This window comes from Mucilaginibacter sp. (assembly GCF_965225845.1).
Lineage (GTDB): Bacteria > Bacteroidota > Bacteroidia > Sphingobacteriales > Sphingobacteriaceae > Mucilaginibacter.
Map to the genome: position 1 here is coordinate 1,151,710 of NZ_CBDDBL010000002.1, position 230,686 is coordinate 1,382,395.

The 230,686-nt window shown below is 39.2% G+C and carries 202 protein-coding genes, 4 tRNA genes and 1 riboswitch (2 of these 207 running past the window's edge); of the genes, 119 read left to right on the top strand and 87 right to left on the bottom strand.

Going from position 1 to position 230,686, the window contains the following annotated elements; translation table 11 throughout:
* From ACYZ0U_RS08995 to ACYZ0U_RS09025, 7 genes are all read left to right on the top strand, one after another.
* Nucleotides 1-1,178, top strand: partial view of a glycoside hydrolase family 3 C-terminal domain-containing protein gene (locus ACYZ0U_RS08995; protein ID WP_461451750.1) — the 3' portion only. 997 nt of this gene lie to the left of the window's left edge; the window shows 1,178 of its 2,175 coding nt (coding positions 998-2,175); its start codon lies off the left edge, out of view; the stop codon is at nucleotides 1,176-1,178.
* Between the two features lie 37 nt (nucleotides 1,179-1,215).
* Nucleotides 1,216-2,676 carry a glycoside hydrolase family 30 protein gene (locus ACYZ0U_RS09000; RefSeq protein ID WP_461451751.1) on the top strand — a complete coding sequence of 487 codons (1,461 nt, stop codon included), beginning with the start codon at nucleotides 1,216-1,218 and terminating at the stop codon, nucleotides 2,674-2,676.
* A gap of 57 nt (nucleotides 2,677-2,733) precedes the next feature.
* The gene (locus tag ACYZ0U_RS09005; protein ID WP_461451752.1) at nucleotides 2,734-3,987 is read left to right on the top strand and encodes a cytochrome c3 family protein; all 1,254 of its coding nucleotides are present in this window, start codon (nucleotides 2,734-2,736) and stop codon (nucleotides 3,985-3,987) included.
* Nucleotides 3,988-4,022: 35 nt separating this feature from the next.
* Nucleotides 4,023-5,258, top strand: a complete 1,236-nt coding sequence (locus ACYZ0U_RS09010; protein ID WP_461451753.1) for a glycoside hydrolase family 5 protein — start codon at nucleotides 4,023-4,025, stop codon at nucleotides 5,256-5,258.
* 114 nt (nucleotides 5,259-5,372) lie between these two features.
* Nucleotides 5,373-7,280 (top strand): 7TM diverse intracellular signaling domain-containing protein, encoded by a 1,908-nt coding sequence (locus ACYZ0U_RS09015; RefSeq protein WP_461451754.1) that lies wholly within the window; start codon nucleotides 5,373-5,375, stop codon nucleotides 7,278-7,280.
* Between the two features lie 605 nt (nucleotides 7,281-7,885).
* Nucleotides 7,886-8,035, top strand: a complete 150-nt coding sequence (locus tag ACYZ0U_RS09020; protein WP_461451755.1) for a hypothetical protein — start codon at nucleotides 7,886-7,888, stop codon at nucleotides 8,033-8,035.
* Nucleotides 8,036-8,314: 279 nt separating this feature from the next.
* The gene (locus ACYZ0U_RS09025; RefSeq protein ID WP_461451756.1) at nucleotides 8,315-9,433 is read left to right on the top strand and encodes a GAF domain-containing protein; all 1,119 of its coding nucleotides are present in this window, start codon (nucleotides 8,315-8,317) and stop codon (nucleotides 9,431-9,433) included.
* Between the two features lie 6 nt (nucleotides 9,434-9,439).
* Here ACYZ0U_RS09025 and ACYZ0U_RS09030 read toward each other — a convergent pair whose 3' ends face one another.
* The gene (locus ACYZ0U_RS09030; protein WP_461451757.1) at nucleotides 9,440-9,568 is read right to left on the bottom strand and encodes a hypothetical protein; all 129 of its coding nucleotides are present in this window, start codon (nucleotides 9,566-9,568) and stop codon (nucleotides 9,440-9,442) included.
* Between the two features lie 23 nt (nucleotides 9,569-9,591).
* On the opposite strand from ACYZ0U_RS09030, the gene ACYZ0U_RS09035 reads away from it, so the two are divergent.
* Together ACYZ0U_RS09035 and ACYZ0U_RS09040 are read left to right on the top strand one after the other, a co-directional pair.
* Entirely contained in the window at nucleotides 9,592-9,861 is a 270-nt protein-coding gene (locus ACYZ0U_RS09035) for a chemotaxis protein CheB (protein WP_461451758.1), read from the top strand.
* A gap of 296 nt (nucleotides 9,862-10,157) precedes the next feature.
* The gene (locus tag ACYZ0U_RS09040; protein WP_461451759.1) at nucleotides 10,158-11,342 is read left to right on the top strand and encodes a GAF domain-containing sensor histidine kinase; all 1,185 of its coding nucleotides are present in this window, start codon (nucleotides 10,158-10,160) and stop codon (nucleotides 11,340-11,342) included.
* Between the two features lies 1 nt (nucleotide 11,343).
* On the opposite strand, the gene ACYZ0U_RS09045 is transcribed toward ACYZ0U_RS09040, so the two are convergent.
* Both ACYZ0U_RS09045 and ACYZ0U_RS09050 read right to left on the bottom strand, forming a co-directional pair.
* Nucleotides 11,344-12,540 (bottom strand): GAF domain-containing sensor histidine kinase, encoded by a 1,197-nt coding sequence (locus tag ACYZ0U_RS09045; RefSeq protein WP_461451760.1) that lies wholly within the window; start codon nucleotides 12,538-12,540, stop codon nucleotides 11,344-11,346.
* A gap of 151 nt (nucleotides 12,541-12,691) precedes the next feature.
* Nucleotides 12,692-13,780: a DUF6515 family protein gene (locus ACYZ0U_RS09050; protein ID WP_461451761.1), complete on the bottom strand. Its 1,089-nt coding sequence runs from the start codon at nucleotides 13,778-13,780 to the stop codon at nucleotides 12,692-12,694.
* 189 nt (nucleotides 13,781-13,969) lie between these two features.
* Here ACYZ0U_RS09050 and ACYZ0U_RS09055 point away from each other — a divergent pair, with 189 nt between their 5' ends.
* From ACYZ0U_RS09055 to ACYZ0U_RS09065, 3 genes are read left to right on the top strand one after another with little or no spacing between them, the layout of a single operon-like run.
* Nucleotides 13,970-14,962 (top strand): type I phosphomannose isomerase catalytic subunit, encoded by a 993-nt coding sequence (locus tag ACYZ0U_RS09055; protein ID WP_461451762.1) that lies wholly within the window; start codon nucleotides 13,970-13,972, stop codon nucleotides 14,960-14,962.
* A gap of 11 nt (nucleotides 14,963-14,973) precedes the next feature.
* The gene (locus ACYZ0U_RS09060; RefSeq protein WP_461451763.1) at nucleotides 14,974-15,762 is read left to right on the top strand and encodes an HAD-IIB family hydrolase; all 789 of its coding nucleotides are present in this window, start codon (nucleotides 14,974-14,976) and stop codon (nucleotides 15,760-15,762) included.
* Between the two features lie 28 nt (nucleotides 15,763-15,790).
* On the top strand, nucleotides 15,791-16,828 hold the full coding sequence (locus ACYZ0U_RS09065; protein WP_461451764.1) for a glycoside hydrolase family 130 protein: 1,038 nt from the start codon (nucleotides 15,791-15,793) through the stop codon (nucleotides 16,826-16,828).
* Here the strand turns inward: ACYZ0U_RS09065 and ACYZ0U_RS09070 are convergent.
* Complete coding sequence (locus tag ACYZ0U_RS09070; protein WP_461451765.1) at nucleotides 16,825-17,457, bottom strand: phosphatase PAP2-related protein; 633 nt, start codon at nucleotides 17,455-17,457, stop codon at nucleotides 16,825-16,827. The genes ACYZ0U_RS09065 and ACYZ0U_RS09070 overlap by 4 nt on opposite strands.
* 96 nt (nucleotides 17,458-17,553) lie before the next feature.
* On the opposite strand from ACYZ0U_RS09070, the gene ACYZ0U_RS09075 reads away from it, so the two are divergent.
* From ACYZ0U_RS09075 to ACYZ0U_RS09085, 3 genes are all read left to right on the top strand, one after another.
* The gene (locus ACYZ0U_RS09075; RefSeq protein WP_461451766.1) at nucleotides 17,554-17,997 is read left to right on the top strand and encodes a MerC domain-containing protein; all 444 of its coding nucleotides are present in this window, start codon (nucleotides 17,554-17,556) and stop codon (nucleotides 17,995-17,997) included.
* Between the two features lie 27 nt (nucleotides 17,998-18,024).
* Complete coding sequence (locus ACYZ0U_RS09080) at nucleotides 18,025-18,456, top strand: Fur family transcriptional regulator (protein ID WP_461451767.1); 432 nt, start codon at nucleotides 18,025-18,027, stop codon at nucleotides 18,454-18,456.
* A 78-nt stretch (nucleotides 18,457-18,534) separates the two neighbouring features.
* The gene (locus ACYZ0U_RS09085) at nucleotides 18,535-19,371 is read left to right on the top strand and encodes an N-acetylmuramoyl-L-alanine amidase family protein (RefSeq protein ID WP_461451768.1); all 837 of its coding nucleotides are present in this window, start codon (nucleotides 18,535-18,537) and stop codon (nucleotides 19,369-19,371) included.
* Between the two features lie 4 nt (nucleotides 19,372-19,375).
* Here ACYZ0U_RS09085 and ACYZ0U_RS09090 read toward each other — a convergent pair whose 3' ends face one another.
* On the bottom strand, nucleotides 19,376-20,185 hold the full coding sequence (locus tag ACYZ0U_RS09090) for an MBL fold metallo-hydrolase (protein WP_461451769.1): 810 nt from the start codon (nucleotides 20,183-20,185) through the stop codon (nucleotides 19,376-19,378).
* A gap of 75 nt (nucleotides 20,186-20,260) precedes the next feature.
* Between ACYZ0U_RS09090 and ACYZ0U_RS09095 the strand changes: the two genes are divergently transcribed.
* Nucleotides 20,261-20,908 (top strand): YceH family protein, encoded by a 648-nt coding sequence (locus ACYZ0U_RS09095; protein WP_461451770.1) that lies wholly within the window; start codon nucleotides 20,261-20,263, stop codon nucleotides 20,906-20,908.
* Here ACYZ0U_RS09095 and ACYZ0U_RS09100 read toward each other — a convergent pair whose 3' ends face one another.
* Nucleotides 20,909-21,562 carry a LysE family translocator gene (locus tag ACYZ0U_RS09100; protein WP_461451771.1) on the bottom strand — a complete coding sequence of 218 codons (654 nt, stop codon included), beginning with the start codon at nucleotides 21,560-21,562 and terminating at the stop codon, nucleotides 20,909-20,911. It abuts the gene before it with no gap.
* 163 nt (nucleotides 21,563-21,725) lie between these two features.
* Between ACYZ0U_RS09100 and ACYZ0U_RS09105 the strand changes: the two genes are divergently transcribed.
* Entirely contained in the window at nucleotides 21,726-23,363 is a 1,638-nt protein-coding gene (locus ACYZ0U_RS09105; protein WP_461451772.1) for an MFS transporter, read from the top strand.
* Nucleotides 23,364-23,457: 94 nt separating this feature from the next.
* Nucleotides 23,458-23,910 (top strand): deoxycytidylate deaminase, encoded by a 453-nt coding sequence (locus ACYZ0U_RS09110; RefSeq protein ID WP_461451773.1) that lies wholly within the window; start codon nucleotides 23,458-23,460, stop codon nucleotides 23,908-23,910.
* Here ACYZ0U_RS09110 and cmk read toward each other — a convergent pair.
* Nucleotides 23,903-24,577: a (d)CMP kinase gene (cmk, locus tag ACYZ0U_RS09115; protein ID WP_461451774.1), complete on the bottom strand. Its 675-nt coding sequence runs from the start codon at nucleotides 24,575-24,577 to the stop codon at nucleotides 23,903-23,905. The genes ACYZ0U_RS09110 and cmk overlap by 8 nt on opposite strands.
* A gap of 91 nt (nucleotides 24,578-24,668) precedes the next feature.
* Here cmk and arfB point away from each other — a divergent pair, with 91 nt between their 5' ends.
* Nucleotides 24,669-25,076 (top strand): alternative ribosome rescue aminoacyl-tRNA hydrolase ArfB, encoded by a 408-nt coding sequence (gene arfB / locus ACYZ0U_RS09120; RefSeq protein ID WP_461451775.1) that lies wholly within the window; start codon nucleotides 24,669-24,671, stop codon nucleotides 25,074-25,076.
* A gap of 6 nt (nucleotides 25,077-25,082) precedes the next feature.
* On the opposite strand, the gene ACYZ0U_RS09125 is transcribed toward arfB, so the two are convergent.
* The 3 genes from ACYZ0U_RS09125 to lon form a co-directional block, all read right to left on the bottom strand.
* Complete coding sequence (locus ACYZ0U_RS09125) at nucleotides 25,083-26,060, bottom strand: lipid A deacylase LpxR family protein (protein WP_461451776.1); 978 nt, start codon at nucleotides 26,058-26,060, stop codon at nucleotides 25,083-25,085.
* Between the two features lie 137 nt (nucleotides 26,061-26,197).
* Nucleotides 26,198-26,785 (bottom strand): hypothetical protein, encoded by a 588-nt coding sequence (locus ACYZ0U_RS09130; protein WP_461451777.1) that lies wholly within the window; start codon nucleotides 26,783-26,785, stop codon nucleotides 26,198-26,200.
* Nucleotides 26,786-26,919: 134 nt separating this feature from the next.
* Nucleotides 26,920-29,394 (bottom strand): endopeptidase La, encoded by a 2,475-nt coding sequence (gene lon / locus ACYZ0U_RS09135; protein WP_461451778.1) that lies wholly within the window; start codon nucleotides 29,392-29,394, stop codon nucleotides 26,920-26,922.
* A gap of 368 nt (nucleotides 29,395-29,762) precedes the next feature.
* Here lon and ACYZ0U_RS09140 point away from each other — a divergent pair, with 368 nt between their 5' ends.
* Nucleotides 29,763-30,392, top strand: a complete 630-nt coding sequence (locus tag ACYZ0U_RS09140; RefSeq protein ID WP_461451779.1) for a tetratricopeptide repeat protein — start codon at nucleotides 29,763-29,765, stop codon at nucleotides 30,390-30,392.
* Here the strand turns inward: ACYZ0U_RS09140 and ACYZ0U_RS09145 are convergent.
* Nucleotides 30,386-30,838: a hypothetical protein gene (locus ACYZ0U_RS09145; RefSeq protein ID WP_461451780.1), complete on the bottom strand. Its 453-nt coding sequence runs from the start codon at nucleotides 30,836-30,838 to the stop codon at nucleotides 30,386-30,388. The genes ACYZ0U_RS09140 and ACYZ0U_RS09145 overlap by 7 nt on opposite strands.
* Nucleotides 30,839-30,929: 91 nt before the next feature.
* Nucleotides 30,930-32,453 carry a 2,3-bisphosphoglycerate-independent phosphoglycerate mutase gene (gene gpmI / locus ACYZ0U_RS09150; RefSeq protein ID WP_461451781.1) on the bottom strand — a complete coding sequence of 508 codons (1,524 nt, stop codon included), beginning with the start codon at nucleotides 32,451-32,453 and terminating at the stop codon, nucleotides 30,930-30,932.
* Nucleotides 32,454-32,557: 104 nt separating this feature from the next.
* Here gpmI and ACYZ0U_RS09155 point away from each other — a divergent pair, with 104 nt between their 5' ends.
* From ACYZ0U_RS09155 to ACYZ0U_RS09170, 4 genes are all read left to right on the top strand, one after another.
* Nucleotides 32,558-32,950, top strand: coding sequence for a DUF4783 domain-containing protein (locus tag ACYZ0U_RS09155; RefSeq protein WP_461451782.1), 393 nt, complete (start codon nucleotides 32,558-32,560; stop codon nucleotides 32,948-32,950).
* A gap of 45 nt (nucleotides 32,951-32,995) precedes the next feature.
* Nucleotides 32,996-33,841: a carboxylating nicotinate-nucleotide diphosphorylase gene (nadC, locus tag ACYZ0U_RS09160; protein WP_461451783.1), complete on the top strand. Its 846-nt coding sequence runs from the start codon at nucleotides 32,996-32,998 to the stop codon at nucleotides 33,839-33,841.
* A 92-nt stretch (nucleotides 33,842-33,933) separates the two neighbouring features.
* Nucleotides 33,934-34,581, top strand: coding sequence for a glycerol-3-phosphate 1-O-acyltransferase PlsY (gene plsY, locus ACYZ0U_RS09165; RefSeq protein WP_461451784.1), 648 nt, complete (start codon nucleotides 33,934-33,936; stop codon nucleotides 34,579-34,581).
* A 32-nt stretch (nucleotides 34,582-34,613) separates the two neighbouring features.
* Nucleotides 34,614-35,357, top strand: coding sequence for a YqjF family protein (locus ACYZ0U_RS09170; protein ID WP_461451785.1), 744 nt, complete (start codon nucleotides 34,614-34,616; stop codon nucleotides 35,355-35,357).
* On the opposite strand, the gene ACYZ0U_RS09175 is transcribed toward ACYZ0U_RS09170, so the two are convergent.
* The 4 genes from ACYZ0U_RS09175 to ACYZ0U_RS09190 form a co-directional block, all read right to left on the bottom strand.
* Nucleotides 35,323-36,591, bottom strand: a complete 1,269-nt coding sequence (locus tag ACYZ0U_RS09175) for an anthranilate synthase component I family protein (RefSeq protein WP_461451786.1) — start codon at nucleotides 36,589-36,591, stop codon at nucleotides 35,323-35,325. The two genes, ACYZ0U_RS09170 and ACYZ0U_RS09175, sit on opposite strands and share 35 nt — an antisense overlap.
* A gap of 14 nt (nucleotides 36,592-36,605) precedes the next feature.
* Nucleotides 36,606-37,883 (bottom strand): adenylosuccinate synthase, encoded by a 1,278-nt coding sequence (locus ACYZ0U_RS09180; protein ID WP_461451787.1) that lies wholly within the window; start codon nucleotides 37,881-37,883, stop codon nucleotides 36,606-36,608.
* 37 nt (nucleotides 37,884-37,920) lie between these two features.
* Entirely contained in the window at nucleotides 37,921-38,388 is a 468-nt protein-coding gene (locus ACYZ0U_RS09185; protein ID WP_461451788.1) for a Fur family transcriptional regulator, read from the bottom strand.
* A gap of 125 nt (nucleotides 38,389-38,513) precedes the next feature.
* Complete coding sequence (locus ACYZ0U_RS09190) at nucleotides 38,514-40,736, bottom strand: RelA/SpoT family protein (RefSeq protein WP_461451789.1); 2,223 nt, start codon at nucleotides 40,734-40,736, stop codon at nucleotides 38,514-38,516.
* Nucleotides 40,737-40,843: 107 nt separating this feature from the next.
* On the opposite strand from ACYZ0U_RS09190, the gene ACYZ0U_RS09195 reads away from it, so the two are divergent.
* From ACYZ0U_RS09195 to bshB1, 3 genes are read left to right on the top strand one after another with little or no spacing between them, the layout of a single operon-like run.
* Entirely contained in the window at nucleotides 40,844-41,458 is a 615-nt protein-coding gene (locus tag ACYZ0U_RS09195) for a DUF4294 domain-containing protein (protein WP_461451790.1), read from the top strand.
* A 2-nt stretch (nucleotides 41,459-41,460) separates the two neighbouring features.
* Nucleotides 41,461-41,958, top strand: coding sequence for a glutathione peroxidase (locus ACYZ0U_RS09200; protein ID WP_461451791.1), 498 nt, complete (start codon nucleotides 41,461-41,463; stop codon nucleotides 41,956-41,958).
* A gap of 1 nt (nucleotide 41,959) precedes the next feature.
* A complete protein-coding gene (gene bshB1 / locus ACYZ0U_RS09205; protein WP_461451792.1) occupies nucleotides 41,960-42,682 on the top strand; it encodes a bacillithiol biosynthesis deacetylase BshB1 in 723 nt (240 codons plus the stop codon).
* A gap of 44 nt (nucleotides 42,683-42,726) precedes the next feature.
* Here the strand turns inward: bshB1 and ACYZ0U_RS09210 are convergent, their stop codons facing one another.
* The 4 genes from ACYZ0U_RS09210 to ACYZ0U_RS09225 form a co-directional block, all read right to left on the bottom strand.
* The gene (locus tag ACYZ0U_RS09210; protein ID WP_461451793.1) at nucleotides 42,727-43,167 is read right to left on the bottom strand and encodes a hypothetical protein; all 441 of its coding nucleotides are present in this window, start codon (nucleotides 43,165-43,167) and stop codon (nucleotides 42,727-42,729) included.
* Between the two features lie 139 nt (nucleotides 43,168-43,306).
* On the bottom strand, nucleotides 43,307-44,638 hold the full coding sequence (lat, locus tag ACYZ0U_RS09215; RefSeq protein WP_461451794.1) for an L-lysine 6-transaminase: 1,332 nt from the start codon (nucleotides 44,636-44,638) through the stop codon (nucleotides 43,307-43,309).
* Between the two features lie 213 nt (nucleotides 44,639-44,851).
* The gene (locus tag ACYZ0U_RS09220) at nucleotides 44,852-45,739 is read right to left on the bottom strand and encodes a 1-aminocyclopropane-1-carboxylate deaminase/D-cysteine desulfhydrase (RefSeq protein ID WP_461451795.1); all 888 of its coding nucleotides are present in this window, start codon (nucleotides 45,737-45,739) and stop codon (nucleotides 44,852-44,854) included.
* A 6-nt stretch (nucleotides 45,740-45,745) separates the two neighbouring features.
* Complete coding sequence (locus ACYZ0U_RS09225) at nucleotides 45,746-46,822, bottom strand: DUF6588 family protein (protein WP_461451796.1); 1,077 nt, start codon at nucleotides 46,820-46,822, stop codon at nucleotides 45,746-45,748.
* A 73-nt stretch (nucleotides 46,823-46,895) separates the two neighbouring features.
* Between ACYZ0U_RS09225 and ACYZ0U_RS09230 the strand changes: the two genes are divergently transcribed.
* Together ACYZ0U_RS09230 and ACYZ0U_RS09235 are read left to right on the top strand one after the other, a co-directional pair.
* Nucleotides 46,896-47,939, top strand: coding sequence for an RluA family pseudouridine synthase (locus ACYZ0U_RS09230; protein ID WP_461451797.1), 1,044 nt, complete (start codon nucleotides 46,896-46,898; stop codon nucleotides 47,937-47,939).
* A 17-nt stretch (nucleotides 47,940-47,956) separates the two neighbouring features.
* Nucleotides 47,957-48,793 (top strand): aminotransferase class IV, encoded by an 837-nt coding sequence (locus ACYZ0U_RS09235; RefSeq protein WP_461451798.1) that lies wholly within the window; start codon nucleotides 47,957-47,959, stop codon nucleotides 48,791-48,793.
* Between the two features lie 273 nt (nucleotides 48,794-49,066).
* Here ACYZ0U_RS09235 and ACYZ0U_RS09240 read toward each other — a convergent pair whose 3' ends face one another.
* The 3 genes from ACYZ0U_RS09240 to ACYZ0U_RS09250 form a co-directional block, all read right to left on the bottom strand.
* Complete coding sequence (locus tag ACYZ0U_RS09240) at nucleotides 49,067-49,864, bottom strand: DUF3050 domain-containing protein (RefSeq protein WP_461451799.1); 798 nt, start codon at nucleotides 49,862-49,864, stop codon at nucleotides 49,067-49,069.
* Nucleotides 49,865-49,967: 103 nt separating this feature from the next.
* Nucleotides 49,968-50,885 (bottom strand): methionyl-tRNA formyltransferase, encoded by a 918-nt coding sequence (fmt, locus tag ACYZ0U_RS09245; RefSeq protein ID WP_461451800.1) that lies wholly within the window; start codon nucleotides 50,883-50,885, stop codon nucleotides 49,968-49,970.
* Between the two features lie 82 nt (nucleotides 50,886-50,967).
* Complete coding sequence (locus ACYZ0U_RS09250; protein WP_461451801.1) at nucleotides 50,968-52,197, bottom strand: exo-beta-N-acetylmuramidase NamZ family protein; 1,230 nt, start codon at nucleotides 52,195-52,197, stop codon at nucleotides 50,968-50,970.
* A 35-nt stretch (nucleotides 52,198-52,232) separates the two neighbouring features.
* Here ACYZ0U_RS09250 and ACYZ0U_RS09255 point away from each other — a divergent pair, with 35 nt between their 5' ends.
* Nucleotides 52,233-53,480: an ABC transporter permease gene (locus tag ACYZ0U_RS09255; protein WP_461451802.1), complete on the top strand. Its 1,248-nt coding sequence runs from the start codon at nucleotides 52,233-52,235 to the stop codon at nucleotides 53,478-53,480.
* On the opposite strand, the gene mazG is transcribed toward ACYZ0U_RS09255, so the two are convergent.
* From mazG to ACYZ0U_RS09275, 4 genes are all read right to left on the bottom strand, one after another.
* Entirely contained in the window at nucleotides 53,481-54,284 is an 804-nt protein-coding gene (gene mazG / locus ACYZ0U_RS09260; protein ID WP_461451803.1) for a nucleoside triphosphate pyrophosphohydrolase, read from the bottom strand.
* A gap of 118 nt (nucleotides 54,285-54,402) precedes the next feature.
* Nucleotides 54,403-55,068, bottom strand: a complete 666-nt coding sequence (gene mnmC2, locus ACYZ0U_RS09265; RefSeq protein ID WP_461451804.1) for a tRNA (5-methylaminomethyl-2-thiouridine)(34)-methyltransferase MnmC2 — start codon at nucleotides 55,066-55,068, stop codon at nucleotides 54,403-54,405.
* A gap of 1 nt (nucleotide 55,069) precedes the next feature.
* On the bottom strand, nucleotides 55,070-56,407 hold the full coding sequence (locus ACYZ0U_RS09270) for an MBL fold metallo-hydrolase (protein ID WP_461451805.1): 1,338 nt from the start codon (nucleotides 56,405-56,407) through the stop codon (nucleotides 55,070-55,072).
* Nucleotides 56,408-56,569: 162 nt separating this feature from the next.
* Nucleotides 56,570-58,648 carry a M13 family metallopeptidase gene (locus ACYZ0U_RS09275; protein ID WP_461451806.1) on the bottom strand — a complete coding sequence of 693 codons (2,079 nt, stop codon included), beginning with the start codon at nucleotides 58,646-58,648 and terminating at the stop codon, nucleotides 56,570-56,572.
* A 289-nt stretch (nucleotides 58,649-58,937) separates the two neighbouring features.
* On the opposite strand from ACYZ0U_RS09275, the gene ACYZ0U_RS09280 reads away from it, so the two are divergent.
* Complete coding sequence (locus ACYZ0U_RS09280; RefSeq protein ID WP_461451807.1) at nucleotides 58,938-61,586, top strand: valine--tRNA ligase; 2,649 nt, start codon at nucleotides 58,938-58,940, stop codon at nucleotides 61,584-61,586.
* Nucleotides 61,587-61,699: 113 nt separating this feature from the next.
* Nucleotides 61,700-63,499, top strand: coding sequence for an ATP-binding protein (locus ACYZ0U_RS09285; protein WP_461451808.1), 1,800 nt, complete (start codon nucleotides 61,700-61,702; stop codon nucleotides 63,497-63,499).
* Here the strand turns inward: ACYZ0U_RS09285 and ACYZ0U_RS09290 are convergent.
* On the bottom strand, nucleotides 63,489-63,962 hold the full coding sequence (locus ACYZ0U_RS09290; protein ID WP_461451809.1) for a type I restriction enzyme HsdR N-terminal domain-containing protein: 474 nt from the start codon (nucleotides 63,960-63,962) through the stop codon (nucleotides 63,489-63,491). The two genes, ACYZ0U_RS09285 and ACYZ0U_RS09290, sit on opposite strands and share 11 nt — an antisense overlap.
* 148 nt (nucleotides 63,963-64,110) lie before the next feature.
* Here ACYZ0U_RS09290 and holA point away from each other — a divergent pair, with 148 nt between their 5' ends.
* The 3 genes from holA to ACYZ0U_RS09305 all read left to right on the top strand — a co-directional run bounded on the left by holA (nucleotide 64,111) and on the right by ACYZ0U_RS09305 (nucleotide 67,107).
* The gene (gene holA / locus ACYZ0U_RS09295; protein ID WP_461451810.1) at nucleotides 64,111-65,127 is read left to right on the top strand and encodes a DNA polymerase III subunit delta; all 1,017 of its coding nucleotides are present in this window, start codon (nucleotides 64,111-64,113) and stop codon (nucleotides 65,125-65,127) included.
* A 435-nt stretch (nucleotides 65,128-65,562) separates the two neighbouring features.
* Nucleotides 65,563-65,967, top strand: a complete 405-nt coding sequence (locus tag ACYZ0U_RS09300) for an EVE domain-containing protein (protein WP_461451811.1) — start codon at nucleotides 65,563-65,565, stop codon at nucleotides 65,965-65,967.
* A 15-nt stretch (nucleotides 65,968-65,982) separates the two neighbouring features.
* Complete coding sequence (locus ACYZ0U_RS09305; protein WP_461451812.1) at nucleotides 65,983-67,107, top strand: carbohydrate-binding family 9-like protein; 1,125 nt, start codon at nucleotides 65,983-65,985, stop codon at nucleotides 67,105-67,107.
* 234 nt (nucleotides 67,108-67,341) lie between these two features.
* Here the strand turns inward: ACYZ0U_RS09305 and ACYZ0U_RS09310 are convergent, their stop codons facing one another.
* From ACYZ0U_RS09310 to ACYZ0U_RS09330, 5 genes are all read right to left on the bottom strand, one after another.
* The gene (locus tag ACYZ0U_RS09310) at nucleotides 67,342-67,776 is read right to left on the bottom strand and encodes a hypothetical protein (RefSeq protein ID WP_461451813.1); all 435 of its coding nucleotides are present in this window, start codon (nucleotides 67,774-67,776) and stop codon (nucleotides 67,342-67,344) included.
* A gap of 8 nt (nucleotides 67,777-67,784) precedes the next feature.
* On the bottom strand, nucleotides 67,785-69,281 hold the full coding sequence (locus tag ACYZ0U_RS09315; protein ID WP_461451814.1) for a YfcC family protein: 1,497 nt from the start codon (nucleotides 69,279-69,281) through the stop codon (nucleotides 67,785-67,787).
* 6 nt (nucleotides 69,282-69,287) lie between these two features.
* Nucleotides 69,288-69,809, bottom strand: coding sequence for an acyl-CoA thioesterase (locus ACYZ0U_RS09320; protein ID WP_461451815.1), 522 nt, complete (start codon nucleotides 69,807-69,809; stop codon nucleotides 69,288-69,290).
* Between the two features lie 134 nt (nucleotides 69,810-69,943).
* The gene (locus tag ACYZ0U_RS09325; protein ID WP_461451816.1) at nucleotides 69,944-70,105 is read right to left on the bottom strand and encodes a hypothetical protein; all 162 of its coding nucleotides are present in this window, start codon (nucleotides 70,103-70,105) and stop codon (nucleotides 69,944-69,946) included.
* A gap of 114 nt (nucleotides 70,106-70,219) precedes the next feature.
* A complete protein-coding gene (locus tag ACYZ0U_RS09330; protein WP_461451817.1) occupies nucleotides 70,220-70,888 on the bottom strand; it encodes a hypothetical protein in 669 nt (222 codons plus the stop codon).
* 106 nt (nucleotides 70,889-70,994) lie between these two features.
* On the opposite strand from ACYZ0U_RS09330, the gene ACYZ0U_RS09335 reads away from it, so the two are divergent.
* Complete coding sequence (locus tag ACYZ0U_RS09335) at nucleotides 70,995-73,250, top strand: S9 family peptidase (protein ID WP_461451818.1); 2,256 nt, start codon at nucleotides 70,995-70,997, stop codon at nucleotides 73,248-73,250.
* A gap of 133 nt (nucleotides 73,251-73,383) precedes the next feature.
* Here ACYZ0U_RS09335 and ACYZ0U_RS09340 read toward each other — a convergent pair whose 3' ends face one another.
* From ACYZ0U_RS09340 to ACYZ0U_RS09360, 5 genes are all read right to left on the bottom strand, one after another.
* Nucleotides 73,384-74,646 (bottom strand): type IX secretion system plug protein, encoded by a 1,263-nt coding sequence (locus ACYZ0U_RS09340; protein WP_461451819.1) that lies wholly within the window; start codon nucleotides 74,644-74,646, stop codon nucleotides 73,384-73,386.
* 76 nt (nucleotides 74,647-74,722) lie between these two features.
* The gene (locus ACYZ0U_RS09345; protein WP_461451820.1) at nucleotides 74,723-76,654 is read right to left on the bottom strand and encodes an ABC-F family ATP-binding cassette domain-containing protein; all 1,932 of its coding nucleotides are present in this window, start codon (nucleotides 76,652-76,654) and stop codon (nucleotides 74,723-74,725) included.
* A gap of 325 nt (nucleotides 76,655-76,979) precedes the next feature.
* Entirely contained in the window at nucleotides 76,980-77,408 is a 429-nt protein-coding gene (locus tag ACYZ0U_RS09350; protein ID WP_461451821.1) for a VOC family protein, read from the bottom strand.
* A gap of 151 nt (nucleotides 77,409-77,559) precedes the next feature.
* Entirely contained in the window at nucleotides 77,560-78,036 is a 477-nt protein-coding gene (locus tag ACYZ0U_RS09355) for an NADH-quinone oxidoreductase subunit B (protein ID WP_461451822.1), read from the bottom strand.
* A complete protein-coding gene (locus ACYZ0U_RS09360) occupies nucleotides 78,029-78,637 on the bottom strand; it encodes an NADH-quinone oxidoreductase subunit A (protein WP_461451823.1) in 609 nt (202 codons plus the stop codon). Before ACYZ0U_RS09360 ends, ACYZ0U_RS09355 begins: the two co-directional genes overlap by 8 nt.
* Between ACYZ0U_RS09360 and ACYZ0U_RS09365 the strand changes: the two genes are divergently transcribed.
* Nucleotides 78,636-79,850 carry a BaiN/RdsA family NAD(P)/FAD-dependent oxidoreductase gene (locus ACYZ0U_RS09365; protein WP_461451824.1) on the top strand — a complete coding sequence of 405 codons (1,215 nt, stop codon included), beginning with the start codon at nucleotides 78,636-78,638 and terminating at the stop codon, nucleotides 79,848-79,850. The genes ACYZ0U_RS09360 and ACYZ0U_RS09365 overlap by 2 nt on opposite strands.
* 178 nt (nucleotides 79,851-80,028) lie before the next feature.
* On the opposite strand, the gene ACYZ0U_RS09370 is transcribed toward ACYZ0U_RS09365, so the two are convergent.
* Nucleotides 80,029-80,724: a hypothetical protein gene (locus ACYZ0U_RS09370; protein WP_461451825.1), complete on the bottom strand. Its 696-nt coding sequence runs from the start codon at nucleotides 80,722-80,724 to the stop codon at nucleotides 80,029-80,031.
* A gap of 156 nt (nucleotides 80,725-80,880) precedes the next feature.
* On the opposite strand from ACYZ0U_RS09370, the gene ACYZ0U_RS09375 reads away from it, so the two are divergent.
* On the top strand, nucleotides 80,881-81,897 hold the full coding sequence (locus tag ACYZ0U_RS09375) for a threonine aldolase family protein (protein WP_461451826.1): 1,017 nt from the start codon (nucleotides 80,881-80,883) through the stop codon (nucleotides 81,895-81,897).
* Between the two features lie 145 nt (nucleotides 81,898-82,042).
* Here the strand turns inward: ACYZ0U_RS09375 and ACYZ0U_RS09380 are convergent, their stop codons facing one another.
* From ACYZ0U_RS09380 to lpdA, 3 genes are all read right to left on the bottom strand, one after another.
* Entirely contained in the window at nucleotides 82,043-82,903 is an 861-nt protein-coding gene (locus ACYZ0U_RS09380; protein WP_461451827.1) for a sigma-70 family RNA polymerase sigma factor, read from the bottom strand.
* A 163-nt stretch (nucleotides 82,904-83,066) separates the two neighbouring features.
* Complete coding sequence (locus ACYZ0U_RS09385; RefSeq protein WP_461451828.1) at nucleotides 83,067-83,906, bottom strand: MBL fold metallo-hydrolase; 840 nt, start codon at nucleotides 83,904-83,906, stop codon at nucleotides 83,067-83,069.
* A gap of 122 nt (nucleotides 83,907-84,028) precedes the next feature.
* On the bottom strand, nucleotides 84,029-85,417 hold the full coding sequence (gene lpdA / locus ACYZ0U_RS09390) for a dihydrolipoyl dehydrogenase (RefSeq protein ID WP_461451829.1): 1,389 nt from the start codon (nucleotides 85,415-85,417) through the stop codon (nucleotides 84,029-84,031).
* A 318-nt stretch (nucleotides 85,418-85,735) separates the two neighbouring features.
* Here lpdA and ACYZ0U_RS09395 point away from each other — a divergent pair, with 318 nt between their 5' ends.
* The 3 genes from ACYZ0U_RS09395 to ACYZ0U_RS09405 all read left to right on the top strand — a co-directional run bounded on the left by ACYZ0U_RS09395 (nucleotide 85,736) and on the right by ACYZ0U_RS09405 (nucleotide 93,217).
* Nucleotides 85,736-89,065 (top strand): TonB-dependent receptor, encoded by a 3,330-nt coding sequence (locus ACYZ0U_RS09395; protein WP_461451830.1) that lies wholly within the window; start codon nucleotides 85,736-85,738, stop codon nucleotides 89,063-89,065.
* A gap of 341 nt (nucleotides 89,066-89,406) precedes the next feature.
* On the top strand, nucleotides 89,407-92,040 hold the full coding sequence (locus tag ACYZ0U_RS09400; protein WP_461451831.1) for a TonB-dependent receptor: 2,634 nt from the start codon (nucleotides 89,407-89,409) through the stop codon (nucleotides 92,038-92,040).
* Between the two features lie 22 nt (nucleotides 92,041-92,062).
* A complete protein-coding gene (locus ACYZ0U_RS09405) occupies nucleotides 92,063-93,217 on the top strand; it encodes a hypothetical protein (protein WP_461451832.1) in 1,155 nt (384 codons plus the stop codon).
* A 67-nt stretch (nucleotides 93,218-93,284) separates the two neighbouring features.
* On the opposite strand, the gene ACYZ0U_RS09410 is transcribed toward ACYZ0U_RS09405, so the two are convergent.
* Nucleotides 93,285-94,463, bottom strand: a complete 1,179-nt coding sequence (locus ACYZ0U_RS09410; protein WP_461451833.1) for an AIR synthase-related protein — start codon at nucleotides 94,461-94,463, stop codon at nucleotides 93,285-93,287.
* Here ACYZ0U_RS09410 and ACYZ0U_RS09415 point away from each other — a divergent pair.
* A complete protein-coding gene (locus tag ACYZ0U_RS09415) occupies nucleotides 94,421-96,316 on the top strand; it encodes a chloride channel protein (RefSeq protein ID WP_461451834.1) in 1,896 nt (631 codons plus the stop codon). The genes ACYZ0U_RS09410 and ACYZ0U_RS09415 overlap by 43 nt on opposite strands.
* Nucleotides 96,317-96,394: 78 nt before the next feature.
* On the opposite strand, the gene ACYZ0U_RS09420 is transcribed toward ACYZ0U_RS09415, so the two are convergent.
* Entirely contained in the window at nucleotides 96,395-98,566 is a 2,172-nt protein-coding gene (locus ACYZ0U_RS09420) for a glutamine synthetase III family protein (protein ID WP_461451835.1), read from the bottom strand.
* A gap of 568 nt (nucleotides 98,567-99,134) precedes the next feature.
* Between ACYZ0U_RS09420 and ACYZ0U_RS09425 the strand changes: the two genes are divergently transcribed.
* The 9 genes from ACYZ0U_RS09425 (at nucleotide 99,135) to ACYZ0U_RS09465 (ending at nucleotide 108,390) form a co-directional block, all read left to right on the top strand.
* The gene (locus tag ACYZ0U_RS09425) at nucleotides 99,135-100,757 is read left to right on the top strand and encodes an ammonium transporter (protein ID WP_461451836.1); all 1,623 of its coding nucleotides are present in this window, start codon (nucleotides 99,135-99,137) and stop codon (nucleotides 100,755-100,757) included.
* A 293-nt stretch (nucleotides 100,758-101,050) separates the two neighbouring features.
* Nucleotides 101,051-102,097 (top strand): porin, encoded by a 1,047-nt coding sequence (locus ACYZ0U_RS09430; RefSeq protein WP_461451837.1) that lies wholly within the window; start codon nucleotides 101,051-101,053, stop codon nucleotides 102,095-102,097.
* A 67-nt stretch (nucleotides 102,098-102,164) separates the two neighbouring features.
* Nucleotides 102,165-102,746 (top strand): DUF4468 domain-containing protein, encoded by a 582-nt coding sequence (locus ACYZ0U_RS09435; protein WP_461451838.1) that lies wholly within the window; start codon nucleotides 102,165-102,167, stop codon nucleotides 102,744-102,746.
* Between the two features lie 176 nt (nucleotides 102,747-102,922).
* Nucleotides 102,923-103,750, top strand: a complete 828-nt coding sequence (locus tag ACYZ0U_RS09440; RefSeq protein WP_461451839.1) for an energy transducer TonB — start codon at nucleotides 102,923-102,925, stop codon at nucleotides 103,748-103,750.
* Nucleotides 103,751-103,958: 208 nt separating this feature from the next.
* Entirely contained in the window at nucleotides 103,959-104,489 is a 531-nt protein-coding gene (locus ACYZ0U_RS09445) for a hypothetical protein (protein ID WP_461451840.1), read from the top strand.
* Between the two features lie 80 nt (nucleotides 104,490-104,569).
* Nucleotides 104,570-106,792 carry a phosphoribosylformylglycinamidine synthase subunit PurL gene (gene purL, locus ACYZ0U_RS09450; protein ID WP_461451841.1) on the top strand — a complete coding sequence of 741 codons (2,223 nt, stop codon included), beginning with the start codon at nucleotides 104,570-104,572 and terminating at the stop codon, nucleotides 106,790-106,792.
* Nucleotides 106,792-107,181 carry an SMU1112c/YaeR family gloxylase I-like metalloprotein gene (gloA2, locus tag ACYZ0U_RS09455; RefSeq protein ID WP_461451842.1) on the top strand — a complete coding sequence of 130 codons (390 nt, stop codon included), beginning with the start codon at nucleotides 106,792-106,794 and terminating at the stop codon, nucleotides 107,179-107,181. Before purL ends, gloA2 begins: the two co-directional genes overlap by 1 nt.
* A gap of 2 nt (nucleotides 107,182-107,183) precedes the next feature.
* Nucleotides 107,184-107,897 (top strand): tRNA1(Val) (adenine(37)-N6)-methyltransferase, encoded by a 714-nt coding sequence (locus ACYZ0U_RS09460; protein WP_461451843.1) that lies wholly within the window; start codon nucleotides 107,184-107,186, stop codon nucleotides 107,895-107,897.
* 1 nt (nucleotide 107,898) lies between these two features.
* Nucleotides 107,899-108,390 carry a metallophosphoesterase family protein gene (locus tag ACYZ0U_RS09465; protein ID WP_461451844.1) on the top strand — a complete coding sequence of 164 codons (492 nt, stop codon included), beginning with the start codon at nucleotides 107,899-107,901 and terminating at the stop codon, nucleotides 108,388-108,390.
* Nucleotides 108,391-108,445: 55 nt separating this feature from the next.
* Here the strand turns inward: ACYZ0U_RS09465 and rnhA are convergent, their stop codons facing one another.
* Nucleotides 108,446-108,916 carry a ribonuclease HI gene (gene rnhA / locus ACYZ0U_RS09470; protein ID WP_461451845.1) on the bottom strand — a complete coding sequence of 157 codons (471 nt, stop codon included), beginning with the start codon at nucleotides 108,914-108,916 and terminating at the stop codon, nucleotides 108,446-108,448.
* Between the two features lie 126 nt (nucleotides 108,917-109,042).
* The gene (locus tag ACYZ0U_RS09475) at nucleotides 109,043-111,133 is read right to left on the bottom strand and encodes a heavy metal translocating P-type ATPase (protein ID WP_461451846.1); all 2,091 of its coding nucleotides are present in this window, start codon (nucleotides 111,131-111,133) and stop codon (nucleotides 109,043-109,045) included.
* A 107-nt stretch (nucleotides 111,134-111,240) separates the two neighbouring features.
* On the opposite strand from ACYZ0U_RS09475, the gene ACYZ0U_RS09480 reads away from it, so the two are divergent.
* From ACYZ0U_RS09480 to ACYZ0U_RS09545, 14 genes are all read left to right on the top strand, one after another.
* Nucleotides 111,241-111,314 (top strand) — tRNA-His (locus ACYZ0U_RS09480).
* Nucleotides 111,315-111,448: 134 nt separating this feature from the next.
* Nucleotides 111,449-112,876, top strand: coding sequence for an inorganic phosphate transporter (locus tag ACYZ0U_RS09485; protein WP_461451847.1), 1,428 nt, complete (start codon nucleotides 111,449-111,451; stop codon nucleotides 112,874-112,876).
* 3 nt (nucleotides 112,877-112,879) lie between these two features.
* The gene (locus ACYZ0U_RS09490) at nucleotides 112,880-113,083 is read left to right on the top strand and encodes a hypothetical protein (protein ID WP_461451848.1); all 204 of its coding nucleotides are present in this window, start codon (nucleotides 112,880-112,882) and stop codon (nucleotides 113,081-113,083) included.
* An 80-nt stretch (nucleotides 113,084-113,163) separates the two neighbouring features.
* Nucleotides 113,164-113,352 carry a hypothetical protein gene (locus tag ACYZ0U_RS09495; RefSeq protein ID WP_461451849.1) on the top strand — a complete coding sequence of 63 codons (189 nt, stop codon included), beginning with the start codon at nucleotides 113,164-113,166 and terminating at the stop codon, nucleotides 113,350-113,352.
* 136 nt (nucleotides 113,353-113,488) lie between these two features.
* Nucleotides 113,489-114,340, top strand: a complete 852-nt coding sequence (locus ACYZ0U_RS09500) for a phosphatidylinositol-specific phospholipase C/glycerophosphodiester phosphodiesterase family protein (protein ID WP_461451850.1) — start codon at nucleotides 113,489-113,491, stop codon at nucleotides 114,338-114,340.
* 229 nt (nucleotides 114,341-114,569) lie between these two features.
* Nucleotides 114,570-115,622, top strand: coding sequence for a hypothetical protein (locus tag ACYZ0U_RS09505; protein WP_461451851.1), 1,053 nt, complete (start codon nucleotides 114,570-114,572; stop codon nucleotides 115,620-115,622).
* A gap of 14 nt (nucleotides 115,623-115,636) precedes the next feature.
* Entirely contained in the window at nucleotides 115,637-116,449 is an 813-nt protein-coding gene (locus tag ACYZ0U_RS09510; protein WP_461451852.1) for a cytidylyltransferase domain-containing protein, read from the top strand.
* The gene (locus ACYZ0U_RS09515; RefSeq protein ID WP_461451853.1) at nucleotides 116,439-117,302 is read left to right on the top strand and encodes a transketolase; all 864 of its coding nucleotides are present in this window, start codon (nucleotides 116,439-116,441) and stop codon (nucleotides 117,300-117,302) included. The genes ACYZ0U_RS09510 and ACYZ0U_RS09515 overlap by 11 nt, the downstream gene beginning before the upstream one ends.
* Before the next feature lies 1 nt (nucleotide 117,303).
* Complete coding sequence (locus ACYZ0U_RS09520) at nucleotides 117,304-118,242, top strand: transketolase family protein (protein WP_461451854.1); 939 nt, start codon at nucleotides 117,304-117,306, stop codon at nucleotides 118,240-118,242.
* Between the two features lie 11 nt (nucleotides 118,243-118,253).
* Complete coding sequence (locus ACYZ0U_RS09525; RefSeq protein ID WP_461451855.1) at nucleotides 118,254-119,597, top strand: aminotransferase class III-fold pyridoxal phosphate-dependent enzyme; 1,344 nt, start codon at nucleotides 118,254-118,256, stop codon at nucleotides 119,595-119,597.
* Entirely contained in the window at nucleotides 119,598-120,401 is an 804-nt protein-coding gene (locus tag ACYZ0U_RS09530; protein WP_461451856.1) for an SDR family oxidoreductase, read from the top strand.
* An 11-nt stretch (nucleotides 120,402-120,412) separates the two neighbouring features.
* Complete coding sequence (locus ACYZ0U_RS09535) at nucleotides 120,413-121,849, top strand: N-acetylneuraminate synthase family protein (protein WP_461451857.1); 1,437 nt, start codon at nucleotides 120,413-120,415, stop codon at nucleotides 121,847-121,849.
* Complete coding sequence (locus tag ACYZ0U_RS09540) at nucleotides 121,849-122,760, top strand: sterol desaturase family protein (protein WP_461451858.1); 912 nt, start codon at nucleotides 121,849-121,851, stop codon at nucleotides 122,758-122,760. Before ACYZ0U_RS09535 ends, ACYZ0U_RS09540 begins: the two co-directional genes overlap by 1 nt.
* Before the next feature lie 86 nt (nucleotides 122,761-122,846).
* Entirely contained in the window at nucleotides 122,847-124,247 is a 1,401-nt protein-coding gene (locus ACYZ0U_RS09545; protein WP_461451859.1) for a sugar MFS transporter, read from the top strand.
* Nucleotides 124,248-124,303: 56 nt separating this feature from the next.
* Here the strand turns inward: ACYZ0U_RS09545 and ACYZ0U_RS09550 are convergent, their stop codons facing one another.
* Together ACYZ0U_RS09550 and ppnP are read right to left on the bottom strand one after the other, a co-directional pair.
* Nucleotides 124,304-125,482 carry a YXWGXW repeat-containing protein gene (locus tag ACYZ0U_RS09550; RefSeq protein ID WP_461451860.1) on the bottom strand — a complete coding sequence of 393 codons (1,179 nt, stop codon included), beginning with the start codon at nucleotides 125,480-125,482 and terminating at the stop codon, nucleotides 124,304-124,306.
* 212 nt (nucleotides 125,483-125,694) lie between these two features.
* The gene (gene ppnP, locus ACYZ0U_RS09555; RefSeq protein WP_461451861.1) at nucleotides 125,695-125,991 is read right to left on the bottom strand and encodes a pyrimidine/purine nucleoside phosphorylase; all 297 of its coding nucleotides are present in this window, start codon (nucleotides 125,989-125,991) and stop codon (nucleotides 125,695-125,697) included.
* A 163-nt stretch (nucleotides 125,992-126,154) separates the two neighbouring features.
* Here ppnP and ACYZ0U_RS09560 point away from each other — a divergent pair, with 163 nt between their 5' ends.
* Nucleotides 126,155-127,018, top strand: a complete 864-nt coding sequence (locus tag ACYZ0U_RS09560; protein ID WP_461451862.1) for an OmpA/MotB family protein — start codon at nucleotides 126,155-126,157, stop codon at nucleotides 127,016-127,018.
* A gap of 56 nt (nucleotides 127,019-127,074) precedes the next feature.
* On the opposite strand, the gene ACYZ0U_RS09565 is transcribed toward ACYZ0U_RS09560, so the two are convergent.
* A complete protein-coding gene (locus ACYZ0U_RS09565) occupies nucleotides 127,075-127,683 on the bottom strand; it encodes an alpha-ketoglutarate-dependent dioxygenase AlkB family protein (protein ID WP_461451863.1) in 609 nt (202 codons plus the stop codon).
* Nucleotides 127,684-127,773: 90 nt separating this feature from the next.
* Here ACYZ0U_RS09565 and ACYZ0U_RS09570 point away from each other — a divergent pair, with 90 nt between their 5' ends.
* From ACYZ0U_RS09570 to ACYZ0U_RS09580, 3 genes are all read left to right on the top strand, one after another.
* The gene (locus ACYZ0U_RS09570) at nucleotides 127,774-127,953 is read left to right on the top strand and encodes a hypothetical protein (RefSeq protein ID WP_461451864.1); all 180 of its coding nucleotides are present in this window, start codon (nucleotides 127,774-127,776) and stop codon (nucleotides 127,951-127,953) included.
* A gap of 101 nt (nucleotides 127,954-128,054) precedes the next feature.
* Nucleotides 128,055-128,657, top strand: coding sequence for a TetR/AcrR family transcriptional regulator (locus tag ACYZ0U_RS09575; protein ID WP_461451865.1), 603 nt, complete (start codon nucleotides 128,055-128,057; stop codon nucleotides 128,655-128,657).
* Nucleotides 128,658-128,732: 75 nt separating this feature from the next.
* Nucleotides 128,733-129,476 (top strand): SDR family oxidoreductase, encoded by a 744-nt coding sequence (locus ACYZ0U_RS09580; RefSeq protein WP_461451866.1) that lies wholly within the window; start codon nucleotides 128,733-128,735, stop codon nucleotides 129,474-129,476.
* Between the two features lie 35 nt (nucleotides 129,477-129,511).
* On the opposite strand, the gene ACYZ0U_RS09585 is transcribed toward ACYZ0U_RS09580, so the two are convergent.
* Nucleotides 129,512-130,870 carry a sensor histidine kinase gene (locus ACYZ0U_RS09585; protein WP_461451867.1) on the bottom strand — a complete coding sequence of 453 codons (1,359 nt, stop codon included), beginning with the start codon at nucleotides 130,868-130,870 and terminating at the stop codon, nucleotides 129,512-129,514.
* Nucleotides 130,860-132,218, bottom strand: coding sequence for a sigma-54-dependent transcriptional regulator (locus tag ACYZ0U_RS09590; RefSeq protein WP_461451868.1), 1,359 nt, complete (start codon nucleotides 132,216-132,218; stop codon nucleotides 130,860-130,862). Before ACYZ0U_RS09590 ends, ACYZ0U_RS09585 begins: the two co-directional genes overlap by 11 nt.
* A gap of 336 nt (nucleotides 132,219-132,554) precedes the next feature.
* Here ACYZ0U_RS09590 and ACYZ0U_RS09595 point away from each other — a divergent pair, with 336 nt between their 5' ends.
* The 10 genes from ACYZ0U_RS09595 (at nucleotide 132,555) to ACYZ0U_RS09640 (ending at nucleotide 148,579) form a co-directional block, all read left to right on the top strand.
* On the top strand, nucleotides 132,555-133,808 hold the full coding sequence (locus tag ACYZ0U_RS09595; RefSeq protein ID WP_461451869.1) for an efflux RND transporter periplasmic adaptor subunit: 1,254 nt from the start codon (nucleotides 132,555-132,557) through the stop codon (nucleotides 133,806-133,808).
* Between the two features lie 54 nt (nucleotides 133,809-133,862).
* Complete coding sequence (locus tag ACYZ0U_RS09600) at nucleotides 133,863-134,540, top strand: ABC transporter ATP-binding protein (RefSeq protein WP_461451870.1); 678 nt, start codon at nucleotides 133,863-133,865, stop codon at nucleotides 134,538-134,540.
* 121 nt (nucleotides 134,541-134,661) lie between these two features.
* On the top strand, nucleotides 134,662-137,088 hold the full coding sequence (locus tag ACYZ0U_RS09605) for an ABC transporter permease (RefSeq protein ID WP_461451871.1): 2,427 nt from the start codon (nucleotides 134,662-134,664) through the stop codon (nucleotides 137,086-137,088).
* Between the two features lie 44 nt (nucleotides 137,089-137,132).
* On the top strand, nucleotides 137,133-139,508 hold the full coding sequence (locus ACYZ0U_RS09610; protein ID WP_461451872.1) for an ABC transporter permease: 2,376 nt from the start codon (nucleotides 137,133-137,135) through the stop codon (nucleotides 139,506-139,508).
* 25 nt (nucleotides 139,509-139,533) lie between these two features.
* Complete coding sequence (locus ACYZ0U_RS09615) at nucleotides 139,534-141,891, top strand: ABC transporter permease (protein WP_461451873.1); 2,358 nt, start codon at nucleotides 139,534-139,536, stop codon at nucleotides 141,889-141,891.
* A gap of 154 nt (nucleotides 141,892-142,045) precedes the next feature.
* Nucleotides 142,046-144,460, top strand: coding sequence for an ABC transporter permease (locus ACYZ0U_RS09620; RefSeq protein WP_461451874.1), 2,415 nt, complete (start codon nucleotides 142,046-142,048; stop codon nucleotides 144,458-144,460).
* A 165-nt stretch (nucleotides 144,461-144,625) separates the two neighbouring features.
* The gene (locus ACYZ0U_RS09625) at nucleotides 144,626-145,303 is read left to right on the top strand and encodes an ABC transporter ATP-binding protein (RefSeq protein ID WP_461451875.1); all 678 of its coding nucleotides are present in this window, start codon (nucleotides 144,626-144,628) and stop codon (nucleotides 145,301-145,303) included.
* Between the two features lie 50 nt (nucleotides 145,304-145,353).
* Nucleotides 145,354-146,751 carry a TolC family protein gene (locus ACYZ0U_RS09630; RefSeq protein WP_461451876.1) on the top strand — a complete coding sequence of 466 codons (1,398 nt, stop codon included), beginning with the start codon at nucleotides 145,354-145,356 and terminating at the stop codon, nucleotides 146,749-146,751.
* Nucleotides 146,752-146,827: 76 nt separating this feature from the next.
* On the top strand, nucleotides 146,828-147,442 hold the full coding sequence (locus tag ACYZ0U_RS09635; protein ID WP_461451877.1) for an outer membrane beta-barrel protein: 615 nt from the start codon (nucleotides 146,828-146,830) through the stop codon (nucleotides 147,440-147,442).
* Nucleotides 147,443-147,544: 102 nt separating this feature from the next.
* Entirely contained in the window at nucleotides 147,545-148,579 is a 1,035-nt protein-coding gene (locus tag ACYZ0U_RS09640) for a glycoside hydrolase family 53 protein (RefSeq protein ID WP_461451878.1), read from the top strand.
* Nucleotides 148,580-148,581: 2 nt separating this feature from the next.
* Here ACYZ0U_RS09640 and ACYZ0U_RS09645 read toward each other — a convergent pair whose 3' ends face one another.
* The 3 genes from ACYZ0U_RS09645 to ACYZ0U_RS09655 all read right to left on the bottom strand — a co-directional run bounded on the left by ACYZ0U_RS09645 (nucleotide 148,582) and on the right by ACYZ0U_RS09655 (nucleotide 151,694).
* Nucleotides 148,582-149,661, bottom strand: a complete 1,080-nt coding sequence (locus ACYZ0U_RS09645; RefSeq protein ID WP_461451879.1) for a DUF3667 domain-containing protein — start codon at nucleotides 149,659-149,661, stop codon at nucleotides 148,582-148,584.
* Between the two features lie 7 nt (nucleotides 149,662-149,668).
* A complete protein-coding gene (locus tag ACYZ0U_RS09650) occupies nucleotides 149,669-150,928 on the bottom strand; it encodes a nucleoside permease (RefSeq protein WP_461451880.1) in 1,260 nt (419 codons plus the stop codon).
* Between the two features lie 154 nt (nucleotides 150,929-151,082).
* Nucleotides 151,083-151,694 carry a bifunctional nuclease family protein gene (locus tag ACYZ0U_RS09655; RefSeq protein ID WP_461451881.1) on the bottom strand — a complete coding sequence of 204 codons (612 nt, stop codon included), beginning with the start codon at nucleotides 151,692-151,694 and terminating at the stop codon, nucleotides 151,083-151,085.
* A gap of 312 nt (nucleotides 151,695-152,006) precedes the next feature.
* Between ACYZ0U_RS09655 and ACYZ0U_RS09660 the strand changes: the two genes are divergently transcribed.
* Entirely contained in the window at nucleotides 152,007-152,348 is a 342-nt protein-coding gene (locus ACYZ0U_RS09660; RefSeq protein WP_461451882.1) for a tetratricopeptide repeat protein, read from the top strand.
* A 14-nt stretch (nucleotides 152,349-152,362) separates the two neighbouring features.
* Complete coding sequence (gene chrA, locus ACYZ0U_RS09665) at nucleotides 152,363-153,562, top strand: chromate efflux transporter (protein WP_461451883.1); 1,200 nt, start codon at nucleotides 152,363-152,365, stop codon at nucleotides 153,560-153,562.
* Nucleotides 153,563-153,578: 16 nt separating this feature from the next.
* On the opposite strand, the gene ACYZ0U_RS09670 is transcribed toward chrA, so the two are convergent.
* Together ACYZ0U_RS09670 and dnaB are read right to left on the bottom strand one after the other, a co-directional pair.
* Nucleotides 153,579-154,376 carry a hypothetical protein gene (locus tag ACYZ0U_RS09670; protein ID WP_461451884.1) on the bottom strand — a complete coding sequence of 266 codons (798 nt, stop codon included), beginning with the start codon at nucleotides 154,374-154,376 and terminating at the stop codon, nucleotides 153,579-153,581.
* 38 nt (nucleotides 154,377-154,414) lie between these two features.
* The gene (gene dnaB, locus ACYZ0U_RS09675; RefSeq protein ID WP_461451885.1) at nucleotides 154,415-155,965 is read right to left on the bottom strand and encodes a replicative DNA helicase; all 1,551 of its coding nucleotides are present in this window, start codon (nucleotides 155,963-155,965) and stop codon (nucleotides 154,415-154,417) included.
* A gap of 293 nt (nucleotides 155,966-156,258) precedes the next feature.
* On the opposite strand from dnaB, the gene rlmB reads away from it, so the two are divergent.
* On the top strand, nucleotides 156,259-157,026 hold the full coding sequence (gene rlmB / locus ACYZ0U_RS09680; protein WP_461451886.1) for a 23S rRNA (guanosine(2251)-2'-O)-methyltransferase RlmB: 768 nt from the start codon (nucleotides 156,259-156,261) through the stop codon (nucleotides 157,024-157,026).
* A 68-nt stretch (nucleotides 157,027-157,094) separates the two neighbouring features.
* On the opposite strand, the gene ACYZ0U_RS09685 is transcribed toward rlmB, so the two are convergent.
* Nucleotides 157,095-158,180, bottom strand: a complete 1,086-nt coding sequence (locus ACYZ0U_RS09685; protein WP_461451887.1) for a mannose-1-phosphate guanylyltransferase — start codon at nucleotides 158,178-158,180, stop codon at nucleotides 157,095-157,097.
* 251 nt (nucleotides 158,181-158,431) lie between these two features.
* On the opposite strand from ACYZ0U_RS09685, the gene recQ reads away from it, so the two are divergent.
* From recQ to ACYZ0U_RS09700, 3 genes are all read left to right on the top strand, one after another.
* Nucleotides 158,432-160,624: a DNA helicase RecQ gene (gene recQ, locus ACYZ0U_RS09690; RefSeq protein WP_461453693.1), complete on the top strand. Its 2,193-nt coding sequence runs from the start codon at nucleotides 158,432-158,434 to the stop codon at nucleotides 160,622-160,624.
* Between the two features lie 141 nt (nucleotides 160,625-160,765).
* Nucleotides 160,766-161,188: an OsmC family protein gene (locus ACYZ0U_RS09695; RefSeq protein WP_461451888.1), complete on the top strand. Its 423-nt coding sequence runs from the start codon at nucleotides 160,766-160,768 to the stop codon at nucleotides 161,186-161,188.
* A 397-nt stretch (nucleotides 161,189-161,585) separates the two neighbouring features.
* A complete protein-coding gene (locus ACYZ0U_RS09700; RefSeq protein WP_461451889.1) occupies nucleotides 161,586-162,935 on the top strand; it encodes an OmpA family protein in 1,350 nt (449 codons plus the stop codon).
* A 69-nt stretch (nucleotides 162,936-163,004) separates the two neighbouring features.
* Here ACYZ0U_RS09700 and ACYZ0U_RS09705 read toward each other — a convergent pair whose 3' ends face one another.
* From ACYZ0U_RS09705 to pyrE, 3 genes are all read right to left on the bottom strand, one after another.
* Entirely contained in the window at nucleotides 163,005-164,633 is a 1,629-nt protein-coding gene (locus ACYZ0U_RS09705) for an ABC-F family ATP-binding cassette domain-containing protein (RefSeq protein ID WP_461451890.1), read from the bottom strand.
* Nucleotides 164,634-164,978: 345 nt separating this feature from the next.
* Entirely contained in the window at nucleotides 164,979-165,377 is a 399-nt protein-coding gene (locus tag ACYZ0U_RS09710) for an SRPBCC family protein (RefSeq protein ID WP_461451891.1), read from the bottom strand.
* Between the two features lie 67 nt (nucleotides 165,378-165,444).
* Nucleotides 165,445-166,086 carry an orotate phosphoribosyltransferase gene (gene pyrE / locus ACYZ0U_RS09715; protein WP_461451892.1) on the bottom strand — a complete coding sequence of 214 codons (642 nt, stop codon included), beginning with the start codon at nucleotides 166,084-166,086 and terminating at the stop codon, nucleotides 165,445-165,447.
* Between pyrE and ACYZ0U_RS09720 the strand changes: the two genes are divergently transcribed.
* Nucleotides 166,087-166,725, top strand: a complete 639-nt coding sequence (locus ACYZ0U_RS09720; protein ID WP_461451893.1) for an NUDIX hydrolase — start codon at nucleotides 166,087-166,089, stop codon at nucleotides 166,723-166,725.
* Here the strand turns inward: ACYZ0U_RS09720 and coaD are convergent.
* The 4 genes from coaD to ACYZ0U_RS09740 all read right to left on the bottom strand — a co-directional run bounded on the left by coaD (nucleotide 166,694) and on the right by ACYZ0U_RS09740 (nucleotide 170,044).
* Nucleotides 166,694-167,155, bottom strand: coding sequence for a pantetheine-phosphate adenylyltransferase (coaD, locus tag ACYZ0U_RS09725; protein WP_461451894.1), 462 nt, complete (start codon nucleotides 167,153-167,155; stop codon nucleotides 166,694-166,696). The genes ACYZ0U_RS09720 and coaD overlap by 32 nt on opposite strands.
* Before the next feature lie 279 nt (nucleotides 167,156-167,434).
* Nucleotides 167,435-167,971 (bottom strand): 16S rRNA (guanine(966)-N(2))-methyltransferase RsmD, encoded by a 537-nt coding sequence (rsmD, locus tag ACYZ0U_RS09730; protein WP_461451895.1) that lies wholly within the window; start codon nucleotides 167,969-167,971, stop codon nucleotides 167,435-167,437.
* Nucleotides 167,947-168,762, bottom strand: a complete 816-nt coding sequence (locus tag ACYZ0U_RS09735) for a DUF3822 family protein (protein WP_461451896.1) — start codon at nucleotides 168,760-168,762, stop codon at nucleotides 167,947-167,949. Before ACYZ0U_RS09735 ends, rsmD begins: the two co-directional genes overlap by 25 nt.
* A 148-nt stretch (nucleotides 168,763-168,910) precedes the next feature.
* The gene (locus tag ACYZ0U_RS09740) at nucleotides 168,911-170,044 is read right to left on the bottom strand and encodes a glycoside hydrolase family 18 protein (protein ID WP_461451897.1); all 1,134 of its coding nucleotides are present in this window, start codon (nucleotides 170,042-170,044) and stop codon (nucleotides 168,911-168,913) included.
* Nucleotides 170,045-170,160: 116 nt separating this feature from the next.
* On the opposite strand from ACYZ0U_RS09740, the gene ACYZ0U_RS09745 reads away from it, so the two are divergent.
* From ACYZ0U_RS09745 to ACYZ0U_RS09770, 6 genes are all read left to right on the top strand, one after another.
* On the top strand, nucleotides 170,161-171,594 hold the full coding sequence (locus ACYZ0U_RS09745) for an ATP-dependent DNA helicase (protein ID WP_461453695.1): 1,434 nt from the start codon (nucleotides 170,161-170,163) through the stop codon (nucleotides 171,592-171,594).
* A 164-nt stretch (nucleotides 171,595-171,758) separates the two neighbouring features.
* Nucleotides 171,759-173,819, top strand: a complete 2,061-nt coding sequence (locus ACYZ0U_RS09750) for a BatA domain-containing protein (protein ID WP_461451898.1) — start codon at nucleotides 171,759-171,761, stop codon at nucleotides 173,817-173,819.
* A gap of 21 nt (nucleotides 173,820-173,840) precedes the next feature.
* Nucleotides 173,841-175,094 (top strand): dihydroorotase, encoded by a 1,254-nt coding sequence (locus ACYZ0U_RS09755; protein WP_461451899.1) that lies wholly within the window; start codon nucleotides 173,841-173,843, stop codon nucleotides 175,092-175,094.
* Between the two features lie 5 nt (nucleotides 175,095-175,099).
* A complete protein-coding gene (locus ACYZ0U_RS09760; RefSeq protein ID WP_461451900.1) occupies nucleotides 175,100-175,768 on the top strand; it encodes a hypothetical protein in 669 nt (222 codons plus the stop codon).
* Nucleotides 175,769-175,772: 4 nt separating this feature from the next.
* A complete protein-coding gene (locus tag ACYZ0U_RS09765; protein ID WP_461451901.1) occupies nucleotides 175,773-176,366 on the top strand; it encodes a DUF4199 domain-containing protein in 594 nt (197 codons plus the stop codon).
* Nucleotides 176,367-176,423: 57 nt separating this feature from the next.
* Nucleotides 176,424-176,996, top strand: coding sequence for a DUF4199 domain-containing protein (locus tag ACYZ0U_RS09770; protein ID WP_461451902.1), 573 nt, complete (start codon nucleotides 176,424-176,426; stop codon nucleotides 176,994-176,996).
* A 74-nt stretch (nucleotides 176,997-177,070) separates the two neighbouring features.
* Here the strand turns inward: ACYZ0U_RS09770 and rseP are convergent, their stop codons facing one another.
* The 7 genes from rseP to ACYZ0U_RS09805 form a co-directional block, all read right to left on the bottom strand.
* Complete coding sequence (gene rseP / locus ACYZ0U_RS09775) at nucleotides 177,071-178,402, bottom strand: RIP metalloprotease RseP (RefSeq protein WP_461451903.1); 1,332 nt, start codon at nucleotides 178,400-178,402, stop codon at nucleotides 177,071-177,073.
* A gap of 7 nt (nucleotides 178,403-178,409) precedes the next feature.
* Nucleotides 178,410-179,621 (bottom strand): 1-deoxy-D-xylulose-5-phosphate reductoisomerase, encoded by a 1,212-nt coding sequence (locus tag ACYZ0U_RS09780; protein ID WP_461451904.1) that lies wholly within the window; start codon nucleotides 179,619-179,621, stop codon nucleotides 178,410-178,412.
* A gap of 29 nt (nucleotides 179,622-179,650) precedes the next feature.
* Complete coding sequence (locus ACYZ0U_RS09785) at nucleotides 179,651-180,040, bottom strand: four helix bundle protein (protein ID WP_461451905.1); 390 nt, start codon at nucleotides 180,038-180,040, stop codon at nucleotides 179,651-179,653.
* Nucleotides 180,041-180,112: 72 nt separating this feature from the next.
* Nucleotides 180,113-181,615 (bottom strand): GH3 auxin-responsive promoter family protein, encoded by a 1,503-nt coding sequence (locus ACYZ0U_RS09790; RefSeq protein WP_461451906.1) that lies wholly within the window; start codon nucleotides 181,613-181,615, stop codon nucleotides 180,113-180,115.
* 3 nt (nucleotides 181,616-181,618) lie between these two features.
* Nucleotides 181,619-182,407 carry a hypothetical protein gene (locus ACYZ0U_RS09795; protein ID WP_461451907.1) on the bottom strand — a complete coding sequence of 263 codons (789 nt, stop codon included), beginning with the start codon at nucleotides 182,405-182,407 and terminating at the stop codon, nucleotides 181,619-181,621.
* 4 nt (nucleotides 182,408-182,411) lie between these two features.
* On the bottom strand, nucleotides 182,412-183,380 hold the full coding sequence (locus ACYZ0U_RS09800; RefSeq protein WP_461451908.1) for a glycosyltransferase family 2 protein: 969 nt from the start codon (nucleotides 183,378-183,380) through the stop codon (nucleotides 182,412-182,414).
* 104 nt (nucleotides 183,381-183,484) lie between these two features.
* A complete protein-coding gene (locus ACYZ0U_RS09805; RefSeq protein ID WP_461451909.1) occupies nucleotides 183,485-184,438 on the bottom strand; it encodes a glycosyltransferase family 2 protein in 954 nt (317 codons plus the stop codon).
* 201 nt (nucleotides 184,439-184,639) lie between these two features.
* Between ACYZ0U_RS09805 and ACYZ0U_RS09810 the strand changes: the two genes are divergently transcribed.
* Nucleotides 184,640-187,210, top strand: coding sequence for a M1 family metallopeptidase (locus ACYZ0U_RS09810; protein WP_461451910.1), 2,571 nt, complete (start codon nucleotides 184,640-184,642; stop codon nucleotides 187,208-187,210).
* Between the two features lie 68 nt (nucleotides 187,211-187,278).
* Here ACYZ0U_RS09810 and mdh read toward each other — a convergent pair whose 3' ends face one another.
* Nucleotides 187,279-188,217, bottom strand: a complete 939-nt coding sequence (mdh, locus tag ACYZ0U_RS09815; RefSeq protein WP_461451911.1) for a malate dehydrogenase — start codon at nucleotides 188,215-188,217, stop codon at nucleotides 187,279-187,281.
* A gap of 422 nt (nucleotides 188,218-188,639) precedes the next feature.
* On the opposite strand from mdh, the gene ACYZ0U_RS09820 reads away from it, so the two are divergent.
* Complete coding sequence (locus ACYZ0U_RS09820) at nucleotides 188,640-189,653, top strand: glutamine synthetase beta-grasp domain-containing protein (RefSeq protein WP_461451912.1); 1,014 nt, start codon at nucleotides 188,640-188,642, stop codon at nucleotides 189,651-189,653.
* Between the two features lie 89 nt (nucleotides 189,654-189,742).
* On the opposite strand, the gene ACYZ0U_RS09825 is transcribed toward ACYZ0U_RS09820, so the two are convergent.
* Nucleotides 189,743-190,150: a gamma-glutamylcyclotransferase family protein gene (locus tag ACYZ0U_RS09825; RefSeq protein ID WP_461451913.1), complete on the bottom strand. Its 408-nt coding sequence runs from the start codon at nucleotides 190,148-190,150 to the stop codon at nucleotides 189,743-189,745.
* A 129-nt stretch (nucleotides 190,151-190,279) separates the two neighbouring features.
* On the opposite strand from ACYZ0U_RS09825, the gene ACYZ0U_RS09830 reads away from it, so the two are divergent.
* From ACYZ0U_RS09830 to ACYZ0U_RS09870, 9 genes are all read left to right on the top strand, one after another.
* Nucleotides 190,280-191,638, top strand: a complete 1,359-nt coding sequence (locus tag ACYZ0U_RS09830; RefSeq protein ID WP_461451914.1) for a glutamine synthetase family protein — start codon at nucleotides 190,280-190,282, stop codon at nucleotides 191,636-191,638.
* 19 nt (nucleotides 191,639-191,657) lie between these two features.
* Entirely contained in the window at nucleotides 191,658-192,695 is a 1,038-nt protein-coding gene (locus ACYZ0U_RS09835) for an aminoglycoside phosphotransferase/kinase family protein (protein WP_461451915.1), read from the top strand.
* Nucleotides 192,696-192,705: 10 nt separating this feature from the next.
* A complete protein-coding gene (locus ACYZ0U_RS09840; RefSeq protein ID WP_461451916.1) occupies nucleotides 192,706-193,575 on the top strand; it encodes a TIGR01459 family HAD-type hydrolase in 870 nt (289 codons plus the stop codon).
* Nucleotides 193,576-193,730: 155 nt separating this feature from the next.
* On the top strand, nucleotides 193,731-194,807 hold the full coding sequence (locus ACYZ0U_RS09845; RefSeq protein ID WP_461451917.1) for an aldose epimerase family protein: 1,077 nt from the start codon (nucleotides 193,731-193,733) through the stop codon (nucleotides 194,805-194,807).
* A gap of 149 nt (nucleotides 194,808-194,956) precedes the next feature.
* Complete coding sequence (moaA, locus tag ACYZ0U_RS09850; protein WP_461451918.1) at nucleotides 194,957-195,946, top strand: GTP 3',8-cyclase MoaA; 990 nt, start codon at nucleotides 194,957-194,959, stop codon at nucleotides 195,944-195,946.
* 24 nt (nucleotides 195,947-195,970) lie between these two features.
* Entirely contained in the window at nucleotides 195,971-197,182 is a 1,212-nt protein-coding gene (locus ACYZ0U_RS09855; protein ID WP_461451919.1) for a molybdopterin molybdotransferase MoeA, read from the top strand.
* Entirely contained in the window at nucleotides 197,182-197,664 is a 483-nt protein-coding gene (gene moaC / locus ACYZ0U_RS09860) for a cyclic pyranopterin monophosphate synthase MoaC (RefSeq protein WP_461451920.1), read from the top strand. Before ACYZ0U_RS09855 ends, moaC begins: the two co-directional genes overlap by 1 nt.
* Nucleotides 197,645-198,802 (top strand): NTP transferase domain-containing protein, encoded by a 1,158-nt coding sequence (locus tag ACYZ0U_RS09865; RefSeq protein ID WP_461451921.1) that lies wholly within the window; start codon nucleotides 197,645-197,647, stop codon nucleotides 198,800-198,802. The genes moaC and ACYZ0U_RS09865 overlap by 20 nt, the downstream gene beginning before the upstream one ends.
* Complete coding sequence (locus ACYZ0U_RS09870) at nucleotides 198,802-199,869, top strand: ThiF family adenylyltransferase (RefSeq protein WP_461451922.1); 1,068 nt, start codon at nucleotides 198,802-198,804, stop codon at nucleotides 199,867-199,869. The genes ACYZ0U_RS09865 and ACYZ0U_RS09870 overlap by 1 nt, the downstream gene beginning before the upstream one ends.
* 2 nt (nucleotides 199,870-199,871) lie before the next feature.
* On the opposite strand, the gene ACYZ0U_RS09875 is transcribed toward ACYZ0U_RS09870, so the two are convergent.
* Nucleotides 199,872-200,291 carry a molybdenum cofactor biosynthesis protein MoaE gene (locus tag ACYZ0U_RS09875; RefSeq protein WP_461451923.1) on the bottom strand — a complete coding sequence of 140 codons (420 nt, stop codon included), beginning with the start codon at nucleotides 200,289-200,291 and terminating at the stop codon, nucleotides 199,872-199,874.
* Between the two features lie 10 nt (nucleotides 200,292-200,301).
* Nucleotides 200,302-200,544, bottom strand: coding sequence for a MoaD/ThiS family protein (locus ACYZ0U_RS09880; protein ID WP_461451924.1), 243 nt, complete (start codon nucleotides 200,542-200,544; stop codon nucleotides 200,302-200,304).
* A gap of 125 nt (nucleotides 200,545-200,669) precedes the next feature.
* Here ACYZ0U_RS09880 and fdhD point away from each other — a divergent pair, with 125 nt between their 5' ends.
* The 7 genes from fdhD (at nucleotide 200,670) to ACYZ0U_RS09915 (ending at nucleotide 208,129) form a co-directional block, all read left to right on the top strand.
* Nucleotides 200,670-201,536, top strand: a complete 867-nt coding sequence (gene fdhD / locus ACYZ0U_RS09885; RefSeq protein WP_461451925.1) for a formate dehydrogenase accessory sulfurtransferase FdhD — start codon at nucleotides 200,670-200,672, stop codon at nucleotides 201,534-201,536.
* Complete coding sequence (locus tag ACYZ0U_RS09890) at nucleotides 201,520-201,879, top strand: DUF7009 family protein (protein WP_461451926.1); 360 nt, start codon at nucleotides 201,520-201,522, stop codon at nucleotides 201,877-201,879. Before fdhD ends, ACYZ0U_RS09890 begins: the two co-directional genes overlap by 17 nt.
* 3 nt (nucleotides 201,880-201,882) lie before the next feature.
* A complete protein-coding gene (locus ACYZ0U_RS09895; RefSeq protein WP_461451927.1) occupies nucleotides 201,883-204,198 on the top strand; it encodes an FdhF/YdeP family oxidoreductase in 2,316 nt (771 codons plus the stop codon).
* A 146-nt stretch (nucleotides 204,199-204,344) separates the two neighbouring features.
* Nucleotides 204,345-204,980, top strand: a complete 636-nt coding sequence (locus ACYZ0U_RS09900) for a peroxiredoxin (RefSeq protein ID WP_461451928.1) — start codon at nucleotides 204,345-204,347, stop codon at nucleotides 204,978-204,980.
* 56 nt (nucleotides 204,981-205,036) lie between these two features.
* Nucleotides 205,037-205,468: a DUF4395 domain-containing protein gene (locus tag ACYZ0U_RS09905; RefSeq protein WP_461451929.1), complete on the top strand. Its 432-nt coding sequence runs from the start codon at nucleotides 205,037-205,039 to the stop codon at nucleotides 205,466-205,468.
* A 393-nt stretch (nucleotides 205,469-205,861) separates the two neighbouring features.
* Nucleotides 205,862-206,503 carry a redoxin domain-containing protein gene (locus ACYZ0U_RS09910; protein WP_461451930.1) on the top strand — a complete coding sequence of 214 codons (642 nt, stop codon included), beginning with the start codon at nucleotides 205,862-205,864 and terminating at the stop codon, nucleotides 206,501-206,503.
* 84 nt (nucleotides 206,504-206,587) lie between these two features.
* Nucleotides 206,588-206,650: riboswitch (Fluoride riboswitch) on the top strand.
* 36 nt (nucleotides 206,651-206,686) lie between these two features.
* Nucleotides 206,687-208,129, top strand: coding sequence for a voltage-gated chloride channel family protein (locus ACYZ0U_RS09915; protein WP_461451931.1), 1,443 nt, complete (start codon nucleotides 206,687-206,689; stop codon nucleotides 208,127-208,129).
* Between the two features lie 8 nt (nucleotides 208,130-208,137).
* Here the strand turns inward: ACYZ0U_RS09915 and ACYZ0U_RS09920 are convergent, their stop codons facing one another.
* The 6 genes from ACYZ0U_RS09920 to ACYZ0U_RS09945 form a co-directional block, all read right to left on the bottom strand.
* Nucleotides 208,138-210,270, bottom strand: coding sequence for a tetratricopeptide repeat protein (locus tag ACYZ0U_RS09920; protein WP_461451932.1), 2,133 nt, complete (start codon nucleotides 210,268-210,270; stop codon nucleotides 208,138-208,140).
* 105 nt (nucleotides 210,271-210,375) lie between these two features.
* Entirely contained in the window at nucleotides 210,376-210,597 is a 222-nt protein-coding gene (locus tag ACYZ0U_RS09925) for a YdeI/OmpD-associated family protein (RefSeq protein WP_461451933.1), read from the bottom strand.
* 18 nt (nucleotides 210,598-210,615) lie between these two features.
* Nucleotides 210,616-210,888 (bottom strand): UBP-type zinc finger domain-containing protein, encoded by a 273-nt coding sequence (locus ACYZ0U_RS09930; protein WP_461451934.1) that lies wholly within the window; start codon nucleotides 210,886-210,888, stop codon nucleotides 210,616-210,618.
* 238 nt (nucleotides 210,889-211,126) lie between these two features.
* Nucleotides 211,127-211,651, bottom strand: coding sequence for an HdeD family acid-resistance protein (locus ACYZ0U_RS09935; protein ID WP_461451935.1), 525 nt, complete (start codon nucleotides 211,649-211,651; stop codon nucleotides 211,127-211,129).
* A gap of 85 nt (nucleotides 211,652-211,736) precedes the next feature.
* Nucleotides 211,737-212,897 (bottom strand): M28 family metallopeptidase, encoded by a 1,161-nt coding sequence (locus tag ACYZ0U_RS09940; protein ID WP_461451936.1) that lies wholly within the window; start codon nucleotides 212,895-212,897, stop codon nucleotides 211,737-211,739.
* 25 nt (nucleotides 212,898-212,922) lie between these two features.
* Nucleotides 212,923-213,744: a glycoside hydrolase family 16 protein gene (locus tag ACYZ0U_RS09945; RefSeq protein ID WP_461451937.1), complete on the bottom strand. Its 822-nt coding sequence runs from the start codon at nucleotides 213,742-213,744 to the stop codon at nucleotides 212,923-212,925.
* Between the two features lie 182 nt (nucleotides 213,745-213,926).
* Here ACYZ0U_RS09945 and ACYZ0U_RS09950 point away from each other — a divergent pair, with 182 nt between their 5' ends.
* The 7 genes from ACYZ0U_RS09950 to malQ all read left to right on the top strand — a co-directional run bounded on the left by ACYZ0U_RS09950 (nucleotide 213,927) and on the right by malQ (nucleotide 224,943).
* The gene (locus ACYZ0U_RS09950; RefSeq protein ID WP_461451938.1) at nucleotides 213,927-214,817 is read left to right on the top strand and encodes an ABC transporter permease; all 891 of its coding nucleotides are present in this window, start codon (nucleotides 213,927-213,929) and stop codon (nucleotides 214,815-214,817) included.
* Between the two features lie 53 nt (nucleotides 214,818-214,870).
* On the top strand, nucleotides 214,871-215,554 hold the full coding sequence (locus ACYZ0U_RS09955) for a response regulator transcription factor (protein ID WP_461451939.1): 684 nt from the start codon (nucleotides 214,871-214,873) through the stop codon (nucleotides 215,552-215,554).
* Between the two features lie 3 nt (nucleotides 215,555-215,557).
* Nucleotides 215,558-216,922 (top strand): HAMP domain-containing sensor histidine kinase, encoded by a 1,365-nt coding sequence (locus ACYZ0U_RS09960; RefSeq protein WP_461451940.1) that lies wholly within the window; start codon nucleotides 215,558-215,560, stop codon nucleotides 216,920-216,922.
* Between the two features lie 154 nt (nucleotides 216,923-217,076).
* A complete protein-coding gene (gene glgX, locus ACYZ0U_RS09965; RefSeq protein WP_461451941.1) occupies nucleotides 217,077-219,164 on the top strand; it encodes a glycogen debranching protein GlgX in 2,088 nt (695 codons plus the stop codon).
* Entirely contained in the window at nucleotides 219,161-220,963 is a 1,803-nt protein-coding gene (gene treZ / locus ACYZ0U_RS09970) for a malto-oligosyltrehalose trehalohydrolase (RefSeq protein WP_461451942.1), read from the top strand. The genes glgX and treZ overlap by 4 nt, the downstream gene beginning before the upstream one ends.
* Nucleotides 220,956-222,905 (top strand): malto-oligosyltrehalose synthase, encoded by a 1,950-nt coding sequence (gene treY, locus ACYZ0U_RS09975; protein WP_461451943.1) that lies wholly within the window; start codon nucleotides 220,956-220,958, stop codon nucleotides 222,903-222,905. The genes treZ and treY overlap by 8 nt, the downstream gene beginning before the upstream one ends.
* A 55-nt stretch (nucleotides 222,906-222,960) precedes the next feature.
* The gene (gene malQ, locus ACYZ0U_RS09980; protein ID WP_461451944.1) at nucleotides 222,961-224,943 is read left to right on the top strand and encodes a 4-alpha-glucanotransferase; all 1,983 of its coding nucleotides are present in this window, start codon (nucleotides 222,961-222,963) and stop codon (nucleotides 224,941-224,943) included.
* Nucleotides 224,944-225,049: 106 nt separating this feature from the next.
* On the opposite strand, the gene ACYZ0U_RS09985 is transcribed toward malQ, so the two are convergent.
* The 3 genes from ACYZ0U_RS09985 to ACYZ0U_RS09995 form a co-directional block, all read right to left on the bottom strand.
* The gene (locus ACYZ0U_RS09985) at nucleotides 225,050-225,238 is read right to left on the bottom strand and encodes a YtxH domain-containing protein (protein WP_461451945.1); all 189 of its coding nucleotides are present in this window, start codon (nucleotides 225,236-225,238) and stop codon (nucleotides 225,050-225,052) included.
* Between the two features lie 444 nt (nucleotides 225,239-225,682).
* Nucleotides 225,683-225,817, bottom strand: a complete 135-nt coding sequence (locus ACYZ0U_RS09990; protein ID WP_461451946.1) for a hypothetical protein — start codon at nucleotides 225,815-225,817, stop codon at nucleotides 225,683-225,685.
* A 189-nt stretch (nucleotides 225,818-226,006) separates the two neighbouring features.
* Nucleotides 226,007-226,079: transfer RNA gene (locus tag ACYZ0U_RS09995), tRNA-Gly, on the bottom strand.
* A gap of 182 nt (nucleotides 226,080-226,261) precedes the next feature.
* Between ACYZ0U_RS09995 and ACYZ0U_RS10000 the strand changes: the two genes are divergently transcribed.
* Entirely contained in the window at nucleotides 226,262-227,590 is a 1,329-nt protein-coding gene (locus tag ACYZ0U_RS10000; protein ID WP_461451947.1) for a cytochrome P450, read from the top strand.
* Nucleotides 227,591-227,673: 83 nt separating this feature from the next.
* On the opposite strand, the gene ACYZ0U_RS10005 is transcribed toward ACYZ0U_RS10000, so the two are convergent.
* The 3 genes from ACYZ0U_RS10005 to ACYZ0U_RS10015 all read right to left on the bottom strand — a co-directional run bounded on the left by ACYZ0U_RS10005 (nucleotide 227,674) and on the right by ACYZ0U_RS10015 (nucleotide 228,434).
* Nucleotides 227,674-227,758: transfer RNA gene (locus ACYZ0U_RS10005), tRNA-Leu, on the bottom strand.
* Nucleotides 227,759-227,809: 51 nt separating this feature from the next.
* Nucleotides 227,810-227,882: transfer RNA gene (locus ACYZ0U_RS10010), tRNA-Gly, on the bottom strand.
* A 69-nt stretch (nucleotides 227,883-227,951) separates the two neighbouring features.
* The gene (locus tag ACYZ0U_RS10015; RefSeq protein ID WP_461451948.1) at nucleotides 227,952-228,434 is read right to left on the bottom strand and encodes a regulatory protein RecX; all 483 of its coding nucleotides are present in this window, start codon (nucleotides 228,432-228,434) and stop codon (nucleotides 227,952-227,954) included.
* A gap of 58 nt (nucleotides 228,435-228,492) precedes the next feature.
* Here ACYZ0U_RS10015 and ACYZ0U_RS10020 point away from each other — a divergent pair, with 58 nt between their 5' ends.
* A protein-coding gene (locus tag ACYZ0U_RS10020) for a bifunctional UDP-N-acetylmuramoyl-tripeptide:D-alanyl-D-alanine ligase/alanine racemase (protein WP_461451949.1) crosses the window boundary here: on the top strand, nucleotides 228,493-230,686 show its 5' portion. 269 nt of this gene lie beyond the right edge of the window; the window shows 2,194 of its 2,463 coding nt (coding positions 1-2,194); its start codon is at nucleotides 228,493-228,495; its stop codon lies beyond the right edge, outside the window.

Here is a 230,686-nt window from a genome sequence, read left to right on the forward strand (position 1 = left end):
TGATGGCCGGTCAAAGACGCCAAAAAGGTGAATACAATACGAGGGCTCACCAGTTAACGGCCGAAAAAGTTGCCGAGGAAGGGATCGTATTATTGAAAAACGAGGATAATATACTACCATTAGCAGCAAGTGTAAAATCAATCGCGGTAATAGGTTATAATGCTGATAGAAAGCAATCATTTGGAGGTGGAAGTTCGCAGGTTAGGGCGTTTTATGAGATTACACCTTTGCAAGGGTTAAAAAATATTGCTGGCAAAAAGGTGAAGATCACTTATTGTAAGGGATATAATATTGCGCGTAATGCCGGTCCTGATGAGGCCTTAATTCAACAAGCTGTTGATGCTGCTAAAAAAGCAAACATGGTAATAGTAGTTGGCGGTTGGACACATGGTTATGATTACGATGTTTGGGCTGATAACGCATACGATGCAGAGGATGTAGATAAGCCTAATATGGATATGCCATTTGGTCAAAACGAATTGATTAAGGCAGTAATAGCAGCGAATCCTAAAACTGTTGTAGTGTTAATGGGCGGTGGCCCAATTGATATGACTCAATGGGTTGATAATGCTAAGGGAATTATACAAGCCTGGTACCCGGGTATGGAGGGTGGTAACGCCCTGGCAAAAATTATCTTCGGGCAGGTTAATCCATCAGGAAAATTACCGGTAAGTTTCCCTAAAAAATTAGCCGACGCTCCCGCAATAAAATTAGGGCAATACCCGGGTGATGGAAAAACGGTTAATTACCTGGATGATATTTATGTAGGCTATCGTTATTATGATACTTTTAATGTTGATCCTCAGTTTGAATTTGGTCATGGCTTATCCTATACAACATTTAAATACAACGATCTGCAAATAAATACAGCCGATAAACAGGCTACAGTAACTTTTACTGTGAAAAATACCGGTGCTGTTGATGGAGCCGAAGTAGCACAGTTATATGTCAAGCAAGAGAAATTAAACTTGCGACGCCCCGATAAAGAGTTGAAAGGTTTTGAAAAAATATTTTTAAAGGCCGGTGAAGAAAAGAAAGTAACCATCACCTTAAATCAGGATGCCTTTAAATATTTTAACGACGTTAAGAACGAATGGGAAATGGATCCGGGGACATTCGATTTTATTGTTGGCAGCTCGTCGCGCGATATCAGGTTAAATGGTAAAGCAGCATTATAATTTAAACTATTGATTCAACCTTATTCGAAATATATAAATGAAAAAAACTTTATTACTGGCATTGATATGTTCGTGCTCAGCTTTAGTAGATGCGCAAACATCTAACATAAAACCAGCATCACCTACTAAGAAGACGTACACAGCTATAAATAAATCAGTATCAGTATATACAACTGCGCAAAATACAGATTACCGAATTACAAAAACTGCTACGCTTAGCTTTAAACCCCTTAATCAGCCGCTTGAAAAGCAAGTTTGTATTTTTGTAGATCCATCGAAAACATTTCAGTCTGTTTTAGGAATAGGAGGGGCATTAACTGATGCATCCGCCGAAACGTTTTATAAATTACCTAAAGCAAAACAGGACGAAATTTTAAATGCTTATTACAATAAAACTACTGGTATTGGTTATACTTTAGGGCGTACGCATATCCAAAGCTCTGATTTTTCAAGCGAGACCTACAGCTATGTTAAAGACGGTGATAAAGATTTAAAGACTTTTAACATTGATCATGACCGAAAGTATCGTATCCCGTTTATTAAACAGGTTATTGCAGCAGCAGGTGGTAAATTGACACTGTTTGCAACGCCATGGAGCCCACCAGCATTCATGAAGACTAATAACGACATGTTACACGGAGGATCTCTTAAACCTGAATATGACCAGGCTTGGGCGAATTTCTACGTGAAATTTATTAAGGCTTATGAAAAAGAAGGCATCCCTATCTGGGGTTTGTCGGTTCAGAATGAGCCAATGGCTAACCAAAGGTGGGAATCATGTATTTATACCGCGAGCGACGAGCGTGATTTTATCAAGAATTATTTAGGCCCAACATTGCATAAAAGTGGTATGGCGGATAAAAAGTTATTCATATGGGATCATAACCGTGACTTGATGTATCAACGTGCCAGTACTGTGTATGAAGACCCGGAAGCAGCTAAATATGTTTGGGGCATGGGATTTCACTGGTATGTGCATGACGACTTTGATAATGTAAAACGCGTTCATGAAGCATTCCCTGATAAAAATTTATTATTTACTGAAGGTTGCAGCGATACCTTTGATCTAAGTAAAATAAATGATTGGAAGTATGGTGAATTGTACGGAAAATCAATGGTGAATGATTTTAACAATGGTGTAGTTGGCTGGACAGATTGGAATGTGTTATTAGATGAAACAGGTGGCCCAAATCACGTTGGCAACTTTTGCTTTTCGCCTATACATGCTAATGTTAAAACCGGTGAGCTAACCTACATGGATTCTTACTATTACATTGGCCATTTTTCAAAATTTGTAAGGCCAGGAGCTAAGCGAATTATAGCTTCATCAAACCGTGATGAATTAATGACCACAGCATTTATCAACAGTGATAATAAATTGGTAGTAATTGTATTAAATTTGACAGATCAAGACGTGCCATACAACCTTTGGATAAAAGGGATGGCCGCCAACACAACCAGTTTGCCACATTCAATTACAACACTTATAGTTCAATAAACGGCTATGTTATTGTCGCATATCGTTTGTTAGTTCAATACTATCTGTAAAATACTGATGAAAAAAAATCGGAAGTTGTTTTTAACTGTAATTTTCATTGTTCCACTTGTATTCATCTTTTCGCAATGCTTAACAGGAAGTAACAAGCCTGACCCTCGCGGAGATATTTTTGCGGGGTCATCAACATGCGTTAATTGCCATAAAGATGTTTATGACAGTTATTTGCATACGGCACATTTTTCAACAACTCGCCTTGCTGATATACATACTATTGGCGGTAGTTTTTCAGGGCACAACAATACTTTCTATTTCAGTAAGGATTTAAAGGTGGTAATGGAAAGCCGTGCTGATGGATTATACCAGGTGGCTTATGATAAAGGAAAAGAAATTAAGGCCGAGCGTTTTGACATAACATTTGGAGGGGTTAAAGCGGAGAGCTATTTGTCATGGCAGGGTAATCAAATGTATCAGTTACCGATGTCATACTTTAAGGCGTTAAACGGTTGGACAAATAGCCCCGGATTTGATTCCACTTATGCTGATTACAGCAGAATGATTGGGCGCAGGTGTTTTGAATGCCATAGTTCATACATAAAAGACTTACCTGCTGAAGGCCAGGGATTGGGTTCTTTGGTAAAAGAGGATTTTGATAAAAATTCGCTGATATTGGGGATAGATTGCGAACGTTGCCATGGGCCGGCTGCTAATCACGTTAACTATCAAACAGCATTTCCTCAGGAAAAAAAAGCTAAGTATATAGCCACTTACGCATCACTAACACGTGCCGAAAAAATCAATATGTGCGCGGTATGTCACTCGGGTAATAAAAACCATATTCTACACACTGTGTTTGCCTATAAACCTGGCGATAACCTTGCTGATTTTGTAGAAACACCTCCTTACCAGTTTCCGGGCGATTCTTCAAAATTAGATGTACATGCTAATCAAAGCCAATTGTTGGCCAGCAGTAAATGCTTTATCAATAGTAATATGGATTGTTCCACTTGCCATAACGTACATAAAAACGAAAGGCAAGACCTTGCGCTATTTTCACAAAAATGTATGAGTTGCCACACTACTGCCAATCATAATTTTTGCCCTTTAGCGCCAAAATTAGGCGCTGCTATAAAGAACAATTGTATTGACTGCCATATGCCTGCAAAGCCATCAGATGTTATTGCTGTTGAAACTCAGGGCAAAGGTAAACAGCGCCCTTACTTAGTACGCACACATCATATAGCTGTATATCCGCAGGAATCGCAAAAAATAATAGACTATCTTAAAAATAATAACAAGTTAGCTTCCAAATAAAAATCTGTAGTACTTATGTTTAACCCCTATGTCCTATGAAAATAATTAATAAAACAATAATACTCATATTCCTGTTAGCTGCTCCTTATTTACTTAATGCCCAAACCAATGGTTTTATTACTACAAAAGGGAAAGAATTAGTAAGCCCGGATGGTAAGCCGTTTGTAATGAAGGGCACAAACCTGGGTAATTGGTTAATTCCGGAAGGATATATGTTTAAGTTTTCGAAAATCAATTCGCCAAAGCTGATTAACGAAGCTATTACGGAATTATTAGGGCCTGATGATGCACGGGCCTTCTGGAAACAGTATTTAAATAATTATATAACCAAAGCAGATATACATTATATTAAATCAACCGGGATGAACTCAATCCGAATCCCGTTTGATTATAAGCTTTTTACTAATGAAGATTATCTTGGCGAAAACAACCCTAACCGTGGTTTTGAATTATTAGACCGGGTAATCGGCTGGTGCAGGCAAGAAGGCATTTACGTTGTTTTAGATATGCATTGTGCTCCCGGTGGCCAGACAGGCGACAATATTGATGATGGTTACGGTTATCCCTTTCTGTTTCAAAGCCCTCAATTAAGGCAGCAAACTATTGAAATATGGACGAGGATAGCAGCTCACTATAAAAATGAAACAGCTATAATAGGCTATGATCTTTTAAATGAACCAATAGCGCATTATTTTAAGGCTGATAGCTTGAACCATTACCTGGAGCCACTTTATAAAGAAATAACTAAAAGCATCCGCACCGTTGATAAAAACCATATAGCGATTTTGGGTGGAGCGCAATGGGATAGTAACATGAAAATGTTTGGGCCTCCGTTCGATCCAAAAACCATTTATACTTTCCATAAATATTGGACAAAAACAACTCAAGATGTAATACAGGAATATATTGATTACAGAGATAAATATAATGTGCCTATTTATTGCGGCGAAACCGGTGAAAATAATGATATATGGGTAAATGATTTCAGGGTCTTGCTCGACCAAAACAATATAAGCTGGCATTACTGGCCATATAAAAAGATGACTAATTCAGCGGGAGTGATCACATTCCCTACTCCGGCTAATTATGATAAGGTAATAGCCTACGCCGAAGGCCAGCGTACAAGTTTTGAAGATATCCGCAAGGCAGCACCTGCAAATCGCGAAGAATTGAAAAAAGCCCTGTTTGATATGCTTGAGAATTGCAAGTTTGAAAACTGTATACCTAACAAAGGTTACATTGAGGCATTAGGCCTTACAAGCGGGAAATAAATATTTAAGTATGAATTGATCTTAAAAAAAAGTATAATTGTATTATCTGCAATACCAATTATACTTTTTTAGTACCAGTGCAGCCGAAGATCAATTTATACGTAGTTAAGAATAATGAGTAAATATTTACTTAAAGTATTATTTATTGGGTTTTTGTTTTTTCTGTTTGCCGAGAGTATTGCCCATGCGCAAAAAACAGTAACCCTTAATGATACCATAACCCAACATTATTTTTCATACGGTGAAATTGAAGCGCTTGAGGATAAAAGCGGTAAATTAACACTTGACCAAATCAGGAATAATCCCTCAATAGCAGCCCAATTCAAACCAAGCCAGATTTTCAACCCGAAAGTAACCGATCTTAATACAAATTACTGGTACAGGATCAGCATTACGCATAATAAGGCTACTAAAAACAATTGGCTGTTAGAGTTTTTCGACCAAACTACCGGCGATATAGAAATTTTTTCGCCCAATGCCAATAATATTTATACTTCAACCCATATGGGGAGTAACTTGCCGTTCTCCCAACGGTTGTTTCAGCATAAAAATTTCAGTCTTAGTATAAATAGTAATTTATATGGTAAGCATATTTATTATATCCGATTAAAATCATCTCAACCGGCAAATGTTCTTGTGGTGCTTCGTTCTGTGGGTTGGTTTGTGCATTATGCTCTCGATGAGTATTTTTTCTTTGGCGTTTTTTACGGAATGCTGCTGGTATTCAGCTTGTATAATTTAATGATGTTTTTTGCAATTAAGCAAACGCAGTATTTGTATTACATCATGTATAATCTTAGCATCGGTTTCTACGAAATGTGTACCGATGGTATAGCTTATCAATATTTATGGCCAAACTCTCCGGCTTTTAATCAATATGCTTATGGCGTTGCGCTATTTTTTGCCAGTGTATTTGGTATGTTATTTACGCGTAGCTTGTTGTATGTAAAGATTAAAGCTCCTAAGCTAAATACTTTAATATGGGTGGTTATTGGATTGCGCACAATATTCTTCCTGGTGTGCTTAACCGTTGATAAGAACTGGTTTAATTATAAAATAGTTGAAATAGTTCCATTGCTATTGGCTTGTTATACAGGTTATTATATTTTAAATAAAGGATATTGGCCCGCACGTTTTTTTGTGATAGGATATAGTTTCCTGTTTGTAGGCTTTCTTATTAAAATACTGATAGCATTTGATGTTTCATGGTTACCATTAGGGCCTGTTACCCATTATAGTCTTAGCTTTTGCTTTATAATGGAAATGCTGTTCATATCCTTTGCAATAGGTGAGAAGGTACGGATACTGAAGAAGAAAAAAGATTATGCACAGCGGCGTATCATCAGGCAGATGAAACAGAACGAGGAGTTTAAGGATAACCTTAACCGCCAGTTAGAAGCCCAGGTACGTGAACGTACAAAAGAGCTGGTTGAGAAATCTGCAGTTATTGAGGAACAGAACGACGAGCTTAAATCTGTTAATATATTATTAAAGGAGCAGGCCGAAGAAATATCTCGGATTAACGTATTATTAGAGAATGATAATATTACCCTGCATACCAACATCGAAAAAGTAACGCATGACAGGGTTATGTCTGCGCAGGTTGACTTCGAAGAGTTCAGTAGGATATATCCTGATCGTGAGACCTGTTTTAAGTTCTTATCTGATCTTAAATGGGAGAAAGGGTACAACTGCCGTAGGTGCGCTAATAATCATTATAGCCACGGCCATTTGCCTTATAGCAGAAGATGTTCTAAATGTGGATATGAGGAATCTGTTATTGCATATACAATTTTACAAAATACCAGGATCCCTATAAATAAAGCTTTCTACATGATTTTTTTGATGTACTCTACTAAGGGGAAAATCTCTTCGCATAAATTATCGGAGATTGTGGCTATTCGCCAAAGCACGTGTTGGGCCTATAGTACCCGCATAAAGAAGCTTATGGATCATAAGAAAAAAGAGCTAAGCAATGCGGGCAGCAAGGGGTGGAGTATGCTGGTGATCGAAGAACAGTAATAATCTTGTTATAACCTAATTATTCGAAAAACCTTATCGTTTTGGCATGGTGCTTATATTGAACTAGTTTCTATGTTTTTCCTATATTCTGTAATTTGTCAGTGCTTGTCAGTTGTTGTCATGCCTTATTTTCTGCCAATCCGTCTCAATTCGTTGTTTAGTAGAGTTTATGACAAAATGGCAAAAAAAATATTTGAAGAGTGATTTTAGTTATTAAGTCTTTTTAACAACATAATTTTCAACCAAAATAGTTTTTTTAGATTATTTTAAATGCAAATCTTTTAAAATAATAATACTTAAAAATCATTTTTAATTTTTTGAAAATAAATCGTCAAAACTTTGATATTAAACTTCTTTTTTCAAAATATATTTTTTTTGATGAATTTTTGTTCGTTAAAAGTCTGCTTTTTAGAGTCGAATACCTGAAATAGTGTATTTTTTAGAAAAGAAATCAAAAATTTTATGTGATTTCAATTTTTTATTGTTTTCGTAAAATCATGATTAGTTTTCATTTCATTATAAATTTATGATGGCATGTTTTTAGACAATGGTGGATCAGAAGACTACAGTCGTTCTTACATTTATCACCTTTTTCAAGGACATAAATGCAAGGTGACGTCTTCAAAAAAGACATTAATCACATTGTTAAAAATTTAAATCCAAACATCATGCAAGTAGTATTAGAAGTTGCCGTATTGATCGCTATCATCCTTGTTCCATTAGTGCCTGCTAAAAGCAGCCGCGTTGCGAAATAATTAGATCATTAGTAACAATAGAATTTTAAAGGACTTCAATTATATTGAAGTCCTTTTTTGCATGCAGCGTTTTTACAAAATTAAGATCTGATAAAATTATTATTTGCTAAAACTGTTTAGCTTTGATGCGTTTATGTAAACGCATGAAATTTATGCTATTTTACAACTCTCGTGTTTAAAATAGCATTTTAATGTAATTTAGGTGTGTCAGCCAACAACTAAATTTAAACCAACATCGTATTATATAGATAAGCTTTCCTATTTTAATTTTATACGGATTTGGATACAGTATTACGTTTTGTTGGCTTGGACCTTGAATTAGATAAAGAGTTGCAGGAAATAACAGATCTTGCAGCGACAATGTGTAATGCGTCTACTGCAGTAATTTCATTTTTAGACACCGATACACAATACTTTAAAGTTAAAAGAGATTGCAAGGATATTGTAGGAGAGGTTAAAACTTATCCCCGGAAGGATACTTTTTGTTCTCATGCAATAAAACAGGATGATGTAATGATTATACCCGATACACTTGCAGATCCTCGTTTCGCATATCACGATGCAGTTACCGGTGACCCTAACATCAGGTTTTATGCAGGTACACCGCTTTGGGACTCCGAAGGACAAAAAGTGGGCACATTATGTGTATTAGATACCAACCCTAATAATTTAAACGAGCAACAAAAACAGCTACTTAAAGTAATAGCTAACCAAGCTATGAAAACTATTGAGCTGAAAATCAAATCTATCACACTTCAGGAAAAATTAACTGAGGTTGAGGCGCAGCAAGAATATATTTACGATGCGAGCATCAGATTAAGATCATTTTTTGAAAGTTCAACCAATTTCCAGGTTTTGCTAGGTAAAAGCGGAGAGGTTATAGACTTTAATAAAACAGCCTTTAATTTTGTTAAACGAGCCCACAATACAGATATGGATAGGGGTGACTTGTTTGTTACCTATATAGCGCCTGAGTTTGTAAGCAAATTTCTTGACGGCTACAACCTGGCGTTAAAAGGGATAAGGCATGTTGAAGAGGGTTCAACTGATTATGGTGAAATGGGAGTAATATGGTGGGATGCAACATTTGAAGCAGCCCGTGATAAAAATGATGACATCATTGGAATATCATATCTTATACGCAACGTTACAGAGCGTAAAGAAAGGGAGCAGAAAATAATAAAACAAAACGAATCGTTATTAAGCATTGCCCATATACAAGCACATGAATTTAGGGCGCCACTTACAACTATTATGGGCTTAATGAGCCTTATAAAAGAAGATGATTATGCTTTAGCATCGGGGTATTTGCCGTACCTTGAAATGGCGGTAAATAATCTTGATGAGAAAATTAAAAGCATTGTTGTAGACATTGAAAACAGTGTTGAAAAGCTTTAGCACGGTTTATTCCAGTCGTATTTTATTAAAAAGCAATTCCTGTGTTAGCGCTTCCGCCGGTGGGTTAAATGCGGTTAAAAACTTTATAAAGTCATTACCTGCAAAACCGGGAATGGCCTTTGTTTTATACAGCATTTAAGCTCAACCCATACAAGTTTTTGCCAGAGATACTTCAAAAATTAGCCCCTTTTCCAGTTCATCAAATCACAGATAATATTTATTTGGAGCCGGATAGTTTATATATTATTCCAAATAATAAAATAGTAATCACGTTTGATGGATTGTTAAAATTGGATTCTTTAGAAAAAAAGCATTCTAAAAGCAATACAATCGATTTGTTCTTTTCATCGCCGGGTGTTGTTCATCAGAGTTTTGTCGGGGGCATAAATGATGGCACATCAGGATCAGGCAACAGGGTGGAGAGATAAACTTACGAAGCGAAGTTGATAAAGATCTACTTTTTGGTTTTCAATCCCGTTATAAATAATTAAATCACTAAAAAACAAAAAAGCAGGTTTGGCCTTGCGCTATACCTGCTTTTAGATTAACTATTAACCGATCGATCTAAAATCTGTTAATTATTACAAATCTACTTTATATTTATAATTTATTAATTATCTTATAGATTAAAAAATGATTAGATTTAAAATCTTATTTTGTTATGTTTATAATGTTTTTTTCTGTTATAAATATTACATTGCATTATTGATAATTAACATACAATTTGACCCATTCACGAAATGATATTCAATCAGATATTGATGCTATAAACAGCATTGATGTTGTTCCTACTATACTTGAAGTTATTTGCCGTACAACAGGTATGGGCTTTGCGGCCGTTGCGCGTGTTACAGACGAAAAATGGGTAGCTTGCAGTGTGCTGGACGAAATTGAATTTGGCTTAAAGCCCGGAGGTGAATTAAAGCTGGAAACAACCATATGCAACGAAATACGCCAAAGCGGCGATGGTGTGGTAATTGATCATGTTGAGTTTGACGAAGATTTCAATAATCACCATACGCCGGCTATGTATGGCTTCCAAAGCTATATATCAATGCCTATAAACCGTAAGGATGGCTCATTTTTTGGCACACTTTGCGCTATTGATCCGCGCCCCGCAAAATTAAATACACCAGAGGTGATCAATATGTTTAAGCTTTACAGTGAACTTATAGCTTTTCACCTAAATACGATAGATCAACTGGCCGCTACCAAAAGCCAACTTAAGGAAGAATTGGAAACTGCTGAACTACGAGAGCAATTCATCGCCATCTTAGGCCATGATCTGCGCAATCCCGTTGGAGCTATATCTAATAGTATACAGTTGTTAGAGCGGAATCCTTTAGATGAGCGCACCAGCCGGCTTACTGGCATTATCAAAAATAGCTCTTATCGTATACGCGGTTTGATTGATAATATGATGGATTTTGCGAGTGGGCGGTTAGGCGGTGGTATCTCATTAAAACGCTTAGAAAACCAACCTGTAGAAGATATATTGAATCATGTAATATCTGAATTGCAGGTTGTGGCACCCGAACGAGAAATAATCAAGCATTTTGAGTTGACAGAAAAAGTAAATTGTGATGGAAAGCGTATAGCACAACTATTTTCTAATTTACTTGGTAACGCATTTACACATGGAAAGCTAGATGCTCCCATTCAAATTTATGCTGTAAGTAAAGAAGGTGAATTAGAAATATCAATAGCAAATGCCGGGAAAAAAATTCCGGATTCGGCTATGAAAATATTATTTCAACCATTTTCCCGTTCTGATGCTAAGTCGGATCGGGAAGGGCTTGGTTTAGGTCTTTACATTGCATCTGAAATTGCAAAAGCTCACGAAGGAAGCATTATAGTAAAATCCACTGCTGAAGAAACCCGCTTTACATTTAATATGCCTTTAAAATAAATCAAGCCTGCGGTATATTAACCTCAAATGTTGCTCCTTGTTCTGGTTCGCTATAAATGTTCAAAGTCCCTTTTAAAGATTCTATAAGATGTTTTACTAAAGTTAATCCAAAACCATAACCTTTTTCTCCGCCTGTTCCATCCGTTGATTCAGCACTGCCTGAAAGTATAGTTCTAATAGTCTGTTTGTCAATGCCTATGCCGGTATCCGTTACTTTAATTCTTAACAGGTTAGCTTCACCCTTTTTAATTTTCAAATTCAGGTCTACAATCACTTCTCCGCCATTTGGGGTAAACTTCATCGCATTTGATATTAAATTGCCGGTTATCTGAAGTAATTTATTTTTAGAAAAAGGGGTACTTCCCGAAGCCGGTGAAACCTTTATTTTAAAAATGATATTTTTGTTTTTAGCTTGTGGCAGGTAAAGTTTCTCGAGCTTATCTTTAAACAATAACAGGTTAAACTCATCACTTTTTACCGCTTGTGGTTTATCTGAGTTTAATATTTCATCGGCAAGATCCAATATTGAACGGCCGCTTTTATAAATCAGGTTAATAAACTCTAAAACTTCATCAATTTGGTTGTCTTTACCTTGTTCACTTATAATTTGTGCCAAACCGATTATTCCGCCTAATGGTCCTCTAATATCATGAGCAACTTTTTTTTGTTTTTCAGTAGCGTCATCAAGTTTTAGCTTAAGCGCGTCAATCGCTTTAAACGTTTTTAAGCGGTTAACAATTTCGCTGGCAATAATTTTTAGTAATTCAATTTTCTCGGGGCTTATTTCTTTTGTTTCAGTGTCTAAAACACATAAGGCACCAAGATTATAGCCATCGTCATTTTTTAATGGAATACCGTAATAATATTTTAATTTAGGGCTGTCTACTACATAAAATTTGTCTTTGAACCTGGCATCTGTAGAAAGATCTTCTACTTCAAAATGGTCCTGTTCCATGATTGTATATTGACAAACAGAGTCTTCTCGCGGCATCTGGTCAAGGTCTAATCCATGGTTTGATACAGTCCATTGCGTAAATGTATCAATCAAATTCACAAGTGAAATATCGGTTCCGGCAACTTTTGCAGCCAGCCTTGCAAGGTCTTTAAAACTGTCTTGATGATTTGTGTAATCGAGGTCGAAATCAGCAAGGCTTAAAATACGCTCAAGCTCATTTTCAGGGATGGACGTTTCCGCCATATTTTAATGATATTTTTAATATAAATAATCCTACTTTATCCGTTGCAATATATAATTTTAAGGTTTGTCGCTGTTAAATAGATTTAAAGTTCTTAAACAAAAAAGGGGTAAACAATTAAGTTTCCCCTTTTATAAATTTTATAACTATCTATTATTGTTCGTTTGGATCTTCTGATGGAAGGCCCACGATTTTGTAAGCTACATTATTATTATTGTCACGGGTTTTTTTGTAATACACATCATCAGGTGATACGAATAAACGTTGACCGTTAACAGTTACACCTCTTGAGTCCACTGGTAATGATTGTACAATATCACCTATTTGTAAATCGGCAGAACCATTTCTAACCGGTTCCTGTTGTTCATCTTGAGGAGCTGCTGATTGATCAGGAGCATTATATCCCTGATTGTTTCCTGCAGGAGGGGCAACCTGGTTACCAGCATCAGTATTCAACTCGCCATCTTTACCGGCAATTTCATAAGCTAACGTACCGTCATCCTTAGTTACAGCTACATAGTATACACCATCTAACTCATAATATTGTTGACCGTTGATAACTATTGACTGCGCTTTTGGAGGCAATGTGCTGATTTGTGCACCTACAGGTGGCTCAACTACAGTATATTGATCATCGTTGTATTCGTAGTAATAACCATTGCTATAATAGTATGGTAAACCACCCCAATAGAAAGAATAATATCCAAAAGGAAGAAAACCAACACTAAAACCTAAGCGTGGGTAATATAAGCTATTATAGAAACCACCATGATAGTAAAAACCACCGCGGCCAAAATAGCCATGATAGCCAAAGCCTGCGTAACCACGGCCATAACCAGCATAGCCTCTACCACCATAACCCGCATAGCCTCTGCCTGCATAACCACGACCACCATAAGTACCTACGCGGCCTCCATAAGCTCTGCCTGCATATCCAGCTCTGGCGCCACCAGCGTAAGAGCGTGATCCACCTGCATAAGCACGGGCACCGCCAGAATATGCTGTACGGCCACCACCGTTAAAATGTGCTGAACCGCCGCCACCATTAAAGTGACCGCCACCACCACCGCTAAAATGACTGCCACCGCCACCGCTAAAATGGCCACCTCCGCCGCCACCGAAATGACCGCCGCCACCACCTCCGCCATGACCACCATGCTGTGCATATGCCGGAGCAGCTAAAAACAAGCATATTAGCCCGCTTAAGCTTAAAAAGATTAGATTTTTATATACCCTTTTCATAATTGAATTATTTGCTCAGCTATTTATAGGCTGATGTTTAATAGACGCTAGTTAAGAATAAAGGTTTAACGCGTATTATAAAATTGTTAGTACAAGTATCAAGCCAAACATTAAACAATTATTTATAACAAATATGTGACTAACATATTGGTAAAACGGTTGTTGAAGAATTAGAAAATTGTACCGATTATGAACGAATCAACATTTTACCCTTTCTTTTTTACTCCTATATATCAATACAGGCTTTGGGGAGGCAGAAGGCTTTCAAATTTATTAACAGAACCATTGCCCGATGGGCCGGTTGGTGAAGCCTGGATATTAAGCGACCGCGACGACCATGCAAGTGTAGTTAATAACGGTTTATATAAAGGAATTACTTTAACGGACTTATTCAATCAGTACCCCGAAAGCGTGATGGGCAGATTGGCAGGTAATTTTGATCGTTTTCCATTGCTATTGAAGTTTTTGGATGCACAGGAGGTTTTATCTGTACAGGTACATCCTTCTGATGATCAAAAAGAATATATTCCGAAAGGTGATACAGGTAAAACTGAGGCTTGGTTTGTAATTGAACCGGGTGAAAAAGCACTCATTTATGCAGGTTTAACTCCCGGAACTAATGAACAGGATTTGCGTATCGCATTAGACGAACATAAAGTCGCTAATTATTTGCACAGTTTTAAACCCAAAAGCGGTGATGGAGTTTTTATACATTCAGGCACGGTACACACTTTAGCTGATGTTGTAGTTTTTGAAGTGCAGGAAAATAGCGATACCACCTATCGCCTTTATGATTGGGACAGGACGGATGCGAAAACCGGTAAACCACGCGAACTACAAATAGACAAGGCACTGGCATGTATTGATTTCAGTTTGGTCGACATTGATCCGGTTAAATCTGAAGCAACAGCAACTGAGCCTGTTTTGCGTGAACGATATTTTAATAATGAGCATTTTATTTTGTGGCGGATGTATACAGCCGATCAGTTTACTGTAGGTGCTGAAGACGAACCCCGTATATTGGTTTGTACAGAAGGAAATGGACAACTCGACTTTAAAGGCACTAAATATACATTCAAAAAAGGTGATGTAGTTTTATTACCGGCCGAAATAGGAGTAATTAAATGTATCCCGCAAGGAAAAATAAATCTACTGGAGATAGCCATTCCGGAAACAAAATAACAATTAAACAAATGAAAAAATTAATCATATTCGATCTTGACGGTACGCTTGCCCAAAGCAAGGCATCGCTCGATGAAGAAATGGCTACGCTTTTTAGCCGGTTAATAGATACCGTTAAGGTAGCAATCATATCAGGCGGCGACTGGCCACAGTTCGAAAAGCAAGTGCTTGCAAATCTAACTCAAGAAAAGCATCTTAAAAATTTATCTATCCTTCCAACTTGTGGTACTAAATTTTATCAATACAAACATGGCTGGAAAGAATTATATGCTGAAAACTTCACTGATGATGAAAAGAATCAAATAGATACTGCCTTAGATGATGCCGTTAAACAGTCAAAAACTAAAGTGGCCAAAACCTGGGGCGAACAAATAGAAGATAGAGGCAGCCAGATTACGTTTTCGGCATTGGGGCAAAAAGCACCATTAGAAGAAAAGAAGGATTGGGACCCAAAGTTTGTTAAGCGTAAAAAGATCAAAAATATACTAGATAAAACGCTTACAAGTTTTTCGGTGCAAATGGGTGGTGCTACCTCAATTGATATTACCAAACCAGGGATTGATAAGGCTTATGGCATCCGCAAATTAAAATCGGTGTTGGATATTAAAATAAGCGAAATGCTTTTTATTGGCGATGCTTTATTTGAAGGTGGTAATGATCACCCTGCACGGACAACCGGGGCTGATTGCATACAAGTGCGCGACCCAGATGAAACCAAGCGTGTTATTGAAGCAATAATTGCCTGTTTAGGTGGAAAACCAGTGAAATTAAAACCAAAAAAGAAAAAAGAGAATGGGTGAGTTTAACCTGCAGCGCCTGGGCATAATCATGAAGCCCGAAGAAGGTAATGCAAATGAAGTTGAGGGTGTACTTAATCCGGCAGCCATTCGTGGGAAAGATGGGCATTTATACTTGTTCCCGAGGATGGTAGCAAAAGGTAACTATTCGCGTATTGGCATAGCCCGTGTAATATTCAATGATGCTGGTGACCCCGTGGATGTTGAACGCCTTGGTATTGCACTTGAACCCGAGGCGGATTACGAATTAAGGCCGGGTGGCGGCGGTTGTGAAGATCCGCGGATCACTTATGTGGAACCCTTGGATCATTATGTGATGAACTACGTGGCGTTTGGTCCGCAAGGCCCTAGGATAGCTATTGCACGATCATCTGATCTGATACATTGGGAACGCGTAGGTTTAGCCAGGTTCTCTCCATTAGAACATATCAACTTTGAAGGCGTTGATGATAAGGATTCCTGTATGTTCCCGTTATTGATTGCCAATCAACACAATCATGATGAAATGGCTTTGTTGCACCGGCCTATATTTCCGGGTACAAGTCCGGAAGAAATAAGAGATAAAGATGGCAAGCACAAAATCGATTTGCAATGCGAAAGTATATGGATTTCCTATTGCCGATTTGATACCGCCAGGCATATGCCGGTTAAGGGGGCAAGTTTTACATCACACCAAAGATTGGCGGCACCGGAGGCTTATTGGGAAAAATTAAAGATCGGTTGCGGTACTCCACCTATCATGACCGACCTGGGTTGGTTAATCTTGTATCACGGCGTAAGTGAAACCCCGTTACCAGATAGTGATAAAATGCAATTGTGCTATTCAGCAGGGGTAATGATATTGGATAAGGATGACGTAACTAAAGTTTTATATCGTTCAAAAGAGCCTGTGATGAAGCCGGAATTACCGGAAGAGCGGGTTGGCTTAATAGCAGATGTTGTTTTTCCTACAGGGATAGACAGGCGTGAGGATATTGGAATGCCTAACCGCTTAGATATTTATTATGGAATGGCAGATGACAGGATCGGGGTTGCGCGGTTGGATATACCGGACAAACTACCTGTTTAAAATAGCGAATACTTAGCTAAACGGTAACAGATATAAGTTATAAAAGGAGAAGCCAGTATATCAATGGTATAATGGATGTGTTGTACCAATAACAAACAGGCAACAATTAAAATAGCAAATGCGCCGATTATTTTGTCGCGCTTATTGTCAAGGCATAAAAATATCAGGGTAAGTGTAGCGATGTGACCCGAAAAGAAAAGATCTTTAGTGATCATATGTTCGCCATAAAATATACCGGTCAATGGATCAGCCAAAGGTATTAAACCAATAGGAGGGTTTAAGGCCACAAAGCTAATGGTAGCCATTCGAACAAGTGATACTACAATCAATGCCCAAACGTAAACTATATAAATCTGGGGTTTGTATAACGCACGGTATAAAATTAATAAGCCCATACCCCATATTACAATAAATATGGAAACTGAAACATTGTGTGGGGGAATTTGCGCTAAAACCCAGTCATGTAATACCGTCCCATCTCTTTTTTCAATTTTATTGAAAAAATGAGGCATCATCACCAGTATAACAAACAGAAGCAAGGAACCAATAATCAGTTTTGACCTATTAGTGGTTTCGCTGATGGCTTGTTTCCAACTTTCTTTTATTGATATGCTAATGTTCTGGGGCACGGTTTAAAATAATTGCGGTTGCAAAAATAATATTTTACTCTGAATATTTAATTAATGTTAATGTAATATAAAATAATTGAAAAGTAAAAATAGTAAATGTTAACGCAACAATGTTGTATTTGTGATTATATTTGTGATGTGGAATTTAATAAAGTATCAACAAAATTAGACAGTATTGGCATGACCGCATCAACTCTTTGTGCGATACATTGCGCCTTAGTGCCAGTATTTATAACTGTTCTACCACTAATTGGGCTGGGTTTTTTGGCAAATCCATGGTTTGAATGGGGAATGATAATTTTAGCTTTTATAATTGGTGTAACATCTATCAGTTCTTCGTATGTTCGCATGCATAAAAAAGCAGTGCCGCTTATTTTATTAACAATAGGATTTTTAATAATAATATCAGGTCATCTTTTTCTTAAAGGATGGGCTGAAGGTGTTATTGTTCCTATTGGTGGATTTACAATAGCGGCCGCGCATTTTATCAATTATAAATATGTTGGTGCATGTGACCATGTACCTAATGCAAACCTGTAACGTATAAGGCAGTACGTTAAATTATAAATGACAACAGCAACAAATAATACTTTTGAACATTTGCTTGATCAGCACCACCTAAAAAAAACTGTTCCTAGATTAAGGGTTTTAGCCATGATGGCCGAAAAAAACACAGCCACATCACAACCTGATCTTGAAAATTTGATGCAGGATGTTGATCGTGTTACGCTTTATCGCATATTAAACGTGTTTGAAGAAAAAGGCATCATTCATAAAGTTTTTGATTTAAACGGTACGGCAAATTATGCCATATGTACCTCAAATTGCCAGGAGCACCATCATCATGACGAACATTTACATTTTAATTGTACCGTTTGTAATAATGTATACTGTTTAAATGATTTGAGTTTACCTGCATTTAATCTTCCATTAGGTTTTAAAGCAAATGGTTTCACCATTTATGCGTCAGGCACCTGCCAAAAATGCACTAAAAAATAACATAAACATAACAACCAAATTCTTCAAAACGCAGTTTAAAAAGAAATTGATAAGTGAGAAAGAAGAAAAGATAATTTAATGAGAAAACAACTGATTCGGATTACTACAATTATTACTATAACTTTATTGTTTTTAGCAGGTTATACAGCAATTGTTTCCTTTACATCAAAACAACAAGAAACTGCTCCAAAACCATTTCGGGTTCGTACAATTGTAATAGATGCCGGTCATGGTGGTAAAGATCCCGGCGCACATGGCTCTTACTCTGTTGAGAAAACTGTAGCGCTTGATATTGCTTTAAAGCTTCGTGATGCCATCCAGAATAATTACCCCAATATTAAAGTGATCATGACGCGTACTGATAATACGTTTATTCCGCTGAATCACCGTTCTGAAATAGCTAATGATGCAAACGCCAACTTGTTTATTTCTATTCATTGCAATTCTTCGACTGAAGGGACTGCCAGTATTGCGCATAAACAAAAAGGTGTGATGGTACTGGTATATAGTTATAAGCGCAAAGGGGAGCAGTTAGAGGCGGTACGCGAAAACTCATCCATATATCAGGAAAAAAATTATAAAGAAACCTACGAGAGCTATGATGAAACCGACCCAGTAAATCAAATAGTTTTAAATACTTATATGCAAAAATACCGCAAGCAAAGTATCCTTTTTGGAGATTTATTAATGGAACAATTTAAGTCAACCGGCGATAGAGTTACTTTAGGTGTTAAAGAACAAAGTGTATTGGTATTAGCGCATAGCGGTATGCCGAATGTATTGATTGAAACCGGTTTTATTAATAACCCGGAAGAAGAAGACTATCTTAATTCTGCAGCCGGACAAACAGAAATTGTTGGCTCAATTGTTAACGCGATAGGAGAATACAGGAATCAGGTTGACAGTAAGGAATAATACTTTACAGCTCGAAAGTTAACTGCTTAGCTCTTCCAATAACATTGCTTTCACCAATCTGAAAAACAGGCGTTTCCACGTATCTAGAGGCAACAATAACTTTGGTTCGTTTTGCATTTGCATTAAACAATTCGTAAACCAGTTCGGGCGAATTGTTATTTTTTGATAAATGCGCCAGTAATACATGGCTCATAAATTCAGGTTTATGTTTGATAAAAAGCTCCAATGCCTGTTTATTGGAAAGATGGCCATTCCCGCCACGGATACGGCGTTTTAAATAGTAGGGATAACCTCCGCTATCCAGCATTTCGTCATCATAATTTGCTTCCAAAAATACAGCATGGCATTTACTAAAATGTGTTATCAAGTGCTCGCAGGCAATACCGATATCGGTAAATACTCCAACCGTAATATCGCCGCAGGCAATAATAAAACTATGCGGCTCTACAGCATCGTGGAATTTAGGGAATGCCGTAATAACCAGATCACCAATTGTTATTGAATGATGAGCGATGAAATGCACAATCTGGTATTCATCAGGATTAATGCGTAAATGCTTTAAAGTTCCGGGAGTAACATAAACCGGGATATTGTATTTTTTTGCCAGAACCGGTACGCCACTGATATGGTCGGTATGCTCATGCGAAATAAAGATAGCTTTTACTTTATTGATGGATAGGCCCAGCCTGAGCATACGTTTTTCTGTTTCGCGGCATGAAATTCCTGCATCAACCAACACAGCTTCGTGCTTATTACCAACATAATAGCAATTACCATTACTCCCCGAATTTAATGATGTAATAAATAGCGACATTTCCACCACAAAAATACTCGGTTTTAATCAAAAATCTTAAAATTTCATTACAAACCGGATGATTATATTTGGCACATGGATTCAGCAAAAACATTACCCATACTTGATGCCCCTGAGTTGCGTGTACTTGGCGTATTGATGGAAAAAAGCAAAACCACGCCTGATTACTACCCAATGACGGTTAACAGTTTAATAGCTGCCTGCAATCAGAAAACCAGCCGCAAGCCGGTTGTAAATTATGACGAGGAAACTGTAGCGCTTGCTTTGAATACTTTAAAAAGGCGAGGATTAGTTTCTACCGCGACGGGCGGATCAGATCGTTCAGTAAAATACAAGCATAACTTTGGTATCGTATTCCCGGTTGTGCCATCTGATGTGGCTATTATTTGCTTGCTGATACTTCGCGGGCCGCAAACCCCTGGTGAGTTGAACACTAATTCCGGCAGACTTTATGAATTTGAATCTATAGAAAATGTTCAGGAAGCTTTGGAGCGATTAGCAGATGGCGAAACACCATTTGTTGTGCAATTACCCCGCCGTGCCGGACAGAAGGAAGTGAGATATGTGCACTTATTAGCCGGAACCCCTGATCTTTCTGAAGATATAAATGATGATCAACCTGTAAGATCAACAAACGAATTAGAAGCCCGTGTTGGCAAATTAGAGCAGGAATTAGCTGCTTTAAAAGAAGCTTTTGATGATTTAATGAAGCAATTATCCTGATTAGGCCGAAGGTGCGGCAAAAATAAAGTGGGTAACCAGTTTATCCAATATCACCAGTGCAGCTATAATAAGTGCTATACCAGCAACTTCATTTAAGCGGTGGATCATTTTTACTGAGATCTTGGCCCTTAGTTTATCTGCATAAAATGCTTTGGTGGTATCCATTCCAAATTGCACGATAAGAATTGTCAAAAACATAATGCCAATATCAAGCGAACGGTGGCGGGAGCCAACCCTGAAAAGGGTACTCGCAGCTGTAATAACCGTAACCCAATGGAAAAGCAAGCTTGGATTGAAAATGCACATGGCAAATCCCTTTAAAAAGTAACCTGCCCTGTTTATACTGGATGGGACTGAAGTTTTATAGGTGATCTCGGCCTTTTTAAAGAAATAGAATACACCCACTGTAAACAAAATAGCAGCGCCAATTACGCCTGCGATAGTCTTTTGCTGCTCAGATATATTGATATACTGCGAACCAAATAAAATGCCGCCTACAAATACAACATCGCTGCATACTACGCCCAGTGCCAGTGCAACACCGGCATGAAAGCCATTAGCGATACTTGTTTTAATTAAAGCAAAAAAAACAGGGCCTGTAAGGAATGTCAGCACTAACCCAAATCCCAAGCCCGAAATAACAGCTTCTATCATTAATTAATGGTCCAGTTTGAACAATGCGAATATGCGATTTTTATCTCTTAAAAACAGAAACTTAATGTTTAGCTACTATTAATTAAAAAAACAGTGCTGTAATTCTAAAAAATAATTTATGTTAGTACCCTGATATCAATTATAACAGAATCCTAATTAAACTATGGAACAAAACAAACAAAAAAGCTACGGCTCTGCGTTATATACGCTTATAACCGTATTTTTCTTCTGGGGCTTTTCAGCAGCTTCCAATGGTGTATTTATCCCTTTTTGTAAAGCACATTTTAATTTAACGCAATTTGAATCTCAATTAATCGATTATACATTTTATGGAGGTTACTTTATTGGCTCATTGATATTATACTATGCTTCAGAAATTAGCAAAGTTGATATTATGAACAAATTAGGTTACAAAAACGGTATCATATACGGTTTGGTTTTATCGGCAGCAGGAGCGTTGTTAATGATTCCAGCGGTAAATTCGGGATCGTTCTTTTTTATATTAGGTTCATTTTTTATCATCGCTTTAGGTTTCTCCTTGCAGCAAACTGCAGCAAATCCTTTTGTAGTTGCTCTTGGATCACCGGAGACAGGGTCAAATAGGTTAAATTTTGCAGGGGGAATTAACAACTTCGGTACCTTGTTAGGCCCCGCGGTTATTAGTATTATATTATTTGGAAGCGCTTGTAAGACTTTACCTGCGGATCAGGTGAAAATATCCTCTATAAATGATGCTTATATTATATTAGCAGGTTTATTTATTGCAGTTGCATTGTTCTTTTGGTTCTCTAATTTGCCTAAAGTTACTTCCGATGAAAAATTTGAACCAAGCAAAAAAACTATCCTACCATTATTCGTAATATTTATAGGCTTTTGTTTAGTATTTATAGCGAAGCCTACAGCTGCGGCGACCGGGATTCCTGAATCTTACTTTGTATATGCGTCTTTATTGATAATTCTTATTACATTATTTGTAGCACTTTCTGCATCTTCAAAAAGCAATGAAGGTTGGGGGGCTATGCACTACCCACAATTGATTTATGGTATGATAGCCATATTTACTTACGTAGGTGTTGAAGTAACTTTACAAAGTAATATGGGCTCATTATTAAAAACACCAGAATTTGGTGGTTACAGCACAAACCAAATTGCACCATTTATTTCATTGTATTGGGGGAGTTTAATGATCGGAAGATGGACAGGTGCCATTGGTGCTTTTAAAATGAAAAAAGCAACTAAGTATATCCTAACTTTTATTGTACCATATATCGCATTTGGTGTAGTATTATTGGTTAACAATAAGTTGAGCTGCCAAAATGTATCTGATCTCTATATTTATTCAATTCCTGTAGCTATTTTAATTTTTGGATTTCTTATTGGTCAGCAAAAGCCTGTTCGCACACTTACCATTTTTGGTTTATTAGGTGCTGCAACTGTTATAGTTGGCTTATTGACTACAGGTAAAGTTGGCTTGTTTGCTATTATCAGCGGTGGTTTATGCTGCTCGATTATGTGGCCTTCAATTTTCTCATTGGCTATTGCAGGTTTAGGGAAATATACCAGTCAGGGTTCATCATTATTAATCATGATGATCCTGGGCGGATCTATAATTCCGCCAATACAAGGTGTATTGTCAGACGGAGCAGGTAATTTGATCCCTGGCATGAGCGGTATACATTTTTCATATATCGTACCTGTAATTGGTTTCTCTTACCTTGCATTCTTTGCCTGGAAGGCGGGCAGTATACTGAAAAAACAAGGTATTGATATTGATAACATGGAAGCCTCAGGCGGCCACTAATAAATCTTGTCATTACTTCATTGAGTCATTAAGTCATTCGTTGTTTAGAATGATCTAATGACTCAATGGCGTTATGACCAAATAACATCTATACATGAAACCCAGTTTCGATCATATTTTCATGAACCTGGCAAGTGACCTTGCTAATCGCTCCCACTGCATCAAAGCACACGTTGGAGCAGTTTTAACGCGTGATACGCGTATTATATCGATTGGCTATAATGGTCCGCCATCGGGCACGCACAACTGCGATGAGGAATGGCCGGAGAAAGGTTGCGCGCGCGACTCAAAAGGCAGCTGCTCATTAGCATTACATGCCGAAGAAAACGCGATACTTTATGCTGTTAAAAACGGCGCAAAATTAGAAGGGGCAATTTTATATACTACTTTATCACCATGTATTGCTTGTGCAAGGTTGATCTTTTCTGCCGGGATAAAGCATGTGTTCTATAAAAGTTCTTATGCTGAATACAAGGGCTTAGCCAGCGACGAAGGCGTTGACTTTTTGAATAGATTTGGGGTGGTAACGGAAAAGTTTATTAACTAATTAACGGTTCCACCCGGTTTAACGCGAAATTTAATTGCTGCTGGGGGTTTAGATTTGTATTATCTAATATAATAGCGTCGTCTGCCCGCACTAAGGGGCTTTCTTTTCGGGTTGTATCCTGGTAATCGCGATTGGCTATGTTTTTAAATACTTCTTCTAAAGTAATGTCGGGGTTTTTTACAATAAGCTCTTTGTAACGCCTTTCTGCCCGCACCTTAGGATCGGCAGTCATAAAAATTTTAACATCTGCGTTTGGGAACACCGCTGTACCAATATCGCGTCCATCCATTACAATATTTTTTGATTTGCCCATGCGTTGTTGTTGCTTCACCATTTCAACACGTACTTCATGAATTGCTGACACTGCGCTAACATTGTCTGACACCGGCATTTGGCGTATTTCTTCGGATACTTCCTCCTCATTCAATGTGATGTGCGTTTCGTAATCGCGCGAGTGAAAGTTGAGGTGAATATGTTTTAATGCGTCACTAACCTGGGCAATATTTTGCTGGTCAATATTATTTCGTAAAAAATATAAAGTTACAGCACGGTACATAGCGCCGCTATCTACATAAATAAAATGAAGATTTTTAGCTAAAGCCTTAGCAAGGGTGCTTTTACCACACGAAGAATAGCCATCAATAGCAATTACAATATTCTTACTCATAGAGCAACTAAAATAGTAAAATTTGTTGATTGATAGGTTAACTTGCCTGCATGATTCGGCTATATTTGTCGCAAAGAGCCTTATAGAGGATATGAGCATCAATAAAGAAATACTACAAAAAGAAGTTTTCTACAAAACGTCGCGCAGTGGGGGTAAGGGCGGGCAAAACGTAAATAAAGTTTCAACCAAAGTTGAATTATTGTTTTCGATTAACAATTCAACGTTATTTATCGATGATGAAAAGTTACTGTTGAACGAAAAACTTCAAACCAGGTTTAACAAAGATGGACTAATACAAGTGGTATGCGACCAGGAGCGAAGCCAGTACATTAATAAGCAAAAAGCAATAGAGCGCTTAATCGTGTTGCTTATACAGGCCCTTCACAAACCTAAGATCCGCAAGAAAAAGGTAGTTAGTAAAGCAGCCAAAGCGGCACGCGTTGAAAATAAGCGGTTACTATCAGCCAAAAAAGAAAGCCGAAGAGCTAAGTTCGACTAATAACTTCTATTTAAAACGGTAAAAGCCGGTAATTGCACCCCACTGATGCGGACGGATCATTTCCCTTGTATTTTTTGTATTATAAATCGCTGCAAGATTTAGTACAAAACGGTTGTCGGTATACGAAATGCCAACTTCGTTGCTTAACATAAAAGGGTTTTTATCAGATGTGACTTCCATACTGTCAGCGTTGTGCCCTGTAAACAATCCTCCCTGGATAGTAGCATCATAAGCTACCCAATTAAACTGCGGTTTATAATATGCGAATAACTCACGCTTATGTAAAGGAGTAGTTTTGTTTTTTTTAATTGCTGTACTTTGCGTACTTATAGAATTAAACAGCTGGTTAAACAAACCAAACCTGAGTAGCGGCCCTGCACCTGCACCACTAAAGCCATTTCCTAAATTACCATAACTGATAAGTGAAACGTCAAAAAAATCAACACGGGTTAAAAGCCGGTTATATTCAGCTGAGAGATTTAATACAGCATTATTATCAATCTGGTATTCCCAACCAGATGGATGATAAAAGCCAAATGTTTTATGCACCCAGGTTTGTACTTGTTTTCCATAAGCATCAGGTCCAATCATGCCCAATTGAGCACTCAGCTTTAAATTACTCTCATCATTATATAAAAAGTTTAATGTAGAACCAGCATATAAATATGCAGCAAATGGCCTGTCAATATAGCCGGGATTATCCGGCCCACCCGGATATAAGGCTATTGTACCCGACTGTGGGTTGAAAATTTTTTGACCTGCCTCAAAGCCAAGTACTTTATTTTGCAGCTTTGAATTACTATCTACGGCTAATGCATGCCTAAAATATATAAATATACCGTCGGTGTAGTACCTGTCAGATCCTCTAGCTAAATAAGAATCATTGTCTGTTTCTACACCAATTTCGTTGCTGTGTGTTTGTGCAAACAAATTGAAACTGCCTAGTAATAATATTATAGTAGCGAGGAGTAGTTTTAATTTCATCTGGGGGAACCTAATTGACGAAATTAACAAAAGAGTGGAAAACCTTAGCGTTTTTGAAGATTATTTTTATTGATATATTAAAATATAAAGCTATAATAAATAATTAGCAGGTATATTAATTGTGGTAGGGGATGAGATTACGAAAGCCAGGCAGGAGTTAGTGCTATTGACTGCTTAATAGTATACGAGCCATCAATGGTAATACTTACAAATTGGATGATGTTGTAATTTAATGATGTCGCTAATACAGATTCAGCCGATATGTCAAAACATATTTGATTAGTTTGATGCAGGAGAGATTTACTATTAACAGGATCTATATTATCAACATACATAATGGCCTTTTTAGAAGGTGTTATGATCATGCCTGAAGTATCGCTGCCAATATCTTTCAGATGCGAATTATGTTTATCGCCGGAAATGAATCTTATAGACATTGGGCTATTAGGATTTTGGCCTAAACTATTCGATGTTGCCGGACTTTCGGTTTTTTCTTCCGGCATTCGTACTACATCCGGATCCGTATAAGGCTGTTGAGCAGTTGAAGAATTGTTCTGTGTGTATGATGGTGCGTTGCCACTATTGTCATAACCATTACCGGGCCTAACGATAACAATTAATCTTTTTGAAGAATCTCCATTATATATCTGAGCCTTAGACAAACAACTAAAAGTTGTTAAAAAGATCAAAAAAAGTATAGCTTTCCAATTGATGGAATTTTTCATAACGTTGATATGATGAATTATTCATATATTTAATCAGCCCATTACAACGTTAACCTATAAAAAAAGGTTTCGCACAGTTAAATTTAAAGCTTCTATCTTTAACTATACGAAACATTTTAACTAAGTAGAAAATGCTAATTTAAAATTGGCTTTTTATCTTCTTTTACCGTAAGATCAAGAGCATCATCAACTTTCTGATCTAAAAGCGCAAGATTTATAACATCCCGCATATCAGTAACATAATGAAACTGTAGATCCTTGATGTAGTCCTCTTTTATTTCCTGGATATCTTTCTGATTTGATTTGCACAGGATTATATCTTTAATGTTAGCGCGTTTAGCAGCTAAGATTTTTTCTTTGATACCGCCCACCGGCAAAACGCGACCACGCAAAGTTATTTCACCCGTCATAGCTAAATGTGGTTTTATTTTACGCTGGGTAAATGCTGATGTAAGCGCGGTTAACATAGTTACCCCGGCTGAAGGCCCATCCTTAGGAGTGGCACCTGCCGGTACGTGAATATGTACATCCCATTGTTCAAACAATTTAGGATTAATATTAAAATAACCGGCATGCGCACGCAGGTAAGCAAGCGCTATTTTAGCGGATTCTTTCATTACATCACCCAGACTGCCTGTTAAGGTCAAATGTCCCTTACCCGGGCTTAAACTCGCTTCTATAAATAAAATATCTCCACCTACTGATGTCCACGCCAGACCTGTAACCACCCCGGCAACATCATTATTTTCATAAAGGTCTTTATCAAAAATAGGTACGCCTAAAATCTTTTCAACATCTTTTTTAGTTACGGTTGAACTATATTCTTCTTCCATGGCAATACTTTTCGCAATGCCACGTACAACCGAACCTATTTTCTTTTCTAAAGCACGTACACCTGATTCGCGGGTATAGTCCTCTACTATCTTCTCCAGCACATCGCCTTTTATAGCAATGTCCTTAGTTTTCAAACCGTGGGCGTCACGCTGTTTTGGCAATAGGTGCTGTTTGGCAATTTCTATCTTTTCCTCAATTGTGTAACCATTAACCTCGATGATTTCCATACGATCAAGCAAAGCTGGTTGAATACTGCTTAACGAGTTTGCTGTCGCGATAAACATTACGTTAGACAGGTCAAAATCCATTTCTACATAGTGATCATAAAAAGTGCTGTTTTGTTCAGGATCAAGCACCTCTAATAAAGCTGAAGACGGATCGCCACGGAAATCATTACCTACCTTATCAATCTCATCCAAAATAAATACCGGATTAGCGGCGCCTGCTTTTTTTACGGAGCTAATGATCCGGCCTGGCATAGCGCCAATGTAGGTTTTACGGTGGCCTCGGATCTCCGCCTCATCGCGTATACCACCTAAAGCCATTCGTACATATTTGCGGCCTAAAGCCTTAGCTATTGATTTACCCAGGGAAGTTTTACCAACACCCGGAGGACCAACCAGGCATAAAATAGGGGCTTTCATATCGCGTTTTAGCTTAAGCACCGCCAGGTATTCTATAATACGCTGTTTTACCTTATCTAAGCCAAAGTGGTCCTTATCTAAAACTTTCTGAGCCCGTTTAAGATCGAAATTGTCTTTGGTAAATTCATTCCATGGCAGATCAAGTAATAGTTCAAGATAATTTATTTGAACAGAGTAATCTGCAGCAGCAGGGTTGATACGGGCCAGTTTATCTAACTCTTTATTAAAATGCTCGCCCACATCTTTTGCCCATTTCTTTTTTGTGCCACGCTTGCGCAGGTCATCCACTTCAAGATCGGGTGAGTTGCCGCCTAATTCCTCCTGTATGGTTTTTAATTGCTGATTCAGGAAATAATCGCGTTGTTGCTTATCCAGATCAACACGTACTTTAGTTTGGATCTGGTTTTTCAGCTCCAACATTTGCAGGTCGAGTGTAAGATGACCTAACACGAGATTCGCGCGTTCCCGCAGATTGGATACTTCCAATAACTGTTGTTTGGCAGTCATCTCGGCATTCATATTTGATGCGATAAAGTTGATCAAAAATGAAGTGCTTTCAATATTACGGATTGCAATACCCGCCTCACTTGGGATATTTGGAGAAAGCTGGATAATGTTCATCGCCATGTCTTTTACTGACGATATCATCGCTTTAAATTCCTTATCCTCTTTTATTTTAGTTTCTTTAAAAGGGTTTATAGTAGCCTTAATGTAAGGCTCGCTTTGTACTTCTTCGTTTAAAATAAAACGCTTTTTTCCTTGTATGATCACAGTGGTATTACCATCAGGCATTTGCAGCATTTTAATTATTAACGCCACAGTACCAACACGGTTAAGCTGGCTGAATGTAGGGTCTTCAATACCAACATCCTGTTGCGATACCACACCAATCATCCGGTCGCCTTTGTTAGCATCACGGATCAGCTTTATTGATTTATCACGGCCAACGGTAATTGGAATTACTACGCCCGGGAATAAAACCGTGTTACGTAACGGAAGTATAGGCAACACATCAGGTACCTGCTCGTTATTCATTTCCGCTTCGTCTTCAGATGACATTAGCGGAAAGAATTCAGAGTCATCGTTTATAATAGGAAGAGCGCTTTTAAAATCGTATGGATCAAAACTCATCAAAATTGATTTTTATAAAAAATTAAACGTCATATTGTCACGCTGTAATATACAAATGTGAAAAATGCGTTATAAAATAATGTTGATTAACAACGAATACCTATGTTTCAAGACCTATGCCAAGATGTTTTAATATGCACTTATATTTATTATTCTGGTGTAAAGTTTTGATTTTTTGATTATTATAAAATAAAAGGTAAAATATTCAATTAATCATTTCCTGTTATCAAAATATGAAAAAAAGTCATGCTAAAACCTTTATACTATAATATGTGTTGTTATTTATTATCGCCAAATTACAAAAGCAGATAATAATTAGTTGCAAAATCAGTTAATGTTATATTAATTTGTTAGACAAAAAACTCTGGATGAAGTTATCGGTCATTGTATCGTTATTAATATTCTCTTCACTTGATGTAGCCCATGCGCAAAACGCATATGTTAAATTAGGTCAGCAGGCTTTTATGAATGGTGACTTCAAGTCTGCTATATCACAGCTTGAAAAGGCATGCAGTGTTGATTCAACAGACGCCAACGCGTTGTGGATGCTTGGTTATTCCTATTACCATAGTGATAATTATAAAAAATCAATCGTAGCTTATAGTAAAGTTATTTCCATTAAACCTACAGATGCTTCAGCTTATTATTACAGGGCGCGGGCAAAAAGCTATATGGGAAAAGATAATTCATTATCGCCTGCGGATAAGGAAAAGTATTTATTAGGATCGATATACGACTTTACAAAGGCAATTGATATCAATTCCGATCCTAACGATTATAAGTTTTACCAAAACAGGGGTATAGCTTACCACGATTATGGTTGCTTCAAATTGCAGGCAAATTCTCATTACTACGATAAGACCAGAGGTATCAACTCTTTAAAAGCTGCCATAGCCGATTTTGAAAAGGTATTGAATAGCGATCCAACCCGTTCAGACATTTCAACGCTTATAGATGCTTCCAAAACTAAGCTTGCTTCAGTTGATAATCATCACTGATTAAAAGAACCGCTGATAGCATAATTGTTGGTGCCAAATAATTTTACTGATTGTAACTTTTGTATAGAATATAGTGAATCAGGAAAATAAGATAATTTTTCTTTTGTTTTATACAACGCGTTATTGGTTGAGTTGAAAATGATAATTGATTTAACCTTTCCGTTAGTCTCCTTTGTTATCATCATTTTGCGTGTTTTTAATGAAGAATCCAAAGCTAGATAAGTTGTCGTATTACCATCAATAATAATTTTGTAGCTGTCTTTCCAGGAGGGTTTATTAATATCTGACCCGCTAAATAAACTTAATTCTGTTCCCCAATTTGTAATGTGCACCTTTTTACTTTCGGTTGCATTATTATGTTTAACAGTTTTATATATCAGCGGATTTAAGCGTGAAAGCCGTGCAGAATCAGTCATGAAATATCCTTTAAGATCGAAGTATTTCATACTTGCCCTCTTTTCTTTAATATCAGGTTTGCATGATTGAAAACCTGATATTAATAAGAAACTTGTACCCGCCGTAATAATTAATTTAGATTTAAACCAGTACATTACCACTCATTTCTTCAGGTATATTAACACCTAATAGTTGTAGTACTGTTGGGGCAATATCGCCAAGTTTACCATCTTTTACATGCTTAACATCTTCATCAATTATAATGCATGGCACTAAATTGGTAGTATGCGCTGTATTAGGCGATCCATCCTCGTTTACCATGTAATCGGCATTACCATGATCTGCCAGGATAATAAAAGAGTATCCATTAGCCAATCCGGTTTCAACTACAGCCTTTGTGCAAGCGTCTGCGGTTTCAGCAGCTTTAATTACGGCGCTAAAAACACCTGTATGGCCAACCATATCGGTGTTAGCAAAGTTTAACACGATAAAATCAGGCCAGCCGCTTTCCAGTTCAGGAATAATAGCATCGCGAATGCCCTCAGCGCTCATTTCGGGCTGTAGATCATAAGTTGCCACTTTTGGGGATGGTACTAATAAACGCTTTTCATTTATAAATTCCTTCTCGCGGCCTCCGGAGAAAAAGAACGTTACGTGCGGATATTTCTCGGTCTCTGCAATACGGATTTGGTTTTTACCCGCATCCTGTAAAACTTCCCCAAGTGTTTTTGTCAGATCGTCCTTTGTAAATACTACCTGTACATTTTTAAATGTCTCATCATAGGTAGTCATGGTGATATATTGCAAATTAAGCGGATGCAGGTTATATTCAGGGAAAGACTTTTGTGTAAGCGCAATAGTTATCTCGCGGCCGCGGTCAGTCCTGAAATTAAAGCTGATCACCACATCGCCATCCTTTATGACAGCTAAAGGTTTTCCATCAGCATCAATATTTACAATCGGTTGAATAAATTCATCTGTCACACCTTTAAGGTATGACTCTTTTATTGACTGGTTAATACTGTGTGTTGGGGTACCTTCACCATTAACCATCAGGTCATAAGCCAATTTAACACGTTCCCAACGATTATCGCGGTCCATCGCATAATAACGGCCAATTGCTGATGCGATCTTAACCGGGGTATTCGCGATGTGCTCCTCGAGATCAGTCATAAAATTAATGCCTGATTTAGGATCGGTATCCCGTCCATCCAAAAAAGCATGAATAAATACTTTTTGCAAATCATAAACACCAGCAGCATCAACCAAACCCTTAACATGCCTAATATGGGAATGCACACCGCCATCAGATACTAAACCGATGAAATGAACATCTTTATTATTTTGTTTTGCGTACTCAAAAGCCTCCTTTAATACAGGATTGGTTGGCAGTTCATTGTCAGCTACGGCTTTATGTATGCGGCCCAGCTCCTGGTAAACAGTACGCCCGGCACCTAAGTTCATGTGGCCAACTTCGGAGTTTCCCATTTGCCCGTCAGGTAAGCCAACAGCCATACCTGAAGCCTCTAATTTGGAGTGAGGATACTTTTCTAATAAAGAATCAAAAAATGGTGTATGAGCAGCTACTATAGCATTCGACTCATCGTTACGGCCGTAACCCCAGCCGTCTAAAATTATTAATGCAACTTTTTTTTGTTTTTCCACAATGCAAATATAAAATCAACTGTGTATAATCATCAATAATATATGTAATGATGCAACTTTTTTATTAAATTGAAATCTTATTAGAAACCAACCTATTGTTCATTATGAAATTGAGTTATTTGGCTTCGGTAACATTACTTTTTCTGCTCCCGTTTTCAGTTAAAGCTGATACGATAGATAATGTAATGGCTTTGTTACGTCAGGGAAATACAGCTGAACTGGTAAAGCAATTTTCGGATAATGTGGAGGTGACCATTTTAAACGGTGATAATATACTCGACAAAAAGTCATCAGCACCGGTATTAGCTTCCTTTTTTTCTCAGAATAAGCCTGTGAGGGTAAAGCTGTTCCATCGGTTAGATTCTAATCCTGATTATCAATTTGCTGTTGTTCTTTTAAATACCGATAAAGGGACTTATCGCATAGCCTACACCCTATCCAAAAAAGAGGGCATGAAAATCATTGAATTGCGTATAGAAAACGAAAAAACTAAATAATAATCTAATTGTTTTTACTTTTGACCTATTAAAAAAGTAAAGATTTTGGATAAAGAATACGTTGACCAATTTATAATAAGCTCTTTAAAAGAAGATGTAGGCGATGGTGACCATACCTCGCTGGCCACCATACCGGCTAATACCACAGGCAAAGCAAAACTTTTAGTAAAAGATACCGGCATTTTAGCCGGTGTTGAACTTGCTGCTGAGATATTCCATATTGTTGATGAAAATTTAAAACTGAACGTTTTCCTAAAAGACGGTGCAGAAATTCAATTCGGCGATGTCGCTTTTGAAGTTGAGGGTAATGCGCAAAGCATTTTAAAAGCTGAAAGGTTAGTACTTAACTGCATGCAGCATATGAGCGGTATCGCTACTAAAACCAACGAAATAGTTGATATTTTAAAAGGATACAATACCAAGGTATTAGATACCCGCAAAACCACACCCGGTTTACGCTATTTAGAGAAATGGGCAGTACGCATTGGCGGCGGCGTAAATCACCGTTTTGGTTTGTATGATATGATCCTGATCAAAGATAACCACGTTGATTACGCCGGCGGTATCAGCGAAGCAATAGAAGGTGCGCATAATTATCTTGCTGCCAATCATAAAAAATTGGCCATTGAAATTGAGGTGCGCAATATTGAAGAACTGAGCGAGGTTATACAAACCGGCGGAGTTGACCGGATATTGCTGGATAACTTTAATTTCACTGATCTTAGGGACGCTGTTAATATGATTGAAGGAAGGTTTATTACAGAAGCATCCGGGGGTATTACAATTGATAATATACGTGAGTACGCAGCTTGCGGGGTTGATTATATTTCAGTGGGAGCCTTAACACATTCTGTTAAAAGCCTTGACTTAAGTTTAAAGGCGGTTAAATAATCTGGTTGCGGTAGAATGAGTTGCTAAACTTTCTATCATTAATTGGATTTTTACATTTAAGTATGATTACAATTTAGTAATATTGTGGAGAGATGATATCAATCTATTCGATTTCAGCGCTCATACTGGCCTATTTATGCGGGTCTATCCCAACGGCAGTTTGGATAGGGCAGGCATTTTTTGACGTAGATGTACGTGAATATGGTAGCGGTAATGCAGGTGCCACCAATACCTTTAGGGTTTTAGGTAAGAAAGCAGGTATACCTGTTATGCTTATTGATATTTTAAAAGGATGGACGGCTACCAACCTGGCCTATTTTATCGGCGTATCAACCACAGGGGCCTACAACTCACCTGAATATATTAATTACGCGTTGGCATTGGGCATAGCAGCCGTAATGGGCCACTTATTCCCGATATTTGCAGGCTTTAGGGGCGGCAAGGGTATCGCTACATTATTTGGGATGATACTGGCGATCAATTTACCCGCAGCATTATTTTGTGTCGGGATATTTATCACCTTTTTATTGCTTACCAAATATGTTTCCTTAGGCTCAATAATGGCCGGGTTTGCATACCCTATATGTGTAACCTTTATATTCCCGATGTATATCCGTTCGGTAATTATTTATGGGATGTGTATGTGCCTGCTGATATTGGTTACCCATCAAAAAAATATTGAACGCCTGCTTAAAGGCACAGAATCAAAAGTTAACCTTTTTAAAAGAAAATCAGCTTAAAATATAAAGCTCATCACTGTAAATATAAACGAATGAGCCATCCAAGATTTTTAAAAGCACGCTGGACAAACCTACTGATGGTTAACTATGAAGTTGACCCCGAAATACTAAAACCTTATTTACCCGCATATACTGTGCTGGACCTATGGCGGGGTAAAGCATTGGTAAGCATGGTTGGCTTTTTATTTGAGGAAACCAGTGTATTGGGCATCAAATGGCCATTCCATGTAAATTTTGAAGAAGTTAACCTGCGTTTTTACGTACGCCATTTTGATGGCAAGGAATGGAAGCGGGGCGCTGTTTTTGTAAGTGAGATAGTCCCTAAAATTCTTATAACCGTTATTGCTAACAGTTTATATAAAGAACATTATAAGGCTTTGCGAATGCGGCATTCTATCACAGCGATGCCAAATGAGCAAACCCAATTTTTATACGAATGGAAACTGGATAAAACATGGAATAAATTAGGCGGTACCGTAAATAATAAGACCGAAGTTATCCAACCAGGCAGTGCTGAAGAATTTATTTTTGAGCATTATTGGGGTTATAACAGCTGGGGTAAAACTGTCACCATGGAATACCAGGTTGAGCATGTATCCTGGGAGATAAGCCAGGTTATTGACACGGTTTTTGAGGCTGATATTGCTAACTTGTACGGAAAAGAATTTGAGCCATACTTAAGCGTTAAACCATATTCGGCTTTCTTTGCAAAAGGTTCGCCGATAAGTGTACGAATGGGCGCTAAACTATTTGCTGACCCAGCGCTTGTAAAATAGCTTTCGCTTTAAGTAAGCATTCTTCATATTCCTGTTCTGCATCGGCATGATAGGTAATGGCGCTGCCTACATGGAACGACAAGTATTCTTTTGCTGAATTATAAAGCAAGGTTCTGATCACCACATTAAAATCAAAGTCACCATCAGGGCTAAAGTAGCCTAGAGCCCCGGAATAAACACCGCGTTTGCTACGCTCAAATTCTTCCATCAGCTTCATTGAGCTGATTTTTGGAGCGCCGGTCATACTCCCCATTGGGAAAGTGTTTTTGATCGCTTCAATATCAGACACATCGTCTTCAACCTCACAAACCACGGTAGATATCATTTGGTGCAACTGACTAAAAGTATGTATGCCAAATAACTCCTCTGTTTTTACCGTACCCTGTTTTGCCGATTTGGTAAGATCATTTCTAACCAAATCAACTATCATTACATTTTCCTGCAGTTCTTTGGTATGGTTGCGAAGTTGCTGTTTGATAAGGTCATCTTCTTCCGGAGTTTTACCTCTTTTGGCCGTTCCTTTTATGGGTTGTGATATGAGCTTGTTACCGCGGTTAGCGAGAAAACGTTCAGGCGAAGCCGAGAGCATATAATTGCCTTTCCATTTCAAAAATCCTGCAAATGGATTTGGCGATATCGTATTGAGCTTTTTAAATGTTGCAAAGGGGTCAATTACTGCATTTTCTGCAAAAAACTCCTGGCAAAAATTAGTTACATAAATATCGCCGCGACTAATATGTTCTTTGATCTTATTTGCAGCGAGGATATATTCATCCTTACTAAACCTTGATTGCAGGTTTAGTGCAGGTTGTGCTGTCGGTTCATTAATTTGCTGATTTTCGATCCAACTCAACTCAAATTGTTCATCTGTAATAACTTCAGCACGATTATCTCTTATCAACAGCAGGTATTGTGGCGAGAAAAAATAAAGGTCAGGAAATTCAAGCTGATCGATGTTTTTCGAAGTGAGATCTTCTACCTCATTCTTCAAATCATACCCTAAAAACCCTATCATCCAGCCTGGATATGCCTTACGAAATTCAGCTAATTGTTTAAATGCGTTTCCTGAATTTGTAGCCAGTTCTTTTTTAGCACCTATTGCTATCAATACATCAAACTTTGAATACGGATCGGGGAAATTATTAGAGTCGAGGTAACAAAATGTACCAAAAGAAGAGGCCCATTGCAGGGCCTTTTCTTTAAATAATTTAATATCAGTTATTGGAGTGATCACATTTATATGCAGTACTAATATAGTTCCAGCGTCTGAACTCTGTCAGGTCCAACCGATAGGTATTTTATTGGTACTTCCAGCTCTTTTTCTAAAAAGTTGATGTATACTTTCAGTTTTTCAGGGATTTCAGATAATTCGGTAATGCCGGTCAAATCTTCTTTCCAGCCATCAATTTCCTTTAAAACCGGGGTCGGAGCCACTGCACAAATATCATAAGGCATATAATCAATGATCTCGCCTAAATAATTATAATGCGTGCATGCGTAAATCTTTTCAAACCCGCTTAAAACATCAGCTTTTGTCATTACCAATTGCGTAACACCATTAAGCAAGATGGCGTATTTTAAAGCCGGCAGATCGATCCAGCCGGTACGGCGGGGCCTACCTGTAGTCGCGCCAAATTCATGGCCTAACTGGCGTAGTTCTTCGCCTAATTCATTATCTAATTCGGTAGGAAAGGGGCCGCCACCAACGCGTGTACAATAAGCCTTAAATATGCCGATCACCTCACCTATTTTATTTGGAGCAACGCCCAAACCGGTACATGCACCAGCAGTAGTTGTATTTGACGAAGTAACAAATGGATATGATCCGAAATCGATATCAAGCATAGTGCCTTGCGCGCCTTCTGCCAAAACCTTTTTACCTTGTTTAAGGTAACTGTTAACCAAATGTTCAGAGTCAACCAATTCAAATTTCTTGATCAGGTCTATCGCATCAAAAAATAAAGCTTCGCGTTCTGAGAAATCTGCAACATCACCATAAAGCGCTTTCAGCATCGATACATGCTTATCAACCAATTTCTGGTAGCGTTCTTTAAAATCAGGCAATGTAATGTCGCCGATACGCAAACCGTTACGGCCTGTTTTATCCATATAAGTTGGACCGATACCTTTTAAGGTAGAACCGATTTTGCCTTCGCCCATCTTTTTTTCTGATGCAGCATCAAGCAATTGGTGGGTTGGCAAAATAAGGTGCGCTTTTTTGCCTATTACCAGGTTTTTCTTAGCTAAAAGATCATGCCCAGCATCCTTTAATTTATCAATTTCCTTTTTTAGGGTTATAGGGTCAATAACAACACCGTTACCAATAAGGTTAAGCGTGTTATCAAAAAATATACCCGATGGGATAGTATTGAGTACGAATTTTTTACCATCGAACTCCAACGTATGGCCTGCATTCGGGCCGCCCTGAAAACGTGCTATCAGATCATAATCTGCACTAAGCACATCAACAATTTTTCCTTTACCTTCATCGCCCCATTGGAGGCCTAATAATACGTCAACAGCCATTTAATATCTATTCGAATGTTAATGAAAGGTGGCAAAGTTATATTTTTCTATCACAAAACCCTGCCCTTAGTTTTTCACAATTGCCATACAGGTTCAAAGAGTGGTGTTTTATGTCGAATTTAAGTATATCGCCCATCATGCTTTGGATCTGCTGAATGCGCGGATCACAAAATTCTACCACTTTTCCACAATCCAGGCAAATGATATGATCGTGCTGTTTGTAACCATACGATTTCTCAAACTGGGCCATGTTTTTACCAAACTGGTGCTTGGTAACCAGATCGCACGATACCAAAAGTTCCAGTGTATTATATACCGTAGCGCGACTAACACGGTACTTTTTATTTTTCATATGGATATACAACGACTCCACATCAAAGTGATCACTTCTTGAATAAATTTCTTCGAGTATGGCAAAACGCTCAGGTGTTTTTCTGAGGTTTTTATTTTCAAGGTAAGCCTCAAAAATCTTTTTAACCAATGCAATGGTTTCTACTTGCGACATTATTGGGATATTAACGTGTAAAGGTAGTTAATTTGTTTATTAAGTTGATTAGGTGAATAGTTTGTATTAGAAAATTGACCAAAAATAAACCAATCACTAATTAACTATTGACCAATTAACTAATATCAAGATGCTTTCTCTATAGCGGAATCAAACCTGGTAACCGTACTAATGCCCTTGATCATTTTTAAACGCCTGGTAAGATTATCCAAATGGTGTGTATCGTTTACATAGATCATAATGGTGCCTTCAAAAATACCATTATCACTGTCTACTGTGATGGACCTGATATTGACCTTGAAATCATTTGAAATTACTGTAGTTAATTGGTTAATTAAACCTACTTCATCAATACCTGTAATTCGCAAGCCGGTTAAAAATGCAAGCTCCTGTTGATTTGTCCATTTAGCTTTCACAATGCGGTAACCGTAGTTTGCCATTAGTTTAGCGGCATTCGGGCAATTGGTTCTATGGATCTTTATACCGTCGCTTACAGTAACAAATCCAAACACGTCATCACCCGGGATAGGGTTACAGCAATTAGCCAGCTTATAGTCTATTTTTTGAAGGTCTTCACCGATCAACAAAATATCGCTGTCTTTCGCTTTGATGCTTTTAACAAGGCTGTGCAGCTGCTCGGTTTCGATCTTATCCTGTGGCTTATTTTCAATTATTTTTTCAGAAACCTGGTACTCTTTCAGGTCCTTCATGTCAATATTTCCCTTTGCTACTTCGAAAAACAGATCGAGCGTTGAGGCCAATTTGAAATAATAGCTCAGCTTATGTATATTCTCTGAATTATAGGTTATTTTAAGCGATTTTAACTTACGCTCTAAAATTTCCTTCCCGGTTTCAGCAATACGGCGTTTTTCCTCTTTTAAGGATGATTTTATTTTAGCCTTAGCTTTTGCGGTAACCACAAAACTCAACCAATCTTCTTTTGGTACTTGTTTGCTTGATGTGATGATCTCTACCTGGTCGCCGTTTTGTAGTTTGTAACTTAATGGTACCAGTTTGTGGTTTACTTTAGCACCAATACAGCTTGCGCCAACATCAGTGTGTATCTCGAAAGCAAAATCAAGCGCGGTTGCATTTAGCGGTAATTGTATTAGGGCACCTTTTGGTGTAAAGATAAAGATCTCATCAGAGAAAAGATTCATCTTAAAATCATCCAAAAAGTCCAAAGCATTCGATTCCGGATTTTTTAATAAATCACGAACCTTTTGAACCCAAAGGTCCAATCCACTATCGGTTGATGATTCCTTGTATTTCCAGTGCGCGGCGAACCCTTTTTCGGCAATCTCGTTCATGCGCTTGGTACGGATCTGTACCTCAACCCATTGCCCCCGCGGACCCATTACGGTTGTGTGCAAGGATTCATAGCCATTTGCCTTTGGTGATGATATCCAATCGCGCAATCTGTCAGGATTTGGCCTGTAAAGATCGGTAACAATAGAATAGGCCTTCCAGCAATCAGCCTTTTCATTCTCCGGGGTGCTATCTAAAATTATTCTGATTGCGAAAAGGTCATATACTTCTTCAAATGGTATGGCCTTTTTCTTCATCTTATTCCAGATGGAATGGATTGATTTTGGCCTGCCAAATACCTCGGCTTCTAATCCTTGTCCTTGAACTACTTTTTTTACCGGCTCAATAAAATCACGAATGAATTTTTCCCTTTCAGCTTTCTTCTCATTAAGTTTATTTTTGATGAACTGGTAAGTTTCGCGCTCCATGTATTTCATAGAGAGGTCTTCTAACTCAGATTTTATCGCATATAATCCCAAACGATGGGCGAGAGGAGCATAGAGGTAAACAGTTTCTGATGATAATTTTAGCTGCTTATCACGCGGCATAAATTCCATGGTACGCATGTTGTGCAACCTGTCTGCCAGTTTTATCAATATCACCCTAACATCATCAGCCAGGGTAAGCAGCATTTTCCTGAAATTTTCTGCTTGTAACGAGCTGTTGGTGTCAAATACACCCGATATTTTAGTTAAGCCATCTATAATTTTGGCAACCTTTTTACCAAATTCTCTTTCAATATCATCGAGCGTAACATCTGTATCTTCAACAACATCATGCAGCAAGGCACAAACAATGGAGGTAGTGCCCAAACCTATCTCTTCAGCAGCTATTTGCGCAACAGCAATAGGATGGTAAATATAAGGCTCGCCGGATTTGCGGCGCATAGCGGCATGGCTCTCTAGTGCCAGGTCAAAAGCCTTGCGTATCATGCGTTTATCACCTTTTTCAAGTGTTGATTTACAAGCACGCAGCAAAGCCCGGTATCGTTTTAAAATCTCGTTTTTTTCTACTTCTAAATCTATCTCCAAGTCTTTCATCCTTCAGTTTAAACAAAAATTACAAATAAAAATTGTAACGGAAACTATAAATCAAACCATATTTCAAAATACAAAATAAATTGCATTATTTTTGTATAGGTAAAAATATGAAATTTATTGGTTTCTTGTTGATGTTTAGTGGTGTGGTTGAGACAGTTTATGCTCAAGCACCAAAACCAGTGCCTATGAAGATGGGCAAAAATGATACCATTAAAACATATGTCACTATGCTTGACGGAAAACCCGTGCCATGGATAATGTACGGTGAAATAAAAATTGTAGATACCCGTATATTTAAGAGCGAGGCCGATCGCGTGGCTTATAACCGTTTAGAATATAATGTGCGTAAAGTTATTCCGTATGCGCGTTTTGCTGGCCAAAGATACAGGCAATTACAGCGCGATTTAGCTTTGACTGCCGATAAGCATAAGCAAAAGGAATTAGTAAAGGCTTGTAACGACCAGATAAAAGACCTGTTTAAGAAAGAGGTAGAAAATCTGACAATTAGTCAGGGTGAAGTGTTAATCAAATTAATTGACCGCGAAACAGGTAGTACCAGTTATGATTTGGTTAAGGAATTAAAAGGTGGTTTAGATGCGTTTATGCTACAATCCGTAGCGCGTGTGTTTGGCCATGACCTTAAAGAAACCTACGACCCCGACCAAGACAGGGATATTGAAAATATTTTATTAAAAGAAGGATATGATTCTTCTAAAAACTAAAAATGGCTACTAGCATCCACCAATTCAGCATTCAAAATATTTACGGTGAAGAAATTAAATTATCAGACTATAAGGGTAAGGTATTACTTTTAGTGAACACGGCCTCGCAATGCGGCTTTACACCACAGCTTAAAGATCTAGCGGCGCTAAAGGATGAGTTTAAAGATACCGATTTCGAGATATTGGGATTTCCGTCAAATGATTTTGGTGGGCAGGAGCCATTAGAAGGTGCAGCAATAGCTGCCTTTTGCGAAAATTATGGTTCAAATTTCCCTGTATTTGATAAGATCAGGGTTAGAGGAACATATGCGCATCCTTTATATAAATTTCTGGCTGATAAAAAAGAGAATGGCAAGTTCAGTTCTACACCAAGGTGGAATTTCCATAAATTTTTGATTGATAAAAATGGTGTAGTACAGGATTTCTTTTATCCATTTACTAAACCCACTACATCCAAAGTTAAAAAAGCGATCAACCGTTTATTAGCCGATAATAAATAAAATGAAATTAGATATATTAGTATTACCTGTGCATCCTGATGATGCTGAACTGGGTTGTGCCGGAACTATTTTAAAACATATTGCGTTAGGACACAAAGTTGGCATTGCTGATTTAACCAAAGGTGAACTCGGTACACGCGGGACTGCTGATATACGTGCAAAAGAAGCTGCTAAAGCTGCTGAAATATTGGGAATAACTGTCAGAGAAAACGTGGGCATACCCGATGGCTTTTTTGAAAATACCCCTCAATATCAGCTAAAGATAATTGAAACTATTCGTAAATATCAGCCGGATATTATTATAACTAATGCCTATCATGACAGGCATCCGGATCATGGGCGTGCCAATGAATTGGTAGAAGCTTCAGCATTTTTAAGTGGCTTAAGAAGGATTGAAACCAGTTTTGATGGAAAGCCGCAGGAAGCATGGCGACCAAAATTGGTACTCCACTTTATACAGGACCGTTATATTGAACCGAATATTATAATAGATATTACCGAATATTGGGATAAAAAAGTAGAAAGTATTTTGGCCTATGGCTCACAGTTTTTCAATCCTGACTATAATGAGGATGAACCGCAGACTTATATTTCCTCACCTGATTTTATAAAAATAACTGAAAGCCGCGCTATGGAATTTGGTAAAAGCATCCAGGCAAGATACGGTGAGGGTTTTACCTCAAGAAAGTTATTAGGCGTAGATGACCTATTTTCTCTTAGATAATCCGAGATGAAACTAATCTCTATTCTTTAGTCTCCAATCACTATCTACAAAGCCACATATTCAAAACGGTTATTATCGCGGCTTCTTTCTCTTTTAAGCTTGTGCTCGTTAGCGAGCTTTAACAGGATGCCCGATAGTTCGGAAGTTTTAAACTCTGAATCAAAATTGTCTTTACAATATTCGGCAATGGAGGATATGGAGCGTGCTGTACTAAAAAAGTCAGTATTTAGTAATTGGTTTAAAACTTTGGTAGCGCCAGGTTTTTTTCTGCCCTGGGCGAATTGATCATCGGTATCAGAGTCAGGTCTTTTACGAAATTTCTTGATTAAAAAATCTGCTCCATCGGCATCCGCCTTATCAAATTCAACAAGCACATCCAGTAACCTGTCAACAATTTTTAATTGTACCGCTTCTGATTTAAACGCGTTAACAACCTCTGCAATTTCAGTAAGTTGTTTCTTTAGCTTTTCAATATGTTTACTCATAATAATTGCCGCTGCTATTATTTCTTTATTATGTATTCTCGCTATGTTTAACGAGAACAAACGATTATAGTATTTTTTAAAATAAAAACCCCCTTGTTTTTGTCAAAAACAGAGGGTTGTAGCAATATTATTACAGTAACTACAATTTGGGGACTATTTTTTCAAGTATTTCCAGTCCTTCGTCAATATGATTTTTTTCAATAATAAGTGCGGGCCTAAAGCGTATACTCTTCTCGCCGCAGCCTAAAAACATTACATGGTGTTGTAATCCGGTATCAATAAAATTATCGCGGATATCTTTGCTTGGAAAATCAAATGCCGTTAATAAACCTTTGCCACGAATATTGCTCATGATCGAATATCTTTCCGCTATCTCAGAAAGCCTGTCTTGTAGGTAATCGCCCATATTAGCGGCGTTTTCACAAAGGTTATCCTCGGCAATAATTTCCATTATTTTTGATGACCGCACCATGTCAACCAAATTGCCGCCCCAGGTAGAATTGATGCGCGACGAAACTTTAAATACGTTATTTTCCACTTCATCAATACGCCTGCCTGCCAGTATACCGCATACCTGCATTTTTTTGCCAAATGCAATTATGTCCGGGCGCGCGTTCTCCCCAAAATGCTCGTGGCACCAGAATTTGCCGGTAAGGCCCACGCCGGTTTGTATCTCATCGTAAATCAGCAATGCTTCGTTTTCATCAGCCAATTGCCTTAGCTTTTCCATAAATTCTTTGCGCAAGTGGTTGTCACCGCCTTCGGATTGTATAGGCTCGATGATTATCGCGCAAACATCATCCTTATTGTCTTCAAATGCCTTTTTTATTTGGGCGATTGAAAGTTCTTCACGGCGTAGTAAATCTTGGTGATTACTATCCGAATAGGGGAAGTTCATATACGGCGTTGAAACTCGTGGCCAGTCAAATTTGGCGAACCATTTGGTTTTGATGGGTTGAGTGTTAGTCAAACTAAGCGTATATCCTGAACGTCCATGAAAAGCATGCTCGAAGTGAATTACCTGGAAGCCTTTTTCCCTGGTGTAGCCTTTAGCAAAGTTTTTCTGCACCTTCCAGTCCATCGCTACTTTTAAAGCGTTCTCAATGGCTAATGAGCCCCCTGAAATGAAGAATGCGTGCGGCAGGTAATCAGGAATGCCTACCTTATCAAACGTCTCTACAAACTGTGCATATTGCGTGGTGTAGATGTCGGAATTCGATGGGTTGGTCATGGCTGCCAGCATCAGGTTCTTTTTGAACGCTTCATCATTAACCATTTTAGGGTGATTGTATCCTAAAGGAACCGAAGCAAAGCAGGTAAAAAAGTCGAGCAGTGTACGGTTATACTTAGCATCGTAAATATAAACGCCCTTGCTTTTTTCCATATCAAAAGTCAGGTCGAAACCATCAGCAAGAATATGCTTATTTAAAGTAGTTTGAACATTTTCCGGAGATACAAGCAGGTTATACATAGCAAATTGGGTTTTACCAAATTTACTAAAAAGCCCTTAAAAATAACAATTTGAGCACTTTTTGAACCGTTTGCCCAAAAAGTAACTTTAAATTGACTAAACATAGTTTTTGGACTAAAAAATATTTTGGTCGGATGGGGTTGATATGCAGATGTGCGTATTTTGAACATGCAGATGGTTGAAATTCTGCGTGGGAGTGATAAAATGTGCTTGCTAAAACTTATCTTTCATTCCCAATAACCCTATCAATCCCCCGGTATGTATCGCCAATATTTTGCTGCCACTTTTAAAATAACGTTTTGCAGCCAAATCATAAACAGCATAAAGCATTTTGCCGGTGTAAACAGGCTCGATCAAAATGCCGGTATCGGCGACAAAACGTTTTATAAAGCTTATTAATTCCGCATTTGTTTTGGCGTAACCGCCGAAATGATAATCGATGTGCAGGTTATAGTTGGCGGGATGCAATAAATGCCGATCTATCTCATTTCGCATAAATTCCCCATTCTTAAAAACCGGAATGGCATTAAATTGAGTAGTTGACTGATGGGCCTGCAAGCCATTAATAATGCCTGCCGCGGTAGTTCCGGTCCCGCAGGCGCAAAATATATGGTCGAAAGTTTCAGTCAGTTCATCAACTAACTCAGCACAACCCTGAGCACCTGCTATGGACGATCCGCCTTCATCAATGAAAAAAGAATGGGCATCTGTGCTAAAGTATTTGTGGAATAACGTCTCTTTGTGGCGATAGCTTTCCCTATCAACAAAAATCAAATTCATGCCATGTAAACGGCATAAAAATAAAGTGTCGTTTTCCACGCTTTCGCCGCGTACAATTCCTGTCGACTTAAAACCAAATTTTGCCGCTGCCGCAGCGGTTGCCAACAAATGATTGGAATAGGCTCCGCCAAAAGTAACCAGGTGTTTCTTGTTTTCTGCGGATGCCTTTAGCAGGATGTATTTAAGCTTGCGCCATTTATTGCCCGAAATTAATGGATGGATCAGGTCATCACGCTTTACAAAAACAGATAAGCCCTGTTCCTCAAATATTTTATCGCTTATTTGATGAACAGGGCTATAAATTTCAAGGTCGATATTCATCAGCTGTTAAATACCGAATCCTATGCCACCGTTAACCGATTTGTATTGTGCCTGGCTGTATGAAGCATAAAATCGAAAAAAGCCAAGGTTTAACTGGAAACCGATATCAGCACGCACACCGTTTAGTACGGTCTCGCTTATGGTTATGGGGTTCGTAAAAGTTGTATAGGTTTCGCTGCCAAAGTTAGGGCCGGGAACTAAACTTGTGCCTGTTGTTAATGGATAATTACCCACAGCTGTTACATTAGCGTACGTAGTATTATAGCCAACTGATAAAAATGGTGTGAAGAATACAAGCCTTTTAGATATGATCAGCTGGCCAACAAAACTGTTAAAATGCCCCTCTAAATGCTGGTTATTAAAATTGGTGGATTGTTGGTTATTCTGAGGTGTAGCACCCTGATCCGGATCAACGGTCAATGGCCTTGTTAAATTTAAGTGGCTGTAGCCAACTGCAACAGCAAGGTCAAAGGGGATCAGCTCATCGGCTGTTTTGCCAACAATATCCTGCATTATATCATGCTTTAAGCCTGCACCTATCATGGATACGCTACCTACATTGCTGCTCACATTAATATTAGGTATGCCACGTAAGGTAATGTCGGTATTGTCAAAAATACCTATAGTAGCCTGCACCTGCGGAGCAGGGATAACTGAAATAATGCCTTTGGGCGTATTAAAGCTGCCCACTTTGTTGCCGTTATCATCATAAATATCCAGCAAAGGGCCTGTTGTTTTAGCCCCGCCAAATGTAGGGGCAATTATTTCATTAGGATTATCCGGCCTTACGTGGTCCGACAAACCGATCCTGGTTACGTCGAATGTTTTATCAGCATTGGATACAAACGCACCTGAAGCGGTTATCCGTACATCAAAGCGTAAAAAGTTTTTGGTTTTAGCGGTATTGGTCCACCCGCTATTTTCATCAACGCCTAAACCTTTAAATAAAGGCATGCCATAAGCATTCAATAATTTGGTTGCATCGGCGGGGCTTGATTTGATCAAACCTGAAAGGGCATCCTGTGCTTTTGCGCCGGTTACACCTAAAAAGCTTATAAATAATGCTAAATAAATCTTTCTCATGGGGTTATTGGAATATTTATCGGTGTAAAAATAGCATTTATTAATAAACCTGAAAACGAGTACTTTTACGGCAATGATTGATGAGGCTGAATTAAACGAACAGGATGAGCAGGACTTATATGAACATTTACGTGTAATTGTTGATAAAGGCCAGTCGCTGCTTCGTATCGATAAATTCCTGATGCATAGGGTTGAAAACGCCTCGCGCAACCGCATCCAAAATGCTATTGATTTAGGCAATGTACTGGTAAACGATAAGCAGATCAAGTCAAGCTATAAAGTAAAACCGCTTGATGTTATTTCGGTAGTGTTACCCCATCCGCCACGCGATACCGAAGTTTACCCGGAGAATATCGATATAGATATTGTTTATGAAGATGATGATGTGCTGGTGGTGAATAAACCTGCAGGCATGGTAGTCCATCCCGGTTATAACAACTATACCGGAACTTTGGTAAATGCGCTGGTCTATCACTTTCAACAATTGCCAACTTTGCCGGGTAACGACGGCAGGCCGGGATTAGTGCATAGGATTGATAAAGATACCTCCGGGCTTTTACTCATCAGTAAGAACGAACGCTCTATGAGCTGGCTTGCGCGACAGTTTTTTGATCATACCATTACCCGCAAATACTTAGCCTTAGTGTGGGGCGACCTGGAACAGGATGGTACCGTAACGGGTTATATCGGTAGAAGTGTTAATGACAGGCGCGTAATGTCAATTTACGATGATCCCGAAAAAGGAAAATGGAGCGTTACCCATTATAAGGTTTTGGAGCGTATGGGTTATGTAACTTTGATTGAATGCCAACTGGAGACAGGCCGTACACACCAGATAAGGGCGCATATGAAACATATTGGGCACCCTTTATTTAGCGATGCCACCTATGGCGGCGATAAAATATTAAAGGGCACCGTGTTCAGCAAGTACAAGCAGTTTGTTGAGAATTGTTTTGAGCTGATGCCACGCCAAGCCCTGCATGCGCAAACTTTAGGCTTTGTTCATCCGACACAAAAAAAATATATTCATTTCGAATCCCCTCTGCCGCAGGATTTTGAATCCGTTTTAGATAAATGGCGGAAATATATTGCTGCAACAGCAGATCAAAAAGGATAAATTTGTGTTTATAACCCATGATACCGGCTTTCATAAATTTTAACGGCGAAATTTTGCCTGCAGATACACCACTGCTTACTACGGCTAACCGTGGCTTTAAGTATGGCGATGGTTTGTTTGAAAGTATGCGCATGTTTAAAGGTGAACTGAAATTTTCCGATTTACATGCCGACCGCCTGCAACGAGGGATGAAAGCACTAAAGATTGACGGTTACTCACAAATGGATGCCTGGTTCCTGAAAACTAAGGTTGAAGAGCTTGCTATCCGCAATAAGGCAAAGCATGGCCGTATCCGGCTTACAGTTTATCGTGATGCCGGGGGACTATATACACCAAGCCTTAACAAAATGGGGTATTGCATCGAGCTAACTCCTGCCGATGAACCGCGTTATTTTCTGAATAATAAAGGCTTAATCATGGATATTTTTACCGACATCCCCAAGCCTACAAACTACCTGTCGAACATCAAAACCTGTAACTCGCTTACTTATGTAATGGCAGGAATTTTTAAAGAGCAAAGCAAGCTGGACGAAGTGTTTTTACTGAACCAGAATGGTTTTTTGTGTGAGGCAGGCAGCTCCAACGTTTTTGTTTGGTACGATAATCACTTATACACCCCGGCGCTAAGCGAAGGCTGTGTGGAGGGCGTAATGCGCCAGGTGGTGATCAATATCGCTAAGAAAAACAATATTGCCGTAACAGAGGCCCAAATCAATCCCGATATTTTATACGAAGCCGACGAGGTTTTCCTGACGAATGCCAGCCGCGGCATACAGCATGTAATGGGTTACGGCGTAAAACGCTACTTTAACAAAGTCAGCAAAACGCTACTGGATGAGTTGAATAAACTTTAAGGTTTCGTTAATTAATCAGCCTGTTTCACTACCGGTACAAAACAGGTAAAAAAGGCGGATTTTGATTCTAAAACACGTTAAAAAATGCACTAAAAAGGTGTGTTTTACGTTCTATATGGGTTAAAATGAGGACTTTTTTTATCACAAAAAAATAGCATAAAAAGCAGGTAAAAACCACCTTTATAGTGTTTTTTAGGGCGTTTATTAGGTCAAAAGTGTACCAACTGTTCCAATTTTGTCAACCATAAATTGTGGAAACACCTTGAAAATTAATTACAGTTCTGCTTCTACCGGCGCTTTTATGGCTGCCAATATTCCATCCCAAAGTGCTATACGTGCGGTTAAAGCCTCAACAACGGCAATAAACGCTTCCTGCCATTTGTGGTCATCATCGCCGCAAAGTTCAGCAGTCATTTCGTAAGCTAGGTGGGAGTGGTGATCGCCGTCAACTTCAATATGGCGTTGCAGGTAATAAAGCAAAGTTTCAACTTTGCCGGGTAACTGCTCATTCAGTTCTTTTACTATGCTGATGAACATACCCGGGATAAGATCCTCACGGCCGAAGGTAAATACAGCAGCAATAACGTGGTTTTTGTTGGTTTCGATCACATCGAAAGTATGCTGAACAAATTTTCTGGCTGCTTTTGGAATATTAGCAATGATCAAAGCTTCGTCAACATTCCTGTCGTGGTTCAATTCTTCGAAAAGATCAGTAATAGCAGTTGCCGGTGAACCTGCCTGCTCCATTGCTTTTAAATAAAGCTCAAAATGGCTGGTACGGTTACCATGCTCATCTACATCGCTTTCTTCGCCGATTACAATTTCATTGATTAAGTAGCGGGTATTTGCATTGCCGACCGGCATCCAGGGCAGGGTAGTACAAGTAAGTTTTTGTTGAAGGGCTTTTAACAGCGACATGAAATCCCACACCGCAAAAACGTGGTGCTCCATAAAAACAGATAATTCCCCGATTGAATTAATGTGTTTGTATAAGGGGTGTTCAATTAATTGTTTGCGAAGTGGTTCAATTCCTGTTTTTAAGCGCTCAATCTTGTCTGCGTAAAATACCATGCCTGTTCAAATATAAAAAGTCCGTAAAAATAACGACATAATACGGAAAATGGTATTCCTGAAGTTATTTTGACTTTAGATTGATAGAATAAATAATGCCGGACTATAATTTTACTCCTCTCAGGAATTCTTCAATTCCCATGCGTTTTTTACCTTCTAACTGTACATCCGTTACGCTAATGTAGCCATCTAAGCAAGCGAATTTTAAATAGGTTTTATGGTCCGTTTCAAACTCACCTGGAGGAACTGCTGGTGATGTAACTTCCTGTTCAGCATAATAGATCTTGAACGTTTTACCATTCAAAGTAGTGTATGCGGTAGGAATAGGGCTTAAGCCACGGATCAGGTTAAATACAGTTTCCGAAGTATTGTTCCAATCTATCAGGCAGGTTTCTTTAAATATTTTTGGTGCATGTTTCATTTCCATACCTTCAACTAATTCGTGTTGAGGTAGTTCGCTGTAGCGCCCGCTTTCAATAGCTTTTACTGTTTTTACAAGTAAACCTGCACCTTTATTCATCAAGCGGTCATGCAGTTCGCCGGCTGTTTCTTTGCCGGTTAACGTTATCTTTTCAGTAAATAATAAATTTCCTGTATCAATATCCTGTTTTAAAAAGAAGGTGGTTACGCCGGTTTCTTTTTCACCGTTGATCAAGGCCCAGTTTATAGGTGCAGCACCACGGTATTGCGGCAATAATGACGCATGAAGATTAACTGTACCGCGTATGGGCATTGTCCAAACTATGGCTGGTAACATGCGGAAAGCAACAACTACAAACAGGTCGGCATTCAGGGCTTTCAGTTCGTCTAAAAAATCCTGGTCCTTTAATTTTTCGGGTTGAAAAACTTTTAAGCCCTTAGCAACAGCATATTCTTTAACCGCGGATTGTGTTAGTTTTTGCCCGCGACCGGCAGGTTTATCGGGAGCGGTAATAACGCCAACCACGTCACAACCTGCCATTAATAATTCATCAAGCGACGTTACAGCAAACTGGGGCGTGCCCATAAATACAATTCTCATGCTATATATCTTCCTTTAGTAGTGTATATTGTGTAAAAATCCCGGTCAGGTTTTATTGGCTACAATTTAACAAAAAATTAACTTAGTTATATAATAAATATTTTTGCCTGATGGTTTTAAATTTACTTAAAGCAGGTTCCCAGCTTGCACGTATCTCTCTTTCGGTTTTACCGGCTTCAATTTGCTTGCGTAATTCGGCTGTTCCGGCAAGCTTTACAAAGTACGCGTTAAAAAAGTGGGCTTTATCCGGGAAGGCGTTATATAATTCTAACAACCATGTTAAGTTTAGTTTACCACTGCTTTGAATGATACCGGTATCATAATTTTTTAAGTCGATACCGTAACAAACCTGGTTTTTTTGTGGTGGCTCTTCGCTCATGCCGGGAATGCTAACCGGCGTAAATGAATAATTGTATTTCCCCTTTAATAACGGATGGCCAATTTCATGAAAAGGATCATAGGTACCACGCCCTACACTCAACGTGGTACCTTCAAACAAACATAAGCTTGGATATAATAAAACAGACCGCGCGGTAATTAAATTTGGTGATGGGTTTACAGGTAATGTATACAAAGTTTTGTGGGAGTAATTAGCCACTTTAATTATCTTCAATTTACATTGTACCTGATTTTTTAGCCAGCCTTCGCCGTTAATCATCTGGGCATATTCAGCTATGGTCATTCCGTATACCACGGGTACCGGATCCATCCCGACAAATGATTTAAATGCCGTATCCAATACAGGGCCATCTACATAAAAACCATTAGGATCTGGACGGTCGAGTATCAGCAACTCAATATTGTTTTCAGCACAAGCCTCCATTACATATTGTAAAGTCGAGAGGTATGTGTAAAACCGTGCGCCAACATCCTGTATATCAAAAATCATTAAGTTAATGCCATTTAAGTCGTCTGGCGTTGGTTTGTAATGCTTGCCATATAATGAAATTACCGGTAAGCCTGTCTTCAAATCGGTGCTATTATCAACAGAAGCTCCATTACTTGCATTGCCTCTAAAGCCATGTTCCGGGCCAAATATTTTTTTGATGCCGATGCCTATTTTTAGCAAACTGTCAACGCTTGGCGTTAGCTTATCGCCAATGACCGAAGTTTGGTTTACCACCATGCCAATGTTTTTTCCGCGCAGATAACTTAGGTATAATTTTGTTTGATCAGCTCCCGGAACAACTTTTTTGCCTAACCGATGAATCGGATTTTTATGTGTATGAACCGGCTTCGCTTGCGAAAAAGTTATAATGCTTACTAAACAGCAAATAAGTGTTATTAATTTAAAAGTGTTTATCGTGGTCATATTCATAATGCATTTTTAAAGTCAAAAGCGCATATTTGCGAAGGTACAAAAACATCCCTGCATTGAGTTTCGCATCTTTTATAGCCGGTCGCATAACATTTAAGTCTACACGCACTTTTTCCAAACTGATTGTGCGCATAGCCATTGTTGGCATTACGCTTGGCCTTGGCATCATGATCCTGTCCTTAGCCGTAGTACGGGGCTTTAAACAAGAGATCCGCGAAAAAATGCGGGGCTTTGCAGGTGATATACAGATATTGAAATTTGATCTTAATAACTCCTACGAAAACTCACCCTATTTAGCAGATCCCAAATTTGTACAAAAAGCGCTAACTCAAAAACTGGTTACTAACATAATGCCGTTTGCTACCAAACCCGGTATCATCAAAGCCAACAGCGAAATTGAGGGTGTTGTTTTAAAGGGCGTAGATAAGAATTACGATTGGTCGTTTTTTAAAAAGATAATGGTTTCGGGCAGGGTTATGAATTTTAGCGATTCGGTTGCCGCGCAAAAGGAGATCATGGTATCACAGCAAACCGCCGACCGGTTAAGGTTAAAAGTTGGTGATAAAATTCTCATGTATTTTATACAGCAGCCCTTGCGCGAGCGCTCATTTAAAATTGTTGGGATCTATAGTTCGGGTGTTGATGAGGTAGATAAAACTTATGTTGTAGGTGCAATGTCATTAATCCAACGCCTTAATGACTGGGTACCTGATCAAATTGGCGGCTATGAAATACGGGTAAGTAATTTTGACCGGATAGATAAAGTTGTAGATGATATAAATGACGTGTTACCAACCAAACTTAAAGCTTATACGGTTCAGCAAACTTACCCGACTATATTTGAATGGTTGAGGCTTTTGGATACCAATACCGTTGTAATGCTTAGTTTAATGCTGATTGTAGCGGTGATCAATATGATATCGGCCTTATTGATCATGATTTTAGAGCGCACATCCATGATCGGGATGTTTAAGGCAATGGGTGCTACCAATTGGAGCATTCAGAAAATATTCCTTATAAACGCACTATATCTTGTAGGATTAGGTATGTTATTCGGGAACATATTTGGTTTTGGGCTAGGCTTTTTTCAAAATATGACCCATACTTTCAAGCTTGATCCGGAATCATATTATATGGCTTTTGTACCTATTCAATTCAACTGGCTGGATGCTATTGAACTTAACGTTGGCATATTGGCAGTATGCCTGTTGGTATTGGTAATCCCGTCTATGCTGGTTAGTAAAATATCACCGGTAAAGGCGATCAGGTTTAAATAGTTAGAGTTTTTTCGCCTCATTCCAATACACATCCATTTCGGCAAGTGTCATATCCTGTAATAGCTGGCCGTTTTCTTTTGCCCTGTTTTCCAGGTGTTGAAAACGTTTAATGAATTTACGATTGGTTTTTTCCAATGCATCCTCCGGGTTGATGTTGATGAAGCGGGCATAATTGATCAGCGAAAATAACAAGTCGCCAAACTCGCTTTCAGCACGTTCATGGTCGATGGTTGTTTCATCTTCCACATTAAATTCATCTTTAAATTCCTGTAGCTCTTCCTCAACCTTAGCCCACACCTGGCTTTTCTCTTCCCAGTCGAATCCTATGCCACGGGCTTTTTCCTGTATGCGTGATGCTTTCACCAATGCGGGTAACGATAGGGGCACTCCGCCCAAAACAGACTTATTACCTTCTTTTAGTTTAATCTGTTCCCAGTTTCGCTTAACATCATTTTCATCCTGAACATCCACATCAGCATATATATGCGGGTGACGGTTGATCAGCTTATCGCAAATTCCATTCAATACATCAGTAATGTTAAAATCATTAGTTTCTGAGCCTATTCTAGCATAAAAAACCAGATGCAGCATAATATCACCCAACTCTTTCCTGATCTCGGGCATATCACCGCTTAGTATCGCATCAGAAAGTTCATACGTTTCCTCAATGGTTAAATGGCGCAGGCTTTCCAACGTTTGCTTTTTATCCCAGGGACAATTCATGCGCAAATCATCCATTATTGTAAGCAGTCGCTCAAAAGCTGTAGCAGGATTATTGGCTGATATAGGAGGTGTTAGTGGCATAAATTTGATGTGCAAATGTGCAGTTATGCAAATGTGCGGATTTTATTAATTATTAGATCGACGTTTCTGAATAAATTAAGAGGGCATCTGTACGTGCACATATTTGCACATCTGCATATCAGGATGTTGCTCTTAACATTTCTCTTTTACCCGGTGCTCCCGGTGCTTTCTCCACTTTTAAGCCTAAACTTTTGACAATTCGTTTAAGGTTGCCCGTGATTGCGTAGGTTACAAACACACCGCCGGGTTTTAATAATCTTAGTGTATGAGTAATGGCGGCTTCGTTCCACATTTCAGGTTGATAAGCGGCGGCGAAAGCATCAAAATAGATAATATTAAACAGCTTATCGGAATTGAAGTCTACTAATTTAGTTTTCGCAATACTGAGGTCAATATTTTTATCGACTTTAATAGTACTACTTAACGCTTCGCTATAAGTATTGACAAACTGTTTCCATAGTTTGGGAGAAATATATTCATCATAACCCGTTTTACTGATCATTTCCTCTGTAAGGGGATAAGCCTCGATACCTGTATATTCAAGCTGAATATTTTCTACGGTGCAGTAATCAGCTGTAAGCAAAAAGTTTAGTCCTGTTCCGAAACCAACCTCTAAAATAGAAACTTCATTTGATGAATGTTGTTCAAGAAAATATTGCAATCCCGATTTTAAAAACACATGCCTGCTTTCCTGTAACGCACCATGGTGAGAATGGTAATTTTCGCCAACATCGCTATTAAAAATGGTGTTTGAACCGTCGGCGGTTTTTACAATTTCGAGCATGTTAGGGTTTGATCTTGTTTACCTCCAAAACAGCTTCGCCCAGGTCATAAACTGGTACATTTTTTATTTTAGCGGATATGATGCTTGCCGCTGCCGCCGAACGATAACCGGCAGCACAGTGAGCTACAATCGGCTTGCCAGTTGGTATCTCATTAATTCGCTCACGCAATTCCGGCAAAGGGATAATAACCGGATTGTTAAATAAAGTTCCATCATTTACTTCACCCCAATTTCTAACATCCACTACAGTGTAGTTTTGTTCGTTTGCCTTGAAATCTTCAATATCCAGATCAACCGATCTTTCATTGGAGTTATCAGGCGTTAATAAAGCAGCTTTAATATTACCCTCGTAGCCAATTTTAGCAGTCTTTTTGATCATGATATCTAAGTCGCTATTATTACTGGCAATCAAATAAAATTTCTCATCAAGGCTAATGATCGATCCCAGCCAGGTTTCGAACTTCTCGCCGTTCTGCAGGTTGATCGAATCTTTTAAATGCCCTTTTCTAAAATCAGCTTTATTGCGGGTATCAATTACAAGTATATTCTCTTCTATCGTTGAGTTTTTAGGAACTAAAGATATGCCTTCATTAAGTTTAACAGCGCCTTTCTTGTTCATTTCCACATCCCATCCAAAATATTTCGGTACAAAGGGTTGATCAGTGGTAAGCGTTTTTACAAATTGCAATTCATCCATCAATTGCAAGGCGTAGTTCTCACTTATCTCGCGGCCGATCGTACTTTGCAGATCGGCACTCATGTTTTTGCCGCATAAAGAGCCCGGGCCGTGTGCCGGGTATACGATTACATTTTTAGGCAAGCGCATTAGCTTATCACGGGTAGAATGGTACATCTGTTTAGCCAGTTCTTCCTTTTTAGCGGTGATATTGCCTACATCTTCACGTAAATCCGGGCGACCAACATCGCCTACAAATAATGTATCTCCCGTAAATATGGCGTTATCGTGCCTGTATTCATCCTCTAATAAAATACAAATAGAATCAGGTGAATGTCCGGGAGTATTGATCGCTTTTAATTTGATATCATTTAATTCGATCACATCACCATCATCAAAAGTTTCGTGTGGATATAGGGCACCGGTAAGCTTGCTCACATAAATGGTAGCGCCGGTGGTTTGATGGATCTCTAAATGCGAGCTTACAAAATCAGCATGGGGGTGAGTTTCGATCACACCCACAATATCAGCTTCGTTCAATTGGGCGAAGTCATAATAAGGTTGCGGATCGCGGGATGGATCAATAACAATCATTTTTCCTGTACGGATGACCGCGTATGAAGCATGCGCCAAGCTTTTATCGTAAAACTGATGGATAATCATATTCGAGGCAAAGATATAGATTAGTCGGAAAGTCTTTAGTCTGCAAGGCCGAAAGCTAATAATTCTAAAATAAAAATTACCACCAAACAACAAAGCCCGGTAAAACCGGGCTTTGTTGTTTGAAATTTGTAAAATCAAAGGATAAGTCAAAATACGTGATCTTTACCAAACTCTTATCCTGTCGGCAGGAGCTTTGTAATTCTTGTCTCCAGGTTGCACGTTAAATGCTGCATACCATGCATCTACATTGCTGATAGGCGCATTGCAACGGTATTTTTCAGGTGAGTGCGGATCGGTTAAGATACGCTGAGCTGCAGCTTCAGGCCTTTGTGAACCTCTCCAAACTTGTGCCCAAGAAAGGAAGAAACGTTGGTCAGGGGTGAAGCCATCAATTTTTGTGTTTGAATGCCCTTCTTTAGTTTTCTTGAATGCTTCGTAAGCAATATTCACACCACCTAAATCGGCAAGGTTTTCACCCAGGGTTAACCTGCCATTTACGTGTATAGTATCTAACACGGTAAATGCATTGTATTGGTTTACAACCTGGTCGGCACGAACTTTAAATTTATCTGCGTCGTCATTGTTCCACCAGTTACGTAAAGTGCCGTCAGCATCGTATTGGCGACCCTGATCATCAAAGCCGTGTGTCATTTCATGACCTATAACTGCACCGATACCGCCATAGTTTACAGCATCATCTGCGTCAAAATCAAAGAAAGGGAACTGCAATATACCAGCAGGGAAAACGATCTCGTTATTTGCGGGGTTGTAATAGGCATTTACAGTAGGCGGAGTCATACCCCAACGTTTTTTGTCAACCGGTTTGCCTAACTGGCTTACCATATAATTGTATCGCCAAACACCAATGCTGCGTAAGTTGCCGGCGTAATCATTGCGGTTTATTACTATGCCATCATAAGTTTGCCATTTATCAGGATAACCAATTTTAACGGTAAATGCAGCTAACTTTTTAAGCGCATGTGCTTTTGTTTCTGCACTCATCCAATCCAGGCGTTGTATACGATCGCCTAACGTGCTTTTTAAATTGTTTACCAGGTTAACCATGTATTGCTTTGCGGCTGGGGTAAAGTATTTTTCTACGTAAAGCTGACCCAACAATTCGCCCAGGCTACCATCAACCATGCCCGACATACGCTCGGTGCGCGGCGCCATCACTTTTTGTCCGCTCAATACCTGGTTAAATTTAAAGCTGGCATTAACAAATGGCGAGCTTAATGATCCCGCCGAACCTTTTAAGATATTCCATTTTAAGTATACCTTCCAGTCGTTAACAGGAGTTGCGGTTAACAGGCTGTCGGCGGTTTTGAAAAATGCCGGTTCTCCAACTAAAATGGTGTCCTGTCCCGGTGCTTTCATTTCTGGTAATAATTGTACCCAGTTTAAGTGCGGTGTAGTTTGCGCAAATGCTGCTACTGAAAATTTGTTATAGGTAACATTCGGGTCACGCATAGCTACTCGGCTTAATTGCGCTTGCGCTAATGTCTTTTCTATGTTAAATATAATAGCGGCATTTTTTGCGGCCTCGTCAGGCGTAGTACCTGTTAAGGTAAATAAATTTATGATATAGGTTCTGTAAGCATCCTGTATCTTTAGTGTACGAGGATCGCTTTTCAGGTAATAATCACGGTCGGGTAAGCTGGTGCCGCCCTGGTCTAAACCAACAATGTTTACATTAGGGTGCTTGTCATCAGCGCCAACGCCAAAACGGAATAGCGGGCTACCCAAAGCATGCACACGTTGGTAAACTATCTCATTAACAACACCTTGATTGCTTGATATTTTGTCGATACGTTTTAAATCAGGAACTATTGGCGTATAACCAACTTTTTCGATCAATACGCTATCCATACCGCTTGCATAAAGATCACCCACGCGTTGTTTCAGGCTGCCTTTGGGTTGTGTTTCCGATGTCGCACTAACTTCCTTTAAAAGATTCTTCAACTTGGTAGTGTTATCCTGGCCTAACCTGTTAAAGCTGCCCCAGCGGGTTTCTTTAGCGGGAATTGGGTTGTCTTTTATCCATGTACCATTGGCATAATCATAAAAATCGTCACCCGGTTTAATGGATAGGTCCATGTTAGCCGAGTCAATAAATTTTTTAGGATGGTCAGATAGAGTTGGGTGATGTGGCTTAGGTTTTTTGCCTCCATCAACAGCAAAAGCACTTACCGAGATGCATAAAGCACCGGCAAGCACTAAATTAGAGTGCTTAAATTTCATAATGTGATCAAATTAAACTTAAAGGTAATAAACTTAAGCAAAAACCTTTAAATAGCAAGACTATTTATCGGTTTAACCAGTTTATAAAAGCATAAACGCCTGACTTTTTTAGCAGATAATAAAAAAAATGCTTTGCTGGCAGTGTTTTCATAATATTAAGGCTATTTAAACACTAACACGTTAATTGTAAAAATATTGTGGCAATTGATTTCAATAAGTACCCAATATCTGATAATTACTCCTGAGAATGAATTATCAACTACGAACTAATTAATTATTTTTGCACGCTATGAGTATTCCAAAAACATATCAGCCCAAAAACGCAGAAGATAAATGGTACAGCTATTGGTTAGAACACAAGTTTTTCAGGTCGGTGCCTGATGAACGTGAACCCTACACCATTGTAATGCCTCCGCCAAATGTCACCGGTGTTTTGCACATGGGCCATATGTTGAACAATACTATACAGGATGTATTGATCCGCCGTGCCCGTATGCAAGGTAAAAACGCCTGTTGGGTTCCCGGAACTGACCATGCCAGCATTGCCACCGAAGCAAAGGTTGTTGCCATGTTGAAAGAACGTGGCATCGCTAAAAAGGATCTTACCCGTGAAAAATTTTTAAGCTATGCCTGGGAATGGAAGGAAAAATATGGCGGTATTATTTTAGATCAGCTTAAAAAGTTGGGTGCATCATGCGATTGGGACCGTACGCGTTTTACCATGGACGACGAGTTATCCGATGCGGTAATTGAAACCTTTATTCATCTGTACAAAAAAGGCTCAATTTACCGTGGAGTGCGCATGGTGAACTGGGATCCGCAAGGAAAAACAGCGGTTAGCGACGAGGAAGTAATCCGTAAAGAAGTTAATCAGAAGCTATATTATATAAAATATGAAGTTGTCGGTAGCGAAGAGCAAGGAGCGAGAACTTTTCTAACCGTTGCCACAACCCGTCCGGAAACCATTATGGCTGATGCTGCGATCTGTATCAATCCAAATGATGAAAGATACGTCCATCTGCATGGCAAAAAAGTGATCATCCCATTGATCAACAGGGAAATCCCAATCATACAGGATGAATATGTTACCATGGACTTTGGTACCGGTTGTTTAAAGGTTACACCGGCGCATGATCTGAATGATTATGAACTCGGTATTAAACATAACCTGCCAGTTATTGATATTTTGAATGATGACGGTACGCTGAATGAAAAAGCTCAAATTTTAGTTGGGGTAGATCGTTTTGCCGCACGTAAAAAGATTTCTTCGCTTTTAGAAGAAGCAGGTTCCTTAGAAAAAGTTGATGATTATAAATCACAGATCGGTTTTTCTGAACGTACCGATGCGGTTATTGAACCTAAACTTTCCATGCAATGGTTCTGCAAAATGGATCAGCTGGCTAAACCAGCGCTGGATTATGTTTTGGATGGTAATATAAAACTGATCCCGGAAAAATTCACCAATACCTACCGCCACTGGATGGAAAATGTAAAGGATTGGTGTATCAGCCGACAGTTGTGGTGGGGACAGCAGATTCCGGCCTGGTATTTACCAAACGGGCAATATGTGATTGCTAAAACGAGAGAAGAGGCGTTTGAGGAGGCCAAAAATCTCAAATCTCAAATTTCAGATCTCAAATCTGAAGACTTAGTACAAGATGAAGACGTTCTTGATACCTGGTTCTCCTCATGGTTATGGCCAATCTCAGTATTCGACGGATTTAAAGATCCTGATAATGCCGATATCAACTACTACTATCCAACCAATGACCTGGTTACCGCGCCCGAAATTCTATTTTTCTGGGTAGCGAGGATGATTATGGCAGGGCATGAGTTCCGTGGTAAGTTGCCGTTTGAAAATGTTTACCTAACCGGTATCGTTCGGGATAAACTGGGCCGTAAAATGTCCAAATCATTGGGTAACTCGCCTGATCCGATTGAACTGATCGAAAAATTTGGCGCTGATGGTGTTAGGGTAGGTATGCTGCTTTGCTCACCTGCCGGTAACGACCTGATGTTTGATGAGAGCTATTGCGAACAGGGCCGTAATTTCGCCAACAAAATATGGAATGCCTTCAAGTTGATCAAAGGTTGGGAAGTTGATGAAAGCTTACCAAATCCTAATAAAATAGCTATAGAATGGTTCGATAGCCGCTTTAACCAGGCTTTAGCAGAAATAGAAGATAATTTTAAACAATACCGTTTGTCTGAGGCCTTAATGGCTACCTATAAATTGGTTTGGGACGACTATTGTGCATGGTACCTGGAAATGGTAAAACCAGCTTATCAGCATGCTATAGATAAAGAAACCTATACAACCACCATTATATTCTTTGAGAATATCCTGAAGATTCTTCATCCATTTATGCCTTTTATAACCGAGGAGCTATGGCATGATGAGTTATTTGGCGAGCGTGATAACATGGATTGTTGCATTGTTGCACAATTACCAAAGGATGGGGAAATAAATACCCACCTCATTTCAGTTGTGGAAAATATCAAACAGATCATTACCCAAATTCGTAATGTTCGTAACACTAAGCAGCTTTCTCCAAAAGAAATTTTACAGCTTGCCGTAAAGCCAAACAGCAACACCGATTATGCCGCCTACAATTCAATTATTTCCAAACTGGGAAATGTAGGTGAGTTGAGTATTGTTGAAGATAAAATTACTGGTGCAGCCAGCTTTATGGTGCATACAGATGAGTTTTTTATTCCTTTAGAAGAAACTATTGATCCTGCAGCTGAGTGTGAAAGATTAAAGAAAGAGAAGGTATACCTGGATGGATTTTTACGTTCTGTTAATGCTAAATTGAGTAATGAACGTTTTATGAGCAACGCCAAACCTGATATTATTGACAACGAGTTAAAGAAAAAAGCCGATGCAGAGGCCAAATTAAAGATCATTGAAGATAACCTGGGTGCTTTGGCTTGTTAATTGTATAATTTATTGAATTAGGTATTAAAATTTGCAAAAAAGATGTTGACCATGTCCTGCATCCGATATATATTTAAACTCCTAAACATCAATAATTAACCGTTTTAAATTTAATGAGCAAACGTGCCGGATTTTTTAATGTATCACTTGATAAAATCATATCAAATGATCAATCTTTTCTTGACCAGGCACGTATCCGGTTACTTTACTATGGTTTAGGTATAGTGTTCATAACACTTGCTGCGCTTTTTAGTAATATTTACTATCAGCATGAGCCGATGCTTACCTATACGGCGCTGTTAATGCTTGTATTAACAGCCGTTTTCTTCAAGATACTTACTTATAACGGTAATTGGAGCATTGTTTCTCATGGCCTGCTCATTTTAGCCACACTTGTAAACCTAACCAACGTTTATTATACATTGCAAAATGTAAATATCATAACTATTCAATTGGTTATATTGGTGATCATCTTCAGCTTTTACATGCTGGGGCAAACTTATGGCATATTCTATTCCATACTAAATCTAATTCCCGTTCTCGTGTTTCTCGTTATCCAATATAACGATGCCTATTTTATTCAGCATAAACCTGAAGAGCTTGAACAGTCGACGCTTATCATTGCTATATTTGCTAATTTTATATTGCTGATTTATATACACAGCCATTTTTACAATGCTTTCTACAGGAATATACAAGCTTTAAGAAAAACGGCTGAAGATCAGAGTGACTTAAATGAAAAATTAGAATCAGCTATACAAAAGGCTGAAAAATCGTCGCAGGCAAAATCAGAGTTCCTGTCGGTAATGTCGCACGAGATTCGGACACCCCTAAATGCAGTTATCGGAATGAGTAACTTGTTGTTGATGAGTAACCCAAGGCATGATCAAAAGGAAAATCTTGAAATATTAAAATTCTCAGGTACAAACCTGTTGGCTATTGTAAATGATGTGTTAGATTTCAATAAGATAGAATCCGGTAAAGTAGTTTTTGAAAATATAGCCTTTAACTTGCCGGAGCTAATGCAAAGTATTTGCGGCGGGCAAAAAATAAAATCTGAAGAAAAGGGCTTGCAATTTAAATTGGATGTTGATAATACATTAACTAGTAAGGTGTTATTTGGCGATCCTACACGGATAACACAAATTATATTTAACCTGGTTAGCAATGCCATCAAATTTACTAAAGAGGGGAGTGTGGTTGTAACTACCCGTGTTGTTGAAGACAGGCATAATATGATAACTGTAAACTTTTCCGTTAAAGATACCGGTATAGGTATTGATCAAAGTAATATAGATACCATATTTGAACCATTTGCGCAGGAATCTATTACCACTACGCGCCAATATGGTGGTACAGGTTTAGGCTTGGCAATTATTAAGCGCTTGCTGGAGTTACAAGGCCTAAAAATGCATGTGAACAGCGTTGTTGGTAAAGGCTCTGAATTTACATTCAATATGGAATTTCCGGTGTCAACCGAAGTTTATGTACCAAAGATTGATAACAAATTGCCATTCCAGGCGAATGACACCTTAAGCCATTTGCGTATGCTGATTGCTGAAGATAACGTTGTAAATGTTATGTTGATGAAAAAGCTACTGTCAAAATGGAATATAACACCAACAATTGCTGAAAATGGTGAACGTGCCGTTCAATTAGTGCAATACGGCAATTTTGATATTATTTTAATGGATTTGCAAATGCCTATTATGAATGGATTTGATGCGGCTATTGAGATTCGGAAAATGCCTGATCCGCGTAAAGCCAATATTCCAATCATCGCCTTAACTGCTTCGGCGTTGTTCGATATCAGGGAACGCGTATACAATTCAGGAATGAACGATTATGTATCAAAGCCGTTTAAACCCGAAGAGTTACTGGAGAAGATACAAAGCCTTACAATCACTGCCTAAGATTAGCTGAACCTGTGTAATCAGGTAATTCCTCAATAAACTGGTAATTCTGTTTGTTAAAATCAATGGTACAATAATAATGCTCAAGTCCGTTGCTAACAGCCAGCAAACCAATTTTATGAGTTATGTTGTAACGCGCCACCTGGTCAAACACTTTTTGGTTGATGCTTACAGATGGAGCCTTGCATTCGACCATTAAGATCTTCTTACCTGAAGGATTAAATACAACAATATCAGTACGTTTTGGCATGCCGTTCAACCTTAGGCCGCCTTCAAGTTTAATCAGCGATCTTGGATATTTTTTTTGATTAATAAGATACTGCACAAAATGCTGGCGCACCCATTCTTCCGGGGTTATAATGATGTGTTTTTTTCGTATCTCATCAAATAGGGTTAGCTGACCATTACCGTCGCTTATTTTAAAAGGGAAGGGTGGTAAATTAAGCGGTTGCAGCTGATCCATTGATAATTCAAAAGTAAAAATTCAAAAAGTATTAAATGGCAATATGGAAATATCTTTCTTCTCTTTTTTTGAATTTTAATTTAATTTTTAGTTTTTGATTTCCTACAGCTATTGCTTTTGAATTTTTACTTTTGATTTTTGAATTAAGATGACCGCTGCCGATATATTAAAAGATCTTAAAAACCGCAAATTTAAACCCCTGTACCTTTTACATGGGGAAGAGCCTTTTTATATAGATCAGGTAAGTAATTATGTTGAACACCAGGTATTGTCGGATGCGGAAAAAGGTTTTAATCAAACTGTTTTTTATGGTAAGGATACCGATCTGATGTCGGTACTAAACGCATCCAAGCGTTACCCAATGATGGCTGATTACCAGGTTGTTTTGGTAAAAGAAGCGCAGGATATGAAGTGGGGTAAAGATGATGACGATAAAAAAAGCATTAACCCGTTATTGGCCTATCTCGAAAATCCACTACCAAGCACTATATTGGTTTTTTGCTATAAATATGGCAAGTTCGACAAGCGAAAAAAGACCTACAAAGCAATTGAGAAAAACGGTTTGATATTCGAATCGGCTACATTATATGATAACAAAGTGCCGGGTTGGATTGAAAGTTATATCACCGGCAAAGGTTATCGTATCAATCAGCAGGCATCAGCAATGCTGGCCGAATATTTAGGTAATGATCTATCCAAAATCGCTAACGAACTCGAGAAGCTAATGCTGAATGTATCGCAAGGACAGGAGATAACATTAGAACACATCCAGAATAACATCGGTATTAGCAAAGAATATAATGTGTTTGAATTGCAAACGGCACTTTGCCAAAAAAATGCGTTCAAAGTAAACCAGATTGTCAATTATTTCGAGGCTAACCCCAAAGCAAACCCAATTGTATTGGTATTGGGTAATCTGAATAATTTTTTTAGCAAAGTGCTGGCGTGTCATTATGTTAAAGACCGCTCAAACCTTGCTAAAGAAATAGGCGTTAACCCATATTTTGCTAAGGATTATGAATTGGCTGCACGTAGTTATGATTATGGAAAAACAATATCGATCATAGGCTATTTACGCGAATATGATCTGAAAAGTAAAGGAGTTGATTCTAATGCCGAAGATGGAGCCTTACTAAAGGAACTCATGTTTAAAATACTTCATTAAATATTTATTAGTCAGCTAATTCAATAATCAGCATAGTTGTAGTAAAAAAATAAAATTTTGCCTGTTAGGTAACAAATTACATTCATTTTCGTAAAACGCACTAATTAGCGAAAGATTTACCATGAATGTTTTTATTATTTTTTGTATTGTTTTATTCTCATTAGGGCTGGTATTGGTTATACTGGTTATCATTTTTAGTACGCTTAAACACTTACAAAGAACGCGTTTTCCTAAATGGACATTTTTGGATTACGTGAGCGTAGGCTATGTTGAGCATCTTTATAAAAAATATATAAAGAGATCTTAATAATCCCCCAATGGTTATTGGTAATTGATGAGTATCGTATAATCTATTTCTGATTATGCTAAATCATTTTTCTTTTTTGACGTTCCCTTCTTTTTTAACATCTTTACTTCATTAACTACCTTAGTAAAATGAACTATTGGCTTGTAAAAAGTGAACCCCATAAATACAGCTGGGAAAAATTTAACCAGGAAGGCCGCACCTTTTGGGATGGCGTGCGTAACTACCAGGCGCGTAATAACTTGCGCGAAATGAAGGAAGGCGACCTTGTTTTATACTATCACAGCAACGAAGGCAAAGAGGTTGTTGGCATAGCCAAAGTAGTTAAGGAATTTTACCAGGATCCAACTACTGATGATAAAAATTGGGTTGTGGTTGACCTGGTACCCTTCGAAACATTAAAAAATCCGGTTACGCTTGAAACTATTAAAGCTGATGAACAACTTCAGAATATTGGTTTAGTACGGCAAGGCCGGTTATCGGTAATGGGGGTAAAGCGCGAAGAATTTGACCGTATTGTACAATTAGGTAGTTGATTTGTACAGGCGAAAATGAAAATACAAAATCCACTGGTTTATAAATTACTATTCACTGCATTTATCTTACTAAATACTTTCTGTCTCAAAGCGCAATCCGCTTTTAAGGGATTAGAAAACCTGTTCACCACGCCGCTTAATTATACCGTACATTATACGCAAACTCCGCCTTTGATAGACGGTAGTATGAATGATCCCGTTTGGAGTAAAGCCGCCTGGACAGAGCAATTTGAGGATATTGAAGGCGACAAAAAGCCTTTACCCAAATTACAAACACGGGTTAAAATGCTTTGGGGCGATAGCTGTCTTTACATTGCTGCTGAAATACAGGAACCGAACGTTTGGGCCTACGAAACCAGGCATGATGCAATTGTATATCATGATAATGATTTTGAGGTTTTTATCAACCCTGATAATACCATCCATAACTATTACGAGTTTGAGGTAAATGCGATAAATACTTTATTCGATCTCTTTTTAAACCGCCCATATCGTGATGGCGGCCCGGCTATGATCAACTGGAATGCCGAAGGTTTGAAAACTGCTGTTAAAGTTCAGGGAACTGTAAATAATCCATCTGATGTTGATAAAGGCTGGACGGTAGAAATGGCCATCCCTTTTAGATCGATCAGTATAGGTAATGATATTCTCACCCCGCAAGATGGCGACCTTTGGCGGATCAATTTCTCACGTGTTGAATGGGATACGGATATTCATGATGGCAAATATGTTAAACAAACCGAGGACGGCATGCCCAAGCCTGAACACAACTGGGTATGGTCGCCGCAGGGAGTGATTGATATGCATTATCCGGAACGTTGGGGATACCTGCAGTTCAACAAAACAGTTAAAGGTAACAATACATTTGTGATGCCTTATGCTGAAGACCAAAAGCGCTATTTATGGCTGATTTATTATCGCGAACATTTATATTTCAGGAAGAACCATAACTACGCATTAAGTCTGGATAAGTTAGGCATTACTGATAATGTAGTGATATCAGGAAAGATAAATAAGCTTACATTAGAGGCTACAGCACACCAGTTTATGGGTTTGATAACGGATGGGAATGATAACATTACATGGACTATTGACCACCAGGGCGATATAAGCCAGTTGGGTGTTTCGCGTTACAGGTGAAACATTTGAGACACATGGTTTACTTTAGCCCGAAAAACACCATTTTTGACTATCAAAATACACTTATTAAATCTAAAATCGCACAAAAAACCACTGTTTTTTGATAGAAAACAGTGGTTTTTTGCCTTAAAACTACCTTAAACCGCCCGAAAAATTGCTGTTTCGACTAAAAAATTCCTAAAAAACGCGTGTTTTTCCCCTGAAATAAACATTGCTGAAACAGTTGCAGGATAATTAAAATCTAAATATCAGCACCACTAAATTCAACACCGTGATAAATATCAGCCTGAAGAATTGGGCGTAAATGTACTCAATGGTATAAGCACCTGATTTTAATTTGGAATACAAGAAAATTGTGATACCTAAGAATACCAGGAATATAGTAAACAGGGGGTATTGATAATTATGCACCTTCAATACGCCTAAAAGTAAGGCTCCAATCCCAAGAGCATAAACAAAACCGAATGGTATAGATGTGATCAATGGTCTGCCTAAAAAATAAAATCCAAACGGAAAGTAAAAAAGACCAAGCAGAAAACCGGCCACAACCAAGTCTACTTCAGCATTGTAATCCACCGTATATTTAAAAGCGACTGATACCAATATAATGATCATCATCCCCTTCTCAACTATTTTGACGCCTTTAGCGGCTGTATTAAAGTAACTCATTCTTATATTTATCTTAATACCCCTACAACCAAAAATACCATCGCCACTACTAGCAATATCACCATCAGCGGGTACATAAATTTTAGCCAGGCTTTTACACTTACGTTGGCAATATCCAGCGAGGGCAGCATTATCCCGGTAGGTGTTACAAAACCCATGATCCCCATACCAAACAGGTAAGCATTCACGATCTCTTTGCCCGGCACGCCTACAATTACCGCCAGCGAGCCAAATATCGGCATTGTTAATACTGCCATACCGGATGATGAGGAAATGAACAGCGTAAACACCATGTATAAAACAAGCATCATTAAAATAAACCAAACTGCGTGCATTTTACCAACCAACATAGCGGAGTAGAATAACAAAGTGCCGCTGATGTGCCCGTCATTCATAATGATGGTTACCCCGCGCGCTACGCCAACAATTAGCGTTACCGAAACCAGGGACTTAACGCCTTCAATAAACGTCTCCATAAAAACCTTTTCCTTCATTCGGGCGATTAAGGCAATAAGCACCGACGCCACAATAAACAGGGCCGTAGCCCCAACCATCGACCAGCCCTCAATAAACCCGCCGATCATCACACCCAAAGTCCCCAGGAAAATGCAGATCTGCAAAGCATTCTTGGGTTCCAGTTTAATGTGTTTGCCCTCTTCGTGCGTAAATGCAGAGAAATTCGATTTTACAAAGCCGTCGAAACGAAAAACAAGTGATATAGCCGGGGTTTTTCTGGTTTTTTGAGCGTAGCGTACAATGTACCAGATGGATATAGCTGTAGTGATCATAAAGAACAATAAGCGCTCGTAAATGCCATCCGTCCAGTTAATACCCGCCGCATTGGATGCGATCACCGTAGAGAATGGGTTACTGAACGATGACATGTTACCCAAATTGGTCCCCGCGAATATTACGGCTACCGGTACCAGCAGGTCGTAACCCGCAGCTAAGTACAGCGGCACTAAAATAGGGTAGAAGGCCAAACCCTCCTCCGCCATGCCCTCGGCAGCACCGCAAAAAGCAAAAAAGAAGGTTATAATAATTATGAGCCATGCTTCCTGCCCGCGCATTTTATGCGATAGCCAGGCAACGCCTTCCTCCATTGCGCCTGTCTTTTGAAAAATGGCTATAAAACCGCCGATAAACAACAGGAAAAAGATAATGTCGCTGCTGTCATACAACCCCTTTACAGGCGCTTGTATCACTTCTAAAAAACCCTGCCGGTTACCCTTCAATTGGTGGTAAGTGCCCGGTATGGCAACCGGTTTAAATATATCGCCGCTTTTAAATTTGTCCAGCGTTATTAAAATCCTGAGACTATCCAGCGTATGCTGCGTGGCGGGCGCAATTCTATTACCTTTAACGCTGCTGATGGTAAACGAATTGCTGTTATAACTCAGCGTATCATACTCGCCGGCAGGCAGTAGCCAGGTAGCAATAGCCGCGATTATAATAACAATAAAGAGGATAGTTATGGGCGAGGGGAGTTTCTTCAGGCTGGCCATAAAACGCTATTGCTGTGCCGCGAAAAATAAGGCCTTTAATTCAGTAGCATCATCAGGGTTCATTTTACCGCCTAATATCAACCGTAACTGGCGGCGGCGCAATGCACCCTCAAATAGCATAATTTCTTCGGGTGTTTCCGGTATCAGTTCTGGCACCTTCACGGTGTTGCCATCATGGTCCAGTGCAACAAAAGTATAGTAGGCTTCATTGCTTTTAACCCTTGTTCCGCTCGGTATATTTTCCGCCCAAACGTCCATCCTTACTTCAACCGAAGTGGTAAACGCGCGGCTAACCCGCGCCTCAATGCTGATCACATCGCCCAGCTTGATCGGCGCCTTAAACGACACATTATCAACCGATGCCGTAACTACAATGCGGTTACAATGCTTTTGCGCCGAAATAGCCGAGGCAATATCCATCCAGTGCAGCAGGCGCCCGCCCATCAGGTTGTTCAGCGTATTGGTATCATTGGGTAATACCAGCTCATTCATTATCGTATACGATTCCTTAGGGGTCTTTCCTTGCATCGGTCGGCGTTTTAGCTGTAAATATACAAACCAATTCGTCATTTTCCCTAACACATTATTCGCCCCATTGTCATTCTGAGCACAGCGAAGAACGTGTAAATTAGTTTACACCAGAAATCAATAAAGCGTAAAGTCTACAACATGCTTTGGACGTTGCCTCCGGCCCGCGCTATCCTTTTATACTGCGCAGGCATTAGCCACAAGCCGGTATCCACTTCTATCGCTAACTCAAACTCATTTGTCATTTCTAAGCGCATTGTCATGCTGATGCACTCGAAGCATAAGCGTAAAATCATCGCCAATATAGCGTTAACCAATATCTCTCTACCATGTTATTGCGAGAACGAAGCATCGCGAACTTTATAACTATGAAAGACAATGTCGGACGTAATCCCAATAAACCCACTTTTTTAAGGATTAGTAATATTAATCAGCGTATCCTTATTCCCCAAAATATAGGCTTGTTTTAGGTCTTTAGCCGTTACGCCGGCACTGCTAATGAAAAAGCTGTCGAAACTGACATGGCTATAGTGCGCCATTTGATACTTAGCAATTGTATCCAACAATAAATTATGGTTATTTGGATACAGTAAATTCAAATAACCATTATTAATTCCTAGTGAATCTAATATTGTCAATTGGAAGCCATTCTGTCCATAGTCGGAGTGATTTATCAAATGGACCGTAACGTTTATGGCAGGATATGCCTTGTAATTAATAAGGTTATCCGTTCCCTGCGTTACATCTGTTTTCTGGATATTATCCGTATAAATAGAAGGTAGGTAATTATTTACAGTTGATGGAGCAATTGTCAGGTAATAACTATATAGCCTCTCCGGATTAAACTTAAAGTCATAACTGCCGTCTGCATTAGTGTTAAAATAATGCGGGTCGTAAGTATAATTACCCACCCTCATAGGCAAATTACCAATTGGCTTGCCTGTAATGCCATCCGTTACTATACCATGTATTTCGGTTGCAGGCCCCGGTGTATTGCAATTGGCGTTCATAGAACAGCAAATAAAAAATGCCGCTACTGTTGAAATGATGAATTTTACGCGATTGATGTTCAGGTTCATATACTGTAAATATAATAGTAATGGTAGTATTTTAGTTACCATATTCTCTAAATTCTAAAATCATGAAAATTCTGATTAGATTTAGCCAGTTTTAATATCCTCATTCATGAAAAATAAGTCATTACAAGGCATGCTGGCGGGCCTTTGTTTGTGCAGCGCTGTGTTACCCAATAATACATTAGCTCAAACTAAAACCCAATACACCAGTCTCGAAAACGCTTTATCTTCCAGCCGCATGCTTCGCGGTAAATCCGGTCCGCAAAATGTGGATTGGATAAATGGCGGTAACCAATACTCCTTCGCAAGTAAGGATGGGATCAGCTCGATGGATCCGGCTACGCTAAAGGAAAGCGTGATATTCAGCAACGCCGACCTGAAATACCCGGGCACCGACAAGCCATTTGAGTACACTAAATTCGACTGGACGCACGATTTTAAACACCTGGTTTTCCAAAATAACTTTCGAAGGAAATACCGCCGTTCAGGGGTATCTGATTATTATATCTACGATATCCAGAGCAAGCAATTAAAAGTTGCCGCCAAGGATGCCCGCTCTGCTGAATTATCTCCGGATGGTTCGATGGTAGGCATTGAGCGCGACGGCAATATGTTTGTTTATAACTTTGCTACCGCGCAGGAGAAGCAACTGACTAGCGACGTAACCAGTGAAAACGGCATATTTAACGGCCATGGCGACTGGGTTTACGAAGAAGAATTGGAAGTGTCGCAAGCATGGAACTGGTCGCCTGATAATAAATACATTGCTTTTTGGCAATTTGACGAAAGCAAGGTGCCGGATTTCCAAATGACCAATTACGAGGGCCAGCATCCAAATAATATCCATATCAATATCCCACAGGTTGGCGATCCAAACCCATCGGTAAAAATCGGTGTGATCGATGTGAATTCAGGAAAAAAAGTATGGTTAAGCCCTGATGAAACCGGTGATTTCTACATTCCGCGGATATACTGGACAAGCGACCCGGATATATTAGCCATGGTTACCCTTAACCGTGCGCAAAACGATATGAAACTGTACTTCTTCAACGTAAAAACCGGTGAACACCACGTGGTTTTGGAAGAGAAGAACAGCACTTGGGTAGCGATATCTAATTTTTATACCAACGTAAATGATATGCTGTATTTCCCGGAGAAATCAAAGGATTTCTTCTGGGTGTCTGACCGTTCAGGTTATTACCACATCTACCGTTACAATTACGATGGCAAACTGGTTAACCAGGTTACCAAAGGCGATTGGGATGTGATCAAAGTTACTGGTATCAACCCGGATACTAAAACTATCTACTATTTATCAGCAGAAGCTTCGCCGCTACAGCAGCAATTTTACTCCGTTAAATATGATGGCGGTAAGAAAACCAAGCTGTCGCTGGAGCCGGGTTTCCATGATATAGACATGTCGCCTAACACCAAATACTACATCGACAAATACAGCAACATCACCACCCCAACACATGTTGACCTTTGCGATGACAAGGGTAAGATCCTGAAAACGCTGGAAGATAATAAAGCGGTTAGTGATTTTGTGAGCACGCATTTCTACGCGCCGCAGGAACTATTCCACTTTAAAACCCGCGATGGCGTTGAACTGGATGGCTCGATCATTAAACCGGAGAACTTCGATCCAAACAAAAAATACCCATTGGTAATGGCCGTTTACGGCGGACCTGAATCTCATGGTGTATTCAACAGCTTCTCAGGCGATGCCTGGGCACAGTGGCTGGCGCAGAATGGCTACGTAGTGGTTAATGTAAACAACCGCGGCAATGCCAATTATGGCAGCGCCTTTTTAAAGGAAGTTTATAAACAATTAGGTAAATTTGAAAGCGAGGATTTTGCCGAAACTGCCCATTACCTGGAAGGTCTTTCATATATCGATAGTACAAAAACGGCTATTATGGGTGGCAGCTATGGTGGTTATATTACAACTTACACCTTACTTACCCATCCCGGCGTGTTTAAAGTGGGCATAGCCAACTCCCCGGTAACCGACTGGCGTTTGTATGATGATATTTACACCGAGCGCTACATGGGTACTTTAGATGATAACCTGGAAGGCTACAAAGCAAGCTCAAATGTGGTTAAAGCCGGCGGGTTAAAAGATCACCTGTTGCTGATCCACTCTATGAGCGACGACAACGTACACCCTGCCAATACCATGCAGTTGCTAACCGCGCTTACTAATGCCGGTAAAGATGCCGACCTGCGCATTTATCCTCCGGGAGCACACGGCGCAGCTTACAACATTCAAAGCCGTTTGCTGATCGAGAATTTAAGCTTTGATTATTTGGAGAAATACCTGAAGGGCAATAATAACCTGCCTAATTTGAATGACAGGAAGTAAGAATTGAACTACATATTAAATCCCCGATTTGCTTTGTGCTGATCGGGGATTTTTTGTTTAATATTATTGAGTTAGGGTGTCATGCTGATCGTAGTCGAAGCATGACAGCCCTCCTTCACGCTTCGTGAATAAGCTACTTCTGCACCGAACTTAAAACCAAATACCCAACCAATTCTTCCCAGCGCGCCGCCGGCGGGTGGTAATAAACCAATAGCTGATACTTGTTTTCGGTTTCAAAATAACTGCCCTCCAAGGTGATGTAATCAGGTTTTTTGGTTGCTTTATCAACCCAAACATATTGGTAATCATAAACCCCCTGCTTTAAGAAGAGGTGGGTAAAGAATTTGCCTTTACTGTCATAGTCCAGTTTGCTGCGGTCGTCCAGTTTCCAATCATTAAACTTGCCTGCAATATACAATGAGCCATTTGCAGGGGTTTTGCCGGGTGATTCAAAACTGAAGAACATATGAGCGTAATCGGCGTCGATAGTAGGGTTGGTGCCAGCATCCTGGTTCAGGATGTAGTATTCGCCATCGTTATCATACAAAAAAGTATAGTTAGGCAAATTGCGGCTATGGTCAGTTTCCATAACTACCGAGTTCGCGGTGTCTCTATAAATATGCGAAACACCGGCCGAGTTTAGCTTTAAACTTCGTGTATCAAAATGACTGAACTCGTTGCCACCGGGAAAATCGTTAGTGGTTAGATCGCCGTAATCTAATTCATTGCCTCGGATATATTGCGGTTGTGTGGTGAATGAGCCTGTTTCATCGCGCTGGTTTTGCATTACCCAAATGCGCAGGTCCAGGTTAGGGTTTTGTACCTTTAATGAGCCATAGTTAACTTTGAAGTTGATCTTTTGATTAGTCGCCCGTTTGTCCTGGTCGCTTGAGGTTACCACCTCGCCGGTGATTGACACTTTACTATTCAATACATACAATTTGCGGGTGAGGATCATTTTGGTAGGGTCATCATCTTCATAAACCTTTAAAATATAGTTTCCTGATATTTTGGGTTTGATATATTCATTGGGAAACTTAACAGAGTAATGCGTGAATTTTTGAAAGGTAGCGGATGAGTAGGCATAGTCAAGGATCTTATCTTCGGTAAAATTTTGCAGGTAATCGGTGGTGGAGAGGTTGGACGAGTTCCAGTCGCCATCGCAATGCTCAATGGTGTAGTAAAAATAATGCTGCCCGCCACGCAGATCATCAAATGCCAGCTCAACCTGCTCGCCGGAATTTAGATTGATGATAGGGAAGGAGGGTTCTTTTTTGGTATTATAAAATTCAACCGTTTTAATGTTGGGGTTAAAAACGTTGTTATCGTAAGGCGTTTGGGCTACGCTTTTTACAGCGATTAACACCAATAATAAAGTGAGGAATTTGTTTATCATGAAATAAAAAATGCTTCTTCGTTTATATCTCAAAGATATACACAAAGAAGCATTGCGGGAGAAGGTAATACAGATATTACGCTTCCAATTCCATTATCTGCTCGACCAAAGCCTCCCAGCGTTGTTGTACTGCGCCTAATTCCAGCTTTTTAGCATCGTACTGGCGGGTAACTTCTTTTGACTTATTCGAATCGCTGTAAAGCTTCTCATCGGCAAGCTGGGCTTCAAATTGCTTCACTTGTTTTTCAAGCTCGGTCATTTGCTCTTCCATCTTAGCCAAATCCTGGTTAAGCTTTTTTAGCTGTTGAAATTTATTGTCAGACTGAGGCTGTTGTTTAGCAGGCTCAGGCTTTTTTTCTTCTTTCTTTTCAACCTTTGGTGCGGCAGCAGGAAGGCCTTTTTGCTCCAGCTTGCGTTTGGCGTTCCATTCCTCGTATTCGGCATAGGTACCCGGGTAAACTTTAACCTTTTGGTTTTCGATATACCAGATCTTGTTCGCTACGTTATCCAGGAAATACCTGTCGTGAGATACCACGATAAATGTACCCTCAAACTGCTGCAAAGCCTGTATCAAAATATTAACCGAAGCAATATCCAGGTGATTCGTAGGCTCATCCAGTACTAAAAAATTAGCATCCGCGGTTAACGCTTTTGCCAACGCCACGCGCGATTTCTCACCACCCGATAACACTTTAATCTTTTTAAATACATCGTCACCTGTAAACAGGAACGAACCTAATATCGACCTAAGTTCAGTCTCGGTATGTTTAGGTGCGAAGGCCTGAAGCTCCTGTAATATCTGGCTCTCTAAATGCAGCGATTCCAATTGGTGCTGTGCAAAGAATGTTTGGGTTACGTTGTGGCCAATCTCTTTTTTGCCTTCAAAATCATTATCAGCATTGGCAACAATACGCAAAAGGGTAGATTTACCCTTACCGTTGGCACCGATCAAAGCGATCTTGTCACCTTTTTCAATAATGGCTTCGGCATTATCCAAAATATCAATAGCCGGATATTTCTTGGTCACATTTTCCAAAGTCACCAGGTTTCTGCCTGATTGTTTTGAGAAACGGAAGCTGAAATTTACTGATGGGTTATCATCATCCACATCGTCCACACGCTCCAGTTTATCCAATGCCTTAATACGCGACTGCGCCATTTTAGCCTTAGATGCCTTGGCGCGGAAACGCTCAATTAAACGCTCTTCCTGTTTGATCTTAGATTGCTGATTCTTAAATTCACCGCGCTGAATTTCCTCACGCTGCGCTTTTTCCTCTAAATAAAAAGAATAGTTACCCGCGTAAACGGTCAGTTTTCCTTTGCGCGATTCAACCGTACGGTTGATCACCTTATCCAAAAACCACCTATCGTGCGATACGATGATCACGGCGCCTTCAAAGGCCTTCAAATAATCCTCTAACCATTGGATAGAAGGTAAGTCAAGGTGATTCGTAGGCTCATCCAGCAGTAAAATATCCGGTGCCTGTAAAAGTATTTTAGCCAGCATCACGCGCATGCGCCATCCACCCGAAAAAGTGCTCAGCTTGCGGTGCGTATCAGCTTCGGTAAAACCTAAACCCGCTAAAATTTCGTGTGCTTTGTATTCAATGTTGTAGCCATCCAGCAATTCAAACTCATGCTGTTTGTCGCTTAGCTTATTTAATAGCTCGTCGCTATAATCAGTTTCCAGTTTTTGCAGTAAGCTTTCAATCTCATCATGCAGTTGATTCTGGCGCTCAAAAGCCTCCATTGCTACATGCAATATGTTTTTGTCGGATGAGTAAGATAGCAAGTCCTGGTTCAAATAACCCATCAGCAGGTCCTTCGCCATGGATATAGTGCCCGATGTAGGCTTGTATTCGCCCACAATAATTTTAAGCAGGGTGGTTTTACCGGTTCCGTTAGCGCCGATCAGGCCTATCTTTTCTCCGGGTTTTATATGCCAGTTTGCTTCATCATATAAGGCTCTTGCACCAATCTCAAACGTAAGGTTATTTATAGCTATCATTTCCGCAAAGGTACGATTTTGAACCGAATTTTGAAAGCTAAAACGTGACGTGGTTGGTTATGGAAATGTAAACAAAGTAGGCAGGTTACCATTGTCTCAACCGGAATTTATTGAGCTAACTAATTTATCTAATAATGCTAATTATTCTGCACATTCTTAAATTTTGTAAATTCAGTTTCAGACAATCCTACTGACAAAACAGTGTCAGTACTTTTCTCAAATCATTTCCCGAAATTTGTATGTATATGTCATCTGCTCTTGCGAAAGAGCAAACAACGTTCTTTGAAATATTACTGCCTGAAGCCTCGCTACCTCAGACTATGAATTATAAATTTGGATCAAATTCCACTATCCATTCAATCCCATACTTATCCCTGAACATCCCGGCATAAGTGCCCCACGGACTATCACCAATCGGCCCTTCAACTTCTCCGCCAGCTGATAAACCGTTAAATACCCTGTCCGCTTCTTCACGACTTTCCGCACTAACAGCTATTTTCGACCTGTTCTCCTGTTCGTTTACTTTGCCCATAAACTCCGGAACATCATTAGCGATTAACACATTTTGTTTGCCAATAGGTAAGGCAATGTACATGATCTTGTTTGCTTCGTTTTCAGGTATCGGGAATTCCTCGCTCGATAGCTCCTTGAAACGCACGATCTTCGTAAACTCGCCGCCAAAAACTGATCTATAAAATGTGAACGCTTCCTCGGCATTGCCGTTAAAATTGATCCAGGGGTTAATTGCTCTCATAATTGTATGTTAATTGGTTATTTATATATGTACAGCGCTTAATTTGGCTAGACGCTAAAATATAAATCTTGCGATGCAATCGCAAACCCACTTTAAGCACTCGTTGCAAACGAGCAAGAGGTAAATTTTCCTAATCTTAAAAGTTAAGTTTTTACACCAAACTCTCCGTCTCAATTTTCTTCTGTAACTCCAAAATCGCACCGATCAAAGCTTCCGGCCGTGGCGGGCAACCCTGCACGTAAACATCAACAGGTATCACCCGGTCAACACCCTTAACCACATGGTAACCATGCTGCCAATAAGGCCCGCCGCAGTTGGAGCACGAACCCATGGAGATCACATATTTAGGCTCAGGCATTTGCTCGTACAAGCGTTTAATGCGTTCCGCCATTTTAAAAGTAACCGTACCTGCAATAATGATCACATCTGAATGCCTTGCCGACGGACGCGGGAAAACACCGAACCTATCTAGATCATAAGTAGAAGCAAACGAACCCATCATCTCAATTGCGCAACACGCAATCCCAAAACTCATCGGCCATAATGATGATAAACGCGCCCAGTTTAACAGGTCGTTCATCTTGGTAATTACCACACCGCCGCTTTCGCTTGTTATATCGTTACTCATTTTCAGGCTTCTTAAAAGTAGGTTTAAACATCGGTTTCCTGATCGGTTGCGGCGTTGCAGGCGCGGTTTCAGCAGTACCGGCAGCAACAGCAGCAGGCTCCAAACTGAATTTCCGAACGGTATAAGTACTCTGTTCTAAATTCAACTGTTCGTATAAAGATGCGGGGATTTTTACATCAGTGGTTGGCTTTATTACGGCTGGCTTTATCCAGTCGAGGTCGCCCTTACACCAAACATACAATAAACCAAGGATCAATATCCCTAAAAAGATAAACATCTCAATTAAGGAGAACAATCCCCATTGTGGCGCTGCCTTAGCAATTTCGTGGCTGCCAAAAACTGTAGCCCAGGGGAAAACAAAAACCATTTCCACTTCGAAAAGCAGGAATACCAGGGCGATCACATAAAAACGCGAATTAAAAGGCAACCATGCACTACCAACTGGTTCTTCACCGCATTCGTATGAAGTTAACTTCTCAGGATTGGGGTTATAAGTAGAGAATAAGCGGTTAGCAGCAAAAATACCGCACACGATAATTATTCCTGTAATTAAAAAGATGAGTATCTTTCCAAATTCTGATATTTGCGCAACATCGCCCATGGCAACAAATTTAATAAAACAAACAGATTTCGACGCTATAATTATTGGCGGTGGCGCATGTGGTTTAATGACCGCAGTTCAAGCCGGATTTTTAGGCAAACGAACATTAATTCTCGAAAAAAACGACCGGGTAGGAGCTAAGATCCTCATCAGCGGCGGCGGGCGATGCAATTACACCAACCTTTATTCCTCGGCACAGCAATTCATTTCTCAAAATGAGCATTTCTGTAAATCAGCCTTCGCGCAGTGGACAGTCGATGATACCATCAGCTTTTTCGAAACCTATGGCATTGAAGGACAGGAGAAAACCTTAGGCCAGTTATTCCCGACCACTAATAAAGCAAAAGATGTGGTTGAAGTTTTTACCGGCTTATGCCGTGATCTGGGCCAGGAGATCAGGTGTGATATCACTGTCAAAAATATTGATAGAAACGAAAATGGCTTTACCGTAACCTTTGAAAAAGGTGAGAAGGATTATCAACTGAAAACCCCCAAAGTAGTCATCGCTTCCGGCGGATTACCCATACAGAAAATAGGCGCAACGGATTTTGGCCTGCGAATGGCGCGAAAATTTGACTTGAATCTTACTGAAACAGCACCTGCTTTAGTGCCCTTAACCATTACCGGGAAAGATCAGCCCTGGTATGAGCAACTCTCCGGCAACAGTATTTTTTGCCGTGTTTGGAATGATCGAATTAGCTTTGAGGAAAATATTTTGTTTACCCACTGGGGCTTAAGCGGCCCGGCTATCCTGCAGATCTCATCCTATTGGCGACCCGGTGAATCCATTTACATCGACCTGTTACCCCACCAGAATATTGCAGAACTCATTCAGCAGGAAAAAGAGATAAACGGTAAAAAGATGTTGCTGGCTTATTTAGCTAATCTCTACACCCGTAAATTTGCTGAGGCCTTAAGTGATAAACTTCCGGTAGAAAAAAATCTCGCATCGCTAACCAAAACGGATATTGAGAATATCAGCACACTAATCCATGAATTTAAGGTGAAACCGGCAGGAGATAAGGGCTACGACAAAGCCGAAGTAATGCGCGGCGGCCTGTCAACCGACGAACTCTCCTCTAAAACCCTCGAAGTTAAAAAAGTTCCCGGCCTGTTTTATGGTGGCGAATGTGTTGATGTAACCGGCTGGCTCGGCGGCTACAATTTTCAATGGGCCTGGGCTTGCGGGTTTGTGATAGCACAGAACTTGTAGAAAGAGTCAGGAATCACCCCAAATTTTGAACTCGAATTTATTGAATTAAAAAATTTACAAAATAAAAAATCATTCTCCCTATTCCGTTCATTCTAAAAATTTGGGTTCAGACAAAAAAGTCAAAAATCAAAAGTGATTAACGTATTGATTCCTGACTCTTAAATCTTGATTGTAAAAATTATTGCTGTGCTCCGTGCGAAGCCTGTGCTTTATAATAGTTATTGATCAGCTTATCAATATTGCGTAAGTTATATTTATTTTGATGGATCTGGTCGACGATTTCCGGTTCATCACCCATAATCTGGCTCATCACATCTATGAAATTAACGGGTGTTAACTGCTTCATTACAGCAGTATTTTCGCCATAATAATAACCTGTTACATAGGAACCACCCAATGGTATGCTGATGCCGCCGCCAAGGCCGAAACCAAAACCGCCGCCACCGCTACCGAAACCGCCGCCTATGCCAACGCCAACATCAGGCTGTACGCCACCGCCACCGCTAACTTTTCCCCTAAACATATACAATTTAGGGTCAGCGTCAACCACAACTTTAACAAAGTCAAGCTCGAATTTCGACCATGGACCCAGTCTCGGCGCAACCGCTACAATAAAGCTATCGCGGCCCATCGTAAATGAGCTTAGTTCGCTCGCGCTGATCTTTACAGGGTTTGCCTTGTCGTTGGGTTTGTATTGTATAAATGCTTCGTCGGGAACAACAGGCCTGCCTGACATTTTCATGGAAACCAAGCCGGTAAATTTGTTATTTTTAACATCGTAATAGCTGCCTGATACCCAGGTTTGTGCTTTTGATTTTCCAAAAACAAATAACAGGCAAAGGATTAATAAGCAGATTTTTGGGGTTTTGAACATAATAGTAGGTAAACGTAGTATTTATTGCAAAATTACTTTAGGCAAAAATAAGTTTTTATTCACTTTATTAGTACTTGTTTCAACTTCTTTACAAGCGCATTATTTCCACACAACAAAAATAATTAGTTTTGAGTTTTTAACAGACCATTTTAATATATGCAATTAACCGTCGACCTGCGCAGCGATACCGTAACCAAGCCAACCCCCGGCATGCTGGATGCCATGATAAATGCCAAAATTGGCGATGATGTTTTCGGCGAAGATGAAACCGTGAACGAGCTGGAAGAAAAAACAGCTAAAATATTCGGTATGGAAGCCGGCATATTTTGTCCTTCGGGAACCATGACTAACCAGATCGCCATTAAATGCTTTACACATCCATTGGATGAATTGATAGCAGACCAAACCGCGCATATTTACCGTTACGAGGGTGGGGGAATTGCTTTTAATTCGGCGGTATCAACCCGTTTGCTTAATGGTTACCGTGGTATCATCACGGCTGAAATGATCGAGCCGGAAATTAACGCCGAGAACATACATTTCCCGCGCACTACTCTTGTGGCGCTTGAAAATACAGTGAATAAAGGCGGCGGCAGCTGCTATACTTTAGCTCAAATAAAACCAATTGCTGATCTGTGCCGCGATAAGGGTTTGAAACTGCATTTAGATGGCGCGAGGATTTTTAACGCACTTGCCCATACAGGTGATAAGCCAGTTGATTACGGTAAATATTTTAACGGGATCTCGGTTTGTTTGTCTAAGGGTTTAGGCGCGCCGGTGGGATCTGTTTTTTTGGCAGATAAGGAGACGATTAAATATGCTCGCCGCATCCGTAAGGTTTTTGGCGGCGGTATGCGCCAGGCTGGCTTTTTAGCTGCCGCGGGAATTTACGCGCTTGATCGTCATGTTGATCGTTTAAAAATTGATCATGCGCACGCACAAATACTAAGCGAAACACTAAGCAACTGCTCCTGGATAAGCGGCGTTTTACCGGCCGAAACTAATTTGGTTTTGTTTGATACCGTTGAACCTGCTATTGTGGTTTTAGAAAAACTGGCTGCAAAGGGTATAAAAGCAATGAGTACTGATAAGCATCGTATTCGCTTTGTGTTACATTTGGATGTGCACCCGGAGCAGATAGAGTATACGGTTAAGGTGTTGAAGAGTTTATAATTGACCTTTCATTCGATCAGAGGTAAAAATCTTCTTCAATATGAAAAGCGAATATGCCTAGACAAGAAGATTTCTCCTATCGTCGAAATGACACCATAAAAGAAAAGCCCTGCGTATGCAAGGCTTTTCTTTTATAAAAAAATTATTATCCTAAATATGATTTCAAAATCTTACTTCTCGAAGTATGGCGTAAACGCTGTAATGCTTTGTCCTTTATCTGCCTTACACGCTCGCGGGTAAGGTTGAATTTCTCGCCGATCTCTTCTAATGATAGTGGGTGGTTATTCCCCAAACCGAAGAATAGCACTACGATCTCGCGTTCACGCTCGGTAAGGGTTGAGAGGGAACGTTTGATCTCTTCAGATAAAGATTCATTGATCAGGATCGAATCAGTATTCGGTTCCTGATTTTCCAGTACATCTAACAGTGTATTTTCTTCACCCTGCACAAACGGCGCATCCATAGATACATGGCGGCCTGAATTACTTAAGGTATCAGATATTTTGTCGACCGTGGTTTCCAATATGTCGGCCAGCTCTTCGGGCGATGGCTCTCGCTCGTATTCCTGCTCTAATTTAGAGAAAGCCTTGCTTATTTTACTTAATGAGCCTACCTGGTTCAACGGTAAACGCACAATACGTGATTGCTCGGCAATGGCCTGCAAGATCGACTGGCGGATCCACCAAACGGCATAGGATATGAATTTGAAACCTTTAGTTTCGTCAAAACGTTTTGCGGCTTTTATTAAACCTAGGTTACCTTCGTTTATAAGGTCGCCAAGGGTTAAACCTTGGTTTTGATATTGTTTAGCTACCGATACAACAAAGCGCAGGTTGGTTTTAGTTAATCGCTCAAGGGCGGCCTGGTCGCCTTCCCTTATTTTTTGTGCTAATATTACTTCTTCTTCGGCTGTTATCAGGTCAACTTTTCCAATTTCGTGGAGATACTTATCAAGTGATTGAGATTCACGATTGGTTATGGATTGGGTTATTTTGAGTTGTCTCATCTATGTAAAACCTCGATTCTAAACTTTTTTTTGAAAAATTAAACGCGCAAAGCTATCAAATTGTTATTAAATTTTAAACTAAAATAAGTTGTAAAAAATAAGGTATTTATTTGATTTGATGCGGTTTATTGCACGGTTTTTGTGGTAATAAGGTTCCCTCTATTTACAAAGTACTCAGGTTAAAAGTTTCCTTAACCCTGATGCCTTTTTCGGTCTGCTGCAGTGTACAACACTCGTTTTCGGCATCGTGTTCAAGATACAAAATATATTCTTTCTCCAAAGCCTCTGTTAAAATAATCTTCTTTTCGCCCAAAGTTTTCAACGGGCTTATGTCATAAGCCATTACATACGGCATGGGTAAATGCCCTACAGATGGCAGCAGGTCAGCCATATACAATACTTGCTTTCCTTTATAATTGATCAGCGGCAGCATCATTGCCTCAGTATGCCCGAAGGCAAACTTTACATGAAAATCTTCGCTGAATTTAATGCCATCTTCAGTGTTGATAAATCTTAATTGGCCGCTATCCTGTATCGGTAAAATGTTCTCCTTTAAAAAGGATGCCTTTTCGCGCTCGTTAGGGTTTACCGCCCATTCCCAGTGGTCTTTATTGCTCCAGTAAAAAGCATTTTTAAAAGCAGGCCTTAGTTTTTCACCTTCTCTCTTAACAGCCCCGCCCACGTGATCAAAATGCAGGTGCGTTAAGAATACATCGGTAATATCATCGCGGTGAAAGCCTTTTGCCGCTAGGGACTTATCCATGGTAGCGTTACCATGTAAATAATAGTGTTTAAAGAATTTTTCGTCCTGCTTGTCGCCTATCCCGGTATCAATCAATATGAGCCGGTCGCCATCCTCAACCAACAGGCAGCGCATGGCCCAGGTACACAGATTGTTTTCATCAGCAGGGTTGGTTTTGTTCCAGATGGTTTTAGGTACAACGCCAAACATAGCGCCGCCATCTAACTTAAAAAAACCGGTATCGATGGTATGCAGGATCATAATTGAAATTCAAAAGTTAAAATTCAAAAGTCAAAAAAAGAACTGGATTTTCATCTAAAACAATAAAGATCAATGACGATTAGTCATTGATCTTTATATGAGTCAATTTTTTAATTTTTACTCTACAAATGGATGCACTCGCCGTAAGCTTCGGCAGCGGCTTCCATAACAGCTTCGCTCATAGTAGGGTGAGGGTGTACCGATTTGATGATCTCATGGCCGGTAGCTTCCAGCTTACGCGCGGTTACTATTTCAGCTATTAATTCAGTAACATTATGTCCCAGCATGTGCGCGCCTAATATTTCGCCGTATTTAGCATCAAAAATCAGTTTGATAAAGCCGTCTTTCGCGCCTGCGGCAGATGCTTTGCCTGATGCGGAGAACGGAAATTTACCGATCTTCAACTCATATCCTGCTTCTCTTGCTGCCTTTTCCGTATAACCTACAGAAGCGATCTCCGGTGCGCAATAAGTACAACCCGGAATGTTATTGTAGTTTAACGGTTCAGGATGGTGACCTGCGATCTTCTCAACACAAATAATACCTTCGGCAGATGCAACGTGTGCCAATGCCTGGCCTTTTACAATATCGCCGATGGCAAAAATACCTTCAACGTTGGTTTTGTAATAATCATCAACCAATACCTTGCCTTTGTCGGTTTTAACACCAGCTTCTTCAAGTCCGATGCCTTCAAGATTAGTTGAGATACCCACAGCCGATAAAACGATATCAGCCTCTAAAACTTCGGTACCATTAGCGGTTTTGATAGTTACTTTACAACCTTCGCCTGATGTATCAACAGATTCAACATTTGAGCCGGTCAGGATATTTATACCTGTCTTTTTTAGTAAACGGGCTAATTGTTTTGAAACTTCTTCGTCTTCTAAAGGCACAATGTTATCCAAATACTCAACAACAGTAACCGAAGTACCGATAGAGTTATAGAAATAAGCAAACTCGATACCGATAGCGCCAGAGCCAACCACGATCATTGATTTTGGTTGTTTTGGCAATATCATTGCCTGGCGGTAACCAATTACTTTGCGGCCATCTTGTTTGATGTTTGGCAATTCGCGAGAGCGGCCACCGGTTGCTACAATAATATTGGTACCTGTGATATCCTGAGTTGAGCCATTGCTGGTTTTTACCTCAACAACACCTTTGCTTTTTATTTTACCAAAACCAACTATCACATCAATCTTGTTTTTCTTCATTAAAAATTGAACGCCCTTGCTCATGCCATCTGCAACACCACGGCTCCTTTTTATAATGCCTTCAAAATTTACTTCGCCACCGTTAACGTTGATGCCATAATCAGCAGCATGGTTAAGGTATTCAAATACCTGTGCGCTTTTTAATAAGGCTTTAGTTGGGATACAGCCCCAGTTAAGGCATATACCACCAAGAGATTCTTTTTCAATTATCGCGGTTTTTAAGCCCAGTTGGGAAGCGCGAATGGCAGCTACATAACCACCCGGGCCAGACCCTATAACAATTAAATCGTAGTTCATACTTCTATTTATAATGTATTATAATTTACGCAAAGCTAAGTAAATAGCCCGATATGCTAAAATGCCCCGCTATTGTTAAATATTGATTGATTGTAAAAGCTTTAGAATAAATGTTGTACATATTATACGATTGTTGTAATAATTAATAATTGAAAAATTAATACTTATTATACATATTATTTAACATATGATTGTCTATTTGGGTTAATAGTTGATATGTATTTAATAAATGTTAACACTAATGTAACATTCATAATACAGCGCTGTATTATTTTTGTTGCAATTAATTGACTTATCATTAACCCAAAACAAAGCAGTATGAGGAAGTATTTACTCCTAACTTTACTTGTCACGTGTTTAGCCTTTTTCACAACTAAAAAAGTGCACGCCCAGGGTGTAACAACCGCTTCAATCAATGGTATTGTAACCGATAGCAAAGGTGCTATTCCGGGTGCTACAATTACCATTACACACATTCCAACCGGTACCGTTTATTCCACCGGCAGCCGATCAGATGGTCGTTTTAATTTACCTAACTTAAGAGTAGGCGGACCCTACACCTTTAAAGTGAGTTTTGTAGGCTACGAAGATTACATTGTAACAGGTATCACCCTTTCAATCGGCCAGGATCAGCACATTGCGGCTGCTCTTAAAGAAAGCAGTACCAATTTGCAAGAGGTAAAAGTATCTGCACAAGGCGGTAAAATCATTAACTCATCACGTACCGGCGCGCGTGAAACAGTTAACCGTCAGCAAATCGAGGGTTTGCCAACGCTTAACCGTTCATTAAGTGATTTTACAAAGTTAACACCATCTGCCAACGGTTTAAGTTTCGGCGGACGCAGTAATTTGTTTAATAACATTACTGTTGACGGTGCATTGTTTAACAATTCATTTGGTTTAGCAAGTACTTTAGGTGGTCAAACCAACTCTCAGCCTATTTCATTAGACGCGATTGACCAGATACAGGTTGATATCGCACCTTATGACGTTCGCCAGGGTAATTTCACCGGTGCCGGTGTAAATACGGTAGTAAAATCGGGTACCAACCAGTTTAAAGCTACTGTTTATGATTATTTGCGCAGTACAGGCCTTACAGGTTACCAGGCAGGTAATGTAGATGTTACTAAAACACCATTTAACTATCACCAGGTTGGTGCAAGTTTTGGCGGGCCGATCATCAAAAATAAATTATTCTACTTTGTATCGGGTGAGGAAGAGCGCATCAGCCAGCCTGCAACTCCTTATGTTGCGACAGGCTCAGGTGCCGGTGGTTCGGTATCACAAGCCAAATCTTCAACGCTTGATTCTATAAAACAGTATTTAATAACTAAATACAACTACAATCCAGGTGCATACCAAGGCTATAGTTTTCAAACTTACAGCAATAAAGCAACCGTTAAAATCGACTGGAATATCGACAAAAACAATACTTTAAGTGCTAAATACTTTTACTTAAAATCATACGGAGATCACCCGCCAAGTAATTCAGGTGTATCAAACTCAAACGGTACAACTAGTGTTGGTTATGGCAGTACCCGTGATGCAAGTGTGACCAGTTTGCCTTTTTACGGCTCAGGTTACCGTATTAACAATAATTTTAATATAGGTATCATCGAGTTAGATAGCCGTATCAGCAGTAACCTGTCAAACAGGGCTACAATTGGTTATTCAGCATTACGCGATTACCGTACTTCATTAGGTGGTAGTAATATCCCAATGGTTGATATTGGTAACAGCACATCAGTAGGTACAGCAACTGATGTTGTTAAATCTACCGCAGTTGAAACCAGCTTTGGTTACGAATTGTATACAGCCAACAACATATTAACAACCAATATTGGCCAGTTCTCTGATGACTTAACGCTCTATTCAGGTAAACATGAGTTTACTTTCGGTACAAGCGATCAGTTACAAAGCTATACCAACGGATTTGCCCCTGATTACAACGGTTTATACACTTATAACTCTGCATATGACTTTTTGCATGGTTTAGCAGCAGCGGCTTATACTGTGCGGTATTCAGCTACAGGTAACGGGTTTCCTTTTGCAAAAATTAAAGCAGGTATATATAGCGTATATGCCCAGGATAAATACCATGTAACTGATGATTTAAGGGTTACTTATGGTATCCGTGCCGATTATGACGCATTCCCGACAAGCTTACCTGATAATACAAACGTTACAGGCCTTACTTTCCAGCAGGGTATTCATGTAAATACATCTGTATTGCCTGAGAATCGTGTGCAATTATCACCTCGTGCAGGTTTTAACTGGGATGTTAACGGTGATGGCTCAACACAATTGCGTGGCGGAACAGGATTGTTCTCCGGAACAGTACCTTTTGTGTGGATCTCAAACCAGGCATCAAATAACGGTGTGCTGTTCGGATCTTATACAGTTGTAAAAGGTGCAGCCGGAAACACTGCTGCCCAAAATGCACAGTTAACATTCAATCCGAATGTTGCAGCTAATCACCCAACAGGTACAGCAGCAGCTAATACCTCATACGAGCTTGATATTACAGACCCGCATTTGAAATACCCTAAAGTATTTAGAACTAACCTTGCTTTAGATCAAAAATTAGGCTGGGGTATCATCGGTACAATTGAAGGCGCGTATACAAAAGATATTAACGCTATTTACACTGAAAACTTAGTATTGTCCAATGGTTTTGCTACACTTCCAAATTCTGGTGGACAAATTCGTTATACGTCAAAAAACACTACTCCTGCGGCATCAGCGGCAACAGCGGCTAATCCGTCTATCACTGGTTTATATTATTTAACTAATACCAACAAGGGCGATTCTTACTTTGTTACCGGCCAGTTGCAAAAAACTTTTAGCAGCGGTTTTTATTTTAACGTAGCTTATACCCATAGCGGTTCAAGAGATGTTAATGACGGCGGTTCAACAGCAAGTTCTATCTGGAGCTCACGTTATGTAGCAGGTAACCCTAATGCTGATAACTTGTCAAACAGTTCTTATGTTCAACCAAACCGTGTTATCGGTTCATTGATCTATAAGAAAGATTACTTTGGCCATGGCGCTACTTCATTAGGTTTGATATTTGAAATGGCTAACAACGGCGCTGTATCATATATCACCAGTGGTGACCCTAACGGAGATGGTGCAACAAACGATTTAATGTATATTCCTAAAAATCAGGGCGACATTATTTTAGTACCGGATGCATCAACTAACCCTGGTACAGCACAAACACAATGGAATCAGTTAAGCGCTTTCATTAACCAGGATAAATACCTGAAAAAACACGAAGGGCAGTTTGCTGAAAGAAACGGTGTAATATTGCCGTACTACAAACGCTTCGACTTTAAAGTGATACAGGATTTTTATGTAATGGCAGGTCACTCTAAAAATACTATTGAAGTATCATTTGATATTATTAACGTTGGTAACTTGTTAAATAAAAACTGGGGTTTATACCAGGATTCATTTAACGGCTTTAACTCAGGTGCTACTACAGTTTTACACTATGTTGGGTTAAACTCGGCAGGCGCTCCAACTTATTCGTTCCCATTGTTAAATAAAACTACCAATACTCCTGTTACATCATCATTTATTAATGATGTGTCACAATTGTCACGTTTTCAGGCTCAGTTAGGTTTAAGATATATCTTTAACTAATTAAGCTTTAGTAACATCTAAACAAAAAAAGCTGGCTTTTGCCGGCTTTTTTTGTTTGAATAAGATAACAATAATACCCTTTAAATATGTTTGAATTTTGAAGTTGTTAATGTTGCTTTGTAACTATTTTGTTACAAAGCAACATTATTAAGAAGTTTAAAAAGTTAAAAAGTTCAATATTTATATTAAAAACAGGCTTTTTTTAATAGAATTATTAATTATTCACCTTACTGTTGATAATTATTCAACTTTTGTTAACATTAAATTAACTTACAGACGGACTATACAAATTATCTTTGAGCCAATTAATTGAATCATTATTTATTTAAAAGCAAGCAAGTATGAGGAAGTATTTACTTTCGTTATTCATTTCCGTTTTTACTATGTGTGCGGCACTGGCACAGGTTGCAGGTGCACAGTCACACATTACTGGTAAAGTTATTGATACTATAACACATGAGTCAATGGTTGGCGCTACTGTTATGGTTAAAGGAACTTCCGTGGCCACCCAGGTTTCACTGGATGGATCTTTCAAACTTAATGTACCTGAAGGCAGTCACACATTGGTGGTTAGTTTTGTTGGTTATGTTCCACGCACAATCACATTTGGTGACGGAAACCAGAATTTAGGCACAATCTTTTTGAACCCGAACTCTTCTAATATGAAAGAAGTAGTTATTACAGGTGATATCGCTATCGATAGAAAAACGCCTGTTGCGGTTACAACAATTGGCCCTGAATTTATTGAAGAACACATTGGTAACGGCGATATCCCTGACCTGTTAATAGGTGTACCGGGTGTATTCGCTACCGATGGTGATGGTGGTTATGGTGATCAGCGTATCAGTATCAGGGGCTTCTCAAGCCGTTCAGGTAATGGCAATGTTGCTTACACAGTAAACGGCATCCCGGTAAATGACCCTGAAACAGGTGCATTATATTGGTCTGACTTTTCAGGTATTACCGATGTGACACGTTCTATACAAGTTCAACGTGGTATAGGTGCTAATAAAATTATAGTTCCGGCATTTGGGGGTACTGTAAATGTTACCACACGTACTACTGATCAGCAAGCTGGCGGATTCGTATCGGAAGGTATCGGTTCTGATGGGTATAACAAAACTGCTGTTATGGTTTCTACAGGGTTAACCGCTGGTGGGTGGGCCGCAACATTTGCAGGTTCACGTACTGAAGGTGCTTTCCCTTTTGATGGATCAAACTTTAAAGGTTATGATTACTTCTTTAACCTTTCAAAAATATTATCTCCATCGCAAACAATCGCGTTAACCTTAATCGGCACAAACCAATCACATGGTCAAAGACCAGAAGAAAATCTGGTTCCATATGTATCAGGCGGGAAAAACTACCCTGGTTACCTGGGTGCGCCACAAGACGTTGCCTGGAATAGCTATTATGGTTACAAAGACGGTCAAACTTACAATCCTTACAACAATTTTTATAGCGAGCCAATCTTATCTATCAATCATGAGTGGACAATTAGCTCAAGATCAAGTTTATCAACTGTATTATACGGCCTGCTGGGTAGCGGTGGCGGTGGCGGCCTGATGTATCCGAGCGGATCAGGTGTAAATGCGTTTGCAAGATCAGGCGGAGAATATACTCCGATCAACTACACAGCAATTGAAACTGCAAACGCAGCTAATGCAAACGGTGCATCAACTACATACGCTTATGACTCACACTCACAAACAGATTGGGCTGGGTTAAGAAGTACTTACAGAACAACTTTTGGTAAATATCTTGACCTTGAGGCTGGTGTTGATTTAAGATATTATGTAGGTAATCATTATGATAGAGTTGATGACCTGTTAGGCGGAAGCTTCGTAGCGTACAATCGTAGCGGAAGTACAGCTAAAGGTACCGGTGTAGGCGATATCAACAATCCAATTGACAATGTAGGTGTTAATGGTAAAATTGATTACTATAACCGTGATTATGTTGAGTCAGGCGGTGCATTTGCTCAGGCTGAATACTCAAAAAATAACTTTACTGCCTTTGTAACTTTATCAGGTTCTGAGGATGCTGACGCAAGAAGAGATTATTTCAATTATCTTGATAATGATCCTGCACAAAAAAGCCGTTGGGTAAACTTTACTACTTACCAGGCAAAAGGTGGTGCAAACTACAACATCAATTCACAGATGAACGTTTATGCCAACGTTGGTTATTTAACTAAACCACCATACTTTGCGGGTGTGTTTGTTGATTATACTAACCAGATCAATAATAAAGCGATTACTGAAAAGTTGTTTGATTACGAGTTAGGTTATAACTATAAAATATCAACTTTGAGTTTGAAACTTGACGCTTACAGAACTTCTTATAAAGATAGGGCATTAGCGTCAACAGTTACTGACTCTCAAACAGGTGATATATCTACTATTAACGTATCAGGCGTTAACGCTATATACCAGGGTGTTGAGTTAGAGTTAAACTACAAACCGGTACAGCAAGTATTGGTTGGCGGTATGGTTACTGTTGAAGATAACTACTACACTGCAAACGCAGGTCCTGCAAGTTTAGTTAACTCTGCAGGTCAGGTTGTTGCAACACAATCTGTAATTGACCTGAAAAACGAAAAGATAGGTGATACACCTCAGGATATGTTCCAGGCTTTTGCTGAAGTAAAATTGGTGCCACAATTAAAAGTTGGTATATCATGTAACTACTATTGGAACTATACTTCTTATGTTCCTTTCACAAACTATACCAGCCCTAATCAACATCCATATATAGTTCCGAACTATGCATTATGGAAAATGAACGCTGCTTACAAATTCAAAATGGGTGGTTTTGATGCTCAATTGATCGGCACTGTAAACAACTTATTAAACTCAAAGGTAATTACGGATGCTGAGGATTATGCAGGAACAGGTTCAACAGCAAATGGCAATATCCTTGTTGATTATATGCTGCAAAGGACATTTACAACAACGCTAAAGATTAGATTTTAATAATAAAAATTTAAAGATGAAGATGAAAAAGATAAATTATTTACTGGCCATTGCTGCATTGGCCTTTACAGCATGCCAAAAAGAGCCAGCTTTGCATTCAGTATTGCCTGTACCGGCAAATGCTATGCAACAAACATTAACGTTAACGTTGCAAAACAGTGATTACCAAAAACTGCCATCAACTAATTATGCATCTACAGCATTTAGTTTTAAAAATGGCACTGATGCACAAGCTGGCATAGCAACAATTTTGAATACTGAATATGCTGCGGCAGCTAATAAATCAACTGCTGCGATTACTTACACACAATCACCTGCTTCATTTACAGAGGCTGATAGTGTGATCAAAGATGACTCATATACGTTAACTGCTGCGGATTATTTATTGTTACCTGGAAATAAATACACTGACTTTACTATAGCCCAGGTATTACAATGGCTGCCGTATAAATTTCCAAGTGTACCAAACGGTACATTAAAATTACTTACCTGGACGATTTATCCTACAGCTACGGCCTCATCTCCGGTAATGCCTTACTCATTTTTATACGTAAATGGTGCATGGCAGGCAATTTACACTGTACAACCTGCGCAATACACTACTTTGGGTATTGGTAAATATGATGAGTTTACTACTGCATTTACAAATTTACCACAAACATTAGGTGCGTTAGTTAATACTGATGTAACAGTAACTGATACAGTTAAGACAGGTGATATTATTTATGTGAGCTATAACTATTACGTTAGTTCAACTGCCGATTATCAAAGGGTACAACCTTTAGAGTACAACGGCAGCAAATTTGTAGCACCATATAGCTTCCCGGTTACTATAAATTTTGCTAAAACAAATGGTACTTGGGCATATGTGCAGCCGCTACCTGTGATAGCACACACACTTACTACTGCTGATATTACACTTATAACAGGTTCAGGAACAGCTACAGGTGCTTCGACTTCTTTATTAACGAACCTTGGTTCTTACGGAGACTTTGAAAGTGCATGGACACCAGCTGAACTTGACGCAGCCTTTATATTAGTGTTAAAAGCTGATTATACTACACCTGTAACGAACACAAATTACCAGGTAATTTACAAAGCTTATATTGGCGGTGGTGATGTTAATACTACTTATACATTCCAATGGAATGGTACTGCATGGGTTGCCCAACAATAATTAATCCGCTATTTTTATAAAAAGAAAAGCCCCGAATTCGGGGCTTTTCTTTTTATATTTTTTCCAATTAGTAAACAAACTCGCCAAATTCTGATTGTATGGTCACTTGTTTTTTATCTGCAGCTTCAACACGGCCAATGACCTGGGCATCTACATTAAAGCTTTTTGATATAGCGATCAAATCTTCAGCAATTTCCTGTGGAACATATAGCTCCATACGATGACCCATATTAAACACCTTGTACATTTCCTGCCAGCTGGTTTGTGATTCCTCTTGTATCAGTTTAAACAATGGCGGAACCGGGAATAAGTTGTTTTTAATAATATGCAGGTCATCTACAAAATGCAATACTTTGGTTTGGGCGCCACCGCTGCAATGCACCATACCATGTATTTTATCGCGATAGCCATCAAGTATTTGTTTTACGATAGGGGCGTAAGTGCGGGTTGGAGATAATACCAGTTTACCGGCTGTAATGGTTTTACCATCGCCGATGTCGACAAGGTCAGTCAGTTTTTTACTGCCCGAGAATACAAGATTATAAGGCACAGCCTCATCATAACTTTCAGGATATTTTTCGGCAAGGATTTTATCAAATACATCATGCCTTGCCGAGGTTAAACCGTTTGAACCCATGCCGCCATTGTATTCAGTTTCATAGGTAGCTTGGCCGTACGATGCCAAACCAACAATCACATCACCAGGTTTAATATTATGGTTTGAGATCACTTCGTCGCGTCTCATGCGGCAGGTAACTGTGGAGTCGACAATTATGGTGCGTACCAGGTCGCCCACATCAGCAGTCTCGCCACCCGTTGAATAAATTCCTATTCCTGCGTTTCTTAATCCGGCCAGAATTTCTTCTGTGCCGTTGATGATAGCAGCAATCACCTCACCGGTAATCAAATTTTTATTTCTGCCGATGGTTGATGACAGTAAAATATTATCAATCGCGCCTACGCAAAGCAGGTCATCTAAATTCATAATGATCGCATCCTGCGCAATGCCCCGCCATACTGAAATGTCACCTGTTTCTTTCCAGTAAATATAAGCTAATGAGGATTTTGTACCCGCTCCGTCGGCATGCATAATATTGCAATAATGCTCGTCGCCTGTTATTATATCAGGTATTATTTTGCAAAAGGCTTTAGGAAAAATACCTTTATCAATATTTTTAATTGCATTATGTACATCATCTTTTGATGCAGATACGCCTCGGAGATCATATCTTTGCGGAGAAATCATGGGCAAATATACTGCTTATTAGTTTTTATCAAATTAAAAACAACGTATTGAAATATCCAGGCTATATAAAATTTGCAAAAAGAGCTGCCAATAAGATCAATAAATGGCGGTTAAAAAGAAACATCCAGCGCAATTTCCTTATCTATTGCAGTGTAGTGGTAGGTTTTCTAGGTGGCTTAGCAGCAATTGTTTTAAAGTATGTAGTACACGTCATGGAGGTGCTGAGTGAGGATATTGCGGCTCATTTATATTATCATTTAGCTTTTGCGTTTTTGCCCGCCCTGGGTATTTTATTGACAGTTTTTTACCAGCATGTCATCAATCGCGATCATATTGAAAAAGGAATTGGACGTATACTCATCAACATAAAACGTAACCGCTCAAATATCAAGATCAATAATGTTTATGCACACCTGGCAACCAGCTCGTTAACGGTAGGTTTTGGTGGATCATCAGGTTTGGAAGCGCCGATTGTTTGTATGGGAGCTGCTTTAGGTTCAAACACCGGCAAATTTTTTAACCTGAGCCCGTATGAAAAAACAGTTTTAATAGCAGCTGGTGCATCCGCAGGTATTGCTGCTGTATTTAACAGTCCCATAGCAGGTGTATTGTTCTCTTTAGAAATATTAATAGGCGAGATAACCATCCCTACATTTATTCCATTACTGATCGCGTCAGCAACAGGAGTAGTGGTGTCAAAACTATTATACTCAGGACAGTTGTTTCACCTGGTTACTGATGGATGGTCGCTTAATGCCTTGCCATTTTATGTGGTTTTAGGATTATTCAGCGGATGGATCTCGGTATACATATCCAAAGTTGCAGGTAAGTTGGAACATGGATTGTTCAAAAAATATAACCGTTATCAGCGTGCACTTGCCGGTGGATTGATATTAGGGCTGATCATTATGATATTCCCCGCGCTTTTTGGTGAAGGGTATTCACACTTACAGGATATTTTCAACGGAAACATAACCACACTTAAAAATGAAACGCTATTTAGCAGCTGGCTCGCCCAGCCATTAGTGATGCTGCTTTTTATAGCTTGTATTGTGCTTATGAAAATTATTGCCGCGGGTATAACTATAGGCTCCGGCGGTAATGGCGGTACTTTTGCACCTACCATGTTTACCGGGGCTTTTTTAGGCTTGTTTGTGGCTTTTGCCGCAAACCAAACGGGCTTGGTACATTTAAATGTAAGTAATTTTATAGCCGTTGGTATGGCAGGTGCCTTAAGCGGAGTGATGCACGCACCTTTGACCGCAATATTCTTGATAGCGGAGATTACGGGTGGCTATATATTATTTATCCCGTTAATGATCGTTTCGGCAATATCATATGTAATCTCGCGTATGTACCACCCGTACAATATGTATTGGGAAGAACTTGTGCATGAGCAGAATATAAGGCCTGAACAGGATTTTAATATGCTTGATTCCATAAGTTTAAATAGTATTATTAATAAAACTTTTACTGCAGTAAACAAAGCAATGCCAGTTGCTGAATTTTACCAGTTATTGTCAAAAAGCACCGCAAATATTTTTGCGGTGTTGGATGAAGAGGGAGAATTAGATGGGGTTATCCTGATGGACCAGGTGCGAAAGCAAATGTTCAACCAAAAACCAACAGCCATAACGGTTGAAGATATCATGACGCCACCGCCAACCATCATTGATTATTACCAACCTGTAAGTACCGTGATGGAAGTTTTTGATGCGATAGATGCCTGGCAGCTGCCCGTAATAAGGGACGGAGAATTTATTGGCTTTATATCCAAATCTGCATTGTTAGCACAGTACCGTGAACTGATCATCAAGCAGCATAAGGAAACGGATTTGTTTGCGAGGATATAATGAATGGTGATTAAATAGATTGACAGGATAACCAGATAATCTCATATCCTGCAAATCTATAAAATATCATAATCTTGTTTATATAAACAACAACTCCCTGAACTTTGGCAAAGGCCAAACGGCATCATCAACCAATTGCTCCAGTTTATCTACATGGTATCGTATCGGCGTAAAATAGGTTTTTACCTTTTCGTCGTAAGCAATTGCCTTGTCGCGCAAGTTTTCAATATTGTTGGCTGTTTTGCGTTCCTGCACCATATTATCTACATCGGTCTTGATAGCATTGATATGCTCAGATATTTGGGTGATGATGTCAAGCTGTGTTTTATATAGCTCCGCAGATAAACCAAGTTCTTTTAATCCCTTCACATTCTCGATCAGTTTTGTTTGATAGGACAGGGAAGCAGGAATAATGGTATTGTTAGCAAGCTCACCCATTACACGGGCTTCTATCTGTAATTTTTTGTAAAAGCTTTCCAGTAAAATTTCATGGCGGGCATGTGCTTCGCGACTGGTAAATACACCGGTGTCCTTAAATAAAGCTTCTGATTTTTCAGAGATCAATACATCCAGCGCCTTTGGCGTAGTTTTAATGTTGGATAATCCTCTTTCTTCGGCAAGTTTTTCCCAATCATCACTATAACCGTTGCCTTCAAAACGAATGCGTTTCGATTCCTTAATATACCTCTTGATAATGGTAAGGATGGCAACATCCTTTTTCTCGCCTTTTTTAAGCAGCTTGTCTACATCAACCTTAAATTTCTTAAGCTGATCGGCCACGATCAGGTTAAGTGTAGTCATTGGTGCCGCTGAATTTGCCGATGAACCTACCGCGCGGAATTCAAATTTATTACCGGTAAACGCAAATGGCGATGTACGGTTCCTATCTGTATTATCCTTTAATATTTGCGGTATTTTTGGGATGCCCTGCCATAATAAGGCATCATCCTTAATTATTTTGCTAATGCGCGATGTTTCTATCTCATCTAAAACCTCAGTCAACTGGCTGCCTAAAAATATAGACATGATAGCTGGTGGCGCTTCGCTGGCCCCTAAGCGATGATCGTTATTAACCGATGCAATGGATGCTCTTAACAGATCAGCATGCTCATAAACCGCCCTGATGGTATTCACAAAAAAAGTAAGGAACATCAGGTTATTCTTAGGCGTTTTTCCTGGAGATAGCAGGTTTTTACCAGTATTGGTAATCAACGACCAGTTATTATGCTTGCCAGAGCCATTTATGCCCGCATAGGGTTTCTCATGCAATAACACTTTAAAGCTATGGCGTTTGGCAACGCGATCCATTAAATCCATCAATAATTGGTTATGATCGATGGCCAGATTTATTTCCTCGTAAACAGGCGCGCACTCAAATTGTGAGGGCGCAACTTCGTTATGGCGGGTTTTAAGGGGGATACCTAATAATAAGGCCTCAGTCTCCATATCCTGCATAAATGCGTAAGCACGCTCCGGTATCGACCCAAAATAATGATCCTCCAACTGCTGATTTTTTGCAGACATGTGTCCAAATAATGTACGACCTGTCAGATGCAGATCGGGGCGGGCATTAAATAAGGCAAGATCAACTAAAAAATATTCCTGCTCGATACCTAATGACGCGTTTACCTTTTCAATACCTTTATCAAAATAATGGCAAACGTCAATCGCGGCTTTATCTAAAACACTTAATGCCTTTAATAAAGGTACTTTATAATCCAGTGCTTCGCCTGTATAGGATACAAATACTGTTGGGATACATAAAGTGCGTGACATTATGAAAGCCGGGGATGAAGGATCCCAGGCAGTATAGCCACGTGCCTCAAATGTATTGCGTATGCCCCCGCTTGGGAAACTGGATGCATCCGGTTCCTGCTGAGCCAGTGCATCTCCCGAAAATTTTTCTATACCGCTGCCATTTTCCGATGGTTCAAAAAAAGCATCATGTTTTTCAGCAGTTGAACCGGTTAATGGCTGAAACCAGTGTGTATAATGTGTAGCGCCTTTGCCCAATGCCCATGATTTCATAGCAGATGCTACCTGCTCAGCCATATCGCGTGGGATAGGTTCGCCTTTTTCTATGGAATTAATAATTCCCTGATAGGCATCTGTAGAAAGATACTCTTTCATTTTCTTTTTATCGAAAACATTGGCACCAAAAAAGTCTGAAATTTTTTGAGAAGGAACTTTTACTTCAGGGATGGCCCTGCTTTGTACAGCCCGGAGTGCTTGAAATCTGATATTGGACATGTAGGGATTTTTAAATTATTCGGTTAACATCAAAAATAGAATTATCATTTAAATTATTAGTAATGTTTTGAATGAAATTAAATTTGGCTGCTTTTTTATGAAAAAGAAGATTTTTAATTGATTTTGAAATTTTTTAACTGATTTTTCTGCTTTTTTTTTAAATAAATCATCGCTTTAATGGCAAAAAGTTATTCATAATTAATAAATTAGGGTTAAAATCAACCATAATTATATTAAAAATTGAAATTTGATTAAATTCCATTGTTAATTTTATAATTACTTTTTGTTAAAGAATAAAAACTTCTCAAAATTGGACCAAAAATCGTTATGTTTTTTAAAATAATGATAAATATTTAAATTTTAACAATTTTTATAGGATTAAAATTTGTTTTTGTTAAAATTCATGTATAGTTTTATGAAAATTATAATAAAACGAGGGTTTTGCTATTGCTTTTACTTTTTTATTATAAAACTGATCCCTTGTTGAATCAAAAAATGCAACCCACTTATATTTTTATATAATTAAACTAAAAACAATCAAATCAAACTAAATTAAACAAACAAACAAATGAAAGTAAATTCTACAAAGCACAACTTGCTCGGCTCGCTAAAAGAGCTTACGCGAGAAAAATGGGCGCTTGGGGCGACTATTTTTACAGGTAAAATGTTGGGGTTACTGGTAGTTTTGGTAGCGATGGTAACATTGCCCGGCCTACTTGGAACCTCGGCACATGCTGCAGCAGCTGCACCCCCAAAACCCACCGATCTGGAAACATCAATGATGAATTCGATCAACACTGCATGGACATTAGTTGCAGCCTTCCTTGTATTTGGTATGCAGGCAGGTTTCGTAATGTTGGAAGCAGGTTTCGCCCGCAAACGCGAAACAGTTAACGTACTAATGGAGTGTATGTTTGATACCTGCCTTTGCGGTATTTTATTTTACGCCATTGGTTACGCGTTTATGTTTGGCTGGGGTAACGGCTTCATCGGCTGGCACGGAGATCCATCTTTAAAAGCTGATGGCTCATGGTTTTTCTTACAAAATACCCCTGCAACTTACTCAGGTACAGGTATCCCTGTAATTGCACACTGGATATTCCAGTACGCTTTTGCTGATACTTGCTCAACTGTCGTGTCAGGCGCTATGATTGGCCGTACAAGCTTCCGTGGAGATATCCTTTACTCTATTGGTATCACCGGCTTTATCTATCCTATCATAGGTCACTGGGCTTGGGGTCCGGATGGATGGTTGGCAGTAATGGGCACAGCAGGACATTTCTATGCAGCTTTAGGCCAGGGTTTCCGCGATTTTGCCGGCTCAACAGTAGTACATACTATTGGTGGGGTTGCTTCGCTGGCAGGAGCCATAGTGTTAGGCCCGCGCTTAGGCAGAATATTTGCACGAGATGATAAAGAAAAAGGCGGAATGCCACCTGGACACAATATGCTTATGGCCGCTGTAGGTACCTTTATCCTTTGGTTTGGATGGTACGGCTTTAACCCTGGAAGTTCACTTTCAGCTATGGATGCGCAAGGAATTGGTCGAATAGCAACTAATACAACACTTGCAGCTTGCGGTGGTGGTATGACAGCTATGTTTGCAGCATTGTGGTGGGGTAATACTAAAGGAAAATTTGATTTAGGCTTTACTTTAAATGGTACATTAGCTGGCCTTGTGGCTATTACTTGCCCTTGTTATTGGGTTAGCCCGCTGGGCGGCCTTATATTAGGCGGTATTGCAGGTTTTGTAGTATTTGGCGGTATGTATTTATTAGAGTGGTTCCGTATTGACGATCCGGTTGGTGCAGTATCTGTACACGGTCTGGCTGGTATATGGGGTACTTTATCATTAGGTTTATTTGCAACTGGCGAATATGGTATTACCGGACCAACCGGTGCTGATAATAGTGCGGCAAACCTTGTAAAAGGTGTATTTTACGGTGGCGACTGGAGTGTTTTTAAAGCACAGGCCATAGGTACATTCACCATTGCCATTGCTGTGTTTGTGGTAACTTACATCATGATGTTTGTTGTTAACAAATTGCCACACCCTTGGAAACTTCGTGTAGAAGAACATGGCGAGCTAAGCGGCCTTGATATATTTGATCATGGTATGGAAGTTTATCCTCCTCAAGATGATGAGATCAGTATTAACGGATTATTTGAAAAATCTACTGTATCTGCATAATCATAAATTAAACCCTGTACGAATTAACCCATCGTACAGGGTTTAATTACATTTTTTAACTGCCTTCTTAACACCTCTTACTTGCGCTGATCTATCAATTTTACCAAAAAATGGTGATATGGATTTCTTTTGCTTTGTAAAATCGTAACCCAATTTTACAGGCGGTTGATAATTAGATTTTTATGCCATGTAGGAAAAAAATACGCCTGTTTGGTACAGCAAAGCGTATGGAATTAAAGTGCTATTTTTTTTAATCAACCAACAATTTTTAACCCTATTAACAATTTTCGAAAATGAAAAAGAAATTTTTACTCTTCTTACTTGCTGCTTCTGCCTTTAGTTTTGCTTCCAAAGCACAGGATACTGTGAAAACCACAGCTGATGCTCCTTTGGTGCTTTACGGATCTGTTGATACTTATTATAAAGATGATTTCTCTGGCCATGCGAATATCCCCACAAGTTTTGCATCCGATAATAATTCAATATCTATTGGAATGGTTGATCTTGGTTTAAAGAAAACAGTAGGTAATGCTTCATTCGTGGGTGAACTTTCATTCGGTCCGCGCAGCGATGAATCAATTCCAACTGCAGGTTATCATATTCAAAACTTATATGTAGCTTATAACTTAACTTCAAAATTGAGTGCAACTGCAGGTTATATGTCAACCTTTATCGGTTACGAAGTGATTTCTCCGACAGGAAACTTTAACTATTCAACCTCTTACCTGTTCACTAACGGCCCGTTCCAAAATGCAGGTTTTAAATTAACTTACGCTTTCAGCGATAAGGTAAGCTTAATGGCTGGCATTTTTAATGATGAGTGGAACGTATATACCTCGCAGAGAGATGTATCAACTTTTGGTGCGCAATTGACAATTACCCCGGTTAAAAACTGGACTGCTTACTTAAACGTAGCTGTAGGCCCGGTATCAGGTACAGAATTTGATTTAACTACTGCTTATCAAATTACAAGCGCATTTAAATTAGGCTTAAATGCAGCAAGCTATACAACTGCTCATTATGGTGCCGGTTTCGCTGGTGTTGCATTATATCCTCAGTTAGCAGTATCAAAAGTAGTTACATTAGGTTTAAGAGAAGAGTATTTCAAATCATACGCAGGTACTTCTGCATCAACCTATGCAGTTGCCGGCCCAATTGGTGGTGGGTCCGTAATTGGCTCTACGCTAACTGCTAATATTAAAGCTGGCCCTTTAACTTTCATTCCTGAAGTGAGGCTTGATAATGTTAATAAACAGCAATACTCAACCTTTACCAATAGCTCTGGAGCGCCATCAACAAATGCTTCACAATTTGTGTTAGCAGCAGTTTACGCATTCTAAACTCAAACCAAATCATAATTTAATAAAAAGCCGCCCGATATTCGGAGCGGCTTTTTATCTTTAGAACATGAAAAAACTATTTGTTGCGTTATTATGCCTGTTTGCGGCTAAATCTGCCATAGCGCAAAAGGACCTGCTTTCATTTGATGAGCACAATAAATATATTTATTACCAGGTGGTGGAACAGCCGGGTTTAACTGCAAATACCTTTCAGAACAGGGCCTTATATTTTTTAAAGATCAATTATCCGAAAAATAAGATCGAAAAAAATGAAACATCAGCTATTAAAGGTTCAGGAAAGCTGTTAATGCTTACGGGATTGGCTGTAGCGAAACATATTGACGGCGAAGTTAACTACACTTTTAATATTGAATATAAAGACCAAAAATACAGGTACTGGCTAAATGATTTTGTTTTCACGCCTTACAAGGTTGATCGGTATGGAAATTCCGTTCCTGAACCCGGGATAGATATTCCGTTGGAAGATGGGGCATCTAAATTAGAAAAAGTTCAGTTGGCATCTTACCTTGATCAAACAGGGAAATTTAGCAAAGCTTTTGGAGACAAATTAAAAAAATTTATGTTGATGATATCGGCAGCCCCAATTAAAGCTGATAAGAAAAAAGTTATCACAACAAAAGACTGGTAATAAGGTGTTTAACATAATTTAACAAAGCCGCATAAAAAATATGCGGTTTTTTTTATGGAATTAACCCGGAAAATGCATCCTGTGTTAAAAAGTGTTAAACCATGGCGGATTTAATACATATAGTAAAATATAAAATAGGTTAAAAACGTTTTATATAAAATTTAATTTTAAAAACCATGCTTATCTCAAAATTTGATTTGTACAAGTCAGAGTGGCTCGAGCTTGTATTTGATGATCGTAACAAGAATTATGGCGCTTATGAATTAAGGCAGCATAATGGGCGAACAATGTTAAAGGCAATGCTTATTGCTTTTATAACTATCGCTTCCATTGTTTTAATTCTCAGTATTTTGATTAAACCGGCGGTACAAAAAGTTACTGATATGGTTAAATCTACGCCGGTAGTTTTAATGAAGTATATTAAACCTCCGGTAGTTATTCCACCAAAACCTATTGTTCAGGTTCAACCATTGACAGCAAAGCCAGCTTCAGCTGCGCCAATGACAATGACCAGGTTTTTAGTGCCAGTTGTAAAGCCTGATGTGCAGGCAACAGAAGAACCACCTAAGGCATCAGCCATAGTTGGAAACATTGGCCCTGCAACTGTTAAAACTACACAAGTAAATCCCGGAATTGTAGATAAGCCGGCTGGGCCAACTGAAAGTAATGGAAATGAAACGGTATCATTTAATGCACTTGAGGTTATGCCTGAGCCTTTTGGTGGCTCAAGCACATGGTCGAAATTTTTGAGTAAGAACCTGCGATATCCACAAATGGCGATCGATCAGCATATACAGGGTAAAGTTTGGGTAAGTTTTATTATAGAAAAAGACGGTACCCTATCAAATTTTAAAGTGATAAGGGGTGTTGGTTATGGCCTTGATGAAGAAGCCTTACGCGTTTTAAAGTTGGCACCAGCCTGGAAACCGGGTATTCAAAATGGCCAACCTGTTAGGGTACAATATAATATACCCATCAACTTTCAATTAACAGATGAGGAATAAAGCCGGGACAAATTTATAGATGAATGTTGAACCGCGATGGCAAATTAAATAGTAATTTATTTACCTTGCTATCGTGGCTCTTCTTTTTTAATCATATATGAAAATTCGTTTTTTGATCATTGGCTTAATCATAATTTCTAACTGTTACGGGCAGGAACTATGCAGAATTAAATTTAATGGACAAAAGTTAAAGGAATTTTATTTATCAATGAATGTAGAACAACTCTGGATCGCGGGACACCATGTAAACTGGGAAACGGGAGAACCTGATATGCCCGAATCAAAACAAGGTATTAAAACACATTGTAGCGCATTTGCTGCCGCCGCTTGCGAAAGGTTAAATATATACATTTTAAGGCCGCCACAACATGGGCAGGTGTTATTAGCAAATGCGCAATATAATTGGTTAAACAGCTATTCGTCTATAAATCAAGGTTGGCAAAAGTTAACTGATAATGGCAACCTTTTTATAAAGGCACAGCAATTAGCTGATGACGGTAAAGTGGTTGTTGCAGTTTGCAAAAATACAATTTATTCAAAACCCGGTCACATAGCTTTGGTGATGCCGAGTGACAGGTCTGAAACTACTTTAATAAATGAAGGGCCTTGTATTATAATGGCCGGTACTCATAATTTTAATTATATATCACTTATAAAAGCGTTTAAAAGCCATATTACCAGTTGGCCCTCTCACGAAATTGATTTTTTTGTCCACGATGTTCCGACGCAGGTTAATTAAGGAGAGTCTTTGCCATTATCCTTTCACCTTTCCGCCTTTTTCCCTACCTTTGCGCATCCTTTCAACTAAATAGAAATACATTGGAGCACCTGGAATTAACCACCGTTGAAACCGCCAAAGATTTAGGCCTTTTACCCGAAGAATACGATCGTATAAATGAAATATTGGGCCGTGTACCCAATTTTACTGAGCTATCTATCTTTTCGGTTATGTGGAGCGAGCATTGCTCATACAAAAACTCTATCACCTGGTTAAAAACCCTTCCTAAAGACGGCCCGCGCATGCTGGCTAAGGCTGGTGAAGAAAATGCCGGATTAGTTGACCTGGGTGATGGAATAGGCTGCGCCTTTAAAATAGAATCACATAACCACCCTTCAGCATTAGAGCCTTATCAGGGTGCTGCAACAGGTGTGGGCGGCATCAACCGCGATATATTTACCATGGGTGCAAGGCCGATAGCACAATTGAACTCTTTACGTTTTGGTGATCTTTCATTAGATCGAACTAAATGGCTGGTTAAGGGTGTAGTTAAAGGTATCAGTCATTATGGTAATGCTTTCGGCATTCCAACTGTGGGTGGCGAGTTGTTTTTTGACGAGTGCTACAATGTCAACCCTTTAGTAAATGCATTCTCGGCAGGAATCGTAAAAGCTGGTGAAACCGTTTCGGCAACATCATACGGTGTTGGCAACCCGGTTTATATTGTAGGTTCTGCAACCGGTAAAGACGGTATTCATGGGGCGGCTTTCGCATCTAAAGATATCACCGAAGATTCTGTAAACGATCTGCCCGCAGTACAGGTAGGTGATCCTTTCCAGGAAAAATTATTGTTGGAAGCCACACTTGAAGTTATAAAAACCGGTGCCGTTGTAGGTATGCAGGATATGGGCGCTGCCGGTATTATCTGCTCCAACTCCGAAATGTCGGCTAAAGGCGAGCACGGTATGCGGATCGACCTGGATAAAGTACCAACCCGCCAGGAAAACATGAAGCCTTTCGAGATACTGCTTTCTGAATCACAGGAACGTATGCTGATCGTAGTACACAAAGGCCGCGAAGCAGAGGTTGAAGCTGTATTTGATAAATGGGATTTAAACTGTGCGATCATTGGTGAAGTAACAGACACAAAACGCCTGCATTATTATATGAAAGGCGAGTTAGTTGCCGATGTGCCTGCCGATGATTTAGTTTTAGGCGGCGGAGCACCGGTTTACAAACGCGAACACAAAGAGCCTGCCTACTTTAAAAAGAACCAGGAATTTAAAATTGAAGATGTTAAGGAGCCTGCTGATTTAGTGGCGGTTGCCGAGCATTTAATAGCCCACCCAAACATCGCTTCAAAACGTTGGGTAACCGACCAGTATGATTCCATGGTTGGCGTGTCAACCATGACAACCAACCGCCCAAGCGACGCCGCAGTAGTTGCCGTTATGGGAACTGATAAAGCAATTGTTATTACGACAGATTGTAACTCTCGTTACGTTTACGCTGACCCTAAAAAGGGTTGCGAAATAGCAGTTGCCGAAGCAGCACGTAATATTACCTGCGCCGGCGGCGAACCTGTTGCGATAACCAACTGCTTAAACTTTGGTAATCCATACAATCCTGAAGTATACTGGCAGTTTGTAAGCGCCATACAGGGCATGAGCGCAGCTTGCCTTAAGTTTGAAACTCCTGTTACCGGTGGTAACGTAAGTTTCTACAACCAGTCTGCTGATGGTGGCTCTGTTTTCCCTACACCAACTATTGGTATGTTAGGGGTGATGGATGATATGTCGACTTTAATGACCTCGGATTTCAAACAGCCGGGTGATTTAATTTACCTGGTAGGTGAATCAGTTAATGATATTGCCTCGTCACAGTATTTAGCTTCATGGCATAAAATATTGGCTGCCCCGGCGCCATATTTTGATCTGGATAAGGAATACGCCATGCACCAGGTTATAAAACAACTCATTAAACATAAGGTGATCCAATCGGCGCATGATGTGGCTGATGGTGGCTTGTATATTGCATTGGTTGAATCAGCATTGCCAAACAAATTAGGGTTCGATATTGAATTTGATAATGCTATTCGTAAAGATGCATTCCTGTTTGGCGAAGCACAGGGCAGGGTAGTGGTTAGTATAGCGCCTGATGACCAGGAACGCTTTATCGAGATGATGGCGACCAGCGAAATTGAGTTCAGCCTGTTAGGTACTGTTAACGATGGTTTCCTGAATGTCGATGCTGAACCTTTCGGCCATATAACCGACTTGAAAATGGTTTACGATAACGTATTACACGAAATTTTAGGCGAATAATGCTTAAGCTGAACCGGGTACACCACATTGCTGTAATTTGCAGCGACTATCAAAAGTCGAAGCACTTTTATACAGAGATACTCGGTTTAAAAATAGTACGCGAAGTTTACCGCAAACAAAGAGACTCATACAAGCTCGATCTGGAAATTGCAGGACAATACCAGGTTGAGCTTTTTTCATTTCCTGATCCGCCCGCAAGGCCTTCACGCCCCGAAGCAGCCGGCCTTCGCCATTTAGCTTTTGAGGTAGATAATATTGACGAAGCGGTATTCCACATTAAAGAATATGGAATTGCCGTAGAGCCGATCCGTGTAGATGAGTTTACCGATAAACGCTATACTTTCTTTGCTGATCCGGATGGCTTGCCGATTGAGTTTGTGGAGCTATAATCATGTCAGGCATCTTCCAATTCAAACAATTCGCTGTTGACCAAACAGGCTGCGCCATGAAGATCAATACCGATGGCGTATTGCTTGGCGCATTGGCTGATGCTGAAAGTTCTCAAAATATATTAGACATAGGTACGGGAACGGGTGTAATTGCGCTAATGCTGGCGCAAAGATTTTCATCTGCTAAAATAAATGGTGTTGAGATTGATGAATCAGCCGCGTTAACAGCTGAGATAAATTTTCAAAATTCACCTTTCGCTAATAGGTTAACAATGTTTCAGCAGGATTTTCAAACATACTTTTCTGAAAATCTTGGAAAGAAATATGATTTGATCGTATCTAATCCGCCGTTCTATCTTAATTCTTTAGAATCTCCGAAGGCCAATAAAACTGTAGCGAAACATACAGATAATAATTTTTTTGATGTATTGATAAAAGGGGTATCAGAACATCTAACTGAAAATGGTTTATGCTGGCTGATCTTGCCGATGACAGCGGCAGAATTGGTAAAGGGGTTAGCTTTATACAATGGTTTGTATCTGCAGGAGAAAATCACAATTCATTCATTTAAAGATGATATGCCGCACAGAGAAATATTAGCGTTTGGGATGCGTGCTATTGAAACTAATAATGAAGAATTTGTGATCTACAATAAGCCAAAACTATATAGCGAAATGTATATTGCCGTTCTAAAAGATTTTTTTACCATTTTCTAACATGATCCGTATAGGCCTCATCTCCGATACCCACAGCTACCTCGACAACGCCGTATTCAAACACTTTGAAAACGTCGACGAGATATGGCATGCCGGTGATTTCGGCAATATTGAACTGGCAGATCAACTCGCTGCTTTTAAACCATTAAAAGGTGTCTACGGAAATATCGACGGACAAGATATTCGCCAAACCTATCCACTTAATCTGCGCTTCAAATGCGAGAATGTAGATGTATGGATGACACATATAGGAGGTTATCCTGATAGGTACAATCAAGCCGTGAAACCTGAAATATACATCAATCCACCACAATTATTCATAACCGGGCATTCGCATATTTTAAAAGTGATCTATGATAAAAAGATCAGCTGCCTGCACTTAAACCCCGGCGCGGCCGGTAAGCAAGGCTGGCACAAAGTGCGTACCCTAATGCGTTTTAGTATTGATGGTGATAAGATACAGGATTTGCAGGTTATTGAATTGGTGAAATAGGTTTATATTCTTCAACACCGTCATTGCGAGAAACGAAGCAATGACGCTTTGGCGACTATAACAATCCCGCCTTCGCATTCTCCATTTCAAAAACAGAGTCTATAAGCAAAGGCTTTTGTTTCCCGGCGGCAACGGCCAGTTCATCGCAACGCTCATTTTCAGGATGCCCATTGTGTCCTCGAACCCAGGTGAATTTGATGTTATGCAGTTTGCTTGCCTCCAGGTAGCGCAACCAAAGGTCTTTATTCTTTTTATCCTTAAAGCCTTTTTGTACCCAACCGTATACCCATCTTTTTTCGATGGAATCTATCACATACTTAGAGTCGGAAAAGATCATGACATCCTGATTAGGCGCCTTGATAGCCTCTAAACCTTTTATTACAGCCATCAGCTCCATGCGGTTATTGGTAGTTTTACGGAAACCTTCGGAAAGTTCTTTGTAATGCTGCCCAGAGCGCAAAATAACCCCGTATCCGCCCGGTCCCGGGTTCCCGCTTGATGCTCCGTCTGTAAAAATCTCGATCATAGTTTTTAGTCCATAAACCATGGTTGATAGTCCATAGCTAATCTTCAAAAATAGAAAAGTTTACTTCAAGTATATTATAAAAACGCAAATACGCTATAGACTATAGTCAATGGGCCAAAGACAAAATTAACTAAGGCGTTTGGCTTTCAGCCTCAATGAGTTTCCGATCACCACAACATCCGAAAATGCCATCGCGAATGCGCCGACCATCGGGTTCAGGAAACCCAAAGCCGCGATAGGAATGGCCACAATGTTATAAGCAAATGCCCAAAACAGGTTTTGTTTTATGGTGAGCATGGTGTGTTTGCTGATTTGTAAAAATTTAATAACGGAATGCAGATCGGTATTCAGCAATATGACCCGTGCAGATTGAATAGCTACCTGGCTGGCATCATTCATGGATACGCCAACATCAGCCTGGGTTAGGGCAGGGGCATCATTAATGCCGTCGCCTATCATAATGGTTTTACCTTTTTGTTTATAGATGTCTATCACAGAGAGCTTTTCGTCAGGCAATTTTTCCGAATGAACCTCGTTGATGCCGATCTCCTTAGCAACTTTTAAGCAACGGTTTTTCTTATCGCCGCTCAATAGTACCGGGATGATACCTAATGCCTTAAGTTGGGAAATTAAAGCCGCTGCGTCAGGTTTGATCTCATCATCAATGGCTATTTGTGCAAGCAATTGTTGATTTTTATATAAAGCGAGATTAAATTCTCCGTCATTGTTTGCTTTGGCAGTTCCCAAAAAGTAATTATTGCCTTGCATGTCTTCCGCACGCATGCCTAAGCCTTTTTCTTCGGCCGCTTTAAGCAGGATTAATTTTTGCTGAGGCAGCGATTTAAGCTCATTAACTAGTGATTTCGCAATCGGGTGATTGGAACGTTCCTCAATCGCCATGATAATACCGCGAACAACTTCTAGATCAACAGCATCTTCCACTTCAATATCGTTAATACTAAACTTACCGGTAGTTAATGTTCCGGTTTTATCAAACACAACAAATTTAGTGTTGGCAACGGCTTCAATTGTGTCACCACCTTTAATCAGGATACCATTTTTTGCTGCTCTGCCCAAACCAACCATAACAGCGGTAGGAGTAGCTAAACCCATAGCGCAAGGGCAAGATATCACCAGAACCGCAATGGCATTCATCAACGCGATTTGAATACTTGTATGAACCGCGAAATAAGTGACAGTAAAAGTGATCAGCGAAATAAATATCACCGCAGGTACAAATATCGAAGCTACTTTATCGCCAAGTCTTTGCACAGGAGGCTTGGCAGCCTGCGCTTTTTTCATCAGTTCGATGATCTGGGATAGCACCGTATTTGATCCTACTTTGGTAGCCATCATTTTAATATTGCCATGCTGAATGATAGTTCCACCAATTACTTTATCGTATTTGGCTTTTTCTACGGGGATACTCTCACCAGTAAGCATTGATTCATCAACAGAAGCTTCGCCGCTTAAGACATCTCCATCAACGGGGATCTTATCGCCCTGGTTAACCATTAATATGTCGCCTGAGACAACTTCTTTAGCGCTGATTATTTCTATACCGTCCTTAATTACACGATTGGCAGTTACCTGCTGAATTTTCACCAAATCTTTTACTGCAGAGGTTGTTTGTGTAACTGAACGTTTCTCAAAAACGTTACCCAACAATACAAGCGTTATAATAGTTGCGCAGGTTTCGTAAAATTCATACTGTTCTCCTAAATGTTCAATACTACCAATTAAACTATAAATAAAAGCTGCTGTTGATCCTACAAAAATCAGCACATCCATATTTGGTATGCCATTTTTAACCGAACTCCAGGCGCTTTTGCCAAAATGCAGGCATCCAACAATAAAAACAGGCAGACATAAAAAAAGTTGGAGCAGTGGGATCTGTAAAAAATGCCACGGCAAAACCATGTGCAGAAGCAAAGGCACAGTAAAAACAAGGCAAAAAATAAATTTATTTTCTACTTTTTCATAAAACTTGGGCATGTGCAAGGCCGGGTCATCAATTACTTTAAAACCTAATTGTTCAATCCCTTTAATAACATCCGGAACTGTTGCTTCGTTATCGGTGGAGAATTTAACTTCTTCACCAGCAAAGTCAACCAATATATTTTGCAGTCCTTTTTTTACCAATAAATTATGGATGGATATGGCACAGTTATTACAGTGCATTCCCGTTACATTCAATTCAATCAATTGCTCTGCCATACTACAAATCTAACTAACGGTTAATTTTAACAGGTAAGCTAAATGTAATATTAAAAAAGGCTTTGCAATTACCGCTAAGATTTATACTTTTGCAACACTGAAAAACGGTAGATGTAGCTCAGTCGGTTAGAGTATCGGTTTGTGGTACCGAGGGTCGTGGGTTCGAGCCCCATCTTCTACCCTTAAAGCTTCTCATGAAAATGAGAAGCTTTTTTCGTTTTATACCTCGATTCAGCCTTTGTTATTATCAATAAATTTATATAATCATAAAGATTTATTAACATAACTAACTAATAGTGAAATTGTTGTCGTAATATGATAACAGTAATAAATGCTTTTGCGTTGCCATTTATAGGCGATGTCGGTTTAAACGGCTTGGTTTTAGCCGTATTTGTTTTTTGTTTCCTGGGTGTGTTAGGTTTTGAATTTGTTAACGGATTTCATGACACTGCCAATGCTGTAGCTACAGTGATCTACACAAAAACTCTTAAGCCTTACTACGCCATTGTGTGGTCGGGTATATGGAATTTTTTAGGTGTATTTGTGGTAGGTACCGCAGTTGCACTAACTTTAGTTAAATTAATTCCGCTGGATAAGTTGATCACCTTGCCTATACAGGTAGGTGCCTGCCTGGTTATTGCAATTTTATTAGCCTCCATTATCTGGAATCTTGGAAGCTGGTATTTTGGAATTCCGCTTTCCAGTACCCATACCCTTGTAGGCGCCATGATTGGCGGCAGCCTTGGCTTTACTTATTTTTATGGAGGCCCGGGAGTCGACTGGAGCCAGGCACTAAATATTGGCTTATCATTATTAATATCACCTATTATAGGTTTTGGCGGGGCCGCTCTGTTAATGTTCCTTGAAAAGCGAACAATAAAATCACCAAAATGGTTCCATATACCCGAAGGAGATTCGGATACACCGCCATTGCCAATTCGTATTTTATTAGTCACCACTTGTACGCTGGTAAGTTTTTTTCATGGAAGTAATGACGGCCAAAAAGGCGTCGGGTTGTTAATGCTTATCCTCATTGTGTTTCTACCGGCTTCTTTTGCTTTTAATCCGGCTGTTACAAGCAATAGCACGGTCAAGTTTTTAAACAACACCGAACAAACTTTGAATGGCTTGACAGTTTCAGCTGCAAAAGAAAAATATATGCTTGCCAAATTGGAAATGACTATTGATTCTGCAAAAATGCAAATCGGTAAAAAAGCGGCATCTGATACTAAAACAAAATTTGATTTTCGTAAGGCGATCCAAAAAGCGGCTGCCGGGCTAAAGAAAGTTACTGAAGACAAAGCAATAAAGCTTGATAAAAAAACGAAAAAGGAGTTAGAGGCTGATACTAAAAACTTAAGTAAAGTAACAGATTTTGCACCTACGTGGGTAATTGCATGCATTTCAATTTCCCTTGGGCTGGGTACCATGATCGGTTGGAAACGTATAGTTGTTACTATAGGCGAACGCATTGGCAAAGAAAAATTAAATTATGCGGAGGGAGCGACTGCGGAAATAGTTGCAGCGGCAACTATTGGTTTAAGTACCGGCCTGGGTTTACCTGTGAGCACTACACACGTTTTATCAAGCGGTGTTGCAGGAGCCATGCGGGCATCTAACGGGACAAAAAATCTGAATTACAGTACACTTAAAAGTATTGCAATGGCCTGGATATTAACATTACCGGTCGCTATTGCACTGGCATTTTTATTGTTTACATTATTTCACTCATTTATAAAATAAATTATGAATACTACAGACACAAAAGAAGAAAAGACGCATGCTATTGAAAAGGATAGCGAAGTAACCAGCAATGATGGTAAAAATATCGAGAATGAAAAAGATGTACATGAGATAGAGTCGGGCAATGTGGGGGAACCTGATGCTGAAAAAGATATGTTGGATGGGCCTTCAATAGATTTGGTTGGACAGCCGCGACTTGACGAATAATTTAACTGTTTTTTAACAGCGGCTTTACGTGCCCGTTTTAATTAAGCCTTAGTTTTATAGATGTACTAAGTTTATTAATTATGGAAAATTCAAATCAACTTCACGAACATTATCATAATACAAACCTACCTGGCCATGAAGATGAATTAAACTATTGGTCTGAAGAATTTGGCATTGCAAAAGAAGAATTAGTATCTGTATTTAAGCACGGTGGTACATTTTCTGCTGCGGTAGAAGCTTATGTTAAAAAGCTGAAATTTGCAATTTAGCTGCCAATATAAGATATATGAATTGATGTTATTAAAGGGTTAATTTTTTAAACACAACTTAATGATTTAATTATGTAAGCTTAATGGATTACTAATAGCTGAACGTTAATATTGTGTATAAATAATTGACATTCAAATGCGTTTAGTAAATGTCTATTTATGTTTCATTCAAATCTTCCTGATCGCTATACCGACCCTTTGTTTAAATCAAAATACGGAAGCCCAATGTGTGCCCTTATTAAACGGATTTGCGCATAATGATTATTGGCATAAACGGCCTTTGCTGGATGCGCTTGATAACGGCTATACGTATATTGAGGCCGACGTTTACGAACGCGATGGCAAATTAATCGTAGCTCATATATTGCCAATATTAAATCGTCATCGTACACTGGACAATACTTACCTGGATCCGCTGCTGGATCGCGTAATTAATAATCACGGAAGCGTTTATACGGGTTACGCAAACTCGGTAACATTAATGATCGATGTGAAATCTGATGCCGACCGGACATATTTTGTTTTAGATCAATTATTGAAAAAATACAGCAAAATGTTGTCAAGTTACTCCAACGGGCAAATACACGTTGGTGCTGTTACCATTGTTATTTCAGGAAATAAACCGGTTAAATTATTAAGTACCGAAAACAGCAGATATGCATTTGTTGACGAAGATTTAAGGTCGGTGAAAAGGGATACCTTGTCAGACATGTATATGATGTCGAGTTGTAAATACTCCAAATTGTTAAACTGGCGCGGAGTCGGTTCAATTCCATCAATCGAAAAACAACGTTTATGTGCTTTCATATCTGCGGCACACGAACATGGAAGAAAAGTAAGGTTATGGGCATCACCTGAAGATACCCATGTTTGGAAAACTTTACTTGATTGCGGAGTTGATTTAATTAACACAGATAAACTGAAAGAATTAAAGAATTTCCTTCTTGTTGACAAGCCTTTCCTGGCAAGTTCAAACCAGATTTATTAAAACTTTTATTTAATATTATTTCATTATTTTATTAAAATAATATTAAATGACAATAAACAGATAATTGTAATTTGATTTATAAATCATAGTAATTAACTTTAATTTAACAAATAACCACTTAATGTGAACCAGGTATTTATGGTGTATTAAATATTCGTGAAGATTGTTTATTTATGATAAATCAAGATAAGCTATTTTATATGTTTGATAATTGATGTATCCCCTGCGCATGAGAAAAAAGATTTTATTTATAACAGGTTCACTCAATCAGGCTTCTCAAATGCGGCAGATTGCCCAGTTTTTACCTGAATACGATTGTTGGTTTAGCCAGATATTCAGCGACACCAAAGTTGCTCGTTTTTTAATAAACAAAACCTCTATTTTAAATGGTACTGCTTTAACCGGTCAGTTTAAAGAAAATACCGAACGTTACCTGCAAAACCATGATTTGCAGGTTGATTATAAAGCCTCGAAAAATAACTATGATCTTGTTGTGTTCTGCAGTGACCTGATAGTGCCGAAGCGTTTGAGAAAAACCAAGACTATATGGGTACAGGAAGGAATGATAGATCGCGTTACCTTTATGAGCCATTTGATTAAAGCGATTGGTTTACCGCCATTTTTAACTGCGAATACATCTTTAAACGGCTCTACAAATAAATGTGATATTTATTGTGCTGCCTCTTACGGCTATAAAGAGGCCTTAACTAATATGGGCACAAGTAGTAACAGGATTATAGTCACTGGAATACCAAATTATGATGACCTGTACCAGTTTGCGAACAATGATTTTCCACACAAGGGCTATGTGATGGTTGCGACTACTGATATGCGCGAAACCTTAAGATTTGAGAACCGCGTTGGCTTTATTAAGAAGGCGGTTAAACTTGCAAATGGGCGCCAATTATTATTTAAGCTGCACCCGAACGAAAATTTTGAGCGCGCTGAAGCCGAAATAATAAAGCACACCCCGCCTGATACGCTTATTTATACCTCAGGAAACACTAATGAAATGATTGCCAATTGCGCCGAGTTAATAACTCAATATTCTACAGTGGTTTATACCGGCATAGCCCTTGGTAAAAAAGTTCATTCATGGTTTGATGTTGATGAGTTAGAAAGATTAATGCCTATACAAAATGAAGGGACATCGGCACAAAATATCGCTAAAATATGTGCAGCTTATATTGAATATAAAGGCGATCGCAATAAATTTTTAAAAGATTTTAGCTTTAAGCCGGTAGGAAATGCACAAACTGAGGGTGAATTGGTGTTAAGTTAATAGCGTAGGGGAAAATGGATTTGCAGATATTGATTGTTGTGCAGGCGAGAATGGCATCAAGCAGACTGCCGGGCAAGGTAATGATGCCATTGCTGGGGAAAAGTTTACTGTTACGTATGGTTGAGCGGCTGCAAATGATAAAACATCCGGCAACTATTGTTATAGCAACATCAACTAATCCCGAAGACGATGTTTTAGTAATCGAGGCAAAAAATATTGGTGTACCCTGTTTTAGGGGTAGCGCAAACAACTTATTAGAGCGCCACTATCAGGCAGCGGTTGAACACGATGCGGACGTTGTTCTTAAAATACCTTCAGATTGTCCGCTGATCGATCCGCGAATTATTGATGGGGTTCTGGATTTTTTCCTAGAAAGTGAAGATGAATACGATTATGTAAGCAACCTGCACCCCGCTACCTGGCCGGATGGAAACGATGTTGAGGTGATGACCATTGATTGTCTTGAAAAAGCATTACGGTTATCGACCAAACCATTGGAACTGGAGCATACAACACCTTATATATGGGAAAACCCGGATCAGTTTAAAATTGGTAATGTAGAATGGGGTACAGGTAAAGATTATTCCATGTCGCACCGTTTTACCATAGATTACCCGGAAGATTATGATTTTATAAAGCGTGTCTACGAAGAGTTATATTTAAAAAATGACCGTTTTAGTTGCGATGACATTATTAATTTGCTTAATGAAAAGCCCGAAATATATCATATAAATGCAAAGTACGCCGGGGTTAACTGGTACCGGCACCATCTGGATGAATTAAGTACAATTTCGGCAGCACAAACAAAAATTATACATGCAAAATAATTACCCCGACAACCATAAATTGGAAAGCATCGCTTTAAGTGTCCGCGAGCATATTATAAAAATGTCTACAGATGGTGGCTGTTTTACCGGCGCGTCGTTGTCGGCAGTCGATTTGATCGTTTACTTATACAGTGAATTTTTAAACCTGCATAAAGACAACCTGGATGACCCCGAACGAGATTACCTGTTCCTTTCTAAAGGCCATGATGTGCCCGCCTTGTACGGTACGTTTGTTGAACTAGGATTGATGGAGAAGCATCGTTTGGCAAATCACCTGTCTATTGATGATCATATTTACTGGCACCCAAACACAAATATTCCCGGTATCGAGTTTCATTCCGGCTCACTCGGGCATTTGCCATCGGTAGCTATTGGTGTTGCTATGGATATCAAGATCAGGGGTGGTAAAAACAAGGTCATCTGCATTTTGGGTGATGGCGAACTTAATGAAGGTACCTGCTGGGAAGCTGTTTTAGTGGCAAATGCTTATAAACTGGATAACCTGATCTTCGTGGTCGACAGAAACCAGTTTCAGGCCAATATTGCTACGGAAGACCTGATCCCTTTAGAACCATTGCATGATAAATTCACGGCTTTTGGTGCGGCGGTAACGCGCATCAATGGGCATGATTTTACCGCATTGGGTAACGCTTTTAATTGTTACCCTTTTGCAGAAGGCAAGCTAAACGTAATAATAGCCGACACCGTTAGAGGCAAAGGTCTGCCAAGTATTGAAAGGCGTGCCGACCGCTGGTTCTGCAATTTCTCGGCAGATGAAGTTCAGCAGCTTTTGCAGGAACTGCACGGCGAACACACAACACAATTAACATCAGAAACATTAGTGGTTAGATAATATGTCGTACGAAGAATTACTTACAGAAATTGCCGTTGCCGATGACCGGTATATAGTAATGACAGCCGAAAACAGGGCATTGATTCGCAATCTACCCCAAAAATTAGGCAAACGTTTTATCGATACAGGCATCACCGAGCAAACCATGATCGGCGCGGCTGCCGGGCTGGCATTACGTAACCGGATCCCGGTTGTACATGCTTTGGCTTCTTTTTTATCGATGCGGGCATTTGAATTTGTCCGCACGGATGCAGGCATCCCGTCATTGCCGGTTAAACTGAGTGCATTTATACCCGGTTTGCTTTCAGATGCCAACGGGCCTACCCACCAGGCTATAGAGGATATATCCATTATACGGGGCATACCCAATATGACGGTTTTTGCGCCTGCCGATGAAGATGATATGGTGAAGATGATGTCATCTATCTGGGCATCGCCCAAACCTGCTTATACCCGGATAAATACCCGCCCAGCAAAATATGTACATGCGCTATTTGAGCCCGGCAAAGCCGAAGTAATAGCAACAGGTACAGATGTTACCATATTAACTTATGGGCTATTATTCGAGCAGGCATTGATCGCCAAAGAAATTTTAGAGAATGAAGGCTTATCTGCCGGACTGATTAATATGCGGAGCCTTAAACCTGTTGATGAGCAGGCTATATTGGACGCTGCTGCAAATAGTAAACTGGTGGTAACACTTGAAGACCATTTTTTAACCGGCGGATTATATACAATTGTTGCCGAAGTATTATTAAAGCACCAAAAAACTGCAGCCGTGTTGCCATTTGCATTGAAAGAGAAGTGGTTTAAACCGGCCCTGTTACCTGCGGTGATAGAACACGAGGGCTTTAGCGGTAAACAGATAGCTGAAACCATATTGGGTTACAAAACCCGGCACGAACAACCACAGATTTTACAATCAGATTTTGCAGAATAAAAACTAATTATATGCCTAATAAAATAGCATTTAACAAAAACTATCCTGATATCACCCAATCGGATAAATTATACGAACGCGCGCTTAAAGTACAAAAGCCGGTAACGCAAACCCTGGCCAAAGGCCCTGGACAGTTTACCAAAGGCGTTGCACCAAAATATTTAGTTAAAGGTAAAGGCTCGCATGTTTGGGATGTGGATGGTAATGAATATATCGATTTTAATGCGGCTATTGGGCCACTGTCTTTAGGCTATGCTTATCCCGCGGTTGATAATGCTATCAAACAGCAATTGGAGGATGGTATTACATTTTCCCTGATGCACCCCCTTGAAGTTGAAGTTTCAGAATTGATTAAGGAAGTTATCCCTAATGCTGAGGCTGTAAAAATTGCCAAAACAGGTGCAGATGTATGTTCGGCAGCTATACGGGTAGCAAGGGCATTTACAGGCCGGGATAAAGTGTTTTGCTGCGGATACCATGGCTGGCACGATTGGTATATCGGTATAACCAGCCGCAACGCGGGTGTTCCGGGAGCTGTACAGGACCTGACTTACACTTTTGAGTATAATGATATAGAATCCATCAAGGAGGCGCTTGATGAAACCGTGGCGGCCTTGATCCTAGAGCCGTTTATTTTTGAAGCACCGGCGCCTGGATTTCTGCAACAGCTTGCCGACGCTTGTAAAGCAAATGGTACGTTATTGATTTTTGATGAAATGTGGACCGGTTTCAGAATTGCAGTTGGCGGTGCGCAGGAATACTTTAATATAAAAGCCGACCTGGCGGTATTTTCAAAAGCATGTGCTAATGGAATGCCGATAGCGCTGCTAACCGGACGTGCCGATGTTATGGAATTGTTTAACTCTGCCGTATTTAGCTATACTACTTTTGGTGGCGAGGCCTTGTCGCTGGCGGCATGTATGGCTACCATAAATGAGTTGATAGACAAAAATGTACCCCAATATTTAGACGAAAATGGCAAGTTTATAAAGGATGGTTATAACCAGATAGCGATTGAAAGCGGGATGGACAAATACACCCGCTGTATCGGTTTCAACTGCCGCTCTATGGTAACATTTACGCCGGAAGCAGGCAATGGTTTAGAGGTGAAAACCTTGATGCAACAGGAAATGATCAAACGTGGCATACTTTGGGCCGGGTTCCATAACATGTGCTTTAGCCATAGCGATGAAGATATCGAGTACACACTTTCTGCTTACCGGGATGTAATGCCTATGATGAAAGCGGCTATCGAAAGCGGTGATATCAGGCAATATTTAAAAGGCGAGGTATTGGAAGCTGTATTCCGTAAGGTGAGCAACTACAACATCAAACCTAAAAGTATAGTAAGCTAAATGGACTTGTTCTCTTTAAAGGATAAAACGGCCATAGTTACCGGCGCGCTCGGCCTAATCGGCAGGAAGCATTGTGAAGCATTGGCAAATGCCGGCGCTAATGTGGTTGTTGCTGACATCAACCAGGAGCAAGCACAAGCTTTTGCTAAACAATTAGGTGAGCAGCATTTAGGCATTGGAATAGATGTTACCAACAAAGATTCAGTCGAACGTGCCTTAGCCCTTGTTTTAGAAAACTATGAAACTATTAATGTGCTGGTAAACAATGCGGCTATTAATGATATGTTCGAAAACCCGGCATTAGCAAAGGATCTGTCGGCTTTTGAAAACTATCCGCTTGATGTTTTTCAAAAATCGCTGGATGTTAATGTCACCGGCGTTTTTTTATGCTCGCAGGTATTTGGTACAGTGATGGCTGAGCAGGGCTTTGGCAGTATTATCAATATAGCATCAACTTACGGCATGGTTGGCCCGGATCAATCCATCTATAAAAACGAATGCGGAGAGCAAACCTTTTACAAATCAGCGGCATACCCCGTGACTAAGGGGGCAGTCATCAATTTTACAAGATTTTTAGCCGCTTACTGGGGTGATAAAGGGGTTAGGGTAAATACGCTATCGCCGGGTGGCGTTGAAAACGGCCAAAATGAGTTCTTTATTAGTAATTATTCAGCAAAAACTTTATTGGGTCGCATGGCCAAGGCATCAGATTACCAGGGTGCACTTGTTTTTTTAGCGAGCGAAGCATCGGCTTACATGACCGGCGCTAACCTGGTGGTTGACGGGGGATGGACAGCAATTTAAATCAAAATATTATGGAGAATATTTTACAACAAAAAGCACAAAAAATTAAGCTAATGATCACCGATTGCGACGGCGTTTTAACCGATGGCGGCGTTTACTACGGTGAAAATGGCGAACATCTGAAAAGATTCAATATCCAGGATGGGATGGGCGTAGAGCGTTTGCGCAAAATAACCGGAGTGGAAACCGCAATCATAACCGGCGAGTCTTCACCATCCGTAGCAAAACGAGCGCAAAAATTGCAGATCACGGAGTTGCATCTATCAGCCAAAGATAAACCTGCCGTATTAAAGGAAATGCTAAACCGGCTACAATTAACCGGCGCCGAGATAGCTTACATCGGCGATGATTACAATGACCTTGAAATAATGAAGCTGGTAGGCTTAACTGCAAGCCCGGCAAATGCCCTGCCTGCAATAAAAGCACAAGTTGATTACGTTTGTGATAATAAAGGCGGCGAAGCGTGTTTTCGTGAATTTGCGGAATTAATCATCGCATTAAAAAGTGAAGAATATATTGCTGCTCCAAACGGTATAATAACCTTGAGTAACGGGCGCAAAATAGGCAAGGGAGAGCCATGTTATATAATTGCTGAGATCGGTATCAACCATAACGGTTCGCTGGAAATAACGAAAAAACTGATAGATGAGGCTGTATTTGCTAAGGCCGATGCCGTAAAGTTCCAGAAACGCACACCAGAAATATGTGTTCCAAAGGATCAGTGGGGAATAATGCGTGATACGCCATGGGGTAAAATGACCTATATTGATTACAAGCGCAAAACCGAATTTGGCTTAGCTGAATACGCCACCATTGATCAATACTGTAAAAAAGTAGGTATCGATTGGTTTGTGTCGGCCTGGGATGCACCATCTGTTGATTTTATGGAACAATTTGATACCGTGATGTATAAGCTGGCATCAGCCTCGTTAACTGATTTTGAATTAATTGAGCGTATATTAGATACCGGCAGGCCATTAATGTTATCTACAGGCATGTCGACCATGAAAGAGATCGAGAATGCCCTAGCATTCATCAATGCTTTTAGTCCGGAATATCCATTATTCGTTGCGCATTCAACATCTGCATATCCTTGTAAGCCTGAAGAACTGAATTTAAGGATGATCCAAACCCTTGAAAATAAATTCCCGGGCATACCGATCGGATACTCGGGCCACGAAACAGGTTTAGCTACAACGGTGGCTGCCGTAACTATGGGTGCTACCTTTGTTGAAAGACATTTTACACTTGACCGCGCCATGTGGGGGTCAGACCACGCCGCGTCTGTTGAGCCGCAGGGTTTTCAACGATTGGTGCGGGATATAAGGGATGTGGAAACTGCTGCCGGTGACGGTGTAAAAGTGGTTTATGAATCGGAATTAGGGCCAATGAAAAGGCTGAGGGTGAACATAAGTGATGAATACAGGGAAAAACCATTAACAAATTAATGCATCAGGATAAAGTTGTTTTTGTAACTACCATTATACTTATTTGCTGGACCGCTTTTATCATAGGGTGGGAACGTGTTTCGCCGTATCGAAAAGGTTTAGCGTTTTTTAGAGAAGGTTTTTGGGTTGATTTGGTTTGGTATACTATTATACAAAGCTATTTTTTAAAGATCCTGATCTTCGACTATATCATCTCGCCGGTTCAAAAAGATCTGGGCTGGATGCATGTTCAGTTTGTGGCCCATTGGCCTGTTACAATCCAGGTATTATTTTTTTTAGTTACACACGATCTTTATATCTATCTTTTTCACAGGTTTCAGCACTCCAGCAAGTTTTTTTGGCGCACGCACGAAGCGCATCACTCAGGAAAGGAAATTGACTTTTTATCCGGCTCGCGCTCGCATATTTTAGAGATCATTATTAATCAAACTATTGAGTTCGCGCCCATTATTATCCTGGGAGCAAATCCCGAGGTTATTCCAATTAAAGCTTTACTGGATGCGATGTTCGGTATGTTTATCCATGCAAACGTGAATGTTAAAATGGGTAAATGGAAGTATTTTTTTAACTCTCCGGAATTGCATTTATGGCACCATGCCAATTACAAGGAAGTTTTTCACGCAAATTTCTCAACCAAGTTTTCTGTATGGGATCATTTGTTCGGTACAGCGTATGACCCTGGTTTCGCCCCCGGCAATGAACCGGAAAACTGGGGACTGCCATATGATTATCCTAAAGATTATTTTCTTCAGCATGCTTTTTCTGTAAAGCGTTTTGAGGAAGAAAGTTTGTTGAGATATAGATGGTTTTCCCGGTATTATAATCTTAGGCCGAATGTTTTTAACAAGTTAAAGAAGATTTCATTTAGAAGAGCGACATCTTTAAAGAAACTATCTAATGATAGTGTTTAATAATTATTTTCAAAAGCTTCATTGCCGTTATTTTTAATATATACTACATTAGCGCCCAATCATAGTCTCATGGTTATACCGCAATAATGGCAAACAAGAAGAATTACACCATCCCCCTTATTACGCTTACTTCGTTATTTTTTATGTGGGGTTTCATTACCAGTATGAATGACATATTGATACCGCATCTTAGGTCTCTTTTTAAATTGACATATACCCAGTCAATGCTGGTACAGTTTTGCTTTTTCGGAGCTTATTTTATCGGTTCATTGATATATTTTATTATATCCCATTTTAAAGGCGATCCGATCAATAAGATCGGCTATAAAAACGGCATACTACTAGGTTTGCTAGTCTCGGCTTTTGGTTGCGGATTGTTTTATCCGGCAGCAACGTTATCAGTATATGGTATTTTCCTGATTGCTTTATTTACCCTGGGCTTGGGTTTTACTTTATTACAGATAGCTGCTAACGCCTACGTTTCCTTATTAGGGTCCGAAGAAACAGCTTCGAGCCGTTTAAACCTCACACAAGGTTTTAACTCCTTCGGTACAACTATTGCGCCTGTGTTGGGTGGTTACATGATCCTGGAGTTTTTTGCAGATAAAGGTCATATCTCAGCCAATTCAACAAAGATCCCGTACCTGATATTTGCAGCATTGTTTTTATTGCTTGGGGTGATCATTTACCTGGTTAAGCTTCCTGTTTTTACTACAGATGAGATAACTGAAAAAGGCTTAGGTGCATTAAAATTTCCGCAGCTGAAGCGCGGTATATTCGGTATCTTCTTTTACGTAGGTGGCGAGGTTGCTATCGGCAGTTTTATTATTATCTTTTTAAAGCAAAGCAACATTGCAGGCTTGTCTGAGGCCGTTAGTAAGAACTTTCTGGCGGTTTATTGGGGCGGCGCAATGATCGGTAGATTTATTGGTGCCATATCTTTAAGCCAGGGCATATCCCCTGTGAAAAAGCTCATTTACATGACCGGTACATCTATCATTGTATTTGCATTGATACTAAGCATCGTGAACTTAACCTTTGCTGATATCTATCCTTATCTCGGCTTTATGCTACTTAATCTTGTCGGGTTTGTTTTAGGCAGATCGGCAGCAGCGCGTACCTTATTCATATTTGCCATCATCAATATCGTACTATTGGCCTCAGCAGTGTTCCTTACCGCGCATTTTGCCATGTGGGCGCTGATCGGCATCGGGATCTTTAACTCTATTATGTATTCCAACATCTACACCCTGTCAATCGCGGGTTTAGGTAAATACACCAGCCAGGGATCATCATTATTAGTTATGGCGATATTGGGCGGTGCGGTTATCCCGGTAATACAAGGTGCATTTGCGGATGCCATCGGTATTCAGAACGCGATGTTCGTACCATTGATATGCTATGTATATATTGCTTATTTCGGCTACTATTGCTGGAAAAATATAGACCATTCCTTACTCGAACATAAAAAAGTATCAGGCCACTAAAAACAAAAAGCACAGGTATTAAACCTGTGCTTTTTTTATGAAATCGGAATTAGTTATTACCTGTGGCGCTGACGTGCAATTTGCCGGCTTGCGCCATTTTGCTGGCGATTGATCTGCTGGCGTTGTTGCCCGTTTAATCTGCCACCATTTGCCTGGCGGTCAGCATTGGCATCACGACTAATGTTTTGCTGGCGGTTTTCATCTCTTGCTGCCTGTCCTGCATTCATTTGGCCATCACGAACGCCGTTTGCTATTCTTTGTTGTTGATTAGCTCGTCTTTGTCCAACTTGATTATTGCCATAATGCGCATTGTTTGCGTTATGCTTATCGTTGTAGATGGAATTGCTAACCCTATTTTGTTGGTTATTAATCTGATTATGCTCCTGTCCGGTTAAATGTCCGTCATTAGCAGCACGATCAGCACTTGCTTCCTTATTGATGTTTGATTCACGGTTTTCCAGGTTTTTAGTTTCACCACTTGTAAGCTTACCTGATGAAATACCATTAGCAATACGGCCTTGTTGATTAAAGGCACGGCCATTTACTTTATTCATAGCAGTAGTGCCTGGTGCGCCATGGTTAACATTGGCAAACTGGTTATGATCCTGGCTTGCGCTTGTTTGGTGGCTCATTTGGTTAGCAGTAGGCTGAAAGTGGTGCTCATTCATAGCTGACTGCTCGGTAGCATTAGGTCTTGCCTGTACGCCACCCGGCCCATTAAAGCTAGTATGGTTAATAGTGGTATTATTGTTAATTACGGTTTTATCAACATAGGTATTATGTATAATAGTTGTGTTTACATTGTTTACAGCAGTGTTATACCTAAAGCTGCCGCCAGCCCATGCACCACCACCAAAACCAACACCTCCGTAGCCAAAGCCATAGTTTATACCGCCGTAAAAACCAACGTGCGGCCCCCAATAACCTGCATGGAACCCATAAACACCACCTTCAAAACCCCAGTAAGCTGGTGTCCATAAAACACCGATATGTGGCGGCCTAACCCAAACACCCGGTACCCAGTAGTATCCATCCGGATCGGCGTATGCCCAATAACCCGGTGTCCATAAAAAGCCATCACCCGGGCAAACCGGTTGCGTGTATACTGGTAATGCCGGTGGAGCAATATGCGCTGAAATATTAATTCCTACACCCACACTTATTTGGGCTTGTACTTGTGTTGTTGCAACTATTAGCCCGGCTATAAGTGCAAATTTTTTAAATAGGTTTTTCATAATAGATGTTTACAATTTTATAAATATTGACAATCAACACAGCCTTTATTTATTTGTTTTTATATGAATAATATATTACAGACTGCTATGCTTGTCACACAATTGTGACTATATATATTTAAAAAAGTTTAATTGTAAAATAATAAATGGCCTTATAATAAAAAAAGCCCTGTTTAATAACAGGGCAGTAAGTAAATAATATTGATTAAAATTTAAGCGTAGTAGCAAATATAAGCCACATCTGTATCGCACAAAATATCAAATTTTGAATTTGCCGGAACTTCAAATTTTTCCAGCTCTGCATATTTTGTCCATTGGCCTTCCGGTAGTTTAATATCCATTGTTCCGGATACTAGAATGATAGTTTCAACGGTAGAAGTAGAGAACTGATAAGTGCCTTTTTTCATTACGCCTACGGTCGCATGTCCTTTATCGGTATCAAGGCCAAGGCTTTGCACTTTGCCTTCAAAGTAAGTATTGTGGGCTACCACATTGGTTAAATTGCTCATGGTTTAAATTAATTTTTCTCAAATATATTATTTCAGGGCTTGTTATGGTTTTTGTTTGAATAATAAGGCATAAAATAAATATTATAAACTTTACGCTTTTTGTTTTGTTGTAGCTGTGTTGATCGTAAATGGTTTACGGTCAGGTGTTAAATAACTCAAAATTATGAAAATCAAGTTCATATTACCGTTGCTATTAATGGTAGCGGCGTTAACCCAAAGCTGTGTCAGCAATAAAAAATATGCTGAGCTGCAAACCAATTACAACCGACTACAGGATACCAATAGAAATTTATTACAAAGTTATCAGGTCACGCAACAAGAGTTATCCGGGTCAAGAACCCGTGTACAAAGTTTAGAAGAACAAATTCAAGCTGAAAAAGCAAATGAGGCTGCTTTACAAAACTCGCTTAACCAATGTTTAGCCGGCAATAACCAGGGTAACGTAAACATCGCCAAGTTAGCTGATCAGATCAGTGCATCGAGCAAATATATCCAGCATTTGGTTGAGTTGAAAAACAAGAGCGACTCTTTAAATATGGTTCTTACCAATAATTTAACCCGCTCATTATCGCCGGATGAAACAAAGGATGTTGATATTAAAGTGCTAAAAGGGGTAGTTTATATATCGCTTGCTGATAACATGCTTTACAAATCAGGTAGCTATGAGATCTCCTCCCAAGCTGGAACAACTCTAAGTAAAATAGCTAAGATCATCAATGATTATTCTACCTATGATGTACTGATTGAGGGTAATACAGATAATGTACCTATCTCACAAACCAACATTCGTAACAATTGGGATTTGAGTGCTTTGCGTGCGTCATCAGTTGTACAGGCATTACAAAATACTTACGGTGTTGATCCTAAACGATTAACAGCGGGTGGCCGGGGCCAATATAACCCGATTGCTGATAACAGTACCCCGGATGGTAAAGCTCAAAACAGGCGTACACAAATTATCATCACCCCTAAGCTTGATCAGTTTATGCAGTTGATCGGTAAAGACCCCAATACTCCGGCTCAATAATCTTTGAGCTTTATAATTTAAAGCCCTTAGTATTTTGCTAAGGGCTTTTTTGTGCATTACTTCATCAACCTGAAAGTTAAATTAACCCTCGGTTTCATAGGTTTGTTTGATTTAGCTATACGATGCTGCCAGTTTTCCTGGAAACCCTCCTTCATCAATAAATATGATCCATTTTCAAGCATAACAGAATATTTTATATTATGATCATCTTTTTTCCTGATGTCAAAATTACGCTCTTGCCCAAAACTTACAGAACCCACAATTCGGTTTCTGCCCGGGATACCGTCATTATCACTATGCCAGCTAACGGAATCGTTACCATCACGATAATAGTTAAGTAGCACACTATCAAATTTAACGCCAGCCAAAGGTTCAATTTTAGCTTTGATAGTCAATAACTCGTCAGTCCAGTATAATGGCTTTGATCCTGTGCCAAATATTGAATAGTCAGCATCCGGGTCACCATACCAAACGGTTAGGCGAGGAGTGATAACTTCCTTACCATACATTAAAACTGATTTTTGCTGCCATGGCATTTCATTGATAAATTTTTGCAGGTAGAAATTACTTTCCTCTTCGCTAAATATGCTGGGAACATAATCTACCAATTCTTTCGGAACATTAACCACTTGTTTTTCATCTCCAAAAAAGTTCAATTGTTTCATAGTAAATAATTATCAAAGCAGATGCCACTAAATCCATTGCGGTACAATTGTTGCACCCATATTAAAATATATAAATTAAATGTATCAATTATGAAAGCACAGGATTTTAAAAACAACAACAACGGCCAGGGTAAACCAACATCTGACCGCGCCTTTACCGATCAAAATGAAAGATTGAAAGAGCACGGCATCAGTAATTCGGGTGGACAACGCTCTGATGTTACATCAAATAAAAACAGCGCGCATAAACCGGAGCATAAAAAATCATAATAAACTATGCCCCTTAATTGGGGCATTTTAATTTAAAAACCTTTTCTAATACGCAATATTTTAATTTGTTAAGATAATACCAAGTGGTATATTTGTATCATATGGAAAATAAACTGTCAAAAGCCGACCGCACACGCCAGTATATTATTGAAACAACAGCCGGCATTTTTAATACTAAAGGATATGCAGGCACCTCCATGTCGGACATTACCGATGCTACAGGTCTCACAAAAGGTGCTGTTTATGGAAATTTTGGTAACAAGGAAGAAGTTGCTTTAGCTGTATTTGACCATAACAGCGGTAAAGTTAGTAGTTTAATTCAGCAGCGTATACAAGCAGCTAAAAGCTATCATGATAAACTGATGGTTTATGCCCAAGTGTATGATCAGTTTACAAGAAGTAGTTTTCCTGTTGGCGGATGCCCGATATTGAACACCGCTGTTGAGGCTGATGACACCAATAGCTTGTTAAAAGAACGCGCTGCAAATGCCATTAAACGTTGGCGTAAAAATGTGCAGGACCTGATACAGGCCGGAGTTGATGCCGGGGAATTTAAGGAAGGGTTGGATCAATCACGAATAGCGCTATCTATAATTGCATTGGTTGAGGGAGGGATTATGATAAGTAAAGTAACCAATAGCCAGGCTTGTTTAGATAAGATCATGGTTACCATAGAAGGAATGATCACTGAAATGAAAGCATAAAAAATTTGACATAAAATATACCAATCGGTATATTTTATTTTTTAATATTGTGTTATTAAATAACAACACAAAGCGATGAATATCACACAAAAAACAATACTCATAACCGGCGGAGGATCCGGTATTGGTTTCGCTATCGCGAAATTATTGAGCGAAAAAGATAATCAAATAATTATCACCGGCAGAACCGAAGCCAAATTAAAGGACGCTGTTGCCAAGCTAAACAACGTAAGTTATTTTGTGGCCGATGTTACTAAAGAAGCGGATGTAAATAAACTGGTTAACTACTTAGCCGAAAAGCATCCAACCTTAGATGTGATCATTAACAACGCAGGACAAGCCTCAGTTTATAACTTAGCAAATGCCCCTGCGTATGATAACTCGGTAGCTGAATTTGCCACTAACTATTTCGCACCTGTTAGATTGATCGACAAATTATTGCCGACACTTAAAACAAAAAAAGAGGCAGCTATTATAAACGTAACATCTGTTTTAGCGATTGCACCGTCTTATGACTTGCCAACTTATTCCGCAAGTAAATTTGCCTTACGGGCTTACACACAAGCGTTAAGGTTTAGCTTGAAAGATGTAAACCCTAATGTTAAAGTGTTTGAATTAATGCCGCCCTTAGTCGATACTGAATTTTCAGCAGAAATTGGTGGCAGCAATGGCATCCCACCGGCACAGGTAGCTGAAGAATTTGTACGCGCCGTTGAGAATGATCAATACGAGATCCGTGTAGGTTTTACAGCACAATTTTGGGATTCATTCTTAAAATCACCAGAAGAAGCATTCCTGATGCTAAATTCAAGGAGGTAATAATACATTAAAAAGCGGTGATTTATCACCGCTTTTTAATTTTGCAAACCAAATTGCATTACAAATGATGAGCCCACACCCTCGGTACTTTGCACCTGTATGTTGCCTTTGTGTAATAGCATAATCTGCTTACACAAACTTAAGCCAATACCACTGCCTGTCTTTCGGGTGCTGAAGAACGGTATAAATATTTTATCCAGCAATTCTGGCGGCATGCCTAAGCCATTGTCACTTACCTTAACCAGCGTTTTATTGTTTTGCAGTTCTGCAGATAGCGTAATTCTTGGGTCCTCACGATCTTTCACAGCCTCAATAGCATTAACTACCAGATTTATCAATACTTGTTCAATCAGGTTAATATCAGCTTCGATGGCAAGAGTAGGGTCACGCAGAATAATTTCCAGTTCGATATTTTTCTTTTCGAGTGTAGGGCTCATTAAACTATTCAGGTTTTCAAACAGGTTGCGTACCAATATTTTGGTAATATCGAGTTTGGTGATCTTATTCAGGCTCCGATAACTTTCTGTAAACTTCAATAATCCTTCACTGCGGCGTTTTATAGTATCTATACCTAGTTCCAGGTCCTCAAGTTCGCTACCAGCTAAACTATTTGCTATTTCAGGACTTTGCAGCCTGTTTTTCAAGGTGTCAGCCAGGGATGAGATAGGAGCAACTGAATTCATGATCTCGTGCGTCATCACATTTAATAGCTTTTGCCAGGCTTTAGATTCGGTTTCATCTAAAGCCTCGCTTACGTTTTGGAACGCAACCAATTTTGACACTTTGCCGTCGCTCCTGAAAACGCTTGCTGAAACCAAAATCTTAACCAATTGCTGATCGCGGGTTATGGTAACAATTTTATTTTCACCGGGTTTAAGATTTATAATATCACGGTATAAAACCTCTTCGCGTTTTTCCAGCGAATTAATACTTTTTAAATAAGGTATGCCGATAAGTTTTTTAAACGATTCGTTTACCCAACCTGAATCCCCGGTTTCTACTTCATATGACAATATCCCGGTATCAACCAGTTCCAAAACTTTTTCTAAATATTGATATTGCGTTTCCCGCTCCCTGCTTATTGATTTAAATGTGTTGTTTATTTCGTTAAAGCCTTTGCGCAAAGGTTTAAGTTCCGATGGGGCTTTGCTTACGTCAAAGTGCCTTGAAAAATCCCGGTATTGGATAGACTCCGCAAATTGTTCTACCTCGTTTTGAGCTTTTGTATGAAAGCGCATGAGTTCTACTACGATGTAAACAAGCACAGGCAAAGTTATTGCCAGGTAAACATACCAGTCCGAACCTTTAATAAAAATGTAAGATGTAGCAGAAAGTGTTGCGAATAAAATTAATATCCGTAGAAGCAATCGCCACTCGTAACGTTTAAATATCATATTTGCTCAATCTGCGATATAATGCGGTACGCGTTAATCCAAGTTCTTTAGCAGCACGGGTAATATTGCCGTTATGTTTTTCAATCACCTTTAAAATAGCATTTTTTTCCATGGTACTTAGTGGTACATTATCGATATCTATTGATAATGTATCGGTTGGTGTTTCCAGTATTGAAAATATTAAATCATCAGCACGAACAATATGTTCATCAGCCATAATTACAGCACGTTCAATAGTATATTGCAACTCGCGCACATTACCGGGATAGTTATACATCCTTAACTTTTGCAGTGCAGCCGGTTCAAACTCCATTGCTGGTTTTAAATACTTTGTGGCATAAAGTTTTGCAAAGTGTTTTGCCAATATTACAATGTCTTCACTTCGGCGGCGAAGAGGTGGCATGTTAACTTCCACTGTATTTATCCGGTAGATTAAATCCTTACGGAAACGTGTTTCATTAGCCAGCTCACTAAGTGGTAAGTTGGTGGCACAGATCAGTCTGATATCAATATCAACCGCTTTATTTGTTCCTAAACGCGTAACCTGCCTGTTTTGTAGTACAGTTAATAATTTTGCTTGTTGTTGCAGGCTAATATTACCAATCTCATCCAAAAACAATGTTCCGCCCTGTGCATCTTCAAATCGGCCAGTCCTGTCTTCACGCGCATCAGTAAAGGCTCCTTTTTTATGGCCGAATAATTCACTTTCAAACAACGTATCGGTTAATGCGCCAACATCAACTTTGATAAATGGTTTATCTGCCCTTAATGATCGTTCATGAATAGCTTTTGCCATTAAATCTTTACCTGTACCATTTTCACCCAACAGTAAAATATTGGCATCTGTAGGGGCTATCTTATTTACTTTGTAGAATATATCCTGCATTACTTCCGATTCCCCTAAAATAGATGTCTCTCCTGTAATGCTTTTCCCGGTAGCCTTTGGCGTTTTTATACTTTCTTTTTTATCAAGCAGATCTTTTATGGTTTCGATTAACTTCTCATTGTGCCAGGGCTTCACCACAAAATCGTTCGCGCCTTCTTTTAATGATCGTACGGCCAGGTCAATATCCCCATAAGCCGTAATCATGATCACGCAAACATTTGGTTTCCAATCTTTTACTTTTTTAAGCCAGTACAAACCCTCGTTACCGGTGTTAATGGCGCTGTTAAAGTTCATATCCAGCAAAACCAGGTCAACCTGGTTTCGCTGTAACAATGAGTTTAAGTTCTCGGGATTTTTTTCGGTAATAATTTCATGTACTTCGGTTTTAAGCAAAAGCTTAACTGCGGTTAGCACATCGGTGTCATCATCAACAATAAGTATGGTAGCTTTTTTCAGTATCATTTTTATTTGTTTGCTTCGCGGATATTAGGTTGTATCGAATATGGTCAAATTAGCTTTTCATTTGTTTAATTGCAAATTATTGAGTATCTTTAAGTATCAACTAAATACAGTACCTTCTACTGTATGCCAGATCAGCAAAAACCCTGCGTAAAACCCAAGCACCTGTAAAACAGTAATTTTACATATTTTACTTAATTTACACTGTATCATTACCGAACACTTGCTGTAACAATAGCGTACGCTTAATTTTAGATATTTGCTTATAATGTACTGTAAAACAGTATTTTAATTTGTGGCATGTGATTGTATTAGGTATATTAAAAATATATTATTACAGTGGATAGAATTATAGAAAAAAAGAAGTGGAACACTAAGCGCATTTTGCTTATAGCAGGTATTACCGCGCTTATTGTGATTATTACTTTATGTATTGTTTACGGATCGGGTAAAAGTAAATTAACAGTCGACCCTGAACGCTTAACTATAAGCGAGGTTACAAAAGGGCCTTTCCAGGAATTTATACCGGTGAATGGTGTTGTACTTCCAATCACAACCATTTATTTAGATGCTGTTGAAGGTGGCCGTGTTGAGAAATTATTTGTTGAGGATGGTACTGATATGAAGGCTGGTCAGCCTATTATGAAACTTGCCGACCTTGACCTTGAATTGCAATTAGCTAACCAGCAAACTGCAGTATATAACGTGTTAACGCAAATGCAGATCTCTAAAAATCAGGCGCAACAAAACACCATTGGCTACCTGCAAGGTATGGCCGATGTTAACAATAGCTACCGAGAAGCTGAACGTGTATATAAGCTTGATCAGAAATTATACGCACAAAAGGCCATTGGTTTACAGGAATACCAGGTTGCGGTTAACGCGTATGATTATGCGAAAAATAAAAGAGATTTAAACAACCAGATCTTAAAGCGTGACTCTGTAAATGTTAAACTGCAGGCACAACAGTCGCAGGATAATTTAAAAAACATGCAAAACTCGCTTGAGTTGATGAAGCAAAAAGTTGGTGACCTGATTGTAAAGGCGCCAGTTGATGGCCAGCTTACATCAATGGATGCTGAAGTGGGACAGAATATAAATAAAGGGGAACGTTTAGGAGAAATTGACGTCCTATCAGGATATAAGGTTAGGGTAAATATCGATGAGCATTATATATCACGGGTATACAACGGTTTAATGGGTGATTTCTCATTTGCTGATAAAACTTACAAACTGAAAATTAAAAAGGTGTTTACACAAGTTACTAACGGACAGTTCCAGGTTGATATGGAATTTATAGGCGCTGCCCCACAAGGTATCAGAAGAGGCCAAACTTTACAGATCAGGTTGGCATTGAGCGACGAAACACAGGCAGTATTGGTACCTAAAGGTGGTTTCTATCAAACAACCGGTGGTAACTGGATATTTAAATTGAGTGCCGACGGCAAAACCGCTTATAAGGTTGACATACAGTTAAACAGGCAGAATCCTGATTATTATGAAGTAACTGGCGGCTTGCAACCAGGCGATAAGGTGGTAACATCAAGCTACGACACTTATGGCGATATGCAGGAATTAGTATTAAGTAAATAAAACAAACAACAAAAATATATCCCTCATGGGAACCAAACATTAAAGCATACAGAAATGATAAAGATCACCAATCTCAAAAAATTTTATCGCACTGAAGAGGTAGAAACCATCGCGCTAAACAAATTATCCATGCACGTGGATACTGGCGAATTTGTAGCCATTATGGGGCCATCAGGTTGTGGAAAATCAAGCCTGTTGAACATTCTGGGTATGCTGGATGACCCGGATGAAGGAAGCTATATTTTTAACGATATTGAAGTAGCGCATTTTACCGAGCGTAAGCGTGCTGATCTGCGTAAGCACAATATTGGCTTCGTTTTTCAAAGCTTTAACCTGATAGACGAGCTTACGGTATTTGAAAATGTAGAGCTGCCATTAATATACACAGGTGTGCCGACGGCTGAACGTGTAAAAAGGGTAGAAGAGGTGCTTCAAAAAATGCAGATCATGCATCGTCGCAATCACTATCCGCAACAATTATCAGGTGGACAGCAACAGCGTGTGGCTATTGCCCGCGCAGTGGTAAATAAACCAAAACTGATCCTTGCGGATGAGCCTACCGGTAACCTGGATAGCAGCAACGGTAATGATGTAATGGAATTGCTAACCGATTTGAACGAGCAGGGCACAACCATCGTAATGGTTACTCACTCCGAGCATGATGCCCGTTACAGCCATCGTATCATCCGCCTGCTGGATGGACAAACCGTGATGGAAAACATCATGATATAAAAAGAACAATAGTTTTTTAGTTTATATAGTTAATTAAAATGTCTCCGGCGCCCCTCTGTAAATGGAGGGGCAAAGTGGAGAAAAAACTGCCAAAAATTTACCTATCCAAATACCTTACATCATGATACGCCTCTACATCAAAACAGCATTTCGTTCCCTTCAAAAAAATAAGGGCTTTACGGCAATTAATGTACTTGGCCTTGCTTTAGGACTTGCAACCTGCTTATTAATAGTTTTTTATGTAGTTGATGAGTTGAGTTATGATAAGTATAACGTTAACGCCAATAGAATTTATCGCGTAAACGAAAATCTAAAGTTAGGCGATAACAAGGTTCAGTATGCGGTTTGCATGGCTCCGCTTGCGCAAACGCTGAAGGCTGATTTTCCTGATGTGGAGAATACAGTCCGGTTAAAGAATATAGGTGGCATGCACGTAACCAAAGGCACTGAAAGTATCTTAGAAAACAGAGCTTTATTTGCTGATCCATCGGTGTTTGAAGTATTTACATTGCCTGTAATTTATGGTGATAAGAAAACCGCACTTACTGAACCAAATACAGTGGTTATAAGTGAAGATATGGCCAAAAAATATTTTGGCAGGTTAAATGTTGTGGGTGAAAATTTGATAATTGATGGTAATTTAAAGAATCCGATTAAAGTTACCGCGGTAATTAAAAACATTCCTGAACAATCACATTTTCATGCTGATTTTTTGGTATCGATGGCATCTAATCCGGATAGCCGTTCTGCTGAATGGTTACGAAGCGATTATAGCACTTACGTGCTGGTGCGTAAAGATGCTGATTATAAAAGGCTGGAAGCGCAATTTCCACAGTTTTTAAGGAAATACAGTGGCAGACAAATGCAACAGGAACTAAATATGAGTTATGATACATTTGAAAAGAATGGTAGCTTTTTCAGGTTGAATATGATACCGTTAACCGATATTCACCTGCACTCTAATTTAACGGGAGAGCTTGGAGTTAATGGTTCAGTACAATACGTCTACATTTTTTCAGCTATCGCGATATTTATACTACTGATAGCCTGCGTAAACTTCATGAACCTTTCAACCGCCCGCTCAGCAAACAGGGCAAAGGAAGTAGGTGTACGTAAAGTGCTGGGCTCTGCACGCAAGCACCTGGTGTTTCAGTTTATAGCAGAATCAATGATAGTAACACTTATCGCTGTTATGATCGCGTTGGTGTTATCAATATTAGTACTTCCTCAATTCAACAATCTGGCAGATAAAAATATATTGGTGAATGCACATACTTTAATATGGCTCTTACCTTCAGCATTAATAGCTGTTTTATTGATCGGATTTTTAGCCGGATTATATCCTGCATTCTTTTTATCTGCCTTTAATCCAATCCAGGTATTGAAAGGCAAAATAGCAACAGGATTCAAAGGCGGGTCATTACGCAGCTTTTTGGTTGTGTTTCAGTTTTCTATTTCCATATTTCTGATCATCGGTACATTGGTAATCAATAACCAACTTCAATATATTCAAAACCGGGATTTGGGGTATAATCGCAACCAGGTACTGATCATTCAACATGCATTTGAACTGGGAGATCATGCCAAAACATTTAAACAGGAAATTAAACAACTGCCGGGTGTTTCCAATGCTACACTAAGTGGTTATTTACCAACCACATCAAACAGGGGCACAGGTATATTTTATAAAGAAGCGATTGCCGATCCTAAGAAATCACTATTCCCACAGGTATGGAGTATTGATGAGGATTACATCGGCACATTGGCCATGAAAATAAAATCAGGTCGCAATTTCTCGGCCCAAATGCCATCAGATTCCAACGCCATTGTTATCAATGAAACCGCCGCCAAGTTCCTTGGATTCAGCGATCCTGTGAACAAGGTGGTTTACCGGTCATCGGGTGGCCCTAATCCAACTTATAAGCCTTATACCATTATTGGTATGGTAAAGGATTTTAATTTCAGTTCATTGCATGATAATATTTCTCCTGTTGTGTTGCAGCTTAATAACGACAACAGCAATTTAAGCATCAAGATAAATACGGCAAATATGCCGGTATTGCTTTCGCAGATAGAAGATAAATGGAAAGGATTTACCCCGACACATTTTCAATATACATTTATGGATCAGGATTTTGATGCGATGTACCGATCTGAACAGCGCACAGGAACAATCTGCATAGTGTTTACGGTATTAGCCATTGTTATAGCTTGCTTAGGTTTATTTGGCCTTGCTGCTTATGCTGCTGAGCAACGCACCAAAGAGATTGGCATACGTAAGGTGCTTGGTGCAAGTGTGGCAAATATCTCTGCAATGCTTTCCAAAGATTTTATAAAACTGGTATGCATTGCCATATTAATAGCATCGCCGATTGGATGGTACCTGATGCAGAAATGGCTGCAGGATTTTGCATACCGTGTAAACATACAATGGTTGGAAATAGGTGTCGCTGGTATTGCTGCTTTATCGGTGGCAATGATTACCATTAGCTTTCAGGCTATTAAAGCAGCAGTTATTAATCCTGTTAAAAGTTTGAGGAGCGAATAAGTTTAAGATTATATCATTAAATAAAAATATAAATCCATAATACAATGATAAAGAACTACTTTAAAATAGCCTGGAGAAACATAAGAAAACATAAAGGTTTCGCATTTATTAATGGAGGGGGGCTTACCTTGGGGATAGCGAGTTGCCTTTTGCTACTATTGTATATAACCTATCATTTAAGTTTTAATCATCAGTTTAAGAATCTTGATAATATTTATGTTGTAAAAAATAATCAGCATGGCGATGGGCAGATCTATACTTTTGAAGCTACCCCCGGTGCCGCCGCTGCAGCTATTAAAGCGGAGGTGCCCGGAGTTGTAAAATCTATCCGCGTTGACGATTACAATGCCGGGAGTTTGATTAGCTACAAAAACAATGGTTTCAAAAAAACTGGGCTATATGCGGATTCTGCTTTCTTTTCAATGTTTTCCTATCATTTTATTGAGGGTAATGCATTAACCTGCTTAAATCTGCCCAATTCTATAGTAATTACTGCTGATTTTGCAAAAACACTATTTGGTAATGCCAACCCCATTAATAAAATTGTGACACGTAACAATAACGTGCCGATGCTGGTTACCGGGGTAATTGATAATATACCTGCAAATGAATCATATCAGTTTGATTTTGTAATGCCATACTTGCAGTTTGAAAATGATAACGCATGGGCTAAAGGCCCAAACTGGGGAAATAACTTTTGCCAAACCTATGTTCAATTGAAGGATCCGGGATCATTAAACAGGGCTAATTCAATTTTAAGATCTCTTATCGCCCGCCACGATACCGGTAATACCAACCAACTTTTCTTATTCCCGTTTTCAGAGAGTCATTTGTATCAAAATTTTCAAAATGGGAAAGCTGTTGGCGGCATTATCACTCAAGTCCATTCTTTTGAAGCACTTGCCCTATGCATTTTGTTAATTGCCTGCGTTAATTTCATGAATCTGTCTACCGCCCGTTCTGAGGAAAGGGCTAAGGAAGTAGGCATCCGTAAAGCTATCGGTTCCAGTCGTTCAGCATTAATATGGCAGTTTATCACGGAGTCGTTGATATTATCTTTTATATCAACCATAGCAGCGGTAGTAATATTGGTATTGTGTTTGCCATTTTTTAATAATCTGCTTAAAATTAATTTATCATTCCCTGTTGAAGATTGGTCTACCTGGGTTCTAATTATATCCATAGCGCTTGTTACAGGTTTACTTTCAGGTAGTTATCCGGCGTTTTATTTATCATCATTTCAACCTATAAAAGTATTAAAAGGTGTATTCAGAGGAGGTAGCGGTGCGCTCTCAATACGTAAAGTATTAGTAGTTGTACAATTTGCCTTTGCAGTTTTTCTAATAACCGCTACCATTTGTGTGTACAAGCAAATTGGTTTTGTGCAAAGCATGGGCAATGGTTATGATAAAAATAATCTGGTTGAGATACCTATAGAAGGTGAATTAGGTAAAAGAGCCGAAGTTTTGATAAATGAATTAAAAAAGAACAGCTCGATAACAAATGCCACTTGCATATCGCAAAGTATAACCCAAAATGGTAGTAATACCTGGGGTTTTAGTTGGCCCGGCAAACAACCAAAACAGCAAGTTTTAGTTGACATGTTTTACGCAGGATATGATTTTACTCATACCACCGGAGTTAAACTATTGGCAGGGCGTGAATTTTCGCCGGATTATCCGATCGACACGAATAGCAAGACCCCATCGGTAATGATCAATGAAACTGCGGCCAAAATCATGAATCTGAAACAGCCGATAGGAACAATAATTAAGAATGGCGATCAGCAAATTACAATAGTTGGCGTTTACAAAGATTTTATATGGGGATCGCCGTACTACAAAGTGCCCCCAATGGTTACGTATTGTGATGGTTATTATGGCTCAGTGTTAGCATTACGCTTAAACCAGGCACGTAGTATAACTGCTAATATTGATCAAATTAACAAAAGCTTAAAAGCGCTTAACCCGGCGTATCCACCCACAATCAATTTTGTTGACAGCGAGTTTGAAAAGAAATTTGAGAATGAAAAACTTTTAGCTACACTTGCTAATTTGTTTGGTGGTTTGGCAATATTAATTTCTTGCCTCGGTTTGTTTGGCCTGGCTGCCTATGCTGCTGAGCAGCGTACGAAAGAAATTGGCGTACGTAAAGTTTTGGGCGCTACTGTAAGAAGTTTAACCGGGCTATTATCAAGAGATTTTTTAATACTGGTACTTATAGCCATCGTAATTGCTGTGCCTGTATCTATATGGGTGCTTAACAAGTGGTTGCAAAATTATCAATATAGAATTGGCTTAAGCTGGTGGATAATGGCTTTAGCAAGTATAATAACTATAGTTATAGCAATGACTACTGTTAGTTACCAAGCCATTAAAGCAGCATTAGCTAATCCGGTTAAAAGTTTACGTTCAGAATAGTTCAAACACATTAAAACCAATAGCCATGATCAAAAATTACATTAAAACCGCGTGGCGGAATTTGGTGAAAAATAAATTTTACTCAATTATCAATATCATTGGTTTAACAGCAGGGCTGGCTATTGGGATATTAATATTGTTTTGGGTACAGGACGAATTTAGTTTTGATAGCTTCCACAAAAATGCCCAAAACCTTTATAAACTGGAGCTTTGGGGTGGAACCGGCGCAAGCAGGCAAATATGGCAAAGCACTGTTTTCCCAATAGGAGTATTAGCTAAACAGGGATTGCCCGAAGTAGAAGAGGAGGTGCGTGTAAGCGCTAATAATGATTTCTCATCTTATAAATACCAGGATAAAATTTTTGCTAACGATAGGGTGGCCTATGTAGATCCCTCATTTTTCTCAATGTTTAGTTTCCCCGTTCTACAGGGAAATAGCAGCAAGCCTTTCGCTAACGATAATTCAGTAGTGATAACACAAAGTACTGCGCAAAAATATTTTGGTAATGATAGCGCAATAGGTAAAGTTATTATGGGTGATAATAAGCAAAATTTTACCGTTAGTGGCGTTATTGCTAATTTCCCGGAAAACTCGAGTATCAAGTATGATCTGCTAATGCCTATAAGCTTTCATATCAATTTAATGCTTACTCAAAAAGTTGATTTAAATAGCAATTTTGATGAGTATGATTGCGATACCTATTTTAAACTTAGGCCGGGAACATCATTAAAATCACTTTCAGACAAATTATTCCATATTCATATAAAGCATCGTCCTGCCGATACAGATGCTGATTATCTGCTGCTGCCAATCGGAAAAATGCATTTGTATAATGCTGATTTAACTGATAAAGGCGTTACAACAGTGCGGGTTTTTTTGGTGGTTGCTTTATTGATATTGATTATAGCTTGTATCAATTATGTAAATCTATCTACCGCAAGGTCAATGCTGCGTTCTAAAGAGATTAGTATGAGAAAAATTATTGGCGCAAATAAAAGCCAGCTTTTTATACAATTTATTGTTGAGACAACTTTGTTGTTTTTACTTTCTGTAACATTAGCATTGGTGTCTATTCATTTTTTAATGCCTATGTTCAATCAAATATCAGGCAAGAATATGACCTTTAACATAACCGACTATCATGTTTGGTTGATCATCATCTTTACTATAACAGGCACGTTAGCTGCGTCAAGTATTTACCCTGCTATGTTGTTATCGTCATTTGAGCCATTAAAAGCGCTTAAGGGTAAAGTATCAGCAAATATTGGAGACGTGTTATTTCGAAAAATATTGGTCGTTACACAGTTTGTTTTCTCAATTATGCTTATTGTAAGCACTATTGTGATCACAAGCCAGCTAAATTATATACGCTCAAAAGAATTAGGTTATGATAAAAGTCATACCTTTTCATTGCCGATGCGCGCGATGGGCGATCACTATGATGCTGTTAAGGATGAATTATTAAAACAGCCCGGTATATTGGATGTTACGCGTTCCAATCAAAATATTGTTGAGATGCGTGGAATATCCGGCGAAACTGAATGGGAAGGCAAAGCGCCTGGTCAAACGTTTATTGTAAACCTAATGACGATAGACAAAGATTTCATATCATTTTTTAAAATGAAAATGGCATTAGGTAAAAGTTTTACCGGTGCGGTAAATGATACCAGTCATTTAATATTGAATGAAGCCGCTGTAAATCAAATTGGTTTGAAAGACCCAATAGGCAAGCGTTTCCAGGCCTGGCACATTAAAGGGACAATTATCGGCGTGGTAAAGAATTTTCATTTCGCATCCATGAAGGAAAAAATAGGACCGGCTGTATTTTATTATTATCCATCGTATTTAGGTAATATGTATGTAAGAACCACAGGAAAGGACGCGCCAAAAGCCATTTCAGCGGTGCAAAAACTGTTTAAACAATATAATGGCCAATATCCTTTCAATTATACTTTTTTGGACGACAAGTTTAACGATCTATATAAAGGCGAACAACAGGAGGGCATCTTATTTGATTATTTTGCCGCTATAGCTATAGGTATTTCATGCCTAGGTTTACTTGGGTTGGCTGCTTTTACCGCACAGGTACGAACCCGGGAAATTGGCATACGCAAAGTTCTTGGTGCCAGCATTAGCAATGTAACCGTGCTGCTGTCTTTTGATTTTATTAAGCTTGTATTAATTGCTATCGTGATGGCCACACCTATAGCCTGGTATGCCATGAGTAAATGGCTCCAGGGCTTTGCTTACAGAATAAATATAGATTGGTGGGTGTTTTTACTTGCTGGTTCTATTTCAATCATTATTGCCCTTGCCACTATAAGCTTTCAATCAATTAAAGCCGCAATAGCAAACCCTGTTAAGAGTTTAAGAAGCGAATAACAACTGTATCGTAACCGAACATAAGGTGTTCTGCATGCGAACACTTTCTATTGGCGTTTTAATTTAAAGCTTTGATTAATAGATTTTTATAATTTGGTATGTAATTGGCCTACTAAATATTAGATATCGCGTGAGCGAAAATAAATAAGTAAAGATGATTAAGAATTATTTAAAAACTGCTTGGCGAAACTTGTTAAATAACAAGAGCTATGCAACCCTTAATATTGTTGGCTTAGCCGTTGGTATTGCGGCTTGCTTATTAATTTTCCTGATTATAAAATTTGAGACAAGTTTTGATAATTTTCATTCAAAAAAGTATAATATATACCGTGTGCTTACTATACAGGCCGGCCCTGATGGAAAAGAGCTGATTAGTGGTGTTCCTTTTCCAACTGCGCAAAGCCTAAGGTTGGATTTTCCTCAACTTAAAGGAGTTGCCAGCATTTTAAAATCGAATGGTACACTATTGAGTTTGAATAATGATCAGGTAAACACAATAAAGAAATTTAAGGAGGATGACACTTATTATGCCGAACCCCAATTTTTTGATGTGTTTGATTTTAGTTGGTTGGCAGGTGATAAAAAAACAGCATTAACCGACCCTAACACCGTTGTTTTAACTAAAACAGAGGCTGAGAAATTTTTTGGTGACTGGAAAAGCGCAATTGGGAAAACCATTAAGCTTGAAAACAAAACCAACCTCAAGGTAACAGGCATATTAAATGATCCACCTGAAAATACTGATTTTCCACTAAAAGTTGTAATCTCTTTTTCAACGCTAAAAGATAAAGAAAATAACTATCATGATAATTTCGCCAACTGGGGAAGTATATATGGCGAACATTATTGTTTTGTAGTTTTACCTAACAATCAATCAGAAAGCCAGTTTAATAACTATCTCACCGGATTTGTTAAAAAACATTTTACGACTGGCCCTATCAAGCAAGATATGCAGTTACAACCGCTATCAGATATTCACTATAATGCCGAGGTTAGCAAATATACCAAGGGAAATTTCAGCCATCAATTGATAGACGCGATTGCGCTGATCGGGATGTTTCTATTGGTAATAGCATGTGTTAACTTTATCAATCTTGCAACCGCTCAGGCTGTTAACCGCTCAAAAGAAGTTGGTATACGTAAAGTTTTGGGCAGTACCCGTGAGCAACTTGTAATGCAATTCATCATCGAAACTTTCATTATTACATTTACAGCAATTGTTATTGGTATAGTGGTTGCGTTTGTGGCATTACCCTATTTTAATATTCTGCTGGATATTAAATTAAGTACAGCATTTTTATCAGATCCGGCTGTTATACTATTTGTCATCGGTTTATTAATTGTAGTTACCCTTTTGGCTGGTTTTTATCCGGCTATGGTATTATCCGGCTTTAACCCGATAGCGGCATTAAAGAATAAAATTACTGCCAGCAGTACAAGCGGTGTGTCATTACGCAGGGGTTTGGTTGTGCTGCAATTTTGCATTGCCCAGGTATTGATAATTGGCATGCTGGTTATTATCAACCAGATGGATTATTTTAAAAATAAATCATTAGGCTTTGTAAAGGATGCTGTAATAAATGTTGGTTTACCTAATGATAGCATTAGTTTAACCAAAATTAATACTTTACGCGACGAGCTTTTACAGCAGCCTGGTGTTAAAGATGTTAGCTTCAGTTCTTCAAGCCCGTCTGATAATTCAAACTCAAATACTGAGTTTACTTATGATAATGCTGCTAAACCGGAGCCTTTCCAGGCGAACATGAAATATGCGGATGCGGAATATTTTAACCTGTATCATTTGCAACTGGTAGCAGGCCGACCATACATCAAAACCGATACGATACATGAGCTGGTAGTTAATGAAACGCTGCTAAAAAAATTGGGTGTGTTAAATCCTAATACTGCGATAGGTAAAAATATTTTAGTAGAAGGGAAGAAAGCGTTAATTGTGGGGGTTGTGAAGGATTTTAATGTAACATCATTAAAGAAACAAATACCTCCGGTTATTATGGCTTCATATAAAGATACTTATGAAGATATCAACATAAAAGTTCAGCCAGCCAACCTTACGCAAACGCTTTCATCTATAGAACATACATGGAATGCTACCTTTCCTGATTATGTTTACGAATACAAGTTCCTGGATGAGAAAATAGCCGGTTTCTACAAAAGCGACACCCAGCTATCACAACTCTTTAAAATATTTTCAGGCATCGCCATATTTATATCTTGTTTAGGATTATATGGGCTAATATCATTCATGGCCTTACAACGAATTAAAGAAGTTGGGATCCGTAAAACGCTAGGCGCTTCGGTAGGCAGTATTGTTTACTTGTTCTCTAAGGAGTTTACTGTACTTATCTTTATTGCCTTTGCTATTTCGGCTCCGATAGGTTGGTTTGTGATGCACAGATGGTTGATGACATTCACCTACAGGTATTCATTTGGCCCATCTATTTTCCTGATATCGATTGCTGCCTCGGTAATTATTGCCTGGCTAACTGTAGGATATAAAGCACTAAAGGCAGCATTGTCAAACCCGGTGAAGAGTTTAAGAAGCGAATAGTAATTTGTAATCTGCTGTATCATAACCGAACGCCCCATGTTGCGATAGCGAACAGTTATGTATAGTTTAATTGAGTTTAATCTACTGTAATTCAATAGATTAATACTTTGGTACACTATTCACTATCTATCAATAAGATTTAACAAACTATTTAATAAATACATAATGTTATCACTTCAGCATATTTCAAAATACTATCAAAACGGCGGTACTAAAAACTACGTGATCAATGATATCAGCCTTGATATTGAAGAGGGCGAATTCGTGTCTATCATGGGGCCATCAGGCTCGGGAAAGTCTTCATTGCTAAATATTATTGGTATGCTTGATGAGCCGTCAAGCGGTTACCATTACTTCGCAAACGAAGCAGTTCATCAGCTAAAGGAAAAACAGCGCTCCGCTTTATATAAAAAGTATATCGGTTTTGTATTCCAGGCTTATCATTTAATTGATGAACTGACCGTTTATGAAAACATCGAAACACCGCTGATTTACCAGGATTACAAAAGCGCCGAACGTAAAGCCATGGTTGCTGATATCTTAGACCGTTTTCAGATAGTTGGAAAAAAAGATCTTTTCCCGGCGCAATTATCCGGCGGGCAACAGCAATTGGTTGGCATTGCAAGAGCGCTTATCGCAAAGCCCAAGTTGTTACTGGCTGACGAGCCTACCGGCAACCTTAACTCCAAGCAAGGTGATGAGATTATGCAACTTTTCAGAAAATTAAATAAAGAGGATGGGGTAACCATTATACAGGTAACACATTCTGAAAAAAACGCCGAGTACGGTAGCCGGATCATCAACTTATTAGACGGCAAAATTGAATCATCAAAACAACTTTAAAGAAAATGTTCTTCCGTAAATTTTATATAATCCCGTTATTGCTAATTATTATGTTAAAAGCATCTGCACAGCAGCAAAATAATCTTTTAACACTTCAACAATGCCTCGACATTGCTATTAAAAACAACTTGCAGGTTAAGGAAACTGGTTTAACAGCATCAACTGATAGCATTGGATACTTACAGGCTAAAGAAAATATGTTGCCAACGTTAAATGGTTTGGCTGAACGTAATCTAAATCAGGGCCGCGGGATAAACCCGATAACTAATACATATGTTAATCAATCGCTAACAACTGATGAGTATGGTTTAAATGCCGGTGTAAATTTGTTTAACGGCCTTGCTTATCAAAATGCCGTAAAGCAAACACGCTTAGCTTACCAGGCTGGTAAAATGGATTTCCAGTCGGCGAAAGATCAGGTGACTTTAAATGTGATCACCAATTATTTATTGGTACTTGACAACGAAGAGCTATTAAATTCAACCGAAAGCCAACTCGCTGTCGCTAATGAACAGGTAGAGCGTTCAAAGATATTGGAAAGCCAGGGTGCCAATAAAGCAGCATCCGACTTATATGACCTAAAAGGATCACTAGCCGGAAGCCAGGTTGCTGTGGTAAATGCACAAAATAGTGTTACGTCGGCAATGGTGAGCTTATTTCAATTAATGAATATGCCTTACAATAAGGATGTTACCCTGCAACCGTTAAACGCGCAAGACCTTGCCGGTGATTATGGTATTAACCCTGACCAGGTTTATCAAACTGCGCTACAGCAACTTGCCGCAATAAAGGCAGTAACCTTGAGACGGGAAAGCGCTGAAAAAGGTGTTAAGCAAGCTAAAGGATATTTATTTCCTACATTGGCTTTAACAGGTGGTGTAAATACTTATTATTCCAGCGCGGGGCAGAAGGCAACATTTGTAGACTCGACCAGTGTGCCGACTGGTACTTATATCAATTCTCCGACTGGTAAGCAGCAGGTTTATGGTACCCAAGCAAATTATAACTATCAGAATATAAATTACATAAACCAATTGCGTGGTAATTACAGTACTTATGTAGGGTTAACCCTAACCATACCTATATTTAATAATCGGGTTAAAAAAAATGCTGTGGCACTTGCAAAAATTACTTTGCTTAATAACGAATATATCGAGGATAATACCAAAACACAGCTGCAACAAAACGTTGAGCAGGCTTTTTATAACATGACTGCTGCCTATAACAAATACCAGGCATTAAAAGACCAGGTGGCTGCGTATTCAGAAAGCTTCAGAATTTCAAAGATCAGGTATGATTCAGGTGTATTAACTTCAGTAGATTATATTATAGCTAAAGATCACATGGATGCTGCAAATCTTAGTTTAATTAGTGCGAGGTACGATTATTTTATTTACAGCAAGATATTGGATTATTATCAGGGAAAATTGTCATTCCAAGCTAACTAATTTTACACTTTAAACAACATATTGGGCGTTTATTCCGTATATATCGCGAGCCGGTCACTTTTATATTCCGAATAATATGCGAAGAGTAATCTTTACCCTATTTATTTTCTTATTTTTTGCTGCATCAGCGTCGGCCCAATATTTACCAAATTTTCAATTTGGAATTAAAGCTGGGGGTAACTATTCAAATTTCCCTGGTTCAGCAAACTATTCAACCAAAGGTGATCCCGGTTTTCAGACTGGTGTGTACACACGTTTCGGGGGTTTGGGCCTGGAGTTTCAACCCGAGTTGTACTTGCAAAAATCGGTTGTTACTATTTCTGATCCGGGAGAAGCCGGAGGAATTAATAAATCTTATTTCACCACATTTAATTTGCCACTGCTGATTGGCTATAAAATTGGGAATGATAACTTAGGTGGCAGGATTATGACAGGCCCTGTATTAATTTTCAGGTTGCAAAACGATCAACAATTTATTGATGGGCAGCGATTGAATTATACAGATCAAAATTATGGCTGGCAAGTAGGAGGAGGGATAGATTTTCACGATCTTTCAATTGATATCCGTTATGAAGCAGGGCTTAACAAAATTGGTTTTGGTTACGGCGCTACCGAAAATCAAAGTTCCAAAATGAATATGATCAGCCTCTCAATATCATATAGCTTGTATTCAGATTATTCTCTCGATTAATAATATTTCAAAATTTCTTTAATAAATGTTTGTTTTACATTTATTATGTTTGTTATATTTGTTATCCAATTATAATAATTATAACCTTTTAACGAAAACATCATGCAAAAATTTGTGTGTATATGCGCTGTTTTTTTCTGCTGCTTAAATTTGAGCTGTTCAAAAAATAAAGTTAGCCCTACTCAGCCGATAACAACAACAATCGATACTACTTTTTTTAAAGGAGCTGATGTAAGTTGGGCTACACAAATGGAATCATCCGGCTATAAATTTTATGATAAAAACGGCAATCAACAGGATATTTTTAATTTGATGAAGAGTCTTGGATTTAACTCAATCAGATTAAGGGCTTGGGTGAATCCGACAAATGGTTGGTGTAATACAAAAGATGTTGTAGCAAAAGCGGTCCGCGCTAAAAACGCAGGCTTAAATGTTATGATTGATTTTCATTACAGCGACGTCTGGGCCGATCCCGGCGACCAGAATAAACCTGCTGCGTGGGTAAATCTCTCATTTGCAAACCTGGTTACAACCGTGGGCACTTACACTACAGGTGTTATGGATACCTTAAAATTGAATGGTGTCACCCCAAAATGGGTACAAGTAGGTAACGAAACCAATGATGGGATGCTGTGGCAAGATGGGCGCGCATCAACCAATATGGCAAATTTTGCGGCTTTGGTTACCAGTGGCTATAATGCTGTTAAAGCAGTAAGCCCGTCAACAAAAGTTATTGTGCATTTATCTAACGGTTACGATAATAGTTTATTTGAGTGGATGTTTGATGGACTAAAGGCAAACGGCGCTAAATGGGATATTATTGGAATGTCATTATATCCAACAATAAGTAATTATACCACACTTGATGCCCAGTGTTTGGCAAATATGAATGATATGGTTTTACGATACGGAACGCCAGTAATGATAGTTGAGGTGGGTATAGAAGAAGACCAACCAACTATTGCACAAGCTTTCCTGACTGATATTTTGCAAAAAACACGTTCGGTGCCTAACAAACAGGGATTAGGCGTTTTCTATTGGGAACCCGAAAGCTACAACAGCTGGCAAGGATATACCTTAGGTGCATTTGATAATACAGGTAAACCAACTATCGCCCTGAATGCCTTTGCTAATTGATTTTACAACATTAATGCTGTAAGCACAAATACAAAAGCAATGCAAAATGCAAATACGATTGAGTAAACGAAAGAAATTCCAATAAGCTTTGTTATGGTTCTAAAAGGGCTGCGATGATAAAAAACACGCATCGATTTATATAAATACCATATAATACCAATAGTTGCAATTGTTGTTAGCCAGTCACTCAAACCCCAGCTTGTTGGGAGTATTATTTCAAGCAGCATTATTATTGATAAAAAAAGGAATAAAAAACAGTGCAGGTGGAAAGTATATATTAAGTGTTCCACGTAAAATTTTTTGTTGTTCCAAAAAGCGATCTGAAATATTAGAGCACATAGCGGCAACATTAAGAACATCATTTTGGGTACATTATGCTTAAATTCATCATAAATAACTTCCTTTGTTCTCGAACCGTATTCCTTCCTATAAGCTAAAGCTTTTTTATTATACATTTTACCTAAAAATCCATCTCTTTCTTTAGGTAAAAGTTTTTGTTGATCTGACAAATACTCTGTGTAACTCGTATCATGGGTACTTCCGGGAAGCCTATATCCTTTATCATCACTTCGCAGATCATCATTATCATCATCAGTAGTGTCGCCTTTAGCTAATGCTTTTTCATTTTGTTTTTTTGCATCAATGATAAAGTTTTTCCCCAGGGCAGGCATGTCAGGGTCTTTTAAAACACTATCCAGTTTTTTATTAGTATTTACTAAAGTTTTTTTGCTGACGTGTTTTTCGCCGTTGTCGGCAATCTTAGCGGGTTTAAAGCTTGTCTGGAATAAGAGCACAAAGTACACCAAGCTAATAAAAATGTACATCTTAACCGGGTGCAGGTAACGTATACGGCGGCCTGCCATGTACTCGTTGGATAGAAAACCGGGTTTTAAAAATAATGGTTTTATGGTAGAAAAAAACTGATCATCAAAATGGAAATAATCGCTGATGGCATGATTCATCATGTGGCCAAAGCTTTCCTTCATTTGAAGATTTTCCTGGCCGCAGTTATAACAAAACTTACCCTGTAACTTAAAGCCGCAGTTTAGGCAATCGTCCTCTTTGCGATAATGTTTTTTCATTGGATACTTAGGAATTTATTATTGCTTTTTTCAATGCCGGATTATCATTATACCTGAAAACAAAAGGAAATATAATGGCGATCACCAATGCGTAGCCGGCAAATGTTAGCCATATGCCATGCCAATTTTTGGAATGATCTGCCAATGTGAAAAATTTGTCAATTATAATACCGCTTAAAATACTACCGAAGAAAGCGCCAAATCCATTTACCATCATCATAAACAATCCCTGTGCGCTTCCCCTAATCTCGGGTGAAGTTTGCGTTTCTACAAATAATGATCCCGATATATTAAAGAAATCGAAAGCCATACCGTACACGATGCATGACAAAACGATCATCCATAAACCATCGGCAGGATTGCCAAAAGCAAATAGTCCAAAACGCAACACCCAGGCAATCATACTGAATAGCATTACGTATTTGATCCCGAACCTGCGCAGGAAAAATGGTATGGTGATGATAAAGAAAGTTTCGGAGAATTGCGATATCGACATGATGATTGCAGGATATTTTACGCCGATTGAATCTTTGTACATCGCTATATTTTTAAAATCCTGTATGTAAGTATCGCCATATGCATTTGTCAACTGCAAAGCGGCACCCAAAAGTAAAGAGAACGCAAAGAAGATGGCAAATTTTGGTGTTTTAAATAGCGTAAATGCATTTAAGCCTAAGGAATCAACAACTGATCTGCTGGATTTTTTATCCAAAAGCGGCGGGCATTTTGGCAAGCTGAATGCATATAATCCTAACAATAAAGAAAATGACGATGCAATATAAAATTGATTAGCCGAAGTTTCGTTATGCGTTAAACTAACTACCCATAGAGCTACAATAAAGCCTATAGTTCCCCAAATCCTTATTGGTGGATAAAACTTCACCACATCAATATTATCTCGCTTTAATGCTGAATAAGCAACTGTTATGGAAAGTGACAAGGTTGGCATATAAAACACCATGTTTAACAGTATCACCCAAAAAAATGTAGCCGGATTTGTAACTAATGGAATGCAAAATAATGTTGCCGCACCTAATATATGTAAAATACCATATAGCTTTTCGGCATTAATAAATCGATCTGCTATTATACCGGTAAGTGCCGGCATAAAAATAGCTGAAATGCCCATTGTGGAAAATATTGCGCCAAATTGCGCGCCCGACCAATGTTTATTTTGAAACCAGTATGCACCGATGGTTAACAGCCATGCCCCCCAGATAAAAAACTGCATAAAATTCATCAGTATTAAGCGGAACTTAATATTCATAGGGCGCTAAGTTTGAAATATTAATAGTCAATGTTAAAATAATGACTGGAAAATAGACAAATAATTGCGAAACCAAAAATATGGGGCATACAAAAAATCATCCTAAAAATGGCGGACGCTGGATTTTAGGATTATTCAAATGTTAATCAGGTAGTTAAGAAGCTTTTCTTTTATTTAGCTCATCGCGAATTTTAGCAGCCTTTTCGTAAGCTTCATCAGATAATGCTTCCTGAAGTTTAGTTTTTAACTCATCAGTGCTTAATGAAGTAAAGCCGGCAGGAGATGAGCCGGATGAAGCTGTCACTGTTTTTTCTTCAGGACTTTCATTTATGTTTTCCAGGTAAACAAAATCGTTTCCTTCAATTACAATACCCGCAGTTGAAAGGATAAATTCATAAGTGTATATATGGCAATCGAACCTTACCGCGATGGCAATAGCATCAGATGTGCGGGCATCAATCTCAATATTCTTTTTACCGTCTGAACAGATTAGTTTGGAATAAAATATACCATCAACGAGATTGTAAATAATGATTTCTTGTATGTTGATGTGATAAGCGTCAGCAAAGCTTTTAAACAGGTCATGAGTAAGCGGCCTGCTTGGGGTCATTTTTTCTATTTCGATAGCAATAGCCTGAGCCTCAAAGCTTCCGATGATAATAGGGAGCCTGCGCCTGCCGCTAACTTCGCCTAAAACCAAAGCATAAGCACCGGACTGTGTTTGACTATATGATAAACCTACAATGTCCAGCTTTATTTTTTTCATGTTATTACCCATCACAACAGATCCTGTTTTGTAAAGAAGCGTTAAGTACTTCAAAATTAATTGCCAAATAGTATACTCGGCAACACTTTAACCCTGCTTACGCATCTTTGTTTATATTGCTTGAATATTTTACAAACAGCTTGTTGAATGAACGAGCTAATAAATTATTATTGCAATATACAAATTTGGTTGACAGCAAATATATTACTCCTAAAAGCTATTTTTGCAACGAGGGACTAATTTTTACCTTCGCTGTGCTTTTAATTAAGGAATACGTTTGTGCAAATTTAATTAAAAAAAAGAGAGTTTAAAATGCAGGTAGGCAGATTAGAAAAGCTATTGGAATTTATAAAAAACGAACCTGAGGATGAGTTTTTAAAATATGCCCTGGCAACCGAGTATTTAAGGTTGAATAATAGCGTTAAAGCGTTGGAATATTATGAAGATCTGGTTAATAACCACCCGAATTATGTGGGTACTTATTATCACTTGGGTAAATTATATGAAGCACTTAACCGCAAACAGGATGCTATTTCCATTTATGAAAAAGGTATGAAGGTAGCCCGGGAAAAGCGCGATAATCACGCTTTTTCAGAACTGCAAGCCGTTTATAACGAAGCAACCGGTTTACACGATGACGACGACGATGAATAATTAGACCGATAAAATTGAAGAAAAGCCAGTTACTTTTTATTCGTGACGCTACTTTGTACACATTTACCTCCTTTGGTGGGCCACAGGCGCATGTAGCTATTTTGCTGCGCGAATTTGTAGAAAAGCGTAATTATATAAGCGAAGAGGAATTAATGGAACTGGTTGCCCTCTCTCAACTATTACCAGGCCCATCATCAACCCAAACACTGGTTGGCATAGCCTGGAAGGTGGGGGGATTGCAGCTGGCATTACTAACTTTTTTAATTTGGGTTTTACCTTCAGCGGTTATTATGTGCATAGCAGCAATTAGTTATCAAATGTTTGCCGGGCATGCCAAGTTTGCTAATATTTTGCATTATGTACAGCCAATTGCTGTAGGCATTGTAGCTTACGCCACCTATACTTTTGCCAATAAGTTTTTAAAATCAAAGGTGAGTACAATGCTGGCTATTGGATCGCTGATTGTTACGCTGCTTTTGCAAAATCCATATGCATTCCCTTTGCTGATTTTAATGGGCGGAATTATCTCATCCGCAAAAGAAACTCATCCCCATGAAAATGAATTGCGTGTAAGGTTATTTGCCAATGTAAACCCCAATAAGGTTGCTTATTTTATAGGTATTTTATTACTATTTGCTGTATTAGGGGCTATTATTAACCAAACATCGCCATTTAGCTTGCCGATACGTTTATTTGAAAACTTTTACCGGAACGGGATATTGATCTTCGGCGGTGGACAGGTGTTGGTACCTTTAATGTATACCGAGTTTGTTGAATTAAAACATTATTTAGGCAGTTCTGAATTTCTTTCAGGATATGCATTGCAGCAAATGCTTCCGGGTCCTACGTTTTCCTTCACTTCTTTTTTGGGCGGGGTGACAATGGGGAATAAGGGTTATGGGATTGGCGGGCAGATTGTTGGGAGTATAGTGGCAGTGATAGGCATTAATACTCCGGGATTAATATTGATACTTTTTATTGTGCCTTTTTGGGAGGATTTGAAAAAAATCACCCGGATAAAAAACTCTTTGAGCGGAATAAATGCCGTGGCGGTGGGCTTTATGGCGACGGCTTTTATATTGCTGGCTAAACCTTTCGGTACAGATTGGCTAGCTTATGTGCTAATGATTGGGACGGCGCTGTTGCTTTATTTTACGAAGATTAAGACGCCGGTTGTGATTATTATTGGGATAGTATTGGGGTTGGTGTTTTAATCAAAATATGCAGTCTTTACTCAGGAATACTGAAATCAACAACCAAATATTTTGTTTCGGCTAACCTATCTTCAATAAATCTATCAATTTTTAAATAAAGCAATGTTGTATATGGGATCTCACAAAGTTGATTTTTAAAAATAACTCCATCATCCATATATGTACCATAATCACCATTATCGGCTTCTTTTTTAAATGTGGTATCTCTTAGATTAAACCTTTTTTTAATCTCATTTATTTTTTTTCCTTCTTCAGAATATATATAATTATGTTCTGGCGATTTGAAAAAATAGTTTAATGAATCTTCGGTCTTTTTGTAAGACATCATACTTTGCCAAAGTGTATCGTTTTTACCATTCTCGGCAATTATGGCTAATTTAAAAGAATAAGATATTTCAAATCTATCAGATTTGTTTTTCGGTACAATTTCTATTTTACCAAGGTTTAACCCTTTATCGTCATCTGTTTTTAAATGGATAGTATCTGATTTAGTAGATAGTATCCACACCTTGTAATTTCTGGTATCGATGGTATCGCCATTGTGTGTGTATTTATTGTTACCACTTTTGTATGTAATAAACGCAATATTATTAAGTCTAATTGAAAAATCAGGAAAAATTATTTTTGATAGCAAAGGATTGTTTGATGTATCTCTATCAACCTCAGTTGATTCTGAAGATATTTGTGTTGTAGTTATTTTATTAATAGTATCTATAACTTTCGATGTGTCTGTTTTAACCACTTTATTTGGCGAATGACAGGAGTATATCCCAATAATTGAAGCTAATAATCCAATTTTAATAATATGATTCATGGTTTAGATAAAATAGAATATAGGCATTTGTACCGAAATTAAAACGGCGGGTTCTCGTCCTCCATATCGTCCATTCTTGATGGCCGGATAATAAAGTTGCTCGGCTTTTCAAAATCCTGTGATGGGTTTAAGCCTGCAAATGCATTTGGTGGTGCAAATCCATCGCCTCCCTGGTCAAGATCGGTAAATTTCACAAACTTGCCTACGAATTTCAATCTTACAGTTCCGGTTTCACCGTTACGGTGTTTGGCGATGATTACTTCACCTACGCCATTGGTTGGCATACCGTTCTCATCTTCAGTTAAGCCGTAATATTCAGGTCGGTAAAGGAACAAGACCATATCCGCGTCCTGCTCAATAGAACCCGATTCACGTAAATCCGATAGCATTGGTCTTTTTGCAGCACCCGGCCTGGTTTCCACCGCACGGCTTAACTGCGACAGCGCAATTACCGGTACGTTTAATTCCTTTGCAACAGATTTTAAGGCACGTGATATACTACCAATCTCTTGCTCACGGTTACCACCACCTTTACCATCAGCCTTACCCTGCATCAACTGTAAGTAGTCAATGATGATGAGCTGAATATCATGCTGCGATTTTAAACGGCGGCATTTAGCGCGAAACTCAAATATATTTAAAGCTGGGGTATCATCTATAATTAATGGGGCTTGCTCAAGTCGGCCAATTTTAGAGTGAATCTGTGCCCATTCCCATTCTTCCAAAGTGCCTTTACGTATCTTTTCCTGCTCTATTTCGGTTTCACCGGATATCAAACGATTAACCAACTGAACAGACGACATTTCGAGCGAGAAAACAACTACCGGTTTATCAAAATCAACTGCGGCGTTACGTGCGCAGCTCAATACGAATGCTGTTTTACCCATCGCCGGGCGGGCAGCGATGATCACCAAATCTGATTTTTGCCAGCCTGAAGTCATGCGGTCCAGATCAGTAAAGCCGGATGCAACCCCGGTTAAACCATCCTTTTTATCTTTTAAGGCTTCAATTTCTTTTAATGATTCATGTAACAGGTCATCCATCTTACGTGAATCGCGACGAAGGTTGTTTTGGGCGATCTCGAAAAGGTTTTTTTCTGCCTTATCCAATAAATCGAGTACATCAGAAGTGTCCTCATAAGCGCTATTGATCACCTCCGTAGAGATCCGGATCAGCTCGCGTTGAATGAATTTCTGGATGATGATACGTGAGTGAAACTCAATATTGGCTGCTGATGCAACGCGATTGGTTAATTCGGTAATATAATATGCACCGCCTATCATTTCCAGTTCACCCAACTGGCGTAATTGTGCAGTAACGGTAAGTATGTCGACAGGCGACGATTTTTCAAACAATAAATGAATGGCATTAAATATCTTTTGATGACGCGCATCATAAAATACCTCGCCTTTTAATATATCGATAACCGATGACAGGGCATCTTTTTCAAGCATCAACGCGCCTAATACCGCTTCTTCCAAGTCAATTGCTTGCGGTGGTAATTTACCTAAACCAGCATATTGTGTTGGGTTGGCCGGCCTTATACGGCGTTCGTATTGTTTGTTTTGGTTATCGTTCTCAGTAATCATGGGACAACAAAAATATGCTAAAAAATGGCGGATGTACCCTAAGTTTAAATCTTTTTATGGAGATGGGCTAAATGCCCTCAATGCCAAAAAAATCGAAACATTTAATTAACAGTCGATTGTTAATAAACATTTATTGAGCATATTAAATAGCTAATATACAATAAATTACAAATAGTGTTAATAAAATATTTTTGATAAATTATCTAAAAATAGATAAATACAAACAGCATCATCCACATCGCTACAAAGTTAATTAATATGGCTATTTTTGCAGCCTTATTTAAAAATATATAATGGCTTATAATAGCAGGGAAGTCCGCGAAAGTAATCAAATGGTATTTGGCATCAGGGCCGTGGTTGAAGCGATCCGCGCAGGTAAGGATATAGAATCGTTATACCTGCAAAGAGGTGCCGGCGGCGGGCTGCTGAATGAGCTTAGGGCTTTGATGGTAGAATATAATATCATCGCCCAGATGGTTCCGGTAGAGAAGCTTAACAGGCTTACCATGAAGAACCACCAGGGGGTTGTGGCCTATATTTCACCAATCACTTACCAAAAAGTAGAAGATATTATTCCGCAAATATTTGAAAAAGGGGAAGTGCCATTAATATTGGTATTGGATGCCATTACGGATGTACGCAATATGGGAGCGATAGCCCGTACTGCAGAATGCGCCGGTGTACATGCGATTGTAATCCCGGCAAAAGGCTCGGCACAAATCAATCCTGATGCTATTAAAACGTCGGCAGGTGCGTTGTACAAGATCCCGGTGTGCCGCCATGATAACTTTATGCAAACAGTGAAATTATTGCAGGAAAGCGGCTTACAATTGGTGTGTTGCACGGAAAAGACCCAGGAAGATATTTATAAACCTGATTATACCGTACCAACTGCCATTATAATGGGATCAGAAGAGGATGGTATCCGTACTGAGATTATCCGCATTGCTGATCACCTGGCTAAGATCCCAATGTTTGGGGAGATTGAATCATTGAATGTGTCGGTTTCGACAGCGGTGATTGTTTATGAGGCGATTAGGCAGCGGGAATTAGTTAAATAGTGACTGGTTGATTAGAGATTAGTTTTGCAACGCACAGCAACTAATCTCTAATCTATATTCTCTAATCTCTAAATATATTTCGTTCCAAATTTATTCTTCACATCAGCAACTACTTGCTTAATGTTTTGCTCCTGATCGCGTGGACAGATCAGCAGCGAATTGTTTGATTCCACTACGATAAAATCGTGGAGTCCCTGTAATATCACCAGCTTTTCTCCGGGTACATTTACCATGCAGTTTGAGGAGTCGTACATGATCACTTTTTCGGATGGAATTACGGCATTTCCTACATAATCCTTATCGGCCAAATCATAGATGGATGCCCAGGTACCAAGGTCGCTCCAGCCAAATTCTGATGGTAGTACGTATACGTTATCAGCTTTTTCCATAATGCCGTAATCGATAGAAATATTGGTACATTGCTGATAAGCATGGTGGATGTGTTTCTTTTCTTCAGAAGTATTATAAACTGTTCTTGCATCAGCAAAGATCTCATTCATATCAGGCAGATATTGTTCAAATGACTTTACAATTGCTTTTCCGGACCAGATAAAGATACCCGCGTTCCATAAAAAATCGCCGCTTTGTAAAAAGGTCTTGGCTATTTCTAAAGTTGGTTTTTCGGTGAAGGTTTTTACTTTATAAAAATCGTTTTTAAGTGCGTTATCGGTATATTGAATGTAGCCGTAACCGGTATCAGGGCGGGATGGTTTTATCCCCAAAGTTATCAAGCAATCATTTTCCGATGCAACTTGTAAAGATTTTTCAATTGTGCTTATAAATGCAGCCTCATCCAGGATCAGGTGATCTGATGGTGCCACAACAATTGCAGCGTTAGGGTTAAGGCTTTCTATTTTAAAACAACCATAAGCAACGCAAGGCGCAGTATTGCGCATCACCGGTTCGGTTAGTATCTGGTCATCGCCCATATCAGGCAATTGTTTTTTTACGAGGTTGGTATAATTCTCGTTGGTAACAACGTATATGTTTTCTTTCGGGCAAACTTTTAAAAAACGGTCATAGGTGTTTTGTATAAGTGTTTTGCCCGTGCCCAGTATGTCAATAAATTGTTTTGGATGCGAGGTTCTGCTAATTGGCCAAAAACGGCTTCCGATACCTCCTGCCATGATAATAGCATAATAGTTTTTATTCATTTGTTGTAAAAAATTTTAATTGCATACAAGGCCGCAAAATTGTACAATATTCTGTAAATATTATATTAATTAAAATTAAATAAATTGAAAGCCTTTATAACCGTATTTTTAAATGGTTTGGGGTGGCAAATTGTTTTTAAAGATTAATCATTTTAATATAAAATTTTAGTTGAAACTCATCGTTTATTGATAAAATATTATTATTTTTAATTTTATTCCAGACAAACATAATAGAAGTACGTAAATAAATGATAGAGACTAAGAAGTCGCTTTTCGATAATCTCCAAAACTTTTTTGGATTTGATAATTTTAAGGGTGAGCAGGAAGCGATTATAACTAACATACTTGCGGGTAATGATACATTTGTAATAATGCCTACTGGTGGTGGCAAATCCATGTGTTACCAATTACCTGCATTAATGAGCGAAGGAACAGCGATTGTGATCTCGCCACTTATAGCATTAATGAAAAACCAGGTCGATCAGCTTCGTGCTTTCGGCGGATCAGACAGCATAGCGCATTTTTTAAATTCATCATTAACAAAGGCAGATATTGCCCGTGTTAAAGAGGATGTTTTAAGCGGCGTAACCAAACTACTGTATGTAGCACCGGAGTCCTTAACCAAACAGGAAAATATAGATTTTTTACGCTTAAACCAAGTGTCATTCGTGGCAGTTGATGAGGCGCATTGTATATCTGAGTGGGGGCATGATTTTCGCCCAGAGTATCGTAAGATAAGACAGGTGATCAGTAATATCGGCGAGAATATACCGATCATTGCTTTAACCGCCACAGCAACGCCTAAGGTTCAGCAGGATATTCAAAAAAATCTGCAAATGAATAATGCGACGATCTTTAAATCATCATTTAACAGATCGAATTTGTTTTACGAAGTACGTGCAAAACGCAACGTTATTAAGGAAATTGTAAAATTTGTTAAGCAAAACCAGGGTAAGTCAGGTATTATCTATTGTCTTAGCCGTAAAAAGGTAGAGGAAGTTGCCGAAGTGCTTAACCTGAACGGCATAAAAGCATTGCCATACCATGCTGGCCTCGATCCTAAAGTAAGGGCTGACACACAGGATAAATTCCTGATGGAAGATGTAGATGTAATTGTGGCAACTATAGCCTTCGGAATGGGTATTGATAAACCCGATGTTCGTTATGTGATACACCATGATGTGCCTAAAAGCATGGAAGGTTATTACCAGGAAACCGGCCGTGCAGGCAGGGATGGCGGCGAAGGTGTTTGCGTAGCGTTCTATTCTCAAAAAGATATAGATAAGTTGCAAAAATTTATGAAGGATAAGCCGGTTGCGGAACGTGAGATCGGTACTCAGATATTGAAGGAAGTTATTGATTATGCCGAGGCTTCTGTATGCCGCCGTAAACAACTGCTGCATTATTTTGGCGAAAACTTTAACGAGGCAGGCTGCAACAATATGTGCGATAACTGCTGTGCCCCAAAAACGTACTTTGATGGCGAAGAGCATTTACACCGCGCACTAAGCCTGATCAAGCAAATAGGTGAGAAGTTTGATGATCATCACATCATCAGCATTTTGATGGGGCAGGATAACGCCCAGATCCATAATTACGAACATCATTTACTAGATGCATTTGGAGCAGGTAAGGAGCAAGGAGAAAATCTTTGGAATTCGTTGCTGCGGCAGGCATTGTTAAATAACTTTTTATCTAAAGATATTGACCAATATGGATTATTACGGTTAACACGTACCGGTAATGCATTCCTGGATAATCCTTACAGTATCCGATTTACATTAAACAGTCCAATTGAGGCTGCTGATGATGATGACTCCGAAGATGGCCCTAAAGCTGGCGGAGGTGCACTGGATGCCCAATTACTGCAGATGTTAAAGGATTTGCGTAAAAAGTTAGCTAAACAAAAAGGTTTACCGCCGTTTGTTATCTTCCAGGATCCATCCTTGGAGGAAATGTGCACACATTACCCTATAAATATCGAGGAGATGAAACACATCTCTGGTGTTGGTGCAGGTAAGGCTATGAAATTCGGTGCGCCATTCGTGGATATGATAAAAAAATATGTTGAGGATAACGATATTGACCGCCCTGTAGATATGGTGATCAAAAGTGCTGCTAATAAATCGGCACTTAAGGTTTACATCATCCAAAATATCGACAGGCACCTTGATCTGGAAGATATTGCTGCATCAAAGGGTTTAAGCTATGAAGAGATCCTGAAAGAGGTTGAAACTATAGTTAACTCTGGTACCAAGCTTAATTTAAACTATTATATTGACGAGGTGATAGACGAAGATAAGCAAGAGGAAGTATTTGATTACTTCCGGTCGGCAGAAAATGATTCCATAGATGAAGCACTGGTTGAATTAGGTAACGATGATTATACTCGTGAAGAGGTTCAATTAATGCGCATAAAATTCATGTCAGAATTAGGAAACTAATAATTACACATACAAATATTCAAGCCCCTGATTTTTCAGGGGCTTTTCTGTATTGTCATTCTTCAGCTTATTATTATAAGTAAGCAGATTGTATAAATAAGTTTACCGTAATAACTAATTTAGTACTTTATAAAAATTGTTATGCCTAAAATAGAACTTTCGCGTGTTAGCGGTGACTTTGGCTTTGAAGCCATAGACGAGTATGGACATATTGTAAAAATGGATAGCAATCCGCAAAGTGGCGGGCAGGATTTTGGTGTGCGCCCAATGCAAATGCTATTAATGGGTTTAGCCGGATGTTCTGCGATAGATGTGATCAGCATATTAAAAAAACAGCGTCAGGAAGTTAGAGACTATAAAATGATTGTCAATGGCGACCGAGAGTCTAATAAGGAACCATCACTATGGAAGAATATTAATATCGAATTTCATATTTATGGTGACGTTGATGTTGATAAAGCTCAAAAAGCTGTTGACTTATCTGTAAAGAAATATTGTTCAGTGGCTGCAACACTTGAAGCTGCTGGTGCGGTTATAAAATATAGTACATTAGTTCATCCTTGATATTTATATGTAATTTAATTTTAATTCGATATAGAAATATATTTAATAATAGATAATTTAATATAGTAAAAATTAATTATTCCAAATTGTTGTATATATTAATAATTTTGTAATTTAAATATGAAATTTTGATGAAATTCGTAATTTGAATACAAAAGTGTACACTTTTGGGCTCAATTATAATCTGGTATTTGTTAATCATATTTTTATTATAATATTTATAAATAGTAATTATTACTTGAGCTGTTAGCTTGTCAATCAATTGATTAACATTTTTGTTTAAGATGGATTTGATATATTTTTATAATCGCTAATTAGGTGGCATTAATGTTGCATTTAAGCAGAAGTTACATCCTGAAAATTAAAAAGGATAAAAACTCACTTAAAGACAATTTTTATGAAATCAAAATTTAAAAAAGCCTCCTTACTCTTAACAGGAATTATGGTAGGAGGTAAACTTTTCGCACAAACTCCTGATACAACAATGGCTGTTAAAAATTATGTTCAGCCTTTTTCACATGGTGGACTTCGCACATGGTCAATTGGCGTTGAAGGTGGTTTATTAACCCCATACACTATTTTCGCCCCAAGTCAACAAGATTATAGATCTCCACACCAGGAAGTTGGCTACAGTGGTTATATTAAAGATCAATTTTTACCTGATTTTGGTATACAGGCTGATTACATGGGCGGTAAAGTTAACGGAGCTGTAACAGCAGCAGATCAAGCAAATAACACTTATAGTGGCTTCAGTACAAAAATAGGTTATGCAGTTGATTTGATGGCTACCTTTACTATTGCCAATATAGATTGGGTAAATAAAAAGAGCTTTATTCAACCTTACGTTAGTTTAGGTGGTGGTGAAATTGGTTACACAGCTACTGTTAGTAACGCCAGTGGAACCTTCAAAGGACAACAAGAGCATGATTTTTATTTACCTGTAGGCGCTGGTTTTAAAATTAATGTAGCTCAAGGTGTAAACATTGACTTAGGTTACCAGGTTGACTTTGTTAATGCTGATGATTTTGATGGTACTATCGTTGGTAACAATAATGACAGGTTCTCTTATGCTCACGCAGGTTTGGAATTTGCTTTGGGAGACAGGCATAAACCACAAATGGCAAATTATAACCCGGTAAATTCAATGCGTACCGAATATTTGATGGATGATCAAAGGTTACAAATTCAATTAAATGAAGAAAGAGCTGCCAACCAGGCTTTACGCTCTGATTTAAATACAACCAATGCTAATCTTGCGAAATTAACAGTTGACTCTGATGGTGATGGTGTACCTGATGTTTATGACAAATGTCCTAACACACCAGCTGGAACACAAGTTGATGGAGCTGGATGTCCGCTACCTGTTAAAAAACCAGATGTTAAAGTTTATGTAACTAACGAAGATAGGGCAGTAGTTAACGAAGCTGTAAAAAACCTTGAATTTGATTTTGGCAAAGCAACAATACGTGAACACTCTGACGAAAGTTTAAACAAATTGGCTACGTTATTAGTGAACAAAGGCTTCAGTTTAAAATTAGCTGGATATACTGATAATGTAGGCTCAGTGGCAGCTAACTTAAAATTATCAAAAGACCGTGCAGAAGCTGTGAAAACTTACCTTGCACAACAAGGTGTTGACCCATCTAAAATAACTGCAGAAGGTTATGGTAAAGCTAACCCAATTGCCACAAATAAAACTGATAAAGGCCGTCAAATCAACCGTCGTGTTGAGTTTAGTATATACTAAATCCAAAGCCTTTCCAAACAAAAAGGGCGCTCAATTGAGCGCCCTTTTTGTTTAATGATATTTTTTTAATTATGCTAAGGCATACAATTCGTCTTTTTGCTTTTGTACAGCATCGCTGTTAATATACTCGTCGTAATCCATTAGCTTATCAATATAACCTGCCGGGGTTAGTTCAATAATACGATTGGCTACTGTTTCTGTTAATTCATGATCTCGCGAAGTAAATAGAATTGTCCCCCTAAAATCCTTCATCCCATTATTTAAGGCAGTGATGGATTCCAAATCCAGGTGGTTGGTTGGTTCATCAAATATCAACATATTGGCTTGCTGTAACATCATACGGCTAAACATGCAACGCATTTTCTCCCCACCTGACAGTACATTACTTTTCTTTAAAACTTCCTCGCCCGAAAATAACATTCTGCCTAAAAAGCCACGGATGAATTGATCATCTTTTTCGCCTGGTGAATATTCGCGCAGCCAATCGATCAGGTTATCAGTTTTTCCTGCAAAGTAGTTGGTATTATCCATCGGGATGTCAGCCATATTAATAGTAACCCCCCACTTGAAACTGCCTTTATATTCAGTATCACGACCTGTTAAAATATCATACAAAGCAGTAGTTGCCAAGCTATTTTGCGATAGCATAGCTATTTTATCACCTTTATTTACTGTAAAACTTATGTTGGCGAATAAAACCTCACCGTTAAGTGTTTTACCCAGATTTTCAACCTGAAGTATCTGGTCGCCGGCCTCACGTCCCAGATTATTGAAAATGATTCCGGGGTATTTGCGGTTAGATGGTTGTATTTCTTCAATATTGATCTTATCCAAGGCTTTTTTACGGCTGGTTGCCTGTTTGGATTTAGATGCATTCGCGCTAAACCTCCTGATGAACTCCTGCAGTTCTTTTACGCGGTCTTCAGTCTTTTTATTTTGATCAGAACGTTGCTTTAACGCCAACTGGCTTGATTCGTACCAGAAAGAATAATTACCGGTGTAAATGGTCATCTTAGCAAAATCAATATCAACTACGTGTGTACAAACAGTATCTAAAAAGTGCCTGTCGTGCGATACTACCAATACAATGGCTTCATACGTAGACAAGAAATCTTCCAGCCAGCTTACGGTATGAATATCCAAATCGTTGGTAGGCTCATCCAGTAGCAAAATATCAGGCTTGCCAAATAACGCTTGTGCCAATAACACACGTACTTTTTGTGTATTATCAAGTTCTTTAACCAACTTATAATGAAATTCTTCTTTGATGCCTAAATTGCTCAACATTGTAGCTGCATTGTTTTCGGCATTCCAGCCATCCATTTCGGCAAAAAGGTTTTCCAACTCCCCGGCGCGCTCGCCGTCGGCATCGGTAAAATCTTCTTTTAGGTAGATAGCATCCTTTTCCTTCATTACGGCATACATTTCTTTGTAGCCCATCATTACTGTTTCAATAACCGGAAATTCGTCAAACGCATAGTGATTCTGGCTTAGCACGGCCATGCGTTCGCCTGGAGTAAAGCTTACTGATCCGCTTGTAGGATCGATATCGCCGGAAAGAATTTTTAGAAAGGTTGATTTTCCTGCACCATTAGCACCGATAATACCATAGCAGTTACCCTGGGTGAATTTGAGGTTAACGTCTTCAAATAATGTTCGTTTGCCGTAGCGAAGAGATAGATTGGATACCGTGATCATGCTGCACCTTATATTTTTGTGCAAAAATACGCTAAATACTTAAATTTAGTAGGATAGGATTTATATATTAATTAATGCATCTAAAGATTACTCAAAAATATTTCACTGGGTACAACTTCCTCCTTATTTATACGTACAAATACTTATTCTGCCGATTTATAAATGAGTTAACCAAGTTAACTTTTGAATAATATTTAAACAGTACTTAAACAGGGATTGAGTTTAGAAATTTATTATAAATTAAAAAGATTATGTGGATATTAATAGCAGGATTAGTTACCATTAACGCATCTATGATGGTTGCGCAAAGCAATAAGCAAAGTAAAGGAACGTATTAGTTTTATATTAGCTTAATAGATTAAATAAATTCGCTGTCTCATTGTCGGCCAATTTTTGTAATGGGCCTGATGCAACTATATTCATCATCATATTCAGGTCGGCAGTAATTACATATAAAACGTTAGTAGCGTTACCATCAGGGCTTAACGTCCATTTAAGTTCTATATCAAACGGTGGCTTTTCTGCCGGAACGATTTTGATTTCTTCATTAACAAAACGCTCATCAATCTTTAATGAAAGTCTAATCATGTTCCTGATCATAAAGCTTGCCTCATCAGTAATAGATTTCCACTCAGATATATCATCGGCAGGCATCAATTTTTCATGATTATTCATATCTGATAAAAAGTTATAAATAACTTCAGCGGGCTTATTGATGTATACAGTACTTTGAAATGTCTTCATTTTTATGATTTTCAGTTGGTTGTTTGCAGTTTGCATTCTGCTATGCAAACCGAGAACTGACGATTGTTTACTGCCCCCAGGTTGACGGGCTTTCGCGCCATTTGGTAAGTAATGCGGTATCGTAAGGAGTTATATACTGATTCTGCTCTGCATATTTAATTAAAGCGCTATAGTTTGATAAGGTAACAAACGGACATTTAGCTTCATTAAAATTATCTGTAGCAATGTCAAATTCGTAAGTGAATATGGCGGCCAATCCAGCTACATCATAACCAGCCTCGCGCAATGCTTCAACAGCCTGCAGGCTGCTTTTGCCGGTAGATATGAGGTCTTCAATAACCACAACCCGTTTGCCGGTAAGTACATCACCTTCAATCATATTACCACGGCCATGTTCTTTTGGTTTTGAGCGAACATAAATGAACGGCAAACCCAATTCCTGCGCTACCAGCACACCTTGAGGGATACCCGCAGTTGCTACCCCGGCAATACATCCAACTGCACCAAACTTTTCTTGTATAAGTTTGGTTAACTGTTGACGGATGTAAGTGCGCGCAGTAGGATGTGACAGTGTGATGCGATTATCGCAATAAATAGGAGATTTCCAGCCTGATGCCCATGTAAATGGATTATTAGGTTGTAATTTAATTGCTTTAATTTGCAGTAGAAACTCGGCCACTTGTTGTTCGGCCTCACTATAGTTAAACATATGGCTCAAAAATACAGAATTTATATTAACGAGAAAGTAATTCTATTAACAGAATCTGAACCTAAAAAGGCAGATAGCTATGAAAGGATTGATGCTCAGATGTTTGATTTGAAAATAATTTACACTTGGATACTGGCTCATCGCAACAATAATTTCTACATAATTTGTAATGATGCCAAAGTTTATATCAAAAATATAATCGCAAATATTACCCTGATAGAAGCTGCTGGTGGTTTGGTAAAGAATAATAAAGGCGAATATTTATTCATTTACAGGAATGATAAATGGGACTTGCCCAAAGGTAAAATTGAAAAAGATGAGAAAACACGTGTTGCCGCCGTGCGCGAGGTCGAAGAAGAATGCGGTATTAAAGTAACTAAACTCGGCGATAAAATATGCAAAACCTACCATGCCTATATTAGCAGGGGCGAGGTTGTATTAAAGAAAACCCATTGGTATGCCATGTACTTTAAGGGTAAATCTAAATTAACACCGCAGCTTGATGAGGGTATTACCGATGTACGCTGGTTTAAGCCAAACCATATTGATGCGATAATCCAGAATACCTTCCCATCTATCTTAGATGTATTGGTTACAGAAGATCTGATTAAAGATAAGCCAGCGCTTCTTTCGGAATAAACTGGGCCACATCGCCGTTGTGGCGCATAATTTCGCGTACGATGGTGGAGCTGATGGATGAATAGCCCGGTTTACTTACAATAAAGATACTTTCGATATCAGGTATCAGCGCGTGGTTCATTTGAGCTATAGCCTTTTCATATTCAAAATCCGATACGGTACGGATACCACGGATCATATGTTCGGCACCGATGCTCTGGCAGAAATTTACGGTAAGGCCTTCATAAGCAATTACATGGATCTTGGGTTCATGTGCAAATACCGCACGAAGCATCATCTCACGTGTCTCTACAGGCAGAAAGCCGGCCTTTGAACTGTTTACACCAATGCCAATATAAACCTTATCGAACAAGCCGATAGACCGTTTTACAATATCAACGTGGGCCTTGGTAACGGGGTCAAATGAGCCTGGGAAAAGTGCGATCTTCATAGATTTGCTTATGCTTGTTACAACAAATATAATGGTATATTATTGAAATACTTGTTTTACTGTATCACGAAACGAGTGAAACAATTGGTATAAATGGTACACTTTTGACTCTGTTTTCGCTTTTAATGATATCAAAAAAACGGTTTTTAAGCCGTTTTTAGTACCAAAAATCGCCTGAAAAGTGTGTTTTTCGCCCATAGAACATGCGCGATTGCCTTAAAAGGTTGTTTTAGCCGCAAAAATGACCTTAAAAAACGACTTTTTATAGGTGTTAGTGTTTCATTCTGAAACAAAAAACGAGAATGAAGAATGACCGTATTTACGCTGTTCAACAAAAGCCAGGTGGTTGCTTAAGTTTTGCAGTGACTGGTGTTCCACGATCAGCATTCCGCCGGGAAGCAATAAGTTTTTCTCAAAAATAATCTTGGGTATTTCGGGTATCTTGCTGAGGTCGTAAGGAGGGTCGGCAAATATCAGGTCGTATTGTTCGGTTTCTATTTCCAGGTATTTCAATACGTCGGCTTTAAAAGGTTTTACCTGAGTAAGCTTATGCTGGCGGGCTGTGTCTTTTACGTAATTGATGCATTGAATACTCCTGTCTATAGAGACAACTTCACTTGCGCCTCTCGAAGCAAATTCAAGCGAAATGTTGCCTGTACCACTAAACAGGTCTAGTACCTTTATACCCTCAAAATCAATTTTATTAAGCAGGATGTTGAATAGCGCCTCTTTCGCCAGGTCGGTTGTGGGGCGTACCGGTAAATTGGTTGGCGGGTTAAGGCGCAGGCCTTTTAAACTACCTCCGATGATACGCATAACGACAGTGCAGCAAGAGCCAGTATTTGGTGAGATTTAACTTCAGCAGGCAGGATTAACACCGAGATTTCGTTTTGCTCCACGCTATTAAAAAAGTCGGCTAAGCGGGCGGCATTTTTATCAGTCACGTTAATATCCCCGCTTACAACCAGTGTAAGGTTTTTTGGCTCGAGCTTAAGCTCCTGGGCTACGTATACCGCGTAGTAAGCAAGCTCATCAGGGTTGTTAAATTCGAAACGGTTGTAAAAGCGGATCTTGCCATTAGCAAAATACAGTATGTCGGCACGTATACTATCAACGTTGATATACATGTTCTGTGCGGTAAGATTGGTATTAGCAATTGCGTTTATCCATCCTTTATTTTCAAAAACTGTATTGGACAATCCATATATTTCAGCCGCATTATTTATCCACTCTGAAACTTTATATACTATGCGGTTTTCATGATCTAAAGTTTGCGCTAAAACCTTCTCGTCTTTCCTGATGTCAAGATAACGGCCAAATTCAGCTAATTTATCCGCGCTAAACAAAGCAGACGGTACTAATGTAAAGCCGCTCGAGTGCATGCCGACAACCATATGTTTATATTCATAACCAAGCAGTTCATGGTCTTCGCCCGGATCGGCCAAAAATTCCAGTTTACAATCTTTTGCCCAGGCCATCAATTTGTTTTGGTAAACTATAGCGTATGAGAATGTTGTGGTGCAGATGTGCAGCAATAAAATATAATTGCTGTTCACCTGGTAAGATGTCAAATTGCTATCTCGGTAGTTATAAATGTGATTACTCATCCTGTTTGAACAAAAGTAATATTTTTCAGAACACTAATCCAACGAATTTGATTGAATTACACGAATGCCTCTCAACGCCATACAAGTGTCTACGCTTGTATTCAAATCTGGTAAGCGAGGATACTTGAATTGGCGATCAAACTAAAAATCAATTACCTACTAATTCATCTACCTTATTTAATAACACCTGGTTCTTAATATCAAGGCTGTATTCCCAAAACATTACCCCGCCTAAGTGGTGCTTTTTCATGTATTGAACTTTATACTTGAAAGCTCTTTCATCATTATAAGTGATAAAAGTGCGCAGTTCAGAGTTCCATAAATAGGGGACCTTCGCTTTTTTATCCCAATGGTATTCATAACCGTTCTTGTTGATGTAGGCTGTAGCCAATGAATCATAACTGAATGAAACATGATGTCCTGCTGATGGCTGGTAAAGCCCTTCATCTGCATTGTTTACATCTGTCCAACCACGGCAGTAAAAAGGCAGGCCCATCACAATTTTTTCAGCAGGAACACCCTCTGCCATATAATTCTCAATAGCCTCAGCTGTACTTACCCGTTCCTGTTTGCCCACAGCGGATTGGTAAAGCGGACTTTGATGCCCGGTTACATGGTCATTGCCATTATAAATATCATAGGTCATCAGGTTTATAAAATCAACATATTGTTGCATGCCGGTAATATCCGTGTGCGACATATAAACCGTATCAACACCTGTAGCCGCAGTCAGTAAGTATTTGCCATGATGATCAGCAGCGTCCTGTTTATCTAATGCTTTGCGAAAATCCCTCATCAATAAAGTAAAATTCTCCTTATCAACCGGCCTAAAGATATTATTCGCGCCTATTTGTCCCGGATATTCCCAGTCGATATCGATACCATCCAGTTTAAATTTGGTAATAAATGCTAAGGCGCTATTTATAAAACGTGCACGTGAGCTATCAGTTAATGATGCATCCGAAAAATAGCGGCATCCACCCCAGCCACCAACCGATATTAACACCTTCATGCCGGGGTTAGCGGTCCGCACACTATCTAGGGTGAGTAAATTGGTAGAGTCTTTTACAGAAGCCGGCGCCAGCACACCTGTTTGAATCAAATGCGCAAAGGCATAAATCATATGAGTCATTTGTCCGGCTTTAATATCTTTCCCCGTCCAGCCATGAACGCCTATATAGCCAACAATAATGTATTTATCTTTTTTGCTTTGCGCCTGCGTAACGGATTGAAATAGTGCTACGAGTATAATTAGTAACAGAACGTGGTTTTTAAATTTCATTTGGTTTGTAATATAGTTTATAAATCTAAATAAAACTTTTTAAAATTATTTAAGAAGATAGTTTTTCTTAGCTTAAATTGTCTTTAGCAATAGCTTATAAAGCCAATGTTATATCTTTGAATGTGTCAGATCAGATCCGCAAAGCTTTCCCGCACGAACCAACCGCCCAGCAACTTGAGCTATTTGATAAGCTGCATAGCTTTTTAACCAGCGGCGCAGGCGAGGAGTGTTTTATTTTGCGTGGCTATGCCGGTACCGGTAAAACAACCATCGTAGGAGCTTTGGTTAAGGCCCTGCGCAGTTACAGTATGAAATCGGTATTGCTGGCCCCCACAGGCCGGGCGGCTAAGGTGATCACCAGTTATTCGGGTAAAAAGGCATTCACCATTCATAAGCGCATCTACCGCAAAAAATCTGCTTTAAATGTTGATGAGTCGTTTTCTATCAGCGATAATATGGCTTCGGATACACTGTTTATTGTTGATGAGGCATCCATGATCTCCGACGAGATCAGCGGCAATAACCGCGAAACATTGCTGCACGATTTAGTTAAATATGTATACAACGAAAATAATTGCAAGCTGCTTTTAGTCGGCGATACTGCCCAATTGCCACCGGTAGGATCAGATGAAAGTCCTGCACTTAATGCAAGATTAATGAAAGCACAGTTCAGCCTGAAAATATTCACCTATGAGCTTACCGATGTGCTCCGCCAGCAAAAGGATTCGGGGATCTTATTTAATGTGACCAACGTGCGCGATATCATCCGAAAGCAAAAAGATGCTTATCCGCAGATCGTGACCAAAGGCTATAAGGATGTTTTTAGGATGAGCAGTGAGAAGCTGGAAGAGGGTTTAAATTATGCCTATCAAAAATACGGTGATGAAAATACACTCATCATTTGCCGCTCCAATAAGAACGCTAACCTGTATAACCGCCAGATCCGTGGCAGGATTTTATGGCGCGAGGAAGAACTCACCGGCGGCGACCAGATCATGGTGGTAAAAAACAATTATTTCTGGTTGCAGGACAAGGAAGAAGGCAGTACCGGGTTTATTGCCAATGGCGATATTGCCCGCATTCGTAAGGTGCGCAAGTTTGAAGAAATGTATGGTTTGCGCTTTGCTGATGTGCAGCTGGAGTTTACCGATTATGCCGAAGACCCGGTTTTGGACTGCAAGATTATGCTGGATACACTGTATTCCGAAGCGCCTGCACTGCCGCCGACGGAACAAAAGCGATTTTATTTAGAGGTAATGAAGGATTACGACCACATCACCAACAAACGCCAAAAACACGAGGAACTGAGGCTAAACCCTTACTATAACGCACTGCAAATAAAGTTCGCTTACGCCATTACCTGCCACAAGGCCCAGGGCGGCCAGTGGGATGCCGTTTTTGTAGACCAGGGCTACCTAACCGACGAAATGGTAAACAAGGATTTCCTAAGGTGGTTTTACACCGCCTGCACCCGCGCCACAAAGGAGTTGTTTTTGGTGAATTTTAACGATCAATTTTTTGCCGCTAAGCGGGATGAACAAGCTTTTTAAAAGAAGCGATTTTTTAATAATGCTATTGCGAGGAAAAAAGTAGTCGAAAGGAGAAAAGCGGCCCCGCGGAGTTCGCGATTGCTTCGGCACTCGCAATGACATGATGGCTAATATTCCTCGATCCCAATTCAACTATTCGCCCAAAATTCTGCACATTTGCATATATGCATTTCCTTTATCCTGCCTTTCTGTTTGCATTAGTTTCATTGGCCATTCCTATCCTGGTTCATTTATTCAATTTTCGGCGATATCAAAAGGTATATTTCAGTAATGTACAGTTCCTGAAACAGGTTAGCGAGCAACAGTCATCACGCAGAAACCTTAAAGAACGCCTGATATTGGCAGCACGTTTATTTGCGCTTACATTTTTGGTACTGGCATTTGCGCGCCCTTATTTAAATAACAGTCAAACCATTAACACAAGCACACAGCAGTCGGTAAGTATATTTGTAGATAACTCTTACTCGATGGAAACCCTTAACAGCGAGGGTTCATTGTTGGATCAGGCCAGGCAAAAGGCTAAGGAAATAGCATCTGCCTATGGCGTAAATGACCGCTTTCAATTATTGACCCAGGATTTTGAAGGCAAACACCAGCGTTTGTTGAGTCGCGATGAATTTAATGATGCGGTAGACGCTGTAAAGATTAGTCCGCAAAACAGGAATCTGCAGCAGGTGGTTGACAGGCAGCAGAATTTATTAGGGATGCAGGCCAATTCAATTAGGTCGATCTATATTATATCCGACTTTCAAAAGAATATCTCGAACATTACTCCGCTCAAAACCGATTCCACTACTAAAATAAATTTCATCCAGCTAAAAGCTAATGAATTACCGAACGTAGCGGTTGATTCGGTTTGGTTGCTGAGCGCCACCCATCGCCCCGGCGAAAGTGAAAAACTGGTAGTTCGCCTGCATAATTATGCAGATACGAAAGCCGAAAAGATCCCGCTGAAGATCCTGATCAATCATGAGCAAAAAGCATTAGGCAGCTATACCATAAACCCGAGGTCGGCGCAAAACGATACGTTGTCAATCTCTGCTTTACAAGCAGGCTGGCAGCACGGCGAGGTTACTTTGCAGGATAACCCGGTTACGTTTGACAACCAGTTTTATTTTAGCTTTAACGTTAAACAGCAAATGCCGGTTTTATTGGTTGATGATGATAAGCCGAATATCTATTTACAGGCTGTTTTTGCTTCCGATAAATTTTTCTCTGTTAAAGACGTACCCGCGGGAAATGTGGATTATGCAGGATTAAGTACCTACCCGGTTATCGTTTTAAGCGATATCAAAACTATTTCCGGCGGTTTAGCGCAGCAGTTAAAAGTGTATATAGTTAAAGGCGGTTCGTTGGTTGTTTTTCCGGCAGTTGATGCGGATCTGAATAGTTATAAATTACTATTACAATCGGTCAATGCGCCATACCCCGTAAAAATACAGACAGAGAATATTAAAGTTGCATCCATCAACCTGCAAAGCCAGGTGTTTAAAGGGATATTCGATAGCTTCCCGCGCAATCCCGATCTGCCTGTTGTAAATAAATACTACCAGTTAAGCAAATCATTAAACAGTGAAAGTTTAATGGCTTTACCGGGCGATAATATATTCTGGGCCTCAAATTCAAGTGGTAAAGGTAAAGTATATGTTTCTGCAGTTCCCCTGAATGACGATTTTAGTAACCTGCAAAGGCATGCACTGTTTTTGCCGGTGATGTTCAGGATAGCATTATTGAGCGGGTACGACCAGCCGCTATTCTACACCATTGGGCAAAATGAAGCTATCGAGATCCCAACCGTGCAAACCGTTGAGAAGCAATTATTGAAGTTGACTAAGGATAGCCTAAACATTATTCCCGATGTTCGGCAGCAAGAGGGAAGCACCTTGATTTATTTATCGGATCAGGTGCAGCAATCAGGTACGTATAACCTGCAAAAGCAGGATAGCACGGCAGCAGTACTGGCGTTCAATGATAATCGTAGTGAATCTGACCTGAGTTATTTAACGCATACTGATCTGGCTAAAATCCTGCCTAAATCGGGCGCGATATTGCAGGCAGGTACCGGATCATTAAAAAATGCGGTGACAGATATAAATATAGGCTTACAATTATGGAAACTTTGTATAATTTTGGCATTGATATTTTTAGCAGCCGAAATACTTTTAGTTAGATATTATAAGGCTAACAAACAAACAATTTTCGCAAGTGATAAAGTGTCGAATTAATCCACATATAAAGCAGCGCAAATGAATTTGCTTATCAAATCCGCCACTGTAATTGATCCTAACTCTTCATTCCATCAAAAAGTTGCAGATATTTTAGTCGAAGACGGTTATATAACGCTCATCGCCCCAAAAGTTAACGCCAAGGCAGAGGTTATTGATGGGACAGGAAAATACGTTACCCCGGGCTTTTTTGATCTGAACTGCAATATTGGTGAGCTTGGGTTGGAAACTAAAGAAGACCTGCAAACAGGGACAAAGGCGGCAGCTTCTGGTGGATTTACAGGCGTGGCGCTAATGCCGAATACCCAACCACCTGTGCACTCTAAAGCTGAAGTTGAATACTTATTAAATCGTGCTAAAAGCAATTTGGTTGATGTTTACCCGTTGGGAACCATCTCGCACAAACGCGACGGTAAGGACATGGCCGAAATGTACGACATGTTCCTGAGCGGTGCCAAAGCCTTTACCGATGGCAACCGCCCGGTGCAGGATGCAGGGCTAATGGAACGCGCATTATTGTATACCAAAGGCTTTAACGCGCTAATATTGTCATACCCCGAGGATACTGCCATAGCAGGAAAAGCAAAAGTACATGAAGGTGAAATGAGTACCCTGTTAGGTATGAAAGGAATCCCGTCATTAGCCGAAGAGCTGATGATAGCCCGCGACCTGTATCTGGCTGAATATACGGGCTCAAAAATTCACTTCAGTACCATATCAACAACACGTTCGGTTGAGTTGATCCGCGAAGCGAAGAAAAATAAATTGAAAGTTACCTGTGATGTTGCGGCCCATCATTTAATATTAACCGATGAAGCTTTAGCAGGCTTCGATAGCCAGTATAAAGTAAAGCCACCGCTACGTACACAAAGCGATGTTGACGCGCTGATAGCCGGCTTAAAAGACGGCACTATAGACGCAATTGTATCACAGCATACACCGCACGAGGTTGAGTTTAAAGATGTAGAGTTTGAGGTTGCCGAATACGGCATTATCGCGCTGCAAACTGTTTTCCCAATCTTATTGAAGGCCGGATTGGATATTAACCTCATTGTACAAAAATTGGCCATCAAACCACGTGAGATATTGAACGTGGAAATTGCAAGTCTTATTGAAGGCAAAAAAGCTAATTTGACATTGCTTGACCCTAAAGCGGAATGGCAATACACTAAACAAAATAACCAGTCAAAATCCTATAATTCTCCTTTCATCGGGCAGAACTTAAAAGGCAAAGTAGTGTTATCCTGTAACAACAATCACCTATTTAAATCATAACGATCATGATCGACCCGAAAATTAAATCAGCAATCGAAGCGTCATTAGGCGCTTATGCTGAATATACCAACTTTGATGCTGTTGCGCTTACCGATACCTTTTTTGAGGTATTTGCCGCCGACGAAGACTTTTTAACCAAAGTTGACTTGCTTGACGAAGTCTTCGATACCAACAATGATATTGAAGAATTGCGCGAAGTATATTTCGATATGCTGATGATCAACTTTTTCAGCCAGGATGTTAAAAAACTGGAAGAAGATTACCTTGATTCGCCGGAATGGGAAGCTATTGAGGAAGAAACATTAGACAGGGGGACAGAATTGTTAAACCTGCTGTTATATCTGAACGAGTGTGAGGACGAAGAGATAGAACCGAGCCTGGATGATTACCTGAAAGAGTTTTTATTGGTTGATGAAGACGAATTCCAGGATGAGTACCAGATATATGAGCCGGTAATTGCCAACCAAATCCTGATTGAAAGCCCGGTTGAGGAAATTGCCCGTTTTGCTAAACAATTACCGGATGATTCAGAATTGAAAGATTTGTTTTACCCGATGATGTGTTTCTTCTCCAACTCAGAATTCTCTGAAGATGAGTACGAAAACATGGCAGAGAACGCGCCTGTTCCTGAGTTTGATATGGCGGTTTTAGAGATCTTAATTGCATTTAATTAGGTTCATGAGTTTAAAACCAGATGAGAACGGTGCCGGGGAAAAAACTAATATCGACCGGAAATTAAGAATAAATGCAATAATTAAGGGTGTAATGTTGGGAATAATCGTCCTTACATTAAGCATTATATCCTACTATTTTATAACTACATCACAAGTACCTGGCCTTATTATTGCCGGCCCGTACTTTTTCGCCATTATTATACCTTTAGCGGTAACTATTTTGTTTATTCTCAACATGCGCAAAAAGCTTGGCGGCTTTTGGTCATTTAAACAATCGGTTGCTGCCGTTTTTATAATGTTTTTAATAAGTTTCCTGATCCTTACAATTGGAAGGGATTTCATTTTCGCTAAGCTTATCGAACACGATATGGTAACCAAAACCGAGCAGGTTATGGTAAATCTGAGGATAAAAGGCATGAAAACTGGCGGTGCTAACCAAAAGCAGATCGATGCTGAAATTGCTGATATGAAAAAAACTTTTGCTGCTGACAACGGCGTGGGACTTTTCTCACTTGTGCAGAATTATATTATCGGCGTGATCATGCTATTTGTATTGTCGCTTGTATTTGCATCTATCTTTAAAAAAGAACCCGTTTAAGTAAATGAAGGTTTGGTGGGATAATTTTGTTACTTTAGTATCAAAAATCCTAACCAAATGAATCAATTAATTAATAAACTATCTTTTAAAAATGGCCTTATCATAGGCGGTATTTCTGCTGTACTTACGCTGGTGTTTTATTTTATCAATCCTGTAATACAGTATACCAATTTTATTGTTCCATTACTAACACTGGTTATAGTTATTGCCCTGTTAGTAATATTAGCAATCGATATAAGGAAAAGAGTTGGGGGTTTTTGGACCTTCGGGCAGGCATTTTTAAGCCTGTTTATAACAAGCGTATGCATTATCATTATCAGTTTGATACTTAACTTTATAATTCTGAAATTAAACCCGACATTGCCGCAAGCAATTAATGATGCCATGTCCGATACGATGCAGCAACGCCTTGGAAAATTAGGTATTGATCAGGATCAGATAGATAAATCTACCAAAATGTTTACTGATGGTGAATTTATTGATAAAATTCAACCAACGCTGTTCAACCAAATTAAAACGTTGGGTTCAGGACTTATACTTTATGCTATTATCGATCTGATCATAGCGGCATGTATCAGAAAAAATCCTCCTATGATTGCTGCCGAAGCAGTTAATGAAACTATTGAATAATAATTTACATTCCCATAAAAAAAGCGCTTAATGATTTTTCATTAAGCGCTTTTAGTTTATATGGATCAGCTTTATTAATGCTTCACAATCTGTTTAAATATATCGTTACCGAATACAAATACCATCAGCGTGATCAGCAGCACAAATCCAACAATTTGCGCACGCTCTAAAAATTTATCGCTTAGTGGTTTGCCTTTAATCATCTCTATTAACAGGAATAAAGAGTGACCGCCATCTAATGCCGGGATGGGTAACAGGTTGGTGAATGCTAACACCATTGATAATAGGCCTACCAGGCTCCAGAAACGAACCCAATCTATCACACCACCAAACATGGTCGCGATTTTTACAGGGCCGCTTACGGCTTTGTTAAACTTAACGTCGCCTGTAAATACTTTTCCTAATCCTTTGGCATCATCCGTAAATGTTCCCCAGGCTTTTGATGCGCCAATAGGTAATGACGCCAGGAAACCATATTTAATAGTATCCTCCTTAACCAAATCTCTTTTAGCAGAAAAACCAATAGTGCCTTCAGCTGTAACGTTTGATGTTAAATGAACGGTGTCGCTTCCGCGTTTAATCAGTAAAACAACTGCTTTATTCTTATTTAGAGCCAATTGCGATTGTAATTGGTCAAAAAACCTGATCGGATTGTTGTTTACAGCAACAATGCTATCGCCTTTTTTCAATCCTGCTTTTTGCGCGTTGCTGCCAACCATTACCGAGTCGACCATAAATTGAGTTCGTGGTTCGTGGCTGATGAACTGTTCTATACCATCGTCCGAAAGGTCATTTAGTATTCCTTTTGGTACTGTGAGATTTAGCTTTTGGTTACCCCGTTGTACATTTAGCACTGAGTGGTTTAGCAAAACGTTAGAGCTGGTAAGGTCGTCAAACCGTTGTATCGGCACGCCATTAACGGCGTAAATTTGGTCGCCGGGTTTAAGGCCCATTTTAATACCGATCTCGCCGGGTACAATGCCATAATGCGCATTTGCTACAGGTATATAAGTTTCACCATATCTAACCGTCAGCATCCAAAAAATGAAAATACCCAGTATAATATTAACGGTTATACCCGCCAGCATCACGATCAAACGCTGCCAGGCTGGTTTTGAACGAAATTCCCAGGGTTGCGGGGGGCCTGCAAGCTGTTCGGTATCCATAGATTCATCAATCATACCGGCAATTTTTACGTAACCGCCTAATGGTAACCATCCTATTCCGTATTCAACGCCTTTGTAGTTAAATTTAAATAAGCTAAAATTCCAGGCATCAAAAAACAGGTAAAATTTTTCAACCTTTATTCCAAAAGCCCTTGCAGCTAAAAAGTGGCCAAGTTCGTGCAGAATTACCAGGATCGAGAGTCCCAGTATCAACTGGCCAACCATTATTACTATACTCATTCTATAATTAAATATGTACTGCCTTTAACGGCATTTTTTCTATTAAGTTTTGCGCAAATATGCGGGTTTCTTTATCAGTATTCAAATAATCATCCAACACGGGGTTGGTGGTGAAGCTGATCTGCTGCATGCAGGTTTCGATAATATCACTCATGGCTAAAAAACCTATTTGATTATCCAGGAAACCTTTTACAGCTATCTCGTTGGCTGCGTTGATGATACAAGGCATATTGCCGCCTTTTTCCAAGGCATCAAACGCTATTCCGAGGTTACGGAATGTTTTGGTGTCAGCTTTTTCGAAGGTTAAATTCGGGAAATCGGTAAAATTAAACCGTTTAAAATTATTCTTTAATCGATTTGGGTAGGTAAAGGCATATTGGATAGGCAGTTTCATATCTGGCAAACCCATTTGTGCTTTGATCGATCCATCCTCAAATTGTACCAGCGAGTGAACGATTGATTGGGGGTGCACGATCACGTCGATCTGCTCGGTCATTAAGTCAAATAACCACTTTGCTTCTATTACTTCTAAACCTTTATTCATCAGCGAAGCAGAATCAATGGTAATCTTGGCGCCCATTACCCAGTTAGGATGTTTAAGTGCATCCTCACGCATTACATGTGCCAGGAAATCTAAGTCCTTGCCCCTGAACGGACCGCCGGAAGCAGTGAGGATGATTTTTTCAATGGCATTGTTTTCCTCGCCTGCAAGACATTGGAAAATGGCCGAATGCTCAGAATCGACAGGTAAGATCTTTACATTGTATTTCTTAGCCAAACCAGTGATCATTTCTCCTGCAACAACCAAAGTCTCTTTATTGGCTAACGCGATATCTTTACCGGCTTTTATGGCAGCAATTGTAGGCTCTAAGCCTGCAAAACCAACCATGGCTGTTAAAACAATATCAATATCAGGATGAGTTACAATATCGGTGATTGCTTCAATTCCAGCTAAAACCTTCACCCGGGTATTTGCCAGCAAATCTTTTACATACTGATATTTGCTTTCATCACAAATAACAGCATAGGCAGGTTCAAACTGTAAAGCCTGTGCAATCAGCAGTTCGGCATTGCTTTGCGCGGTGATTACATAAGCCCTGAACAGATCGGGATTTCCGCCGATGACTTGTAATGCCTGCGTACCAATACTGCCGGTAGACCCAAGAATAGCTATATTCTTAAGATTGCTTAATTGTTGTATGGTTATATTGTTAGTCAAATGCTGATGTATTAATTATTAAAAGCCAACTAAACTTTTAATCTTTCCTCTGTGAATTTTATTAATTGATGTATTTCTCGCGGTAATCTGTCTACCATCTCATTAAGTTGAAGAAATTGCTCATCAGATATTAAATTTCTAAGCTTAGATTTCAAGAGCCAATCACTGCATTCCTTTACAGAACCGAAACTATAATAATAAAACTTAATCTTATCTTTCTTATGATATCTTCCAAATCCTTCAGCTATATTGGCAGAAATAGAATCTGCAGCATTAACAAATTGTTTACCAATAGTATCTTTGGCAAAATAATCCCATTTTATTACAAGCTCCCAAACTATATTATTAAAAGAGAATGCGGTTTTATAAGATGTTAAATCGCCGAGTTGTAAAAACTTCTTTTCTATGTTTTCAAGCATTAAAACTATATTTAAATAACGCTATATAACTGACTAAACTATCAACACAGCAATTAAACAATAAAACATTTATCAATTAACTATATACTCCTTTAATCCATCCGCAATCTTCCTGTCGTTTGACAGGCGCGGGACTTTATTTTGCCCGCCCAGTTTTCCCTGTGCACGCATATAATTTATAAAAGTATCCTTTTTTAAACTCCTAATCACCAGCGGTTGTAAAATATTACCTTCTATCAGGTCAAAATAATAAATATTTTTCTTTTGCAACGCTTTGTCCACTTTTTGCCTGAATACTTGCAGGTCCTTTGGCTCGGTACCGAATTCAATAAACCATTCATGGTAAGGTAATTCTCCTGCCGGTGGATTTACCTGTGGCGCCACGGTAAATTCAACAACCTCAATACATTCTTCTTTGGCTATGCTCATCAACGCATGTTCAACCTCTTCGCCAATAACATGCTCGCCGAAGGCTGAAATAAAGTGCTTAATACGTCCTGTAACCAGTATTTTGTAAGGGTTTTTTGAAACAAATTTAACAGTATCGCCTAAACTGTATCCCCACAAACCGGCATTGGTATTTAATATTAGCGCGTAGTTTTTGTTTAGCTCGATGTCCTTTAAGCTGATGCGGATTGGGTTTTCATTAAAGAATTCATCAACCGGTGTAAATTCATAAAATATCCCGGAATCGACCTGCAACAATAATCCTTTTTCTTTTTGCGAATCCTGAAAGGCGATAAAGCCTTCTGATGCCGGGTAGGTTTCAATCGTATCAATAGCAAAGCCGATACTTTCTTCGATTTTTGCGCGATAAGGCTCATAATTTACGCCGCCGTAAACAAAAAGTTTAAAGTTTGGGAATATTTCCCTGATCTTTTTGCCGTTACTTTTTGCCGATAGCCTGTCGAAATACATCTGGCACCATGGGGGGATGCCTGAGATCAGGCGCATATCTTGGTTGATGGTTTCATCAACGATGGCATCAACCTTTTGCTCCCAATCTTCAATACAATTGATCTCGAAACTCGGCATTCTATTTTTTTGGAGGTAACCCGGAACATGATGGGCAACAATACCTGAAAGCCTGCCTGTATCGATACCTGATTTCTTACTTAATATAGGGCTGCCTTGTAAAAAAATGAGCTTGCCATTTAAAAAATCAGCATTACCAGTTTCGTGTACATAGCTCAACAATGCATTGCGTGCTGAAGTGATATGCGCGGGCATGCTTTCTTTGGAGATTGGGATATATTTTACACCTGAGGTGGTACCCGATGTTTTGGTTAGATAGAGTGGTATGCCGGGCCAAAGGATATTTTCTTCACCATTGGTTACACGCTCGATATAGGGGCGAAGGTCTTCGTAATCACGTACAGGGACTTGATTTTTAAAATCATCATAGGTCTTGATCTTATCAAAACCATGCACCTTGCCAAACTCTGTATTTTTTGCCTGGCTGATAATTTTTTTGAAAATGTCCTGCTGCAAAGCTACCGCGTTTTGGCGGATGTTATTTAATTGCCGGTTAACCAGCAGGGCGAATACCTTACTTAATGCAGCCTTTAAACCCATGTTTTAAATTGTTTCGCTAATATCGTCGTCTACATCAAGATGACTGTAAACTAATTTGCGATAGGTAACCATAATTAAAACCTGTACGGCAGGGAAGGTAAGTATAAACCAGCTGTAGAACATTAATTTTTGCACAAGAAAACTATTTTCATCGTCCACACCGGATATGATCACCACCAAAAATATCGGGATAATTGCTACGATCATATAGGCGAGGATGATGAAAAACATGGCAAAGATTTTCCAAAAATTATCCTGTGTAGCTGAAAAGCTTTGTCTTAAAGACTCAAACGGCGTTGAGTCATTATCAACAATAAAGCAAATACAAAATATAGAACGCAATAGCAGGTATAATATAAATATGGATTCTAATACATAAAACATATTTAATATAATTGCATATTGATCGATCACATGTTCAATGGTGACGTTGATAAACAACAAAATTGCTATCAATACGCTGTAAGCGAAGGCAATAACTACAAAATTGAATGTCATTTTAAAAGATGGAATAATATCTCTGAACTCAAACTCATAATATTCCTTATCCATAAGCCTTAAAATCAGCTTATAAAAACTTAATGCCAGGTACGACTGGATGATCATCACAATAATTACAGTGATAAATAAGCTTAAAGGGCCATTGTCTGAAAATATCAAAGGCTTAAACAGATCTACCACCTCGCTAATACACAGCGAGATCGCGGCGTATACAGCTAAAGGAATAACATTTTTTTTCAAAACATTCCACGCCGTTTTAATAGTTTCGGCTACGGAAAATGGGTGGTACATATATTTATGATTTTTTTAGTATTACTCGCTTCCAAAAATCCTGTATAAAACCTAAGCCATAGGCAGTAAGTTGAATAAAGGCAGCAATTATGCTCAAAAATGCAATTTTAGCTGATTTGTTTTTCCACCATGAATGAAAAAATATCAACAATAAAAAAACTGCCAATAAAATATTACATAATATAGCTAATGGCCAGTTTATAATATTACTTATTATAGTAAAAATAATAAATAAGGTGAATACCGCCGGAAAAAAATGCACCGCTTTTAGCTCCTGGGGAAAAAATTTATACACGTTGATCCTGGCCCTGCCAAAAAAATGTAACTGCTTGTAAAACTGAAAAAAATTGGTACGGCGTTTATGGTAAACCTTAGCATCAGGTATCAACCCAATTTTAAATCCCATAGAATGGATGCGGATGCTATACTCAATATCCTCGCCTGAGCGGGTGATGATAAATCCGCCTGCTTTCTCCCAAACCCGGCGAGAAATCCCCATATTAAAGCTACGCGGATGAAACTGGCCTATTCCTTTTTTATTGCCGCGAATACCACCGGTTGTAAAAGGCGATGTCATGGAATAACTTATCGCTTTTTGGGTGGCTGTAAATGACGGGTGTGCATCATCAGGGCCCCCATAAGCGTCGAGCCAGTTGGAGACGAGGCTGTTGTTAACTATTTGCAAGTAATCTTCAGGAATTAAGCAATCGGAATCAAATATGATAAAGTAGTCGCCTTTGGCATGCTCAAAGCCGAAGTTGCGGCTAAAACCTTGTCCCGAGTTAGGCTTAACGTAGTATTTTACATCAAGTGTGCCTTCAAAACTTTTAACAATGCTAGCAGCATCTTTGGTTGAGCCATCCTCAATAATCAATACCTCAAAATGCTTATAGGTTTGCATGGTGAGGGTTTCCAGCAGTTCTTTTATTTCCTGCGGGCGATTATATAAAGGGATGATGATGGAGAAAAACATTTTTAGACGTGAGATTTTAGACGTGAGATTTGAGATAAAATAAGAGCGAAATTTAAACAGCAGGATAAAAGTCTCATATCTAAAATCTCATATCTCAAGTCTGATTAAATAGTTTCCTCAACCTGGTACCTGTTACGCTCGCTTGCACTGCGGGCAACCAGTTCGGCAACAAAACCGGTTAAAAACAATTGTGAACCAACTATGATTGCTACCAATGCAATATAAAATAAAGGCTGTGCGGTAACATCGCGGCTATATTTAATGTGGTGACTGATGTCGTACAACTTATCCCAGATCAGCCATACAGCAATGATCAAACCCGTTAAAAAGCTTACTGTTCCCATTGCCCCAAAAAAATGCATCGGGCGTTTGCCGAATTTGCCAACAAAAAATATCGATAACAGATCCAAAAAACCATTCACAAAACGGCTCATACCAAACTTAGTTTTCCCGTATTTGCGCGCACGGTGTTCAACAACCTGCTCACCAATTTTGTTAAAACCGGCCCATTTGGCTATTACGGGTATATACCGGTGCATTTCACCGTAAACCTCTATGTTTTTCACAACGGTTTTGCGGTAGGCTTTCAATCCGCAGTTAAAATCGTGCAAATTATCAATGCCCGACATTTTGCGGGTGGCTGCATTAAAAAGCTTGGTAGGTACTGTCTTGGTTATCGGGTCGTAACGCTTGGCTTTCCAGCCGGAAACCAGGTCGTATTTATCTTCAGTTATTCGACGGTATAGTCCTGGTATTTCATCGGGGCTGTCTTGAAGGTCGGCATCCATGGTAATTACTACATCGCCTTGTACTGCTTCAAAACCGGTGTTTAAAGCAGCCGATTTACCATAATTACGCCTGAACCTAATACCTTTGATGGCTGGATTGTTCTCGCGGAGTTTTTTGATCATATCCCACGAACCATCCTTGCTGCCGTCATCAACTAAAATAATTTCGTAGCTATATTTATTTTCATCCATTACGCGGCTTATCCATGAGGTAAGTTCGGGTAATGATTCTACTTCGTCATATAAAGGTACAACAACTGATATATCCATTTATTGGGGGATGTAACCGGTTACAATGCCGGAACACCCGCAAAAATATAAAAAATTGCTTACAAGCTTAGCGAATTAGCCGCTTTGAATTTATTGCCGACTATATTCTTCATTTTACAGCTACTACAGGCTGATAATCTTTGTTTTGTATATAAATATTTTACATTTGTCGCTCTTAAATTATAAATCTTCAATACAATTATGAAGTACTGCAAAATTGCCGCTCTATTTTTATTGAGCATTTTAACTTGTAAAAGCTATGCACAAAACACTGATGAGCCCACCAGTAAATACGATCAGTATAAAGTTTTTACACCTACCTTTTATCAGGATAAGGGCAACGAATACCGCACAGCAAGCGGTGCGCCGGGTTTAAAATACTGGCAAAACGCTGCTGATTATAAGATCAACGTAAAGCTGGATACCACCGCCCACAAAGTGAGCGGTTCAGAAACTGTTACCTATACAAATAACAGCCCTGATCCGATGGCGTTTTTATGGTTACAGTTGGATCAGAATCTTTTTCGTGAGGATTCGCGTGGTACCGCGACCAGTGTGGTAGGCGGGAGCCGTAATTCGGTGCATAATTATACTGATGGTGATGAGATAAAAGCGGTATACGTTATTAAAAATGGTAAGGCTGAAAAAGCTGATTACGTGGTAACCGATACCCGTATGCAGATCAGGCTTAAAGATACGCTGCGTTCAAGCGGGAGTAAGATACAGGTAAAGATCGAATACGCGTTTACTGTTCCTGAATATGGTGTAGATCGTATGGGCCGCAATCACACCAAAAATGGCTGGATCTACGAAATAGCTCAATGGTATCCTCGCATGGAGGTTTATGATGATGTTACCGGATGGAACGTGATACCTTATATGGGTGGCGCCGAATTTTATTTGGATTATGGTAATTTTGATTTTACGATTACCGCGCCTGCAAGTTTGGTTGTAGTTGGTTCTGGTGAATTGCTCAATCCAACAGAGGTTTTAACACCAACCGAGATAAGTAGGTTGGCGATAGCGAAGAATAGCGATAAAACAATTTTTGTAAAGGACTCTGCTGAGATGATGAGCAATAAGTCATATCCAAATAAAGGTCAGCTTACCTGGCATTTCTTCTGTAAAAATACGCGTGATGTATCATGGGCGGCATCTAAGGCTTTTGTTTGGGATGCAGCAAGGATTAATCTGCCTAACGGCAAAAAAGCATTGGCGCAATCGGTATATCCAATTGAGTCAAAGGGGCAAAATGCCTGGAGCCGGTCCACTGAATATGTTAAAGCAGCCATTGAACTATATTCTGATAAATGGTTTCCGTACACTTATCCTGTGGCAACCAACGTGGCAGGTTCTGTTAGCGGTATGGAGTATCCCGGGATTGTATTTTGCGGGCAGGAATCAAAAACAGGTGAGCTTTGGGAAGTAACTAACCATGAGTTTGGCCATAACTGGTTTCCAATGGTTGTTGGATCTAACGAACGAAAATTTGCCTGGATGGATGAGGGTTTTAATACCTTTATTAATAAGGTTGATACCAAGGTATTTAACCACGGAGAATATTACCAAAAACAAGATGCAGAGCGCGACGCGCAGGGAATGTTTTCAGCGGATGCAAACTCAATTATGACTTTACCTGATGTTACCCCGGAAAGTTTCTCCGGAATATCGGAATACGAAAAGCCGGCAATGGCACTAACCGTTTTGCGCGAGCAGATCCTGGGCGAAGACAGGTTTGATTATGCTTTCCAAACCTATATTAAACGCTGGGCATTTAAACACCCAACGCCATGGGACTTTTTCCATACCATGGATAACGCGGCAGGTGAGGACCTGGGTTGGTTTTGGAATGAATGGTTCTTCACCACCTGGAAACTTGACCAGGCTGTAAAAGCGATAGATTATATCGATAATGACCCAAGTAAAGGTTCATTAATTACCATCGATAACCTGGAGGAAATGGCTATGCCGGTAACCATCGCCATAAAAGAAGAAAACGGGAATAAAGGTATTATGAAATTACCTGCCGAGATTTGGCAACGCGGCGGCGAATGGACGTTCGCCTATAAGTCAACCTCAAAAATAGTATCTGCAACTATCGATCCTGATCATAAATTGCCCGATATTAATCCTGATAATAACTCTTTCAGCGGTTTACCTGTTCCCGATGGAACAACAGGCGCTGATGTACTTAAAAAATACCTGGATGCAATAGGCGGTAAGGATAAGTTACTGTCGGTTAAAAATATCAAGATTGTTGATACCAGCAATGTTCAAGGCACCGAATTAGTGCGCACAACAACCTGCATTCCTGGTGTAATTACACAGGATGTTACGCTGCCAAGTTATCAGAACGCAGTGTTTTCGCACATTGCCATAAAAGGTGACAGTGTGAACATCACTCAAAAAAATACACCGGTTCAGTTGAGTAATACAGATAAAATTGCCGTTAAACAAAAGCATAAATTATTCCCCGAAATGGATTATCTGAAAAATGGCTATAAAGTCGACATAATGCCGGCTTTACAAGTTATCAATGATGATTTAGCTTATGAAGTAGTTGTAACAACACCCGATAATATAAAAATCAAATTGTTTTACGACCAAAAAACAGGATTAAAGATCCGTGAGCAAATAGATCTGCCGGGCAGTTCGTCGGTTGATTTTGCAGATTATCGTAATGTAAATGGCATCCAGATACCTTATACAGAAAAATCAACCTTTGTAGGATTTCCGGTCGATTTTAAGGTAAAGAGTGCCGATATTCAATAAATAAAATTTGCTCATAATAAAAACGGCTTCCCGAAAGGAAGCCGTTTTTATTTATAAAGAGTTTAGAATTAAATAACTCCGCTATCACTTAATACTTTATTCATATTTCTAACAGCATCGGCGCTTTTGTTGAATTCGGCCTGTTCGCTGTCGCTTAATTTAAAGTCAACGATTTTTTCCCAGCCGTTTTTACCTAAGATAACAGGTACAACTAACGAGATATCTTTCTGGCCATATTCACCATCTAAAGCAACACCGCATGAAAGTAGTTTTTTCTGGTCGCGAACAATTGCTTCAACCATAAATGCAGTACCTGCACCCGGTGCATACCAGGCAGAGGTACCAATAAGGCCGGTTAATGTAGCGCCGCCAACCATGGTAGCTTTAACAATTTTTTCCTGTTGTTCTTCGCTTAAAAATTGGGTAACCGGTACGCTGTTCCAGGTAGCATGTTTAATTAACGGGATCATGGTGGTATCACCGTGGCCGCCAATAACAACCGCGTTCAAGTCGGCAGGAGAACAGCCTAATTCCTGGCTTAGGTAATATTTAAACCTTGCAGAGTCCAAAGCGCCACCCATACCTAAAATTTTGTTTTTAGGTAAGCCTGAAGTTTTCAAAGTTAAGTAATTCATGGTATCCATTGGGTTTGAAACCACAATGATGATGGTATCTGGCGAGTGCCTTAATACGTTTTCAGTAACGCTTTTTACAATGTTAGCGTTGGTGCCTATTAGCTCTTCGCGGGTCATGCCCGGTTTGCGCGGTAAGCCTGAAGTAATTACTACCACTTCTGAGTCTGCAGTTGCTGCGTAGTCGTTGGTAACACCTTTTATTTTGGTATCAAAACCCAACAGGGCCGAGGTTTGCATCATATCAATAGCCTTGCCTTCAGCAAAACCTTCGCGGATGTCTAACAAAATAAGTTCTTCAGCTAATTCTTTTCTTGCGATGTTGTCTGCGCAAGTTGCGCCAACTGCTCCTGCGCCAACTACTGTGATTTTCATATGTATTGTTTTAGATAATTGAGTAAGAAACCAGATTTGTATTGATTACCAATCCGGTAATTAAAATCTGGGCAATTTTAAGGATTTTTTTGAAATGCTATTGTAATTAAATTGAAATATAATAGTTATATAACAAGATAATTTTGTGTTTAAAATGAAAGTACTTATGCAAACAGAAATTAGCTTTTAAATTAATTTCACTAATCATTTAGTTGAATTTATATAATATAATATTGAGTTTGGATTTTATAGTTTACAAAATTTCGGTTTTATTCATATAAAAGAGTTGTTTTTGAAAAAAAATATAATTATTTTACATTTTTATAATGATTTTTATAAAAATAATTTAAATTCGCCTTCATAATTGAATTAACTATTCCAAAAAACTATTTTTTGAATCCTTATTGTAAAATAACTAAACAATGGCAGCAGCAAAATTAGAGTACATCTGGCTTGACGGCTATAAACCTACACAGAGCCTTCGTAGCAAAACAAAAATCGAACATGATTTCAGCGGTAAATTAGAAGATTGTCCATTATGGAGCTTTGACGGTTCTTCAACCGAGCAGGCACCCGGTGGTTCATCTGATTGTATATTAAAACCTGTATTTATTTGTGTTGATCCGCAAAGAAAAGACGGTTACCTGGTAATGTGCGAAGTTCTTGATTCAAAAGGCGAGCCTCATGAGTCAAACGGCCGTGCATTAATTCAGGATGATGACAATGATTTCTGGTTTGGTTTTGAGCAGGAATATTTCCTTTGGGATCCTGAAACTAACAAACCGCTTGGTTTCCCGGCATCAGGTTACCCTGCGCCACAAGGCCCATACTATTGCTCTGTAGGCGCTAAAAATGCTTACGGACGTGACATTGTTGAAGAACACTTAGACGTATGTTTGGAAGCAGGCTTAAATGTTGAAGGTATCAACGCTGAAGTTGCTGCCGGTCAGTGGGAATTCCAGATCTTCGCTAAAGGCGCTAAAGAAGCTGGTGACCAAATCTGGGTTGCACGTTATTTGTTAGAAAGAATTGGCGAAAGCTATGATGTTGCTATCAACTGGCATTGCAAACCATTAGGTGCGCTTGACTGGAATGGTTCAGGTATGCATGCTAACTTCTCAAACACTACATTGAGAACAGCAGGCAGCAAAGAAACTTACGATAAAATCTTAGAAGCTTTCCGCCCCGTTGTTGCGGAACACATTGCGGTTTACGGTGCTGATAACGATCAGCGTTTAACCGGTAAACACGAAACAGCTTCTATCCATGATTATAGCTATGGTGTATCTGATCGTGGTGCATCTATCCGTATCCCATTGTACACTGTACAAAAAGGTTGGAAAGGCTATTTAGAAGATCGCCGCCCTAACTCAGCTGCCGATCCATACAAAGTAGCTGCGGTTATCATCAAAACTGTTAAATCAGCAAACGCTTAACTAAACTAATAACTATTATAACTGATCCTCCTTATCGAAAGATTCGGAGGATTTTTTGTTTTTAGTTGTCTTATTTTAAGAATTGTAAATTATATATTTTTGTATTTGATATAATTTCCCAGTTCAATCAACTTAAATCCATCAATCGATAAATTATAAACATAAATCCAGCAGTCAATCTCTTTGCTGTTTGTTTCAATTGCAGCTATTTCCCGTATAAATAAATTCGGCTGATCCTGGTCATCGCCATATCCTTCGTAATCGTCTAAATAGTTGAGTGTTTGTTGCGGGTCTATCAGTTCGACAATACTTCCATGAATATAACTATCTAAATCTTCATCCAAAACAGCGCCCGGGTATTCGCCTAAATCATATAATCTGCCTTTCAGCTTACCATTATCGTAAAAGTGGCAATGTTGTTTTAGGTAGATGCCAAATTCATTATTATCGCCCAGCAAAGTGCCATAAACAAATAAATAACTGCTGTTTGGTTTCATTAATTGATGATCTTTCAAACAAAGATACTTGATACAGCGTATAGACCATATGCAATGCAATAAATTAAACCAAGCGAAATTTTGTTAATATAAGTTGCTTAACTTGCCGCCGAAATCATCTCCAGCCTTATGAACGAAGACCAGATCATAACCTATTTAAAAGAGAATAATATTCAAAAGATCAAATTCGCCTTTGCCGATACTGATGGTATTTTACGTGGCAAGGTGATCCACCATAAAAAATTTATTGATGGTATGCGCAACGGTTATGGCTTTTGCGATGTGGTTTTTGGCTGGGACAGCAGCGATGGTACTTATGATAACGTAGAGATAACAGGCTGGCATACTGGTTACCCGGATCAGCAATGCAGGATAGATCTTTCAACTTTTCGTACAGTGCCATGGCAGGACAATATTCCGTTTTTCTTAGCAGATTTTAGCAAAGCTGATGGTAATGACCTGGCTATAGATACACGCAGCCTTTTGAAGCGTATAGCTAAAGATTGTGGATCTTTAGGTTATCATCCTGAGTTTTCTCAGGAGTTTGAGTGGTTCAATTTTAAAGAGACGCCACAATCCATAGCTGACAAAAGTTTCACTAACCTGCAAACGCTAACGCCGGGAATGTTTGGGTATTCAATACTGCGCATCTCTCAGCAAAGTGAATTTTATTATGACCTGTTTAATTTATTAATGCAATTTGATATCCCGATAGAAGGGTTACACACCGAAACAGGTCCGGGAGTATATGAGGCTGCTATTTTACATGATTATGTGGTGAACGCCGCTGATAAAGCGGTGCTATTTAAAACAGCGGTTAAAGAAATAGCTTATAAACATGGGATCATGGCGTCTTTTATGGCTAAGTGGACGGAGACATTACCGGGCTGCAGCGGCCACATTCACCAAAGTTTATGGAATAAGGACAAAACTGAAAATTTGTTTTATAGCGCTGACGATGAGCATAATATGAGTGATCTGTTTAAGCATTACTTAGCCGGTCAATTATATTGTATGCCTAATATATTGCCTATGTATGCACCAACTGTAAATAGCTATAAGCGTTTGGTGGAAGGAGCCTGGGCGCCAACAACCGTAACATGGGGATTAGATAACCGTACTACAGCATTACGTGTTTTGAATGATTCGCAAACTTATACGAGGCTGGAAACCCGCATTCCCGGTGCGGATACTAACCCGTATTTGGCTATGTCGGCCGCGTTGGCATCAGGCCTGTATGGTATCAAACATAAATTGGAACTGAATATAAAACCAACAATCGGGAACGGTTACCAGGATATTAAAAATGGCAAATTGGCTTCAAACCTGCACGATGCGGCTATCTTAATGAAAAACTCACCTATAGCAAAAGAGTTATTTGGCGAAGCTTTTGTTGAACACTTCACACAAACCCGTCTATGGGAACATCGTCAGTTTGCGAAAAGTGTAACAGATTGGGAATTAAAAAGGTATTTTGAGATCATATAATACCTGTGTTGAAAATATAATGGACTACTCTTTTATAATAAAAAAAGCCTGGGAAGGCTACGACGCTTCTAAAACCATCCGCTCTATTGAGGATATCAGCGCGATGGTATCTACCAACCACGTGTACCGTGTAACCTTTGATGATGACGATATCATTATTGCCAAGCTATCTAATTTTGGGAAGTATGAGTATTTTAAAGAAGATCACCGCATTATCCATAGCTTATCTAATAACTTGCTTTATCCTTTTGAGAATTTTTTAGCTAAGTCGTTACTTAAAAACAACCGGGTTTATGTCTATCATCACAAACAGAACAGACAGGATGTTTGGGTGGTTTTTTATAACCCGACCCGTATAATGGACAGGTTGCCAAGGCGATTGGACGAAAATCACATTCGCAAATTAGGCCAGCAGATCGGTAAGTTTCATAAAGCATGTTCGCGAATAAAAAACGTATTGCCAAAATCATCCAAAACATTACGTACCGATATTTATGCTTTACAGCAGCAATTGGAATTGAACGAAAAACAATTCGGCACGCCAATGCAGGTTGATTTTTTAAAATATCATTGCGACTTGTTCCTTAAAAATCGTTCAAATTATAATATGAAAGCGTTTGAGTCTATACCTGTTTTTATAGATTGGAATATTGGCAATTTTTCTGTTGGGCCACACCTTGAATTATATTCCCGTTGGGATTACGACTGGTTCAGGATGAGCTACCGCATGCTCGATTTTTATTTCCTTAGCAGGGTAGTATCAGATATCGGCGACCGTACGGTATTCAGTTATGTGATCGGTCCGTTAATGGAAGACCGCTTTATTATTTTCCTTGAAGAATATCATAAATTAAATCCGCTGACTGCCGATGAAATCCGTTTTTTAAAAGAAACTTATCGCTTTTTTATACTTAATTATGTGATCAAAGACGGCAAATACTTTTTTAATGAGCAATATGCCAAAAAGCTACAAGCAGAGGCGTTTGATATTTATTTACCGTCAGTCGACAGGGATTTTGATGCAGAAAAAATTATTAATGCTCTTAACTTAAAATAATAGTCAAATCATGCAACAAATAGAAAACTTCAAGTCCATAATCGACAAATACAAAGTGGTTTTTTTTGATGCATTTGGTGTGCTCAAGAATTATAATGGCATATTACCGGGTATTGAAAAAACTTTTGAATACCTGGAAGCACAACGGAAGGAGTATTACATTGTAACTAACGACGCCTCAAGGAGCCCATATCAATTGGCAGACAGTTTTCATAAATCAGGCTTAAATATCATTAAGGCTGACAGGATCATTTCTTCAGGTATGTTAACTAAAGAATATTTAGACCTACAGGTTCGCGATGGCATAGTAGCTTATTTGGGAACCACAAAGTCGGCACATTATATTGAAAGTTCAGGTTTGCATACTTTACCTATTAGTGAAATTAATGATACCAATATAAATAAAGTAAGCGCGCTGGTTTTTTTGGATGACGAAGGATTTGATTGGGCCAAAGATTTAAATAAAGCGGTAAACCTGATCAGAAAGCGAACCATCCCGGTAATTGTGGCCAATACAGACCGTGCTTACCCGCTTACCGTCAGCGATGTTTCAATAGCAATAGGAGGTATTGCAGCTATGATAGAAAGTGTTGTAGGTAAGCAATTTATCAGATTTGGTAAGCCGGATTCGCAAATGTTCATGTTTGCTTATGACATGGCGCGTGAGCAACTAAAAATAAATAAAACCGATATTGTAATGGTAGGTGATACGCTTAACACCGATATTCTTGGTGGCAATAAGTTTGGTTTAGATACCGTATTGGTATTGTCGGGCAACACCCTGGCGAAGGACTTTTCTACACGCATTACCGCAACCGGCATATCACCAACTTACATTTGTGAAAGTGCAGTGATAGAAGGTGGTGACCTTGGGTTTTAATAAAAACTTTAGTGTGCTTTTAACAATTATCTTTATTTACATTTGTATAACCAAACAATTAAACCATGTATAAATTACTAAAGCCAACTTTATCTATATTATCTGCATGCACCTTATTTTTGTGCGCTTGCCATAATACATCAACAAAACAAAATATGACTGATACATTAGCGCAAGGAGCATTACCTCCCAAAGCAAATTTTGAAAAGACCATTGACGGAAAGAAGACAGACCTGTATATATTAAAAAATGCTAAAGGTATGGAAGTGGCTATCACTAATTTTGGTGGGCGAGTGGTAAGCATTTTAGTGCCTGATAAAAATGGAAGGCTAACTGACGTGGTAGAAGGTTTTGATTCTGTAAAAGGATATCAGGATGCGCCGGGGCCCTACTATGGTGCTTTAATTGGCCGCTACGGTAACCGGATTGCTAAAGGTAAATTTACTTTAGAGGGTAAAGAATATTCCCTTTATATAAATAACGCGCCAAATACATTACATGGCGGTAAGGTAGGTTTTGACTCGAAAGTTTGGGATGCAAAGCAAATCGATTCGGCAACTTTGGAACTAAATTATTTGTCGAAAGATATGGAAGAAGGGTATCCCGGCAACTTAAAAGCCACAGTGATTTATACTTTAACCAACGATAACGGTTTAAAAATTGATTACACTGCTACAACAGATAAAACAACTATTGTCAATTTAACCAACCACACATATTTTAATTTGAACGGCGCCAATGGCGGTACCATATTAGATCATAAAGTTCAGATTTTTGCTGATGAGTATACGCCGATAGATCCAACATCTATCCCAAAAGGAAAAAACGACCCTGTAAAAGGTACGCCATTCGATTTTACACAGCCTGCAGTAATCGGTTCAAAGATTGAAGATAAGAACGAGCAATTGACAAATGGTAAAGGTTATGACCATAATTTTGTGTTAAACAAGCCATCGCTAGACTCACCTGTAGCAATAGTTGTAGGGGATAAAAGCAATATTGAGATGCAGATATTCACCCAGGAACCTGGTTTGCAATTTTACACCGGTAACTTTATGAATGGTCAAAATACCATGAAATATGGTGCAAAAGATAACCACAGAACTGCGTTCGCTATGGAAACGGAGCATTTTCCTGATTCACCAAACGAACCAAAATTTCCGTCTGTGGTGTTAAAACCCGGTCAGGTTTATAAAACAACAACAGAGTATAAATTCAGCGTTGCAAAATAACCGGACTTAAAACATTGTAAGCTTTTTACAAATCCTGCGACTAAACGTCAGCAGGATTTGTTTTTTATAAGCTATACCTGTTATTTTTACAAGCATTTGTTAAACTTAAAAGTGTAATTGCTGTTATTTGCTCATATAAACACTGCCCATTGCTAATAGATAATCACGGAAGAACAATAAACTATTTACGCCTGGCCGTGACGGACAAGTGTAACCTTCGTTGCTTTTACTGCATGCCCGAGGATGGACTCAACTGGTTATCCCGTAATGAATTAATGAGTTACGATGAAATGCTGCGTGCCTGCAAATTATTGGTAGGCATGGGCATACAAAAGATCCGTATTACAGGCGGGGAACCTTTTGTACGAAAGGACATTATGGCGTTGTTAACCGCGATATCCCGCTTAGAAGGTTTGCAGGAATTAAGTTTAACAACCAATGGTGTACTAACAGCGCCGCACGTTACCGACCTTAAAGCGATAGGTGTTAAATCAGTAAATCTGAGTTTAGATACATTAGATGCCGGTCGGTTTTTTAGTATTACCCGCCGCGATGAGTTTGGTGCGGTAATGGAGACACTCACTGGGCTATTAAAACATAACATAGAGGTTAAAATAAATGTTGTAGTGATGGACGGCAAAAACACACAGGACATTATTCCTTTAGTTGCCCTAACCAAAGATCTGCCCGTAAACGTGCGGTTTATTGAGGAAATGCCTTTTAATGGCGATGGAAAAATTCATCAAACCAAAATTTCCTGGGATTATATTCGTATCTTAGAAGAGATTGAAAACAAATACCCTGCAATAAAAAAGGTACAGGATCCGGCTTATTCAACCGCTTATAATTACCATATCCCCGGGCATTTGGGTGATATAGGAGTTATAGCTGCATATTCACGAACTTTTTGCGGTACATGTAACCGTATACGCATAACACCGCAAGGAACTTTAAAAAACTGTTTGTATGATGATGGTGTTTTAAATATAAGGGATTTGATGCGTGCCGGTAATAATGATGATGCAGTAAAAAAAAGTCTTTTAAAAGTGTTTAATAACAGGGTAGTTGATGGTTGGGAAGCGGAAAAGCTGGTGAAGAATACAGGAATGCATGAATCTATGGCTGCCATTGGTGGTTAATTATCCGGTTAAAAATATTTACACATGATAACTGTTGAAGAAGCCGAAAAAATAATACAATCCAACATAAAGGATTACGGTGCCGAGATAATGCCATTTGAGATGACGCTGGGCCGTGTGTTAGCCGAGGATATAAAAGCAGACCGGGATCTGCCGCCATTTAACCGTGTTACAATGGATGGTGTAGCTATAAACTATAGTGCTTTACAAAGTGGCATAAGTTCGTTTCATGTTAAAGCTACCCAGGCTGCGGGAGACATTCCAATAGAAATCACTGAAACGGATCATTGTATTGAAATTATGACCGGCGCCGCTTTGCCGCCTTCGGTTGATACTGTTATTCGTTATGAAGACCTGGAAATGCGGGCTGGCCTTGCAGCTTTGATTGTAGATCATAAAAACATTAAAAAAGGCCAGAATATACACTATCAGGGCAGGGATAAAAAGAAAGATGAATTGATTGCCAAATCAGGCCAATTGATTACGCCTGCAATAATTAGTTTGATTGCATCTGTTGGCGAAACAGAATTACGGGTTAAAAAACTGCCAAGAGTGGTGGTCATTTCTTCCGGCGATGAGCTGGTAGAAGTTGAGCAAATACCCAATCAATACCAGATCAGGAAATCAAATATCTACACGGTAAAAGCAGTATTGCAACAACATGGTATTGAGGCTGGAATGCTGCACATTCCGGACAATCCGGATGTAACCAAAAAACTGATCGCGGAATGCTTGCAAAATTATGATGTGATGTTGTTAAGCGGTGGAATATCAATGGGTAAGTTTGATTACATACCTAAAGCGCTTGAAGGATTACAGGTTAAACAGATTTTTCATAAAGTAAAGCAACGGCCGGGCAAGCCATTTTGGTTTGGTAAGCATGATAATGGCGTATTGGTTTTTGCATTCCCGGGTAACCCTGTTGCTACGTTTATGTGCCTGCACCGTTATTTTTTACCATGGTTACAAACCACCTTAGGCTTAAAGGCGAAGCAGCCGGTTTATGCAGTTTTAGATCATGATGTTTATTTTCAACCTGAGCTAAAATATTTTTTGCAGGTTAATTTACAAGTTAGTCATGAAGGTAAATTATTGGCTAAACCAATTGAAGGAAATGGTTCAGGCGATTTTGCTAATTTAGCTGATACCAATGCCTTTATGGGGCTTCCTTTAGATAAAAGTGATTTCAAAAAGGGTGAAGTATACAGGGTTTGGCCATTTAACGGAATAATATAATGAGCAACGAAATATTATCTCATTTAGACACAGAAGGCCGTGCTGTAATGGTTGATGTAAGTGATAAAGCTGTAACGCATCGCACAGCAACTGCACGTAGTATTGTTTCCTTACCGGAAGAGGTTTTAACTCAACTGGTTGATGGCGATCTGAAAACCAAAAAGGGTTCCGTTTTTCAAATAGCTATTATTGCGGGGATTATGGCGGCTAAAAAAACGGGCGATCTGATACCTCTTTGCCACCCGATTGGTTTAGACAATTGCAATATATTCATCACTTTAAATGAAAAAAATGAAGTAGTAATTGATTGCACAACAAGCATCACCGCTAAAACAGGAGTGGAGATGGAGGCATTAGTAGGTGCATCATTGGCGGCGCTTACTGTTTATGATATGTGCAAGGCATTAAGCCATGATATAGTTATTAAAGAAACCAAACTGATATCAAAGACAGGAGGTAAACGTGACTTTAAAAGAGCATAAAAAGCATACTCCCCTTACACGCTTAACCGGTAATTTCGGCAGGAATGAATGGGCAATTGTAGGTGGTTATTGCACAACCATCAAACTTTTGGCCGACCAGGTTATCGGTGTGCTATCGCCAAAATATAAATGTGCTTACGCGGATACTTCCCATAACGACGAAGCAATTGCTTCACCCGGGCGTTTATCGTCAGGTGCAATTTTAGAATATACGGATCAAATAAATCATCGGCAGTTCAATTATATTGAACAGATCACCCCCTTTAAGCAAAGACAAATTTTTGCTGAAGCCGATCTTATTCTGGTTAATGGTAATCATCAGCAAGCCAAAGCACAGGTGGTAATTATTGATATAAATAAGAGGGCATCGCTCCAAAAAAGGATTGAACAATTAACAAGCGTGCAGCTGTTTTTGTTAGCCGATAACGCTCACGAACTTTTTGATTTTATAAAGAAAACAATTCCTCACTGGCAACAAATACCTGTACTTAAACTAGGTGAGACAGACAAGATTATTGCTTTTTTTGCCGATAAGCTGCAGATGGCGAAACCGGTTTTAAATGGGCTGGTATTAGCGGGCGGTAAAAGCACCCGAATGGGTTATGATAAAGGCTCGGTTAATTGGCATGGTAAACAACAACGCTACCACATGGCCGATATGCTAAGTAGTTTGTGCAATGAGGTCTTTATTTCTTGCCGTTCAGGTCAGGAAGATACGAATACACAATATCCAACACTTGAAGATACCTTTACAGGTTTGGGCCCTTATGGAGCCATTTTATCTGCTTTTCGTGAAAAACCGGATTGTTCATGGTTGGTTGTGGCTTGTGATCTCCCGCTATTAGATGAGAAAACTTTACAATATCTCGTTGATAACCGTAATCCTTCAAAATTGGCAACCACTTTCGGCAATGGTTATGAAGGTTTTCCTGAACCATTGATTACCATTTGGGAGCCGAAAAGCTACGCTGTATTACTGTCATTTTTAGCCCAGGGCTATTCATGCCCCCGCAAAGTTTTGATTAATACTGATCCGCAATTGTTAATTGCACCGGATACCAATGCTTTGTTGAACGTAAATACACCGGAAGAACTTGAAAAAGTAAAATCCATACTTAAACAACCAACATTACTATAATGGATAATGAATTGCTCAGATACAGTTGCCAGATAGCTTTGCCGGGTTTTGGCGAAGCCGCACAACAGCTTTTATCAGACGCCAGTGTATTGGTAGTGGGCGCAGGCGGATTAGGTTGTCCGGCTTTACAGTACCTGGCTTCAACAGGTATAGGCACTATCGGGATTGCTGATTATGATTATGTTACTATAAACAACTTGCACAGGCAGGTGTTGTTTTCTCCTGCAGATAAGGATTTTAAAAAAGCAATGATCGCTACCAAGCGTTTGCAAAGGCAAAATCTGCAAATAAAAGTGGTAACACACGACATTAAGGTGACATCTGCCAATGTAATGGAGCTTGTTAGCGATTATGATATGATAGTGGATTGTACAGATAACTTTGAAACAAGATATGTGTTGAACGATGCCGCTGTACTTTCGGGTAAACCGCTTATTTACGGGGCAATTTATCAATTTGAAGGACAGGTTGCAGTTTGGAATATCCAAAATGAAGATGGTACTTACACACCCAATTATAGGGATCTTTTCGCAGAGGTTGACGCAACCCAAGTACCCAGTTGCTCAGTGGGTGGGGTGATCCCAACACTTGCGGGAATTATTGGCTGTATGCAGGCTAATGAGGTTATTAAATACATTACAAAAACAGGCGATCTGCTGAAAGGCAAAGTGTTGATTTTTGATGCGCAAAGCATGCAAAGCCGTATAATTAAGATCGGGAGTGTGACCAAAACCACTATAACTTCATTACCCAAAATGACTACTGTTGTAACTATGGCTGCAGATGAAGTTAAAAAAGGCCTGGAAGAAAATACTTTGGAATTATTAGATATCCGTACTGACTTTGAACGTGATGAAATAGACATCGGCGGTGAACATATCGAAGCTGATGAGTTGGAAGATAATTGGGATTACATCAATAATGGAACAAGAAAGGTGCTTTATTGCTCGTCAGGCAAACGAAGTGCTGAAGCAGTAAAAATAATCAAGCAAAAATTTCCGGATGCAAAAGTGTTTTCTTTGGAAGGCGGCTTAGGCGCCTGGTTTGCTTATCTGGATGAAGAGTAGCGTTACGGATGCGCTGCTACCCAAACTTCGCCATCCTCAAAAAACTCTTTCTTCCAGATAGGTACCGTTTGTTTTAGGGTGTCAATTACATAACGGCAAGCCTCAAAAGCTGCATTTCTATGCGCGGCAGATACAGCAATAATAACAGGCGCCTCGCCAACTCCTAAAATACCGGTACGGTGATGGATCAATAATTTTTGGACCGGCCATTTTTCAAAAGCCTGTGCAGCTATTTTTTTCATCTCGGTTATGGCCATTTTTTCATAGGCTTCAAACTCCAGTTTTAACACCGTTTTGCCCTTAGTGGCATTGCGTACAGTACCTATAAATACATCAATTCCGCCAGATTCAGGCAACATGACCAATTCGATACAGGCTTGTATATCGAGTGTTTGTGAGGATATCTTTATGTCGGTTTGCAAGGTTATTTGTTTATCCACCACTTACCGGTGGAATGATGGCGATTTCATCGGTTTCGTAAATGGTATCTTCGGGAAGGGCATATTCATTGTTTACCGCTACCATGTAAGTAGCCAGTTTTTTTAAACGTGGATATTGTTGTTCTAAAGAATATTTCAGGTTATAAACACTGGAATCATTAGCCAACTCAACATTGATAGAGGATCCGCCAAATATATCCTTTGCTATTCCAAACGCGAGTATGTTGATCTTCATTGATAGTTATTTAGACAGCAAAATTTGTTTTACGATTTTGCTGAATTAGCAATATTCAAATATAGTAAGTAAATAATTAATGTTAAAGTAAGAACATTAGTTTACTACGATTTGTATATTTGAATATGGCCGCGAGCTCTGTTATACATTTGCCCATTATTAAGGTTAATCATGCCGATACTACTGAAATATCAGATGCGCTCGCGATTGAGGAGCCTTTAGAAATCCGACTTGAATTCGGCCCAAAGCATAGCCGTCAAATACAAAACATTTCGGTTACCATGCGCACGCCGGGTAATGACCAGGAACTGGCGCTCGGCTTTCTTTTTACTGAAGGTATCATCACCCAACAAAAAGACATTGCTCACATTGAGCATTCATTTATTGCTTGTGCAGAGAATAAGGAGAACACGATAGTGGTATCCCTAAATGAAGACACTATTCCTAACCTGAGAAATACCGAACGCAATTTTTACACGACATCAAGTTGCGGTGTTTGTGGTAAAGGGTCAATTAGTGCTATACGTACCGTGAGTGTTTACGAAGCACAGGACGATGCTAATTTTATCAGCGCCGCTATCCTGCACGAGTTACCATTAAGTTTAAGTAAACATCAAAAGGTATTTGCTGACACTGGCGGTTTGCATGCGTCTGCATTATTTATGCCCAACGGCGAACTTCTTTTTTTGCGCGAAGATGTGGGCCGTCATAATGCTTTGGATAAACTTATAGGGGCGGCTTTAAATGATAACTTGCTGCCCCTGACTAAAAATATTTTGCTGTTAAGTGGCCGTGCCAGTTTTGAGCTTGTGCAAAAAGCAGCCATGGCAGGTATCACGGTTATCGCAGCTGTAGGAGCACCATCAAGTTTGGCAGTGGAGTTAGCCAATGAATTTAACATTACCCTTATAGGATTTTTACGCAACGAGCGTTTTAATATTTATACTGCGGCTCACCGCATATTAATACCTGATTATGAAAATACGCATTAAAAGTGATTCATTACGTTACAGGCTTACCCGTAGTGACGTAGATAAATTGTCGAGAGATGGATACCTGGAAGACCAGATTAATTTTTCGGGTAATCCGCTGATTTATGCCGTTCAACTTACAAATGGCGAAGTACTTACATCAAGTTATATAGACAATAAGATCACTTTATCAATGTCACGGAAAATGATTGGGGAATTTACCGATACTGATCGTGTAGGATTTGAGAATAAAGCCGGTGAAATATATTTATTGATAGAAAAGGATTTTACTTGCCTGGATAATGTAAATGAGGATCAGAGCGATAATTATCCAAACCCATTGTTAAAAGGTAAAAAAGAGTAAGCTATGAGTAAGGAAATAAAAGAACAGCCATCTGCTGAAAATCCGGAAGAATTATTGGATCTGAAAGTAACAGAGCCGAAAAAATGGGCTGCGGGTATCCCTGCGGTAACAGCGGCAATGGTCGATATGATGCAGGAATCCGGTTTCGTACGTGGTATGGATGGCTTATTCCACATGAATAAAAAGGGTGGGTTCGATTGCTCCAGTTGTGCCTGGCCCGATCCTGACGATGACCGTTCGCCCGTTGCTGAGTATTGTGAAAATGGTGCTAAAGCTTTCGCCGAAGAATCTACCTTAAAAAAGATTGGAGCAGAGTTTTTTGCACAAAATTCTGTATCTGATCTTGCAAAACTTAATGATTATGAGATCGGTAAAAAAGGCCGTATTGCTGAACCCATGTATTTGCCCAAAGGCGCCACACATTACCAGCCAATTAGTTGGGATGATGCCTTTAAAAAGATTGCCGATAAGTTAAATGGATTGGCATCTCCTGATGAGGCAGCTTTTTATACCTCGGGCCGTACCAGTAACGAGGCATCTTTTACCTACCAATTATTTGTGCGGGAATTTGGGACGAATAATTTGCCCGATTGTTCTAATATGTGTCATGAATCTTCAGGTTCAGGTTTGGGAGAAACAATAGGTATTGGCAAAGGAACAGTAACCCTGAATGATTTTTACGATTCTGATGTGATCATTATTATGGGGCAAAACCCGGGTACTAACCATCCGCGAATGCTAACTGCTTTACAGAAGGCTAAAGAAAAAGGTTCGAAAATTATCGCCGTCAACCCTTTACATGAAGCCGGGTTGATGGGTTTCCGCAATCCTCAGAATGTTAAAGGTGTATTAGGCATCACTGCACAGTTGGCCGATCTGTTTTTACAAGTGAAGATCAACGGTGATATGGCGCTATTAAAAGCCATTGAAAAATTGCTTTACGCAGCCGAAGTAAAAGATCCGGGTAAGGTTTTCGACCAGGAATTTATAAAAGAACACACTCAAGGTTATACCGAATTCCTGCATAGCTTGGCAGAAAATACTGTGGAAGAACTTGCTGGAAAATGTGGTGTTCCCGTGCCGCAAATTGAGCAGGCTGCAGAAATGTTGAAATATAAAAACCGCATTATTATTTGCTGGGCGATGGGTATCACTCAACATCAAAATGGGGTTGATACTATTAAAGAAATCGTTAATCTAACCATACTAAAAGGTGCAATCGGTAAACCTGGCGCAGGTTTATGTCCTGTTCGCGGGCATAGTAATGTGCAGGGCAACCGAACAATGCTGATATTCGACAAGCCATCAGAACAGCAATTAGATAAACTAAAAGAAGTTTATAAATTTGAACCACCGCGCGTACATGGTTTTGATGTGGTGGAATCAATAAAAGCAATGCATGAGGGTAAGCTGAAAGTGTTTTTCTCGATGGGTGGAAATTTCCTTTCGGCTACGCCGGATACCAACTTTACCGCAGATGCCATGCGTAAGTTAGAACTGACCATCAGCGTATCAACCAAACTTAACCGAACCCATTTGGTACATGGTGAAGAAGCCTTAATATTACCAACCCTGGCCCGCAGTGATAAGGATGTGATTAACGGCGAAGATCAATTGATCAGCTGCGAAAATTCGATGGGTGTTATCCAAATGTCTAAGGGGGTATTGAAGCCCGTTTCTGATCATTTACTAAGCGAAAATCAGATCGTTTGTAAAATGGCAAAAGCTACTATAGGTAGTCGTAGTGTTGTGGATTGGGATAAGTTTGAAAAAAGTTATGATGCCGTGCGGGATGACATCGAAAAGGTTGTTCCCGGTTTTACCGATTACAATAAACGGGTGCGCAATCCTGGTGGGTTTTATTTGCCAAACAATGCCCGCGATGGCGAGTTTACTGCGAAGGATATGGGTGGTAAAGTACCTTTCACCATTACAAAGCTTACCGAACATAAAGTAGCTGATGATGAATTCATGATGATGACCATCCGTAGCCACGATCAGTTTAATACCACTATTTACGGTTTGGAAGATAGATACCGAGGTATACATAATGAACGTCGGGTAATATTCATGAATCCTAAAGATATTACCAAAGCCGGGTTTAAAGCAGGGGATAAGGTTGATCTTTTAAACTATCATGGCGGCATTGAACGTGTGGCGAAATTGTTTGTGATCGTTTCCTACAACATCCCTCAAGGTAATACGGCAACCTATTACCCTGAAACAAATGTTTTAGTGCCGATAGATAGCGTGGCAGCTAAGAGCAATACGCCAACATCTAAATTAGTGATCATCAAAATTAAGAAACATGAAAGTTAGAACCATTTGAATATATTCTTATTGTAAAACTAAATTTAAAAATCTATAATTTTAATAGACTTTTGAAAAAGATGTTACATTTGTTTATAGAAAGGCTGGTTGTAACCGGTTAAACATTTATCTGTCAATATAAAAAATAAAATATCATGGGTTTACGATTAGGTGATGATGCACCAAACTTTAAAGCACAAACTTCATTAGGAGAAATTGATCTTTACGAATATTTAGGCGATAGCTGGGGTGTACTGTTTTCGCATCCTGCGGATTATACGCCGGTTTGTACAACAGAATTAGGTAAAACAGCATCGTTAAAAGAAGAGTTTGCTAAACGTAATGTTAAAGTGATTGCGTTAAGTGTTGATTCGGTTGAGTCTCACAAAAAATGGATCAATGATATTAACGAAACTCAGGATGTTGAGGTAACTTTCCCTATCATCGCTGATGAGAACCGCGAAATTGCCGAAGCTTACGATATGATCCATCCGAACGCTTCTCTTAATGCAACTATCCGTTCATTGTTTATTATTGGCCCTGATAAAAAGATCAAATTAATTATTACCTACCCTGCATCTACCGGCAGAAACTTTCAAGAAGTACTTCGCGTTATCGATTCGCTACAATTAACCGCCTACCACAGTGTTGCTACACCGGCAGACTGGAAAGACGGTGATGATGTTGTTGTATTACCCGCTATCAAAACTGAAGATATCCCTGCTAAGTTCCCTAAAGGTTTTACTGAGGTTAAACCGTATTTAAGATTAACGCCACAACCCAATAAATAAAATATATTTGAGGTGTCATGCAAAGCATGGCACCTTTGTTATTTAATAGCTGTATTATGGATTGCCCAGTCGATTTTATTAAAATCAATGAAAATAAAGCACGCCTTACTGCATTTTTTGTTTTTGTATTATCGCTGGTTTATCTCAAAACCGGTTTTTGGCTCATCATTGCTTTCCTGCTTGTTGATTTTGTGCTTCGCGCTACTAACCTGGGTAAATATAGCCTGCTTGGTTTTGTGAGCGACGCAGTAATTAAGCAACTCCAAATAAAAACAAAGCCTGTTGATCGTGCACCTAAACGCTTTGCTTCGATGGCAGGGGTAGTGTTTACGGCATCAATACTTATTTCCTTTATACTTCAATTGCAAATAGTAGCATTTTCTTTAGCTGCTTTGCTTTCATTTTTTGCTTTTCTGGAATCTTTCTTTTCTTTTTGTGCCGGGTGCTATGTGTATTCAGCCGGTAAATATGTACTATCTAAATTTTAATTTGCTGTTAATTAGGCAGATGTAAAATATTATAAATAATCTACTAAGTTTATAGATATTATAGTATATTTGTTTCATCATTAAATAAAATAAATGTTGCACAATAAAAATATCATTAGCTCCCGCTGCTTTTTAAGCCTGAAAGGGTTTAAAAGTAACATGGTATGTATGTGCTGTTGTTGTTAAACTCGCTGCAGTTTTCTTCAATATAAATTCCAAAACATTACTGATCTCATTTTAATCATATATTTTATGCATCATTCCCGGTATACTGAATTCACTAAAGCCTTAAAACATTACCGGGGAAGCTATGGACTTTACCGTTGTTGTTAACATACTTTTTACCTAACACTATCAATGAACAACAATAATTATCCTAAAACATAAAGAGTTATGTTAACAGCAGTAAATAAATATCCATACTTCGATCTTTCAGAGATAATCCCAGATCCTGATTATATCATTAAACCATACAAACCACTTAGCCCTGTAAAAACCGGCAATTTTGTACCGGACTTTATCCTAAATCCGCAATGGACTAACTGGCAGCAATTTTATAATGGTTCTGAAACGCATGGTCCGGTATTGTTAAGGCATTTGTTAGATAAGCCTTTGGTGATCACGTTTTACTCACGCCACTGGAAAAACCTTGGCATCGACCATTTGAAGCAACTGAATGCAATTCAAAATGAGATTAAAGCAAACGGCGGTAATTTGCTGATCATTACAGATGAGCAAAGCGAAGAGTTACAAAGCATTGCCTGGGAGCACAGTTTATCGTTAAATTTTTATTATGATAGCGAGAATGAGATCGCTAAAAAGTTCAGGGTTTATTCAGATGAAAACCCTGCATGGAACCGTTTTTCGGGTGTTGATGAAAACGTGGCTTTGTTAGCTACCTATGTAATTGACCCCTCAAGACAGGTTGTATTCGATCACCTTAACTTGAATTTTAATGAATCATTTCCTGCAAGGGAGATCATTTCTTATGTCTATTTAACAACGTTGATCAACAACCGCAAAAAATCAGCCTAATTAATTAAGTGTTTTTATAGTTTTTTTAGAATGTCTTTAGCTAACCCTGAAGGCATTTTTTGTTTGTATACTATAATTTGTATATTAGCAGCAGGAAATGGTGTCTTCCTTTTAAAAACCGCGTTTGCTGATGGCGCCTGCAAATCAACTTTAAGCTGTGCTTAGGGTACAATATTATTGCAGGTGAAAACATTAAAATCGATCAACAAAACACAACTACGGTATTCTCATCAATTGAAAAAGTTTATTCTTTCCTCTGAACATCTCAGCATCTTAAAATACATGTTGCGTTGGACTTTGCTGATTTTACCCGTAGCTATCACCATTGGCAGTATGGTTGCTTTGTTCCTATGGTTATTGAACTGGGCAATACATTATCGTTTTGCACATACGTGGCTATTGTTTCTGCTTCCGGTTGCTGGTGTGCTTATTCACTTTATTTATCAATGGGCGGGTAAATCATCTGAAAAAGGCAATAACCTGATCATTGACGAAATCCACGAACCTGGTGGCGGAGTTCCTGCAACTATGGGTCCGATCATATTGATTACTACTGTACTAACTCACTTGTTTGGAGGATCGGCGGGGCGTGAAGGTACGGCGGTACAAATAGGGGGAAGCCTTGCAGCATTATTTGGTAAATGGTTTAAATTATCAGGCGATGATATGCGCATGTTGCTTACGGCCGGTATTGCCGCCGGCTTTGGTGCTGTGTTTGGTACACCATTAACAGGAGCGATCTTTGCTTTGGAGGTGCTCACAATCGGTAAGATAAAATATGATGCTTTATTACCAGCGTTAGTCGCTAGTATTGTCGCTGATATTACAGTTGGTGCCTGGCATATCCATCATACTGCTTATCATATCGATATCATAGCTAAGACACCTTATTTCTTGTCGAATTATTTGCCGGTGGACCTGTTGCTGATCGCTAAAGTAATATTAGCATCCGTTGCATTTGGATTAGCCAGCTACCTGTTTGCAATTATGGTTCATGAAATTAAAGCTGGTTTTATAAAGATTTTTGAGATAAAATGGCTGATCCCTGTTTTTGGTGGATTGATCATAATTGGTTTAACCTATCTAATAGGCAAACCCGACTATTTAAGTTTAGGTGTTGATGCCCAATACCCCGGAGCGGTCACTATTCCATCATCGTTTCATGCAGGCGGGGCTGATACCTGGAGTTGGTTTTGGAAAATAATTTATACAACCATAACTTTAGGTACAGGGTTTAAAGGGGGGGAGGTTACACCATTATTTTATATCGGTTCTACACTCGGTAATACATTATCCGGTTTGTTGAATGCCCCTGTTAGCTTATTCGCCGCGTTAGGTTTTATAGCTGTTTTTGCCGGCGCAACTAACACGCCATTAGCCTGCACGTTTATGGGGATTGAGCTTTTTGGCGGCGAATATGCATTGCTTTTCGCGATTGCCTGCTTCACTGCTTATTTTTTTAGCGGGAACTCAGGTATTTATTCATCTCAAAAAATTGATGTACCTAAAGTATTTGACAATTATTATGCAAATGAACGGAGTTTAAGCGAAGTTAATAAACGCCGTGGTTATCTGCATCAAAAGCTGTATAAGTACGGCCTAAGGTTATCCAAAAATAATAACTAATAATCTGCTTAATTCATACAGTTAGCCTTAATCAGGTCAGATGCTTCTTTTGAGCCTAACGCAAATGCTCTGTTCAGATCCGGGCATGCGGTGTCTCCATCACCCATGGCAATTTTCAATTTACCACGTGCAAGGTAAGCCTCAGCGCTTTTCGGATTTAGGGAGATGGCCAGGTTAAGGTCATACATCGCACCTGAAAAATCAGCGAAATATGTTTTTACGGCGCCACGCTTAACGTAGGTTAGTTCGCTTTTTGGATTGATCTTAGCAGAGTAGCGGAAATCAGCGTTCATAGATGCTGTATCGCGCATTACTCCTTCAACATAGCCACGATATGCATATACTTTTATGTCATCAAGGTTGGCATATAGTGCAGAGTTATAATCATCTAGCGCACCCGAATAATTTTTCAGTTTAACCCTGATGTTCGCCCTGTAAAAGAATGTATTATCATTATCGTGATTTATTTTTATTGCCATATCCAGGTCTTTTAAAGCGCCTGAATAATCTCTCATCATAGCTTTGGTATTACCACGGTTAGCATAAGCATCAGAGGAGGCTGAGTCCAATTTTATAGCCCTGTTATAATCAGCTATAGCATCCGGATAACTATCTAAATTACTTTTTGCTATTCCACGGCCAACATACATCCCTGCACTTTTTGTATTTAATGCAATACCTGCATTAAATACACCAATAGCATTAACATTCTGTCCTGCTAATATCATAGCGTTACCTAACTTAAGATGGCCAGCAACACTTTCAGGGGCAACAAGCAGCATTTTTTTAAAATCAGCAATAGCGCCATCATAATTGCCAAGCTTAACCCTGAAATTCCCCCTGTTCAAATAAACATCTTTGTTTTGAGGAGCCATTTCAACAGCTTTATCAAAATCAAGAGCGGCGTCAGCATTATCGTTCTCCTTGCTTCGCAGCATACCGCGCGACAGGTAAGCATATTCATTTGTGGTGTGCTTATCAATTACAAAATTAAAATCAGCCATGGCGCTTGCAGTATCCTTTAATTCAGCTTCAGCTTTACCACGGATAAATATGGCACGTAAGTTATTAGGGTCGGTTTCCAAAACAGCGTTTTCGTCGTCAATCGAACCGTTAAAATTGCGAATATTAACTCTCGCATCGCCACGATTTAATAAAGCCTCGGTGTAACCAGGTTTGATCTTGATTGCATGGTCAAAATCATTAACCGCATCTTTGGAACTATCAATGTTTAACTCCGCTTTGCCACGGTATAAATAGATTTCAGCATTATCCGGATCGGCTTCAATGGCTTTATTATAGTAATCAATGGCTTCAGTGTATTTGTTAGCATTACCCAATGCGTTGGCTGTATAAAAATATAGATTAGGTGTATTAGGTGACGATCCCGCGGCTAAGGTATAATCAGCAATTGCTCCCTTAAAATCCTTTAAGTTTACCTTCGCGTTACCACGATAAAAGATCGCCTTCGGATAATTGGGATTTAGTCTTAACGTAGCATTGTAATCAATTATGGCTCCACTATAATCGGCAATATTGCCTTTTGAATTTGCCCGATAAAATAAGATGTCAGCATCATTAGGTTTCAATCGTGCAGCCACATCATAATCAGCTATAGCACCTTTATTGTCATTTAGGTTAACTTTTGCTAACCCACGGTACTTATACAAATCACCATCACTAGGTTTAAGTTCAATTGCATGTGTGAAATCGTCAACTGCCCCGGCGTAATCACCGGAGTTGCTTTTTGCATTAGCTCGGTAATGGTACAATTCTGCATTGTTAGGTTGTAGCGCCAGTGCGCTATTAAAATCGGTTATTGCATTATTGTAATCTTTTAAATTAGCATAGGCATTTGCCCGGTAATAACTCGCGTTTGGATATGATGGGTTTATCGATAAGACCTGTGTAAAATCAGCTATAGCCTGTTCATAATTATGCGTATTGCTGTAAGCATTAGCACGATAAAAGTAGGGGTTGGCATCTTTAGGATTGATATCTATAGCTTTTGTAAAGGCGGTGATAGCAGTTTCATAGTCTTTGCTACCGGCAGCCTGGTTGCCATTTTGTATATAAGCAGTTTCGGTTTGTGCGCAAGCAAAACAAGGTATCAAAAAGAATATAAAGAATAATTTTTTCATAATAAAGCAGGGGCTAAACCCAATAATATCGAATTGATCAAGATATTATTTTGCGCATATACATAATCTCATATGTGCAATGTTGGTTAAACGGAAAATTAACTGCTAAGTTTTAAGCGTCTTCTGTTTATTCTGCAGCATGATCACTGCTTTGCCTGCCCTTGCTTTGCGAGTATCCTCATTTTTGGCAGATCCAACCCAATCACAATAACCTTGTTTGTATGACTTTGACAGGCTTTCAAAGAATTCGTTCGCTTCAGTATCCGAATTTAGCAGAACTTGCAATTCGACGGGTGTACCCGCTATATGTTCTCCTTTTTTGAGCATGAGCTATTTAAAGTAAATTTAATATTCAGCAAATATTTCATCGGGATAACACCACAACCAGCGTTCACCGGGTTCTGCCGAAGCCACAACAGGATGATGGCTTTCATGGTAATGTTTGGTCATGTGTTTTGATGGTGAGTCGTCACAGCATAAAGTTACACCGCATGTTTGGCAGGTACGCAGATGTACCCAGGTGCCATTATGCTTGATGCATTCCTCGCATACATCATCCTTACTTAGTTTTACTGTATTTATAGCGCTGATATGTGCGCAAATATTTTGATCAGCCATGGCTAAAGATAAATTTATTTTATAAATAATATGTCGTCAAATTCATTATTATCATACTATTCGAAAAGATCTAAGTTTAGTTCTTGACGGATTGGTAACCACGAGGCTAAACCTATATTATGGTGGTAACTCTTATTTGATGAATTTTCAGCATCGGCACTCTTATCCGGCAATAAAATAAATATAAAAGAAGCTTCTGCCAATACCGGCAGAAGCTTCTTGTTTAGTATGCTTGGTATTAATGCGATTTCATGCGTAAGCCAAGCCATACATTAAATATCCCGGTGAATATAAAGGCTACCGCTATAAATATAATAATGGTCATTGACCCGAATACACCGTTGAAAATAATCAATAAGCCGAACAAAGCTGTTATAATACCGCCGATTGTTAATGCCCAAGATCTTCCAACTCTGCGGGAAAAACTAATGAGTGAGATACCCCTTAACAGAAACCATACGCCTACAATGATGCGCATTATGGCAACGCTTGTGGCAACATGGGCCATTAATACCAGGCCAAGGATAATATCAACAATCCCTAAGAACAGGTGCCAGCCACGATTAGTTGCCGTCTTGTCGCGCACAACATGAAGTAACTCGCCCAGGCCTGCAATAAAAATCACCAAACCGAATAAAAAGCCTAATGCTACAAAACTTGTAATAGGCGAGGCTATCATCCATATGCCAACTAAAATAAATAATATTCCTCTTATTAAAAATGCCCACCAATGGCGGAGGCTGCGGTCGAGTGATAATTCCATGTCTTCTATTTTTTATTGCAACCAGCGGAGAAAAGAAATGTTTGTTAGTGGGGTTAGTTTGTTACCAACGATAATATTTAATCAATTAATGATCTGCCTGTTCATGCATTAAAGCATCATTAAATTTCACTATCAGCCTAAATAAATTTGAATATTCGTCCATCGGTAAAGTAGCGCTGATGTCATATATATCATGATAAGCTTTTATACCGCCCATGGTGTAGATATAAATTGCATTCACGCCATTCTTACTGAATGGATAGTGGTCGCTATTGGCCGCTTTGCCTCTTGAAACAATTTTTGGCAACAGCTTTTCTTTATTGTTTATCTGTTTCAATAAATTAAATTGATCGGGAAATATGGTTGCGTTTATTACGGTTATTCCTTCATTTCCTGTACCTTCCAGGTCAAGGTTGACTAAAAAGCTGATATTTTTTAATGGGATCAATGGGTTTTCTGTAAAATATTGAGATCCTAGCAGGCCTATTTCTTCTCCCGAAAATAAAATAAACGCCATTGAATAAGATTGTGGGTGAACCGAATAATATTTTGCCAGGCTTAATACCTGTGCAACACCACTTGCATTATCATTTGCCCCGGGAAAATAAGTTTTGTCTCCCATTCCGCCCAAATGATCATAATGTGCTGTATAAACAATTACAGAATCAGGGTACTTTGTGCCCTTTACAATACCACAGATATTTGATGTATTAAAATGCTTGACAAATTTATTTTCAATATTGACGCTGATAGTTAGCGGCGGATTTTCTATCGATTTTTTAAGGATATCAATAATAGTATAATCAGCTGCTTTCTGATTTGCCGACCAAGTAAGCTTATCTTCTAAAATCACCAAAACACGGTTTGCAGTATCAATAAAATGGGTGCTGTTTTTTTGTATAAGCTGAGTTGTGATATTTATTCCGCGACTTTCAGGACTTACAATAAAATCTTTACCCGAAACCAGCTTTTGCCCGTTGATACTCACCTCCATTTCCCCGGGAAATGTATTTACAGAATAGCTAAAGGGCTGTAAAAAACTCTTGCCATCCATAGGACTAAGGTTATAGCTTTTAAATTGCTTATTTAGATAGCTCTCAGCTTTATGCACACCATTTTTGGTATAACCACGACCCCAAAAGTAAGCTGAAGATAATGTGTCGACAATTTTTCGGGCAAATAATGAGTCCTGTGAAAAACCAAACGATGAAATAAATAATAGTAGTAATGTGAGCCTAAGTTTCATTTTTAATTTAATAAGGTGCAGGCTTTTACTCTCTGGTCACTAACACCCAATCCACTAGCATTTTTGCTTCGCCACGCTTTATTTTATCTACGCTGCTTTGCGATAAACCAAAATAAGGAATGTCAATTTTATTTACTCCATGCGGATAACCGCCGCCAACGGCAAAATTTATGATAATAAACTTCGGGTTATCAAAAGCCCAGCGCCCATAATGCTCTACCATGGCTCGGGTTACGGTATAAGTTACTGCGCCATCAACGCTGAATACCAAACTATCTTTTGTCCATTTAACGGAGTAAGTGTGCCATTGCGTTACGTCAATCCCTTTTGGAAAATGGTCGCGATAAGCAAAAGGGGTATTGCCAAAATATCCGGGGCCATGCATTGCATTGCTTATCCATGTTGAATCACCAACAGTTTCCATAATATCTATTTCGCCGCAATCCGGCCATTTACCTTCGCCTAATGCCCAAAATGCAGGCCAAAGGCCATCACCGCCGCTCATTTTAATACGGGCGGACGCGGTGCCGTATGTAAACTCAAATTTTGAACGGGTATTGATCCGGCTTGACAAAAAATCATATTTACGATGTTCCGTGCTTTCATAACCCCGGTGATAAACAGGGGTTATCGCCAAATTACCACCAGCAACTGATAGCGTAATTACGGAATCAACGTAAGCTTGCTGCTCATTGTTATTCGTATGGCCTGTGATCTCATAATTCCATTCGGCCCTGTTTAGGGTATTACCTTTAAAATCGTCAAAAAATAAAGTGTCTGTTTTGTGCTGAGCAAATGCAAACGACGAATATATTACCGCGATGAGTGATAAAGAAATAACTTTCATAAGTGGTTATGTAATCAACAAAACTAAAAAAATAATAGAAGTTTGCGTGTTTTTACATCTTAACGAGATGTAGTAAGATCTAAAATTAACTGTATCAGCTGTTTCAATAATAATGTAAACCAACATAAAATTTTATCTTTGGCTTAAAGCAGTATTTAACGTTAAATTTGGGTATAAACGGTATGAATGATCACATCATTAACGACGATGTTCTAAAAAAAGAAAATCAAATACAGCAGTGGGATTTGGAAATAAAGCCTCAAAGCAGTGTTTTTGATCTTCATTTAAAGGATGTTTGGGCATACCGAGATTTACTTTGGCTGCTTGTAAGGCGCGATTTTGTTTCGTTTTACAAGCAAACTATATTTGGGCCTCTGTGGTTCTTTATCCAACCGATATTCACCACGCTTATTTATACGTTTATTTTTAGCAACCTGGCTAAAATTAGTACTAATAATGCGCCGGCACCACTTTTTTACATGGCAGGCACCGTTGCCTGGAACTATTTTGCCGATAGCTTAACCAAAACTTCAACAGTTTTCAGGGATAATGCCGGGATATTTGGGAAAGTATATTTCCCAAGGTTAATAATGCCTATTAGTATTGTATTCTCTAACCTGGTTAAGTTCGGTGTGCAATTTCTTCTTTTTATAATTTTGCTCATTTATTTTATACCTGATCCGCATTATAAGGTGCAACCCAACTTTTATATTTTTTTATTCCCAGTAGTAATATTGCTGATGGCAATTTTAGGATTAGGGGCCGGTTTAATAATTACCGCGTTAACCACAAAATACCGAGACCTGGCGTTCGTAGTAACCTTTGGTATACAATTATTAATGTATGCAACACCGGTGATATATCCACTTTCTGCCGCGCCTTTAAAATACCGTCATATTATCGCCCTTAATCCCATGAGTGGGTTGATAGAAACTTTCAGATATGGTTTCTTAGGCACCGGTCAATTTTATCCCGGTGCATTTATTTATAGTATACTGGCAAGTTTAATGGTTTTTTTATTAGGCCTGATCGTTTTTAATAAGGTTGAAAAAAACTTTGTTGATACCGTTTAAGATCGCGGTTTTATTTGCCTAATATTCAATTAATATTGACATAATTATAGCACATGAATTATATATGTTTGGTTGAAGATGAACAAAAGGTTGCAGGCTTTATTTGTAAAGGATTGGAGGAGAATCGTTATAAGGTAAAAACCGCGAAGAATGGAGAAGAGGCAGAAGCATTTATAAGCGCAGAAAAATTTGATCTGTTAATATTGGATGTCATGTTACCGGATACAAATGGCATTGATCTGTGCCGTAAAGTAAGATTGACTGATCAGCAAACACCTATATTGATGCTGAGCGCACTTGAACAAGTTCAAAATAAGGTTTCAGGTTTAAAAGCAGGTGCCGACGATTACCTGGTAAAGCCATTTCATTTTGGTGAGCTTTTGGCCCGGATCGAGGCCTTATTAAGAAGAAAGCATGTACCCGCTACCGAAGACCATATACTTGAATTTGACGATCTTAAACTGGATACCTGGAGTAATACAGCCGAAAGGGCAGGCCGCCAAATTGTGCTGACAGCAAAAGAATACGGCTTGCTTGAGCTTTTTATGCGCAACCCTAATAAATTACTGTCAAGAGATTATATTGCTGAGAAAGTTTGGGGGATAGATTTTGATACCGGTACCAATTTTATTGATGTGTACATGAATTACCTCCGCAAAAAAATAGAAAAGGATTTTAAAAGAAAACTGATACATACTGTTATTGGCATGGGCTATATTATGCGTGCCGAAAGATAGGTTATGAAGATAAAGAATCGCCTCTCGTTATATTTTACAGCTATAAGCACACTTGTACTGATTACTGTAGAGGTGATTATTTGTATTATATTCAATTCTTCGACCAAGTCAAACTTTTACAGCCAGCTAATGGACCGGGCTACTGTAGCCGCGCAAGTTTACCTTGAAGCTGATGAAATATCCGCGGATTCATTAAGCCATGTAAGAGAGCGTTATTTTAAACGCCTGCCCGGTGAAGTTGTGCGATTTTATGATGATAAGAACGCCGCGTCATTCATAAAAGATAAAGACCAATATTGGAACGACGCCATAATTAATCAGGTACGTAAAACCGGTGAGTTAGAGTTCACCCAGGCAAAAAGGCAAACAGTTGGTATATATTACAATGATAATCAGGGGAACTTTGTTATTCTGGTATCGGCAATTGATGAGCAGGGAAACAACCGGTCAAAAGACTTGATAAAAAGTATGGCTGCATTGTTGGCGTGTGCTATGGTAAGTCTTTTTTTAATGAGCCGTTGGTTTGCTGAAAAAAGCCTGGAACCGATTGATAAACTGATCCATGAGATGGATAAAGTAAGCGCCGGTAATTTAAGCATGCGGGTAGATGAAGGAAACGGAAAGGACGAGATCAGCGCGCTCGCAACCAATTTTAATAAGCTATTAGGTAATCTTGAAAATGCTTTTGAGTTACAGCAATCATTTGTTATTAACGCATCGCATGAATTGCGAACGCCAATTACCAGTATAATAGGTGAAATAGAAATATCATTAAATAAATTAAGATCGGCAGAAGAGTATCAGCAAGTATTACGCTCCATTCTTGCTGACGCTGAACGCCTGAATACAACCACAACAAGTTTGCTCGAGCTGGCCCAGGTTGATATGAATTTTACCCAGTTATCAGTATATCCCGTAGCTGTAGATGATCTTATTTGGGAGATACATGACTATTGGGTGTCAAAAATAGGTAAAGGCATGTTGCATGTAAACATTCTGCACTTGCCCGATGATGCAGAAAGGCTTCAAGTTACAGCTAATAAACCTTTGCTGGCCGTTGCCCTCAATAATATCATAGCCAATGCTTTTAAATTCTCGGCTAATAAAAAAGTGAATTGCGATTTGTATGTAGATGATACCATCATCAAAATAACTGTTACCGACGCCGGTATCGGTATACCCTCAGAAGAGCAAAAGAAAGTTTTTGAATCTTTTTATCGCGGTACTAACGGGAAATATTTTCATGGTACGGGAATTGGTTTATATGTCACCCGAAAAATTATCGGCTTGTTTAACGGCACTATTGAAATAAATTCATCAATAGGCATCGGCACAAGTATCATCATTTCATTTAACCGCGAATTATAATTAATAATAAACTGATAGCCAGTTAATAGCGGCTATATAGTCTTTTCTCTACTTATTTCCTTCTAATACATCTTTTAAATTATAAAAACATTTTTCAGGATTTTTGATTTTTAGTTGTATGGATCAAAAATTATACCCAGGTAAACCTTATCCCTTGGGAGCAACAATAAATAAAGACGGAGTGAATTTTGCGCTTTATGCTGATAATGCGACTGGCGTTGAATTATGCCTGTTTAAAAATAAGGACGACAAAACCGAATCGCGCAAAATAAAATTTACGGAGAAAACACACGAAATATGGCATATGTGTGTCCCTGAGTTAAAGTCAGGGCAATTATATGGCTTTCGTGTTTCAGGGCCATTCGAGCCTCAAAACGGGCATCGGTTCAATCCTAATAAATTATTATTAGATCCCTATGCAAAAGCCATAGCCGGAACTATAGATTGGGACGATTCATTATATGGTTATCAAATCGGAAGCCCCGACGAAGACTTAAGTTTTAGCGAAACCGATAGCGCGCCATTTGTGCCAAAATCTGTAGTGATAGATCCATCATTTGACTGGGATGGTGACGAAGCGCCTAAAATACCTTATCATCAAACTACTATTTATGAAGCCCACGTTAAGGGGTTCACAAAACTTTGTCCTAAAATTCCGGAGGAAATAAGAGGTACTTATTCTGCCATTGGGCATCCAGAAACTATAAAATATCTGAAAGAGTTAGGTATCACAGCAATTGAACTAATGCCGGTTCACCAGTTTGTGAGCGACAGCGGATTAAAAGATAAAGGATTAAGTAATTATTGGGGCTACAATACAATTTGTTTTTTTGCGCCCGATGTTCGTTACGCAGGTAACGGTATTACAGGTGAGCAGGTAAATGAGTTTAAACAAATGGTAAAAAACTTGCATAAAGCAAGTATTGAGGTAATACTCGACGTTGTTTATAACCACACCGGAGAAGGTAACCAATTGGGCCCTACACTTTCTTTTAAAGGGATTGATAATGCTGCCTATTATCGTTTAACTGATGATGATAAAAGGTATTACATGGATTATACAGGTACAGGCAACACACTTAATGCCATGCTACCCAGCGTACTAAGGTATATTATGGATAGCCTGCGTTATTGGATACTTGAAATGCACGTGGATGGTTTCCGTTTTGATCTGGCTGCTACGCTGGCAAGGGAACTGCATGAAGTGAACCGACTGAGCGCATTTTTTGATATTATTCACCAGGATCCGGTTATATCTCAGGTAAAGCTGATTGCCGAACCCTGGGATATCGGCGAAGACGGTTACCAAGTAGGTAAATTCCCGCCGGGATGGGCAGAATGGAATGGTAAATTCCGTGATTGTATGCGCGATTACTGGCGCGGAGCCGATAGTATGCTCGGTGAGTTTGCCCAGCGCCTTACAGGTAGTCCTGACTTGTACCAGGATGACAACCGCAAACCTACAGCAAGTATTAACCTGATAACCGCGCACGATGGTTTTACGCTTCGTGATTTAGTGTCTTATAATGATAAGCACAACGACGCAAATGGTGAGGATAACAACGATGGCGAAAGCAATAACAGATCATGGAACTGCGGTGCCGAAGGTGATACTGATGATGAAAATATTTTACAGCTCCGGGGTAAGCAACAACGAAATTTGTTAGCCACATTGTTCTTATCACAGGGCGTTCCTATGTTGGTTGCCGGCGACGAATTTGGCCGTACACAGGGGGGAAATAATAATGCCTATTGCCAGGATAACGAAATATCATGGTTAAACTGGGATAATATTGATGAAGATTTGCTTGCCTTTACGCAAAAACTGATTGCGTTGCGCAAAGATCATCCGGCTTTCCGCAGGCGGAGATGGTTCCAGGGGCAACCCATAAAAGGTAGGGGTTTGGAAGATATTGCCTGGTTTTTACCGGAAGGCACCGAAATGAGCGATGAGAACTGGAACCATGACTTTGCAAAATCTTTGGGTGTTTATCTTAATGGCAAAGGCTTGCATTATATTGATCCGAAAGGTGAGGAGGTTTTTGATGATAACTTTTATATGATCTTCAATGCTTCTGATCAGCAGTTGGATTACCATATGCCGGAAAAAATTCTTGACAGGCCTTGGACTAAAGTATTAGATACCAGTGAAGATAAAGTTGGCGAAGATTTAACCAATACCAGCGATGTAATTAAAGTGAATGGCAGGTCGATTGTATTATTGCAACAGGCAAAAGAATGATAGAGAGCCGTACAATTGGGGTGAATTTTGATAGGCAGGGGATTGCTGCTGTAACTGTTTGGGCACCCGATGCCCAAACAGTTAGTTTAAGTTTATCCGGAAGGAAAACTGATATTCCGCTTGAAAAAAAACAACGCGGTTATTGGGAATTATTAACCAGCCAAATCAAAACGGGAGATACTTATCATTTTTTGCTGGATGGGGATAAGGAATTGCCAGATCCTGCTTCACTGGCTCAACCTGATGGTGTCCACGGAGCATCAGAAGCCCTTTGTTTGAATGATTTTAATTGGACGGATGATTCCTGGGTAAACCCTCCGCAAGAGGAATACGTTATCTATGAATTACATGCGGGTACTTTTTCAATGCAAGGTGATTTTAGAGGTGTTGAGGATAAACTTGATTACCTGAAAGAACTTGGCATAACCGCCATAGAACTTATGCCGGTAGCACAATTTCCAGGAGAGCGTAACTGGGGATATGACGGGGTTTTTCCATACGCTGTTCAAAACTCCTATGGCGGTGCTAAAGGACTAATGCAATTAGTTAACGCTTGCCATCAAAAAGGCATTGCGGTAGTGCTGGATGTAGTGTATAACCATATTGGCCCCGAGGGGAATGCTTTTAATGACTACGGCAAATACTTTACAACCAAATATAACACGCCTTGGGGTAAGGCCATAAATTTTGATGACGAGTGGTGCGATGCTGTACGCGATTATTATATCCAAAACGCTTTAATGTGGTTCCGTGATTTTCATATTGATGCCTTGCGGATGGATGCTGTGCATGCCATTAAAGACTTCAGTACAAAACACATCTTGCAGGAAATAAAGGAACGCATTAACGAATTAACCTTAGCAAAAGGTAAGCAATACTATTTGATGGTGGAGCTGGATCTGAATGATCCGAGGTTTATAGACCCTATAGAGAAACGTGGTTATGGTATGGACGCGCAATGGATAGATGAGTTTCATCATGCTTTGCGGGTTACGGCCGGTGGTGATAAAAATGGATATTATTCCGACTTTAACGGCATCAATGATCTTGCGAAAGCTTATCGTGATGCATATGTGTATAACGGCATCTATTCACAGCATCGTTTAAAAACATTCGGTGCAAAAGCACAGGATAATCCCGGCAAACAATTCATTGCCTTCTCCCAAAACCACGATCAGGTAGGTAACCGCATGTTAGGCGAACGCAGCAGCCGGTTATTCACTTTTGAGATGCAGAAGCTAATGGCAGGTGCGGTTTTAATAGCCCCATATCTACCTTTGCTTTTTATGGGTGAGGAGTGGAGTGCGCAAACGCCTTTTCAATATTTTGTGAGCCATTCTGATCCTGATTTAATAGAAGCAGTTCGCAAAGGCCGGAAAGAAGAATTTGCAGCATTCCATGCACAGGGTGAAGCACCAGACCCACAATCCAAAGAAACATTTAACTATTCTAAATTAAACTGGGATGAGCTAACTACAGATAACAGCCAAAAAATGTTGGATTATTATAAATCCCTCATTGCGTTACGTAAGAAGTTACCGGCTTTGAGGAATCTTGACCGCAAAAACATATCGGTAACTACATTGGAGGATCAAAATATTTTGGTATTTGAACGCCGTTACAGGGAGCAAACAGTTAGCTGTATCATGAATTTTTCTGCCGAGGAACAGCAATTCAATTTGTACGATAAAGCCGATTGGAAAGAAATACTTAATTCTGCCGATCAACGCTGGAACGGTCCGGGTGTATCCTCAACAAGCATTCAGCCACAGTCTTTAATCATATATAATCATGTTTAACCCGGTTAGTACCTATCGCATCCAGTTTCACCAGGGGTTTAACTTTGATGATTTTGAGCGAATTATACCTTACCTGGAACAATTGGGTGTGAGCACTATTTATGCTTCGCCGATATTTCAATCCGTACCAGGTAGTATGCATGGATATGATGGCGCAAATCCGCTTCAAATCAATACCGAAATCGGTACAATTGAACAATTAAGATTGATCAGCAAAAAGTTAAAGAAAAAAAATATCGGCTGGATCCAGGATATTGTTCCAAACCACATGGCTTTTCATCCGGATAACGAGTGGTTGATGGATACATTAAAGAAAGGTGAAGAATCAGAATATAAAATTTTTTTCGATCAAAGCCTTAGCAGTGATTTGTACAAAGGCCAAATTATGGTTCCCTTTTTGGGCGAAACTTTGGATGAAGCTGTAAACACAAGTAAAGTACAAATTGCTAAAATTAATGATGGGTTGTTCTTAACTTATACAGATCAGAAATGGCCGCTTAACCTGGCAATCGATGACTCAGATCTGCCTGAAATTAACCAGGATAAAGCCAAACTATTAAAAATAGCCAGAGAACAGTATTACCGATTATGCAGTTGGAAAGAAACCGATACCCAAATTAACTTCCGCAGGTTTTTTACTGTGAATAGCCTTATTTGCCTCAATATACAAAATGAGGAAGTGTTTAAAAAATTTCACGGTTTAATATTAGCGCTTGTGCGTGAAGGTGTTTTTGAAGGATTGCGGATAGACCATGTGGATGGCTTATATGACCCCACCAACTACCTTAAAAGTTTACGTAAAATAGCAGGGGATAAGACTTATATTATTGTTGAGAAAATATTAGGCAAAAACGAACAGCTTCCGCAATGGCCAATACAGGGCACTACCGGTTATGAGTTTTTAGCGCAGGTAAATAACCTGTTAACCAATCGCAACAGTGAAAAAGAGTTTAACAAATTCTATAACCAGCTTACCGGCAGGCATCAATCAGTTAAGAAACAGATCTTAGATAAAAAGGCGCTTATCCTCAACCACCATATGGAGGGAGAATTGGATAACCTGGCTAATTTGTTTATCCATCTGCATAAATCCACTTTAGATAAAGAAAAACTTAAACAGGCTATTGCTTCGCTGTTGATCCATTGCCCGGTTTATCGTTACTATGGTAATCAATTTCCTTTAAAAGGATATGAAGCTGATAAGATCAGGGAACTATTCTCGGATATAAAATATGATCACCAGGAATTATCTGAAATGCTTAATGTTCTTGAACAGGTAATCCTCGGTTCAAACAAAAAATACCTGCAGTTTTACATGCGCTGTATGCAGTTTACAGGCCCGCTAATGGCAAAGGGAGTTGAGGATACCCTTATGTATACCTATGAACGTTTCAGTGCACACAACGAGGTTGGTGATGCGCCCGGTGCCTTTGGTATTTCAACTCATGAGTTTCATGAACTAATGCAGCAAAGGCAACAGGATTGGCCCTTTGCTTTAAATGCTTCTGCAACGCATGATACAAAGCGTGGTGAAGATGTAAGAGCCAGACTAAACGTTTTGCCAGACTTAGCCGATGAATGGTTTAATAGCGTTGCTAAATGGCAAAAAATGAACATCAGCCTTAAACAAGTAGGTGCGCCTGATGCTAATGACGAATATTTGATTTACCAAACACTTGTTGGCGCTTATCCAATGCCCGGCGAACTTAAAAATAATTTTAAAGAGCGTTTACTGCAATATCTTGAAAAAACTATGCGCGAGGCTAAAATCCATTCGGATTGGGGAGAGCCAAATGCGAATTATGAAAATGGGGTTAAGCAATTCGCTATAAAATTGCTTGATGAAAAACGTCCGTTTTGGAAAAGTTTTATAGCTTTCCAAGCTAAGGTAGCCGAATTAGGTTTAGTTAATTCGCTTGCGCAGGTTATGCTAAAGTTTTAGTTGTCCGGGTGTACCAGATATCTATCAGGGCTGCGAACATTGGGATTTTAGTTTGGTGGACCCGGACAATCGCAGGCCCGTTGATTATAAATTGAGGGATATGCTATTAAAGGAATTGCCAAAAGTTGACCATGCGCATTTATGGCAAACACGTTTTAACGGGCAGATAAAATTATGGCTAGTTAATACTTTGATGCAGGAACGGAAAAACAATCCATTGCTTTTTGCCTATGGCGATTACGTCCCATTACAAATTGAAGGGAAGCACAAGCATCATATTTTTGCCTTTGCCAGAAGTTACAGACGGGAGTGGTATGTTAGTATTATGCCACTGGGTATTGCTGTATTGTGCGATTTGCAAGGTAAACCTGCCGCAGAAATTGATTGGGAAGATACCAAAGTGATTTTACCCGCCAATGCGCCTGCCCGTTATCAAAGCATCCTGCAAAAAACAAGAGGTGAGTTTAAACAGGAAATCGATATTAAATCAGTTTTTACTGAGATTCCTGTTGCTTTTATTAAATTACAACAACCTGATAGTGACAGAAGCTCGGGGTTATTAATGCATATTACATCGTTGCCATCACCTTTTGGGATTGGTGATTTTGGGCCCGGGGCAATAGCATTTGCTGATATGCTGCATAGATGCGATCAAAAATACTGGCAGCTATTGCCCCTAAGTCCAGTTGAAGAACGAAATCAATATTCGCCTTACAGTTCATGTGCTGCAATGGCTGGTAATATTTTACTTCTTAGTCCGGAATTAATGGTAAATGACGGCTTATTATATCCATCGGACATTGGAAAGAAAACGATACCGGATCCGGGTAAAGTTAACTACAAAGATGCCATAAAAATAAAGCAGCAGTTATTTAGCATTGCATGGAGTCATTTTAAAAATGATAGCTTTTTGCAACCCTTGTTTAAAGTTTTCTGTGAAAAGGAGTTGGCTTGGCTTAATGATTTCGCGCTTTACTCGGTTATTAAACAAAAGCATAACGGCAAACCCTGGTATAAGTGGCCTGATGGGTTAAAGTTTAAAAACAAAAATGTGTTGGCTGATTTTACCGCATATAACCAGGATGCGATTGATAAGGAAAAATTTCTGCAATTTTTGTTTAGCAGGCAATGGTATCAATTAAAAAGTTATTGCAATAAATTAGGTGTTAAGCTTTTTGGCGACTTGCCTTTTTATATAAGTTATGATTCGGTTGATGTTTGGTCGCACCCGGAGATGTTTAATTTAAACGAAAATGGCGAAATGCAATTTGTAGCAGGTGTACCACCTGATTATTTCGCTAAGGATGGCCAGCTTTGGGGCATGCCCGTATTTAATTGGGATAGATTAAAGCAGCAAAATTATAATTGGTGGGTACAGCGTTTTAAGAAAAATTTAGAACTTTTTGACCTATTACGGCTTGATCATTTCCGGGCATTTTCATCATATTGGTCGGTACCTGCATCAGAAAAAACCGCGCGTTATGGCGAGTGGGAGCAGGGGCCGGGTGCTGATCTTTTCAACACTATAAAAAAAGAATTGGGTGAGTTACCATTTGTTGCTGAAGATTTGGGCGATATAGATGATGCTGTTTATAACTTACGCGATGAATTTAGTTTCCCGGGAATGCGTGTTTTGCAATTCGCGTTTGGAAGCCAGGAGCCTTATTCACCACATATACCTCATAATTACACTCAAAACAGTGTATCTTATACGGGTACGCACGATAATAATACTACTAAAGGTTGGTTTATGAATAAAGCAGATGAATCAGTTAACGAACAAATAAAAGCTTATACTAATGTAAAAGTTAAACCTAAAAATATACATAAGGTATTCATTAGCATCGTTATGGCCTCCGTGGCTAAAGTAGCAATTATCCCCATGCAGGATATTTTAGGTTTGGATGAAACTGCACGCATAAACGTCCCGGGCTTAGATAAAGGAAATTGGGTTTGGCGCTACCAGCCTGATGATAACCATCAGCAAAAAATAGAAAGGAATATTAAAGAATGGACATGGCTTTATGGGCGACAATGAATATACCAGGCCAAATAAATTGAGCCATACAGCAAAAATAAATTCTATTTAAATTTAAAGTATCATTCATAATCAAAGTTTTATGAATGATACTTGCAGTAAAAGTTTATTGTTTAATATCTGCCACAAATTTTTGGAAGGTTTTCACTCCAAAGTCTTTTGCTTTATCAAGCAGATCAGGAAAATGATCGGTAAAATCATCTAAAATACTTTCACCTTCTTCGTTCTTTTTTATCATGTAACCAATACCTGCCGCAACTGCTGCGCCAATGATTGCAAATCTTATTATTCTCATGATAAATTTATTGCAAAAACAGTGCCTGCTTTATATTGGTAAAGCCACAGTCGATAAAAAAAAGTAAAAAGATTTAAAAGCTATTTACAGGTATTCATTTTTTACCAAAATAAATAGGATGGGAATTAAAAAGATAAAGACTTCAACAATCTTTTTGTAGGTACTTGTAGATGCAATATCAGACATCCTCCCGGTGCCAACAAGCTTGTGTAATTTTTTGTTGTAATTCCAATACAATCCGCCCAAAACCACCTCAACAAAAACTATAAAAAAAATCATACAAATAACTGATTATATATTAAACTATTTTCTTTTTATGAAATGCAATATGTCTTAATAATTAATATTGCTTTTTACGGGGAATAATTACAAAGGTTTTAAGTATTTAATAATTATTATACGAGGTAAACTAAAATAAAGTTTTAAGGAGGTATGAATTCAGTTTTAACTCCTACCTGCGACGCAGTAAGCCGGGTTGATTGGCGTCGAAACTATATAAGGCTTAGTAGTTTTATCGGGGTTTACCGTTATGATGCCAATAATGCCGGGTGCTAAAAGCTGTACTCTGATCCATTGCATGGCTTGGTGATGTGTATACCATATTGCTGACAGCGTAGGCTTCATACGCCTCAGAAATAGAAAGATATAAGTTCCAGAGGCCGCACTTACAAGGTTTAGTAGGCAGCTAAGAGATTTGAAATAGGGTGGCTTGGGCAGGTGTTTAAATCTTTAACAAAAAATCCCTTCTTTCTAATATAAAGGGATTTGAGCGAAAGACGAGATTCGAACTCGCGACCCCGACCTTGGCAAGGTCGTGCTCTACCAACTGAGCTACTTTCGCTTTGGGAGTGCAAGTATAGGAAGAATTGTTTTTCCTGCAAAAAACATATGCTAAAAATAGAAGATTTTATAACCATCATCATCAATCGAGAATTATTTAACCTCCCTAAATAAAACATCCCATTAGTCTTAATTTAAGTTTGGCCGCCTTATATTTGACAAGGCACATAATATTTATCCTCGATGAGCAGTAAGTATAATTTCCCCGATGGAAATACCACGCTTCAAAGCCTTTTAGGATCTTTTAAGTTAGTAAAAGACCCGATCAGCTATCTTTCCGGAGAAATGGAGAAGTTCTCGGGTACCTACTCCGGGTTTATGCCGGATAAAGGGCGTGTTATCGTCACGCAAAACAGCGATTTGATTAATTATGTCCTTCGGGAAAATCATACCAATTACAAAAAGGCAAAGTTAGATACGGATTTAGTAGCGAAGCAATTAGGAACCAGCCTGCTTTTTGTAAACGGGGACGATTGGCGTAGGCAACGTCGGCTTATACAACCCGCTTTTCACCATGCCGGAATAAACCAGTTGTATGAAACGGTAATGAAGACGGTTAATGGGTATATCGATAATTTACCACTGGGAGAACAAGTGGACGTTTACCCGTTGATGCGCGAACTCTCTTTTTCAGTGTTGATCAACTCCTTATTCAACATTGATATGTCGGCAACAATGAAAGATGAATTAGGCCGGGCTTTTGTAGGGCTGCAAGCTTTTATGTCCAAAGATGTCCTCCAGCCTTTCAGGAGAATTTTATATCCGTTAACAGGCGAAGAGAAGAAGTTGGTTAAACAGTGGGATGCTATCAGAGATATGCTGAGGGAAATTATAGCGCTCCGACGGGCAGATGAAACGGAACATAACGACCTGTTGGCTATGCTGATGAATGCCCGTTATGAAGATACCGGGCAAGGTATGTCTGAACACCAACTGATCAGTGAGTTGCTCATCCTGCTTTTTGCGGGGCATGAAACAACCGGCAGTACACTTTCTTGGTTATTATACCTCACTGCCTCAAATCACCAGGTTTATGAAAAATTGATGGGGACGATAGGGGAAACAGACATGCATAACGCTCCTCGAAATAGCTATATAAATGCCATAATTAATGAAGGCATGCGCCTGTACCCGTCAGTTTGGATAAACGAAAGGGTAGCAATAAATGATGATGAATTTAGCGGTTTTACGTTTCCTGCGGGCACCAGTATTTTAACCTATATTTATGGTATGCACCGCAGTGAAGGGTATTGGGAGAACGCTTCAGCATTTGATCCTGAACGGTTTTTAAATTCCGAAGGAGTGATTGATAAGAATATTAAAAATTACTTTCCTTTCGGAGCAGGCCCGCGAATGTGCGTAGGTAATAATTTTGCAATGGCCGAAATGGCTTTCGTGCTCCATGCTGTTTGTAAAAAATTTCATATTAACACTACCGGTGCAACACCCAAAGCATGGCCATTGCTCACCTTACGGCCGAGTGAGGTAATCCTTGGTATTAAGAAGAAATGATGGGAACGAGTAATAGGTAATCGCGCTATTTAAACAACAAAGCCCGTTATTTTCATAACAGGCTTTGTGTCGATTCGATAAAGTACTCAGAGCGGGAATCGAACCCGCACTCCGTTTACGGGAACAGGATTTTAAGTCCTGCGTGTCTACCAGTTCCACCATCTGAGCAGGTGTTTAAACCTTTAACAATAAATCCCTTCTTTTGAAGGAAGGGATTTGAGCGAAAGACGAGATTCGAACTCGCGACCCCGACCTTGGCAAGGTCGTGCTCTACCAACTGAGCTACTTTCGCTGTTGGGAGTGCAAATATAGACAGAATTGTGTTCCCTGCAAGGAAAAGATTTGATTTTTTTTGTTTTTTCTATAACTCGCTGTTTTTCAAAACATCATTTATCAAATCACTTTCAAAACCACGGCTTAAAGCATACTGTTGCAGTTTATACCGGCGTTTAAAGGGTATTTTCTCAGTAAGTAAAGCCGCTTTTTTGCTTAATATCTTCGTAAGCATCTCAAGATATTCATCGCCATCAATAGTTAGCAATGCTTTTTGCAGCAATTTTTCAGGTATCTTCTTGATTTTGAGGCCCTGTTTTATTTTTATCCTTCCCCAGCCTTTTTGCTTGAATTTGCCTTGCACATAAGCTTTGGCAAAACGCTCTTCGTTTAAAAAATTGTCCCCGATAAGTTTTATAATGATATTCTCCACCGCATCGGGCCATAAACCCCAATCGTATAGTTTATCGCGCACTTCCTGTTGGGCGCGTTCCTGGTAGGCACAAAAATGTTCGGCTTTAGCCAGTGCAACTTTTTCATCCGTTATTTTGATCTTTTTAGGGCTATCCATCAAAACCAAAATTCGACAAAAATTCTTCTATTGGCAGAAATATAATCAAATTAGCATCATGCTTAGCAGCCAGTACTCCATATCAAAAATTAAGGACATCATCAACGCCACAGGCGCAGTTATAAGCGAAAATGCCATTAGCGTATTGCTTACCGATAGTCGCCGCATTACAAGCGCTACTGAGGCTTTATTCTTTGCGCTGAGCGGACGCCGTAACGGGCACGAGTTTATTGCCGAGGCCTATTCATCAGGTGTGCGCAACTTTGTGGTGAAGCATGGCCCCGAGATCAAAATGCCCGGCGCTAACATTTTAATTGTTGATGATGTATTGCTTGCACTGCAAAAGCTGGCCACTTTTCATCGTGATAGTTTTAAATTGAAGGTGATCGGCATTACAGGCAGTAATGGCAAAACCATTGTAAAGGAGTGGCTGTACCAGCTTTTGAATGCCGACTATAATATTGTACGCAACCCTAAAAGTTATAATTCACAGATTGGGGTGCCGCTGTCGCTGTGGCAGATAAGTGATAAGAATGACCTCGGCATCTTCGAGGCTGGAATTTCTACCGTAGGTGAGATGGAGCGCTTAGAGGCGATGATCAAGCCCGAAATCGGCATACTAACGCATATCGGCTCGGCGCATGATGAGGGGTTTGACAGCCGTGATCAAAAGGTAAAAGAGAAGCTCGGACTATTCAAGAACTGCAAATTGCTCATCCATAATTATGATCAGCTGATCGATTACCAAAAAGATATTTCGGTTAAGGAACGTTTTACCTGGAGCAACAACTTTAAAGAAGCCGACCTATATGTGTTTAGCGAGACTATTATCGCTAAAAATTATTATTTACGTGCCCGCCATAAAGGCCATGAAATAGAGTGCCTTATCCCGTTTTTGGACAAGGCATCCTACGAGAACGCGGTAACCTGCTGGGCAACTATGCTGGCCATGGGTTATACCCCGGTTGAAGCTGATAAACGCATTGAGCGCCTAAGCCCGGTTAGCATGCGATTGGAGTTAAAAAACGGCGTGCATGACTGCTCCATCATTGATGATTCTTATAATTCTGATGTGCAGTCTTTGGAAATCGCTTTGAACTTTCTCAGCCAGCAGAATCAGCACCAAAAAAAGACTTTGATCTTGTCGGATATATTTCAATCCGGTTTGGAAGAAGACATCCTGTACGACAAGGTTGCTGATATGATTAAGGCGAAGAATATTGATAAGTTTATTGGTGTAGGTGAGGCCTTGTTCAACCGGCAGCAGTACTTTGATGTGCCCGAAAAGTATTTTTTTGCTGATACCGATGCTTTACTTAAACAAATGAACGCGCTGAATTTTAGGGATGAAGATATCCTGATCAAAGGTTCGCGCAGTTTTGAGTTTGAACGGGTTAGCCGTGCTTTGGTACAAAAAGGGCATGAGACAGTAATGGAGATCAACCTGAATACATTGCTGAACAACCTCAACTTTTACAAATCAAGATTAAAACCGGGTGTAAAGGTAATGGCGATTGTGAAGGCTTTCAGCTACGGCAGCGGCACTTTCGAGGTGGCTAATATGCTGCAATACAATAAGGTAGATTATTTGGCTGTAGCTTATACAGACGAGGGTGTTGCTTTGCGACAAGCGGGAATTATACTGCCAATAGTCATATTAAATCCGGAGGTGTCCGCTTTTGATAAACTGGAAGAATACAAGCTGGAACCTACGATCTACAGCTTTGGCTTGTTTGATGATTTTATTAAATACCTGCAAGTGGCAGGATTGGCTGAATTTCCGATCCATTTGAAAATTGATACCGGCATGCACCGGCTTGGGTTCGAGGATTTTGAGATAGAAACGCTGTGCGATTTGTTAGAGATCAATAGCTATGTAAAAGTGTGCTCGGTATTCTCCCATTTAGCGGCGAGCGAAGCTGCTCAGCACGATGGATTTACCTTAATGCAGATCCAGAAATTTGAGAAGGCGTTTAAACAAATTGAGGAAGCATTAGGCTATAAAGTAATTAAACATTTAAGTAATACAGCAGGCGTAACCCGCTGGCCCAATATACAATATGATATGATCAGGCTCGGTATAGGCTTGTATGGTGTTGATTCCGCTATCCCGGCAGAGGAGAATGGTTTGCAGCCTATTGCAACGCTAAAAACAAGCGTATCCCAGGTTAAAAAAGTAATAGCCGGCGAAACCATTGGCTATGGCCGAAAAGGAAGTTTAGCTAAGGACGGTAAAATAGCAACCGTAAGGA

What these genes read in the sequence shown, in the direction of transcription:
- ACYZ0U_RS09000 (WP_461451751.1), top strand. Translation starts at nt 1,216, where the DNA reads ATGAAAAAAACTTTATTACTGGCATTGATATGTTCGTGCTCAGCTTTA.
- ACYZ0U_RS09005 (WP_461451752.1), top strand. Translation starts at nt 2,734, where the DNA reads ATGAAAAAAAATCGGAAGTTGTTTTTAACTGTAATTTTCATTGTTCCA.
- ACYZ0U_RS09010 (WP_461451753.1), top strand. Translation starts at nt 4,023, where the DNA reads ATGAAAATAATTAATAAAACAATAATACTCATATTCCTGTTAGCTGCT.
- ACYZ0U_RS09015 (WP_461451754.1), top strand. Translation starts at nt 5,373, where the DNA reads ATGAGTAAATATTTACTTAAAGTATTATTTATTGGGTTTTTGTTTTTT.
- ACYZ0U_RS09020 (WP_461451755.1), top strand. Translation starts at nt 7,886, where the DNA reads ATGCAAGGTGACGTCTTCAAAAAAGACATTAATCACATTGTTAAAAAT.
- ACYZ0U_RS09030 (WP_461451757.1), bottom strand. Translation starts at nt 9,568, where the DNA reads ATGCTGTATAAAACAAAGGCCATTCCCGGTTTTGCAGGTAATGACTTT.
- ACYZ0U_RS09045 (WP_461451760.1), bottom strand. Translation starts at nt 12,540, where the DNA reads ATGGCGGAAACGTCCATCCCTGAAAATGAGCTTGAGCGTATTTTAAGC.
- ACYZ0U_RS09050 (WP_461451761.1), bottom strand. Translation starts at nt 13,780, where the DNA reads ATGAAAAGGGTATATAAAAATCTAATCTTTTTAAGCTTAAGCGGGCTA.
- ACYZ0U_RS09055 (WP_461451762.1), top strand. Translation starts at nt 13,970, where the DNA reads ATGAACGAATCAACATTTTACCCTTTCTTTTTTACTCCTATATATCAA.
- ACYZ0U_RS09060 (WP_461451763.1), top strand. Translation starts at nt 14,974, where the DNA reads ATGAAAAAATTAATCATATTCGATCTTGACGGTACGCTTGCCCAAAGC.
- ACYZ0U_RS09065 (WP_461451764.1), top strand. Translation starts at nt 15,791, where the DNA reads ATGAAGCCCGAAGAAGGTAATGCAAATGAAGTTGAGGGTGTACTTAAT.
- ACYZ0U_RS09075 (WP_461451766.1), top strand. Translation starts at nt 17,554, where the DNA reads ATGTTAACGCAACAATGTTGTATTTGTGATTATATTTGTGATGTGGAA.
- ACYZ0U_RS09080 (WP_461451767.1), top strand. Translation starts at nt 18,025, where the DNA reads ATGACAACAGCAACAAATAATACTTTTGAACATTTGCTTGATCAGCAC.
- ACYZ0U_RS09085 (WP_461451768.1), top strand. Translation starts at nt 18,535, where the DNA reads ATGAGAAAACAACTGATTCGGATTACTACAATTATTACTATAACTTTA.
- ACYZ0U_RS09090 (WP_461451769.1), bottom strand. Translation starts at nt 20,185, where the DNA reads ATGTCGCTATTTATTACATCATTAAATTCGGGGAGTAATGGTAATTGC.
- ACYZ0U_RS09095 (WP_461451770.1), top strand. Translation starts at nt 20,261, where the DNA reads ATGGATTCAGCAAAAACATTACCCATACTTGATGCCCCTGAGTTGCGT.
- ACYZ0U_RS09100 (WP_461451771.1), bottom strand. Translation starts at nt 21,562, where the DNA reads ATGATAGAAGCTGTTATTTCGGGCTTGGGATTTGGGTTAGTGCTGACA.
- ACYZ0U_RS09105 (WP_461451772.1), top strand. Translation starts at nt 21,726, where the DNA reads ATGGAACAAAACAAACAAAAAAGCTACGGCTCTGCGTTATATACGCTT.
- ACYZ0U_RS09110 (WP_461451773.1), top strand. Translation starts at nt 23,458, where the DNA reads ATGAAACCCAGTTTCGATCATATTTTCATGAACCTGGCAAGTGACCTT.
- cmk (WP_461451774.1), bottom strand. Translation starts at nt 24,577, where the DNA reads ATGAGTAAGAATATTGTAATTGCTATTGATGGCTATTCTTCGTGTGGT.
- arfB (WP_461451775.1), top strand. Translation starts at nt 24,669, where the DNA reads ATGAGCATCAATAAAGAAATACTACAAAAAGAAGTTTTCTACAAAACG.
- ACYZ0U_RS09125 (WP_461451776.1), bottom strand. Translation starts at nt 26,060, where the DNA reads ATGAAATTAAAACTACTCCTCGCTACTATAATATTATTACTAGGCAGT.
- ACYZ0U_RS09130 (WP_461451777.1), bottom strand. Translation starts at nt 26,785, where the DNA reads ATGAAAAATTCCATCAATTGGAAAGCTATACTTTTTTTGATCTTTTTA.
- lon (WP_461451778.1), bottom strand. Translation starts at nt 29,394, where the DNA reads ATGAGTTTTGATCCATACGATTTTAAAAGCGCTCTTCCTATTATAAAC.
- ACYZ0U_RS09140 (WP_461451779.1), top strand. Translation starts at nt 29,763, where the DNA reads ATGAAGTTATCGGTCATTGTATCGTTATTAATATTCTCTTCACTTGAT.
- ACYZ0U_RS09145 (WP_461451780.1), bottom strand. Translation starts at nt 30,838, where the DNA reads ATGAAATACTTCGATCTTAAAGGATATTTCATGACTGATTCTGCACGG.
- ACYZ0U_RS09155 (WP_461451782.1), top strand. Translation starts at nt 32,558, where the DNA reads ATGAAATTGAGTTATTTGGCTTCGGTAACATTACTTTTTCTGCTCCCG.
- plsY (WP_461451784.1), top strand. Translation starts at nt 33,934, where the DNA reads ATGATATCAATCTATTCGATTTCAGCGCTCATACTGGCCTATTTATGC.
- ACYZ0U_RS09170 (WP_461451785.1), top strand. Translation starts at nt 34,614, where the DNA reads ATGAGCCATCCAAGATTTTTAAAAGCACGCTGGACAAACCTACTGATG.
- ACYZ0U_RS09180 (WP_461451787.1), bottom strand. Translation starts at nt 37,883, where the DNA reads ATGGCTGTTGACGTATTATTAGGCCTCCAATGGGGCGATGAAGGTAAA.
- ACYZ0U_RS09185 (WP_461451788.1), bottom strand. Translation starts at nt 38,388, where the DNA reads ATGTCGCAAGTAGAAACCATTGCATTGGTTAAAAAGATTTTTGAGGCT.
- ACYZ0U_RS09190 (WP_461451789.1), bottom strand. Translation starts at nt 40,736, where the DNA reads ATGAAAGACTTGGAGATAGATTTAGAAGTAGAAAAAAACGAGATTTTA.
- ACYZ0U_RS09195 (WP_461451790.1), top strand. Translation starts at nt 40,844, where the DNA reads ATGAAATTTATTGGTTTCTTGTTGATGTTTAGTGGTGTGGTTGAGACA.
- ACYZ0U_RS09200 (WP_461451791.1), top strand. Translation starts at nt 41,461, where the DNA reads ATGGCTACTAGCATCCACCAATTCAGCATTCAAAATATTTACGGTGAA.
- bshB1 (WP_461451792.1), top strand. Translation starts at nt 41,960, where the DNA reads ATGAAATTAGATATATTAGTATTACCTGTGCATCCTGATGATGCTGAA.
- ACYZ0U_RS09210 (WP_461451793.1), bottom strand. Translation starts at nt 43,167, where the DNA reads ATGAGTAAACATATTGAAAAGCTAAAGAAACAACTTACTGAAATTGCA.
- lat (WP_461451794.1), bottom strand. Translation starts at nt 44,638, where the DNA reads ATGTATAACCTGCTTGTATCTCCGGAAAATGTTCAAACTACTTTAAAT.
- ACYZ0U_RS09220 (WP_461451795.1), bottom strand. Translation starts at nt 45,739, where the DNA reads ATGAATATCGACCTTGAAATTTATAGCCCTGTTCATCAAATAAGCGAT.
- ACYZ0U_RS09225 (WP_461451796.1), bottom strand. Translation starts at nt 46,822, where the DNA reads ATGAGAAAGATTTATTTAGCATTATTTATAAGCTTTTTAGGTGTAACC.
- ACYZ0U_RS09230 (WP_461451797.1), top strand. Translation starts at nt 46,896, where the DNA reads ATGATTGATGAGGCTGAATTAAACGAACAGGATGAGCAGGACTTATAT.
- ACYZ0U_RS09235 (WP_461451798.1), top strand. Translation starts at nt 47,957, where the DNA reads ATGATACCGGCTTTCATAAATTTTAACGGCGAAATTTTGCCTGCAGAT.
- ACYZ0U_RS09240 (WP_461451799.1), bottom strand. Translation starts at nt 49,864, where the DNA reads ATGGTATTTTACGCAGACAAGATTGAGCGCTTAAAAACAGGAATTGAA.
- fmt (WP_461451800.1), bottom strand. Translation starts at nt 50,885, where the DNA reads ATGAGAATTGTATTTATGGGCACGCCCCAGTTTGCTGTAACGTCGCTT.
- ACYZ0U_RS09250 (WP_461451801.1), bottom strand. Translation starts at nt 52,197, where the DNA reads ATGACCACGATAAACACTTTTAAATTAATAACACTTATTTGCTGTTTA.
- mazG (WP_461451803.1), bottom strand. Translation starts at nt 54,284, where the DNA reads ATGCCACTAACACCTCCTATATCAGCCAATAATCCTGCTACAGCTTTT.
- mnmC2 (WP_461451804.1), bottom strand. Translation starts at nt 55,068, where the DNA reads ATGCTCGAAATTGTAAAAACCGCCGACGGTTCAAACACCATTTTTAAT.
- ACYZ0U_RS09270 (WP_461451805.1), bottom strand. Translation starts at nt 56,407, where the DNA reads ATGATTATCCATCAGTTTTACGATAAAAGCTTGGCGCATGCTTCATAC.
- ACYZ0U_RS09275 (WP_461451806.1), bottom strand. Translation starts at nt 58,648, where the DNA reads ATGAAATTTAAGCACTCTAATTTAGTGCTTGCCGGTGCTTTATGCATC.
- ACYZ0U_RS09280 (WP_461451807.1), top strand. Translation starts at nt 58,938, where the DNA reads ATGAGTATTCCAAAAACATATCAGCCCAAAAACGCAGAAGATAAATGG.
- ACYZ0U_RS09285 (WP_461451808.1), top strand. Translation starts at nt 61,700, where the DNA reads ATGAGCAAACGTGCCGGATTTTTTAATGTATCACTTGATAAAATCATA.
- ACYZ0U_RS09290 (WP_461451809.1), bottom strand. Translation starts at nt 63,962, where the DNA reads ATGGATCAGCTGCAACCGCTTAATTTACCACCCTTCCCTTTTAAAATA.
- holA (WP_461451810.1), top strand. Translation starts at nt 64,111, where the DNA reads ATGACCGCTGCCGATATATTAAAAGATCTTAAAAACCGCAAATTTAAA.
- ACYZ0U_RS09300 (WP_461451811.1), top strand. Translation starts at nt 65,563, where the DNA reads ATGAACTATTGGCTTGTAAAAAGTGAACCCCATAAATACAGCTGGGAA.
- ACYZ0U_RS09305 (WP_461451812.1), top strand. Translation starts at nt 65,983, where the DNA reads ATGAAAATACAAAATCCACTGGTTTATAAATTACTATTCACTGCATTT.
- ACYZ0U_RS09310 (WP_461451813.1), bottom strand. Translation starts at nt 67,776, where the DNA reads ATGAGTTACTTTAATACAGCCGCTAAAGGCGTCAAAATAGTTGAGAAG.
- ACYZ0U_RS09315 (WP_461451814.1), bottom strand. Translation starts at nt 69,281, where the DNA reads ATGGCCAGCCTGAAGAAACTCCCCTCGCCCATAACTATCCTCTTTATT.
- ACYZ0U_RS09320 (WP_461451815.1), bottom strand. Translation starts at nt 69,809, where the DNA reads ATGCAAGGAAAGACCCCTAAGGAATCGTATACGATAATGAATGAGCTG.
- ACYZ0U_RS09325 (WP_461451816.1), bottom strand. Translation starts at nt 70,105, where the DNA reads ATGATTTTACGCTTATGCTTCGAGTGCATCAGCATGACAATGCGCTTA.
- ACYZ0U_RS09330 (WP_461451817.1), bottom strand. Translation starts at nt 70,888, where the DNA reads ATGAACCTGAACATCAATCGCGTAAAATTCATCATTTCAACAGTAGCG.
- ACYZ0U_RS09335 (WP_461451818.1), top strand. Translation starts at nt 70,995, where the DNA reads ATGAAAAATAAGTCATTACAAGGCATGCTGGCGGGCCTTTGTTTGTGC.
- ACYZ0U_RS09340 (WP_461451819.1), bottom strand. Translation starts at nt 74,646, where the DNA reads ATGATAAACAAATTCCTCACTTTATTATTGGTGTTAATCGCTGTAAAA.
- ACYZ0U_RS09345 (WP_461451820.1), bottom strand. Translation starts at nt 76,654, where the DNA reads ATGATAGCTATAAATAACCTTACGTTTGAGATTGGTGCAAGAGCCTTA.
- ACYZ0U_RS09350 (WP_461451821.1), bottom strand. Translation starts at nt 77,408, where the DNA reads ATGAGAGCAATTAACCCCTGGATCAATTTTAACGGCAATGCCGAGGAA.
- ACYZ0U_RS09355 (WP_461451822.1), bottom strand. Translation starts at nt 78,036, where the DNA reads ATGAGTAACGATATAACAAGCGAAAGCGGCGGTGTGGTAATTACCAAG.
- ACYZ0U_RS09365 (WP_461451824.1), top strand. Translation starts at nt 78,636, where the DNA reads ATGGCAACAAATTTAATAAAACAAACAGATTTCGACGCTATAATTATT.
- ACYZ0U_RS09360 (WP_461451823.1), bottom strand. Translation starts at nt 78,637, where the DNA reads ATGGGCGATGTTGCGCAAATATCAGAATTTGGAAAGATACTCATCTTT.
- ACYZ0U_RS09370 (WP_461451825.1), bottom strand. Translation starts at nt 80,724, where the DNA reads ATGTTCAAAACCCCAAAAATCTGCTTATTAATCCTTTGCCTGTTATTT.
- ACYZ0U_RS09375 (WP_461451826.1), top strand. Translation starts at nt 80,881, where the DNA reads ATGCAATTAACCGTCGACCTGCGCAGCGATACCGTAACCAAGCCAACC.
- ACYZ0U_RS09380 (WP_461451827.1), bottom strand. Translation starts at nt 82,903, where the DNA reads ATGAGACAACTCAAAATAACCCAATCCATAACCAATCGTGAATCTCAA.
- ACYZ0U_RS09385 (WP_461451828.1), bottom strand. Translation starts at nt 83,906, where the DNA reads ATGATCCTGCATACCATCGATACCGGTTTTTTTAAGTTAGATGGCGGC.
- lpdA (WP_461451829.1), bottom strand. Translation starts at nt 85,417, where the DNA reads ATGAACTACGATTTAATTGTTATAGGGTCTGGCCCGGGTGGTTATGTA.
- ACYZ0U_RS09395 (WP_461451830.1), top strand. Translation starts at nt 85,736, where the DNA reads ATGAGGAAGTATTTACTCCTAACTTTACTTGTCACGTGTTTAGCCTTT.
- ACYZ0U_RS09400 (WP_461451831.1), top strand. Translation starts at nt 89,407, where the DNA reads ATGAGGAAGTATTTACTTTCGTTATTCATTTCCGTTTTTACTATGTGT.
- ACYZ0U_RS09405 (WP_461451832.1), top strand. Translation starts at nt 92,063, where the DNA reads ATGAAAAAGATAAATTATTTACTGGCCATTGCTGCATTGGCCTTTACA.
- ACYZ0U_RS09415 (WP_461451834.1), top strand. Translation starts at nt 94,421, where the DNA reads ATGCAGATACGCCTCGGAGATCATATCTTTGCGGAGAAATCATGGGCA.
- ACYZ0U_RS09410 (WP_461451833.1), bottom strand. Translation starts at nt 94,463, where the DNA reads ATGATTTCTCCGCAAAGATATGATCTCCGAGGCGTATCTGCATCAAAA.
- ACYZ0U_RS09420 (WP_461451835.1), bottom strand. Translation starts at nt 98,566, where the DNA reads ATGTCCAATATCAGATTTCAAGCACTCCGGGCTGTACAAAGCAGGGCC.
- ACYZ0U_RS09425 (WP_461451836.1), top strand. Translation starts at nt 99,135, where the DNA reads ATGAAAGTAAATTCTACAAAGCACAACTTGCTCGGCTCGCTAAAAGAG.
- ACYZ0U_RS09430 (WP_461451837.1), top strand. Translation starts at nt 101,051, where the DNA reads ATGAAAAAGAAATTTTTACTCTTCTTACTTGCTGCTTCTGCCTTTAGT.
- ACYZ0U_RS09435 (WP_461451838.1), top strand. Translation starts at nt 102,165, where the DNA reads ATGAAAAAACTATTTGTTGCGTTATTATGCCTGTTTGCGGCTAAATCT.
- ACYZ0U_RS09440 (WP_461451839.1), top strand. Translation starts at nt 102,923, where the DNA reads ATGCTTATCTCAAAATTTGATTTGTACAAGTCAGAGTGGCTCGAGCTT.
- ACYZ0U_RS09445 (WP_461451840.1), top strand. Translation starts at nt 103,959, where the DNA reads ATGAATGTAGAACAACTCTGGATCGCGGGACACCATGTAAACTGGGAA.
- gloA2 (WP_461451842.1), top strand. Translation starts at nt 106,792, where the DNA reads ATGCTTAAGCTGAACCGGGTACACCACATTGCTGTAATTTGCAGCGAC.
- ACYZ0U_RS09460 (WP_461451843.1), top strand. Translation starts at nt 107,184, where the DNA reads ATGTCAGGCATCTTCCAATTCAAACAATTCGCTGTTGACCAAACAGGC.
- ACYZ0U_RS09465 (WP_461451844.1), top strand. Translation starts at nt 107,899, where the DNA reads ATGATCCGTATAGGCCTCATCTCCGATACCCACAGCTACCTCGACAAC.
- rnhA (WP_461451845.1), bottom strand. Translation starts at nt 108,916, where the DNA reads ATGATCGAGATTTTTACAGACGGAGCATCAAGCGGGAACCCGGGACCG.
- ACYZ0U_RS09475 (WP_461451846.1), bottom strand. Translation starts at nt 111,133, where the DNA reads ATGGCAGAGCAATTGATTGAATTGAATGTAACGGGAATGCACTGTAAT.
- ACYZ0U_RS09485 (WP_461451847.1), top strand. Translation starts at nt 111,449, where the DNA reads ATGATAACAGTAATAAATGCTTTTGCGTTGCCATTTATAGGCGATGTC.
- ACYZ0U_RS09490 (WP_461451848.1), top strand. Translation starts at nt 112,880, where the DNA reads ATGAATACTACAGACACAAAAGAAGAAAAGACGCATGCTATTGAAAAG.
- ACYZ0U_RS09495 (WP_461451849.1), top strand. Translation starts at nt 113,164, where the DNA reads ATGGAAAATTCAAATCAACTTCACGAACATTATCATAATACAAACCTA.
- ACYZ0U_RS09500 (WP_461451850.1), top strand. Translation starts at nt 113,489, where the DNA reads ATGCGTTTAGTAAATGTCTATTTATGTTTCATTCAAATCTTCCTGATC.
- ACYZ0U_RS09505 (WP_461451851.1), top strand. Translation starts at nt 114,570, where the DNA reads ATGAGAAAAAAGATTTTATTTATAACAGGTTCACTCAATCAGGCTTCT.
- ACYZ0U_RS09510 (WP_461451852.1), top strand. Translation starts at nt 115,637, where the DNA reads ATGGATTTGCAGATATTGATTGTTGTGCAGGCGAGAATGGCATCAAGC.
- ACYZ0U_RS09515 (WP_461451853.1), top strand. Translation starts at nt 116,439, where the DNA reads ATGCAAAATAATTACCCCGACAACCATAAATTGGAAAGCATCGCTTTA.
- ACYZ0U_RS09520 (WP_461451854.1), top strand. Translation starts at nt 117,304, where the DNA reads ATGTCGTACGAAGAATTACTTACAGAAATTGCCGTTGCCGATGACCGG.
- ACYZ0U_RS09525 (WP_461451855.1), top strand. Translation starts at nt 118,254, where the DNA reads ATGCCTAATAAAATAGCATTTAACAAAAACTATCCTGATATCACCCAA.
- ACYZ0U_RS09530 (WP_461451856.1), top strand. Translation starts at nt 119,598, where the DNA reads ATGGACTTGTTCTCTTTAAAGGATAAAACGGCCATAGTTACCGGCGCG.
- ACYZ0U_RS09535 (WP_461451857.1), top strand. Translation starts at nt 120,413, where the DNA reads ATGGAGAATATTTTACAACAAAAAGCACAAAAAATTAAGCTAATGATC.
- ACYZ0U_RS09540 (WP_461451858.1), top strand. Translation starts at nt 121,849, where the DNA reads ATGCATCAGGATAAAGTTGTTTTTGTAACTACCATTATACTTATTTGC.
- ACYZ0U_RS09545 (WP_461451859.1), top strand. Translation starts at nt 122,847, where the DNA reads ATGGCAAACAAGAAGAATTACACCATCCCCCTTATTACGCTTACTTCG.
- ACYZ0U_RS09550 (WP_461451860.1), bottom strand. Translation starts at nt 125,482, where the DNA reads ATGAAAAACCTATTTAAAAAATTTGCACTTATAGCCGGGCTAATAGTT.
- ppnP (WP_461451861.1), bottom strand. Translation starts at nt 125,991, where the DNA reads ATGAGCAATTTAACCAATGTGGTAGCCCACAATACTTACTTTGAAGGC.
- ACYZ0U_RS09560 (WP_461451862.1), top strand. Translation starts at nt 126,155, where the DNA reads ATGAAAATCAAGTTCATATTACCGTTGCTATTAATGGTAGCGGCGTTA.
- ACYZ0U_RS09565 (WP_461451863.1), bottom strand. Translation starts at nt 127,683, where the DNA reads ATGAAACAATTGAACTTTTTTGGAGATGAAAAACAAGTGGTTAATGTT.
- ACYZ0U_RS09570 (WP_461451864.1), top strand. Translation starts at nt 127,774, where the DNA reads ATGAAAGCACAGGATTTTAAAAACAACAACAACGGCCAGGGTAAACCA.
- ACYZ0U_RS09575 (WP_461451865.1), top strand. Translation starts at nt 128,055, where the DNA reads ATGGAAAATAAACTGTCAAAAGCCGACCGCACACGCCAGTATATTATT.
- ACYZ0U_RS09580 (WP_461451866.1), top strand. Translation starts at nt 128,733, where the DNA reads ATGAATATCACACAAAAAACAATACTCATAACCGGCGGAGGATCCGGT.
- ACYZ0U_RS09585 (WP_461451867.1), bottom strand. Translation starts at nt 130,870, where the DNA reads ATGATATTTAAACGTTACGAGTGGCGATTGCTTCTACGGATATTAATT.
- ACYZ0U_RS09590 (WP_461451868.1), bottom strand. Translation starts at nt 132,218, where the DNA reads ATGATACTGAAAAAAGCTACCATACTTATTGTTGATGATGACACCGAT.
- ACYZ0U_RS09600 (WP_461451870.1), top strand. Translation starts at nt 133,863, where the DNA reads ATGATAAAGATCACCAATCTCAAAAAATTTTATCGCACTGAAGAGGTA.
- ACYZ0U_RS09605 (WP_461451871.1), top strand. Translation starts at nt 134,662, where the DNA reads ATGATACGCCTCTACATCAAAACAGCATTTCGTTCCCTTCAAAAAAAT.
- ACYZ0U_RS09610 (WP_461451872.1), top strand. Translation starts at nt 137,133, where the DNA reads ATGATAAAGAACTACTTTAAAATAGCCTGGAGAAACATAAGAAAACAT.
- ACYZ0U_RS09615 (WP_461451873.1), top strand. Translation starts at nt 139,534, where the DNA reads ATGATCAAAAATTACATTAAAACCGCGTGGCGGAATTTGGTGAAAAAT.
- ACYZ0U_RS09620 (WP_461451874.1), top strand. Translation starts at nt 142,046, where the DNA reads ATGATTAAGAATTATTTAAAAACTGCTTGGCGAAACTTGTTAAATAAC.
- ACYZ0U_RS09625 (WP_461451875.1), top strand. Translation starts at nt 144,626, where the DNA reads ATGTTATCACTTCAGCATATTTCAAAATACTATCAAAACGGCGGTACT.
- ACYZ0U_RS09630 (WP_461451876.1), top strand. Translation starts at nt 145,354, where the DNA reads ATGTTAAAAGCATCTGCACAGCAGCAAAATAATCTTTTAACACTTCAA.
- ACYZ0U_RS09635 (WP_461451877.1), top strand. Translation starts at nt 146,828, where the DNA reads ATGCGAAGAGTAATCTTTACCCTATTTATTTTCTTATTTTTTGCTGCA.
- ACYZ0U_RS09640 (WP_461451878.1), top strand. Translation starts at nt 147,545, where the DNA reads ATGCAAAAATTTGTGTGTATATGCGCTGTTTTTTTCTGCTGCTTAAAT.
- ACYZ0U_RS09645 (WP_461451879.1), bottom strand. Translation starts at nt 149,661, where the DNA reads ATGAAAAAACATTATCGCAAAGAGGACGATTGCCTAAACTGCGGCTTT.
- ACYZ0U_RS09650 (WP_461451880.1), bottom strand. Translation starts at nt 150,928, where the DNA reads ATGAATATTAAGTTCCGCTTAATACTGATGAATTTTATGCAGTTTTTT.
- ACYZ0U_RS09655 (WP_461451881.1), bottom strand. Translation starts at nt 151,694, where the DNA reads ATGAAAAAAATAAAGCTGGACATTGTAGGTTTATCATATAGTCAAACA.
- ACYZ0U_RS09660 (WP_461451882.1), top strand. Translation starts at nt 152,007, where the DNA reads ATGCAGGTAGGCAGATTAGAAAAGCTATTGGAATTTATAAAAAACGAA.
- ACYZ0U_RS09670 (WP_461451884.1), bottom strand. Translation starts at nt 154,376, where the DNA reads ATGAATCATATTATTAAAATTGGATTATTAGCTTCAATTATTGGGATA.
- dnaB (WP_461451885.1), bottom strand. Translation starts at nt 155,965, where the DNA reads ATGATTACTGAGAACGATAACCAAAACAAACAATACGAACGCCGTATA.
- rlmB (WP_461451886.1), top strand. Translation starts at nt 156,259, where the DNA reads ATGGCTTATAATAGCAGGGAAGTCCGCGAAAGTAATCAAATGGTATTT.
- ACYZ0U_RS09685 (WP_461451887.1), bottom strand. Translation starts at nt 158,180, where the DNA reads ATGAATAAAAACTATTATGCTATTATCATGGCAGGAGGTATCGGAAGC.
- ACYZ0U_RS09695 (WP_461451888.1), top strand. Translation starts at nt 160,766, where the DNA reads ATGCCTAAAATAGAACTTTCGCGTGTTAGCGGTGACTTTGGCTTTGAA.
- ACYZ0U_RS09700 (WP_461451889.1), top strand. Translation starts at nt 161,586, where the DNA reads ATGAAATCAAAATTTAAAAAAGCCTCCTTACTCTTAACAGGAATTATG.
- ACYZ0U_RS09705 (WP_461451890.1), bottom strand. Translation starts at nt 164,633, where the DNA reads ATGATCACGGTATCCAATCTATCTCTTCGCTACGGCAAACGAACATTA.
- ACYZ0U_RS09710 (WP_461451891.1), bottom strand. Translation starts at nt 165,377, where the DNA reads ATGAAGACATTTCAAAGTACTGTATACATCAATAAGCCCGCTGAAGTT.
- pyrE (WP_461451892.1), bottom strand. Translation starts at nt 166,086, where the DNA reads ATGTTTAACTATAGTGAGGCCGAACAACAAGTGGCCGAGTTTCTACTG.
- ACYZ0U_RS09720 (WP_461451893.1), top strand. Translation starts at nt 166,087, where the DNA reads ATGGCTCAAAAATACAGAATTTATATTAACGAGAAAGTAATTCTATTA.
- coaD (WP_461451894.1), bottom strand. Translation starts at nt 167,155, where the DNA reads ATGAAGATCGCACTTTTCCCAGGCTCATTTGACCCCGTTACCAAGGCC.
- rsmD (WP_461451895.1), bottom strand. Translation starts at nt 167,971, where the DNA reads ATGCGTATCATCGGAGGTAGTTTAAAAGGCCTGCGCCTTAACCCGCCA.
- ACYZ0U_RS09735 (WP_461451896.1), bottom strand. Translation starts at nt 168,762, where the DNA reads ATGAGTAATCACATTTATAACTACCGAGATAGCAATTTGACATCTTAC.
- ACYZ0U_RS09740 (WP_461451897.1), bottom strand. Translation starts at nt 170,044, where the DNA reads ATGAAATTTAAAAACCACGTTCTGTTACTAATTATACTCGTAGCACTA.
- ACYZ0U_RS09750 (WP_461451898.1), top strand. Translation starts at nt 171,759, where the DNA reads ATGCATTTCCTTTATCCTGCCTTTCTGTTTGCATTAGTTTCATTGGCC.
- ACYZ0U_RS09755 (WP_461451899.1), top strand. Translation starts at nt 173,841, where the DNA reads ATGAATTTGCTTATCAAATCCGCCACTGTAATTGATCCTAACTCTTCA.
- ACYZ0U_RS09760 (WP_461451900.1), top strand. Translation starts at nt 175,100, where the DNA reads ATGATCGACCCGAAAATTAAATCAGCAATCGAAGCGTCATTAGGCGCT.
- ACYZ0U_RS09765 (WP_461451901.1), top strand. Translation starts at nt 175,773, where the DNA reads ATGAGTTTAAAACCAGATGAGAACGGTGCCGGGGAAAAAACTAATATC.
- ACYZ0U_RS09770 (WP_461451902.1), top strand. Translation starts at nt 176,424, where the DNA reads ATGAATCAATTAATTAATAAACTATCTTTTAAAAATGGCCTTATCATA.
- rseP (WP_461451903.1), bottom strand. Translation starts at nt 178,402, where the DNA reads ATGAGTATAGTAATAATGGTTGGCCAGTTGATACTGGGACTCTCGATC.
- ACYZ0U_RS09785 (WP_461451905.1), bottom strand. Translation starts at nt 180,040, where the DNA reads ATGCTTGAAAACATAGAAAAGAAGTTTTTACAACTCGGCGATTTAACA.
- ACYZ0U_RS09790 (WP_461451906.1), bottom strand. Translation starts at nt 181,615, where the DNA reads ATGGGTTTAAAGGCTGCATTAAGTAAGGTATTCGCCCTGCTGGTTAAC.
- ACYZ0U_RS09795 (WP_461451907.1), bottom strand. Translation starts at nt 182,407, where the DNA reads ATGTACCACCCATTTTCCGTAGCCGAAACTATTAAAACGGCGTGGAAT.
- ACYZ0U_RS09800 (WP_461451908.1), bottom strand. Translation starts at nt 183,380, where the DNA reads ATGTTTTTCTCCATCATCATCCCTTTATATAATCGCCCGCAGGAAATA.
- ACYZ0U_RS09805 (WP_461451909.1), bottom strand. Translation starts at nt 184,438, where the DNA reads ATGGATATATCAGTTGTTGTACCTTTATATGACGAAGTAGAATCATTA.
- ACYZ0U_RS09810 (WP_461451910.1), top strand. Translation starts at nt 184,640, where the DNA reads ATGAAGTACTGCAAAATTGCCGCTCTATTTTTATTGAGCATTTTAACT.
- mdh (WP_461451911.1), bottom strand. Translation starts at nt 188,217, where the DNA reads ATGAAAATCACAGTAGTTGGCGCAGGAGCAGTTGGCGCAACTTGCGCA.
- ACYZ0U_RS09820 (WP_461451912.1), top strand. Translation starts at nt 188,640, where the DNA reads ATGGCAGCAGCAAAATTAGAGTACATCTGGCTTGACGGCTATAAACCT.
- ACYZ0U_RS09825 (WP_461451913.1), bottom strand. Translation starts at nt 190,150, where the DNA reads ATGAAACCAAACAGCAGTTATTTATTTGTTTATGGCACTTTGCTGGGC.
- ACYZ0U_RS09830 (WP_461451914.1), top strand. Translation starts at nt 190,280, where the DNA reads ATGAACGAAGACCAGATCATAACCTATTTAAAAGAGAATAATATTCAA.
- ACYZ0U_RS09835 (WP_461451915.1), top strand. Translation starts at nt 191,658, where the DNA reads ATGGACTACTCTTTTATAATAAAAAAAGCCTGGGAAGGCTACGACGCT.
- ACYZ0U_RS09840 (WP_461451916.1), top strand. Translation starts at nt 192,706, where the DNA reads ATGCAACAAATAGAAAACTTCAAGTCCATAATCGACAAATACAAAGTG.
- ACYZ0U_RS09845 (WP_461451917.1), top strand. Translation starts at nt 193,731, where the DNA reads ATGACTGATACATTAGCGCAAGGAGCATTACCTCCCAAAGCAAATTTT.
- ACYZ0U_RS09855 (WP_461451919.1), top strand. Translation starts at nt 195,971, where the DNA reads ATGATAACTGTTGAAGAAGCCGAAAAAATAATACAATCCAACATAAAG.
- moaC (WP_461451920.1), top strand. Translation starts at nt 197,182, where the DNA reads ATGAGCAACGAAATATTATCTCATTTAGACACAGAAGGCCGTGCTGTA.
- ACYZ0U_RS09870 (WP_461451922.1), top strand. Translation starts at nt 198,802, where the DNA reads ATGGATAATGAATTGCTCAGATACAGTTGCCAGATAGCTTTGCCGGGT.
- ACYZ0U_RS09880 (WP_461451924.1), bottom strand. Translation starts at nt 200,544, where the DNA reads ATGAAGATCAACATACTCGCGTTTGGAATAGCAAAGGATATATTTGGC.
- fdhD (WP_461451925.1), top strand. Translation starts at nt 200,670, where the DNA reads ATGGCCGCGAGCTCTGTTATACATTTGCCCATTATTAAGGTTAATCAT.
- ACYZ0U_RS09890 (WP_461451926.1), top strand. Translation starts at nt 201,520, where the DNA reads ATGAAAATACGCATTAAAAGTGATTCATTACGTTACAGGCTTACCCGT.
- ACYZ0U_RS09895 (WP_461451927.1), top strand. Translation starts at nt 201,883, where the DNA reads ATGAGTAAGGAAATAAAAGAACAGCCATCTGCTGAAAATCCGGAAGAA.
- ACYZ0U_RS09900 (WP_461451928.1), top strand. Translation starts at nt 204,345, where the DNA reads ATGGGTTTACGATTAGGTGATGATGCACCAAACTTTAAAGCACAAACT.
- ACYZ0U_RS09905 (WP_461451929.1), top strand. Translation starts at nt 205,037, where the DNA reads ATGGATTGCCCAGTCGATTTTATTAAAATCAATGAAAATAAAGCACGC.
- ACYZ0U_RS09910 (WP_461451930.1), top strand. Translation starts at nt 205,862, where the DNA reads ATGTTAACAGCAGTAAATAAATATCCATACTTCGATCTTTCAGAGATA.
- ACYZ0U_RS09920 (WP_461451932.1), bottom strand. Translation starts at nt 210,270, where the DNA reads ATGAAAAAATTATTCTTTATATTCTTTTTGATACCTTGTTTTGCTTGC.
- ACYZ0U_RS09925 (WP_461451933.1), bottom strand. Translation starts at nt 210,597, where the DNA reads ATGCTCAAAAAAGGAGAACATATAGCGGGTACACCCGTCGAATTGCAA.
- ACYZ0U_RS09930 (WP_461451934.1), bottom strand. Translation starts at nt 210,888, where the DNA reads ATGGCTGATCAAAATATTTGCGCACATATCAGCGCTATAAATACAGTA.
- ACYZ0U_RS09935 (WP_461451935.1), bottom strand. Translation starts at nt 211,651, where the DNA reads ATGGAATTATCACTCGACCGCAGCCTCCGCCATTGGTGGGCATTTTTA.
- ACYZ0U_RS09940 (WP_461451936.1), bottom strand. Translation starts at nt 212,897, where the DNA reads ATGAAACTTAGGCTCACATTACTACTATTATTTATTTCATCGTTTGGT.
- ACYZ0U_RS09945 (WP_461451937.1), bottom strand. Translation starts at nt 213,744, where the DNA reads ATGAAAGTTATTTCTTTATCACTCATCGCGGTAATATATTCGTCGTTT.
- ACYZ0U_RS09950 (WP_461451938.1), top strand. Translation starts at nt 213,927, where the DNA reads ATGAATGATCACATCATTAACGACGATGTTCTAAAAAAAGAAAATCAA.
- ACYZ0U_RS09955 (WP_461451939.1), top strand. Translation starts at nt 214,871, where the DNA reads ATGAATTATATATGTTTGGTTGAAGATGAACAAAAGGTTGCAGGCTTT.
- ACYZ0U_RS09960 (WP_461451940.1), top strand. Translation starts at nt 215,558, where the DNA reads ATGAAGATAAAGAATCGCCTCTCGTTATATTTTACAGCTATAAGCACA.
- treZ (WP_461451942.1), top strand. Translation starts at nt 219,161, where the DNA reads ATGATAGAGAGCCGTACAATTGGGGTGAATTTTGATAGGCAGGGGATT.
- treY (WP_461451943.1), top strand. Translation starts at nt 220,956, where the DNA reads ATGTTTAACCCGGTTAGTACCTATCGCATCCAGTTTCACCAGGGGTTT.
- ACYZ0U_RS09985 (WP_461451945.1), bottom strand. Translation starts at nt 225,238, where the DNA reads ATGAGAATAATAAGATTTGCAATCATTGGCGCAGCAGTTGCGGCAGGT.
- ACYZ0U_RS09990 (WP_461451946.1), bottom strand. Translation starts at nt 225,817, where the DNA reads ATGCAATGGATCAGAGTACAGCTTTTAGCACCCGGCATTATTGGCATC.
- ACYZ0U_RS10000 (WP_461451947.1), top strand. Translation starts at nt 226,262, where the DNA reads ATGAGCAGTAAGTATAATTTCCCCGATGGAAATACCACGCTTCAAAGC.
- ACYZ0U_RS10015 (WP_461451948.1), bottom strand. Translation starts at nt 228,434, where the DNA reads ATGGATAGCCCTAAAAAGATCAAAATAACGGATGAAAAAGTTGCACTG.